Annotated in this window: 201 protein-coding genes, 8 tRNA genes and 1 riboswitch (1 of these 210 only partly in view); of the genes, 23 read left to right on the forward strand and 186 right to left on the reverse strand. The window is 39.8% G+C overall.

Annotated features, from left to right (window positions below; translation table 11 throughout):
- Nucleotides 1-561: the start of a vWA domain-containing protein gene (locus bhn_RS11210; protein ID WP_071176776.1), read on the reverse strand. Its footprint begins 789 nt before the window's first position; the window shows 561 of its 1,350 coding nt (coding positions 1-561); the start codon lies at nt 559-561; its stop codon lies beyond the left edge, outside the window.
- A 57-nt stretch (nt 562-618) separates the two neighbouring features.
- Nucleotides 619-3,939: a DUF5107 domain-containing protein gene (locus bhn_RS11215; RefSeq protein WP_071176777.1), complete on the reverse strand. Its 3,321-nt coding sequence runs from the start codon at nt 3,937-3,939 to the stop codon at nt 619-621.
- 158 nt (nt 3,940-4,097) lie between these two features.
- Here bhn_RS11215 and bhn_RS11220 point away from each other — a divergent pair, with 158 nt between their 5' ends.
- On the forward strand, nt 4,098-4,940 hold the full coding sequence (locus bhn_RS11220) for an AraC family transcriptional regulator (protein WP_071176778.1): 843 nt from the start codon (nt 4,098-4,100) through the stop codon (nt 4,938-4,940).
- On the opposite strand, the gene bhn_RS11225 is transcribed toward bhn_RS11220, so the two are convergent.
- Nucleotides 4,930-6,549, reverse strand: a complete 1,620-nt coding sequence (locus bhn_RS11225; protein ID WP_071176779.1) for an Mbeg1-like protein — start codon at nt 6,547-6,549, stop codon at nt 4,930-4,932. The two genes, bhn_RS11220 and bhn_RS11225, sit on opposite strands and share 11 nt — an antisense overlap.
- A 49-nt stretch (nt 6,550-6,598) precedes the next feature.
- Nucleotides 6,599-7,519 (reverse strand): leucine-rich repeat protein, encoded by a 921-nt coding sequence (locus bhn_RS11230; RefSeq protein WP_083385944.1) that lies wholly within the window; start codon nt 7,517-7,519, stop codon nt 6,599-6,601.
- 79 nt (nt 7,520-7,598) lie between these two features.
- Between bhn_RS11230 and bhn_RS11235 the strand changes: the two genes are divergently transcribed.
- Nucleotides 7,599-8,786, forward strand: coding sequence for a DUF362 domain-containing protein (locus tag bhn_RS11235; RefSeq protein WP_071176781.1), 1,188 nt, complete (start codon nt 7,599-7,601; stop codon nt 8,784-8,786).
- A 41-nt stretch (nt 8,787-8,827) separates the two neighbouring features.
- On the opposite strand, the gene bhn_RS11240 is transcribed toward bhn_RS11235, so the two are convergent.
- The 5 genes from bhn_RS11240 to bhn_RS11260 all read right to left on the reverse strand — a co-directional run bounded on the left by bhn_RS11240 (nt 8,828) and on the right by bhn_RS11260 (nt 13,977).
- Nucleotides 8,828-9,730, reverse strand: a complete 903-nt coding sequence (locus tag bhn_RS11240) for a diacylglycerol/lipid kinase family protein (protein ID WP_071176782.1) — start codon at nt 9,728-9,730, stop codon at nt 8,828-8,830.
- Nucleotides 9,731-9,732: 2 nt separating this feature from the next.
- Nucleotides 9,733-10,932 (reverse strand): glycosyltransferase family protein, encoded by a 1,200-nt coding sequence (locus bhn_RS11245; protein WP_071176783.1) that lies wholly within the window; start codon nt 10,930-10,932, stop codon nt 9,733-9,735.
- A 25-nt stretch (nt 10,933-10,957) separates the two neighbouring features.
- Complete coding sequence (locus bhn_RS11250) at nt 10,958-11,446, reverse strand: dihydrofolate reductase (RefSeq protein WP_071176784.1); 489 nt, start codon at nt 11,444-11,446, stop codon at nt 10,958-10,960.
- Nucleotides 11,447-11,507: 61 nt separating this feature from the next.
- The gene (gene thyA / locus bhn_RS11255; RefSeq protein ID WP_071176785.1) at nt 11,508-12,359 is read right to left on the reverse strand and encodes a thymidylate synthase; all 852 of its coding nucleotides are present in this window, start codon (nt 12,357-12,359) and stop codon (nt 11,508-11,510) included.
- A 13-nt stretch (nt 12,360-12,372) separates the two neighbouring features.
- Nucleotides 12,373-13,977, reverse strand: coding sequence for an MBL fold metallo-hydrolase RNA specificity domain-containing protein (locus bhn_RS11260; RefSeq protein ID WP_071176786.1), 1,605 nt, complete (start codon nt 13,975-13,977; stop codon nt 12,373-12,375).
- A 167-nt stretch (nt 13,978-14,144) separates the two neighbouring features.
- Here bhn_RS11260 and bhn_RS11265 point away from each other — a divergent pair, with 167 nt between their 5' ends.
- Complete coding sequence (locus bhn_RS11265) at nt 14,145-15,290, forward strand: DUF3048 domain-containing protein (RefSeq protein WP_071176787.1); 1,146 nt, start codon at nt 14,145-14,147, stop codon at nt 15,288-15,290.
- Between the two features lie 15 nt (nt 15,291-15,305).
- A complete protein-coding gene (locus bhn_RS11270) occupies nt 15,306-16,061 on the forward strand; it encodes a TraX family protein (RefSeq protein ID WP_071176788.1) in 756 nt (251 codons plus the stop codon).
- A 1,147-nt stretch (nt 16,062-17,208) separates the two neighbouring features.
- On the opposite strand, the gene bhn_RS11275 is transcribed toward bhn_RS11270, so the two are convergent.
- The 3 genes from bhn_RS11275 to trkA form a co-directional block, all read right to left on the reverse strand.
- The gene (locus bhn_RS11275) at nt 17,209-17,793 is read right to left on the reverse strand and encodes a hypothetical protein (protein WP_071176789.1); all 585 of its coding nucleotides are present in this window, start codon (nt 17,791-17,793) and stop codon (nt 17,209-17,211) included.
- A 114-nt stretch (nt 17,794-17,907) separates the two neighbouring features.
- Complete coding sequence (locus bhn_RS11280; protein WP_071176790.1) at nt 17,908-19,353, reverse strand: TrkH family potassium uptake protein; 1,446 nt, start codon at nt 19,351-19,353, stop codon at nt 17,908-17,910.
- A 3-nt stretch (nt 19,354-19,356) separates the two neighbouring features.
- Nucleotides 19,357-20,718 carry a Trk system potassium transporter TrkA gene (trkA, locus tag bhn_RS11285; RefSeq protein ID WP_071176791.1) on the reverse strand — a complete coding sequence of 454 codons (1,362 nt, stop codon included), beginning with the start codon at nt 20,716-20,718 and terminating at the stop codon, nt 19,357-19,359.
- A 141-nt stretch (nt 20,719-20,859) separates the two neighbouring features.
- Here trkA and bilS point away from each other — a divergent pair, with 141 nt between their 5' ends.
- Complete coding sequence (bilS, locus tag bhn_RS11290; RefSeq protein WP_071176792.1) at nt 20,860-21,402, forward strand: flavodoxin family protein BilS; 543 nt, start codon at nt 20,860-20,862, stop codon at nt 21,400-21,402.
- A 32-nt stretch (nt 21,403-21,434) separates the two neighbouring features.
- Here the strand turns inward: bilS and bhn_RS11295 are convergent, their stop codons facing one another.
- The 4 genes from bhn_RS11295 to bhn_RS11310 form a co-directional block, all read right to left on the reverse strand.
- Nucleotides 21,435-22,037, reverse strand: a complete 603-nt coding sequence (locus bhn_RS11295; protein WP_071176793.1) for a DcrB/PsbP domain-containing protein — start codon at nt 22,035-22,037, stop codon at nt 21,435-21,437.
- Between the two features lie 13 nt (nt 22,038-22,050).
- Nucleotides 22,051-23,661 carry a hypothetical protein gene (locus bhn_RS11300; RefSeq protein ID WP_071176794.1) on the reverse strand — a complete coding sequence of 537 codons (1,611 nt, stop codon included), beginning with the start codon at nt 23,659-23,661 and terminating at the stop codon, nt 22,051-22,053.
- 72 nt (nt 23,662-23,733) lie between these two features.
- On the reverse strand, nt 23,734-25,617 hold the full coding sequence (locus bhn_RS11305; protein WP_071176795.1) for a threonine--tRNA ligase: 1,884 nt from the start codon (nt 25,615-25,617) through the stop codon (nt 23,734-23,736).
- A gap of 90 nt (nt 25,618-25,707) precedes the next feature.
- On the reverse strand, nt 25,708-26,214 hold the full coding sequence (locus bhn_RS11310; protein WP_071176796.1) for an SEC-C metal-binding domain-containing protein: 507 nt from the start codon (nt 26,212-26,214) through the stop codon (nt 25,708-25,710).
- A 151-nt stretch (nt 26,215-26,365) separates the two neighbouring features.
- Here bhn_RS11310 and bhn_RS11315 point away from each other — a divergent pair, with 151 nt between their 5' ends.
- Nucleotides 26,366-27,352 (forward strand): ABC transporter substrate-binding protein, encoded by a 987-nt coding sequence (locus tag bhn_RS11315; protein ID WP_083385948.1) that lies wholly within the window; start codon nt 26,366-26,368, stop codon nt 27,350-27,352.
- Between the two features lie 85 nt (nt 27,353-27,437).
- Here the strand turns inward: bhn_RS11315 and bhn_RS11320 are convergent, their stop codons facing one another.
- Nucleotides 27,438-28,664 carry an LL-diaminopimelate aminotransferase gene (locus bhn_RS11320; RefSeq protein WP_071176798.1) on the reverse strand — a complete coding sequence of 409 codons (1,227 nt, stop codon included), beginning with the start codon at nt 28,662-28,664 and terminating at the stop codon, nt 27,438-27,440.
- Between the two features lie 278 nt (nt 28,665-28,942).
- Between bhn_RS11320 and dapF the strand changes: the two genes are divergently transcribed.
- Nucleotides 28,943-29,854: a diaminopimelate epimerase gene (gene dapF, locus bhn_RS11325; RefSeq protein WP_071176799.1), complete on the forward strand. Its 912-nt coding sequence runs from the start codon at nt 28,943-28,945 to the stop codon at nt 29,852-29,854.
- A gap of 247 nt (nt 29,855-30,101) precedes the next feature.
- Here dapF and bhn_RS11330 read toward each other — a convergent pair whose 3' ends face one another.
- From bhn_RS11330 to bhn_RS11400, 15 genes are all read right to left on the reverse strand, one after another.
- Nucleotides 30,102-31,970 (reverse strand): ABC transporter ATP-binding protein, encoded by a 1,869-nt coding sequence (locus bhn_RS11330; protein WP_236845912.1) that lies wholly within the window; start codon nt 31,968-31,970, stop codon nt 30,102-30,104.
- A 1-nt stretch (nt 31,971) separates the two neighbouring features.
- The gene (locus bhn_RS11335; protein WP_071176801.1) at nt 31,972-33,780 is read right to left on the reverse strand and encodes an ABC transporter ATP-binding protein; all 1,809 of its coding nucleotides are present in this window, start codon (nt 33,778-33,780) and stop codon (nt 31,972-31,974) included.
- 92 nt (nt 33,781-33,872) lie between these two features.
- On the reverse strand, nt 33,873-34,535 hold the full coding sequence (locus bhn_RS11340; RefSeq protein WP_071176802.1) for a sensor histidine kinase: 663 nt from the start codon (nt 34,533-34,535) through the stop codon (nt 33,873-33,875).
- Nucleotides 34,536-34,539: 4 nt separating this feature from the next.
- Nucleotides 34,540-35,238 carry a LytR/AlgR family response regulator transcription factor gene (locus bhn_RS11345; protein WP_071176803.1) on the reverse strand — a complete coding sequence of 233 codons (699 nt, stop codon included), beginning with the start codon at nt 35,236-35,238 and terminating at the stop codon, nt 34,540-34,542.
- Nucleotides 35,239-35,250: 12 nt separating this feature from the next.
- Nucleotides 35,251-36,087, reverse strand: a complete 837-nt coding sequence (locus tag bhn_RS11350) for a class I SAM-dependent DNA methyltransferase (RefSeq protein WP_071176804.1) — start codon at nt 36,085-36,087, stop codon at nt 35,251-35,253.
- A 3-nt stretch (nt 36,088-36,090) separates the two neighbouring features.
- Nucleotides 36,091-36,564 (reverse strand): COG2426 family protein, encoded by a 474-nt coding sequence (locus bhn_RS11355; protein ID WP_071176805.1) that lies wholly within the window; start codon nt 36,562-36,564, stop codon nt 36,091-36,093.
- Nucleotides 36,564-37,613 carry a histidinol-phosphate transaminase gene (hisC, locus tag bhn_RS11360; RefSeq protein WP_071176806.1) on the reverse strand — a complete coding sequence of 350 codons (1,050 nt, stop codon included), beginning with the start codon at nt 37,611-37,613 and terminating at the stop codon, nt 36,564-36,566. Before hisC ends, bhn_RS11355 begins: the two co-directional genes overlap by 1 nt.
- A gap of 577 nt (nt 37,614-38,190) precedes the next feature.
- Nucleotides 38,191-38,892, reverse strand: coding sequence for a sugar transferase (locus tag bhn_RS11365; RefSeq protein WP_083385950.1), 702 nt, complete (start codon nt 38,890-38,892; stop codon nt 38,191-38,193).
- 30 nt (nt 38,893-38,922) lie between these two features.
- Nucleotides 38,923-39,639, reverse strand: coding sequence for a hypothetical protein (locus tag bhn_RS11370; protein WP_071176808.1), 717 nt, complete (start codon nt 39,637-39,639; stop codon nt 38,923-38,925).
- A 37-nt stretch (nt 39,640-39,676) separates the two neighbouring features.
- A complete protein-coding gene (locus tag bhn_RS11375) occupies nt 39,677-40,420 on the reverse strand; it encodes a class B sortase (protein WP_143147360.1) in 744 nt (247 codons plus the stop codon).
- Between the two features lie 4 nt (nt 40,421-40,424).
- A complete protein-coding gene (locus bhn_RS11380) occupies nt 40,425-41,483 on the reverse strand; it encodes an LCP family protein (protein WP_071176810.1) in 1,059 nt (352 codons plus the stop codon).
- 9 nt (nt 41,484-41,492) lie between these two features.
- Nucleotides 41,493-41,945 (reverse strand): DUF5011/hyalin repeat domain-containing protein, encoded by a 453-nt coding sequence (locus bhn_RS11385; RefSeq protein WP_071176811.1) that lies wholly within the window; start codon nt 41,943-41,945, stop codon nt 41,493-41,495.
- Nucleotides 41,946-41,975: 30 nt separating this feature from the next.
- Nucleotides 41,976-42,809, reverse strand: coding sequence for a polysaccharide biosynthesis tyrosine autokinase (locus bhn_RS11390; protein ID WP_071176812.1), 834 nt, complete (start codon nt 42,807-42,809; stop codon nt 41,976-41,978).
- Between the two features lie 13 nt (nt 42,810-42,822).
- Nucleotides 42,823-43,545, reverse strand: a complete 723-nt coding sequence (locus tag bhn_RS11395; protein ID WP_071176813.1) for a YveK family protein — start codon at nt 43,543-43,545, stop codon at nt 42,823-42,825.
- Nucleotides 43,546-43,573: 28 nt separating this feature from the next.
- A complete protein-coding gene (locus bhn_RS11400) occupies nt 43,574-44,299 on the reverse strand; it encodes a CpsB/CapC family capsule biosynthesis tyrosine phosphatase (RefSeq protein ID WP_071176814.1) in 726 nt (241 codons plus the stop codon).
- A 184-nt stretch (nt 44,300-44,483) separates the two neighbouring features.
- On the opposite strand from bhn_RS11400, the gene bhn_RS16105 reads away from it, so the two are divergent.
- Nucleotides 44,484-44,666, forward strand: a complete 183-nt coding sequence (locus bhn_RS16105) for a DUF4250 domain-containing protein (RefSeq protein ID WP_071176815.1) — start codon at nt 44,484-44,486, stop codon at nt 44,664-44,666.
- Nucleotides 44,667-44,673: 7 nt separating this feature from the next.
- On the opposite strand, the gene clpB is transcribed toward bhn_RS16105, so the two are convergent.
- The 4 genes from clpB to bhn_RS11425 all read right to left on the reverse strand — a co-directional run bounded on the left by clpB (nt 44,674) and on the right by bhn_RS11425 (nt 49,904).
- A complete protein-coding gene (gene clpB / locus bhn_RS11410) occupies nt 44,674-47,262 on the reverse strand; it encodes an ATP-dependent chaperone ClpB (RefSeq protein ID WP_071176816.1) in 2,589 nt (862 codons plus the stop codon).
- Nucleotides 47,263-47,367: 105 nt separating this feature from the next.
- Nucleotides 47,368-48,513, reverse strand: coding sequence for a cob(I)yrinic acid a,c-diamide adenosyltransferase (locus tag bhn_RS15950; protein ID WP_236845913.1), 1,146 nt, complete (start codon nt 48,511-48,513; stop codon nt 47,368-47,370).
- On the reverse strand, nt 48,514-49,119 hold the full coding sequence (locus bhn_RS11420; protein WP_071176817.1) for an HdeD family acid-resistance protein: 606 nt from the start codon (nt 49,117-49,119) through the stop codon (nt 48,514-48,516).
- Between the two features lie 53 nt (nt 49,120-49,172).
- Nucleotides 49,173-49,904: a tRNA threonylcarbamoyladenosine dehydratase gene (locus bhn_RS11425; RefSeq protein ID WP_071176818.1), complete on the reverse strand. Its 732-nt coding sequence runs from the start codon at nt 49,902-49,904 to the stop codon at nt 49,173-49,175.
- A 151-nt stretch (nt 49,905-50,055) separates the two neighbouring features.
- On the opposite strand from bhn_RS11425, the gene yihA reads away from it, so the two are divergent.
- Nucleotides 50,056-50,655, forward strand: a complete 600-nt coding sequence (gene yihA / locus bhn_RS11430; RefSeq protein WP_071176819.1) for a ribosome biogenesis GTP-binding protein YihA/YsxC — start codon at nt 50,056-50,058, stop codon at nt 50,653-50,655.
- Nucleotides 50,656-50,708: 53 nt separating this feature from the next.
- On the opposite strand, the gene bhn_RS11435 is transcribed toward yihA, so the two are convergent.
- From bhn_RS11435 to bhn_RS11455, 5 genes are all read right to left on the reverse strand, one after another.
- Nucleotides 50,709-52,490, reverse strand: a complete 1,782-nt coding sequence (locus tag bhn_RS11435) for an ABC transporter ATP-binding protein (protein WP_071176820.1) — start codon at nt 52,488-52,490, stop codon at nt 50,709-50,711.
- Nucleotides 52,490-54,223 (reverse strand): ABC transporter ATP-binding protein, encoded by a 1,734-nt coding sequence (locus bhn_RS11440; protein ID WP_083385952.1) that lies wholly within the window; start codon nt 54,221-54,223, stop codon nt 52,490-52,492. The genes bhn_RS11435 and bhn_RS11440 overlap by 1 nt, the downstream gene beginning before the upstream one ends.
- Nucleotides 54,224-54,542: 319 nt before the next feature.
- On the reverse strand, nt 54,543-55,820 hold the full coding sequence (gene clpX / locus bhn_RS11445) for an ATP-dependent Clp protease ATP-binding subunit ClpX (protein ID WP_071176821.1): 1,278 nt from the start codon (nt 55,818-55,820) through the stop codon (nt 54,543-54,545).
- A gap of 21 nt (nt 55,821-55,841) precedes the next feature.
- Nucleotides 55,842-56,444 (reverse strand): ATP-dependent Clp endopeptidase proteolytic subunit ClpP, encoded by a 603-nt coding sequence (gene clpP / locus bhn_RS11450; protein WP_071176822.1) that lies wholly within the window; start codon nt 56,442-56,444, stop codon nt 55,842-55,844.
- A 207-nt stretch (nt 56,445-56,651) separates the two neighbouring features.
- The gene (locus bhn_RS11455) at nt 56,652-56,846 is read right to left on the reverse strand and encodes a hypothetical protein (RefSeq protein WP_071176823.1); all 195 of its coding nucleotides are present in this window, start codon (nt 56,844-56,846) and stop codon (nt 56,652-56,654) included.
- Between the two features lie 124 nt (nt 56,847-56,970).
- Here bhn_RS11455 and bhn_RS11460 point away from each other — a divergent pair, with 124 nt between their 5' ends.
- A complete protein-coding gene (locus bhn_RS11460; RefSeq protein WP_148661948.1) occupies nt 56,971-57,255 on the forward strand; it encodes a hypothetical protein in 285 nt (94 codons plus the stop codon).
- A 119-nt stretch (nt 57,256-57,374) separates the two neighbouring features.
- On the opposite strand, the gene tig is transcribed toward bhn_RS11460, so the two are convergent.
- From tig to bhn_RS11475, 3 genes are all read right to left on the reverse strand, one after another.
- Nucleotides 57,375-58,883 (reverse strand): trigger factor, encoded by a 1,509-nt coding sequence (gene tig / locus bhn_RS11465; RefSeq protein ID WP_083385955.1) that lies wholly within the window; start codon nt 58,881-58,883, stop codon nt 57,375-57,377.
- 311 nt (nt 58,884-59,194) lie between these two features.
- Nucleotides 59,195-59,647 (reverse strand): GNAT family N-acetyltransferase, encoded by a 453-nt coding sequence (locus bhn_RS11470; RefSeq protein ID WP_071176825.1) that lies wholly within the window; start codon nt 59,645-59,647, stop codon nt 59,195-59,197.
- 25 nt (nt 59,648-59,672) lie between these two features.
- Entirely contained in the window at nt 59,673-60,224 is a 552-nt protein-coding gene (locus bhn_RS11475) for a DJ-1 family glyoxalase III (protein WP_071176826.1), read from the reverse strand.
- Between the two features lie 143 nt (nt 60,225-60,367).
- Here bhn_RS11475 and bhn_RS11480 point away from each other — a divergent pair, with 143 nt between their 5' ends.
- A complete protein-coding gene (locus tag bhn_RS11480; RefSeq protein WP_071176827.1) occupies nt 60,368-60,898 on the forward strand; it encodes a CYTH domain-containing protein in 531 nt (176 codons plus the stop codon).
- A gap of 105 nt (nt 60,899-61,003) precedes the next feature.
- Here bhn_RS11480 and bhn_RS11485 read toward each other — a convergent pair whose 3' ends face one another.
- The 4 genes from bhn_RS11485 to bhn_RS11500 all read right to left on the reverse strand — a co-directional run bounded on the left by bhn_RS11485 (nt 61,004) and on the right by bhn_RS11500 (nt 65,245).
- Nucleotides 61,004-62,032 (reverse strand): LacI family DNA-binding transcriptional regulator, encoded by a 1,029-nt coding sequence (locus tag bhn_RS11485; RefSeq protein WP_071176828.1) that lies wholly within the window; start codon nt 62,030-62,032, stop codon nt 61,004-61,006.
- Nucleotides 62,033-62,057: 25 nt separating this feature from the next.
- Complete coding sequence (gene malQ, locus bhn_RS11490) at nt 62,058-63,578, reverse strand: 4-alpha-glucanotransferase (RefSeq protein WP_071176829.1); 1,521 nt, start codon at nt 63,576-63,578, stop codon at nt 62,058-62,060.
- Between the two features lie 111 nt (nt 63,579-63,689).
- Nucleotides 63,690-64,631, reverse strand: coding sequence for a carbohydrate kinase family protein (locus bhn_RS11495; protein WP_071176830.1), 942 nt, complete (start codon nt 64,629-64,631; stop codon nt 63,690-63,692).
- Between the two features lie 11 nt (nt 64,632-64,642).
- Entirely contained in the window at nt 64,643-65,245 is a 603-nt protein-coding gene (locus tag bhn_RS11500) for a TetR/AcrR family transcriptional regulator (protein WP_071176831.1), read from the reverse strand.
- A 176-nt stretch (nt 65,246-65,421) separates the two neighbouring features.
- Between bhn_RS11500 and bhn_RS11505 the strand changes: the two genes are divergently transcribed.
- Nucleotides 65,422-65,712, forward strand: a complete 291-nt coding sequence (locus bhn_RS11505) for a hypothetical protein (protein WP_071176832.1) — start codon at nt 65,422-65,424, stop codon at nt 65,710-65,712.
- 49 nt (nt 65,713-65,761) lie between these two features.
- Here bhn_RS11505 and bhn_RS11510 read toward each other — a convergent pair whose 3' ends face one another.
- The 5 genes from bhn_RS11510 to bhn_RS11530 are packed head-to-tail and all read right to left on the reverse strand — an operon-like array spanning nt 65,762 to nt 73,133.
- On the reverse strand, nt 65,762-66,616 hold the full coding sequence (locus bhn_RS11510) for a DUF2225 domain-containing protein (protein ID WP_071176833.1): 855 nt from the start codon (nt 66,614-66,616) through the stop codon (nt 65,762-65,764).
- 22 nt (nt 66,617-66,638) lie between these two features.
- Complete coding sequence (locus tag bhn_RS11515) at nt 66,639-68,345, reverse strand: glutamine--tRNA ligase/YqeY domain fusion protein (RefSeq protein WP_071176834.1); 1,707 nt, start codon at nt 68,343-68,345, stop codon at nt 66,639-66,641.
- Nucleotides 68,346-68,399: 54 nt separating this feature from the next.
- Nucleotides 68,400-71,114: a sensor domain-containing phosphodiesterase gene (locus tag bhn_RS11520; protein ID WP_236845914.1), complete on the reverse strand. Its 2,715-nt coding sequence runs from the start codon at nt 71,112-71,114 to the stop codon at nt 68,400-68,402.
- Between the two features lie 34 nt (nt 71,115-71,148).
- Nucleotides 71,149-72,600, reverse strand: a complete 1,452-nt coding sequence (guaB, locus tag bhn_RS11525; protein WP_071176835.1) for an IMP dehydrogenase — start codon at nt 72,598-72,600, stop codon at nt 71,149-71,151.
- 20 nt (nt 72,601-72,620) lie between these two features.
- Nucleotides 72,621-73,133, reverse strand: coding sequence for a DUF6106 family protein (locus bhn_RS11530; protein ID WP_071176836.1), 513 nt, complete (start codon nt 73,131-73,133; stop codon nt 72,621-72,623).
- A gap of 311 nt (nt 73,134-73,444) precedes the next feature.
- Here bhn_RS11530 and bhn_RS11535 point away from each other — a divergent pair, with 311 nt between their 5' ends.
- Complete coding sequence (locus bhn_RS11535) at nt 73,445-74,242, forward strand: hypothetical protein (protein WP_071176837.1); 798 nt, start codon at nt 73,445-73,447, stop codon at nt 74,240-74,242.
- Nucleotides 74,243-74,294: 52 nt separating this feature from the next.
- Here the strand turns inward: bhn_RS11535 and bhn_RS11540 are convergent, their stop codons facing one another.
- The 9 genes from bhn_RS11540 to bhn_RS11580 all read right to left on the reverse strand — a co-directional run bounded on the left by bhn_RS11540 (nt 74,295) and on the right by bhn_RS11580 (nt 85,199).
- Complete coding sequence (locus bhn_RS11540; protein ID WP_071176838.1) at nt 74,295-75,614, reverse strand: aspartate kinase; 1,320 nt, start codon at nt 75,612-75,614, stop codon at nt 74,295-74,297.
- Between the two features lie 25 nt (nt 75,615-75,639).
- On the reverse strand, nt 75,640-76,848 hold the full coding sequence (locus tag bhn_RS11545; protein ID WP_071176839.1) for a homoserine dehydrogenase: 1,209 nt from the start codon (nt 76,846-76,848) through the stop codon (nt 75,640-75,642).
- Between the two features lie 36 nt (nt 76,849-76,884).
- Nucleotides 76,885-77,340 (reverse strand): ACT domain-containing protein, encoded by a 456-nt coding sequence (locus bhn_RS11550; RefSeq protein ID WP_071176840.1) that lies wholly within the window; start codon nt 77,338-77,340, stop codon nt 76,885-76,887.
- A 147-nt stretch (nt 77,341-77,487) separates the two neighbouring features.
- Nucleotides 77,488-77,994, reverse strand: a complete 507-nt coding sequence (locus bhn_RS11555) for a helix-turn-helix domain-containing protein (protein WP_071176841.1) — start codon at nt 77,992-77,994, stop codon at nt 77,488-77,490.
- Nucleotides 77,995-78,245: 251 nt separating this feature from the next.
- Nucleotides 78,246-80,270 carry a glycoside hydrolase family 31 protein gene (locus bhn_RS11560; RefSeq protein ID WP_071176842.1) on the reverse strand — a complete coding sequence of 675 codons (2,025 nt, stop codon included), beginning with the start codon at nt 80,268-80,270 and terminating at the stop codon, nt 78,246-78,248.
- A 357-nt stretch (nt 80,271-80,627) separates the two neighbouring features.
- Nucleotides 80,628-82,187, reverse strand: a complete 1,560-nt coding sequence (locus bhn_RS11565; RefSeq protein WP_071176843.1) for an ABC transporter substrate-binding protein — start codon at nt 82,185-82,187, stop codon at nt 80,628-80,630.
- 90 nt (nt 82,188-82,277) lie between these two features.
- Nucleotides 82,278-83,222: a carbohydrate ABC transporter permease gene (locus tag bhn_RS11570; protein WP_083385959.1), complete on the reverse strand. Its 945-nt coding sequence runs from the start codon at nt 83,220-83,222 to the stop codon at nt 82,278-82,280.
- A gap of 28 nt (nt 83,223-83,250) precedes the next feature.
- Nucleotides 83,251-84,156 carry an ABC transporter permease subunit gene (locus bhn_RS11575; protein WP_071176844.1) on the reverse strand — a complete coding sequence of 302 codons (906 nt, stop codon included), beginning with the start codon at nt 84,154-84,156 and terminating at the stop codon, nt 83,251-83,253.
- Between the two features lie 20 nt (nt 84,157-84,176).
- The gene (locus bhn_RS11580) at nt 84,177-85,199 is read right to left on the reverse strand and encodes a LacI family DNA-binding transcriptional regulator (RefSeq protein ID WP_071176845.1); all 1,023 of its coding nucleotides are present in this window, start codon (nt 85,197-85,199) and stop codon (nt 84,177-84,179) included.
- A gap of 386 nt (nt 85,200-85,585) precedes the next feature.
- Between bhn_RS11580 and bhn_RS11585 the strand changes: the two genes are divergently transcribed.
- The 3 genes from bhn_RS11585 to bhn_RS11595 all read left to right on the forward strand — a co-directional run bounded on the left by bhn_RS11585 (nt 85,586) and on the right by bhn_RS11595 (nt 89,410).
- Nucleotides 85,586-88,030, forward strand: coding sequence for a GH36-type glycosyl hydrolase domain-containing protein (locus tag bhn_RS11585; RefSeq protein WP_071176846.1), 2,445 nt, complete (start codon nt 85,586-85,588; stop codon nt 88,028-88,030).
- 128 nt (nt 88,031-88,158) lie between these two features.
- Nucleotides 88,159-88,938 carry a murein hydrolase activator EnvC family protein gene (locus bhn_RS11590; RefSeq protein WP_071176847.1) on the forward strand — a complete coding sequence of 260 codons (780 nt, stop codon included), beginning with the start codon at nt 88,159-88,161 and terminating at the stop codon, nt 88,936-88,938.
- Between the two features lie 16 nt (nt 88,939-88,954).
- Nucleotides 88,955-89,410, forward strand: a complete 456-nt coding sequence (locus bhn_RS11595; protein ID WP_071176848.1) for a bactofilin family protein — start codon at nt 88,955-88,957, stop codon at nt 89,408-89,410.
- Between the two features lie 221 nt (nt 89,411-89,631).
- On the opposite strand, the gene bhn_RS11605 is transcribed toward bhn_RS11595, so the two are convergent.
- Nucleotides 89,632-89,916 carry a YerC/YecD family TrpR-related protein gene (locus bhn_RS11605; protein ID WP_071176850.1) on the reverse strand — a complete coding sequence of 95 codons (285 nt, stop codon included), beginning with the start codon at nt 89,914-89,916 and terminating at the stop codon, nt 89,632-89,634.
- Nucleotides 89,917-90,190: 274 nt separating this feature from the next.
- On the opposite strand from bhn_RS11605, the gene bhn_RS11610 reads away from it, so the two are divergent.
- A complete protein-coding gene (locus bhn_RS11610; protein WP_013281837.1) occupies nt 90,191-90,391 on the forward strand; it encodes a cold-shock protein in 201 nt (66 codons plus the stop codon).
- A gap of 169 nt (nt 90,392-90,560) precedes the next feature.
- Here the strand turns inward: bhn_RS11610 and hisA are convergent, their stop codons facing one another.
- From hisA to bhn_RS11635, 5 genes are all read right to left on the reverse strand, one after another.
- Nucleotides 90,561-91,334 carry a phosphoribosylformimino-5-aminoimidazole carboxamide ribotide isomerase gene (hisA, locus tag bhn_RS11615; RefSeq protein ID WP_071176851.1) on the reverse strand — a complete coding sequence of 258 codons (774 nt, stop codon included), beginning with the start codon at nt 91,332-91,334 and terminating at the stop codon, nt 90,561-90,563.
- 42 nt (nt 91,335-91,376) lie between these two features.
- A complete protein-coding gene (gene dapB, locus bhn_RS11620) occupies nt 91,377-92,132 on the reverse strand; it encodes a 4-hydroxy-tetrahydrodipicolinate reductase (RefSeq protein ID WP_071176852.1) in 756 nt (251 codons plus the stop codon).
- A 1-nt stretch (nt 92,133) separates the two neighbouring features.
- Nucleotides 92,134-93,024, reverse strand: coding sequence for a 4-hydroxy-tetrahydrodipicolinate synthase (gene dapA, locus bhn_RS11625; protein WP_071176853.1), 891 nt, complete (start codon nt 93,022-93,024; stop codon nt 92,134-92,136).
- A gap of 102 nt (nt 93,025-93,126) precedes the next feature.
- Nucleotides 93,127-93,299, reverse strand: a riboswitch (Lysine riboswitch).
- A 76-nt stretch (nt 93,300-93,375) separates the two neighbouring features.
- On the reverse strand, nt 93,376-94,650 hold the full coding sequence (locus bhn_RS11630) for a metallopeptidase TldD-related protein (protein WP_071176854.1): 1,275 nt from the start codon (nt 94,648-94,650) through the stop codon (nt 93,376-93,378).
- A gap of 14 nt (nt 94,651-94,664) precedes the next feature.
- Nucleotides 94,665-96,098 (reverse strand): TldD/PmbA family protein, encoded by a 1,434-nt coding sequence (locus bhn_RS11635; RefSeq protein ID WP_071176855.1) that lies wholly within the window; start codon nt 96,096-96,098, stop codon nt 94,665-94,667.
- 207 nt (nt 96,099-96,305) lie between these two features.
- On the opposite strand from bhn_RS11635, the gene typA reads away from it, so the two are divergent.
- Nucleotides 96,306-98,138 carry a translational GTPase TypA gene (gene typA, locus bhn_RS11640; RefSeq protein WP_071176856.1) on the forward strand — a complete coding sequence of 611 codons (1,833 nt, stop codon included), beginning with the start codon at nt 96,306-96,308 and terminating at the stop codon, nt 98,136-98,138.
- 66 nt (nt 98,139-98,204) lie between these two features.
- On the opposite strand, the gene bhn_RS11645 is transcribed toward typA, so the two are convergent.
- Entirely contained in the window at nt 98,205-98,837 is a 633-nt protein-coding gene (locus tag bhn_RS11645) for a YigZ family protein (protein ID WP_071177519.1), read from the reverse strand.
- A gap of 127 nt (nt 98,838-98,964) precedes the next feature.
- Between bhn_RS11645 and bhn_RS11650 the strand changes: the two genes are divergently transcribed.
- Nucleotides 98,965-101,667 (forward strand): transglycosylase domain-containing protein, encoded by a 2,703-nt coding sequence (locus tag bhn_RS11650; protein ID WP_071176857.1) that lies wholly within the window; start codon nt 98,965-98,967, stop codon nt 101,665-101,667.
- A 311-nt stretch (nt 101,668-101,978) separates the two neighbouring features.
- Here the strand turns inward: bhn_RS11650 and bhn_RS11655 are convergent, their stop codons facing one another.
- The 73 genes from bhn_RS11655 to bhn_RS12020 form a co-directional block, all read right to left on the reverse strand.
- Complete coding sequence (locus bhn_RS11655; protein WP_071176858.1) at nt 101,979-103,343, reverse strand: MATE family efflux transporter; 1,365 nt, start codon at nt 103,341-103,343, stop codon at nt 101,979-101,981.
- 94 nt (nt 103,344-103,437) lie between these two features.
- Nucleotides 103,438-103,518, reverse strand: a tRNA-Leu gene (locus tag bhn_RS11660).
- Between the two features lie 56 nt (nt 103,519-103,574).
- Nucleotides 103,575-103,647 (reverse strand) — tRNA-Lys (locus tag bhn_RS11665).
- Nucleotides 103,648-103,692: 45 nt separating this feature from the next.
- A tRNA-Gln gene (locus bhn_RS11670) sits at nt 103,693-103,764 on the reverse strand.
- A 45-nt stretch (nt 103,765-103,809) separates the two neighbouring features.
- A tRNA-His gene (locus bhn_RS11675) sits at nt 103,810-103,883 on the reverse strand.
- 100 nt (nt 103,884-103,983) lie between these two features.
- Nucleotides 103,984-104,057 (reverse strand) — tRNA-Arg (locus bhn_RS11680).
- Between the two features lie 63 nt (nt 104,058-104,120).
- Nucleotides 104,121-104,191 (reverse strand) — tRNA-Gly (locus bhn_RS11685).
- Between the two features lie 77 nt (nt 104,192-104,268).
- Nucleotides 104,269-104,343 (reverse strand) — tRNA-Pro (locus bhn_RS11690).
- 108 nt (nt 104,344-104,451) lie between these two features.
- A complete protein-coding gene (locus bhn_RS11695) occupies nt 104,452-104,934 on the reverse strand; it encodes a metallophosphoesterase family protein (protein ID WP_071176859.1) in 483 nt (160 codons plus the stop codon).
- 21 nt (nt 104,935-104,955) lie between these two features.
- Complete coding sequence (gene rdgB / locus bhn_RS11700; protein WP_071176860.1) at nt 104,956-105,576, reverse strand: RdgB/HAM1 family non-canonical purine NTP pyrophosphatase; 621 nt, start codon at nt 105,574-105,576, stop codon at nt 104,956-104,958.
- Nucleotides 105,573-106,559 (reverse strand): N-acetylmuramoyl-L-alanine amidase, encoded by a 987-nt coding sequence (locus tag bhn_RS11705; RefSeq protein WP_071176861.1) that lies wholly within the window; start codon nt 106,557-106,559, stop codon nt 105,573-105,575. Before bhn_RS11705 ends, rdgB begins: the two co-directional genes overlap by 4 nt.
- A 25-nt stretch (nt 106,560-106,584) precedes the next feature.
- Entirely contained in the window at nt 106,585-107,736 is a 1,152-nt protein-coding gene (locus tag bhn_RS11710; protein WP_071177520.1) for a THUMP domain-containing class I SAM-dependent RNA methyltransferase, read from the reverse strand.
- Between the two features lie 80 nt (nt 107,737-107,816).
- A tRNA-Arg gene (locus bhn_RS11715) sits at nt 107,817-107,890 on the reverse strand.
- A 56-nt stretch (nt 107,891-107,946) separates the two neighbouring features.
- Nucleotides 107,947-109,086, reverse strand: coding sequence for an HD domain-containing phosphohydrolase (locus tag bhn_RS11720; RefSeq protein ID WP_071176862.1), 1,140 nt, complete (start codon nt 109,084-109,086; stop codon nt 107,947-107,949).
- Nucleotides 109,087-109,117: 31 nt separating this feature from the next.
- The gene (locus tag bhn_RS11725) at nt 109,118-110,299 is read right to left on the reverse strand and encodes an acetyl-CoA C-acetyltransferase (RefSeq protein WP_071176863.1); all 1,182 of its coding nucleotides are present in this window, start codon (nt 110,297-110,299) and stop codon (nt 109,118-109,120) included.
- A 135-nt stretch (nt 110,300-110,434) separates the two neighbouring features.
- Nucleotides 110,435-111,181, reverse strand: coding sequence for an energy-coupling factor ABC transporter ATP-binding protein (locus tag bhn_RS11730; RefSeq protein ID WP_071176864.1), 747 nt, complete (start codon nt 111,179-111,181; stop codon nt 110,435-110,437).
- On the reverse strand, nt 111,178-111,951 hold the full coding sequence (gene cbiQ / locus bhn_RS11735; RefSeq protein ID WP_071176865.1) for a cobalt ECF transporter T component CbiQ: 774 nt from the start codon (nt 111,949-111,951) through the stop codon (nt 111,178-111,180). Before cbiQ ends, bhn_RS11730 begins: the two co-directional genes overlap by 4 nt.
- Nucleotides 111,952-111,966: 15 nt before the next feature.
- Nucleotides 111,967-112,971, reverse strand: coding sequence for an energy-coupling factor ABC transporter permease (locus bhn_RS11740; protein ID WP_071176866.1), 1,005 nt, complete (start codon nt 112,969-112,971; stop codon nt 111,967-111,969).
- A 166-nt stretch (nt 112,972-113,137) separates the two neighbouring features.
- Nucleotides 113,138-114,223 carry an S-methyl-5-thioribose-1-phosphate isomerase gene (gene mtnA / locus bhn_RS11745; RefSeq protein WP_071176867.1) on the reverse strand — a complete coding sequence of 362 codons (1,086 nt, stop codon included), beginning with the start codon at nt 114,221-114,223 and terminating at the stop codon, nt 113,138-113,140.
- 9 nt (nt 114,224-114,232) lie between these two features.
- Nucleotides 114,233-114,427 carry a hypothetical protein gene (locus bhn_RS11750; RefSeq protein WP_071176868.1) on the reverse strand — a complete coding sequence of 65 codons (195 nt, stop codon included), beginning with the start codon at nt 114,425-114,427 and terminating at the stop codon, nt 114,233-114,235.
- Nucleotides 114,428-114,517: 90 nt separating this feature from the next.
- Nucleotides 114,518-115,567, reverse strand: coding sequence for an electron transfer flavoprotein subunit alpha/FixB family protein (locus tag bhn_RS11755; RefSeq protein WP_071176869.1), 1,050 nt, complete (start codon nt 115,565-115,567; stop codon nt 114,518-114,520).
- A gap of 28 nt (nt 115,568-115,595) precedes the next feature.
- Nucleotides 115,596-116,387, reverse strand: a complete 792-nt coding sequence (locus bhn_RS11760) for an electron transfer flavoprotein subunit beta/FixA family protein (RefSeq protein ID WP_071176870.1) — start codon at nt 116,385-116,387, stop codon at nt 115,596-115,598.
- Nucleotides 116,388-116,423: 36 nt separating this feature from the next.
- On the reverse strand, nt 116,424-117,584 hold the full coding sequence (locus bhn_RS11765; protein WP_071176871.1) for an acyl-CoA dehydrogenase: 1,161 nt from the start codon (nt 117,582-117,584) through the stop codon (nt 116,424-116,426).
- Between the two features lie 26 nt (nt 117,585-117,610).
- Nucleotides 117,611-118,486: a 3-hydroxyacyl-CoA dehydrogenase family protein gene (locus tag bhn_RS11770; RefSeq protein WP_071176872.1), complete on the reverse strand. Its 876-nt coding sequence runs from the start codon at nt 118,484-118,486 to the stop codon at nt 117,611-117,613.
- A 39-nt stretch (nt 118,487-118,525) separates the two neighbouring features.
- Complete coding sequence (locus bhn_RS11775) at nt 118,526-119,320, reverse strand: enoyl-CoA hydratase-related protein (protein ID WP_071176873.1); 795 nt, start codon at nt 119,318-119,320, stop codon at nt 118,526-118,528.
- A 198-nt stretch (nt 119,321-119,518) separates the two neighbouring features.
- Nucleotides 119,519-120,709: an acetyl-CoA C-acetyltransferase gene (locus bhn_RS11780; protein WP_071176874.1), complete on the reverse strand. Its 1,191-nt coding sequence runs from the start codon at nt 120,707-120,709 to the stop codon at nt 119,519-119,521.
- Nucleotides 120,710-120,896: 187 nt separating this feature from the next.
- Nucleotides 120,897-121,427, reverse strand: a complete 531-nt coding sequence (gene hpf / locus bhn_RS11785; RefSeq protein ID WP_071176875.1) for a ribosome hibernation-promoting factor, HPF/YfiA family — start codon at nt 121,425-121,427, stop codon at nt 120,897-120,899.
- A 337-nt stretch (nt 121,428-121,764) separates the two neighbouring features.
- The gene (locus bhn_RS11790; RefSeq protein WP_071176876.1) at nt 121,765-123,273 is read right to left on the reverse strand and encodes an alpha-N-arabinofuranosidase; all 1,509 of its coding nucleotides are present in this window, start codon (nt 123,271-123,273) and stop codon (nt 121,765-121,767) included.
- 14 nt (nt 123,274-123,287) lie between these two features.
- On the reverse strand, nt 123,288-124,184 hold the full coding sequence (locus bhn_RS11795; RefSeq protein ID WP_071176877.1) for a carbohydrate ABC transporter permease: 897 nt from the start codon (nt 124,182-124,184) through the stop codon (nt 123,288-123,290).
- A gap of 25 nt (nt 124,185-124,209) precedes the next feature.
- Nucleotides 124,210-125,133: an ABC transporter permease gene (locus bhn_RS11800; protein WP_071176878.1), complete on the reverse strand. Its 924-nt coding sequence runs from the start codon at nt 125,131-125,133 to the stop codon at nt 124,210-124,212.
- A 70-nt stretch (nt 125,134-125,203) separates the two neighbouring features.
- Nucleotides 125,204-126,850: an ABC transporter substrate-binding protein gene (locus bhn_RS11805; protein WP_071176879.1), complete on the reverse strand. Its 1,647-nt coding sequence runs from the start codon at nt 126,848-126,850 to the stop codon at nt 125,204-125,206.
- A gap of 204 nt (nt 126,851-127,054) precedes the next feature.
- Nucleotides 127,055-128,083: a LacI family DNA-binding transcriptional regulator gene (locus bhn_RS11810; protein ID WP_071176880.1), complete on the reverse strand. Its 1,029-nt coding sequence runs from the start codon at nt 128,081-128,083 to the stop codon at nt 127,055-127,057.
- 252 nt (nt 128,084-128,335) lie between these two features.
- The gene (locus bhn_RS11815; RefSeq protein WP_071176881.1) at nt 128,336-129,613 is read right to left on the reverse strand and encodes an MFS transporter; all 1,278 of its coding nucleotides are present in this window, start codon (nt 129,611-129,613) and stop codon (nt 128,336-128,338) included.
- Nucleotides 129,614-129,864: 251 nt separating this feature from the next.
- Nucleotides 129,865-130,449, reverse strand: coding sequence for an RpiB/LacA/LacB family sugar-phosphate isomerase (locus bhn_RS11820; RefSeq protein WP_071176882.1), 585 nt, complete (start codon nt 130,447-130,449; stop codon nt 129,865-129,867).
- Nucleotides 130,450-130,793: 344 nt separating this feature from the next.
- Nucleotides 130,794-130,958 carry a DUF3795 domain-containing protein gene (locus bhn_RS15615; protein ID WP_193399756.1) on the reverse strand — a complete coding sequence of 55 codons (165 nt, stop codon included), beginning with the start codon at nt 130,956-130,958 and terminating at the stop codon, nt 130,794-130,796.
- A gap of 132 nt (nt 130,959-131,090) precedes the next feature.
- Entirely contained in the window at nt 131,091-131,954 is an 864-nt protein-coding gene (locus bhn_RS11835) for a GNAT family N-acetyltransferase (RefSeq protein WP_071176885.1), read from the reverse strand.
- A gap of 66 nt (nt 131,955-132,020) precedes the next feature.
- Complete coding sequence (locus bhn_RS11840; protein WP_236845915.1) at nt 132,021-133,358, reverse strand: C40 family peptidase; 1,338 nt, start codon at nt 133,356-133,358, stop codon at nt 132,021-132,023.
- A gap of 104 nt (nt 133,359-133,462) precedes the next feature.
- Nucleotides 133,463-134,401, reverse strand: coding sequence for a thioredoxin-disulfide reductase (gene trxB, locus bhn_RS11845; protein WP_071176887.1), 939 nt, complete (start codon nt 134,399-134,401; stop codon nt 133,463-133,465).
- Nucleotides 134,402-134,498: 97 nt separating this feature from the next.
- Entirely contained in the window at nt 134,499-135,275 is a 777-nt protein-coding gene (locus bhn_RS11850) for an HAD family hydrolase (RefSeq protein WP_071176888.1), read from the reverse strand.
- Nucleotides 135,275-135,997, reverse strand: coding sequence for an elongation factor P 5-aminopentanone reductase (gene ymfI, locus bhn_RS11855; RefSeq protein ID WP_071176889.1), 723 nt, complete (start codon nt 135,995-135,997; stop codon nt 135,275-135,277). The genes bhn_RS11850 and ymfI overlap by 1 nt, the downstream gene beginning before the upstream one ends.
- A gap of 109 nt (nt 135,998-136,106) precedes the next feature.
- A complete protein-coding gene (locus bhn_RS11860) occupies nt 136,107-136,460 on the reverse strand; it encodes a response regulator (RefSeq protein ID WP_071176890.1) in 354 nt (117 codons plus the stop codon).
- A gap of 13 nt (nt 136,461-136,473) precedes the next feature.
- Nucleotides 136,474-137,358, reverse strand: a complete 885-nt coding sequence (locus tag bhn_RS11865; protein WP_071176891.1) for a chemotaxis protein CheX — start codon at nt 137,356-137,358, stop codon at nt 136,474-136,476.
- A 386-nt stretch (nt 137,359-137,744) separates the two neighbouring features.
- On the reverse strand, nt 137,745-137,924 hold the full coding sequence (locus tag bhn_RS11870) for a hypothetical protein (protein WP_161487327.1): 180 nt from the start codon (nt 137,922-137,924) through the stop codon (nt 137,745-137,747).
- A 25-nt stretch (nt 137,925-137,949) separates the two neighbouring features.
- A complete protein-coding gene (locus bhn_RS11875) occupies nt 137,950-138,198 on the reverse strand; it encodes a hypothetical protein (RefSeq protein WP_071176893.1) in 249 nt (82 codons plus the stop codon).
- Between the two features lie 19 nt (nt 138,199-138,217).
- Nucleotides 138,218-138,550: a hypothetical protein gene (locus tag bhn_RS11880; RefSeq protein ID WP_071176894.1), complete on the reverse strand. Its 333-nt coding sequence runs from the start codon at nt 138,548-138,550 to the stop codon at nt 138,218-138,220.
- Between the two features lie 14 nt (nt 138,551-138,564).
- Nucleotides 138,565-139,023: a GNAT family N-acetyltransferase gene (locus tag bhn_RS11885; protein ID WP_071176895.1), complete on the reverse strand. Its 459-nt coding sequence runs from the start codon at nt 139,021-139,023 to the stop codon at nt 138,565-138,567.
- 164 nt (nt 139,024-139,187) lie between these two features.
- Complete coding sequence (locus bhn_RS11890; protein ID WP_236845916.1) at nt 139,188-140,606, reverse strand: alanine/glycine:cation symporter family protein; 1,419 nt, start codon at nt 140,604-140,606, stop codon at nt 139,188-139,190.
- A gap of 106 nt (nt 140,607-140,712) precedes the next feature.
- Nucleotides 140,713-141,453, reverse strand: a complete 741-nt coding sequence (locus tag bhn_RS11895; RefSeq protein WP_071176897.1) for a class I SAM-dependent methyltransferase — start codon at nt 141,451-141,453, stop codon at nt 140,713-140,715.
- Between the two features lie 45 nt (nt 141,454-141,498).
- A complete protein-coding gene (locus tag bhn_RS11900) occupies nt 141,499-141,756 on the reverse strand; it encodes a hypothetical protein (protein WP_071176898.1) in 258 nt (85 codons plus the stop codon).
- Nucleotides 141,757-141,896: 140 nt separating this feature from the next.
- The gene (locus tag bhn_RS11905; protein ID WP_071176899.1) at nt 141,897-142,523 is read right to left on the reverse strand and encodes a GDSL-type esterase/lipase family protein; all 627 of its coding nucleotides are present in this window, start codon (nt 142,521-142,523) and stop codon (nt 141,897-141,899) included.
- A gap of 159 nt (nt 142,524-142,682) precedes the next feature.
- Nucleotides 142,683-143,879, reverse strand: coding sequence for a bifunctional phosphopantothenoylcysteine decarboxylase/phosphopantothenate--cysteine ligase CoaBC (coaBC, locus tag bhn_RS11910; protein WP_071176900.1), 1,197 nt, complete (start codon nt 143,877-143,879; stop codon nt 142,683-142,685).
- A gap of 12 nt (nt 143,880-143,891) precedes the next feature.
- Nucleotides 143,892-144,674 carry a type III pantothenate kinase gene (locus bhn_RS11915; protein ID WP_071176901.1) on the reverse strand — a complete coding sequence of 261 codons (783 nt, stop codon included), beginning with the start codon at nt 144,672-144,674 and terminating at the stop codon, nt 143,892-143,894.
- 10 nt (nt 144,675-144,684) lie between these two features.
- Nucleotides 144,685-145,335: an ECF transporter S component gene (locus bhn_RS11920; RefSeq protein WP_236845917.1), complete on the reverse strand. Its 651-nt coding sequence runs from the start codon at nt 145,333-145,335 to the stop codon at nt 144,685-144,687.
- A 132-nt stretch (nt 145,336-145,467) separates the two neighbouring features.
- Entirely contained in the window at nt 145,468-145,833 is a 366-nt protein-coding gene (locus bhn_RS11925) for a YwqH-like family protein (protein ID WP_071176902.1), read from the reverse strand.
- Nucleotides 145,830-146,147, reverse strand: a complete 318-nt coding sequence (locus bhn_RS11930) for a hypothetical protein (protein ID WP_071176903.1) — start codon at nt 146,145-146,147, stop codon at nt 145,830-145,832. The genes bhn_RS11925 and bhn_RS11930 overlap by 4 nt, the downstream gene beginning before the upstream one ends.
- Before the next feature lie 36 nt (nt 146,148-146,183).
- A complete protein-coding gene (locus tag bhn_RS11935) occupies nt 146,184-146,885 on the reverse strand; it encodes a hypothetical protein (protein WP_071176904.1) in 702 nt (233 codons plus the stop codon).
- A gap of 13 nt (nt 146,886-146,898) precedes the next feature.
- The gene (locus bhn_RS11940) at nt 146,899-147,237 is read right to left on the reverse strand and encodes a hypothetical protein (protein WP_071176905.1); all 339 of its coding nucleotides are present in this window, start codon (nt 147,235-147,237) and stop codon (nt 146,899-146,901) included.
- A gap of 154 nt (nt 147,238-147,391) precedes the next feature.
- A complete protein-coding gene (locus tag bhn_RS11945; RefSeq protein ID WP_071177522.1) occupies nt 147,392-148,012 on the reverse strand; it encodes an HAD family hydrolase in 621 nt (206 codons plus the stop codon).
- Nucleotides 148,013-148,076: 64 nt separating this feature from the next.
- The gene (locus bhn_RS11950) at nt 148,077-149,381 is read right to left on the reverse strand and encodes an SseB family protein (RefSeq protein WP_071176906.1); all 1,305 of its coding nucleotides are present in this window, start codon (nt 149,379-149,381) and stop codon (nt 148,077-148,079) included.
- 44 nt (nt 149,382-149,425) lie between these two features.
- Nucleotides 149,426-150,724 carry a M18 family aminopeptidase gene (locus bhn_RS11955; RefSeq protein ID WP_330393215.1) on the reverse strand — a complete coding sequence of 433 codons (1,299 nt, stop codon included), beginning with the start codon at nt 150,722-150,724 and terminating at the stop codon, nt 149,426-149,428.
- Nucleotides 150,725-150,824: 100 nt separating this feature from the next.
- A complete protein-coding gene (locus bhn_RS11960; protein ID WP_071176907.1) occupies nt 150,825-152,093 on the reverse strand; it encodes an ArsB/NhaD family transporter in 1,269 nt (422 codons plus the stop codon).
- Nucleotides 152,094-152,388: 295 nt separating this feature from the next.
- Nucleotides 152,389-152,667 (reverse strand): barstar family protein, encoded by a 279-nt coding sequence (locus bhn_RS11965; protein WP_083385971.1) that lies wholly within the window; start codon nt 152,665-152,667, stop codon nt 152,389-152,391.
- On the reverse strand, nt 152,667-153,800 hold the full coding sequence (locus bhn_RS15735) for an alpha/beta hydrolase (protein ID WP_083385974.1): 1,134 nt from the start codon (nt 153,798-153,800) through the stop codon (nt 152,667-152,669). The genes bhn_RS11965 and bhn_RS15735 overlap by 1 nt, the downstream gene beginning before the upstream one ends.
- Before the next feature lie 8 nt (nt 153,801-153,808).
- Nucleotides 153,809-154,273 (reverse strand): hypothetical protein, encoded by a 465-nt coding sequence (locus bhn_RS11975; RefSeq protein WP_071176909.1) that lies wholly within the window; start codon nt 154,271-154,273, stop codon nt 153,809-153,811.
- Between the two features lie 145 nt (nt 154,274-154,418).
- On the reverse strand, nt 154,419-161,756 hold the full coding sequence (locus tag bhn_RS11980; RefSeq protein WP_071176910.1) for an InlB B-repeat-containing protein: 7,338 nt from the start codon (nt 161,754-161,756) through the stop codon (nt 154,419-154,421).
- Between the two features lie 53 nt (nt 161,757-161,809).
- On the reverse strand, nt 161,810-162,025 hold the full coding sequence (locus bhn_RS11985) for a hypothetical protein (RefSeq protein WP_071176911.1): 216 nt from the start codon (nt 162,023-162,025) through the stop codon (nt 161,810-161,812).
- Between the two features lie 205 nt (nt 162,026-162,230).
- On the reverse strand, nt 162,231-164,135 hold the full coding sequence (locus bhn_RS11990; RefSeq protein WP_071176912.1) for a thiamine pyrophosphate-binding protein: 1,905 nt from the start codon (nt 164,133-164,135) through the stop codon (nt 162,231-162,233).
- Between the two features lie 6 nt (nt 164,136-164,141).
- On the reverse strand, nt 164,142-164,921 hold the full coding sequence (rfbF, locus tag bhn_RS11995) for a glucose-1-phosphate cytidylyltransferase (RefSeq protein WP_071176913.1): 780 nt from the start codon (nt 164,919-164,921) through the stop codon (nt 164,142-164,144).
- A gap of 42 nt (nt 164,922-164,963) precedes the next feature.
- A complete protein-coding gene (locus bhn_RS12000) occupies nt 164,964-166,115 on the reverse strand; it encodes a CgeB family protein (RefSeq protein ID WP_071176914.1) in 1,152 nt (383 codons plus the stop codon).
- Nucleotides 166,112-167,062, reverse strand: coding sequence for a sugar phosphate isomerase/epimerase family protein (locus bhn_RS12005; RefSeq protein WP_071176915.1), 951 nt, complete (start codon nt 167,060-167,062; stop codon nt 166,112-166,114). Before bhn_RS12005 ends, bhn_RS12000 begins: the two co-directional genes overlap by 4 nt.
- Nucleotides 167,059-168,384 (reverse strand): sugar phosphate isomerase/epimerase family protein, encoded by a 1,326-nt coding sequence (locus bhn_RS12010; RefSeq protein ID WP_071176916.1) that lies wholly within the window; start codon nt 168,382-168,384, stop codon nt 167,059-167,061. Before bhn_RS12010 ends, bhn_RS12005 begins: the two co-directional genes overlap by 4 nt.
- Before the next feature lie 40 nt (nt 168,385-168,424).
- Nucleotides 168,425-170,800 carry an adenylyltransferase/cytidyltransferase family protein gene (locus bhn_RS15955; RefSeq protein ID WP_236845918.1) on the reverse strand — a complete coding sequence of 792 codons (2,376 nt, stop codon included), beginning with the start codon at nt 170,798-170,800 and terminating at the stop codon, nt 168,425-168,427.
- Nucleotides 170,801-170,873: 73 nt separating this feature from the next.
- Nucleotides 170,874-172,700, reverse strand: coding sequence for an AAA family ATPase (locus bhn_RS12020; RefSeq protein WP_071176917.1), 1,827 nt, complete (start codon nt 172,698-172,700; stop codon nt 170,874-170,876).
- Nucleotides 172,701-172,819: 119 nt separating this feature from the next.
- Here bhn_RS12020 and bhn_RS12025 point away from each other — a divergent pair, with 119 nt between their 5' ends.
- Together bhn_RS12025 and bhn_RS12030 are read left to right on the forward strand one after the other, a co-directional pair.
- Nucleotides 172,820-173,455: a helix-turn-helix domain-containing protein gene (locus tag bhn_RS12025; RefSeq protein WP_071176918.1), complete on the forward strand. Its 636-nt coding sequence runs from the start codon at nt 172,820-172,822 to the stop codon at nt 173,453-173,455.
- 299 nt (nt 173,456-173,754) lie between these two features.
- Nucleotides 173,755-173,955 (forward strand): hypothetical protein, encoded by a 201-nt coding sequence (locus bhn_RS12030; RefSeq protein WP_071176919.1) that lies wholly within the window; start codon nt 173,755-173,757, stop codon nt 173,953-173,955.
- Nucleotides 173,956-174,019: 64 nt separating this feature from the next.
- Here the strand turns inward: bhn_RS12030 and bhn_RS12035 are convergent, their stop codons facing one another.
- The 28 genes from bhn_RS12035 to bhn_RS12175 all read right to left on the reverse strand — a co-directional run bounded on the left by bhn_RS12035 (nt 174,020) and on the right by bhn_RS12175 (nt 206,211).
- Nucleotides 174,020-174,844, reverse strand: a complete 825-nt coding sequence (locus bhn_RS12035; RefSeq protein WP_071176920.1) for a hypothetical protein — start codon at nt 174,842-174,844, stop codon at nt 174,020-174,022.
- Between the two features lie 220 nt (nt 174,845-175,064).
- Nucleotides 175,065-176,375, reverse strand: coding sequence for a glycosyltransferase (locus bhn_RS12040; RefSeq protein WP_083385975.1), 1,311 nt, complete (start codon nt 176,373-176,375; stop codon nt 175,065-175,067).
- Entirely contained in the window at nt 176,375-177,718 is a 1,344-nt protein-coding gene (locus tag bhn_RS12045) for a glycosyltransferase family protein (RefSeq protein WP_071176922.1), read from the reverse strand. The genes bhn_RS12040 and bhn_RS12045 overlap by 1 nt, the downstream gene beginning before the upstream one ends.
- Before the next feature lie 314 nt (nt 177,719-178,032).
- Complete coding sequence (locus tag bhn_RS12055) at nt 178,033-178,773, reverse strand: DUF5672 family protein (RefSeq protein ID WP_148661949.1); 741 nt, start codon at nt 178,771-178,773, stop codon at nt 178,033-178,035.
- 110 nt (nt 178,774-178,883) lie between these two features.
- On the reverse strand, nt 178,884-180,188 hold the full coding sequence (locus bhn_RS12060; RefSeq protein WP_071176925.1) for a glycosyltransferase family 2 protein: 1,305 nt from the start codon (nt 180,186-180,188) through the stop codon (nt 178,884-178,886).
- Between the two features lie 21 nt (nt 180,189-180,209).
- Nucleotides 180,210-181,448, reverse strand: a complete 1,239-nt coding sequence (locus bhn_RS12065; RefSeq protein ID WP_071176926.1) for a glycosyltransferase family 2 protein — start codon at nt 181,446-181,448, stop codon at nt 180,210-180,212.
- Nucleotides 181,449-182,567, reverse strand: a complete 1,119-nt coding sequence (locus bhn_RS12070; RefSeq protein ID WP_071176927.1) for a class I SAM-dependent methyltransferase — start codon at nt 182,565-182,567, stop codon at nt 181,449-181,451.
- A gap of 117 nt (nt 182,568-182,684) precedes the next feature.
- Nucleotides 182,685-183,875 (reverse strand): ATP-grasp fold amidoligase family protein, encoded by a 1,191-nt coding sequence (locus bhn_RS12075; protein WP_083385977.1) that lies wholly within the window; start codon nt 183,873-183,875, stop codon nt 182,685-182,687.
- Between the two features lie 33 nt (nt 183,876-183,908).
- Nucleotides 183,909-184,982 (reverse strand): glycosyltransferase domain-containing protein, encoded by a 1,074-nt coding sequence (locus tag bhn_RS12080; RefSeq protein WP_148661951.1) that lies wholly within the window; start codon nt 184,980-184,982, stop codon nt 183,909-183,911.
- A gap of 50 nt (nt 184,983-185,032) precedes the next feature.
- Entirely contained in the window at nt 185,033-185,368 is a 336-nt protein-coding gene (locus bhn_RS12085) for a hypothetical protein (protein ID WP_071176929.1), read from the reverse strand.
- Nucleotides 185,369-185,376: 8 nt separating this feature from the next.
- A complete protein-coding gene (locus tag bhn_RS12090) occupies nt 185,377-187,224 on the reverse strand; it encodes a carbamoyltransferase family protein (protein WP_071176930.1) in 1,848 nt (615 codons plus the stop codon).
- Nucleotides 187,225-187,247: 23 nt separating this feature from the next.
- Complete coding sequence (locus bhn_RS12095) at nt 187,248-189,050, reverse strand: SGNH/GDSL hydrolase family protein (RefSeq protein WP_071176931.1); 1,803 nt, start codon at nt 189,048-189,050, stop codon at nt 187,248-187,250.
- A 128-nt stretch (nt 189,051-189,178) separates the two neighbouring features.
- Entirely contained in the window at nt 189,179-190,225 is a 1,047-nt protein-coding gene (locus bhn_RS12100; RefSeq protein WP_071176932.1) for an FkbM family methyltransferase, read from the reverse strand.
- A gap of 36 nt (nt 190,226-190,261) precedes the next feature.
- Nucleotides 190,262-191,320, reverse strand: a complete 1,059-nt coding sequence (locus bhn_RS12105; RefSeq protein ID WP_071176933.1) for an FkbM family methyltransferase — start codon at nt 191,318-191,320, stop codon at nt 190,262-190,264.
- 144 nt (nt 191,321-191,464) lie between these two features.
- Complete coding sequence (locus tag bhn_RS12110) at nt 191,465-192,499, reverse strand: Yae1 family protein (protein ID WP_071176934.1); 1,035 nt, start codon at nt 192,497-192,499, stop codon at nt 191,465-191,467.
- A 231-nt stretch (nt 192,500-192,730) separates the two neighbouring features.
- Complete coding sequence (locus bhn_RS12115) at nt 192,731-194,317, reverse strand: 2-C-methyl-D-erythritol 4-phosphate cytidylyltransferase (RefSeq protein ID WP_071176935.1); 1,587 nt, start codon at nt 194,315-194,317, stop codon at nt 192,731-192,733.
- A complete protein-coding gene (locus bhn_RS12120) occupies nt 194,314-195,567 on the reverse strand; it encodes a CDP-glycerol glycerophosphotransferase family protein (protein ID WP_071176936.1) in 1,254 nt (417 codons plus the stop codon). The genes bhn_RS12115 and bhn_RS12120 overlap by 4 nt, the downstream gene beginning before the upstream one ends.
- On the reverse strand, nt 195,567-196,325 hold the full coding sequence (locus bhn_RS12125) for a glycerophosphodiester phosphodiesterase family protein (RefSeq protein ID WP_071176937.1): 759 nt from the start codon (nt 196,323-196,325) through the stop codon (nt 195,567-195,569). Before bhn_RS12125 ends, bhn_RS12120 begins: the two co-directional genes overlap by 1 nt.
- 32 nt (nt 196,326-196,357) lie before the next feature.
- A complete protein-coding gene (locus tag bhn_RS12130) occupies nt 196,358-197,347 on the reverse strand; it encodes a Gfo/Idh/MocA family protein (protein ID WP_071176938.1) in 990 nt (329 codons plus the stop codon).
- Nucleotides 197,348-197,375: 28 nt separating this feature from the next.
- Entirely contained in the window at nt 197,376-198,728 is a 1,353-nt protein-coding gene (locus bhn_RS12135) for a Gfo/Idh/MocA family oxidoreductase (RefSeq protein ID WP_071176939.1), read from the reverse strand.
- A gap of 22 nt (nt 198,729-198,750) precedes the next feature.
- Complete coding sequence (locus bhn_RS12140) at nt 198,751-199,728, reverse strand: class I SAM-dependent methyltransferase (protein ID WP_071176940.1); 978 nt, start codon at nt 199,726-199,728, stop codon at nt 198,751-198,753.
- Nucleotides 199,729-199,738: 10 nt separating this feature from the next.
- Nucleotides 199,739-201,532: a LicD family protein gene (locus bhn_RS12145; RefSeq protein ID WP_148661952.1), complete on the reverse strand. Its 1,794-nt coding sequence runs from the start codon at nt 201,530-201,532 to the stop codon at nt 199,739-199,741.
- Nucleotides 201,459-203,174, reverse strand: coding sequence for a LicD family protein (locus bhn_RS12150; RefSeq protein WP_071176942.1), 1,716 nt, complete (start codon nt 203,172-203,174; stop codon nt 201,459-201,461). Before bhn_RS12150 ends, bhn_RS12145 begins: the two co-directional genes overlap by 74 nt.
- 18 nt (nt 203,175-203,192) lie before the next feature.
- Nucleotides 203,193-203,912: a glycosyltransferase family 2 protein gene (locus tag bhn_RS12155; RefSeq protein WP_071176943.1), complete on the reverse strand. Its 720-nt coding sequence runs from the start codon at nt 203,910-203,912 to the stop codon at nt 203,193-203,195.
- A gap of 2 nt (nt 203,913-203,914) precedes the next feature.
- Entirely contained in the window at nt 203,915-204,241 is a 327-nt protein-coding gene (locus bhn_RS12160; RefSeq protein WP_071176944.1) for a cupin domain-containing protein, read from the reverse strand.
- Complete coding sequence (locus bhn_RS12165; RefSeq protein ID WP_083385981.1) at nt 204,238-204,966, reverse strand: glycosyltransferase family 2 protein; 729 nt, start codon at nt 204,964-204,966, stop codon at nt 204,238-204,240. Before bhn_RS12165 ends, bhn_RS12160 begins: the two co-directional genes overlap by 4 nt.
- Nucleotides 204,963-205,595: an HAD family hydrolase gene (locus bhn_RS12170; protein WP_071176946.1), complete on the reverse strand. Its 633-nt coding sequence runs from the start codon at nt 205,593-205,595 to the stop codon at nt 204,963-204,965. Before bhn_RS12170 ends, bhn_RS12165 begins: the two co-directional genes overlap by 4 nt.
- Nucleotides 205,585-206,211 carry a PI-PLC domain-containing protein gene (locus tag bhn_RS12175; protein ID WP_071176947.1) on the reverse strand — a complete coding sequence of 209 codons (627 nt, stop codon included), beginning with the start codon at nt 206,209-206,211 and terminating at the stop codon, nt 205,585-205,587. The genes bhn_RS12170 and bhn_RS12175 overlap by 11 nt, the downstream gene beginning before the upstream one ends.
- Nucleotides 206,212-206,333: 122 nt before the next feature.
- On the opposite strand from bhn_RS12175, the gene bhn_RS12180 reads away from it, so the two are divergent.
- Nucleotides 206,334-207,281: a hypothetical protein gene (locus bhn_RS12180; RefSeq protein ID WP_071176948.1), complete on the forward strand. Its 948-nt coding sequence runs from the start codon at nt 206,334-206,336 to the stop codon at nt 207,279-207,281.
- On the opposite strand, the gene bhn_RS12185 is transcribed toward bhn_RS12180, so the two are convergent.
- From bhn_RS12185 to bhn_RS12215, 7 genes are read right to left on the reverse strand one after another with little or no spacing between them, the layout of a single operon-like run.
- Complete coding sequence (locus bhn_RS12185; RefSeq protein WP_071176949.1) at nt 207,276-208,283, reverse strand: glycosyltransferase family 2 protein; 1,008 nt, start codon at nt 208,281-208,283, stop codon at nt 207,276-207,278. The two genes, bhn_RS12180 and bhn_RS12185, sit on opposite strands and share 6 nt — an antisense overlap.
- A 4-nt stretch (nt 208,284-208,287) precedes the next feature.
- Nucleotides 208,288-209,451, reverse strand: a complete 1,164-nt coding sequence (locus bhn_RS12190) for a CgeB family protein (RefSeq protein ID WP_071176950.1) — start codon at nt 209,449-209,451, stop codon at nt 208,288-208,290.
- 2 nt (nt 209,452-209,453) lie between these two features.
- Nucleotides 209,454-210,623 carry a CgeB family protein gene (locus tag bhn_RS12195; RefSeq protein ID WP_071176951.1) on the reverse strand — a complete coding sequence of 390 codons (1,170 nt, stop codon included), beginning with the start codon at nt 210,621-210,623 and terminating at the stop codon, nt 209,454-209,456.
- 1 nt (nt 210,624) lies between these two features.
- On the reverse strand, nt 210,625-211,464 hold the full coding sequence (locus bhn_RS12200) for a glycosyltransferase family 2 protein (RefSeq protein ID WP_071176952.1): 840 nt from the start codon (nt 211,462-211,464) through the stop codon (nt 210,625-210,627).
- Between the two features lie 11 nt (nt 211,465-211,475).
- A complete protein-coding gene (locus tag bhn_RS12205; protein WP_071176953.1) occupies nt 211,476-212,426 on the reverse strand; it encodes a glycosyltransferase family 8 protein in 951 nt (316 codons plus the stop codon).
- Nucleotide 212,427: 1 nt separating this feature from the next.
- Nucleotides 212,428-213,024 carry a hypothetical protein gene (locus tag bhn_RS12210; RefSeq protein ID WP_071176954.1) on the reverse strand — a complete coding sequence of 199 codons (597 nt, stop codon included), beginning with the start codon at nt 213,022-213,024 and terminating at the stop codon, nt 212,428-212,430.
- Entirely contained in the window at nt 212,996-214,105 is a 1,110-nt protein-coding gene (locus bhn_RS12215) for a glycosyltransferase family 4 protein (RefSeq protein ID WP_071176955.1), read from the reverse strand. Before bhn_RS12215 ends, bhn_RS12210 begins: the two co-directional genes overlap by 29 nt.
- A gap of 120 nt (nt 214,106-214,225) precedes the next feature.
- On the opposite strand from bhn_RS12215, the gene bhn_RS12220 reads away from it, so the two are divergent.
- Nucleotides 214,226-215,197: a DUF6492 family protein gene (locus bhn_RS12220; RefSeq protein WP_071176956.1), complete on the forward strand. Its 972-nt coding sequence runs from the start codon at nt 214,226-214,228 to the stop codon at nt 215,195-215,197.
- 8 nt (nt 215,198-215,205) lie between these two features.
- On the opposite strand, the gene bhn_RS12225 is transcribed toward bhn_RS12220, so the two are convergent.
- The 9 genes from bhn_RS12225 to bhn_RS12265 are packed head-to-tail and all read right to left on the reverse strand — an operon-like array spanning nt 215,206 to nt 230,549.
- Nucleotides 215,206-215,580: an HAD family hydrolase gene (locus bhn_RS12225; RefSeq protein ID WP_148661953.1), complete on the reverse strand. Its 375-nt coding sequence runs from the start codon at nt 215,578-215,580 to the stop codon at nt 215,206-215,208.
- A 1-nt stretch (nt 215,581) separates the two neighbouring features.
- Nucleotides 215,582-217,042, reverse strand: coding sequence for a WavE lipopolysaccharide synthesis family protein (locus bhn_RS12230; RefSeq protein ID WP_071176958.1), 1,461 nt, complete (start codon nt 217,040-217,042; stop codon nt 215,582-215,584).
- Nucleotides 217,043-217,053: 11 nt separating this feature from the next.
- A complete protein-coding gene (locus bhn_RS15470; RefSeq protein ID WP_236845920.1) occupies nt 217,054-219,153 on the reverse strand; it encodes an SIS domain-containing protein in 2,100 nt (699 codons plus the stop codon).
- 18 nt (nt 219,154-219,171) lie between these two features.
- Nucleotides 219,172-220,221, reverse strand: a complete 1,050-nt coding sequence (locus bhn_RS12240; protein ID WP_071176959.1) for a GT-D fold domain-containing glycosyltransferase — start codon at nt 220,219-220,221, stop codon at nt 219,172-219,174.
- 16 nt (nt 220,222-220,237) lie between these two features.
- Nucleotides 220,238-221,197 (reverse strand): hypothetical protein, encoded by a 960-nt coding sequence (locus bhn_RS12245; protein ID WP_071176960.1) that lies wholly within the window; start codon nt 221,195-221,197, stop codon nt 220,238-220,240.
- Nucleotides 221,198-221,209: 12 nt separating this feature from the next.
- On the reverse strand, nt 221,210-224,062 hold the full coding sequence (locus bhn_RS12250; protein WP_071176961.1) for a glycosyltransferase: 2,853 nt from the start codon (nt 224,060-224,062) through the stop codon (nt 221,210-221,212).
- A 3-nt stretch (nt 224,063-224,065) separates the two neighbouring features.
- Nucleotides 224,066-226,081 (reverse strand): DUF6492 family protein, encoded by a 2,016-nt coding sequence (locus tag bhn_RS12255; protein WP_071176962.1) that lies wholly within the window; start codon nt 226,079-226,081, stop codon nt 224,066-224,068.
- Between the two features lie 28 nt (nt 226,082-226,109).
- A complete protein-coding gene (locus tag bhn_RS12260; protein ID WP_071176963.1) occupies nt 226,110-229,295 on the reverse strand; it encodes a DUF6492 family protein in 3,186 nt (1,061 codons plus the stop codon).
- 27 nt (nt 229,296-229,322) lie between these two features.
- A complete protein-coding gene (locus bhn_RS12265; protein ID WP_071176964.1) occupies nt 229,323-230,549 on the reverse strand; it encodes a WavE lipopolysaccharide synthesis family protein in 1,227 nt (408 codons plus the stop codon).
- Between the last annotated feature and the right edge of the window lie 137 nt (nt 230,550-230,686).

Below are 230,686 nucleotides of genomic sequence, written 5' to 3' on the forward strand. Positions count from 1 at the left end.
AGGATCATCAGGGAGCCTTTGCCAAAAGCCGTGATCATCAAGCTTAAACTCCTGCTCAAGCTTTTCAATCTCGAATATATCTATAGTTTCTTCATTATCCTTGAAATACTTATAGAGCTTCTCTACTGTTAAGACCTTTAATTCTTTCTCCAGCTGAGAATACCATCTGTCTCTATAGTCCGAGGACACTCTGTAAATACACTGATAGTCCATGCCATCAAGGATTGACTCTACAACTATATCCGCACAAAGGTCATAAATTTGCACGTCTGTGTATCTGGCAGAGGTATACATATGTCTGAAGATGCAATGAAGTATCATATGAAGGTAAGTTCTGTTAAGCTTACCTGGTTCCTCCAAAAAAAGTTTACATACATAGGAGGGATTAAACCTGATATTAACTGCATCTGTACCTACGCTGGTAGTTGAAAGATCCATTTCATAGGACAGACTGGATAAAGCCGCTCCCATGAAACGCATAGCAATATAAAGTTCTGTTCTTGAAGCATTTAAAACTTCTCTGCCTGCTGCCTCAAGCTCTATTCTCCTGCTACTTGCCATACTAACCTCTCACTTGTGATAGATACCCCTATTATACAATCCAGATAGCAAACTCTGCTAGCACTCCTTTAGATATATTCCGGCATTCTGATGTGTATTTTCCATGATGAGTACCTTTCCAAAGTACTCTTTTGCCTTGTCCTTATCCCGAATTCCAAGGCTTCCAAGCCCCATAAGATAATAGCAATGTGCCTTGTTTTTAAGGTCCATATCTGCGTCAAACACAGACATATCAGGCATTGAAACTGCAAAATAATCCATCTTGAACTTGTCATCAAGATGCTGCTGGCCATAGTCAAGAAGCTTATAGAATCTGGAGTTTGCTTCCTTAACATTTCCAAGCTTCTCAAATGCTCGTCCCTGATAAAGGATCATGTCAGCAGGCTGGTCATAATAATACATCATACCTGCAACTTCCATGGCTCCCAACGTTGCCTTCTCATAATTTTCTCTTGCCTTTTCTTCGTCTCCAAGCTTCTCGTATGCTAGTCCCAGATGATAGTAAACATGGTTATCCTTTGTACCTTCAAGTCTTCCCTCTCCAAGGTTTTCAGGATAGCTCACTGCCTCTTTTAAGAGCCCCACTGCTTCCTTGCAGGATTTAGTATCCCCCTTTGTCAAAAGAGCCTTCGCCTGTTCTAGGAGACTAACCTTAAACTGAGTTGTTATCTTGCCCTCAGCTCCTTCCCAGGTCCTGAAAAGGTGGCTCTTAGTTCTTTTGATAGCTTCGTCGTACTTACCAAGACTATTAAGAAGTGTCACATATTCAACATAGAGATCATCGCGCTTTTCAATGAGCCCGATATTTTCTTCAAACCTTGCAAGTCTCTCTCCAAGTGGAACGTTAAGCTTCTGATAGAGCTGATCAAGTTCAAGGAACACCCTTGCATCGCTCTTATCAAGGTTAAAAGCCTTCTCCATAAGCTCTTTTGCCCTGTTCTTGTCATCACGCTTATTGTAATAAGCAATAGCAAGGTTCCTGCAAACAGTTGGGAATGTGTCATCAAGCGCTAGTGACTTCTCCCAATATTCAATAGCCAGGTCATATTGAAGCTTATCGTAGTACAGGCATCCAAGGTAGTAGCAAGCCTTAGAAGGATTCTTAGACACCTTAATAGCAGTCTTCAAAACCGCTATATCCTCAAGCTTATTAGGAAAACAATAATCTGATGGCATGTTCTGCGCAGTCTCAAACTGGCGAAGTGGCTCGTCCATGTAGTGGTAAGTCCTGATATCGCAGGCGCCTCTATAATAGCGAAGCATAGGGTGATGATCCTCCTCGCCCATTACGCCAGTGGCACCTGAGGCCTCTGAGTACATGCCCCACTCCATAAAATCTCTTGCAACCTGGAGGCAGATTTCATGATTACTTCTGATAAAGGACATATAGTCAAGCCAAGCACTCTCTCTGCTTCTTCCCTTATGGAACTGAATGCTGATATATCTTGATAAATAGTCAAACTCATCAAGTTCAAGGTTTTCCTTGACCATATTCATGGCATCTTTTTCTCTTTCAAGCTTAAGTAAAAGAAATGCCTTAAGTCCTCTGGCCTTGATATTATGTGAATTTTTAACAAGGGACCTCTCAACATGATCAAGAGCTTCCTCATAGTCTCCTCTTCTGGTATCAATTGCAGCTAGATAGTAATAGCCCATCTCCTGAAGCTCATTTACCCAGGTTGCCTTATAAAATGCCTCATAGGCTTCGTCATACTTTTCCTGGTAAAAAAGTGCCAAGCCCAAATTGTAATAAGGCTCGCTGTCATATGGATTTGGATGCATGACAGTAAGTCTTTCCAGAGCCTTTCTAAAGTACTTCTCTGCAATCTCAAATCTGCCTCTTCTAAACATTAAAAGGCCATAAGCATTATTAAGCCTTGTGTCACCCTCATCCCTCTTAAGTCCCTCAAGATAATAATCATCAGGAAGAAATGTAGCGTGCCTGTACTGCTCGATATGCTGCCCCGTAAGATAGAGCTCTTCATTAGTCTTTATCTCTTCTGGCAAAAGAGCTGCTTTAGCAGGTTCAGCAACCTTTGGGATTCCCTGATCCTTTGGCTCATAGGATACAAGCTCTTTGAAGCCGTCATATACACAAACCTTTAATTTGTACTGATCGATATCTCCAGGAATCAGTTTCTTGAGAGAAATTGTCTTTTCATAAATATCAACCGGTGAAAGCTTTGTTTCTTCTGAGTAAATTTCTTTTCTGTCGTAGTAAACAACTACTCTTGCACTTTCTCTAGGACTTGTACCATATACGCAAAGGTACAGTTTTCCATCCTTTTTAAGTTCCATATTGAGAGCTGCGTGGATGCTGGCATTCTTGACCTGTCCCACTTTCTTGTATGGCATAAAGTACTGCTTGAACACCTTCTCCTCAAAAGGCTTAAGCCACGAGAAATCAGGCTGGTTGTCACAATACATACCTGTCATAAGCTCGATGTATGGGCCATCTTCATCTGTAAGGTTCCTGTCCCATGCCTTTCCAAAATCGCCGCATCCCCAAGTCCACTGCTTTTTACCTGGAGATACGTGGTGATCTGCTACATGAAGTAAGCCTGCCTCTTTCTTGTAGTCATAACCTCCAACAAAGTTATAATCTGACTTTTCAGCCATATAAGAAGTTGGAACAGGGATGTTTTTGTATCTTGAAATATCTACGCCTTCGCTGTAGTCATGCTTGTAGTACTCTCCTGTTGCAATTGGAAATCTTGAAACAGCTCTTTTACCATGGTCATATACGTTATGAACATCAGGAGGAAAAATAGACTGTGTATGATCATTAACTGCAACAGCAGGGTTGGCCCACCACAGGAAAGTCTGTGGAAGAGGTGTCTTGTTGTAGAGCTGACCTGTGATCTCGATGTAGGCCTTATCCGGATACAAGGTAAACTTAGTCATTTCCTTGGTTCCATACATCTGGTCCACATCGCCAGTTAAAAGAGTAACGCTTCCATCCTTGTTTTCCTTGATGGAATAGCGAACTGGCATGTAGGTTGTTGGGCGATGATGCTGAGGCCAGTTAAACTCGATACCTCCTGAGATCCATGGGCCTGTAAGTCCCACAAGAGCAGGCTTGATGACCTTGTTGTAATAAACAAAGTCATAGTCATTGGTCTTGTCATAGGCTCTCTGGATCCTGCCCCCAAGCTCAGGAAGGATCATGATCTTAATATAATCATTCTCAAGATAGACAGCCTTCCACTTCTTGTCTGTCTTTTTTGTGCTTATATCATTAGTTGATGGATATGGATAGATCTTACCTGAACTTCCCTGGTATACTCTCTTTTCCAGAAACATAGGGTTCTTGTCAGGTGCTCCAACTTCATATGTTGGAATAACTACCCATTCTTCCCATATCTTTGCTTTTTTCATTCTTGCCTCCATATAGCTTGACCACTTATTTATTATTGCTTTAGATTGCTTTTTTATATAATATGATAATATCCATGTTTTACTAGATTTTCATTATATCAGCTTGCTATAAGATATCAAAATCTTGCTCATAATATTTTACATGAAAGGGTCCGGATATGTTATCCAAGGAAAAATACGTCGCCCCAAAATCTGATTACTATATCCACACTCCAAGTGCTTTAGCCAAAGAGCTTTTTCTCTATCCAACTGTCATTGGCAATTTCAGATACGAAGCAGGGTACGAACTCTATAGAAACAACTATACCAGTTTTCTTTGCATGTACATAAAACAAGGTGATTGTGAGATCACTACAGGCTCAATAAAATTGGCTGCAAAGGCCGGACAAATTGTTCTGATCGACTGCTATAAGCCCCATTCCTACAGATCTGATAATGGATGGGAGGCTGTGTGGTTTCACTATGACGGCAAGCTTGCCAGAGGCTACTATGACGCCATCACTAACAAGCAGGGAAATGTCATAAGTCTTGCTTCGGACTATAGATTCAAAAAATATCTTGATAAGCTCTATTTTTCATACAAAAATACAGCCCCAATAAATGAGACTGTAATAAATAACTGGATCATAAATATAATGACTGAGCTCATGGTCTCCAATCAGCTGACTGCCTCTATAGAGTCGGCTTCAGAGCCTGTTGAAGATGTTATTGCTTTTATTTCTGACAATTTGGATAAAGAGCTTTCTATTGAGGAGCTCGCCAAAAAGGCCAACCTCAGCCCGTTTTACTTTTCCAGGATTTTTAAGAAAGAAACAGGCTTTACTCCTCACGACTACATCATCACGTCAAAGATTGACCATGCCAAATACCTGCTGCTTAACACTTCTTTATCCAGCAAGGACATCTGCTACCAGCTTGGTTTTGGAAATGAGAGCTCTTTTTGTGCAACCTTCAAAAAGAAAACCGGTAAGACGCCCAGGGAATACAGAACTAATTTTTAAATCTGCTCCTGACTCTAAGCAAGTGGATCAGCTCAAAGACTGCATCTAAAAGAACAAATATCCCGCAGCTAATTGTGTACCACTCAAGTCCTACTTCAGGGCCGACCATAAGGTAGCCTCCATACAAAGTCAAAAGGATTCCCTGAAATGAATATCTTACAACTCTTAGTTTGTCATCCCAGCTGGCCTTGATGTTAATAAAGCACTGATAGGCACTTACAAGGAATATGACTCCAAATAGGATGCTGGCAAAAAGAAACAGCGCATCATCCTTAACTATCAACACTACATAGGCAACAATAAGGACTATGCTGACATTGACTCTGATCCTCTCTTTGCTGATATCCCAGTTTGATTTTCTAAGATGGTGGATTGTCAGATATACCTGATAAGCCACAATAGCAAAAATAGTAACTGCAAAGGCTGTCTTTATGAATGCATCCGGAATAAGGAAGCACAGAATTGCAAAAGCCACGCAGAATGCTATCCTGAATATCTTCTTTTTATCTTTCTTTTCCTCCATGGCCTTTCCAATAGAGGAATTCTTGATATCTGAAACCACGTTATCCTTAACGCTCTTTAGAGGATTTAGCCCCTCCGCATTGTCACCAAGTACAGTAAAGATAAGATTCTCAAAGGCCTTAGGGCCTTCCTTGGTAAACTCCTCTACAGTGACAGCGCCATTTTCACCCATGGTATCAAAGATAGAATTGACAAATGCCTGCCTGTCCTTTAGATCATCCATCTTTTCAATGAATTTATCAAAAAGAGTATTTATCTGCTCACTGGCTGAATCGTGCTCAGTAGTCGTCACCAGTCCATCACCACTAACCTGCCAGGTTAAGAGACTATGCTGCATCATCTGCGTGCCACTACTCTTAACTATGTAGTTCTCTGTTATCTTAGGTTCAAAAATCCCACCTACAATGCAGAATTCAGGGGTAATCCTCACACATTTATGATCAATCTTACTGACAAGCTCTGTATCAAGAACTTCATTGCAAAAACCAGGTCCATCATTTAGATAAACCTTTGCAACCTTATCAAGTTCTTCTTTTTCAAGATGTGCTACCGCAAAAAGAGCCAGATTCGCGCCTTTAGAGTGACCGGCCACATGACACTTTTCATTCCTAGCCAAAGTTCTTTTCAGATAACTGTAGGCCTTCTCCTGGGCAGGAACCTTCGTGTAACTGATCATGAAATCTTCCTTCCAGCCTACGATGGTGTCGTCAGTTCCTCTAAAAACTACAACAACCTCTTTATCAGAAACGTGGTAGGTCAAGGCTGCAAACTGCATGTTTGCTATAACGCTGGTTTCGTCCACATAGTTTGATATGACAACGCTGCCAAATCTCTTTGACTTTGCGCACTGCTCCAGAAGCTTTCTGTCATTCCTTCCGGAAGTTATGAGCCTGAACTTTACATTTTCTCCAAGTTCATCCCACACCTCTTTTATTGTGCGCTCTCTTTTTGATCCAATTCCTGTAAATGCCGGCGTCATATCTGCATAACCAAGGTGACAAAGGACCATTACATCAATTTCATTTAATGGTCTTTCGTCAAAAGAGATATCTCCACGCCAATTAACATAATCAATAATATTTGCCATTTTCTTCACCTGTCCCTGTCACAACTGATGAATAAAACTAAAGCTATTGTTAAAATTTAAATTCCAGTGCGCTGCTATTATCCTGGTGCTTATCCATAAGAGCTGCGCTTACAAGGGTAAGCCCCTTTTCTGTCGCAAGCTTAAGCCCATGATCTAAAGCTTCGTCTGACACCAGATCTTTACCATACTGGTTAAGTGCTCTTATGACACCTGTTGTATCAATCTCCTGGGAAGCTCTTTGCACAAGCCTCTCCAGAATATCCTTCATGTTGGCTCTGGCATAGTCTTCATAGATGGTTCTAAAACTATCATCAAGTTCGTTAGGGTAAATGAGTCTTCCCACTGCTATATCTTCGGAAATCATGTTTCCATCTATAAGTGCCTTCTCAAAGAGCTTGTCATATTCCCTATAGTTTATTTTACGCCTGTCTACGCATTCTCTGTAGGCATAGCCCGATCCGCTGATAGAAAACTGTATAGTCCTTGCCATGGTATTATCTGCAAAATCATAGACATACTCAGGGAAAGTCAGCTGAGAAGTCTCCTGCTGCCTATGAATAGTAAATCTCAAAGTCTTGTCGTTATCCGCAAGGAAATTCCTGATGACTTCATACCAGTTTCTTTTGATAGTAATATCAATGTCCGTCAGGCTGTCACACTGCCTGCAGACACCGTCGTAATAGTCATCAATGCTGTCGTATAGTGATATCTTGTAGAGATTTCTGCAATTGTGAAAAGAAAAACCGTAAAGAATCTTCACTGTCTCCGGAATCTGAACTGTCCTGATATCATTTCTTCCAGAAAAGGCGTGATTTCCAATTGCCTCAACGCTCTTTCCATCTATTTCTGCAGGGATCACCAGGTCTCTTACTTCACCTTCAAAGCCTGTGATCTGTATAAATTCATGATTATCTTTTTTGTGTTGTACTACTTCGTATGTAAATGGCATAGCATACCCTGTTTTCTTCATGATTATAGTATACAGTTAATTGTACATCTTATTGAAAATATGTTAAACTACCACCGAAATCATAGTCCAGGAGATTCCTATGTTTGAACCAGTTTCAGTAGAAAAATGCAGTTCCTACGAACAGCTCGAAATAAATAAAGCCCTTGATAACGCCATTGACGCAATTGGCGGTCTTGACTTTGTCAAGGAAGGCATGACTATCGGCATCAAGGCTAACCTTGTAGCAGCCATGAATCCAGATAAAGCTGTCACCACTCACCCAGCTCTTTTGAAAAGACTCTGTGAGCGCATTGTGGAACTTGGCGCTAGCGTAATTGTCGGCGATAGTCCAGGAGGTCTTTTCACACCTGCATTTGTAAAAAACGTATACAAGACCTGCGGTCTATATGAGTTAGAAGAGGCTTTCCCGGGGAAGGTAAAGCTTAATACAAACCTAGAAATAAAAGATGCTGAATTTCCTGAAGCTGTCAGCATCAAGACCTTTATCTATACTGCATGGCTTGATGATGTGGACTTTATTATCAATTTTTCCAAGCTCAAGACCCACGCCATGATGGGTATGAGCTGCGCAGTCAAAAACATGTTCGGCACAATCCCAGGCACCACCAAGCCCGAATACCACATGCGTTTCCCTGAAGAGAACGCCTTTGCAAATCTTATGGTGGACCTGAATGAGTATTTTAAACCGGCTTTGTATGTAGTAGACGCCATCGATGGTATGGAAGGTAACGGCCCAACTGCAGGTGAAAAGAGACATATCGGTCTTATCCTTGCATCCAAAAAGCCCTATGCCCTTGATATGGTCTGTGCTGACATAATTGGTCTTGGAATCAATGATGTTCAGACTATGAAGGTAGCCTATGAAAGAGGCCTTGGACCTAAGTCTGTAGATGAAGTAGAAGTTGTAGGGAGTGCTTTACTTCCAGATGTTAAGATCTCAGATTACAAAAAAGCCACCATCCATCAAAGTATCACCTTTGAAGGTGGCAGCGCATTTAATAACGTTAAATCAGCAGTTGTTAAGATCTTATTCTCAACCAAGCCTCTAGTCAGACCATCCGAGTGCATTGGCTGTAAAAAGTGCTTCGAAACCTGCCCAGCTCACGCCATTACCATGGTTACCAAGAAGGTTAAGGGGAAAGAAGTTCTTTTACCAGAGATTGATAGAAGTAAATGTATCAAATGCTTCTGTTGCCAGGAATTCTGCCCTAAGGGAGCCATGAAGGTCCATGAAAATCCTATAGGAAAAATGATAAATCGAAAGTGATTAATACCGCCAGCTCTAAGTTCATAGAGACTGGCGGTATTTTATTTAACCATTATTGATACTGCTTTATTTACTACTTCTATTGTGGTTTTCTTATAAGATCCACCGAATTCTCCATCCAATGTCCACTCAGTGGTTTCTTCGGAGGATAGCTTTACCTTTTTTACCTGTTTGTAAGTAAGATATGGATTGTCTGGTTCTTTAGTTGCTAGAGCAGCAATAATAGCATTGAACTCTGCCAGATTCTTTGGAGCCCTTATGAGCAATAGTTCCATCTGCCCATCATCCTGCTTGATATCTGTATCTGCAAAGAGTGTCATACCTGCAACTGACGCTGAATTACTAACTGCGCCAAAGATATAATCTCCTTCTTCCATAATGCCATCTGCCTCAATCTTCATGTGGCAGCTATAACCCAAACTCTGTGGAATCTCAGCCATAGCGCTCAGTACATAAGCAGCGTAGCCAAGAACATTTTTAAGCTCCTGATCTGTCGCATAGCTTACCTTTGAAAAAGCTCCAAATGCCGCCACATAGTTAAAGTAGTGGTCGTTCATCTTACCTACATCGTAGGTGTATGGTCTTCCATTTACTGCAATATCTATTGCTTTGGATCTAACACTCGGAATACCAAGTCCTTTTGCAAAGTCGTTGGTACTTCCTGATGGTACGTAGGCTAAGACAGGCTTTTCTTTTAATAGCATGACCTGGTTCATAACATGATTAAGAGTTCCGTCGCCGCCACTACACATAATAAGATCAAGCATTCCATCATATTCAGGAATAATGGTCTCAGATGTAAGCCCACTTCCTGGAAGTATCGGAAACACAACGGGTTCATAGCCTTTTTCTGCAAGCTTTGTTACTATTTCCAAAGTATCGTTGCCAGCCTTACCTGTTCCTGATGTTTTGTTTATCAGTACTAATGCTTTTTTCTTTTTCATTTTCATACAACCTTATTATTCATTATTGAATAAATATATTCATATCTATTGCTCCAACTATCATTATCTTTCGCTGTCTGATAGCCATTGTAAGCAATTGTTTCAAGTTCTTCTTCATTTTCTAGAAGACTTTTTACTTTTCCAGCCATCTGCTCTGGATTTCTTAGATCAAAGTAGATAATGTTCTGTCCATCCTTATATCTCTCACCAAGATAATCAGATTCATCTGTAACACATAATGCTCCATTTATCATTGAATCAAAATTTTTTTCACTACATCCATCTTTAAACCATGGAACAAAGCACAATGATATTTTAGATTCAACTACTTTGTTGAGTAGTTTTTCCGATGGGATTCTTTCATGTATAACGATATTATCAGAAAATGGCATGTTGCTATCTTCCCATCCATCACCGTATATTTCTACATGTACTCCCTCTTCATCAAGCGCATGCATTGCTTGAAGCTGAAATCTTCTTCGAACAAAATGCTCTATGTCATGGGATGCAGTCCTATATACATCCATTAGTTCCATTTCTGTTGCATGAATATTATTTGAGAGAAAAAACTCATTTATTACATATTCAGTGGTTTGTCGTGGATCTGATAAAAGCTGACTGATGCAGAAAGAATAAAACTCTTTTTCTCTACCAAAAATAACTGAAGGAACTGAAAAGCTTGAAATCTCTTCCTTGCAATTTCCCATATATATTACGTCATTTTTTCTTTTGTCCATCGGTATCTGTAACTCAACCTCTTCTCCTCCTTGCGGAACAAAGAATACTCTCGATACCTTTGAATAAAATATCTCACAGAAACCCACATGATTTCGGTCACAGCAAATTACATTCAATTCGCATTTAGGCTCAAACAATTCATCAAAGTAATACCTGGGATGATCAACTAAATATGTATAAACTGGAATGTTATTCTTCTTCCAAACATTTTCACCATTTTCAGATAAACTTATCCCAATATCATTGTAAGTAAACATTACACAGCCCTGTTGTCTAATATAGTCATCAAACTCTTTGCAGCTATAGGACTCTGAATTTCTTGTGTCTACTATATAGAAATCAACTCCTATTGACTTTAAGTAATCAATAAACCTATCAATCTTAAAATCTAGTTCATGATATCTACCTTTAAACAAAATTATGTGCTGCACCGTGTTTTCAGAAATTATGCTTTTCTCGCACATTGAAGTCAAATTCCTTATGTATTATTTATTTGCGTTTGTAAGTTCTATATGTATAGGTAATATCAAAATATACCTGCTCTTCGCTTTCATCTGCAAGCTCCCACTCAGGGTCCTCATCAAGATTTGGGAAGTAAGCATCTGCTTCGTATTCCTTGTCGATCATTGTAACGATGGCTGTATCGCACAGATCAAGGAAATCCGCGTATACTCTCTCTCCTCCGATGATGAATACATCATTGGTATCAAGATCATCTACAAGCTGAAGGAGCTCTTCTCTGCTGTGGGCAACAGCTGCATCTTTTACCTTGTAATCTTCTCTTGTAGAAAGAATGATATTATCTCTTCCTGGGAGCACAACCTGTCTTGGGAAAGTTTCAAGAGTCTTTCTTCCATAAACGATTGTCTTGCCCATTGTAATATTTCTAAAGTTCTTTTGGTCAGCAGGAATGCTCACAAGGAGCTGTCCTTTGTTACCAATTGCCCAATTGCTGTCTACTGCTACGATTGCCTGCATAAAATCCTCCTGTGTACTGATTATTAGCGATATCAGGATTTCTTCGCCTTCCTTATATCGCTCAAATGGCGATTGGAATATCTTTAAACTGTTCTCCAGCGACTTCATAGCCCTCAAGTGAAACGTCATCACGAGTGAACTTGTAGAAGTCCTTAACATCTGGATTTAAATGGAACTTAGGTGCTGGGAGAGGCTTTCTCTCAATAAGTTCCTTAATAAGTGGAACATGTCTGTCATAGATGTGAGCATCTGCAATCACATGTACAAGCTCACCAACATTCATATCGCATGCCTGCGCAAGCATATGAACAAGGACAGCGTACTGAACCACATTCCAGTTATTTGCTGCCAGAACGTCCTGTGATCTCTGGTTTAATACTGCGTTAAGTGTAAGTCTGTCCTCGCCCTTTTTCTGTGTAACATTGTAAGTTACGCTGTATGCGCAAGGATAAAGATTCATCTCATGAAGATCACTAAATACATAAGTATTTGTCATGATACGTCTGCTAAATGGGTTGTTCTTAAGGTCATAGATGACTCTGTCCATCTGGTCAAACTCACCCTCTTTATAGATGCTCTTTTGACCAATCTGATAACCATAAGCCTTACCAATTGAACCTGTCTCGTCAGCCCACTCATCCCAGATGTGGCTGTGAAGGTCATGGATGTTATTACTCTTTTGCTGATATATCCAAAGAACCTCGTCTGTTGCGCTCTTAAGGGCAGTTTTTCTAAGAGTCATGATTGGGAACTCTTTTGACAGATCATATCTGTTGACTACGCCGAATTTCTTGATGGTGTAAGCTGGTGTTCCGTCAGGCCAGTGTGGTCTTACTTTCTCCCCTTCTGTTGATGTTCCATTTTCTAAGATATCTTTACACATGTTGATAAAGATCTCGTCTGCTCTACTCATATTTTCTTCTCCCTTATTTGCTCCACTTGTCACAAAGTGAATTGATCTGATCGGCGAATTTTGCCTTGTCTTTATTGGTCATGCCCTCGCTCCTTGCGATGATGCCCATGAGTCTTGCACCTGCCGCCTTAAGTCTTGCATAAACGTCAGATACAAGTGCTCCTTCTTTCTTCTTTACTGGTACAGGCTTTCCTTCAACCAGGATGTTTCCTGATATGAGGTCAACTTCTGTTCCGCTATATGGCGCGTAGGTATCGTATCCGTGCTCTTTTCTAAGATACTCAGCAAAAGAGGTACAAACACTATCTTCACCATGAACAATAAATACCTTCTTTGGTCTCTTAGTGGTAAAGCCATCTATCCACTCGACAAGTCCGTTTTTATCAGCATGTCCTGATAATCCCTCAAGCTTGCAGATATCTGCCTTAACATCGATAGTCTCACCAAAGAGTTTGACCTGCTCTGCTCCATCTATGATTGCTCGTCCTGTGGTACCGATCGACTGATATCCTACAAAAAGGATCGTGCAGTCTTCTCTCCAAAGATTGTGCTTAAGGTGATGTCTGATTCTACCTGCTTCGCACATGCCTGATGCAGATATGATCACCTTTGGTTCAGGATCTTCGTTTATGGCTCTAGACTCTTCTGTGGTGATTGCCAGATTAAGTCCTGGGAAAGTTATTGGATTTATGTGGTTCTTAACAAGCTCCATGGCTTCTTCGTCGTAGCAGTCTGATTGATTAGCTCTGAATATCTCTGTTGCTTCAACAGCAAGGGGACTATCTACGAACACAGGAAAGTTTGGAAGTGACTTTACAAGGCCATCTTTTTTGATCTTTCTTATAAAGTACAGCATCTCCTGAGTTCTTCCTACTGCAAAAGAAGGAATGACTACGTTTCCGCCTCTTTTAAAAGTTCTCTCTAAGATCTCCGCAAGCTCTTTTATATAATCAGGTCTTGTCTCGCTATGAAGCCTATCTCCATAGGTTGACTCCATGACTACATAGTCAGCATCTGGAGTCTTCTGAGGATCTCTAATAAGTGGCTGATGCTTGTTTCCTATATCTCCGGAAAAGACAATCTTCTTTGTGACATTCTTTTCAGTGAGCCATACTTCTATGCTGGCTGATCCTAATAGATGTCCTATATCAGTGAAGCGTATCTTGACGCCTTCGCAGATCTCTATTTCCTTATTGTACTCACATGGAACAAAACACTTTATGGTCTTCTCAGCATCTTCCATGGTATAGGAAGGCTCCATAAGATCTAAGTCCTTAGTTCTTTTGGCCTTTCTGTTACGCCACTCAGCTTCCTGCATCTGAATATGTGCGCAGTCTCTAAGCATGATATCGCAGAGATCTACTGTAGCTTCTGTTGCATATATCTTGCCTCTAAAGCCCTTAGCATATAGAAGTGGAAGATTTCCTGAGTGATCCACATGAGCATGTGTCAGGAAAACATAATCTATTTCTGGCGCTGACACTGGAAGAGGAACGTTTTCAAAATAGTCTTTGCCCTGCTCCATTCCGTAGTCAACTAAAATGTTCTTGCCGCATGCCTCAATAAAATGGCAACTGCCTGTAACTTCATGATCTGCCCCAATAAATTTCAGTCTCATATTTTTGTCACCTCATGCTTCTAAGTATACCATATCTTGTATTATATAGCAGGTCAGAATACTATAAAATCCATTCGAAAATCGCGGAAAAATAATAGAAATTGGCATTTTCCATTGATATTTGGTACAATAGTTACTGATTTGATTTTAAAAGGGAGATTATTTTTATGTTTAATAAAACACATGGAAAAAAAGCACTTGCTGCACTACTTAGCATGACTATGATTCTTTCAGTTGCAGCTTGTGGTAAAACAGGCAGCAATACAACTGATGATGCTCAGTCAGAAGTTTCTTACGAAAAGATTGAAGCTAATGATGCAGCAACAGAGAGCACAACAGAAGAAGCACCTGCTGATGAAGCTTATGTTCTTCCAGATGACATGTACTTCAGCGAGCTTACTGGTGAGCCTATCAGCAAAGAGATCCAGGACCAGCGTCCTATCGCTGCAATGGTTGATAACGAGATCACAGCTCTTCCACACTATGGTACAGCTCAGGCAGACGTAGTTTACGAGCTCATGAACAGCACCAAGAATGACCGTATCACAAGACTTATGTGCGTAGTTAAGGATTGGAACAATGTAGAGCAGCTCGGAAGTATCCGTAGTACACGTCCTACCAACATCCTTCTTGCTTCAGAATGGAACGCAATTCTTTGCCACGATGGTGGCCCATACCACAACGATGCATACTTCGCAAAAGATTGGGCTAAGGACCATCTTTCAGGAGTATTCTCAAGAGTAAACAATGGTAAGAAGAGAGAGTTTACAGAGTACATCTTAAGCGGCGATATGAATTCTCAGATTGAGAAGTATAATATCTCAGCTACTTATAATGAGTTTGCTAATGAAGGTTCACACTTCAACTTCGTACCTTATGGAACTGAGATTAACCTCGATGAGAAGTATGACAGATCATACACAGCAAATAAGGTTTCTCTTCCTTTCAAGCACAACGGTTCAACTCTTACATACAACGCTGAAACAGGCATGTATGAGTACTCAGAATATAATGAGCCTCACGAAGACGAAGATTCAGGTGAAGTTCTTGCATTCAAGAACGTAATCCTTCAGAAATGTTCTTTCACACAGCTTGATGAAAACGGTTACCTCATCTACAACTGTATTGGTTCAGGTGAGAATGCTTGGTACCTCACAAATGGTGTAGCTAAGGATATCACTTGGGTTAAGTCAAGTGAAACAGCTGTTACAAAGTTCTATGATGAGAACGGTGAAGAGCTTCAGATCAACACTGGTAAGACTTACATCGCTCTTATCCCTGATGACACTTGGGATAAAGTAATCTTCGAATAATACGAGGACACGCAAATGCCTATAGATCTAAAACCTTATCGCAAAATTAATGGCAATGTTTTAAAGATCATCGCTTGTATCACGATGCTCATCGATCACATAGGCGCTGCTATCATTATTCCAGTTAATCAGGCAGGTCTTATTCCTGACCATGAAACTTTTGAAAAAATAAAAACAATATATAAAGCATGCAGATGGATCGGAAGGTCTGCCTTCCCCATCTTCTGCTTCCTTCTTGTAGAAGGTTTCATTCATACAAAAAGCAGACTAAGATACGCTCTTAGTCTGCTTTGTTTTGCTCTTCTATCTGAACTTCCTTACGACTATGCATTTGACACAGGATCTGATCAGTGTAATGTAATGTGGACTTTATTCATTGCATTTATTACGCTGTGGGGAATGGAATTTATCAAGAAATGGGTAGAAGATAAGAAACTTCCAACAGTCTTGTTCTATATGTTGTCTGGAATCTTGATGATACCTGCGATTCTATTAGCAGAATATATTCATTGTGACTACCGCGGCTATGGAATTGCTTTGGTGATCATCTTCTATTTCCTACGACCATTTGATTATGTGAATCTCATAGCAGGATTTCTCTTTATTTCACTTATGCCAAATGAATCCCATGCTTTCCCAGCATTTATCCTGATGGCATTCTATAGCGGATTACAGGGGAGGAAACTTGGCAAACTCAAGTATCTTTTCTACGCATATTATCCTGTGCATCTGACGATACTGTATCTGATAAGATATGCGCTGTGTAATTAGTTTGTGGAGGGACCAGCGACAACGGAAAGTGTTTTCAGACAGGTCCTTGCTCGGCGGGAACTACTGTATTAGAAATAAAAGGCTTGTAAACTCTGCGACATGCGCACTGCTTCGCAGCTACGGAGTTGACAAGCCTTTTCTTTCTAATACTAAGTAGTTAAGCCGAGCAAGGAGAGGTGAGCGTCACGCCGCAACGGGGTGAAGAAAGGGAGTTGGCACGCCTAAACGCACTCTCTCCCTGCAAATTTTACCTGCATTCACTCTTTTACTTAGCTTGCAAGTAATATTCTCAGCCTTTAGGCTCCATCCACCCGCAAATCTTTACCTGCATTTACTCTTTTACTTAGCTTGCAGGTAATATTCTCAACCTTCAGGCTCCATCCACCCGCAAATCTTTACCTGCATCTACCCATTCTCTTAGCTTGCAGGTAACTTTCTCGGCCTCCACGCTTCATTTCCTCGCAATTCTTTACCTGCAATTACTCTTCTATTTAACTTGCAGGTAACTTTCTCGGCATCCACGCTCCATTCACCCGCAAATATTACCTGCATTTACTCTTTCTCTTAGCTTGCAGGTAATATTCTCAGCTTCCACGCTCCATCTCCCCGCAAATCTTTACCTGCATTCACTCTTCCACCTAGCTTGCAGGTAACTTTCTCAGCCTTCCGGCTCTCTCCACCCGCAAATCTTTACCTGCATCCACTCTACTACTTAACTTGCAGGTAATATTCTCTGCCTTCAGGCTCCATCCACCCGCAAATCTTTACCTGCATTTACTCTTTTACTTAGCTTGCAGGTAACTTTCTCAGCTTCCAGGCTCCATCCACCCGCAAATCTTTACCTGCAATTACTCATATATTTAACTTGCAGGTAACAGAAGCTCGCTGGAGGGCCCTAGAACGCCCCGGCGAGCAAAAAACTAGCGGCCGCCAAGGCACTCCTACTCCTTAATTGGCTTAACTACCGGATATTTAAAAGGCTAGGGCTGTCAATCCTGTGCGAAGCACACCGCAAAGCGGCTTGGGATTGACTGTCCTAGCCTTTTAAATAAAATCCCCAGCGCCAATTAAGGATAGCGGGGCAAACAAAAACTCCAGAACAAGCTCATCACCTGCTCTGGAGCAAATATCTAAAACCTTCACTTGATCACTCAGTTACATACTCTGCCATAGCGGCCTGGGCACTACTGATATCAGTTGTTGAAAGAGTATAGTTCTGAAGTATGTTTGTCTCAAACTCTACACTACCTGCATCTATGACTGTCACTTCAGCATACTCCTTGTAACCAACATCCTTGTTACCTGTAAGAACGTATACGCTATCCCCCGGCTTAACGTCCATGGTAACTAAAATAGTTGCTGTTGTACTTAGTATTGCATTATTACTGAATTTGATCTTATATGTTCCAGGATAAAATGCATCCTGAATCTTTGATAAAGTCCCACTATATGGGAGTATTCCGTTTTCGTCGTAAACCGTAACTCTTTGTGTAAGCCTAACTAAATCTTCATCTTCCCCTGAAGATTCTGTAGAAGAACCGCTATCGCCATTCTCATCCTGTGCCAAAAAGTCTTTGAAGTTCTCTTCGGCGCTCTCACAATAAACGCTCTTAGAGTCTTCCGCATTGACATTTGAATCAGTCTTTGCATATATCACCGTTGCTGCAAAGAAACCTACCCCAAATAAGACGGTAGTAAGGACGATAAGCGCTAATTTTCTAGCTTTTGTCATCTTTTACCCACCTGTATAATATTTTATTTTCACAAAGCCTACTAAATATTATCACACTTTGGACACATTTATCAACAGAAAAAGTTATAAAAATTTTATATTTATTTTAGATTTTCATTTACTCCAAGTCTTTGGTTTTATCATTATGTAAATTGGCAACAGCTCAAGTCTTCCAGCAAGCATATCAAACATAAGGACAATCTTGGACAAATAAGAGAACTCTGAGTAATTACCCATAGGTCCTACCATTCCAAGACCAGGTCCGATATTGTTAAGTGTAGCTGCAACTGATGTAACTGTTGTCTGGAAATCAAAGTTATCAAGTGCCACAACCAAAGTTGAAGCGATAAATGTTACAACATAAAGTCCAAGATAAGCTGAAACAGATTTAACTGTTGTTCCCTCTACTGTATGTCCGTCCATATATACTCTTTTAACAGCCTTAGGATGAACAAGGTAGTTGAGTTCATTTCTAGCATTTCTGACCACGATAATGGCTCTTGAGAATTTAAATCCACCACCTGTTGATCCGGCGCAGGCACCTACCAAAGACAAGATACAAAGTATCATTTTGGAAAGCATAGGCCATTTATCAAAGTCCAAAGTTCCAAAACCAGTTGTAGTCATTACTGATGTAACTGCAAATAAAGCATGATGGAATGATAATCCAGCGCTGTCAAGCACACCAGCTCTATAGATATTAAGTGAAATAATTGCTGCAGCAATGAACATTACTCCAAAGTAGTACTTAACTTCATCAATAGCAAAAGCTTCCTTTGGCTTTCTGTTTAAAAGGAAATAGTAAACAGTAAAGTTAACACCGCAAAGCGCCATAAATACTATGATGATTGCCTGGCTGATAGTTGAGTATCCGCCAATACCAGCATTGTTAACAGCAAATCCACCAGTTCCTACTGTAGAAAAAGAAATAGTGACCGCATCATAGATTGGAAGTCCTGAGATAAAGAGGCAGATGATCTCTGCCAATGTGATTCCAAGATAAATAAGGTAAAGGATCTTGGCTGTGTCTTTTACCTTAGGAACAATCTTACCTACTACTGGTCCAGGGCTCTCTGCTCTCATAAGATGCATGCTATATCCATCAGCCATAGGTACTACAGCAAGAAGGAATACCAAAACGCCCATACCACCGATCCAGTGAGTGAAGGTTCTCCAGAACTGTACACTCTTCTCGATTCCATCCATAGAAGTAAGGATACTACCTCCAGTTGTGGTGAAACCTGAGATTGTTTCAAAAAGGGCATCAATATAATTTGGAATAGTTCCTGTCATAACAAATGGAACTGCACCAAGTAAACTCATAAGTATCCAGGCAAGAGCCGTGATAATAAAGCCTTCTTTGGCATAAATAACTTTACTCTTTGGCTTTATATGTGATCCCACTATGCCTATGATCAAAGTTACTACTATAAGCAGGAAGAATGACTCAGCACTGTCATATTCCCTGTAAACAAGGGCCACCAGAAATGGTAGCATCAAAAGACATCCCATTACCCTGATGATTCTAAATAAGATGTATCTGACCATCGAATAGTTCATTTTTTAGTTCTCCAGTATATCGCTTATATCTTTTAATCCTGTATTAATTGTTACAACGATTACAGAATCTCTTTCTCTGATAACGCTTTCTCCAGTAGGAGATATAAGTTCACCATAGTGATTTATAGCAGCGATCAGGATGCCCTTCTTGAGCTTCATCTGTGCAAGAGGAATACCGATAACTGGGCTGTCCTTGCTAACGATGAATTCAAGTGCCTCAACCTTCTCATCGTTGAGTCTGTAGAGAGCTTCAATATTGCCGTCCTGAGAAGCTGATCTGCCACGAACAAACTGAACAATTCTATCTGCTGTAATGTTCTTTGGATAGATGATACTTCCAATTCCAAGAGAACCAATGATATCGCCATAGTTAACTCTATGAACCTTGGTAATGAGCTTAGCCTTAGGGTTGATGCTCTTAACGTACATAGAGAGCATGATATTTTCCTCATCAAGGTTTGTAAGAGCAACAAAGGACTCTACGCTTGTAACGCCCTCTTCCATGAGCATATCCTTGTCGGTACCATCACCGTTAATGATAAGTGCCTGAGGAAGAAGCTCTGAAAGCTCCTTGCATCTAGATGCATCTCTTTCAAAGATTGTAACCTTGATACCAAGTGAAAGAAGATGGCCTGCAAGATAGTAGCTGGTCTCTCCACCACCAACAATGATTGTTGAATGAACCTTGGCTGTTGGAAGACCAAGTTTTCTAAAGAAGTGCATTGTATTGCGGCTTGCTCCGATGATAGTGATCTCATCGCCTGCGCGCAGAATAAAGTTACCATCAGGAATATAAACTTCACTTCCTCTGGAAACTGCAGTAATTACGACCTGTTTTTTTAGTTCAGGAGGAATATCTCTAAGAGCCTTGTCACAAAGCTTTGAATCCTCATCAATTACAAGTTTTACAAGCTCTGCCTTACCTCTAAAGAAAGTCTCAACCTTTGTGGCAGAAGGGAATTTGAGAAGTCTCTCAGCCTCATTTGCTGCTGCCTCTTCTGGGTTGATGACCATAGAAAGGCCAAGTTCTTCTTTGATGAAGTTAATCTCTTTCTTGTAGATAGGATTACGAACTCTGGCAATAGTGTGGCAATTACCAGCTTTTTTGGCTATAAGACAGCACAAAAGATTGAGCTCGTCAGAATCAGTAACAGCGATCATAAGGTCAGCGGTTTCAATTCCAGCATCCTTCATCATGGAGTAACTGGCACCATTTCCAACTAATCCCATTACATCATAGTTATTAACTACATTCTGGACTACACTGCTCTTTTCTTCTATGACAGTGATATCATGTCCCTCTTTGCTAAGCTGCTGTGTTATTGTTTGTCCTACATTTCCGCAGCCCACAACGATAATCTGCATAACATTCCTCCAAGTACTACATAAAAATACTAATTAATTATATTGACATAAATTGTTTTAATCAACTTTTTATACTTCTTTATCGGCATTTCATTGCAATAAATCCAGCATCTACCTACAATTAGAGTGTCGGAGGTGAAAATGATCACTAATCTCGTAGTGTATTCCAGCGAGACTGGAAACACAAAACTCCTTGCAGAGGAGATATACTATTATCTTCCTGATTCCACGGGCACTAAAGATATTGTCAATATTCGCTCATGGAATGGTACTCTTTTTGCCGAAAACTACTTCATCGGCTTCTGGATCAACCGCGGTTCATGCTCTCTCGAGATCATCGATCTCATTTCCTCTATCAAAGAATCAAATGTTGCTTTCTTTGGCACTTGTGGCCTTGGAAGCACCGATGATTATTACAAAAGGATCGAGCAAAATACCAAAGTCTGGCTTCCTGACAGCAACACCTTCCTGGGTTCATATTTCTGTCAAGGCAGAATGCCTATGGAAATTCGTGACAGATATGAAGCCTGCAGAGGCAAGTGCGACGATGCCAAGATTGATCATATGCTGGAATGCTTTGACAGCGCCTATAATCACCCTGACAGTCAGGATATATATAGAACCCACCAGTTCGTAGATAACTGCCTAAAAAAGGCTCCTAAAAAGGAATTTGCACCTGTATGACATATTCCTTAAAGAGCCAATTTTGTAGTGAATTATTTAACGTGAATAGTGGCAATGCTCTTTTCAAATAAAGCTTCGCAGTCATCATCTTCTGCTCGCTGATATGTTATAGTAAATGTTCTGTACTTTGAAAGAACAATTACAACTGTCTGATGGATCTTTTCTTCCCCTGATTTCTGATATTCAGAAACTATCTTATATCCCGGAAATCCATCAATCTCAACATTTTCAAAAGAAGTTACAGATAATCCCACATCCTCGCCATAAGCCTTGTTATAAGACTCAGACATGATCTCTAGATATTTATCTTTTGTGAGCTTTTCTGTATTATCAACTACTGCCTCAGCAATAGCCTCTGGATGTTCTTCTTTTTCCCTATTAGTCAGTACAATGTCATTGCCGTTGTACAGGACATTATAGGCGATCATTGATGATTCCATAGGATAGTTCCTGTTTAAAAAGAGATCTTTTTCCTCTCCCGGAACAAAATCGTTAGGTATTACAAATGTGCAATGATGCGCTTCTTTTAAATCCTCTTCCACCATAGCATTTGCAACACTTGAGTTAGATAGCGCTGCTACCAGTACAAGGGCAAATGTCATAACGCATCCTGCTACAATCTTAACCTTTTTCATAAACACTCCTAAATCACAAGCTTAGTTCAAATACGTCGAACCAGTATCTCTCCATCAGATAACTTCCAAGATTTTCTGATGTGATACCATAATCATTATACCATTCTTCAAGCAGTACTTCTCTGCTATTAAAGCTTCCCAGGAAAAGAACTTTTTTACCTGATAAAAGATAATTCTCAATATCTATGGAATCCTCAATAGTGTAGAGGCCAGTTCCCATTTCTTTTACCAAAGTTTCTGGTTCTGCGTAGTAAAGATATATACCATACTGATCCTCGGAATATGCACCGCTGTTGAGATAGTAATCAAGTAGTCCCTGCACATGGTCAAAGTTGCTGATGATAACAGTGTCCGGATCAAGGCTTGCAAAAAACTCCAGGGTCTTGTCCATATTTACTTGTCTGTACTCTTCATTGCCGATAAAGGCCTTGAAATCTACACACCCAACTATAACAACTATGACTGTAAAGAGACAATAGGATATCTTTAACACTTTTTTGGCAGAATTCTTAAAATATTCCCCTATGCCAATGGCCACAGCCAGATAAAAGCATCCAAGGGCGGGTATCATGTATCTGTTGGCAAATACAGGTCTCAAAAGGATCGATACCACGATTCCAAAGACTACAAGTACTGGAAGCACCAAAAATGCAAAGAACTGCTCGCAGCTTTCTATCTCTTTTTCCTTGATAAACTTCATAAATGAAAGGACAAATAGCGCTGCCACAAAAAGGAACATAATAACTGCAAGGACTACCGTCACCTTAGAATTACTAAAATATCCGCTAAATAGATATTTGATGACGCTACCAAAGGACCTAAGTCCCACAGGCTGTATCCAGTAGCTGCCGCTTACCTGCTTGACCTGTGATAAAAGAGCTGATATCCACGGAATATATGAAACTACCGTGAGATTTCCACAAATGATCAGCATTGCAAAGGCTTTGGCCCCAATTTTACCCTTGTGATCAGGATCCTTCATGTTTTTAAGATATGTGACCAGCATCCAAATGAAAATGATGCCATAAATAATGCCTACAGAAAGGGCTGCATAGTAGTGAGTGTAAGCAGCTGCCGTTCCGTAAAGCCACAGTGCAAAGCCGTTTCCTAGGTCCCACTTAGCCTTGCCTTCTAGCATATCTCTCATGAGATTAAACCCATGCAAAAGAGCTGCCGTCACAAAAAACAGTGCCCAGGTATACATTCTGATCTCTGTTGTGTATTCAGGAAGAGCTGGCATACTAACTACCATGAAGCTAAAGAGCCCCGCTGTAAGTAGTCCAAAGCGCTTTCTGATAACAGTCATGGAATAGATAAATAAAAGAATAAGAGGAACTATAGATACCATCTTGGCGATTATCTCAAGTGGAACTCCTGTGCCCTTACCAAAGAACACAAGAAAGCCCTTAAGTATCAGGTAGTAAAGAGGCGGATGGACATCTCTTGCTGTGCGGCTCACAAGCTCAGCTACAGATGAGTTTGCAAATCTCATTGAAAAGAGCTCGTCATACCATATGTCTGTAGACATAGATAGGAAAAATGAGCGTACAAGAAAAAAGCATGCCAATATGAACAGCGCCATGCCTATTATCTTATCTATGTTACCTTTAACTTTTTCTTTCATCTTTTCCTCGTAAATAGGCACAGCTTTTCGTTGCTGTGCCTATCAATAGTCTTACTGTTTATTTAATGTCTATTAAGCTTCGTATGAATCAATGAGCTCAAGTGGACGCTCTTCGTTCATCTTCTTGCACATTGCTACAAGTGCATCAAGAGGAACGTTCTGGATCTGCTTGTTAGAACCACGTACATTGATTGATACAGTTCCTTCTGCAGCTTCCTTGTCACCGATTACAAGAATGTATGGATCCTTGTAGTTCTTGAACTTCTTGATCTTCTCTTTCATGTTGTTGTCTGAGTAGTCAGCCTCAACACGAATACCAGCCTTGATAAGAGCTTCTTCTACCTTCTTGGCATACTCATTGTGCTCTACTCTGATAGGAACGATACCTACCTGATATGGGCTGAGCCAGAATGGGAATACACCCTTGAAGTTCTCGATGATGATACCGATGAATCTCTCAAGTGAACCATAGATAGCTCTGTGGATAACTACAGGCATCTGCATTGTTCCGTCCTGAGCCTGATATGTAAGGCCAAAGTTATGAGGAAGTTGGAAGTCAAGCTGTACAGTACCGCACTGCCATTCTCTTCCAAGAGCATCCTTGATCTGAAGGTCGATCTTTGGTCCGTAGAACGCACCATCACCTTCGTTGATCTCATATCCACCCTCACCGTACTTCTCGTCAAGGATTTCCTTAAGAGCTGCCTCAGCTCTGTTCCAAACCTCGATGTCTCCCATGAAGTCATCTGGTCTTGTTGAGAACTCAGCTCTGTATGTAACACCGAATGTTGAGTAAATCTCATCTGCGATTGCGATTACGTCTGCAATCTCTTCCTTGATCTGTGATTCCATTACGAATGTATGGTCATCATCCTGACGGAATTCCTGAACACGGAAAAGACCATTCATCTGCCCTGACTTCTCCTTACGGTGAAGTACATCGTACTCACTGTAACGGATAGGAAGCTCTTTATAAGAGTGGTTTGTTCTCTTATATGTCATCATGGCATTAGGACAGTTCATAGGCTTAGCAGCCATTGTGTCGTTCTGTTCACGATTGTAGATTACAGAGCCAGCCTGAATCTTAATGTTCTGTGGCTCTTCTGTAGGCTCGTTGATATTCTCAAGTACGCCTGGGATCTCAGCGTCAGCCTTAAGCCATCCTGAAACACCTGGTACCATGAACATGTTGTTTACATAGTGAGCCCAGTGTCCACTGATCAGCCAAAGCTTCTTGTTATTTACTAAAGGAGCAGCTATCTCTGTGTAGCCGTGTCTCTCCTGAACTTCTCTTGAATACTTAAGAAGTGCCTGGTACATCTTCCATCCTCTTGGAAGCCAGTATGGCATACCAGGTGCAGTTTCATCGAACATGAAAAGATCAAGCTCAGCACCGATCTTCTTGTGATCACGCTCTAATGCTTCCTGAATAAGCTTGATGTGCTTCTTGAGTTCATCTTTGCTAGGGAAAGCATAAAGATAAATTCTAGAAAGCTGATCTCTCTTCTCGTCGCCTCTCCAGTATGCTCCAGATACAGCCTTGATCTGATATGCTGCATTCATGAGTTCCTGAGAGTTCTCAACGTGAGGTCCGCGGCAAAGATCTACATAATCATCGCCTGTATAATAAACTGTAATTGTCTCTCCCTCTGGAAGATCATTGATAAGTTCAGTCTTGAACTTCTGATCCTTGAACATTTCAAGTGCTTCCGACTTTGAAACCTCTTTACGTGTCCAGTTCTCTCTTCTCTTGATGATCTCGCGCATCTTGTCTTCAATAGTCTTGAAGTCATCCTGAGTTACAGCCTTAGGAAGTACAAAATCATAGTAGCAACCATCGTCGATCTGAGGTCCGATTGCATACTGAACTTCCTTGCCATAAAGCTCGATAACAGCCTTGGCGAGAACATGTGCCAGTGAGTGACGATAAACTTCTAAATACTCTTCTTTATTCATTTGTTTTTCCTTTCGTGCTACCCCAACCGGGAGCAGCCTCTTTCTAATATAATATTTTAATTAAGAGCTATGTTTAATGGCTCAAAATTATCACTTATTTTTGCCGTGGCACTTCTTGTACTTCTTGCCACTTCCGCATGGACATGGATCGTTAGGATAAACCTTCTCCTCTTTTCTGATTGTGTGAGAAGCCTTCTCCTCTTTGTAAAGGGCTTTTCTCTTGTCCTCATCAAAGATTGCTTCCCATTCAGGAAGGTTGTAAAGCCAGTCAGCACCAGCATTTACCATATTCTTGTAAAGAAGCTCCTTGTCAAAGCCAAGGTTAACCTCTGTATCCTCTTCCATATCATCAATAGGGTTCTGCTCTTTCAAGCTGTCGTTGATTCCATCAAGGAAACCAACCATAGTCATAAGATCAACGCCGTACTTGTCAGCGAGCTCCTTAACTGTTCCCTTTACAACTTCATCAGGATTCTTTAAAAGAACTGCGTAGATATCACGCTCTTTCTGGAAATATTCTGTCCATAATTTCTGAAGACTTCCCTTATCTGCAGTCTCAGAATATGCCATATCACGCCACTTTTTTAATAATGCCATAATTACTACCTCTGTTTCTCAAATAAATTTAATAATAAAGAACATTTTAATATATTTGCAAAGATATGTAAACCGCATAAAATAGTAAGTGGTGATGAAATATCGTACTTAAAAGCAATATCAAAATCTATATCACCAGGGGGGAATAAATATGAAAAAGACTAGCTCTTTAGGCTTGAAATGTATCTTGTTACTCTTATCTTTGCTTCTTTTGATAGGTTGTCAAAAGAACTCTTCGGCTACATCTGACAATACCACAATCCGGGTAGCATCACTAAAAGGTCCCACAACAATTGGTCTTGTAAATCTCATGGATGAGGCTTCTAGAGAAGAATGTGAGCACTCCTATGAATTTACTATTTACACTCAAGGCTCAGACATCATGGTAGCTATGGCAGCCGGTGATATAGACATAGGCCTTGTACCTGCAAACGTAGCTGCAGTCATGAATAACAAAGTTGAAGGTGGCGTAGCTGTTATAGATATCAACACTCTTGGTGTTCTCTACTGCGTATCCGGCGATGATTCAATACATTCCATTTCTGATCTGTCAGGCAAAACAGTCTACACAACAGGTCAGGGCTCAACTCCTGAATACACCATAAGATATCTACTCGCTCAAAACGGCGTAACTGACTGCTCTCTTGAATTTAAATCAGAAGCCACAGAAGTTGCAGCTTTTCTAGCAGAAGATCCAAGTGGGGTCGCAATACTTCCTCAGCCATTCGTTACTGCTGCTCTTACTCAAAACCAAGAGCTTAAGATAGCTTTTTCTCTAGATGATGAATGGAACAAGGTAAACACTGATTGCCGCATGGTCACAGGAGTAACCGTTGTCAGAAAAGACTTCTTAGAAAACCACAAAGAATTAGTAAACGCCTTTATCAAAGACCACGAAGCAAGCACCAAGAAAGTATCTGAAGATTTGGAAGGAACTGCTGCCCTTGTAGTTCAGCAAGGCATCATAGCCAAGGAACCTATAGCCCTTGTCGCAATCGGCAACTGTAATGTCTGCTGTATCCACGGAAAAGAGCTAAGGAAAACCCTTGAAGGATACCTTAAAGTTTTATATGAGCAGGATTCTAAGTCAGTTGGCGGAAGCCTTCCACCAGATGAGTTCTACTATGTAGGCAAATAAACTGTTACTATCCACATTTTGGGGAGAAACCGCAAACTAGTTGGAGGCTCAGTATTAACTGAGCCTCCATTTTTAACTAAAAAAATCATAGTCTCTTTATTCTCTCTAAAGCTTCTACGCTGTTATCATAGCTTCCGAAAGCTGTAAGTCTGAAGTAATGCTCTCCGCTTGGTCCAAAGCCTGATCCTGGAGTACCTACAACATTTGCATTTTCAAGAAGGTGATCAAAGAACTCCCAGCTTGTCATGTTGTTTGGTGTATGAAGCCATACATATGGTGAATTCTTGCCGCCGTATACTTCGTAGCCTGCATCTTTAAGACCGTTGTAGATATAAGTAGCATTCTTCATGTACTTACTAACCATATCTTTTATCTGAGCCTTACCTTCAACTGAGTAGCAAGCCTCTCCCGCTCTCTGTACTACATATGGAGCTCCGTTATACTTAGTTCCATGTCTTCTAGCCCAGAGTCTGTGCATCTCCACTTCCTCACCATTAAACTTAACCTTAAGATCATGAGGAATGATAGTAGCGCCGAGACGAAGGCCAGTAAATCCAGCATTCTTAGAAAAAGACCTAAGCTCTATAGCGCAGGTTCTAGCTCCTTCGCACTCAAATATTGAATGAGGGATATTATCCTGAGAAATATAAGCTTCATACGCCGCATCAAATATGATAACTGCTCCAACCTTATTAGCATAGTCAACCCATACCTGAAGCTGATCCTTTGTGATAGCTTCACCTGTTGGGTTATTTGGGAAGCACAGATAGATAAGATCTGGTGTTTCCTTTGGAAGTTCAGGTGCAAAGTTATTTTCTGCTGTACATGGCATGTAGATAACGTTACTCCAGATTCCACTTTCTTTATCATAATCTCCACATCTACCAGCCATAACGTTTGAATCTACGTATACTGGATAAACTGGATCGCAAACTGCTATCTTAGAGTCTTTTGCAAAGATCTCCTGAATGTTGGCCGAGTCACTCTTAGCTCCATCTGAGATAAATATCTCATCATCAGCGATGTCGCAGCCTCTTGCTCTAAAGTCATTCTCTGCCATGGCGTGTCTAAGGAACTCATAGCCAAGGTCTGGGGCGTAGCCTCTGAATGTACTCTCACTTGCCTGCTCATCTACGGCTTTATGAAGTGCTTCGATAACAGCTGGGCACAGTGGCTGAGTAACATCACCAATTCCGAGGCGAATGATCTTTTTATCTGGATTAGCCTCTTGATAAGCATTAACTTTCTTAGCTATAGTGCTAAACAAATAACTTCCTGGTAACTTTAAATAATCCTCATTTGGTCTAAACATATATTGGCCTCCTATAAGTGATTCTTTGGAATAATCTAATACAGCATTTTATACGATAAAAATGCAATGAAAAACGATTTTGCAATATCTAATTGCATGTCTATAATAAACTAGAACATATAATAAACCATTTTTGTATCATTGTATACAAATTTCTTGTATTTTTATTCTGGAACAGATAGTATAGCAATATACTTGTTAATAAGTGTGTTTGACTTATGTAAACGAAATGGTTTTGTATGAATATACAACTTATCATTATATAGAGGAGAATGCGTATGAAGTTTACTAAGATGCAGGGCTGTGGAAATGACTATGTTTATGTTGATGGAGGAAGTGAGAAGATTTCTCAGGAAAAGAAATCTGAGCTTGCAAAACGCGTGTCTGACAGGCATTTTGGAATTGGTTCAGATGGACTTATCTTCATAAATCCTGTTGAAGATGATGACATAGATTTTGAAATGGAAATGTATAACGCTGACGGTTCCAGATCTGAGATGTGTGGAAATGGTATCAGATGCGTTGCCAAGTATGTATACGACAAAGGCCTTACTGACAAGAAAAAGCTTACTATTGTGAGCGCCGGTAAGAAAAAATACATTGATCTGACTGTTGGAGCTAACAACAAGGTAGAAAGCGTTAAGGTTGATATGGGGGCTCCTATCCTTGATGCCGAGACTGTTCCTGTAAGTGTTCCAGAAGATAAGCTTACTTCTTCTGATAAATTTGCAGAGCTTAGTGGCAAATATGGTCACCTTGCAGTAGATGTTCCAATTACAGTTGATGGAAGACAGTGGCATATGACCTGTGTATCCATGGGCAATCCTCATGCAGTTGTATTCCTTCCTGAAGGAATGGACCTTGCCACCTTTGATATTGAAAAGATCGGACCACAGTTTGAAAATCACGAGTATTTCCCAAGACGAGTAAATACTGAGTTTGTAACAATAGATGACAGAAGCAACGTACACATGAGAGTATGGGAACGCGGAACTGGTGAGACCCTTGCCTGCGGTACTGGTTGCTGCGCAACAGCTGTTGCCTGCATCTTGAATGGTCACACAGATACATCCGTCACTATCCACGTCCTTGGCGGCGACATCAAGTGCAGTTGGGACAAGAATCCTTCATCATCAGTGATCATGGAAGGTCCAGCAACTACAGTATTTGATGGAGAGATTGAAATATAAGATTAGTTAATAGTCTAGCACGTAACATTCAAATGAAGTAAATTTTAGCCGAAAGCTCTAATCACACAAGCTTTCGGCTATATTTTTTTCAAATATACAAGATTTTATTTTATACAATTCACTCTTTTCTTTAGCCTACCTATTTAAATTTGCAGGCCTTCGGCTAATCTATTTTTTCATTTTGATTTTTTCGATAGTTTTTTATTTAGCCGAAAATAGTAAATTGCGTAACTTAGGCTGACAACACTTACACTTCCTCTACATAATACTGTGCCTGAGCATTCCAGAGTTCGTAGTACTTTCCAGCATGATCTTCAAGGAGTTTCTCGTGTGTTCCCTTTTGAATAACCTGTCCTTCACCAAATACTGCTATCTCGTCGCAGAACTTACATGATGACAATCTATGAGAAATATAGATTGCTGTTTTATCACCAGAGATATCATCAAACTTACTGTAAATCTCAGCTTCTGCTATAGGATCAAGAGCAGCAGTTGGTTCATCAAGGATGATGAATGGAGCGTCTTTATATAATGCTCTTGCTATTGCAATCTTTTGGGCTTCTCCACCAGAAACATCAATTCCATCATCAGAAAGATCCTTATATATCATGGTATCTAGTCCCTTTTCCAGACTCTCAAGCCTCTCACCAAATCCAGCATCTACTAAAGCTTTATACGCTCTATCTCTATCATAATCCGCGTTACCAGCCACATTCGCTCCTATAGGCTGGCAAAGAAGCTGAAAGTCCTGAAATACAATCGAGAAAATATCCATGTAGTCATCATATTTGTATTTCCTTATATCTATACCATTTAAAAGTATCTGCCCTTCTTGAGGATCATACAAACGGCACAATAGCTTTATAAATGTAGTCTTTCCACTTCCATTCTCTCCAACGATTGCAAGTCTCTGTCCAACCTTAAACTTCATATTTACGTGTCTTAGAGACCAAACATCTGATCCTGGATATTTGAATGACACATCTTTAAACTCAATCTCATAATTCCTATCACTACGCTTTTCTGTAGTAAGAGAGCCCTGATACATGGCATTTGGAATATCGAGAAATTCAAATGTTTTATCCAAATAGCTTGTGTTCGTCTCCATAAGAGAGATAAGTTCTGTGAAAGCAAAGATGTTAGCTATCATTGCAGTAGCCGCTCCAACATACTGAGTTACACTACCTACATCAAATGCTCCAGCCCAAGCTTTTAAACATGTAAATACATAGACAAAACCAGTGATAAGCACTGTCATACATACTCCCATGCTAGAATAGATGCCCATTTTTCCCATAAACATTTTTCCCAAAGGTCCATCCACTCCGAAAACAGAATTTCCATCCCAATAGGCTGCCACCAAGCCTTGCTGATCATTCATTCGTATATCTACACTGCGCTTTTTATCAAGGCCTATGAATCCAAAGTGCCAAAATAAGCGATTCCCAAGAGTTGCAAAATCAGCATAATTACTCCAAGACTTTTGTGCTATACCAGAAAGCTTTCCCGAAAAGACACTAATTCCCACCATAACAGCAGCAAAAATCAATATAAATATAGGATTATTCAAAATTACCAGCCGTCCAGCTGTCTTTGGAACAGGAGAAGTAAAAAGTGTTACAGTGAGCGTGATTCCACTTATCATACCTATCATTCCCGTAACAAAACGTTCATAAGCTCTTTGGGATCTCATAAGTCCCCAACTTGCCCAGTTCTCATTTTGTTTGATCTGCGCCCTCAGATCATGATTTTCCTGTTTATCAAGTTCAGAGAAATCCAAAGAAAACATCTTGTGAATAAAAAGAATTTCTTTTCTTCCCCATAAGTCATTTAATAACGTTTCATGTCGTTGTTTCAAAAAAGCATTAATGATTGCTAATACGCAAATGCAGATAGTTCCAGCGATTACCCAATTCCATAACACTTCTTCTCTTCTTAGCCCAGCTAATTCCTTTAATACCTGAGCTGAGAAAAAAACTGTTATATACGGCGATACTGCTTCAAAAATGCACTTTACTGTCAGAAGAGGGAAATAGCTCTTTTGCACTCTATGGAGTTCTCTGACACCGCGAAGATTCATTGCTATGGCATGTCTAAAATCTATTTTTTTCTTCATATCAGAACTCCTTTCCTTCTTGATAATAACGGCTTTGTACTTCAAAGAGCTGGGCATATTCACCGCCAAGGTTCATAAGGCTCTCATGAGTACCCTCTTCTTTGATTCCTCCATCTGCCACGAAGATGATACGGTCACAAAATCTTGTTGAAGCAAGCCTGTGAGAAATAAATAGTGATGTCTTTCCTTCTGACATTTCACCATATTTCATGTACATATCATTCTCTGCTATTGGATCAAGTGCAGCTGTAGGCTCATCAAGCAGTAATATTGGTCCATCCTTGTAAAGAGCTCTGGCAAGCATCAAACGCTGAGTTTCTCCCCCAGAAAAAAGAACGCCATCCAAATAAACTTCTCTTCCAATATGTGTTTCTAGCCCCTTTGGGAGTTTTTCTATGTTAGAAGTTAGTCCTGCAAGATCAATGCATTTTTTTATCTTCTCATAATCAATATTCTCTTTAGTTTGGGCAATCTCTTCAGCTACTGTTACATCAACTATAGAGAACTCCTGAAACACAGCGCTAAATAGCCTGTAGTACTCTCTTCGATTGAAGTCTCGTATATCTCTTCCATTTAGAAGTACACATCCCTCTGTAGGATCAAGCAGTCCACACAATAATTTGACTAATGTAGTTTTTCCGGCACCATTAAGTCCGACGATTGCCAGCTTTTCACCCGGCCTGATTGTAAGGCTAACGTCATGTATGGTATCTTCACTTGCTCCTGGATATCTAAAAGAAACACCTGATAACTGAAGTTCAAATTCTTCATATTCAGGAATCTTTTCACCATCTTCAAATTTGAATGGTTCTGGATAGTCCAGATATTCACGTAGTCGTGATATATCCATACCATGTTTATGCAGCTTACTAAGATCCTTTAGTACTCCCATTACCCATGTGGTAAAGGTTGTAACTGCCGCAAAATATAAAACAAACTCTGAGACGCTAAGTCCCTCATTCAAAGTCATCTTGATAAGATAAAAATAGGCAATTCCATTTCGTGCCAAAGTAAGAACTGCTTCCACAACTTCCGCAAATACTTCAGCTTTTTCGCATCGGAAAGCATATGCAAGATAAGCGTCATGAACTTTATCAAGTAAGTCATTAAGCCAGTTCTGAAGTCCAAATATTCGAATGTCTTTTGCAAGCTCTACAGACTCTGCTTTTCTTCTGATATATGACTTCTTCAGATAATACTTTTCTTCTTCATCTCTATGTTCATAGCGCCAGTTGTTTGTATATCTGGATACCACAAAGCCTGCAAGACATGTAACAATTATCACAAGCAAGATCACAGGATCAATTTTAGATAAAATAGACAGATATATTATGAGTCCGCCAATATTGGTAAGAAGCTCAGTCAAGGTCTGCCAGATTTCTTCTGTTGCCTGTTCATTATCATTTGTAGCTTGATATGCCTTATCTCTAAGCTTTTGAAAATCTTCTTTAAGAGTATTTGAATACGAAGTCATATTACTCTTGAACGTGACCTTGCTAATTATAGCTGATCGAACGTCTACTCTTGGAAATAGCGAATTCTGAGTGAAATAATGCATCAGTCCACGAAGTATAAAAATAGCTACTGTAAACAGTCCAATTGTGGACAATAATGTTCCAATTGAAGCTCTCTGTTCGATGCGTAAAAGAACTCTTGGTGCAATATACAACTGTGCCAGATTATAAGCCACTTCCAATGCTGCAGAAATAATGCAAAAGAAAATAGCTCTTTTACCAGCTTTCCAAGCTACCTGTAACATCCACCAAACATTTTGGAGAGTATTATATTTAGGTTTTTCTTTATTATTCATAGCTGTTTGTCTCCTCTCCTACATATCATGCCACAAAAAAAGTCCCCGGATTTCTCTGGGGACGAATTGCTATTCTCAGGTGATGAATTGCTTTATACCTGTGGCAAAAGTATTTCCGTAGTAAAAGCACCATCTTCACTATTTCTACTTATATAGCCTTCAAGGCGTTCCACAATGGTGTCAATACGAACAAGTCCAAATCCGTGGCCTTCACCCTTGGTAGTACTAAATAAATTACCTTTTTTAGTAAGTTTCTTTTCCGCAGTGAAATTCGTAAAAGAAATGTACAATTGAGTATTCTTCATATCCATATAGACACGAATAAGTCTGTTTTCTTCAGGTAGCTTCACACTCGCCTCTATTGCATTATCAAAAAGATTTCCTATGATACAGCAAAGATCTATCTCAGACATTTTAAGCTTAACAGGTATATGCGCATCAGCAACTACCTTTATCCCCTTTGATTTTGCTAAAGATATCTTAGAATTAAGGATTGCATCTGTCATGGCATTACCAGTCTTGATAACTGTATCAACAGTAGTAAGGTCTTCGTCAAGAAGATCCAAGTATTTGCTGATTGCTTCCCAGTCTCCAGTCGCTGCATATGCTTTCATTGTCTGGATATGGTTGCGATAGTCATGCCTCCAGCCACGTATTTGGCGATACATATTATCAACTTCTCTGTAGTGTGTCTCAATCAGTTCATGTTGATAGGTAGCAATCTGTTTATCAATTTTCTTTGAAAAGAATCCCATTCTCTTACCCCATGTTGATTATAGCACGATTAACTCCATCATATGAGCCTCTGGGTAGATGAATCAATGTTCCATCACTTAACTTGATATCACTTTTGGTCACACGACTGATCTGAGTCAGATTGACGATTGACGAACGTCCAACTCGATAAAATCTATCATCAAGCTGCTTTTCAACTTCACCAAGTGTCATCTTGACTGTCAACTCTTGCTGAGCATGGATAGTAACGTAATTTCCATAAACTTCAACATATCGGATCTGATATATTGGTACACGTACCATTTCACCATTCACGTCAAAATTTAATACTTTTTCATTTTTCTGAAGTTTGTCTGATGCTCTATCTAAGACAGATAACAATTTACCCTCTTTTACAGGCTTCATAAGATAGTGAAGAGCTGCTACTTCATACCCTTCCGCTATATAATCAGAATATCCGGTAATAAAAACTATCTGGATGTTTTCATTGACTTTCCTAAGCCTCTTGGCAAGTGTCACACCATCCATACCATCCATTTCTATATCTAACAAGATGATGTCATAGTCATTCTCATCTTCATATTTGAATAAAAAACTCTCCGCAGATGGGAACTCATCAACATGGATCATGTAGCCATTATCCTTGGCCCAATGACAGACCATGTCATTTACATACTTTCTATCTATATCTGAGTCATCACAGATTGCAATCTTGTATCCCATCTAGTCAGTTCCTTACTTTCCGTTTTCTCTTGCCACAATATAGATTCTCTCGCTATCCTCGGTAGGCTCTTCGTGGGTATCTGCATCGATTGCAGTGATAAACTCAAGGCCAGCCTTATCTACGAAGTTCTTCATCTCATCAAGGGTATATCCCCTCTGATAGTGAGTCTCAACTGAACGTCTAAAGAGCTCTTTTTCCTCATCACACATGGCAAAGATCGTAAGATCGTATTCATTGATATGCTCTTCTTCGTGGTAATAATTTTCCCAGATGAAACTGCAATTGTCACGACTCTCAGCAATCGTAGTATCGCCGATCACATCGCGGTACTTGTGGAGCGTATTGAAATCAAAAATAAACACTCCCTTAGGAAACAGGAAATTATTAACAAGCTTAAAGGTCTCGATGACGTCATCATCTTCAAGAAGGTAATTGACGCTATCACATACGCTTACGATAGTTCCAGCTGTGCAATAAAGGTCTAGTTCTCTCATGTCCTGTTCAAGGTACATGATGTTTAGGCCGTTCTGAGCTGCCTTATTGCGCGCAATATTGAGCATATCGGAGGATAAGTCGATTCCCACCATGTCATAGCCTCTTTTAGCCATTTCCTGGGTAAAAGAGCCGGTGCCACAGCCAAGCTCAACAACGAGATTTCTCTCTTCTGTAAGAGCTGCCTCTGAATCTTCTAAAGTATCGTAGTCCTCAGCTTTTTGGTCTGAAGATGCAGATGGCTTACTCACTCCATATTTCTCAATTAGTGATACAACAAAATTACCCCATACTTCGTATGGGGTTTCATCCATGAATGTATCATATACAGCTGCAAAATCTGTGTATGCTTCCATAAATTAAAATAAACTTCCTATGATCAAAATAACTTTAGTTCCAAGTCCCATTATAACGCCTGCAAGTACTACTCCGCAAACAACCGCTCTAACGCTCTTCTTGAAATCCATATCAAGGATAGAAGCTGCAAGTGTTCCTGTCCATGCTCCTGTACCAGGAACTGGGATACCTACGAATAAGAAAAGTGCCCAGTAAAGCCCTTTTCCAGCCTTCTCCTTAAGCTTCTCGCCGCCCTTGTGTCCCTTTTCAAGGCAGAATGTAAAGAACTTACCGATCACTGGCTTATCCTTGCCCCACTCAAGAACTTTTCTTGCAAAGAAGAAAATGAAAGGCATAGGGATCATGTTTCCTATGATCGCGATAATATAGCTTGGAAGAAGTGGAAGTCCCATACTAATAGCATATGGAATAGCTCCTCTAAGCTCAACAAGTGGCACCATAGAAACCAAAAATACGATCAAATAATCTTTTAACATCAAATAATCTCCTTCAAAGCTCTGATAAGAGTATCCATCTCTTCATCTGTACCAATTGAGATTCTGAGATACTCATCAATTCTAGGTAAATCAAATCGACGCACTATTATACCACGGCTTCTCAAATTAGCAAAGATTTCCTTACCAGACTTGTCTGGATGTTTAGCAAAAATGAAGTTGGTCTTGGAATCAGCAAATTCAAATCCAAGCTCTTTTAACTCTTTCTTGACTCTTTCTCTGGTGCCAATGACCATATTCCTGGTCTTATCAAAATAGTCTCTGTTTGAGATAGCAAGTGCTCCAAGCTCAAGAGTTGGCGTGTTCATAGTGTATGAGTTGAAAGAATACTTGACGTCAGAAAGATATTTTATAAGCTTCTCATTTCCAAAGGCATAGCCTATTCTCATTCCAGCCATTGACCTTGATTTTGAAAAAGTCTGGACAACCAGAAGATTATCATACTTATCAATAAGTGGAAGTGCAGATTCTCCGCCGAAATCAATGTATGCTTCATCAACGATAACTACTACGTCACGATTCTTTTGCAATATTTCCTCAATATCCTTAAGAGGAAGCTCAACACCTGTAGGAGCGTTAGGATTAGCAATAACAACGCCGCCATTCTCGCCAAAATAGTCCTCTTTAGTTATAGTGAAATCTTCATTAAGCGGAATCTGCTTGAACGGAATCCTATATAGGTTTGCCCACACATCATAAAATGAATATGTTATATCAGGGAAAAGAACTGGCTTATCAGAATTGAAAAATGTAAGAAAAGCCATAGCAAGTACATCATCAGAGCCCACGCCAACAAAGACTCTATCAGATGATACATTATAAAAATCCGCTATAGCATCCACAAGCACAGAGCAACTAGGATCCGGATATTTCTTAAATCTATCCACATCCATAATCTTAATTGCCTCAGCAACTGCTGGTGCTGGAGGATATGGATTTTCATTTGTATTAAGCTTGATGATATTCTGAATCTTTGGCTGCTCTCCCGGTGTATATGGAACAACCTTCCTAACATTTTCTTCCCAGCTCATGGTCATACTCCTTTTTTATAAAATACATGTCCTCATTATATACACTCTGTTACGCTATTGCAAGAAAGTGTTTTTTATCCTGCTATACTTCATAAACTTGCTATTATGCTTGGCTGATTACCTGCATTATTACTTTTGAATAATTTGCAGGTACTATTTTCTATCTATACTTTCTCTTATATCTGGCATTCATTACCTGCTTTTATTCTTATGTGATATTTGCAGGTAACACTTCCTGACATCAACCTCTTTTTTCCCGTCTTTCTTTTACCTGCATTCAGTCTTTTCAATAATTTGCAGGTAATGCTTCCTGACATCAATCTCTTTTTTCCGTCTTTCTTTTACCTGCATCCGCCACTTTTACCACAATGCAGGTAACAAAACCTCTCATCCAGCCTATTCTCCACCTATTTTCTTTACCTGCATTCTCCCAAATCAACATATTGCAGGTAAAACACCATCATCCGCCTGTTTTTATCATATCGAAATTACAGGCAACTACTGCAAAAAGCAAGCTTTAAAACACAAAAAGCCCCGCTCCATATAGAGCGAGGCTTTATAACTATTTACAGTATGATCAGTATGCACCGTCCTGACCGAAGATGGCCGGGAAGGTTCTGAATATGAGCTCGATATCTTTAGAAAGGCTCATATCCTGGATGTATTGAAGGTCGAGTTCAACCCATCTGTCCCACTTGATCTTGGCTCTGCCACAAACCTGCCAATAGCAGGTGAGACCTGGTTTAACGATAGTGCGTTGTTTTTCGTAGGCATTACATTCTTCCATCTGGGAAGTAAGGATTGGTCTAGGACCAACTACGCTCATATCACCTTTGATGATATTAAATAACTGTGGAAGTTCATCTATAGAAAATCTTCTAATAAATCTTCCTACATGTGTTACTCGTGGATCATTCTTGATCTTGAATGCATGGCCTGTCTGCTCATTCTGAGCTTGCATGCGTTCAAACATTGACTCTGCGTTCTTGTACATGCTTCTGAACTTATAGATCTTGAAGCTCTTCATATCTTTACCAGCTCTCTGCTGGGTAAAGAACACAGGACCACCATCCTCTAGGAATATGGCAAGTGCAGTCACCAAAAATACAGGTGACAAAAGAATCAATGCCACACTAGAAGCAGCAATGTCAAACAATCTCTTTATCCACTTATAGATATTGGGCTTATGATCATATATTTCCTGATAGTTAAGCTCAATTATCTTTCTACCTGCTCCTGCTCTAAGCTCGGAAACAGGTATCGCATTTGCTTTAGACATTCTCATTTTTCCTCTTTGTAAAAGGTTTTATCAACCTGTAACTGATGCGAGAACAGGTACCCTTACAAAGGCAATCGTGCCGTGCTTAGTCATGTTAACTACTACGTGGTCTTTACGAATCTCTGCTGTTGGTAACTGTACCCACTGATTATTCTGAATCTGGTAAACTGCTATGTTATCCCCAACAACTACCCCACTAACATAGAAATTAACTTTGGCTGATGTAAATGATGCTCCTGGTGAGCTTGTAGTTACTACATTAAGAAGTGAACCTCCTACATTTGCTGCAAGTGAAGTTGCAGAAGTAAGCTGTCCATTTGTAGCAGGTGTAAGAACGAATGTTACGTTACTCTTACCACCATTTATCTCTACATGTCCGCCCTGGCCAACAATATTGCTGCCATAACCGACAATATTATTTCTCTTATAGAATTCATTAGCTGAAGAGCCTGAGCTCTTTCCTGATCCACCACCTGATGAGCTCTTGTTATTATTGTTGTTATTGTTCTGACCAGCTCTGACAGCGTTTGTCAAAGACTGGATCTGCTTGGTGAGTTCAGCAATTGTCTTATTGTTTTCTTCTTGGTTCTTCTGCATTTTTTCCCATTCTTCCTTGGAAATACTGATAGAACCACCTACATTGTTGTCCGTACTAGTCCCTGTACTTGCTGCATTTTCAGCGCATACGCACAATGTTGATGAAAACATCATGACGCCTACAACCATCAACGCAAGAATCTTTTTCATATTATTTGCCTCCATACATTTAAAAACAACGCTTCATTTATTCATCTTCTGGATTGCTCCAGTCAATTTCTCTGTCGATCTGACCTGCAGGATCACCTACAAGACATCCCACAACAAGTATCTGTTTGCTAGGATCACTTGGGCTTGGAGCTGTCATTGTAAGTAAAAAATGTTCTGGACTAAGTCCCTGCTCCCAACCTGGCCTGATGATATTGGTCATACTCCTTTGTGAGTACATATCATCAATGAACTGCTGGCATCCGTATGCATACGAAAAGTCATATTTTTCAACCAGTCTTGTGCCCTCAGTAGTATAAGCCGCGATAACATAATAAGCAAGAACATTTCCTTCCATGTATACCAAAATGAACTGATGGTCATCAAAATATACCTTATCAAGAAATTTCTCAAGCTCCGATGGCGCAACTCCGTGTACTACTTCATTAAAGTCACACATATCCTGCATATTGGCAGCTTCTATATAAGCACATGCATTTGTTGCTGGTTCTTTGTCTGCATTATGTGTGGCATAAAAGTAATCATCGCCATCACTACTTTGACATAGTGGTAAATTTATATCTGTATCCTTCACATAGATCCAGGCAAATATGTCACTATTCTTTTCACGCAGCGCGTGAACGTCTACAAAATTGCCATTTTCCGGATCTGGTGTCTTTGCTTCTTTTGAACATCCCACCAGCATAGCTGCCACTAATAAAACAGCAAAAAACCGTTTAAAAGACAGCCTCTCTATATCTTTATATCGTCTTGTTCTACGCATTTGTTTAGCTCACACCATCAACTTTTTCATAAAAAACTTCAAGAATTGTCTCGTAAAGATCATCCTGATCCACATAAAATTCTTCAAACTTGCCGCTTTTCTTGGTCTCACCATCCAGAAGGATCAGATCTGAAGCGTCAAATCTGTATGTAGTAATGCTAGGAGCAAGGTAGCTGATCTCATCTGCTGAGATATTGGTAGTCATCATGCTGCCTATTGCGGAAAAGAGCTCTATAGCTGCATTACTGTTATTTTCTGCAGTTTTTCTTGCTGATTCAAGAAAGCCATTTAGATACTGCTTTTGTCTCTCTAACCTGCCATCATTTGAAGCATAAATGCTAATGTCTCTAGCCTTAACATAGTAATAAGCTGTGTCACCTTCAAGATGAACCTCAGCGCCTTTCTTAAGGGACTTGTCCCACTTGGTAAGGTCCTCAAGAACTGTAACATCAACGCCGCCCACCTGATCATTTATGATAGGAATAGCACTCATATTAATGGCTGCATATCCATGGATAGGTAGCTGATAAAACATATTCGAAACAGCCTTGACCTGATATTCACAGCTCTGCTCAAGTCCATCGCCGTATGCATGCTGAATTGCGATCTGTCCAACTTCTGTAGTCTGATATCTGCCGTATTCATCATAGACATCTATGTCAGCCATACTGTTTCTGTTGATGCCGATGATCTTGATGGTCTCATCATGAGGATTAAGTACCAGCAGGAAAAGAGCATCCGCCTGGCCACCATTTTGTCCGTCTGTAACCTTTGATACTATCTCATCATCCTTATCAATTCCCATGATAAGGAAAGTAGTAATGTCCTCGTTGTAATCGTAAACACATCCATTATATCTAACCCAGTCTGCTTCCCAGCGCTGCTCCGTTCCCTGCATAGCGCCATCATCTGTCTGGCCCATCATCGGTGTACTCGTAGCAGATTTAGATCCAAGATTTGATTTTCCAAGTATCCTCATTACTTCAAGGCCAGCAAGTCCAAGTGTTGTAATAGTCATCACCACAGCCCAGACAATGAGAATTATTCTGCCTGCTTTCTTCATCTAAAACTCCTAGTCTTCCGTCTCCTCATTTTCGCTACTTGCCTCTGTAGCCGCATCTTCTGAACTATACATCATATTAGGAAATTCATTATCCTCAAGTTCATCCAAAGGATCTCCGTTGCTTTCAAGGTCTCTTATGTCAGCCGGGAAAACTCGTGACTGCTTGGTCACATTTCCGCTGTAATCAGCAACTGCGTAATAAACAACTGCAGTTCCAGCATCTTTGTTGATTACCACCTTTTCCACAACTATCCTGTTTGTCAGATCGCCATCCTTGGCATCATAAGCGTTTATTCCTACAATTAGGTCTTTTTCCTCAGTCTCTGAATCATAGACCAGGTTGACTGATGAAAATCTAAATTCGGGTGCCATTCTGTCACTCCTACCGTAAGCAATCACAATAAGAGCAATGAGACATCCGCTCAATATGGTAAAAAATATCCCAAGAATATTACCTTTCACAAGTTCCTCCACATATATGCAATGAAATATTTAGTCTTTTCTTGTAACTCCGGCAAGATAATTAAGCTCATCAAGATCGTCATCATCAGGAAGGTCAGCTTCTGGAGTCTTTGGTCTTCCTGAACCGGAACTCATCTCTGCGTCATCCCCATATTTGCCGTAGTACTTGCCATAATATTTTCCATAGTACTTGCCGTAATAATTGCCATAATGGCCATAGTAGCCCTTACCTGAAATATCAACCTTATTAAGAACTACGCCAAGCATCTTGGCTCCAGCCTTATCCAGCTGATCCTTAACTCTCTGAGCAAAGCGGTAGCTGATGGCATTACTTTCTATTACCATAACTGTTCCGTCGCACTGCTTGGATACAACGGCCGCATCAATAACACTTCCAAGAGGAGGTGTATCTATAATGACGTAATCAAATACCTGTTTCATATTCTCAAGGACTTTGCTAAAGATCCTGCCTCCCAAAAGCTCACTTGGGTTAGGAGGAACCGGTCCACTGAATATTACATAGAGATTAGGTGTATCTGTTTCGCAGATGACACTTGAAAGTCTCTCTCTTCCTACAAGGCAATGTGTAAGGCCAAGTCTTACTGATCCTGTTCTGTATCTACCAACAAGAACTGATTTACGCATATCTGCGTCTACGAGAACAGTTTTTTTACCAGCTTCTGCAAAAGCCCTCGCAAGAGCCATCGCCACTGTTGTCTTACCTTCACCAGGTGTACAGCTTGTGACAGAGATAACCCTGACATTCTGTCCACTGAACTCTATATTACTTCTAAGTGTTTTGTATGCTTCTTTTATCTGATAGTTGTTTTCTGATTGGCTAAAGTGAAGTTTAGCTGTCTGCATAGGCTACCCCATCCTACTTTTTCTTGGCTTTTTTATTTTTCTTGTCCTGCTCATCAACGGAAAGTGGAACAAGTGCAAGTGTACTAAGTCCCAGATATCTCTCAACATCGTCGTTGCTCTTGATGGTATCGTCAAGAAGGTATCCGAGTACTACAAAAAATGCTACGACTACAGCCCCAACAAATCCTGAAAGGATAGTCCATCTTGTAACACTAGGACTTGCCTTCTCAGTAGGAACATTAGCTGTCTCTGCAATATTGATAGCATCGATATCCATAACGTTAGTGATATGTTCACTGGACACTTCTCTGATGCAGTTTGCTATCTTCATAGCCATAAGAGGATCCTCGTCCTTGACTGTGATAGCAACGATACGCGTATCAGATGGTGTATCAACTCTAAGAACTGATGCCAACTGCTTATACTCCATGTCTATGAGGTTAAGTCTCTGAATAACTTCCTCAAGAACGTATCTGCTCTTTATAAGCTCTGCATAATCCTGAGTGAGCTGAGTAGAAATCTGCACGTCAGAATATGTGACTGTCTGATTCTCCTCTTTGTTCAGGATATAGATCTTGGTCGTAGATTCATAAGTAGGGTGTACCACAAACTTGCTGACAAAAAGACCTGAAAGTGCAAAAAAAAGTCCTGCACTGATGATCAGAAAAGCTCTTCCCAGCAATATAGAAAAAAGTTCCCCCAGATTGATTTCTATGATGTCGTCTTTTCTATCCACACATTTCTCCCTTATCCGGTGACTAGCGTCACAGTGTTTCGTTTTTCAAAACTGCAACAGGATTATCGTAAAAGATTCTTTTACCGTATGATTCCCCATATTTCCTGTCTACATAATTGCGGCACTCAAGTAGCTCTGGAGCTCTTTTTTGGGTGTCATGAGCATCTGTAGCCACAAAGTGTACCAGCCTGTTTTTCAAAAGCTTTTTTACAAATAGTTTGATGCCAAAGCCATACTTGCCCATAATACTGGAGGCATTTACCTGAATGAGGCAGCCCATATCCACAAGTTCTTCTACATAAGCAGGGTGAGATACTATATCACTATAGCGCTCCACATGGGCAATTATAGGAATAAAGCCCGCAGCCTGTACCTGGTATATAGCATTGTGTATAGCTTTATATGGATTGGTAGGATGAAACTCTACCAAAACATAATCAGAACCTGCCAAGGTACATATCTTGCCCTGTTCAAGCTCTGTCTGCGTCTCATCACTATAGTATATTTCGTTTCCTGAGTAAAGCTTTACTTTGATTCCCAGTTCATCTGCCTGCTGTTGCAGTTTATCTTTATATACTTCATTATGTTGTGGGCTGACATTGTGATGCATCGGTTTGTGATGTGGTGTTAGAATAATATGAGTGATGCCATTCTTTTCGGCTATCTTAAGCATCTTGAGACTAGTTTCCACATCTCTTGATCCGTCGTCTACGCCAGGCATAATATGACAATGTATATCTATCGATTCCAGCATATTTAACCTTCCAAAGTTTAGATGTATACTTACTTGTGTGTGCCGGTTTTTAATCGAGATCAACATACAAGATAATATAATTTAACACAATAATTATACACCCACAAAATAGGCACTTTCAACATAATGTGGTAATTTATAAAACTTTTATCAAGATGTTGGGGCGCTAAAAAAGGAGACAAAAATGTTACCTCAAGATCCAATCATGTTAATGAGCTACCTGAACACAAAACTTCGCGATAATTATAGTTCTTTACAGGCTTTCGCTGATGACAACAACCTTTCATCAGAGGAGCTCTTATCCATAACAAAAAAACTGGAAGCAGCCGGCTTCACATACAATGCCGACCGCAACCAGTTTATCTGATAATTTTTTATACAGCTTTAGCTTTTAATTCTCCATCTACTACATCAAACTCAATTGTTCCGTGAGGTCTTACCTGATCCTCAAGAATGAGTTTTGCAGATAAAGTTTCTACATTTTTTTGGATGAAACGCTTGAGTGGACGTGCGCCGTAGATTGGGTCGTAGGCGTTGTCTACTACGAAGGTCTTGGCTGCGTCTGTGAGGGTAATGGAGATTTCTCTATCTTCGAGACGCTTGTTGAGATCTGCTACTACCAGATCTATGATTCCGCCAATGTTGTCCTTGGTAAGAGGCTTGAACATAATGGTTTCATCTAGTCTGTTAAGGAACTCAGGTCTAAAGTGAGCTCTTAGATCATCCATAACTTCTTTTTCTGCAGCAGGGTCAATGCTTCCATCATCCTTTATGCCATCAAGAAGGTACTGGGCACCAATATTTGACGTCATGATGAGAATAGTATTCTTGAAATCCACTGTTCTGCCCTGAGAATCTGTGATACGTCCATCGTCAAGAACCTGCAGCAGCACGTTGAATACGTCTGGATGAGCTTTCTCAACTTCATCAAAAAGAACTACCGCATAAGGTTTTCTTCTGACAGCCTCTGTAAGCTGTCCGCCTTCGTCATATCCCACATATCCTGGAGGCGCTCCGATAAGTCTGGAGACGCTGTATTTCTCCATATATTCACTCATATCGATGCGGACCATGTTGTTCTCATCATCAAAAAGTGCCTGAGCAAGGCTTTTAGCAAGCTCTGTCTTACCAACACCAGTTGGTCCAAGGAAAAGGAATGAACCGATAGGCTTGGTAGGATCTTTGATTCCAGCTTTGGATCTCATGATAGCCTCTGAGACAAGGGTCACAGCATTATCCTGGCCAATGACTCTCTGATGAAGCTCATCTCCAAGATGAAGTGTCTTATTTCTCTCACTCTCAGTTAACTTGCTCACAGGAATACCAGTCCATCTGCTGATGATTCCTGCAATCTCGTCCTCTGAAACTCTCTCATGTACAAGAGCTCCGTCTGACTCTTTTTCACGAGCGGCTTCCTCTGCTTCTTCAAGTTCTTTCTTGAGTGCTGGAAGCTTGCCGTACTGAAGCTCACCAGCTTTCTCATAATCGCCATTTCTCTGAGCTATAGCAATCTCTGAATTGATAGTATCTATCTGCTCACGCATAGCTGCAAGCTTGTCCACAGCCTCTTTTTCATTGGCCCACTGAGCCTTTCTGGCATTGAAATCTTCGCTAAGTTCTGCAAGTTCCTTCTGAAGGTTGGAAAGTCTCTCCTTGCTAAGGGAGTCATCTTCCTTCTTGAGAGCTGCCTCCTCGATCTGCAACTGCATGATCTTACGGTTCATCTCATCAAGTTCAGCTGGCATCGAATCCATCTCTGTCTTGATAAGAGCACAGGCCTCATCTACAAGGTCGATAGCCTTATCTGGAAGGAATCTGTCTGAAATATATCTGTTAGAAAGAACTGCTGCACTCACAAGAGCACTGTCCATGATCTTAACACCATGGAACACTTCATATCTTTCTTTTAATCCACGAAGGATGCTGATGGTATCCTCAACTGTTGGCTCTTCCACCATGACCGGCTGAAAACGTCTTTCAAGAGCCGCATCCTTCTCAATGTACTGTCTGTACTCATTGAGAGTTGTAGCGCCGATGCAATGCAACTCACCTCTAGCAAGCATAGGTTTGAGCATATTACCTGCATCCATCGCGCCGTCAGTCTTGCCTGCTCCAACGATCAAGTGAAGCTCATCTATGAAAAGGATGATCTCACCGTCAGATTCCTTGACATCCTCAAGAACTGCCTTAAGTCTCTCTTCAAACTCGCCTCTATACTTGGCGCCAGCCACAAGTGCACCCATATCAAGTGAAAAGATCTTCTTGTCCTTTAACGCTGTTGGCACATCGCCACTGGCTATTCTCTGAGCAAGAGCCTCAACTACCGCAGTCTTACCAACACCAGGCTCACCAATGAGGACCGGATTATTCTTGCTCTTTCTGGAAAGGATTCTGATCACATTTCTGATCTCGGTATCTCTGCCAATTACAGGATCAAGCTTCTGCTTCCTTGCCCTCTCAACCAGTTCTGTTCCGTACTTGTTGAGAGTATCGTAGGTTGCCTCAGGATTATCAGTTGTAACATTCCTGTTACCTCTGACCTCTGCCAGAACCTGAAGGAATCTGTTCCTGTCTATACCAAACTCCTTGAAGATCTCCTTGACCTCTCTATTAGGTCTCTTCATAACTGCAAGGAAAAGACATTCAACTGGAACATAGGAATCTCCAAGAGCCTTGGCCTCATCTTCAGCTGATAAAAGAGCTCTGTTAAGATCAGCTCCAATATATGGCTGTCCTCCCTGAACCTTAGTCCTCTTCTCAATTGCGTCAATGATCCTGTTAAGGAAAGTCTCACTGTTAATGCCCATCTTCTCAATGAGCTTGGCTATAAGGCTATCCTCGATCGTCATAAGAGAATAAAGGAGATGTTCCTGTTCAATCTCCTGATTGCCATATTCCATAGCAACTTTCTCACAGCCGTTGACTGCCTCTATGGACTTCTGTGTGAATTTCTGTATATTCATAGGCACCTCCCTTCTAACTTCTAAGCGCCCCACATAAAAAAGACATTATGTCTTTGTGTTTGTTGTTCTATTACAACTATAACACACAAAAACATAATGTCAACATTAAAATTCTATTCCAAGTCTTCCCTGTATTCCCGCATCAAAAGGGTGTTTCACCTTTTCCATACGTGTAATATAATCTGCATGCTCCACAAAGAAATCATCCGCATTTCTTCCAGTTAAGACTATCTCCATATTCTCCGGTTTATTAGCTATCAGATCCTGAAGCCTTGCCTTATCAATGATTCCAAAGTTCCAGGGATAGGTCACCTCATCAAGCACCAGAACATCGCATTTTCCAGTCCTGACCTTATCAGTTATCTTATCTAATATCTCATTATGAGCCTTTGTGAAAAGAGCTATACTCTCCTCGTCATCTTTCTTAAACCAGCCCATATCCTCTTCTTTTCTGATCACAGTAATATTAGGCAAGATCTCAAAAGAGTTAAGCTCTGAAGTATCTCTTCCCTTCATGAACTGTGAAAAGATGACTTTTTTACCAGCTCCTGCTGCCCTGACAGATAGCCCTATAGCTGCAGTTGTCTTGCCCTTACCTTCTCCGGTATATAAGTGGATAAGGCCCTTTTCTTTGGGTGAAGCCTTAGTCTCTGCCTCATTGTCTACATGGCTTGCCTTATATTTCTCCACTCTCATACTGCAATTTACGGCATTACATTCAGCACACTTAGAATGGCTTTCCTGCTTCTTGTCATATAACTTTGTTGTAAAGAGAACGCTCTTTTTAGGCAAAAGCATATATGCTTCGTTATATCTTATCTTCTTTTGACCAAGCTTTTTCATGACGGCAGGAATCTCTTCAAGTGGAAATTCCTTGCTTCCAGCATAGATATATCCACCAGCATAAAGCCCTGTCATTTCATGGATCTTTACATCAATCTGATCATAAGCCTTAGACAAAAGCTCAAGTCCAAGGCAATCTACAATATAGGCTCCATGAATATCCTGCTGCCTCACAAGGACATTCTGGTATTCATCAAAAGCTCTTCCAAGGCTCGCAACAACTGTTGCCACCTTGCCGCCATTTTCATCCTCTTCAACTATATGGTGAAAAATAGCATGAACTCTGGGGTGAACCTTCCTGTAAAGCTTTATGATCTCGTTTTTATCTTCTTCATTAAAATGATATCGCTTGATGAAATCAGAAAAACAGTTTTCATCAAGCGATACATCAAGTGCTTCAAAAGTCATTTATTTCTTTCCTTCATCAACATCTTCTATAACCGCTTCAACATCGATAGGTTCTAGATCCTCTTCAGCTTTTCTAGAATACTTGCCCACTCTTGAAACTGTCCAAATATTGGATATTCCGTCATAGACAAGGAAAATTCCTATGATAATGACTGCAAACTTCTTGAAAAAAGCAGGATCAACAATAAGAAATACACCCATTCCAATAGTTATGATAGCAAGAACGAGTGAAAGCCACCAAAGTGGATATTTGTAGCTCACAAGTGAAAATGTCTGCGACAGGTTGACCATTCCTGTGATCAGGATAAAGAGACCGAATATCTTAGGAATAAGATCTGTAAAATCGTTAGGATTAAAGAATATCCAGGTTCCAACGCCCACAATGATAATCCCAATGATGAATCCGCTGGAATGAAAAAAATTCTTTTCTTTGTGGACAAAGTAGCTAACGACCATCACTACTCCTGCAAGGAATAGCAAGATAGCCAGTGCTCTTGCCATAATGACAAGACTTGCTTTTGGCCAAAAGATAAGCACAAAGCCTATAGTGATCATGATAAGAGCTTCAAAAACGTGGTTAAGTTTTAATTTCTTAAGCTTTTCCATCTCCCCACCTCCAACAATATAAATATATTATAGTCCATTTAAAACACTATTGATTAAATTCCGCTCAAATCTTTTACAATTTCTCCTGCAATCAAAAGACCTGCTACAGCCGGTACAAATGCTGTGCTTCCTGGTGTGGTTCTTTTACCGACAGGCTTAGTGTCCGTTTCAGAAGAGTTTGAAGGATCAGTCATAGGTGTGATCGGTTCCTCATCTGAATAAACAACCTTCAGATGCTTCACATTTCTTTTCTTAAGCTCCCTTCGCATAACTCTTGCCAATGGGCAAATGCTGGTATCATAGATGTCTGCCACTTTAAATCTGCTGGCATCCAATTTATTACCTGCTCCCATAGCGCTTATGACAGGCACATTCTCTTTTTGTGCACGCATTATAAGCTCAATCTTGGCAGTTACTGTATCTACTGCATCTACAACGTAGTCATACTGAGAAAAGTCAAATTCATCTGCATTTTCAGGAAGGAAAAAGCAGTTATGGATCGTAACATCAACATCTGGATTAATATCAAGCATACGTTCCTTCATAACTTCCGTCTTGTACCTTCCAATTGTCTTTCTGGTGGCAATGATCTGGCGGTTCAAGTTGCTAAGGCAAACCGTATCATTATCAATTAAGTCGAATGCCCCTATCCCGCTTCGTACAAGGACTTCGCATACATATCCGCCAACTCCGCCAATTCCAAAGACAGCTACCCTCTTTTTATGTAATTCTTCTACTTTATCCTGACCGATCAAAAGTGCGGTCCTGGAAAACTGCTCTGACATAATCTCACCTTTCAAACTCCTAGTCTTAACTGAAAAAAGCTTATCCTCATTTTCATACTGTGTCAACCGGATCAAAAGCTTATTTTTGCCTAAAATATCATTATAGTGTAGAATCTAGAATTAGAAAAAGAAAGGAATGATCTAATCTATTATGGTAATTAAAAATGTTAATTTAGAGACAGTTTGCGGTATTACCAGTACTCTTCCAGAGAATGAGCATCCAGAATTTGCCTTTGCCGGAAAGAGTAATGTGGGCAAGAGCTCTCTTATAAATGGAATAATGAATAGAAAAAACTACGCAAGGACATCTCAGGAGCCAGGTAAGACTCAGACCATCAACTACTACAACATAAATGATGAGTTTTATCTTGTGGACCTTCCTGGATACGGATTTGCGAGAGTTCCTGAAAAGGTTAAGGCTCAGTGGGGCGAAATGGTTGAAAGATATCTTCATTCATCCAAGCAGCTTCTTAGAGTATTTCTTTTGATCGATATCAGACACGAGCCATCAGCCAATGATGTTCAGATGTACAAATGGATCGTTCATCAGGGCTTCCAGCCTGTTATCATTGCAACCAAATCTGACAAGATCAAAAAGAGCCAGCACGAGAAGCACCTCAATATGCTCCGTCAGGGACTTGGACTTCCAGATGAAGTTAAGATTTTCCCTTACTCAGCTCTTTCAAAAGAAGGCCGAGATGAGATCTACGATTTCATGGATGAACTTCTTGAAGCTAATGCAGATCAGTAATTTAAAAAGCTGCCATCAGTTAACCTGATGACAGCTTTTCTTTTTGTAATAGATTAAGCGAACTGCGCCATATATAGATCATAATAAGCACCATGCTTTGAAATTAGTTCGTCGTGACTTCCGCTTTCCTGAATGCCACCGTTATTTATTACAAATATGCGGTCTGCGTTCTTGATAGTAGAAAGTCTGTGAGCGATAACAAAGCTTGTTCTGCCATTTATAAGTGTCTGAATACCCTTCTGAACCAACATCTCAGTATGTGTGTCAATGCTGCTTGTGGCTTCATCAAGGATCAGGATCTTTGGCATTGATATCATGGTTCTTGCAAAGGCAATGAGCTGCTTCTGACCAATAGAAAGACCTGCTCCCTGTCCCTTAAGCTCTGTATCATAGCCTTTTTCCATCTTCATGATAAAGTCATGGGCATTTACTGACTTAGCTGCTGCGATCATCTCTTCCTCAGTAGCATCAGGCTTGCCGTACATGATGTTCTCTCTTACTGTACCATGGAAGATGAAGTTATCCTGAGTCATGACCCCCATCTGTCTGCGAAGGCTGTTGATAGTAACATCTGTAAGATCATGACCATCAATCTTGATCTTGCCCTTCTGAATGTCGTAGAAGCGGCTGATAAGATTTACGATGGTTGTCTTACCTGCTCCAGTAGGACCAACAAGAGCAATGGTCTCGCCAGGCTTTGCTGTAAAGCTAACGTTATCAAGAACTTTCGTCTCTTCGCTTGTTCCCTCATCGTAGGTAAATCCAACATTTTCAAAAGACACCTCTCCCTTAATATCAGGAAGTTCTGTGGCATCTTCTTTATCTACGATCTCAGCCTCAGTATCAAGAAGATCAAAGACTCTTTCTGCTGCTGAAAGATTAGTAACAAGCTGGTTGTAATATCCTGAAAGTCCCATAATTGGGCGCCAGAACATATTTGCATAGGTTGCAAAGGCAACAATGATACCAAGTGAGCTCTCGGTATAGCCAAGGAAATATATTGCAACCAGGTACATTACCATGCTGCTGATAGCCCAGCTCATATCAATCGCAGGTCCAAAGAGATCTGAATACTTGCAAGCCAGGATATAGGCATCTCTATGTTCATTAGCCAGCTGTCTGAAAGTAGACTTGGTCTCATTCTCAGCATGGAAGCTCTGTACAACTGAGATTCCAGCTATATCTTCATGAACATAGGCGTTCATGTTTGAAGATTTCTTTCTGGTATCTTCCCAGCTCTTATGAGTCTTTTCACGGATCCAGAAGATACAGATTATCATAACAGGCATGGAACAAAGGGTTCCAAGGGCAAGCTTCCAGTCTTTGATCAGCATGATAATCACAACGCCAATAACCGTCAGGAAGTTTGGGATGAGGTTAGTGATAGTGTTCTTCATAACCTCTTTTAACGAGTTAACATCACCGATAATCCTAGCCAGGATCTTACCTGTTGGTCTGTTGTCAAAAAATGTAAATGACAAAGTCTGTATGTGTTCATACAGTTCCTGCCTGATGTCCAGGAGGATCTTGTTGGCCATCTTGTTCATGAGGAAAAGTCTAAGCTCAACTGTTGCCACATATATGAGACTTAGTACCACGATCACAAGGATTATATTGACCAGTCCTTTTATATTTTTGTTTGCTACAAGTTCATCTATGGCATACTCAATAAGTAGCGGACTCTCAAGGTTTATTCCTACTCCTATCAAAAGAGATATGAGTACCGGGATGATTTCTTTTACATGAGGCCTTAGATAACCCATCATCCTTGAGATGACCTTCTTATAGTCCGTATGCCGCATGTTCTCATCTTCACGAAATGAGTTTGCTGCCATTACGCACTCACCTTCCTCTCGTCAAGAGCCCCATACTGTGCAACGAATGTATCGTAATAAAGGCCCTTTTTTGCAAGGAGTTCTTCGTGTGTGCCACGCTCAGCAATCCTGCCATCCTTGAGATATATGATCTCATCTGCATTTCTAACTGCTGATATTCTGTGAGCTACCACAACTCTTGTAACTCCTGTAATTCCATCTAATGTCTTTTGTATTTCTGACTCTGTCTCCATATCAAGGGCTGATGTAGAGTCATCAAGCACCAGGATAGGTGCCTTCTTGGAGATTGCTCTCGCAATGCTGATACGCTGCTTCTGTCCACCAGAAAGTCCAACGCCTCGCTCTCCGATTACTGTTTCGTAAGTGTCTTCAAGCTTCTCAATGAAGTCGCTTGCTTTGGCCATCTTGGCCGCATCCTTGATCTCTTCCATGGTCATCTCGTCTCTTCGACCCATTCTGATGTTTTCCTGAATTGAATCAGAGAAAAGAAATGCATCCTGCATAACAACTGCTGATGAGCCTCTTACCTGATCAAGGTCCATATCTTTGATCTCTACTCCATCAATCCTGATATTACCGCTTGTAGGATCATAGAATCTCTGAAGCAGGTTTATGATAGTAGACTTACCTGATCCTGTTTCGCCCATGATTCCAAGGGTCTTTCCTGCAGGAATCTTGAAGCTGATATCATTAAGGATTTCCTTCTCTCCAAATGAAAGAGATACCTTATCAAATTCAACTGAACCAGAAATCTTGTCTACATGAACGTTTTCCTCTGAATGAGCAAGAGTTGAATGTTCTTCGTAGATCTTTTTGATCTTCTTGAGTGAAGCAATGGAGCTTGAGAAATCATTTGTGATCCAGCCGATTTCCTCCATTGGCCATGTACAGTTGCGGCTGTAGATGATGTACGCCGCAAGATCACCAAGATCCATCTCTCCTCTTACTACTGCCATTCCGCCCAGAACAGCACATGCTACAGGAAGAAACATTGAAACAAGCTGCCAGATTGGATAGAACTTTATTATTGTCATGGCCTCTTTCATGTTAAGGTCATAATATTTCTGGTTGTGAGCAAGGAACTTTTCAATCTCCATCTTTTCCCTTGCAAAAGCCTTTACAGTTCTAACTCCTGTAAGGTTCTCTTCTGCAATAGTTGTAAGCTCCGCATTTTCCTCACTTATAGCATCGTAAACTTTATCAAGCTTCTTTTCCATGATGATGGCTGCTGATCCGGAGATCACCATGCATACAAATGGAAGGATAGTAAGTACTGGATTGATTCTAAACATGAAGAACAGCAAAAGTACTGCGTTTAAGATAACCTCCATACCCATCATGGCTTCCATTCCCACCATCTGGAAAACTTTATCTATATCATCCTTAACTCTGGCCATGAGTTCGCCAGTATTAGCACCATCAAAATAATCAAGTGACAGTCCCTGAATGTGGTCAAAGAGATCTTTTCTCATCTCTGTACCAATAGTTATGCAGTTTCTGTCAAAGGTAAATTCCTTGAAGTATCCAAAAATGCTGCGTCCAACACCAATAAGTATTATTGTCAGCAAAAATAAACCAAGTCTGTGAAAATCTCTACCTACAATAACTTCATTAACAAGTCTCTTAGTAACCTTTGGATATAACATATCCAGTGCAATAGCAAATAGCATGAAAGTCACTGCCATTGTATAGGTCTTCCAATGCTTTCGCACATAACTACCTAATGAATTCACTTTTTCTCCTCCTTTCAAAAATAAGCAATAACAACAGTTGTCCTCGGGGGAGTTCCATGCATAGAAAAGTACGCAAAAAAGCCCCCAGGCAAATCTCTTTACCTGGGGGCACTATGCACAAAACCATATTCAAATATGCAGCAAAGAAGCTACCTTATCCGAACATAATATCCCGAGGTAAAAAAACAGTGTTATTAAATAAATGAAATAAATTCGCCACTCTAATCATTTCTTTTACCTCGCTTTCTGAATAATTTTATCAGCTAGTAGCTTCGCTGATGTAGCTATCATCACACTTTAATGGAAACTTGTCAAGCTTTTATTTTGCCTGCTTAAGTTTTTTCTGGTCTCTGTGTACGATGAGAGGCTCGCTCTCGCCTTCTACAGCAGCGCTTGTAATAACACATTCGCTGATAGAATCGTCTGAAGGAATCTCGTACATTACGTTCATCATAGCTTTCTCCATGATAGAACGAAGTCCTCTTGCACCAGTCTCCCTCTCGTAAGCCATCTCTGCAATCTTCTGAACAGCTTCATCTTCAAATGAAAGCTTAACGTCATCAAAATCAAAGAGCTTCTGATACTGCTTAACAAGAGCATTCTTTGGCTGTGTGAGGATCTTTACAAGAGCCTCTTTTGAAAGTCCCTCAAGAGTTACTGTAATAGGCACACGTCCTACGAACTCAGGGATAAGTCCAAATTTAACAAGGTCCTGAGGAGTTACCTCCTTGAAGATCTCACCAATCTCTCTCTCGGACTTGTCTGCAATCTCTGCATTAAATCCGATTGAATTTCTATCAAGTCTTGCCTCTACGATCTTATCGAGACCATCAAACGCACCACCACAGATAAAGAGGATGTTGCTTGTATCGATCTGGATAAGTTCCTGATGTGGATGCTTTCTTCCGCCCTGAGGTGGAACGCTTGCGATCGTGCCTTCTACGATCTTAAGAAGTGCCTGCTGAACACCTTCACCAGATACATCTCTTGTGATAGATACGTTCTCGCTCTTCTTGGTGATCTTATCGATCTCATCGATATAAACGATACCGTACTGAGCTCGCTCGATATCATAGTCTGCATTCTGAATAAGCTTTAAAAGAATGTTCTCAACGTCTTCACCTACATAGCCTGCCTCAGTAAGTGTTGTAGCATCAGCTATAGCAAATGGAACATTGATGATCTTGGCAAGTGTCTGCGCAAGATATGTCTTACCTGAACCTGTAGGGCCTACCATGATGATGTTGCTCTTCTGAAGCTCTACATCATTTCCAACGCCTTCGCTCTTAGGAGCAAGTACACGTTTGTAGTGGTTATATACAGAAACAGCCAATACTTTCTTGGCTTCTTCCTGGCCGATTACATAATCATCAAGGAAATTCTTGATCTCAACAGGTTTAAGCAGATTGATGTCTTTGTCCATTACTGGCGCTGAAGTCTCATCATCTTCGAATTCCTCTTCGATGATATCTGCACAGATGTCTACGCACTCATCGCAGATATATACGCCTGCAGGTCCTGCTATAAGTTTTTTTACCTGATCCTGTGTCTTGTTACAAAAAGAGCACCTGATCTCTCCAGAATTCTTTCCTGCCATTTTATCTCCTTATAGTACTAATTATTTCTTTTCTTTTTCTGTAGGACGATTCTCTACGATAGAATCGATAAGTCCGTACTCAAGAGCTTCCTGAGCTGTAAGCCAGTTATCACGTTCTGTATCAGCACATACCTGCTCATAAGACTTACCTGTGTTCTCAGAGAGCATTCTATTCATCTTCTCTTTTGTTCTGATGATGTGCTTAGCTGCGATCTCAATCTCAGTAGCCTGTCCCTGTGTTCCGCCAAGTGGCTGGTGAATCATAACTTCTGCATTAGGAAGAGCCATTCTCTTGCCCTTAGCACCACCTGCAAGAAGGAATGCACCCATACTTGCTGCCATACCAATGCAGATTGTGCTGACATCACACTTGATGTACTGCATTGTGTCATAAATAGCCATTCCGGATGTGATCTCTCCTCCAGGGCTATTAATGTACATGTGGATATCCTTGTTAGGGTCTTCTGCTTCAAGGAAAAGAAGCTGTGCAACTACAGTACTTGCAGATGCAGCGTTAACCTCCTCACCAAGGAATACAATTCTTTCTTTTAAAAGTCTTGAGTAGATATCGTAAGATCTCTCTCCGCGACTGGTCTGTTCAATGACATAAGGTATCAAACTCATTATTCTAGTCCTCCAACTCTGCTGTCGTCAGCATTTTTGCACTACAACCTAACTAGTGCGGATGTGTATACCCTACAACAAACTATACACAACCAATTTATATTATACGTCCATATGTTCTTTTTTGAAAGACTTTTGCGCTATTTAATAAAAGTATAAGAAATGGTAAAATAACTGCTTGATAATACTCGCTTGAAAGGAAAGATATTACATGAAAAAAACTTTATTTTTACCCCTAGCTATTTTTTTACAGGGCCTTATATTTTTAGCCCTGGGATCTTTGGGAATCCTAACTATTTTTAATTTGACAACACCTATTGGGATAACTAATTTACTACTTTGGTTTTTGGTGTTTAGTCTGATCCCCTTAGCTTCAGGAAAAGATCTGAAATCATCCGCCATAAGCGGCCTCATCTTTTTGATCATTTGGGTGGTGATTGAAACACTTATGGAGCTGTTCTTAGTCCCTATACTATATGAAGTATCAGAGTTACTAGGCTATATCTTTTACGCCTTCCAAAGCATTTTGTGCTTAGAAAGCGCATTTGAGGTAGCACAGCGAAAAAGCGAGAAAACCGGAAGTAAAAATCCACTTTTCCTAATAGGTATCGTTGCTGCCTCTATCATCTTTGTTGTGGTGATCATACATTTCATCAATACTCTTCCAGAGTATAATACGAGTTCATCCTTTTTCTCTATGGTGACAGACAATAGCCTTCCAAGATATGATGCATGCAAAAAGGCTCTCGCAATCTTCTATTCAGTTGCAGGTTCATTCCTTGCCTTGTATCACACCTATAGAAAAGAATAAGGTTCTACCACTATAAATTTTTTCTTAGTGAATGAAGATAATAGCATATAGAAATACCCTCCTTACTGGTTACCAGTAAAGAGGGTATTTCTTATTGACTACTTATGTCTTATACAGAATTACTCTTCTGTCTTTTTCTTTCTTGTTGTTGTCTTCTTTGGCTTTTCTTCAGCGTCAGCCTTCTTTGTTGTTGTCTTCTTAGTAGCTGTCTTCTTTGCTGGCTTTTCTTCAGCATCAGCCTTCTTTGTTGTTGTCTTCTTAGCAGCTGTCTTCTTTGCTGGCTTCTCTTCTGCTTCGTCAGCCTTCTTTGTAGCTGTCTTCTTAGCAGCTGTCTTCTTTGCTGCAACTTCCTTAACGTTCTCTACAAGGAAATCTGCTGCCTTCTGAACAGCGAGGTCGCTACGCATTGTCTTCTGCTCAGACTCTGACATAAGCTCTTTAAGCTTAGAAAGCTCCATTCTGTACTGCTCAGCCATCTTCTTAAGCTCTTCCTCGAACTCTTCATCAGAAACTGTGATCTTTTCCTTCTCAGCAACTGCCTCAAGAACAAGACGAGCCTGAATTCTCTCTACAGCCTGTGGCTTAACCTGCTCAAGCATCTTGTCTACAGTGTTGCCTGTGTACTGAAGATACTGATCCATGCTCATGCCCTGCATCTGAAGTCTCTGAGCAAAATCATTAACAATCTGTCTAGCCTGAGTCTCAACCATAGCCTCAGGAAGCTCCATATCTGAATCCTCGATAACGGCCTTAACAACGAGATCTTCTCTCTTAGCCTTCTCTTCGTTTGTCTTTCTCTCAACAAGCTTGTTCTTAACATCTTCCTTGTACTCAGCAAGTGTATCGAAATCTGATACATCGCTAGCAAACTCATCATTGAGTTCAGGAAGCTCTTTAGCCTTGATAGCCTTGATTGTGCACTTGAATGTTGCAGCCTTACCTGCAAGCTCGTCTGCCTGGTAATCCTCAGGGAATGTTACGTTAACATCGCCTTCCTTACCGATTTCAAATCCAACAAGCTGCTCCTCGAATCCAGGAATGAAAGCGCCTGAACCGATTGTAAGAGGATAATCTGTTCCCTTTCCACCCTGGAAAGCCTTACCATCAACAAATCCCTCGAAATCAAGAGTTACGATATCGCCATCCTTAACAGCTCTGTCTGTAACTTCAACTGTTCTAGCGTTTGTATTTCTCTGCTTATCAATTTCAGCATCAACGTCAGCATCTGTAACGTCGATATCCATCTTAGGAGCTTCTACTCCCTTATATTTACCAAGCTTAACTGGAGGCTTAAGAGCTACCTCTGCTGTAAAGATGAAGTCCTTACCAGCCTCAAGCTGCTCTACATCGATCTTAGGTGAAGAAACAACATCCTCTCCACACTCCTCAATAGCCTTAGGATACTCTTCCTCGATGAGCTCGTTAGCTGCATCCTCATAGAATACTCCCTTGCCATACATCTGCTCGATCATCTTACGAGGAGCCTTACCTTTACGGAATCCAGGAATCTGGATCTTGCTCTTGTTCTTGTCGTAGGCTTTCTGAATAGCCTTCTCAAGCTGCTCTGCAGATACTGTGATCTTAAGCTTAGCCATGCTCTTTTCAAGCTTCTCAACTGTTACGCTCATGTTAACTAATATCTCCTTCTAAAAATATATTGTTTACAATTTATGTATTGTCCAATAATGCAATAAGCCCACTAAGGCACAATTGCCTTCAGATTATAACATAGGCAGTTTTATTTTTCCACTTATTTTTTAAAGAAAATTTCGAAGAAAAAGGGTGTTCAATATTGAACACCCTAGAAATTAAATCGAGATTCTTGTGGCTTTTTCTTGTAATACCATTCCCACATTTTTTCTTGCTTGGTATTACTGAGCTAATTGTCGATGATACCATTACTATCTTTTATTCTCTTTTGGTATCTCATAAGTTTCAATCAAAGCTTATATTGCATGAAATTCCCATTATGAATAAAGCCATAGGCAGTATAGAGCTTTACTCCCATATCAGATGCTGTGATCTGTACAGTTCCACAGCCGTAATCTCTAGCTTCTGTCACTACTCTGTCTAATAGTTCTTTTGCGATCCCCTGACGCCTATAGGTAGGATTTGTAAACATACTAGAAAGAAGGCCCATCTTACCGCTAGGGCATCCAAAATATGGAGGCTTCTCTACAAAAGACATACCGCTGGTTCCAATGATCTTGTCTCCATCAAGCGCAAGCCAAGAAACAAAGGTTCCGTCAGCCATATGACGCTCATAGTAATTCCTAAGTGCAGGAACCAGATCAATATCCTCCTTAGCCCCCTCTTCTCTAAGCTGATTAATCCTCATTTGGATAAATGTGTCTAGATCATCTTTGGTTAGTTTCCTGTATGTAATATTCATGTCGTCACCCCCGCACATGTTGATATTACTTGTTAAACACGATCTTCTTTGCCATGTCATCTGCTGCAGCTTTTCCGCAGAATCTCTCGATGATTGCAAGACCAAAAGGAATTGCTGTTCCCATGCCGCGACTTGTGATGAAGTTGCCATCTACTGTAACTTCTGTGGTTTGGACATCTGCTCCTAAAAGACCCTCTTCACATTCAGGGTAGCAGCATGCTCTTTTGCCCTGTAATAGACCAAGCTTGCCGTAAACAGTAGGAGCTGCGCAGATAGCCGCAAGGTCTTTTCCTGCGTCGTTATGCTTTATGATGGCATCTGTGAGTTTTTTGCAGTTGCCAAGGTTTGTTGTTCCAGGCTGTCCACCTGGCAGGATCAGCATATCAAAAGAACCAGTATCGATCTTGTCTAATACTGTATCCGCCTTAACTGTTATGTTATGAGATCCTGTAACCTCAACGGAATCAGTAATAGATGCTGTTGTTATCTCGATTCCCTGTCTTCTTAAAAGGTCCACCACTGTAAGTGCCTCGATCTCTTCAAATCCGTTTGCCAAAAAAAGTACTGTCTTTGCCATTATCTTTTCCTCCAATTAACTTTTATGTTCATATATTTAATCCGCATATTATAAATCTGCCTTTACTTTTCCATTGTACGTTAAGCTTATAACCATGTAAAATAAAAACTGCAGATAATATACTTAAGTTCAGAGGAAAAACCATGGGATTAGAAATAGAAAGAAAATTCACTGTAACAGAACTTCCACAGGATTTAGACAATTACCCTTTTCACATAATAGAGCAGGGCTATCTTAATGTCCGTCCCGCAATCCGTGTAAGACGCGAGGACGACATCTATTACATGACCTACAAAGGCGATAATACATTAGCCAAAGCCGGAGAAATCGGTAAGATCGAATATAATATGCCCCTTGATAAGGCCAGCTATGACCATATGGTTGAGAAGGCCGATGGCAATATGATCAGGAAAAAGAGATATCTCATTCCTCTAAATGAAGATGGCTTTTCCACAGAGTATCTGTCTGATCATCCAGATATCCACAAGAAAGTCAAAGAAAAAGACATCAAGATCGAACTTGATGTCTTTGAAGCTCCATTTGATGGAACAATAATTGCAGAAGTAGAATTCCCTGATGAGGAATCAGCTGCCGCCTACAAGCCTGCAAGCTGGTTTGTAGAGGATGTAACTGGGCAAAAAGAGTATAGCAATGCATATATGAGCGCCATGTAACAAGGGACGGAAGTGAGCCCTCAAGGGACGGAAGTTATGGCTCATTTTACTCTGTAAAATGAGCCATAACCTCCGTCCCTAGGGCTCACTTTCGTCCACGAGGACTCATCTCTTTGCTGTGGATTCTCCCACAATTAGTTCTCCGGGGAATACGATATGCTTGTGTCCGCTCTCTTCATCGATGATATTGAAGATAAGCTTCATAGTCTCTCGAGAAATGTCTTCAAGTGGCTGACGAAGTGTAGTAAGTCTTGGAACGCAAAATCTGGAAATATCCTGTCCGTCAAATCCTGCAACACTCACATCTTCCGGAACGCGGATCCCGGCATCAGCAAATGCTCTAAGAGCACCTACTGCCAGAACATCTGATATACAGTAAAGAGCTGTGAATTCCTCTCCTGAATCTATCAAAGCTTTAGTAGTCTTATAGCCATTTTCCATGGAATAGATCCTTCGATCCACATATCTTATAAGCTTTTCATCAACTTTGATTCCGTTAGCTTCAAGAGCTTCTACATATCCTTCAAGACGCTGCTTTACGATCGAAGGCTTGTCGCTTCCCTCTGAGAGGATAGCGATCCTCTTATGTCCAAGTCCGATAAGGTACTCAGTCATCTTGCGGCTCTCAAGCTTATCATCTACAGAAACCGTTGAATATGAGTTCTTACTAAGCTTTTCTGAAATATCTGAACCTACAGTTGCAAAAACTACAGGAACGTTAAGCTGTTTGAGCTTGTGAGAAGAATGCTTGGAGCTACCTCCCATAAAGATGATACCGCGCAGTCTCTTTTCTTTTTCCAGTTCGAGAGCAACATCAACCTCATCTTCATAGGCCTCAACGTGTCTAAGCACCAGAGCATACTTTCTCTCTTCTGCCTCTGCCTCAGCAATCTCTATCATTGGAGTAAAGAATGGGTTAGTAATACCTTTTACAAGAACAGCTATGCACTTTGCGTCTGTTCTCTTAAGGTTTCGTGCGCTATTATTTGGAATATACCCTGTTTCCTTGATAACCTCCATTATCCTTTTCTTGGTCTCTGGATTGATATCCGTATGGTTATTAAGGGCTCTGGATACAGTACTAACGCCTACTCCACATCTTTTCGCTATCTCAACAATTGTGATCTCTGCCATTATTAGTTCCTACCTGGTATTAGATTTAACTAAGTCTGCCATAGATTCTAGCATAATCGTGCATCCTCTGGCAAAGCTCTTTTGACAAAGCATCCTTCTTCATACGCCATGTCCAGTTGCCTCCCAAAGTAGATGGTGTGTTGATCCTAGCATAAGCGCCAAGTTCAAGGTAATCCTGCATAGGGATAATAGCTGTATCAGAAACGCTTGCAAACGCAGCTCTGATCATAGCCCATACTGCATCCTTGGCATAATGGATTCCAAGATATTCCTTGGCAAATCTCTTGTCATTTCTAGGAAGGTGGTCAAACCAGCCCCTGCAAGTCTCATTGTCATGAGTTCCTGTATATACAATACAGTTCTTTGTATAATTGTGTGGAAGATAATCACTCTCTTCCCTAGAATCAAAGGCAAATTCCAGGATCTTCATTCCCGGGAAGCCTGTCTTTTTAACAAGCCCTATAACTGTATCTGTAAGGAAGCCAAGATCCTCTGCAATGACCTTCTTGTCACCAAGCTGCTTCTTCATAACATCAAAGAGGTCATAGCCTGGTCCCTTGCGCCACTCACCAATCTCAGCAGTTGGATTGCCGTAAGGAATTGCATAGTACTCATCAAAACCTCTGAAGTGGTCGATCCTGACTACATCATAAAGTTTGTAGCACTGAGAGATTCTCTTAAGCCACCACTTATAGCCAGTTTTTTTGTGGTAATCCCATCTGTAGAGAGGGTTGCCCCAGAGCTGACCGGTAGCACTAAATGCATCTGGAGGGCAGCCTGCCACGTCAATTGGTGTGTTCTCTTTATCCAGTAAAAAGAGCTCTGGATTTGCCCAAGTATCTGCACTATCGAAGGCAACGTAAATCGGAATATCACCGATTATCTCGATTCCCTTAGAGTTGGCATAGGACTTAAGGGCTTCCCACTGCTTTGAGAAAAGATACTGAAGAAAGCTGTAGAAATCAACTTCCACTTTATACTTTTCATGAGCCTTCTTTAAGGCCTCTTTCTTTCTGAGTTTTATATCCTCTGACCATGTATTCCAGGCTTTTCCGCCATTGGCATCTTTTAATGCCATGAAAAGAGCATAGTCTGAAAGCCAGTCGTTATCCGGATTTTTCTTGAAGGCTTCAAATTCCTTTTTGATCTCTTTGGCAACGGGGCTCTTGTCTACATTGTCATAAGCGTTCTTAAGGAGTTTAAATCTTGAACGGTACAGCCTCTCATAATCTATCTTTTCCTCTGTGCCGCCAAAGTTGCATCCTAAAGCCTGTTTTCTGGTAAGAAGCCCATCTTTAATAAGGGCATTTATATCGATAAAATATGGATTCCCAGCAAATGTGGAGAAAGACTGATAAGGTGAATCTCCGTAACTTGTAGGTCCCAGCGGTAATATCTGCCAATAGCTCTGGCCTGCATCGCTTAAAAAGTCCACAAAGTCATAGGCTTCTTTTGAAAAGGCTCCGATACCATATTCAGAAGAAAGTGAAAAAATTGGTAAAAGAACTCCACATCGCCTTGTCTGTTTCTTTTCATTCTTTGCCATAGATATACCTCACTTTGATCATCGTCATTAAAAAAGTTACGGAAAAAATCACCGTTACCGGTAACGTTTCCGTAACTCTACTTTATCAGTTTTTTTTCATATTTTCAAGTTTTAGTTGCCATGTTCTTCAAATGGAGTCATCTTGATTCCCCAGATTAGATTTCTCCACTGCTCTACCTGTTCAGTGGTCATGAAGCCATTGGATGTGCCCATGAATCCAATCTTGTAAGAAGCAAACAACAGCGCATTCTTGATGGCATTAACGCTGTCGCCAGTTTCCATGTAATAGTGGAGGAAGCATGCAAAGAGGGCATTACCAGCACCGATAGTATTAACTACTTCATTGGTCTTGACAGTCTTGTAATGTGCTCTAATGTCCTTGGTCTTGTCGTAAATGATAAGTCCTTCACTACCCTGTCCAAGGATAATGACCTCAGTTCCATAGGTTGAAGCCATTCTGTCTATGAATGCGTATGGATCCTCTGTAAGAGTATCATCACTAAAATATAAAACCTTGGCTGGTTTTAAGAAGTCTGTATTATACTTCTCTTTTTCCGGATTATAATTTCTGATATTAACTGCTATAGGCTTATTATGCTCAGCAGCAGCTAATGCGAAAGGTCTGCAGAAATTGGCATTAGCAAGAACCATCATATCACAGCTATTTACCAGAGGAGTTACCATGGACATGTCATAGGTATTCTCTCTTAGATCCTTGATATCCTCAAAAATCTGCTGCTTTCTGTTCTTGTCATAGAAAACAACCTCAGTTGGAGTTTCATTCATCTGAGGAACAATATACTCAGTAGATAGTGTGACTTTCCTATCAGGTGGGTTGATGATTCCCAAATCCTGATTTCTTCCCACAATGGACATAAATGTAACATCATCGCCAAGCCACTTAAGAGCTAATGATTCATTATAAGCATCGCCTCCAACTGCAGTAAAAATGGAATCATTTGCACTAGTAAGTGGCACATAACTTACAGGAACCTTGTCAACTCTGACGATTGTCTCAATCTGTGTTACTCCAGCTACTAAGAATTTGCTCATTTGCGCCTCCTTTATGCCAATACCATTTTTTGTATCATATCAACATACTCCTCAGCTTCTTCGAGGAATAAATCAGCTCTGAAATTCTCACCTTTCACGTTTTCTGTAAGCAAACCATCTATTGTGTATTCCAGGATGTCTCCCAATCTGTCGTAATCAAAATGCGGCGGTAATACCGTTATATCAGCCCTTTCCTTTAGGGCTTCCATTATTCTCCTGTACTTATCACGTCTCTCACTTATCTGCGCCAGGGCTTCCGGATAAGTCTCCTCCTCAGCTTTTTTCAGGAAAAGATATATGTAAGGATACTGAGCCATGGCATTAGCCTTGGCTGATACTATCTGTTTGAAGAGCTCAAAGTATCCGTTTTCATCTTTATCCACATTCTGAGTAAGCTCCAATGTCGCAAATCTTGTGGCGTAATCATATAAAAAGGCATATAGCCCAATCTTACTTCCAAAGTAATGAAAGAGAAGTCCTTTACTGATATTCGCCGCCTTGACGATCTCATCGGTACTTGCATGATAATAGCCTCTTTCAGCAAATACATAGAGCGCAGCGTTTATCATACGATCCTGCTTTTCTTTCTTTAGTTCAAAAAATCTTTCATTCATTATGTCTTTTCCCCAAGTCCCCAATTGACCATCGTAGTCTAGGTTAATTATATCATTTATTACAGTAGTTATTCGAACGTTTTTACGTTATTTATCAAATTTTAATACAGTACACTTTTATTTATAAATAAATTGTATTAAAATAAAGTCAGCGTTTTGATAGGAGGATTCCCGATATGTCCAAAAACAATGGATTTGGTAAATTTATATTATTCTGCACTGCAGTAGGTGCTGCTGCCGCAGGAGCTTACTATTATCTTTCTAAGAGAGAAGCTGAAATTGCCGATGAATTCGATGATGAAGATTACGAAGACGTTGACGATTTCGAAGATGACCTCGAAGAAGAAAAAGACTACAAGAACTCATCTAGAAGATATGTTGATATAAAGACTACTTCCGAGACAGGTGATTCATCAAAAGAGCCTTCATCTTCAGAAGAATTCTTTGATGACGAAGAATCCAAATAATAATTATTAAAGATAAGGGACATAGGCTTTAGCCTATGTCCCATTTTTATTACTGCTCTTTTTCTTCAGCCATCATTTCTTTTAATAATCTTGCTTTATCTTTGATTCGGCTATTTGCTGTTCTGGATGTAAGGATCTCAGAGATCATCTTACCAGCTACATCGTAATCTCCTGTCTCCATTGCAAGTGCTGCAATAAGATAATCAAGAGTAGTTGAATCCATTCCTGCAATAGGGAACTCTTCTGACTGTCTAGCCATTACGAATCCGTTAAGTGCATTCTTTAAAAGTTCTTTCTCCTGAGCATCATTCTCATCCTTCTTTTTCTGATAATCAGGATCAGCAGAATCAAGTCTCTGAGTCTCACCTCTAAGTACCCATGCTGTCTTAAGACAGATATAAGCCTTCTCACTGTTCTTAGCCTTTTTAACTACAGCATTTGCAAGCGCAAGCTGATAAAGGTTCTTGGCATGCTCATATGTATATGTTGGCTCTTTGTAATCAAGCTTCTTGTAATTCATACAGATCTTGACTCTGATGTCATCGATCTGATACTTGTTAAGTGTATTGAAGTATCTTCCAAGTGCTGCGTATCCACACTCTGGACAAGCGATAACGTCATACTTGGTCTGGTCAAGCTCAGCGTAATCAGGTCTTAAGTCGATATCTACGGCCTTCATTCTGACTTTTCCAGTTCTGACGGTCTTTGCCTCAAAATCCATGTCGCATACAGGACACTTATACTTCTTGTCAAAAAGATAATCTTCTTCGTTAACAAGAGTAAGCTTCTTCTGAGGTTCACCCTGCTTTACAGCAGCCTCTTTTTTCTTTGGATCCTCAAAGAGATCTCCGCCTCCGATGTTTCCTAATCCAAGTTTTTCAAGTCCGGAAAAAATACCAGCCATAACTTTACCTCTTTTCTAACAATTAGTTTTTAGGCAGAACAAAAGAACTCTTAAGTGACACTATTCTGTTAAACACAGGTGCTCCTGGTTTTGAATCCTTACTATCTACGCTAAAGAAACCATTTCTGACAAACTGGAATTTGTCGTAAGCAACAGCTTCGCCAAGTTCTGGCTCAAGCTTTGCATCTTTGATAACTGTGATGGAGTGAGGGTTAAGATTAAGTGAACCATCCTCGTTGTAAACACCCTTTTCCTCATCAATGATATTTTCATAAAGACGAACTTCGCAGTTAACAGCTTCCTTGGCTGCTACCCAGTGAATTGTTCCCTTTACTTTTCTGCCGTCAGCACTGTCGCCGCCCTTTGTCTCAGGATCATATGTACAGTGAATCTCTGTTACCTTGCCATTTTCATCCTTAACAAAGCTTGTGCATGTAACGAAATATGCATTCATAAGTCTTACTTCGTTACCAGGGAATAAACGGAAGTACTTCTTTGGAGGCTCCTCCATGAAGTCTTCTCTTTCAATGTAGAGTTCTCTTCCAAATGGAACCTTTCTTGATCCCATCTCAGGAACTTCTTTATTATTTTCAATATCGAGGTACTCTGTCTGTCCTTCTGGATAGTTGTCGATAACAAGCTTAACAGGATCAAGAATTGCAAGCATTCTCTTAGCCTTGAGCTTTAAGTCCTCTCTGATGCAGTACTCAAGCATTGCATACTCTGCTGTAGAATTAGCCTTACTGATACCGCACATATCTACGAACATCTTGATAGACTCTGGAGTAAATCCTCTTCTACGAAGTGATGCGATAGTTACAAGTCTTGGATCATCCCATCCATCAACGATTCCGTCCTCAACGAGTCTCTTGATATATCTCTTACCTGTTACAACATTATTGAGGTAGAGCTTAGCAAACTCGATCTGACGAGGAGGGTTCTTGTATTCACATTCCTCTTTTACCCAGTCATATAAAGGTCTGTGGTCTTCAAATTCAAGAGTGCAAAGAGAATGTGTAATGCCCTCGATAGCATCCTCGATAGGATGAGCAAAGTCGTACATAGGATAGATGCACCACTTATCGCCTGTTCTGGCATGTGTCATGTGGGCAACTCTATAAATGATAGGGTCTCTCATGTTGATGTTAGGAGAAGCCATATCGATCTTGGCACGAAGAGTAACGCTTCCGTCCTCAAACTTGCCATTCTTCATATCTTCAAAGAGCTTTAAGTTCTCTTCTACACTTCTATTTCTGTTAGGATCCTCTTTACCTGGCTCAGTAAGAGTTCCTCTGTATTCACGCATCTCATCTGCAGAAAGTTCTGAAACATAAGCTTTGCCCTTCTTGATGAGCTTAATAGCGTCTTCATACATCTCGTCGAAATAATCTGATGCATGGAATAAACGATCTTCGTAATCAGCTCCAAGCCACTTAACATCTTCGATGATAGAATCCATGAACTCAGCCTTTTCCTTGGTTGGGTTAGTATCATCAAATCTCAAGTTGAACTTGCCGCCGTACTCCTTGGCCATACCGTAGTTAAGAAGAATACTCTTAGCATGTCCTATATGTAAAAATCCGTTTGGTTCAGGTGGAAAACGTGTATGTACGTGATCATACACTCCATCCTTGAGATCCTTATCGATAGCCTGCTCGATAAAATGTCTTGAAGGTGTATTTCCTCCTTCTGCATTCTCGTTTAAATTTGTTACAACTTCTTCTGCCATTTCTCTTAAAAAACCAACTTTCTAATTAGAATAAATTTTAACAAGTATATCATATCATACTTTTGAATTATATACGTACTTTTCCTCAAAAGCCGCTCTACGCAAGGGCTGATCAAAATAGTAGCCCTGAATGTATTTAACCCCCATGCCCTTAAGAGCATCAAACTGTGCCTTTGTCTCTATTCCTTCAACACAGATCTCTGCGTCAATGGTCTCGCCCAGCTGGACAATTGTACGTATAAATGCCTTGGAATAATCATCCTCAGCCACATCTTTTGCAAAGTTCTGATCAATCTTGATGATATCAAACGGAAGGGCTCTGATACTGCTAAGAGCTGAATAACCAGTTCCGAAGTCATCAAGAGCAAGTCTGACACCAAGTGCCTTGATATCAAGCAGGATCTGCTTGGTTCTTGCAAGATCATTTATAGCAAGTCTCTCTGTTAACTCGAGAATTAGATTATGAGGCTTGATGTGATTTTCTTCAATACATTTTTTGATGGTATCTACAATATCAGTCTGCATGATCTGTACAACTGACAGATTGACGCTGACTGTGTAATCACCTGTTCCAGATTCATTCCACATTCTGCAGCACTCACATGCTCTCTGCAGAACAAAGTTACCAATAGGATTGATAAGTCCCAGATACTCAGCAAGTGGAACAAATTCATCCGGCTTGATAAATCCAAGCTTACTACTATTCCAGCGCACAAGAGCCTCAGCCCCCATGTGTCTGTACTGCTTGGTTCCGCCCTTCATCGAGAACTCGCTGATGACAGGCTGGAAATAAACTTCAAACTCATCACAGCTGTTGTTGATGGCATCATACATGCTCTTTTCAAGGTCCAGTCTGTGGATTGATGAAGAATCGATCTTGTCTGAGTATTCAGCAATCCTGTTCTTACCAGATTTCTTGGCTTCGTACATGGCAACGTCAGATTTTCTGATAAGTTCTGATACGTTGTCACCCTGATCTGGGAATCTTACGATACCCATACTCATTGTGCAGTAATAATCACTATTCTTGAGATACCAAGGTGTAGCAAAGGCTTTCTTGATATCTTCTATGATCTTGTCCATTTTCTCAAAGCTTTCAGGTGGAATGATAATGACAAACTCGTCACCGCCCATTCTGTAGCAGGAGTTTGATATTCCTTCTACTCTGCTGATAGTCTTGGAAATATCCTGAAGGAGCACATCACCATACTGATGACCAAGGCTATCGTTGATATGCTTGAAATCATCAAGGTCAAGATACATAAGGGCTCCGTGTTTACCTGTCTGTCTAGCCTCATCCACATACCTTGCAAGATCCTTTTCGCAACACATTCTGTTGTAAAGACCTGTAAGAAAGTCTGTGTAAGCCTGAAGCTCAATTCTCTTTTGATAGAGCTTCTTTTCAGTAATATCATAGATAGCGCAAAGAGATACTGCTCTTCCGTCTACCCACTTGATCCTTGTATAATATACGTCGTACCATTTGCCTCTGTCTTTATGATTAACTTCATAGTTGCCGCTGTGGCTCCTGGACGGAATATTGGATTCAAACAGATCAACAAGGGTATTTTCTGTTATCTCTTTTTTGAAGTTCTTTTTAAGGCTTCTGTTAGCAAACAGAAGTACTCCGGTATTGATATCTCTTACATAGATTGCACTTCCGACATTATCAAGAACCGCTTCTAATGATGCAAAAGAGCTGGCTAATGAATTCTTCTGAAGTCTCTTGGTTATGATACCCTGAAGGACCTTAATGGCGTCATTTACAAACTTGATGTCATCTATGGACCAGTTCCTTAATTCTCTTGTCTCAGAAAAGCATGCATAGAAAAGAATCGAGTTATTGATGATAACAGGCATGGCGACAAGCGCTTTAATACCAAGGCTATCGATCTGTTCTCTCTCTCCGGCATTCATCTGTGTATCACTTGATATGACAGTTGCCTGATCAGAGCCTAAAAACCAGCAAAGCTCCTGATCTGTAGTATCAGTAAACATCTTGTTGACTCCAGGAGCTGTCCACTGAACCACTATGTCCATGAGATGTCCATGGTGGATCCTACAGGTAAAGCCGTTACTGATCTGAAGATAATTACAAAGCTTTGAGATTATGACAACCATTATCTCTTCTATTGAATCATCATTATCAAGGAGAGATACGATCTCAGTCATGGTCTCAGCTCGTCTGAACGACGATGTCATCTCAATCTCTTGTTTCTTGCTAAACTCACTGTTAGCAACAGCCTGAGATTTTGAAGTCTCTATACTGATGAGAACATTTAATGTTTCTCTTAAGAGATCAAGTGTCTTATAAAATTTCTGTTCGGAAATCTGATAGCTAAAAGAATCTATTGGCGGAATGTGATAAAAATCCTGATCATAGTCCGCGTCTGAAAAGACACCACAAACAATCCATACTGCTGTGGTGGAATTACCATTTTTGACTGCAACAGCTGCCAGCTTCAGATTAGGAACCTCTGTTATCTCAACAGCCTGATCCTCAAGCTCGCCCTCAGAAACACGTCTGTAAATATTACGAATCCTGACGTCTGTTACATATTTTCTAATGATCTGAACCTCATGCGGATTCCCTGAAAAATCACTAAGCGGGATACCGGAGGCATCTAAACACATGGCATAGATACCAGCCATCTCGCAGAATTTATCCTGCCATGACTGCATAGTCTTGCCATTTTTTTGCGCAAAATCCCCAAGGGCTCTGCTAAAGTTACTTAGAGAGCCCTCATTTGCTACATTTTTAGATTCCAAATCCGAAACCCGCTCCTGCAATTTTCACTCCTGATTAAACTGCACTATAGTTAGGTGCTTCTTTAGTGATCTGAATATCATGTGGGTGAGATTCACGAAGTGATGCTGCAGACATCTTAATAAATCTGCCATTCTCCTTGAGTTCCTCAATAGATCCACATCCGCAATATCCCATACCAGCTCTGAGGCCGCCCATAAGCTGGAATACTGTATCCTCTACAGTTCCCTTATAAGCAACTCGTCCCTCTACGCCTTCTGGAACAAGCTTCTTGGCATCTTCCTGGAAATAACGGTCCTTAGATCCATTCTCCATAGCTGCGATTGAACCCATTCCACGGTAAACCTTATATTTTCTACCCTGATATAGCTCGAAATCTCCTGGAGCCTCGTCGCATCCAGCAAACATTGAACCCATCATTACAAGGTTACCACCAGCTGCAATAGCCTTAGTAACATCTCCTGAATACTTGATACCACCATCAGCGATGATAGGTACTCCATACTCTCTGGCAACTTTGTAGCAATCCATGATAGCTGTGATCTGTGGAACACCGATACCTGCAACTACTCGTGTTGTGCAGATAGATCCAGGTCCGATACCAACCTTAACAGCATCAGCGCCAGCTTCGATGAGAGCCTTTGTTGCTTCACCTGTTGCGCAGTTACCTGCAATAACCTGAAGATCTGGGAATTTCTCTTTTATCATTCTAAGGCACTTAAGAACGTTCTCTGAATGTCCATGTGCTGAATCAAGTACGATAACATCAACCTTAGCATCTACAAGGGCTGCTACACGGTCAAGGCAGTTAGCTGAAATACCTACGCCTGCACCGCAAAGAAGTCTGCCCTGATCATCCTTGGCTGCAAGAGGATATTTGATTGTTTTCTCAATATCCTTGATTGTGATGAGTCCTACAAGATTGTAGTTGTCATCAACGATTGGAAGCTTCTCTTTTTTGGACTTAGCAAGAATGCTCTTTGCTTCCTCAAGTGTAATACCTTCCTTGGCTGTGACAAGATTCTCACTTGTCATTACATCTTTTATCTTCTGGGAGTAATCTTTTTCGAATTTAAGATCACGGTTAGTAATGATACCAACCAGTTTTCTTCCTTCTGTGATTGGGACACCTGAGATGCGGAACTTAGCCATAAGTGAATCCGCGTCTGCTAATGTATGATCTGGTGAAAGTGAAAATGGATCTGTAATAACACCATTTTCTGATCTCTTAACCTTATCTACCTCTTCTGCCTGAGCTTCGATAGACATGTTCTTGTGGATGATACCGATACCACCCTGTCTGGCCATTGCGATAGCCATTCTGTGCTCAGTTACAGTATCCATTCCTGCACTCATCATAGGAATGTTGAGCTTGATCTTCTTGGTAAGATAGGTGCTAACATCTACCTGATTTGGTACAACCTGTGAATAAGCAGGTACCAAAAGTACGTCGTCAAAAGTAATTCCTTCGCCAATTATCTGTCCCATTTTTTCTTACTCCTCTTTTATCATTCTGTATATACTTTTCTAGGTGCAACTGCCTTGATAGCAGATACAAACTCGCTTGTAGGCTCTAAGATGATCTTCTCTTTGCCATCGTAAATGATAGTATATGTAGGATCAGGCTGAGCATTCTTGTCTTTTGATGAATAATCCACAACCTTGAATGTTCTGTTTTTGAATTCGTCTAAATGATATGAACGTGATGGAGCCATGATCTCAATGTGCTCAACGGAATAAGTGCCCACGTGCTTACGGGAACTTTTATTAAGAACTTTATCTACTGAAATCTCTCTTTCGCAGTACTGATATTCGTACTCGATATTTGCATTAAGAGCTGCAAAATGATAACCAAAACCTGCGGCTATACAAAGGATCATAAACACTAATCCACCGCCGAGCAAAAATGCTCCGATAAAGAAAAGAATTGCAAAAATAAGTAACAAGTACTTAAGAAAAACCATTACTGGAGATCCCTTACTAGGAACCAGACACTCTACAAAATTGTTCTCTACACCCATGCTAGTCTAATATCCTCCTATAGTCTCAGCTATAAACTCCCCATTTACAGCCCATTTTATCGACTATCTTATATGTAATCCCGGTCAATGTCAAGGTGAAAAGTATCTAGTTTCGGCAAATATTAAACCTAAATTTTATGCTAAAAAGACTTATCACATTGACATGTACAGTTTAAAATCTGTATTATATCTTTCGTATGTGATCGGATAGCAGGACAAAAAGTATACCATCATTAATTATATATGTTTTTGCGACTAAATTAAATTATATTTTTGTAATATTTATTAGACCTAAACTGGAGGGAAAAGCCATGTCATTGCACGATGAGATCAAAGAACAGCAAAAGAAATTAAAAGGTCAGGGTTTCAAGGCTCACTGGGAATATTTTTGGGAATACTACAAGATCCACACTTTTGTAGCCATTGCAGCTATCATACTTCTTACAATTCTTATAAAAGACATTACAAACAACAAGCCTTACGCGCTTTATGCAGTCTTACTTAACAGCAATGTACCTGATACTCAGCAGACCTTTGAGTCTGATTTTACTGAATACGCGCAGATCGATACTAATAGCTATACCTGCTTCGTAGATACATCTTCCTCTTATAGGACAGATGCCATCAATGAGATGACAATTGCTACCTCAGAGAAGATCATGGCTAATATCTCAGCCAAAGAGCTGGATGTCATGGCTGCAGATACTGATATGTTCAGATATTATGCGTATCAGGATGTTTACATGGATCTTAGAGATGCCTTTGATCAGGCTTTTCTTGATAAATACTCAGATAAGATCTGCTACGTAGACAGAAAGCTTATTGATTATATCTCTTCCGAAGAATATCAAAGCTTCATGCTAAATGGAGAATATGATAAAAACAACAAATATGCTGTCATGGCTGCTGAAATCTACAACACAGGAATATATCCTGACATTCCTGTTTCTGAAATGGAAGACCCTGTTCCAGTTGGATTATATATCGAAGATTCAAGTGCCATCAAAGAAAACAATGCTTACTATGGTCAGAAATGCATAATAGGAGTGATCATTAACACAGGCAGACTTGATACTGCCAAGCAGTTTGTAGAATTTCTTTTACAATAATAAATATATGCAAACAAAAAAGTGAGCCCTAGGGCTCACTTTTATATTGTCATTAAACCTGAGTTGTTACGAAGATATCGTAGATAGCTCTGATTGCCTTTTCATAATCTCTTGTCTCAACACCAATGATGATATTAAGCTCTGATGATCCCTGATCGATCATTCTAACGTTTACGCTTGCATGTGCAAGTGCTGAGAAGATTCTGCCGGCAGTACCACGTGTAGACTTCATACCTCTACCAACAACTGCAATAAGAGCAAGGTCTGAGTCAATCTCTAGCATATCTGGACGAGCAAGTCTGTGAATCTCTGAAACTACTGACTGCTCTTTTTCAATGAACTCATCCTGCTGAACAAATACTGTCATAGTATCGATTCCTGAAGGAACATGCTCGATGGAGATATTCTGATCTTCAAATGCCTGAAGAACCTTTCTTACAAAGCCTACCTCAGAGTTCATCTGATCCTTTAAGATATTTACGCAGCAGAAGCCTTTTTTACCAGCAATACCAGTGATGACGAACTTTGACTTCTTGGCTGTTGATTCAACGATCCATGTTCCTGGATCCTCTGGCTTGTTGGTATTTCTGATATTGATAGGAATACCTTCTTTTCTAACTGGGAAGATAGCGTCTTCATGAAGAACAGAAGCACCCATATATGCAAGCTCTCGAAGCTCTGTATATGTGATAGTATCGATGTGTGGTGGTCTGTCGATGATCCTAGGATCTGCAACAAGGAAGCCAGATACATCAGTCCAGTTCTCATATACATCAGCCTTAATAGCTCTTGAAACGATAGATCCTGTTATATCAGAACCACCTCTTGAAAACGTCTTGATGGTTCCATCTGGATATGCTCCATAGAATCCTGGAATTACAGCATTAGGCGTCTTCTCAAGCTTTTTAGCCATAAGCTTGTTGGTCTTCTCACTATCAAATTCACCGTTCTTATCAAAAGCAACTACAGTTGCTGAATCAATGAATTCAAACCCAAGATAGGTAGCCATTACGATACCATTAAGATATTCTCCACGGCTGGCAGCATAGTCATTACCAGCTTTGGCCTTAAAATTCTTTTCAATAGTCTTAAATTCATTTGCCAGATTAAGCTTTAATCCAAGTCCCTTGATGATCTCATCATAACGCGCCTTGATAGCATCAAGCTGCTTCTGGAAATCTTTTCCAGCCTCTGCAAGAGCATATGTCTTGTAGAGCATGTCTGTAACCTTTGTGTCTTTGGAATTTCTTTTTCCAGGTGCAGAAGGAACTACATAAGCTCTGTCTGGATCTGATTTGATGATCTGGCCCACTTTCATGAACTGCTCTGCGCTGGCAAGTGAACTTCCTCCGAATTTAACTACCTTCTTCATAATAGTATTATCTCCTCAAATTTCATCAATATAATCTTATATAACCCTTAACACTATCCATCTTCCAAAGCTTTTCTTCAAAGTCTTTTTCTGAAATGGAATCTGTAATAAATGCAAACTCATTAGGAATGCTGTTTCTCTTAACTACATCCAGGTTGCTTCCAAATATCTCTCTTGCCTGATCTTCAAGTTCTGCTGAAACTCTTACAAAGAAATGTCTGACAGCATTATCCTTAGGTGAAAGAGTAGCTTTCTCAGCTTTCATGTTTACTTCAATATGTTTACCCTTGTGCTTGACCATATCGATCACGTCAGCTACTACAGCGCTTGCTGTAGCGTTCTTACCGGCTCCTTTGCCGTAGAACATAACGTCGCCTAACATATTACCATGAACGTTGATGGCATTAAATACCCCATTAACATTTGCAAGTGGATTCTCATATGGAATGAGGAATGGTGCTACGATAGTAAAAAAGCCATTCTCATTTCTTTTGCACATTGCAAGGAGCTTGATAGCCATATTAAGTGATCTGGCATATTCAAAATCCTGAATGTTGATCTTGCTGATACCCTCTGTGTAGATATCTTCATAATCAACATGTTTGCCGCTCATAAGGCTTGAAAGGATTGCAATCTTACGACATGCATCATAGCCCTCTACGTCAGCTTCCGGATTGCGCTCAGCATATCCTTTCTCCTGAGCCTGTTTGAGGACTGTTTCAAATCCAATGCCCTCTTTATCCATCTTGGTTAAGATGTAGTTTGTTGTTCCATTTAAGATACCTGTGATGGAATCAATCTTCTCATGCTTTAGTGAATCGTTAAGACTTCTAAGAACAGGAATTCCGCCACCTACACTTGCTTCAAAAAGATAGCTTACACCGTTTGCTTTAGCCAGCTCTACAAGCTCTGGTCCATGAGCCGCTACAAGCTCTTTATTGGATGTGCAGACGCTCTTGCCCTTAGAAAGAGCCTGCTTCTCAAATGTAAAGGCAGGTTCTATTCCACCCATTGTTTCGCAGATCACATCTACTTCCGGATCATCGAGAATAACATTTATGTCGTGAACGACCTGTGACTCATGCTTGTCACCAGGAAAATCTCTAAGATCAAGAATATATTTAAGCTCAATCTTTTCGCCTGCGCTCTTCTCTACTTCAGCTGCGTTTGTATCAAGAACTTCAACAACACCGCTACCTACTGTGCCATATCCCAAGACTGCTACTTTTGCCATTACATCCTCCAATTTTTCATAATATTTTTCCTCAATTTATGCAAAGGTTGCGCTGCGTCCGGAAATGTGGACCTTGTGAACGCCGCTTGCCTTTTCCATCTTGTCAATCATATCCATAACATCTCTTGTAGTTGGGAGAACCTGGATCGTTATTGAAATCGATGCAACTCCATTAAGTGGAATAGACTGGTGAATAGTCAGAATATTTGCACCAAATTCAGCAATAAGATTTAGAACGTAGGATAAAAGACCTACTTCATCATTCATCTGGAATGTAAGAGTTAATGTTGTTCCCTGCAGACTGTCGTGGAATTCGTAGATATCCTCTTTATATTTGTAAAAAGAGCTCCTACTGATGCCCACACTATCGGCTGCGTCATTTACAGTTTTTACTTTGCCGGATTCCAAGAGTTTCTTGGCTTCTACAACCTTTAAAAGAACCTCTGGAACTGCCTGTTTTCTTATAACATAGTAGCCTGCATCCTGTTGCATTTCTCTCACCTACAAAATTAAAATATTTGTTTTTGTACCACGGACATTTGTATGTACTGGAAAGAATTTTAGCACACTAAAGTTATAAAGGCAATAGGCAAAATAAAAAAAGTTCAGCATATAAGCTGAACTTTTTTGGATACTATTTTATTTTTTCAACTTATCAAGCTTATCTTTGTCGATCTTGCCGTCGGCAATAGTATTAGCAACCCACAATTTGAGAGCCTCTACAGTTACATCTATATGTTCAAGCTGTGTCTGAATGCTGGCAAAATCTGAAAGCTCATCATCTGTGATCTCGCCATCTGCAGTTATCTCGATCAGTCTATTCTTTTGACGCTCAAGAGAATTAAGGGAAGACAACATAGCGAGAACAATTTCTGATAATGAAGAAATCTTAACTTCAGGCACTGAAGTTCTTCCTATAGCACACTCGTGAGTGCAATAATAATTGCAAAGCTCAGGTTTTCTGTATGCCTTGGCCATAGCAACTACATCTTCAGGATATATATTTGTCTTGCCTGTTTCCATCTTTTCAAGACTGCTCTCAGAGATTCCTCCCATAAGCTCACTTGCCTGAGCTCTGGAATACCCCATTGCTTCTCTGCTTTCGAAAAAGATATTCTTGTTTTCCTTAATAGATCTCTTTCCCATGAAACCTCCCAAATCCGCATTTTGCCATTTTAGCAAATTAAAATATCATATTTTGCGATCACTAGTATGTTACTGTATTTTGTAATAATTTACAATAAAAACATCAGAAAAAGCGAAAAGCCACGGTTATTGGGGTGCCGTGACTTTTCATACGCTTATAAAAGGAAAGAGTTAGGAGTGCTACATTTTCATGTAGCACTTCTTAACGCTCTTATAATGTTATCACAATTGTCTGACCAATTCAAACATTTTCAGAGTTTTTCAAATACTGGCATGTACTCAATTGGAGCACTCACCTTCACAGTTCTTTCACCTGCAAATTCTTCACCTGTACTTGTCAATTTCCAAGTTCCCTTTGGAAGATAAACTTCTCTCTCAAACTCGTTCAAATGAAGAATAGGAGCTACAAGGTATTTTTCACCAAACATGTACTGATCCTGAATATCCCAGCACTTCTCGTCCTCAGGGAACTCATAGAACATTGTTCTGATAAGTGGTGAGCCATTTGTAGAAGCCTCGTTATAAAGAGATTTGATATATGGCTTTAACTCTTTTCTGATGTCATAGTACTTCTTCATGATCTTGAAGTTGTCATCGCCATAACTCCACATTTCGTTGTCCTGGCCTGTATGAAGATATCCGCCGCCCCAATCTCTGTCATCAAGGGCTGGAATATTGTAAGGGCCACGATCGCCATGAAGTCTGAATACAGCAGTATAAACAGCAAACTGATACCATCTGATAAGAAGCTGTCTAAAGTCTGGATCGTTTACATCGTCTGTCATAAATCCGCCGATATCTGTTGTCCACCATGGAATACCTGCAAGTCCCATATTAAGTCCGCACTGAAGCTGATCCTGAAGAGCCTCAAATGTACTTGGAACGTCTCCTGACCATACTACGTTGCCATATTTCTGGCTTCCTGCCCAGGCACATCTTAAAAGGTTCACAGGGTTTTTCTGTCCCTCTTTTACCATGTTATCGTAAAATACACGGCTATATTTCTGTGGATAGAGGTTACTTACTTCAAGAGCTGAACCATCAATATATCTGAAGTTTTCAAAGTCATATACCCCATAATCAGGCTCAGAGTTATCAAGCCAGAATCCATCGATTCCAAAGTCATAGTAGTTCTTTTTGCAAACTTCCCATACATATTTGCTGGTCTCAGGATTGAATACATCGATCTCTACGCAGTCGCCCTGATAATCGTAAGTCTGGAGCGCACCTCTCTCAGTTTTAATGAGAAGCCCTTTTTCAAGCATAGGATAGAAATTCTCACTCTTTCTGTCTACAGAAGGCCATACAGATACAATAACCTTGATACCCATGCTGTGGAGCTCATCTACCATAGCCTTTGGATCTGGCCAGTACTTCTTGTCGAATTTCCAGTCTCCCTGATATGTCCAGTGGAAGAAGTCGATTACGATCTGATCGATATGGATTCCGAGTTCTTTGTACTTACGCGCTATAGAAAGAACCTCATCCTGTGTTCTGTATCTTAATTTGCACTGCCAAAGTCCCATAAGCTCATCTGGGAACTCACCTGCGTAGCCTGTTGCAGATGCATAGTTTGCTACGATCTCCTTTGGAGTATCAGCTACTGTGATGTAGTAATCCATCTCTTTTGTTGAGTGCATATCCCAAAGTGTCATATTGTTACCAAAAGTAACCTGTCCAACTCCAGGGTTATTCCATAACATACCATATCCAAGAGAAGATACAGCAAATGGTACTGAAATCTGTGAGTTTCTCTGGGCTAGTTCAAGAGTGCAGCCCTTAAGGTTCATATTCTGCTGCTGATACTGTCCCATACCAAAAAGCTTCTCACCAGGATTGCTGTCAAAACGCACCTTAAGCTTGTAATTGTCTGAGCCCTGAACACCCTTCCACTCTCTATTAACGATCTTAAGGCATCTGCTCTCTCTAGAGATAGTTCCATCATAAGAGCGGAAATATTCTCTTAATATAAGCTTATCCTTCTTATAAAAAGACATAACGCCTGCAAAATTAACTTCACAGGAAATATCACCATTAACAATCTTTCCGTGAGTTCTGTCTACATCTGTTCCCTCACCAGTTCTGTAAGTAACGTCAAAGGTCTTAACCTCTGCGCTTGTTTCCTTCACTTTTTCTGTTAATGCCCAATCATTGCCTGTAAAATCCTTGAGCATAGTAGCTCTCACTCTAAGTGAATTCTCACCCCAAGCTTCAATTCTGACTGTCTCGCCTTGCCTCTTAAATACAAGGGCATTTTTCTCTGCGATAAACTCCATACAATACCTCACTGTCTTTCTTTATTTTGCTATTAAATTCTTTAATCTTTTCTAGGTAAATTGATTCATCAACTTACTTTACTTTTATTATTGTATTACTACACCATCTTATCATTAGATGGCGCTGTGTGAATACATAATATTTGAAGCAGTGTTAAAAAACGTCGGTACTTAGGTGCTGTTTTTTGGCACCTTAGTACCGTTACGTTTTTTATCAAGCGAAAGCGTCTGCAAAAATGTTATGTGTTCACACAGCGCCCCCCAATAAAAAATCGGGAAGCCAACACTTTTAAAAAAGCCATGGCATCATAGATGCCATGGCTCTAGTTTTACAGTTGTCAGGTGTTCAAAAGTAAATTACTTTGAAGCCTTCCAATCGTCGTACTGCTTCTGGAACTCAGCAAGTACATCCTGGTATCCAGCCTCGTCAAGAGCTGCCTGGTACTTCTCAAGTGTAGACTCAACGTCTGCAGGAGCAACACCACCGTTCTCAAGAGCGAATCCATATGTATCAAATACACCAGCGCAAGCTGTGTACTGAGCCTCTACAGGAGCCTTATCAAATCTGAATCCAGCTGCTGAAGATGTGTTAGCGCCACCGTTGAAGTCATTGTAAAGCTCTGCCTTGTTAGCTGGCTCGTTGTCAAGTGGAGTAACGATTGTAGCGTTAGCTGACTCCCACATTGAGTGGTTGTACTTGTCAGATGTCTGTGTTACCTGATGATTTGCATCGTATGTGAAGTCTTCACCTTCGATACCGAATGTGTACATATCAGCAAGTGTTGAATCTGTGTAAAGAAGACCAAGGAAGTCTACACAAGCCTTAGCCTGCTCAGGTGTTGAGTTAGCTGTTACACAGTAGCATGATCCAAGAGCTGATGTTGAGTGAGCCCATCTCTGTGTAGCTGGAACCATTGTTACATCCTGGCCATAACGAGCATCTGCTTCGTCATTAACTGGGATATCTGTCCACCATGAAATAGCCCAATCCTGTGTCTGTGTTGTTGTATCTGTTGTAACCTTTGTGAAGTCATCCTCTGAGATGTATCCCTTGTCTGCCCAATCAGCGATGAGTTTGCAGAACTCAAGGTACTCAGGAGTCTGGATTGTATCAACAACTTCATCTTTTGCTCTATCTACAGCAAAGAAGTTTGTAGCTGAATCTGCTGTGAAGAAATCGAACTTATCAATGTACCATCTGTAGAACATAGCTGTCTTCTGTGTAAGGAATGGATACTTAAGGCCATCTGCCTTAGCGTCAGCGAGCATTGGCTCAAGGTCCTTAAGCTCTTTTACGCTGTTAATATCCCAGTTGTGCTTGTCTACAAGATCCTGACGGAACATGAAATCATATCCCTCAACGTTGTCCTTGTATACAGGTACGAAATAGATCTTTCCATCATACTTAGCTGCTTCCCACTGTCCTTCAGCCATTGAGCTGTAAAGAGGTGTTCCAGGAACGAGGTCTGTAAGATCATATACAGCGTTTGCTGGATAAAGATCGTTAGTACCGATTGTTCCTTCCCATGAAGCTGTCCAAAGAAGGTTGATCTCGTTGTTTGCAAGTGCAAGGTTTGCCTTATCTGTGTATTCACCAGATCCGATATCTGTAAGCTTGATCTTTACAGGGATCTTGTCTGCGATATACGCATTGATTGCATCCTGAACCTTCTGAACCTGAGCTGAATCAGGGTTTGCAAGGTTGAATGTGCATCTGTAAACACTGATTTCTGTTACGTCACCGCTTGCTGCAGGTGCTTCTGCTGAATCTGAATCTGAATTTGAGTCAGCTGCTGGTGTCTCTGTAGCTGTTGAATCATTTGACTCTGTAGCTGCAGGAGCTGTGTCTCCGCATCCAGCAAGTAATGAAAGTGACATTGCTGATGCCATAAGTACTGAAATAACTTTCTTCTTCATATTTTCCTCCTTTAATTTAAGAAAATAAATGTATGTGATCCCCCGTTGTTGGAGTTTCAACCAAAATAACCCGCCGTTTTGAAAGTGCTCTTATCCTTTAACTGAGCCAACTGTAAGACCCTTAATGAAGTACTTCTGGAAGAATGGATATACTACCATGATAGGTCCGATAACTACTAAAACAGTTGCCATTGTTGCAGAATACTGTGGAATAGTTCCACCCATAGCTGCTCTTGCTGATGCGGGAACGTTTGAGTTGTTGAGAAGGAACTCAATACTCTTCTGAATGTTGATAAGAAGTAACTGCAAAGGCTTCTTAGCATCAGAATCGATGTACAGAAGTGCATTCTGCCAATCGTTCCAATATGTTGTTGCCATCATGAATCCGACTGCTGCAAGTGATGGTTTCATAAGAGGAAGAGTGATTCTAAAGAATGTGTAATACTCTCCTGCGCCATCGATCTTGGCTGCTTCCATAAGCTCTGCCGGAATACTGTTAGCAATGTAAGTTCTCAAAATGATTACGTTCATTGTTGTTACGCAAAGTGGAAGGATAAGGAGCCAGAGGCTATCTTTCAAGTGATAGTAACTTGTGAAGATGATATATCCTGAAAGTGTTCCACCATTGAACAACATAGGAATAAGCAGATAGATTGATAAAAATTTTGAAAGCCAGAAATCTTTTCTACTTATTGAATATGCATACATACTCATGAACAAAAGTCCAAGGAATGTACCAGCAACAGTTACGAAAATTGTAACTGCATATGATCTAGCAAGCTGCTGTCCATATCTAAGTACTGTTCCCATACCTGCCAGTGACCAGTCCTTAGGCCAGAACTTAAATCCGTTCTGTACGATACTCTTTTCATCTGTAAAAGCAGCTACGAATGTAAGCTCTACAGGAAGAAAAGCAAATAATGTAAATGCAATAAGAATAATTGCAAGTACGATCTGTCCTACAGTTACCCTCTCTTGCCTGGAAGGCGCTATATCAAGTTTGTGATTTTCTTTCTTTACCGACATCTTTGCCATTTGATTTTACCTCTCTTTTCTAGTCCAATTAGAACAATGCGTTCTCTGGTGCAATCTTACGAACTGTTGTGTTAGCAAAAAGCATAAGCAAAAGTCCGACAATCGACTGGAAGAAAGAAGTTGCGGCAACGAATCCAAAGTTTGAATTCTTGAAGATCGCATTAAGTACATAAGAGTCGATAACCTGTGTTGTCTCATACAGGATTCCACTGTTACGTGTTACCTGATAGAAGAGACCTGTGTCTGAGTGCATTACTGATCCAACTGAAAGAAGAAGCATTACAGTGATCATTGGGATCAATGAAGGAATTGTAATGTTTGTGATCTTCTGCCATGAGTTAGCACCATCAATATCTGCTGCCTCATAAAGCTCTGAATCAATTCCTGCAAGTACTGACATATAAAGAACTGAACCATATCCAGTATCTTTCCAAATCTTAACTACAAGTAAGATGATCGGCCACAGGTTAACAGCTGAATAGAACTTTGTGCTGGAACCAAATGTGTGGTTGATGATACCTGTATCCGAACTGATAAATGCATATACAATGAACTGAACAGCTGCATAAGAAATGAAGACTGGGATGATCATAAGTGTCTGCATTGTCTTAGCAAGTTTCTTGAATACAAGCTTATCGATCATGATTGCAAGTGTTACATTCAAGAATGTTCCTACTATAGTAAATAAGAGATAGTAGAGAACTGTGTTCCTTGTTATCTGAATGAAAGTAGCCTTTGATGCTAAAAGGAACTTAAAGTTTTCAATACCGTTCCATGGGCTCTTCCAAATACCGTCTGCGTAATTGAAATTCTTGAAGGCCATTACAAGACCTGCCATTGGTACGTACATAATAAAGAACAAAATCAGAAATACTGGCAGAGCCATTACTACGTGTGCTCTGTGTTTCCAAGTATTATGCAAAAAAGCTTTCATAATATTCCTCCCGGTCTTACTTAATTTTTGTTTGCAATATTCAGAATTGATTCGCCTTCATCAAGTTCCCCTTCAACTGTTATATGTTCTATAAGAGTTCCTTTAGGGTTATTGATCAGGTCTATCAGTTTGGTAGCCGCCAGGCTTCCTATCTCTTCGGTATCCTGTACCACGGTAGTAAGTCTAGGACTGATCCTTCGGCTTATGTCAATTCCGTCATATCCTGCTACAGATACGTCTTCCGGAATCCTGAGCCCTCTCTGTCTAATTGCATTCAACCCTCCAAAGGCTGCAAAGTCATCAGGATAAAGGATACAAGTTGGAGGATCTTTTAAATCAAGCAATTTGTTGGTCATGGCAAAAGCTGAATCAGTATCTCTATACGGGCTTGCCACTACATACTCATCAGGAATCGTCACTTTGAAATCCTGCAAGGTCTTATAGAAACTTGATAATCTCCCCTGGGTTACCGCAGATTCCAAACCGTGAATGTAAGCAATCTTTCTATGACCTCTTTTATATATGTAGGAAACGAGTTCCCTCATACCGCTAACATTATCAGAAACAATTGAGATCCTGTTACTAAACATATAGTCAATTGTCACAACAGGAATATTGCTCTTGATAAGTTCCTCTACCTGTGGATCCGTAAAATCTACGCAGGCGATCATGACACCATCAAATCCTCTATAAATTGCGTGAGATAAATATGACATGTTGTTAGCTCTTGTCTTATCTCCATTTATAAAAGTGATGTCGAAGCCACTTCTCTCAGCTCTTTTCTTGAAGCTATCAAGCACATGTGAAAAGTAGTCGTGAGTCAAGCCACTGTTCGCCTCATCTACAAATAGGACGCCTATGTTATTAGTTTTATTTGTCTTAAGCGCCTGTGCAGCAGCATTAGGATGATATCCCAGCTTTTCAGCAACTTGCCTAACGTTTTCTTTGGTCTCTTTGCTTATATCGCTGTGATCATTAAGCGCCTTGGAAACCGTAGCTACTGAAACCCCGCAAGCCTTAGATATGTCCTTTAGTGAAACCATTCTTTTTGTCTTACAACCTTTACTTAAATCACTTAATCGTTTTCGCACTTTCAATATACATCAATTTGACACCTAAATCAAGTATAGCTGTTATTTTTTTGTGCATGTTTTATATTTTTGTTTGGTTTGAACAAATTACTTGTCGCTTTTTCATATATATTTCCAAATTTAGTCATTATTTATTAATATTTGATTTAAACGTTTTCGATATGATTCAGCAAACATCAATGTTTTAAGGAAACGTTTATCAGGAAGATGGTTTTTCCGCATAGAATCGCGGTTTTTTAAGGATTTATTTTTGAAATTTTTCTATTGCGCAAAAGATTTATCCCATATATAATGTGTCTAGAAATTTATCTTAAACGTTTAAGTATTAGGAGGTTTATATGAAGTACGGTTTTTTCGATGATAACGCCCGTGAATACGTGATCACCACTCCCAAGACTCCATTACCCTGGATCAACTATTTAGGTAATAAAGAGTTCTTTTCACTCATATCTAATACATGTGGTGGTTACACATTCTATAAGGACGCCAAGCTTCTCAGACTTACCAGATATCGTTACAACAATGTTCCTTATGATAACAATGGTAAGTACTTTTACATCAAAGACCTGAATGAGAATGGTCTTGTTTGGAACCCGGGATGGCAGCCGGTCAAGACAACTCTTGACAGCTATGAGTGCCGTCATGGTCTTGGATACAGTAAGTTTTCATCTTCCAAGAGCAACGTTAAAGCAGATCTTTTAACCTTTGTTCCTATGAATGACAACTGCGAAGTATCTAAGCTTACTATTACTAATAATAAGGATACAGTTGCTAAACTTTCACTCTTCTCTTATGTAGAATGGTGTCTCTGGAATGCAGATGATGATATGAAGAACTTCCAGAGAAACTTAAGCACTGGTGAAGTTGAGATTGCAAACGGTGGTTCAGTTCTTTTCCACAAGACTGAGTACAGAGAGCGTAGAAATCACTATGCTGTATATGGTGTTAACACAGAAGTTAACGGATACGATACTAGCAGAGATGCATTCCTTGGTGCATATAATGGACCTGATTCTCCAGACGTTGTTGCAAACGGCAAGTGCACAAACTCTGTAGCTAGCGGATGGTCACCAATTGCTTCACATCAGATCGATATCGAGCTTGCTCCATCAGAATCCAAGACTTTCATATTCACTCTTGGTTACATCGAGAACCCAGAGGATCAGAAGTGGGAATCTTACGGCGTGATCAACAAGAAACCAGCTTTTGCTATGCTTGATAAATATAAGACTGTTGAGGCTGTTGATGCAGCACTCAAGGAGCTTAACGATTACTGGTCAGAGCTTCTTGGTATCTACCACATCAAGTCTTCTAATGAAAAGGTAGACAGAATGGTAAATATCTGGAACCAGTATCAGTGTATGGTTACATTCAACATGTCTAGATCTGCTTCATATTATGAGTCAGGTATTGGACGTGGAATGGGATTTAGAGATTCTTGTCAGGATCTTCTTGGATTTGTACACCTTATCCCAGATAGAGCAAGAGAAAGAATCATCGATATTGCTTCTACTCAGTTCCAGGATGGTAGCGCATATCACCAGTATCAGCCACTTACCAAGAAAGGTAACTCAGACATCGGTTCAGGTTTCAATGATGATCCACTTTGGCTCATTGCTGGTACTAGTGCTTACATCAGAGAGACTGGTGACATTTCAATCCTTAACGAGATGGTTCCTTTCGACAACGATATGAGCGTTGCTAAGACTCTTATGGGACACCTTAAATGCTCATTTGATTTCACAGCAACTCACAAGGGTCCTCATGGTCTTCCACTTATCGGACGTGCTGACTGGAACGACTGTCTTAACCTTAACTGCTTCTCAGAGCACCCAGGTGAATCATTCCAGACATTTGGTCCTTCAGAAGGTCCTGTTGCTGAATCTGTATTCATCGCTGGAATGTTTGTAAAATACGGCGAAGAGTATGCTCAGCTCTGCGAACTCCTTGGAGATGACGCTGAAGCTAAGCGTGCACGTGAGGAAGTTCAGAAGGTTTATGATGCAGCTATCACAGCTGGCTGGGATGGTGAATGGTTCGTAAGAGCTTATGATGCTTATTCCAATAAAGTTGGTTCAAAAGAGTGTGAGGAAGGTCAGATTTACATCGAGCCTCAGGGCTTCTGCGTACTTGCTGGTATCGGTGTTAAGGAAGGTCTTGCAGAAAAGGCTCTTAAGAGCGTTGAAGAAAGACTTGATACCAAGTACGGTGTAATGATCCTTCAGCCTGCTTATACTAAGTATCACTTAGAGCTTGGTGAAGTTAGCTCATATCCACCAGGATACAAAGAGAATGCTGGTATCTTCTGCCACAACAACCCTTGGATTTCAATCGCTGAAACAGTTATGGGACACGGTGACAGAGCATTCGATGTTTACAAAAAGACATGTCCTGCTTACATCGAAGACATCAGTGAGATTCACTGCACAGAGCCTTATGTATATTCACAGATGGTTGCTGGTAGAGATGCTAAGTTCCATGGACAGGGTAAGAACAGCTGGCTCACAGGTACAGCTGCTTGGACTTTTGTAAACATCTCCCAGTACATCCTCGGTATCTATCCTACTCATAAGGGACTTTCAGTTGATCCATGTCTCCCTTCTGACTTTGGTGATTTTGAATTAACAAGGAAGTACCGTGGTGGTGTATACAACATTTCTGTTAAGCAGAATGGTTCTCAGAAGGGCGTTAAGAAGCTCATCGTCAATGGAAAAGAGCTTTCTGGTAACGTAATTCCTTATGAGGAAGGTGTAAAAGAGTATAACGTTGAAGTAATTATGTAATTACATATTTATGTAAACGAAATAAACCAGTATAAAATCCCCTGCAAGCCGCATAAATTGTGGCTTGCAGGGGTTCTTGCATACTTTGTGGCAATTATGATAAAATAGCTTGTTAGTCGGAGGTGAATATGAGCGCAGAACAAAAGCCCAGAAAGCACAGACACAAGAGGCACTATACCTTTATGGTTATCTCAGGTGACTCAGACGGAACAACAAAGCGTCTCCATCTGAATCATTTTAAAACACAGCTTCTTGCTTACACTGCTTTCGTAGTAGCATTAGTGCTTCTTTGCTACATAATCTTTTCAGCAATGACCATACATAATCTAAAGACAATACAGGCTGAACAGAAGCTCCAGATTGAAGATCTCCAAACTCAGAACAGCACTCTGGAAGCTTCAAACGAAAAACTTGTCACAGAGGAACAGCAATTAAGAGCAGCTCTCAATCTTAGACTTGAGAATGAGCAGCAGTCTGCTGAAGAGGCCGAAACCCTTGCTATTCCATCAGGATTTCCTTTAACAGGAACCGCTTCTATGACAAATGCTGTAGACGACACTAATTCAACTACTATTACAAAGATCACAGATGATAACAAAGACGATGCAGTAGGTAATCCTATCGTTCTTTTTGAAGCAGCATCAGGAAGCAACATCATCGCTGCCGGTACCGGTACTGTTTTGTCTGTGACAACCGATGCCAAATTTGGCAATGCAGTCACTATAGACCACGGAAATGGCTATATCTCTATATACAGGTACTCTGGAGATCCTTTAGTTTCTGAAGGTGATGAAATAGCTAGAGGCAACATTCTTTTTGTTGTAGGCAATGATACCACTTTAGGTTATCAGATAATGCAGGATGACAAGTATGTGGATCCTGAAGAGCTTATAGAGATCAACGGTTAAAATTGGAGGAAATAAAATGTTCGGAAACAAGAAAGACTCTACTGAGGATAATACTCTTTTAGAGCAGGTAGGAACCATCATTGGCCCTGGCGCTGTAATCGATGGTCCTCTTACAACAAAGGATTCAACAAGAATCGATGGAACTATCAAAGGTAACGTAACAGTAAGCGGTGCTCTTATCATTGGCCAAGAAGGCAAGGTTATTGGTACAATTTCAGCTCTTAACGTATATGTAGCTGGTGAAGTTAATGGTAACATCACAGCATCACAGGGCAAGATTGAGATCAGTGACACAGGAAGAGTTATCGGTGACATCACTTGCAAGGGTATCATCATCGACGAAAACGCTGTATTCCAGGGCAAATGTGAAATGACCGGAATCGACAAGAACTCAGCCGAAGTTGCCAAAGAACGTGCCGTAGCAGACAAAGAATCATCTAACGCTTCAGCTTCTGAGGAAGAGAATAAGTAATTTAGGTAGTGGTACCGGACGTGTGATATGGTTTAAAAGCTCGTCTTGAGCTCCATAGTATTTTTTGTAGCTGATGCATAGCATGAAAAAAGACTGGGAAAATTTGCGTTCTGAACGAATGTGAAGCAAATTTTCTCAGTCTTTTTGAATGTTTTATGCATCCTGCAAAAAATACTATAGAGCGAAGGATAAAACTTTATACCATCAAACTCGTAAACCAATCACTGCATTCTTTCGAAGACTAATTCGTAGCCGTCGTCGCCGTAGTTAAGTGAACGGTTAACTCTACTAATAGTAGCTGTAGAAGCTCCTGTTTTTTCTGCAATCTCAAGATAAGTTTTGTGATCTCTGAGCATTGATGCAACTTCAAATCTCTGTGAAAGAGAAAGAAGCTCATTTACTGTGCAAAGATCTTCAAAAAAGCTATAACAATCCTCTTTATTTTGAAGGCATAGTATTGCGTCAAACAGGTGATCTACTGCATCTGTTCTAATCTTCTTGTTCATGTTGCCATTTCCTCCATTCTAGTTTTTTACCCCATCATAATTAACAGTTTTTCGTCTAAAAAACTTTTGTGCTTAAATATTTTAACACTCTAACCTTTTAAAGTAAAGAGGCGACATAAAAAACTCGAAAAAGCACTAAAAATTGTAATGAATGTACGCAAAATACCAAAAAATGCGCTTTACTTTTGGTTTTAACTGTGATAATCTAAATTTGTTGTGGTAGTGTACTATTACAACAGGACGATTATTTTTTATTTTTAGTGGAGGTATTACAATGAACAAAGGTACTGTTAAGTGGTTCAACAACCAGAAGGGTTACGGCTTCATCTCAGACGAGGCTGGAAATGATGTATTCGTACATTATTCAGGACTCAACATGGAAGGTTTCAAGTCTCTCGAAGAGGGCGCTTCTGTAGAGTATGATGTAATCCAGGGCGAAAAGGGACCTCAGGCCGTAAACGTAAACAAGCTTTAATTCCAGGAATTAAGCGCTATTAATCAGACTACAAAGTGCCTTATTCTAAGTATATATATATTTTGAATTTGCAATATTGTACCAATGATTAAGAGAAAAGAGATATCGATTCGATCGATATCTCTTTTTTTCGTTACCCGAAAGGTATCAGTTTTTAGTTAAAAGCATGTCACAGGCAAGCCTTTACTATATCTTCTATTTTCAGTGAGCCGCCAAAGATTTCAAGGGCACTGCCTACTGTTACATCTATATTGTTTTTACCAAGTTTTTTAAGCTGCTTGATATCAGAAATTGAATGTACACCGCCAGCATAGGTGATAGGAAGCTTAGCCCAATCCCCCAATATAGCTGCAACATTCTCTTCTATTCCATTTTGCTTGCCTTCTACATCAGCTGCATGAACAAGTATCTCGTCGCAGTACTCAGAAAGTGTATCAAGAGTCTCAGCACTTAGATCAACATCTGTCATCTTCTGCCATCTGTCAGTTACGATAAAAAATTTATTATCCTGAGCTTTGCAGGAGAGATCAAGAACTATATGCTCTTTTCCAACTACCTTAACAAGCTTCTTTAGATTAGTAAAATTTATCTTGCCATTCTTAAACACATAAGAAGTTACTATGACGTGGGAAGCGCCTGCTTCAAGGAATTCAGCAGCATTGTCAGCTGTGATACCACCGCCAACCTGCAGTAGTCCTGGCGTAGCACCAAGTGCTTCGATCGCCTGCTTTTTGGTTACCTCATAGAAAGGACTATCAACCGGATTTAAAAGGATAATATGGCCTCCAGAAAGCCCCAGCGCCTTATACATATTTGCATAGAACGCCGCATCCTTGGTTGCTACAAAGTTCTCTCTGGCTACATCTCCTTGGTCCTTAAGCGAACTTCCAACTATCTGCTTTACTTTGCCATTATGTATGTCTATACAAGGTCTAAAGTTCATCTGTGGTAAATCCTTATCACTTGTCTAAGTCTACAGTTACATTTAGGCAAGGACATCGCTCATGTCGTACATGCCAGCTGATTTACCAGCAAGATACTTAGCTGCTTCGATAGCTCCTTTGCCAAAAATAGCTCTTGAATATGCTCTGTGTGAAAGTGTTACAACCTCATCATGTCCAGCAAAGATAACATCGTGGTCTCCTACAATTGTACCACCACGAACAGCAGAAATACCTATCTCTTTGACAGGTCTCTTCTCTCTTCTGGTGCTTCTATCATAAACATACTCATACTCATTATTAAGTGACTCATTGATGCTGTCTGCAAGAGCAATTGCTGTACCGCTTGGAGCATCAAGTTTTTGATTATGGTGCTTTTCTACGATCTCGATATCAAAGCCTGCTGCCGCAAAAAGAGGAGATACCTCCTTGAGGACCTTTAAAAGGGCATTTACACCAACAGACATATTTGCTGATTTAAGCACTGCTACTTTTGTAGCTGTTTCTTTTACCTTAGAAAGCTGCTGCTCTGAAAGACCTGTTGAGCACAGTACAACAGGAATATTCCTTGCTACACAGTGATCAAGAAGTCCATCAACTGCTGATGCATTAGAAAAATCAACGATAACATCTGCATCTACATTGCACTCTGCAAGGCTCTTAAATACCGGAAAATCATAATTATTCTCGCCAAAAGCATCTACACCTGCTACTACCTCGATCTCTGGATCTTCTTTTACCAAATCAATGATCACATGCCCCATACGTCCGTTGCAACCATGCATTATCATCTTTGTCATCTTATCTTACCTCCAGACCAAACTTTACCATCTCTTCCTTGAGCTTAGCCTTATTAGCCTCTTCCATCTCTGTAAGTGGAAGGCGAAGTGGGCCAGCCTCAATACCGATCATCTTGAGGGCACTCTTTACAGGGATAGGATTAACCTCTGAGAAAAGAGCCTTCACAAGAGGAAGTGCCTTGAACTGAAGCTCTCTGGCTGCTGCATAGTCTCCATCAAGACATTTCTGGCAAATATCATGAGTCTGCCTAGGTGCTACGTTAGAAAGAACTGAGATAACGCCAAGTCCACCGACTGCCATGATAGGAACGATCTCATCATCATTTCCTGAGTAGAGATCGATGCATCCTTCTGCAAGCTGCATCATTCTGGATGTCTGAGCAATGTTGCCTGTAGCATCCTTAATACCTACGATATTCTTGTGCTCCTTGCAAAGCTTTACAGCTGTCTCTGGAAGGATATTGCAGCCTGTTCTACTAGGAACATTATATAAAATTATTGGAATATTAACTGCATCTGCAACTGCACCAAAATGTGCAAGAAGGCCATTCTGTGTAGCCTTGTTATAATATGGTGTTACCTGAAGGATTCCATCTGCACCGTACTCTTCAGCAATCTTAGAGAGCTTTATTGCTGTTTCTGTACAATTAGAACCTGTTCCTGCTATAACAGGAATTCTCTTGTTTACCTTATCAATACAATACTTCACAACATCCATGTGTTCTTCTTCTGTCATGGTTGCTGCCTCACCTGTGGTTCCGCAAACAATGATAGCGTCTGTTCCGTTCTCGATCTGGAACTCTATGAGTCTTCCGAACTCTTCATAGTTCACTTCTCCGTTCTCTTTGAATGGTGTTGCGATCGCAACTCCTGCTCCCTTAAAAATTGCCATTTTACCCTCCTTCTGGCTTTGGCGCACTATTTGCAATAGAAAAGGCCCATCAGATATTCTGATGGGCCGTACAAATCTAATTACAGCATGTACTAATAATAAGCTGTTGATAGCGCCCCATCTTGCGATGACAGTCATAAAGCTATTTACTTTATGCCCAAGTACTTAGCATACAGGTACTAAGCCTTTCGGCGTATTCACCTTTTGTTCTGCTTCTCCTGTGCCTGACACATCTGCAGAATTACTCATTGAATTACGCAACCTCTATCTCTTGTCTTCAGTTTTTTAAATACTACACCAGCAGTCAAGCACCTGTCAATAGATACGCATTTTTTACCATATTATTGGCAGTTATTCTGCGCCAGCGATGGTTACTCCCTCAATTCTGATAACAGAAGGAACAAGATAACTATCGTACTGCTTCATTTCCTTAGAAAGCTTAACGTCTTTAAGAAGCTCAGCAAGTGAGCCAGAAACAGATCCTCCAGTTACAGCAGTAACCTTATCTCCATCGTGATAGTAAGCAAGTCTGATCTCACCAGCGATATCTCCTGTGATGTCATCTACGCTGAAATCAGAAAATTCAACTGGTTCAAGGTAGCAACCTGTTCTGATCTCAGACTCAGTAGTGTTTCCACCTTCAGCAACGAAGTTTCCTGCAATGAAAGAATCTTTTATTCCAGTATAGTAGCAGTTCTGACAATCTCCCCAGTAATTCTTGGCAACATTATCTACTACAATATCCATATCGTGAACTTCTGCACCTTCTGAATCAACTGCAAAGTTCTTGGATGAATTTGGAAGCTCCTTAAGAGCCTTGATGGTGATCTTATCACCCTTAACGTCAGTGAGGATTTCTTTTCCTATCTCCCAATCTGAATAGCCTGCGTATTTGAGAGCAGCATTCATCTTGATAGCTACCCAAGCGTAGATCTTGGCTGAATCCTCTGTAGAAAATACTACAGGAGCCTTGTTAAGTGCTGGAGTTGGCTTAGTCTCAAGTCTATCCTTACCAGTTTTTAAGGTTTCTGTGATTTCTTTAACCAGGTGATCCTTGTCACAAGTTCCTGCCTTGTACATACGATAGAGCTCGATCTCATGATCCTTATTTCTGGCATTAACTACAACTTCTACCATTGAATTAGGATATGTGATAGTAACATCAATTCCCTCAGAGTTCACAAATCTTCTCTTGCAAGACTCAGCAAAGATCTCGTATGAATTGATGTCTTCACCCGATGTCTCAGGAATCTGCTGCAGGGCCTCGATATAATCCTTAGCCATCTGCTTTGGATCATATTCCTTGTTTGTAACTGCTACCTGCTTTTTATTTAGCTCATAATATGGGTTCTTAACAAAAGAAGCTCTGACGCAAAGATCTGAAATAATCTTTGCAGCCTCTTCTTCAGTTGCAGTAGGCGCGATCTCCTCTGTTGCTTTTCCAAGGAACTTGCCATCCTCAAGCTTCTTATATACAGTAACTGAGATATGTTCTACGTCACGTACTCTGTTCTGATCAAGTTCGTGTTTGATGAAATAGAACTCCCAAGCTTCTGTAACTTTATCTGTAACACTCCAGGCATCAGCACTGGACTTTCTTAATAACTCAATAATCTTATCAGTCATGTCATCCTCCCCATTTAGCCAAGTCTTGCTACTGCCTTAAGATATGGGCCACCATCTGAAACCTTTGCCCATTCCTTGTAGCCTTTGCCACAAGCTCCAGTACCAAATGAAACATAGTCATTACTTGCCATTGAGATTGATCCTAAAAGATCAGGCACATAGCCAGTAAGAACAACTGGTGCTACAACCTTTCCAGTAAGCTTACCATCGATGATCTCATAGCCTCTTGCGATGATACACTGGATTCCCCAATGCTTTGGATCCTCCATTCCAGAGAACATTCCAGATAAAAGATATCCCTTCTTAACTGAAGCGATCATCTCTTCCTTAGTGCTGTTTCCTTTGTCGAACATTGTGTTTGTCATTCTTGTGTAAACCTTATGCTCGAAGTTTTCTCTTTTACCATTTCCAGTAGGCTTGATTCCAAGACGAAGTGCTGCAAGTGCATCGCATACACCAGTCTTGAGGATTCCCTTGTCGATCTCGATAACATCACCAGCAAGAGTTCCCTCATCATCAAAAGCATAGCTGGCAACATCTTTTACGCAGTTCGCACCTTCATGCATTGTTACAAGGTCGGAGCCTACACGCTTACCGATATATTCTGCTCCGAGAGCTCTCTTTTTAACAAACATATCCATCTCAACGCCATGTCCAAAAGCTTCGTGGGCAATAAGTCCTGAAACCTCTGGAGTAGTGATGATCTCATACTCGCCAGGAATAACCTTATCTGCTCCAAGGTTATCCATAAGTTCTTTGTATGACTTATCGATCTCGGCGCTCAGATCATCAAAGATTGATGGACCTTCTCTATCAGATATGCCATTGTAAGCCATATCTGTTCTACCATTTCTAGCACCAACAAGCATGACCGCTCCTTCTGAATAAACGTAGCTCTGACGAAGGTCTCTGTTTGCTGTAAGGAACATCTTACAAACATGTGTAGACTGTGCTCTTAATGTGCAGTCAATAATCTCTTCCGAAAGAGCTACTGCCTTGTCACTAAAGCCCTGAAGTTTCTGCATAAGTGCATTAAGATCAGTTTCTTCTGGGAGCTTTTCTGTTTCCATCTCAACAAAGAGCTCTTCCTTGTCGTCATCAAGCTTAGCAGTATCAAACACTTTAGTATTTGTAGCCTTTAATACCTCAAGCTGAAGGTCAAGAGTACTCTTTATCTTGTCTGCCAATTTATCTACATCATCATTGTCAAACAGGTTAAAAGAATATTCGCTGTAGAGGCCATCTTTGTAAACCCTTACTACAGTTCCTCTCTCTGTCATAAGAGTATTACCTGTAATACTCTTCATTCTCTGTGATGCTGACATGCTAAATCCAACAGAATCTGTTGAAAGAACGCTTACATAATCGTAACTTTTTCCAAGAAGATCAATAAGCTTCTTAAGACCTGGTGCTATACCAGTTAAATATGATGAAAATCTAGCTTTCATTATTGTTCCTCCCCTTTCCATAAACTTTTTCCATTATATGTACAAATGATGTGCCTTAGCAATAGAATTAACATTTTTTTCAAAAAATTCTCATTAATATATGGAAGAGACTGTTTATGAATTTTTTGGTTGAAGAATAAAAAAACGCGTGATATACTACTTTAGTTTGGAAACAGTTTGGTTTTAATTATTTGAGGAGACAGTTTTATGAAACAGACAAGAAATGATGTAAGAAACGTAGCTATCATCGCCCACGTTGACCACGGCAAGACAACTCTGGTTGACGGACTTCTTAGACAGAGCGGTGTATTCCGTGAAGGACAGGAAGTTGTAGAGAGAGTAATGGATTCCGGCGATATCGAAAAAGAGCGTGGAATTACCATCATGTCCAAGAATACTGCTATCACATATAAAGATATCAAGATCAACATCATCGACACTCCTGGTCACGCCGATTTCGGTGGTGAAGTCGAGCGAGTTCTTAAGATGGTTAATGGTGTTATCCTTGTAGTTGACGCTTTTGAAGGACCTATGCCACAGACTAAGTTCGTTCTTGGCAAGGCTATGGACCTTGGTCTTCCAGTTATCGTATGTATCAACAAAATTGACAGACCAGAAGCTAGACCAAATGATGTTATCGACGAAGTACTTGAGCTTCTTATGGACCTTGGCGCAGATGACAATCAGCTTGATTGCCCATTTGTATTCGCATCAGCTAAGGCAGGAACATCTTCTCTTTCACTTGATGAGCCTGGTAAGGATATGAAGCCACTTCTTGATACTATCATCAATTACATCCCTGCTCCTGTTGGTGATCCAGATTCCAGCACACAGGTACTTATCAGCACTATCGACTACAACGAATACGTTGGACGTATCGGTGTAGGTAAGGTTGATAATGGTGTTGTTAGGGTTAACCAGGAAGTTGTAGTAGTCAACCACCACGAGCCAGAGAGACGTATCAAGACCAAGATCAGCAAGCTCTATGAGTATGAAGGACTTGGAAGAGTTGAAGTTCAGGAAGCTAAGATTGGTTCTATCGTAGCTATTTCTGGTATCGAAGATCTCAAGATCGGTGACACACTTTGCTCAGTTGATAATCAGGTTGCTATCCCATTCCAGAAGATCTCAGAGCCTACAATCTCAATGAACTTCATTGTTAATGACTCTCCTCTTGCTGGACAGGAAGGTAAGTTCGTAACTAGCCGTCACCTTCGTGACAGATTATATAGAGAGCTTAATACAGACGTTTCACTTCGTGTAGAAGAGACAGATTCAACAGACGTATTCAAAGTTTCAGGACGTGGTGAGCTTCACCTTTCAGTTCTTATCGAGACAATGCGTCGTGAAGGTTTTGAGTTCGCAGTAAGTAAGGCAGAGGTTATCTATCACACTGATGAAGCCGGCCACAAGCTTGAGCCTATGGAGAAGTGCTACATCGATGTTCCTGATGAGTTCTCAGGAAGCGTTATCCAGAAGCTTGGCGAGAGAAAGGGTGAGCTCGTAAACATGGGCGCTGGTAACGGCGGATATACACGTATCGAGTTCAGCATCCCATCACGTGGACTTATCGGTTACAGAGGTGAGTTCATGACAGATACTAAGGGTAACGGTATCATCAATACTATTTTTGACGGATATGCTCCATACAAGGGAGATATGAACTATCGTAAGACTGGTTCTGTTATCGCATTTGAGACTGGTGAAGCTACTGCTTATGGTCTTTTCAATGCTCAGGACCGTGGTACACTCTTTATCAAGACTGGTGACAAGGTTTACTCAGGTATGGTAATCGGTACAAGTGGTAAGTCAGAGGACGTTGAGGTTAATGTATGTAAGACCAAGCACCTCACAAACACAAGAACATCAGCTTCTGATGAAGCTCTTAGACTTGTTCCACCTCGTGTAATGTCACTGGAGCAGTGCATCGAGTTCATTGATACAGACGAGCTTCTTGAGGTTACACCTACAAGCCTTCGTATCAGAAAGAGAATCCTTGATCCTACACTTCGTAAGAGAGCTGGATTCAAGAAGCAGTAATTTTACTTATAATATAAGCCTACACCTTAAGGGTGTAGGCTTTTTGATTGTCGTATTATCTGAAGATCAAAGTCTGTAATAATCTTTGTCCCCTTCTATTATCTGAAGCTGGCCTTCACATTTTTGTGTGAGACCACTTTTTATCTTGTCGAGATCACACTCTTTTACGCAGATATCAAACTGAACATTTGCTTCATATCTGGATTCTGCAATAGAAATATCATTCTGTCCAAGATAATACTGAACATTGTTGACCATGTTGTAGCCAACTTCAATAGTCAGCTTCTGAGCATAGACCATCTCTCCCACTTCGCAGTTTGCGATTCCAGCCTGGGCTGCCTGAGTATATGCTCTGACAAGGCCGCCTGTACCAAGAAGTACCCCTCCAAAATACCTGGTTACTATAACCAGCGTATTGGTAAGTCCTGCGCCAGTGATGACCTCCAAAATAGGCTTTCCTGCAGTTCCTGAAGGTTCACCGTTATCACTGCATCTTGTGTTCTCGCTGTTCTTACCAATAACATAGGCATAGCAGTTATGCCTTGCATCCCAATACTTCTTGCTGATCTCTGCAATCTTTTCCTCAGCCTGTTGCTGACTCTCTACTGCAAAGACATTTGCAATGAATCTGGATTTCTTTTCTACGATCTCACCAGTTCCGTCTGAAATTACTACTTTGTACGATTCTAAATTACTCATGAGCAAAATTATAACAGATTTAGCCTGCATATGTTACAAATCTTAATTTTAAAGCCCTTTTCTTTATTATATAGGGGATGTATGATATACTAACTTGGTTAAAATGGATTTAAAGTGAGGTTTTTATATGAATTTTGGTAAAAGAGGTATCGTTAAACAAGCGAAAACGCTTAACTCCGGTACCAGCAAATGGGGTAAAAAGCTCAGCCTTTTTGGCTTATATATTATGCTTTCTCTTATCATCGGACTTGTGATCATAGGAGCAAGCGCAGGTATTGGTGTATTCAACGGCATCATTGCTACTGCACCTGATATCGGTAATATCGACGTTACTCCTTCAGGATTCTCTACTTTTGTATATGATACAGATGGCAATCAGATTGCTAAACTTGTATCTACTGACTCTAACCGTATTCCAGTTACTATGGATATGGTTCCAGAGAATCTTACACATGCCTTTGTTGCTATCGAGGATGCGCGTTTTTATGATCACAATGGTATTGATATTCAGGGTATCATCCGTGCTGCCGTTAGAGGTATTACAAGTGGTCACTTCTCTGAAGGTGCTAGTACGATTACTCAGCAGCTTTTAAAGAATAACGTCTTCTCCGGTTGGACCAATGAGTCCAAGCTTCAGAGTGTTAAGCGTAAGATTCAGGAACAGTACCTTGCCATTCAGCTTGAAAAGAAAATGTCTAAAGAGGACATTCTTATCAACTATATGAACACCATCAACCTTGGTTCTAATACTCTTGGTGTTCAGGCTGCATCACTTAGATATTTCAATAAGCCTGTTAGTGAACTTACTCTTTCAGAATGTGCGGTTATCGCTGGTATTACGCAGAACCCTAGTAAGTTCAATCCTATTACACACCCAGAAAAAAATGCTGAGCGTCGTAACAAGGTTCTTAAAAACATGCTTGAACAGGGATATATTTCACAGATTGAGTACGATCAGGCTATGGCTGATGATGTATATTCCAGAATTCAAAATGTTAACCAGGAGACAGGTGGAGACGATACAGTTAATTCTTACTTTGTAGATGCTCTTACCAATGAAGTACTTGAGGACCTTATGGCAGCTGGCTATACAGAGACTCAGGCTTACACACTTCTTTACAGCGGCGGTCTTAAGATCTACTCCACTCAGGATCCTAAGATTCAGAAGATCTGTGATGATGTTTATCTTGACGAGAGCAACTATCCAGAAGGAACCAAATACCTTCTTTCTTATAAGCTTTCAGTTCAGTCTGCTGATGGAACAGTAACTAACCACAGTAGTGAAATGTATTCAGCATATTACAAAGAGCAGAACAAGAACTTCAATATGCTCTACAGTTCAAAAGAAGATGCTGAAGCTGCTATAGAGGCTTACAAAGAAGCTGTAATGACCGAAGGCGATACAGTACTTGCTGAGAGGATCGATCTTACTCCTCAGCCTCAGGTTTGTATCACTATTGAAGAACAGAGCACAGGTTATATCGTAGCAATGGTTGGTGGCCGCGGAGAAAAGACCGCCAGCAGAACACTTAATAGAGCTACTGATTCATACAGACAGCCAGGATCAACATTTAAGGTTATTTCAACCTATGCACCTGGTATTGATAGCGCAGGCCTTACTCTTGCCACAGTATTTAATGATGCCCCATTTGCTTATTCAAACGGAACACTTGTTAGAAACTGGTGGGGATCAGAATACAGAGGTCTCAACAATGTAAGAACAGCTATCAGAGATTCTATGAACGTAATCGCAGTTGAAGCTATCACTCTTATCACTCCTCAGCTTGCGTTTGACTATCTCAAGAACTTTGGCTTCACAACTCTTGTAGAGCACGAAGTCATAAATGGTAAGCCTTTCTCAGATATCCAGCAGGCAACTGCACTTGGAGGACTTACAAAGGGTGTAAAGAACTACGAGCTTAACGCCGCATATGCCGCTATTGCAAACGGTGGTGTATATATCGAGCCTAAGCTTTATACAAAGGTTGTAGACCATGACGGAAACGTTATCCTTGATAATACAGAAGCTAAATCAAAGCGTATCCTCAAGGAGACAACAGCATTCCTCCTTACAAGTGCAATGCAGGACGTTGTAAACGGTGGTACTGGTTCATCTGTTAACTTTGGTACTACTGCTATTGCAGGTAAGACAGGTACAACATCTGATTACGTAGACGTTTGGTTTGCAGGCTACACTAACTACTACACAGCAACTACATGGACAGGTTACGACAACAACGCCAAGATGAAAGATCCTGCTGAAAAGAACTTCTCCAAGACTATGTGGCGTAAGGTTATGTCCAAGATACATGAAGATCTTCCATACTCATCATTCTCAGTTCCTGATGGAATTGTTTCTGCTACAGTATGTTCTAGATCCGGTAAACAGCCAATTGCTGGGCTCTGTGACGGAACTCTTTACACTGAGTACTTTGAGGAAGGCACAGTACCTACAGCAAGCTGTGATGTACACTATGCTGGTACAATGTGTGCTATTGATGGTCTTCCAGCTACTGAGAACTGTCCATTCAAGACAACAGGTGTATTTGAGCTTACTCCAGAAGTTCCACCAGCACTTCAGTCAGGATTTGTAGATTACACACCTGCTAACTCAGCATATACTACTGTTACAGATGAAAACGGAAACACAACTCAGGTACTTAATACTTGTCACCATACATATGAATTTATGATGCAGGAAGGTATTGATGGTATCTTAGCTCAGGAGCAAGCCGCAGCACAGGCTGCTGCAGCTCAGGCCAATCCAGAAGCAGCCGCTGAACAACCACCAGCCGAAGCAGTACCAGAGGATGTAGCAGCTGGTAATTAATTCGGACGCTGGGATAGACATTAGTAAAAGCCCTACTTCTCTCCGATATTTTTTCAGGATACATAAGACATTCAAAAATCCCCCTTAGATTTATTTCATGTTATTCAGAACATAAATCTAAGGGGGATTTTTTCATGCCATGTATCTGCTGAAAAAATAAATCGTTCAGTAGAGCTTTAACTAATGCCTATCTCAGCTGTCTGGTATAAATAATCAAGCTTCAAGTATTCTATTTACTTAATGACTATTTTCTTATTAACTATTTTTTATTATCTAATAAAAATGTGTTTTGAATTTAATTAAGTAAGAGTTTATCTAATATTCTTTTTTCTAGTGTAATAAATGAAATAGAAGAAGAATAAGACTGATGTGGTTATCCAGGTAAGTGGATAGCTAAATTCTACAGTTTCTACTGTTTTGCTTATAGGGAAGGCAATAAGTATCCAGGCTACACGAAGGATGCAAATACCGCCTAACGTGATGATCATTGGTACAAATGCTGTTCCCATTCCGCGGAGGACTCCGGAGAAGACTTCCACACCGATGTAAGTGAAATAAAAAGGTGCAAGGAAGCGTATCATCTGGATTCCTACATAGATTACGTTGACGTCTTCTACGAAGATTCTAAGCAGGAAGTCGCCGTGCCAGTACAATAAGTAGCTAAGAGGAATTGTTATTGTAAGAGCTATGATAAAGGCTGTTCTCATGCTCTTATGCACTCTATCATATTTGCCCGCACCAAAGTTCTGACCTGCAAAGGTTGTAACCGAAGTGCCAAGACTGCTTATGGTCATCCAGAACAGAATATCTATCTTTCCGTAAGCTGCCCAGGCTGCTGTATACTCCTTACCAAGTTCATTGATAGATGTCTGTATCAACATATTTGAAAGGGTGTACATAGTTGACTGAATACCTGCTGGAAGGCCTATGCGAATTATACGCCTTAGCATGCCCATATCGAGGCGTATTTTATTTATGGCTAGTTTATACGTGTCATTACTTTTAACCAGCATAATGAGGACGATAATAGCGCTAATCAGCTGACATAGTATTGTTGCAACAGCGACACCAACAACACCCATGGTAACACTGACTTTTCCCATACCAAGTCCAATGACAAAAAACATATCCAGGATGATATTTGCAAAGCAACTAATGATAAGCACTATCAGAGGCCTCTTAGAGTCTCCTACAGCCCTTAAAATACCTGCCCCCATGTTGTATACAAGGTTTGGTATCATGCCAATGAAATAGATCCTTAAATACACTGCTGAAGCATCTACAATCTCTGATGGTGTCTTCATGATATCAATGACCCATCCCGCTGTAGCAAGGCCTATAACTGTAATAACAGCACCTCCTAAGATAGCCAGAGCAATAGCTGTATGAACTGCCTTAGAAACCTCTTCTGTGCGGCTTGCCCCATAGAACTGAGCAATTACAACTGTCGCACCAGATGAAAGTCCAATAAAGAAACCAACAAACAGATTCACAACTGTTGCTGCAGATCCTCCTACAGCAGCTAGTCCATCAGGGCCAACTACTCTACCTACTATAACGGCATCAACTGTATTGTATAACTGTTGAAAAAATGCCCCGAGCATCAGAGCAAAGAAATATGATAACATACTGGTCCAGATAGGACCATTTATGACTTTATTCTTGGTACTTTCCATAATTTAGATCTCCAAATAAAAAAACAACACACTACTATTATTACGCAAAAAAAATGTGGAAAGCAATACACTTCCCACCTAATCATAAACAAAATGCGGATGACAGGACTTGAACCTGCACGTCGGGGACACTAGAACCTAAATCTAGCGCGTCTGCCAATTCCGCCACATCCGCATAATACTTGCCGTTATGTAATTAAAACCTCGGAAAATTTCCAAGGTTTTAAATAATGAGACATGGGGGATTCGAACCCCCGACAACTTGATTAAAAGTCAAGTGCTCTACCACCTGAGCTAATATCCCATATCATATTTGTACTTCTTCGGTGCATAACTCCGTCACACCTAGCTGGGCTAGCCGGATTCGAACCGTCGTATGCAGCAGTCAAAGTGCTGTGCCTTACCGCTTGGCGATAGCCCAAGATTGTAAGAGCTTTGCGCATCTCGCTGGAGCAATTACAAATAGGGTGGCTAGTGGGACTCGAACCCACGGTCTCCAGAACCACAATCTGGCGCGCTAACCAACTGCGCCATAGCCACCATAATAAACAAAAAGGGATTTGTACTATTCCATATTTGCTAATCAAGTACAACCCCATGGCTTACACATGATAAGATTTTAATCTTCCAAGTGTTCAAATGTGCCCGAAGGGATTCGAACCCCCGACCCACGGCTTAGAAGGCCGTTGCTCTATCCAGCTGAGCTACGGACACATGTAACAGATACTTATTGTAAAAGTGCTCTGTACCCAAGCATCGTATCAAGTACTTTGCTCAAGCGGGTGATGGGAATCGAACCCACGTATCTAGCTTGGAAGGCTAGTGTTCTACCATTGAACTACACCCGCATGTAAATCACATTCTATATGTAAATTAAGAAACTCACCGGCTTTAAGAAAAATCAACCAGTGATATTTCTTAAAAGTCGGGGTGACAGGATTCGAACCTGCGACCCCCTGCTCCCAAAGCAGGTGCTCTAGCCAAACTGAGCCACACCCCGTCTCGCTTTGCGTTATGCCCTAAGCCGTAACGCGAGATTTATTATATAATGATTTTCACTACAATGTCAACACATTTTTTCAAGTTTTTTCTAAGTTTTTTTGCGTTCTTATAAGTACTTTATTTCATATTCTATTTCATGGTTATCATCCACTGAAAGCACGATATAGCTTGGTCTTCGGCCCTCCTGCCTTGGGTAAGAAAGACTGCCAGGATTGAACACATACACTCCGCCAATAATTTTTGCCACCGGTTTATGTGTGTGTCCAAAACAAATAATATCTGCTCCTCTTGAAATTCCTTCGCTCCTAATATACTCAAGATCCATACTTACCATGTAGTTATGTCCGTGAGTTACAAAAAAAGTGTGGCCATCAAGTTTAAACTCCAGCTCTCTACTCAAGTTCGAGAAAAAATCGTTATTGCCTGCAACGAAATAAACCGGACAATTTGCAGCAAGCGCATACTTGCCTTCAGAGCCCTCAAAATCTCCGCAATGGATGATTCCATTTAATGGCTCTTCTATGTCCAAAACGTCATAAAAATTATCATCTCTCCCATGTGTATCACTAACGATCAAGTACTTACGCATTCCAAAACTCCCCGCTGCCTTTTATGATATCTTTTCCCTCAGAAGTTTCTCCATCTCCCTAAGTGCCTTACCTCTGTGGCTGATGGCATTCTTCTCCTCCGGAGAGATCTCTGCACTGGTCTTTCCATATTCAGGCAAATAGAAAATAGGATCATATCCAAAACCATTTTCTCCGGCTATTTCATAGCCTATTCTGCCCTCAATGGTACCAAGTGTTGAGAGACTGCTTCCATCAGGTAAAAAAGCTGATATAGCGCAAACAAACCTGGCTGTACGCTTTTCATCAGGAACACCATTTAATCTTTCGATGAGATTGTTGTTCTTTTCTGTATATGATGTATCTTTTCCCATATATCTAGCTGAATAGATTCCAGGTTCCTTGTTAAGATAATCGATCTCAAGTCCAGAATCATCTGCAAGAACTATAGTTTCTGCTGCCTTTTCCGGTTCTTTTGCCTTGAGTTCTTCATATACCGCCTTAGACTTGATAAGAGAATTCTCAGCAAATGTTGTACCGTTTTCCTCTACATCACCTTCCACTCCTGCTTCCTTCATGGAAAGGATCTCTACTCCAAGATCTCCTAATATCTCGCGGATCTCAATCATTTTATTCTTGTTTCCAGTAGCAAATACTATTCTCATTTTTTCTCCTCAAAAGCCTCCAGGATTGCCTGATACACTCCCTCAGCTATTTTTTTACTATCATCAGCGCCGGAGTAATCTTTGCTTATTTCTACTCTGGCTGCTGGAACTTTTGTACAGCAAAGGACCTGATCACTTCCGTCATCCTCAAACACGCCTTCAGCTGAAGCGCCTAACTTATATGCACAGTTTTTTTCAAGGATATTGGCAAATTCGGCGTTATTAAAGTCTCTCAGGAAATACTGCCCGTTGTAAAAAGACGATACACCCTTTCCACCAAGCTTAAGCTCCACAACAAAATCCGCCCCGCTATCCTTTATAAGAGCGCATCTTTTCTCAATATCAGCTTCATCATCAGAAAGTCTCGTGTAATAAAACTTGATATTATTGTCATCGTCTGTTGTTGCAATGCCGCGTACAGCAAGGGACATATCAAGAAGGGCCCGACTATTTCCTGCCCCCTCACTTTCACAGTCCACAACTACTATATTTTCATACATATCTTTTGGTTTTGCAAAAGAAACTTCTATAGTGCTGTTTTCTGTTAGAGAGCTGGCATTTGCGTATAAACCGTCAAATTTAAAATCCAGACAAACGCTTCCCGTGTCATTCTCAGCATAGCAAACAGCGCTTTCTAAGATATCAAGATCCGTCAGAACCGCGTTATCAAGGTAAAACCCTTCTTCGCGGCTCTCAATGTAGATCTTGAGTTCGTGATCGATATATTTATCTTCAAGAATGATATCATCAGAGCTGACAGTCTTAGCAAGCGGAATAATGAGCTTACCGGATTGACTATCCGTAACATTCCTGTCTATGAGAATGTTGTAGGAATCCTCAGCATTTCCTCTATCCACATGAGTTCCTGCAGCATCTGTGATCATAATATGCTTGGTTGCTGATCTTTGCAGCATCACAGCAATAGAAACTACCCCAAAGACGGCTGTTCTGATCGCCATCTTTTTCATTTCCGAATTATTCATTATCTGATCCCATCATAAGTTGCAATTAGTTACTTGTTCTCTTTGGTGGCTTTGGTCCCATGTACTGATAAAAATAGGTCCTGATCATGCCGTTATAGATCTTTCTGTTTTTATCAGCTTTTTTGCCAATATATTTCTCTGCCTGCTCAAAGCCGGTAATAAGGTACATAGACCATGAATCAAGAGCCTTGTATCTCTCTCCAATAGTCTTATATAGAGCTGGAAGCTCTTTCTGATCACCAATTCTCTCACCATATGGTGGATTGGTAATGATAAAGCCGTACTTTTTCCTGTGGCTAAGATCTGCGATATCTCTAGCCTGGAAGTGGATAAGGTGGTCTACGCCAGCTTTCTTGGCATTGATCCTAGCTATCTCAACCATCTCAGGATCAAGGTCATAGCCTTGAATATCTGTCTCAATGTCAGTAATGATCTCGTCCCTCGCCTCATCACGTACGTCTGTCCAGTTCTGAGGAGTAATAAGATGCTTCCAAGTTTCAGCTGTAAAGTGTCTATTCATACCTGGTGCAATATTAGCAGCCATCATGGCAGCCTCAATAGGGAATGTACCACTACCACAAAAAGGATCCACAAGTATCCTGTCTCCTCGCCAAGGTGTCAGCATGACAAGAGCTGCAGCAAGGTTCTCAGCTATAGGAGCCTTAGACTCAAGTCTACGATAGCCTCTCTTGTGCAGTGAATCTCCAGTTGTATCAAGTGCTACAGTAACTTCGTCCTTCATAAGAAAAACTCTGATAGGATAATCTTCAGCGTCTTCCTTGAACCAGTCTGTGTGATAGCTTTGTTTCATTTTCTCGACGATGGCTTTTTTCATGATGGACTGGATATCTGATGGACTAAAGAGCTTACTTTTGACACTAGAAGCCTTTTTTACCCAGAATTTTCCTCTCTCAGGAATAAATTCTTCCCATGGAAGAGCCTTAGTACCCTGATAGAGTTCCTCAAAGGTCTCAGCATGGAAGCTTCCTACCTTGATAAGAATTCTCTCAGCTGTTCTAAGTCCGATATTGGCGCGGCATACAGCATCAGCATCTCCAGCAAAAGAGATCCTGCCGTCCGAAACCTCAGTAATATCATATCCCAGATCGATTATTTCTTTTTTCAGTACTGCTTCAAGACCAAAATGGCATGGAGCAATTAATTCAAATTTTTTCATCATAGATTAAATTATACAATATCCATTCTTTTTTTTATAGAAAAAAAGGATGCATCTGAAACCAGATGCATCCATTCTAATGTGCGTGACAGGATTCGAACCCACGACCTTCTGGTCCGTAGCCAGACGCTCTATCCAGCTGAGCTACACGCACTCATGTCTTGCGACAACATGTTATATTATATTCGCGGCAAATATCTTTGTCAACAATTAATTCTCATAAGGTGAATAGCCACCATTTTCTGCCGCTTCCTCGGCTTTGGTCTGGTTTACAAGAGCTTCCATGTCAGGTCTTGCAAATTCAAAGCATGCCAGTACTTCAGGTGAAAATACGCCGCATTCTCCATCCTTGATCATCTCAAAGGCTTTATCCAAAGGATATGCAGACTTATATACCCTATCACTCACTAAGGCGTCATAAACGTCAGAGATTGCTGTAAGCTGAGCTGCTATAGAATTTTCTTTTCCCCTAAGTCCATCAGGATAACCGCCGCCATCCCATCTCTCATGGTGATGCCTGCAGATATCAAGGCACATCTCATAGTACTCTTTTTCCTGAATGTCTTTTAACCTTTCAATGATCTCACATCCTCGTGTAGTGTGAGATTTCATAACCTCGAACTCTTCAGATGTAAGTCTTCCGGGCTTTAGAAGGATTGAATCCGGAACTGCTATCTTACCTATATCGTGCATAGCAGAAGCCTGAGTCATGACGTCTATAATATGCGGTGTCAGTCCAAGATCCGGATAATTGTTCATAGCAGTAAGAGCCAGGATACGCACAAAGCCCTTGATGCGCTTTAAGTGGTATCCTGATTCCATACTTCTGAATTCAACAATCGTAGCAATAGTGTCTATAACCTTCTCATTGCTGGACTGCAATTTTTCTTCCTGCTTTTTAAGATACAAATACTGCTTCTTGAGGACTCTGGTCTGATCATCTACCTGAATTTCAAGATTATTCTTGTGATCATAGAGCTCTATAGTTCTAGATACTCGTCTATCAACGATAACAGGATCAAAAGGCTTATGTATAACATCAGCAGCACCCTTCTGATAGCTATTTCTCTCCGCTTCAGTAGAAGTATCAGCCGTGATCATAAGTACGGGGATAGTCTCATTTAAGTTATCCTTTTGTGTCATGGTCTCCAAAACAGCATAGCCGTCCATTTCTGGCATTACAATATCAAGAAGGATAGCAGCAAGCTTGCCTTCGTTTTCTTCCATCATCTTGATTGCTTCTATGCCATTTCCAGCCTCAAGGATATTATATTTTTCTTTGAATATCTCTGCCAGAATGCCTCTGTTGATCTCATTATCATCAACAACAAGAATATAGCGATCTGCCATACATACCTCCGTCAAAAGAAGTAGTGAAGTATTAGCGCTCTACTATCGCAGCACATCCCATTCCGCCGCCTACGCAAAGAGTTGCAAGACCCTTGTGTGCGTCACGTCTCTGCATCTCGTAAAGAAGAGAAACAAGAATTCTGTTTCCTGAGCATCCTACTGGATGTCCAAGAGCGATAGCGCCACCGTTTACATTGAGTACATCATTGCTAAATCCAAGGTCATGCTGAACAGCAACTGACTGTGCAGCAAAAGCCTCATTTGCTTCTATAAGTTCGAAGTCACCGATTGAATATCCTGCCTTCTTCATAACCTTCTGTGTAGCTGCTACAGGTCCGATACCCATGATGCTAGGCTCAACACCTGCAAGCTCACCAGCGATCCATGTTCCTAAAGGCTTAACTCCGAGCTCTTTTGCCTTTTCTTCACTCATAACGATAATTGCAGAAGCAGCATCATTGATTCCTGAAGAGTTAGCTGCTGTAACTACGCCGCCATCTTTCTTGAATGCTGGCTTGAGATGTGAGATACCTTCAGCAGTAACGCCCTTTCTTGGTCCCTCATCTGTATCAAATACAATAGTACCTTTCTTGGTCTTGATCTCTACAGGTACGATCTCTTCTTTGAACTTGCCTTCTGCAATAGCCTTTTCAGCCTTGTTCTGTGACCAAGCAGCAAACTCATCAAGCTGCTCTCTTGTAAGGTGCCACTGCTCAGCAATGTTCTCAGCTGTAATACCCATGTGATATCCGCCAAATGCATCCGTAAGAGCATCCTTGATCATAGCATCCTGAAGCTCTCCTGATCCCATTCTGTATCCATAACGGCCCTGCTGCATGAGATAAGGAGCCATTGACATGTTCTCCATACCACCTGCTACGATGATGTCTGCATCGCCCATTCCAATGAGCTTAGCAGCAAGGTTTACACAGTGAAGTCCTGATCCGCAAAGTACGTTGATAGTTGTTGCTGGTACCTCTACAGGAATACCTGCATTGATAGCTGCCTGTCTAGCTGGGTTCTGTCCAAGTCCTGCCTGGATTACACATCCCATGTATACTTCATCAACCTGCTCTGGTTTAACGCCCGCTCTCTTAAGAGCCTCCTTAACAACGATTGCTCCAAGAGCTGGTGCTGGTGTTGTTGATAATGTTCCGCCCATTGTTCCGATAGCTGTTCTACAAGCTCCGGCCAAAACTACTTTTCTTGCCATATTATGTTATCCTCCGTTTTTGTGAATTAAAAGAAGTGGTAGAGCCCACTATGACCTCATACCACTTTTATTCTACCATTACTAGCCCATAGGCTCAATGATTTTACATATTTTTTATCGTTTTATTGAATATAATTATCGTGTATTTAAACTGAGCGGAAGCTCTAGGCCATGAGTTTCCAGAAGTTCTTTATCACGCAATATCGTATTAGTATCCCCATCAGCAATAATGCGGCCTTCATCCAAAAGAATCGTCCTCTTGCAGGTATCCATGATGAAATCAAGGTCATGAGAAGTAATGATCTTAAGAACATCTAGTTCATTAAGTATACCTATCAGATTTCTTCTGTTCCTAGGATCAAGGGCGATAGAAGGTTCATCCATGATGATGATATCAGGCTCCATGGAAAGGATCGTAGCTATAGAGGAAAGCTTTTTTTCGCCGCCAGAAAGCTTATAGGTGTGCTTATCTCTAATATGTGTAGCATGTACCTTCTCAAGAGCTTCAGTAACTCTTCTTTGGACCTCGTCCTCAGAAAGCCCATAATTACGAGGGCCGAAAGCTACGTCATCTTCTACTTTAGACAAAAAGAGCTGACTATCAGAGTCTTGAAAAACAAATCCCACATGTTCTCTGATATGATTTAAGTTCTTTTTATTGACTTCATGACCTGCCACTGTGAGCTTACCTGTGTAATCAAGCTTTAGCCCCACTAATAGCTTCATAAGAGTTGACTTGCCGATTCCATTTGCTCCTATTACGCCTATACTCTCGCCATCTCTAGCTGTCAGACTTATATCCTGAAGTACATTATTGCCATCTTCATAGGTAAAGCTTAAGTTTTCAATTTTTAACAGTTCTCCGTGTATACCAGTCTTCATAAAACAACTCTCCACCTGATCAAAATAAAGATTACAATCCATACAACAGGAAAGATAATGTCTGTTTTCTTAACCTTCTTTTTGACTGTGTTAAAATCCCCTTTAAAGCCTCTAAGAAGCATACTTTCATATACTCGTTCTGCTCTGTCCATACTGCGAAGCAGCCACTGACCCACAAGAGTTCCCCAGGCACTATATTGGATACCTTTTTGTGATGGAGCTCTTAGGCTATAGGCCGTTGTTATCCTTCCAGCCTCCTCTGCCATAACTCCAAAATATCTGTATATCAGCATTATGACTAATATCATTATCTTAGGCATTTTTATACATCCAAACGCATAGCAGATGTCATCGATAGAGGTTGTTATTATAAGAGAATATGCTGCAAGCACAGTATACACCCCCTTTATTACAAGGGTGAGCATAGAAAGCATTCCAGTAGTTATTCCAATTTTACCAATATAGAAAAGAACTGTTTTATCAAAAAAAGGATTGAATATACCAACAAATATTACTAGAGGCAAAACCAGCCTCATTCGGTATATCCCATCCCTAAAAGACAGGTCACCTATCACAAATATAAACACAAGATACACTGACATAAGGATCAGTGTAACGATATCATACTTGTTAATAGATGCCACTAAAACTATGTATAAAACGCTAACAAGCAGCTTTCCCAAAGGATGAAGTTCATTCATCCAATGAGAACGCTGCTGCATTTCTTGAATTTTACTTAATTCATTTAAATTCTTTTCAATAGAACTCATTTAATAAATCAGCTATTAGTTCGAAGCCTCTTTTTTCTTAAAGAACTTGAACGCATAGCATGCTCCTACGGTAATAAGGACAACTACTATTGCTCCTACTATACCAGAAAAGCTTGTGCCGAGTACAGACTCACTATTAGAAAAAGCATAATCAGGAAGAAGTGATGTTGTTTCCTGAATACCTGCTGCTGTTTCATAAGCTCCGCCAGTTGCCTCTAATTCTGATGTTCCGGCAACCTGTTCCATAGACCACTCAAGTCCATCTGGGAAAGCTGAAGCAAAGAGTGAAACAATGCCGCCGCAGATTGCTGCAAGTACTGCAATAACAATAATAGTATTCTTGAATGATAGCTTTCCTTCTCTGGCTGTTGTCTCTTCACCAACGCCCCATAACAGTTCTGGTCTAGCCTCATATACAAAAACAAGCACTGCAGCTGTAATAAGTCCCTCAACAAATCCAATAGCTAAGTGAATCGGCTGCATAGTAGCTACAAATACTGAGAACGGAAGCTCTGTTATGCCTGATATAAGAGTTTCGATTGTAACTGAAAATGCTCCCATCTGAAGTGTCAGCACACATCCTATAATTGATGCTGCGATTATCTTTGCCCTTGAGGCACCTTTTTTCATAAATGGCTTCCATATCAGAAGCGCTCCCACAAAGCACCCGTAAAAGGCCATATTCCATATATTACATCCTAAAGCCAGTAAACCTCCATCTGCAAATAAGAGGCACTGTACCAGTAATACTCCGATCATAGTAAGGAATCCAGCGAAAGGTCCAAGCATTGCTGAAAGCATCATACCTCCGCAAAGATGTCCTGATGAACCTGTTCCAGGAATTGTGAAATTGAGCATCTGTGTTGCAAATACAAAAGCTCCCATAACTCCCATAACCGGAATCTTCTTTGGGTCATTTTCTTCTCTTACTTTTTTAACAGAAAGACCTGCTGTTCCTGTTGATAAAACATACATGGTGCCCGCAACTGCTGGTGCAACCAACGCATCTGCCATATGCATAATTCTTTACCCCCATGGTACTCTAATTCTTATTTTTCGAAACTTATATGCGCGCTATATAAGTTTCTGTGTATATTGTCTGGATATGAACAAAATACACCTTGGCAACACATTTAGTATAAGTCAAGAAAAATAAGGCTCACAAGCCCCCTAGGGGGTTAAAATTTTAGCGATTTTTGTGTTCTTCAAAAAGTTTCCTGATTGCCACGTCATATGGTGACTTGAGAACTCCATACTCAGTTACGATTCCTGTGATCAGTTCATTATCTGTGACATCAAAGGCAGGGTTATATACCTTAACGCCCTCTGGAGCCATACGCTCTTTGTACCACATCTCTGTGACTTCCTCAGGTTTACGCTGCTCAATATTGATATCATCGCCAGTCTTGGTGTTAATATCGATAGTTGAAGTTGGTGCGCATACATAGAAAGGTATTCCATATCTCTTAGCCACAGTTGCAACAACGCTTGTACCAATCTTGTTGGCAGCATCACCATTAGCCGCAACTCTGTCACAGCCTACAAATATAGCATTTATAGCCCCTGTCTTCATAAGTGAAGCAGACATGTTATCGCATAAAAGAGTTGTGTCTATTCCGGCAGAATGAAGCTCAAACGCAGTAAGTCTTGCTCCCTGTAAAAGAGGCCTTGTCTCATCGCAGTATACCTTGATATTCATGCCCTTTTCATGAGCAAGATACATAGGCGCTGTAGCTGTTCCATACTTGCAGGTAGCAAGCTGACCAGCGTTGCAATGCGTCAAAAGTCCATAGCCATCCTTTATGAGCGTTAAGCCATTTTCACCAATGCGTCTGCAAACATCAATATCCTCAGCCTTGATTCTCTCAGATTCTGCACGCATCTCTTCTATAGTTTTTGATAGGTCAAAAGACTTACCGGTTCCTGTAAACTCAACTACATGGCTTTCCATACGCTTAAGAGCCCATGAAAGATTAACAGCTGTTGGTCTTGAAGAATTTAGATAGTCGCTCTTTTCCTTAAGCTCTTCCATAAATTCTTCATAGCTGGCAGCTTCTGAATGCTTCATAAGAAGATACAGTCCAAATCCGGCAGTGACACCGATAGCTGGTGCGCCCCTTACCTGTAAAAGATATATAGCATCCCATATCTCTTTGCCTGTATGAAGTCTTATAGTCTCAATAGTACCTGGTAAAAGAGTCTGATCTATGATCTCAATGGCATCATCCTCATCTACAAGTGCAACCGTCTCGTAATCTAAAATGCTTTTCATATTAGCTCCTTATAGTTTCCCCATCAATTCTTCTGCCACTTCACTGCCGTGCTTTGCAGCATATGAAGCCCACTTCTTAGCTTTAGTGAGATTTTTTTCTCCAAAATCGCCTTTATAATATCCAACTGCAATCTTCTCTGCAGCCTCTATACTTCCTTTTCCAGCCTTATCAATAAGGTCTAGTAGTTTTTGCTTCTTATCCATCTTGTTCCTGCTTTCTAAAAATTAACTTTAGTAATTATATACTAAAAAAGGAGCTCAGGCAAAACCTGAGCTCCTCAATAATTCTATAAATTAGTTCTTAGAAGCAAGTGCTTCCTTGATGCTCTTTGTAAGAGCTGGAACGATCTTGTTAAGATCTCCAACAACACCATAATCAGCTACATCAAAGATAGGAGCGTTCTCATCCTTGTTGATAGCGATGATGATATCTGACTCTTCCATACCTGCAACGTGCTGGATTGCTCCAGAAATACCGATTGCGAAGTAGAGCTGTGGACGAACAGTCTTACCTGTCTGACCTACCTGAAGATCCTTTGGCTTCCAGCCTGAATCTACAACGGCACGTGAGCAAGAAACTGTTCCGTTAAGAGCCTCTGCAAGGTCATCAAGGATCTTGAAGTTCTCAGCTGAACCAACTCCACGTCCACCAGATACAAGGATCTTAGCAGCCTGGATATCAGCAACTGAAGAAGCTTCTTTAACGATCTTAACGATCTCTGTATAGCAGTTATTCTCTTCGAAACCTGGGTTGAACTCAATAACCTCAGCCTTAGCACCCTTAATAGGATCAATCTTCTGCATAACGCCTGGACGAACTGTAGCCATCTGAGGACGGAAGTCTGGGCAAGCGATTGTAGCGATTGTGTTACCGCCGAATGCAGGTCTTGTCATAAGGAGCTGCTTATGCTTTGTCTCTCTAGCTGGTGATGGCTCAAGAGGGAAATCACCAATCTCAAGACTTGTACAGTCAGCTGTAAGACCTGTATGTACTCTTGATGATACTCTAGGACCAAGATCTCTACCAATTGCTGTAGCACCAACAAGGAGGATCTCTGGCTTGTACTCATTGATAACAGATGTAAGAGCGTGTGTGTAAGGCTCTGTTCTGTAATCCTTAAGTGCTGGATCATCAACTACGATTACTCTATCTGCACCATACTCTGCAAGCTTGTCAACAAGACCCTTAACATCGCTTCCAAGAAGTACAGCAGTTACTTTTTTCTCATCAAGGTCATTAGCAAGATCTTTTGCCTTGCCAAGAAGCTCAAGCGCGATGCTTGAAAGCTCATTGTCTACCTGCTGAGCAAATATAAATACACCCTTATATTCTTCTAAAGACATGACTTTTCTCCTTTTTCTTAAACAAATTTTAGATGACGTGCTTCTCTGTAAGCTTACCTACGATATACTGAACTGCTTCGTCAGCTGAATCAGGAGTAACCTTTTCACCCTGACCCTTCTTAACCTTATCAGAAGCCTTTGCGATCTGTGTAGGTGATCCCTTAAGACCAAGGTTAGAATCGTCAACATCCTTAAGATCTGCTCTTCCCCAAACTGTAACTTCCTTGTCGAAAGCATCGAAGATTCCGCCAGGAGTCATATATCTAGGCTCGTTGAGCTCTGAAAGAGCTGTTACAAGACAAGGCATCTTAGCCTTTACGATGTGATATCTATCCTCGAACTGTCTCTTAACTTCTACAGTTCCAGCCTTCTCATCAACCTTAATCTCTTCTGCGTATGAGATTACTGGAAGGTGAAGGTGCTCAGAAATCTGAGGACCAACCTGAGCTGTATCACCATCGATAGCCTGACGGCCTGTGATGATGAGATCATAATCAAGATTTCTAAGTGCTCCAGCAATTGTTGAAGATGTTGCCCAAGTATCAGCACCACCGAGTACTCTATCTGTTACAAGAACAGCCTTATCAGCACCCATTGCCATAGCCTCTCTAAGAACAGCATCAGCCTTAGGAAGTCCCATAGTAAGAACTGTAACCTCTGCGCCATACTGATCCTTTAATCTAAGTGCTGCCTCAAGACCTGCTTTGTCATCAGGGTTCATGATAGCAAGCATTGCACCTCTATCCAATGTTCCATCGGGTTTGAACTTAACGCCGCCCTTTGTATCAGGGACCTGCTTAATGCAAACTACAACTTTCATTTTATTGTCTCCTTCTATTATTCTCAAAATAAGTGATTACTTTAACAGTGCACCAGAGATAACCATTCTCTGAACTTCTGAAGTTCCTTCGTAGATCTCTGTGATCTTAGCATCACGCATCATACGCTCAACTTCGTACTCTCTGATGTAACCGTAACCACCATGGAGCTGTACAGCCTTAGTTGTAACATCCATAGCAACTTCTGCTGCGAAAAGCTTAGCCTTAGCAGCTTCTACAGAATAAACATCTTTCTTCTTCTTTGCATCTGCTGCGTTGTAAACAAGAAGTTTAGCAGCTTCGCACTGTGTTGCCATGTTAGCAAGCTGGAACTGTGTATTCTGGAAAGCACCGATAGCTCTACCGAACTGCTTTCTCTCTTTTACGTACTCAACTGTTCTGTCAAGAGCACCCTCTGCAATACCAAGAGCCTGAGCAGCGATACCAATACGTCCGCCATCAAGAGTGTGCATAGCAATTGGGAATCCCTTTCCACGAGCACCAAGAAGGTTCTCTGCTGGGATATGGCAATCCTGGAAGATAAGCTCGTATGTTGATGAACCACGGATACCCATCTTGTTTTCCTTTGTACCGAATGTGAATCCAGGAGTTCCCTTCTCAACGATAAATGCTGAGAACTTCTTCTGCTTTCTTCCCTTCTTGTCCTCTACGATATCTGTATAAGCGATGATGATATAAACATCAGCAACTTCACCGTTTGTGATAAAGCACTTAGATCCGTTAAGAACCCACTCTTTACCATCTTCTGTAAGAACTGCCTTTGTCTGAACGCCCTGAGCATCTGTACCAGCCATAGGCTCTGTAAGACCAAATGCGCCGAGCTTCTCACCCTTTGCAAGAGGTACAAGGTACTTCTGCTTCTGCTCTTCTGTACCATATGTAAGAATAGGATCGCAGCAAAGTGATGTGTGAGCAGATACGATAACTGCTGTTGTACCACAAACCTTTGCAAGCTCCTCTACACACATAACGTATGTAAGAGGGTCACAACCCTGTCCGCCATACTCCTTAGGGATAGGAATACCCATGAAACCATACTTCTGCATCTTCTTAACGGTTTCCATTGGGAATACCTCTGTCTCGTCAACCTCTATTGCGTTTGGCTTTACTTCTTTTTCTGCAAAATCTTTGAAAAGAGCTCTTGCCATTTCATGTTGCTGATCAAGCTGAAAATCCATTATATTTTCCTCCATTTAATAAAATATTACATGCGATCTGTAGGAACCTTGTTTCCATCTGCATAGTTGTAGAATCCGATTCCTGTCTTAACACCAAGCTTCTTACCACGAACCATCTTACGAAGGAGTGGGCAAGCACGGTACTTGCTGTCACCTGTCTCTGAGTAAAGAACATCCATGATTGCAAGAACGATATCAAGTCCGATGTAGTCACCGAGCTCAAGTGGTCCCATTGGGTGATTGCAACCAAGCTTCATAGCTGTGTCAATACCCTGAATATCTGAAACGCCCTCTGAATATACGAAGATACCTTCGTTGATCATAGGAACAAGGATTCTGTTTACTACGAAACCTGCAGCTTCGTTAACCTGTACAGGTGTCTTTCCAAGGTCTTCAGAGATCTTCTTGATCTTGTCAACCATGTCGTCAGGTGTGTTAGCACCCTGGATAACTTCAACGAGCTTCATAACAGGAGCTGGATTGAAGAAGTGCATACCAATGATAGGCTTTGAAAGGCCTGCACCGATCTCTGTGATTGAAAGAGATGATGTGTTTGATGCAAAGATGCAATCAGGATTCTTAACAATGTTCTCCTGAAGCTCTTTGAAGAGGTTCTTCTTGATATCCATAACTTCAAGAGCAGCCTCAACTACAAGATCAGCATCTGCACAGATATCGTTAAGACCTGTCTGGATCTTACCTGTGATCTTATCAGCTTCCTCCTGAGTCTTCTTTCCCTTAGCAACCTGCTTATCAAGACCCTTCTTGATCTTAGCAAATCCGCCCTCTGCAAACTCAGTCTTGATATCGCAAAGATATACTTTCTCTACGCTCTCAGCCTGAGCAAATGTCTGAGCAATTCCTGATCCCATTGTACCTGCGCCAATAACAGCTACTTTCATTTTAAATTCCTCCTATAATGTTTATTATCTATGAAAAAGTTATGCGTTCTTGAATGCAACAACCTTAACCTTAGCTGGGTCGTCTTTCTTTCTAAGGAAGTTAGCCATTCCTTCTCTCTGATCTTCTGATTCGAAGCATGAACCAAAGAGCTTCTCTTCGATTACAAGTGCGTTGTCGATATCTGTCTGAAGACCATCGTTGATTGCCTTCTTGCATGCTCTAACAGCGATAGGAGCATTAGCAGCGATCTGAGAAGCCATCTTCTCTGCAGCTGCAAGGAGCTCTTCCTGTGGATATACAGCATTTACAAGACCAATTCTGTAAGCCTCGTCAGCCTTGATGTTACGTGCTGTGTAGATGAGCTGCTTAGCCATTCCAGCGCCGATAAGACGAGCAAGTCTCTGTGTTCCACCAAATCCAGGTGTGATTCCAAGACCAACCTCTGGCTGACCAAACATAGCATTTTCTGAGCAAATACGAATATCGCAGCTCATTGAGATCTCGCATCCGCCACCAAGTGCAAATCCGTTGACTGCAGCAATTACAGGAAGTGGGAACTGCTCGATCTTGCGGAAAATATCATTTCCCTTCTTACCAAAAGCTTCTCCCTCTGCCTTAGAAAGTGTGCTCATCTCTCCGATATCTGCTCCAGCAACAAATGACTTGTCCCCAGCGCCTGTAAGAACAACTGCTCTTACTACATTAGTATCAATGCTGTCGAAGGCAGCCTCAAGGTCATCAAGAACCTGTGAGTTAAGAGCGTTGAGCGCCTCTGGACGATTGATTGTTACGATTGCAATTTTGTCTTTAACTTCGCAATTAACAAAACTCATTTTTTATCCTCCTATATATGTTGTAGTGATACCCACTACTTATTAGTGATATACGCATGTCTCCGCTTGCGCTCTCGACATGCTACATACATTCGGAATCCGCGCTGCCGCGCTACTTCCTCATGTATGTTCGGGTCTTAAACTGAAGTAGTCTGCATAGTGCAAGCACTGCAGACTACTTCATCTTAATCCCCTATATCACTCATATTTCTCTACAATAGTAGCGCAGCCCATTCCGCCACCGATGCAAAGAGTTGCAAGACCCTTCTTAGCATCAGCTCTTCTACCCATCTCGTGAAGAAGAGTAACAAGAATACGGCATCCTGAAGCTCCAACTGGATGTCCAAGTGCGATAGCACCACCGTTAACGTTAACCTTGCTCATATCGAATCCAAGGTCCTTAGCAACTGCAACTGACTGAGCTGCAAATGCCTCGTTAGCCTCGATAAGATCGATGTTGTCAAGTGAAAGACCAGTCTTATTAAGAACCTTCTTTGTAGCAGCTACAGGTCCGATACCCATGATCTCAGGCTCAACACCAGCAAGTGCTCCGCCTACCCATGTAGCCATAGGCTTGATTCCAAGTTCCTTAGCTTTCTCTTCGCTCATTACAACAACTGCTGCTGCGCCATCGTTGATACCTGAAGCGTTACCAGCTGTAACAAGACCGCCCTCTTTACCAGAGCAGCATTTAAGCTTTGAAAGGCTCTCAGCTGTTGTGCCAGCACGAGGACCCTCGTCTGTCTTGAACTCAACGATTTCCTTCTTAACCTTTACAGGAACAGGAACGATCTCATCGTTGAACTTACCTTCTGCCATTGCCTTTTCACACTTCTGCTGTGAATTAGCTGAGAACTCATCGAGCTCTTCTCTTGTAAGGTTCCATCTGTCGCAGATATTCTCTGCTGTGATCATCATGTGATAGTGATTGAATGCATCTGTAAGAGCATCGTTTACCATTGTATCTACAACTGTACCGTTGTTCATACGATATCCGAAACGTGCATTTGGAAGTGCGTAAGGAGCCATTGACATGTTCTCCATACCACCAGCTACAACTATATCAGCCTCGCCTGCTTTAATGAGGTCAGCTGCCATATTGACACAGTTAAGACCAGAACCGCAAACTACGTTGAGTGTAACTGCAGGAGTCTCGATTGGAAGACCTGCCTTGATTGATGCCTGTCTTGCAACGTTCTGTCCAAGACCTGCCTGAATAACGCATCCCATAAGGACTTCATCAACCTGCTCAGGCTTTACACCAGCTCGATTAAGTGCCTCCTTAATAACAATAGATCCAAGTTCTGCTGCAGGAGTATTGCTGAGAGCTCCACCCATCTTACCAATGGCTGTTCTAACAGCACCTGCGATAACAACTTTCTGTGCCATATTAAATTCCTCCATAATGTTTTTTTGTAGATTATCCTATGCTGGAAACCAGCGAATAATCACATTGATAAAAATTTATCAGAACAGATTAATTCTAGCATACACCTTAGACAAATGCAACAAAAATAACTCCCTTTCGGGAGTTATTTTATAAAAAGTCAATAATTTGATATTTTTTTAACAGTATTTAATTTTCAGGCTCGATCAGTCCGTATGTATTTCCTTTTCTCTTGTACACTACATTAACCTGATCAGTTTCCGCATTAACAAATACAAAGAAATTATGTCCGAGAAGCTCCATCTGTACACAAGCGTCCTCAGCATACATAGGCTTGGGGTCGAATTTCTTCATACGCTCGATCCTGATCTCTTCATCATCCATATACTCGCTGTCAATGAACTCTTTCTTGAAGTTGCTGGCCTCTGCCTGCATCTTGTCAACAAGTTTGCTCTTGTACTTCTTGAGCTGTCTCTCTATGACCTCTTCTACAAGATCGATAGATGCATACATGTCGTTGCTGATCTGCTCAGCACGAATGATCTTACCTTTTACGGGAATGGTAACCTCAATCTTATGCCTTTCCTTGTCCACATTAAGTGTAACGTTAGCAATTGTGTCAGGAGTGAAATACTTTTCAAGCTTTCCAATCTTTTCTTCAACTGCTGCCTTTAATCCGGGTGTCACATCAATGTTCTTTCCTACGATAGTAAATCTCATGCAATCATCCCCTTTGCTACCACCATAGCCAGCTAAAATTCACTGACTAAAGGCTTTTTATTTATGAAGATATTATACCATTTTGGAAAGTGTATATGCAATTCAATCCGGTTCATTTTACTTTTTGTGAGAAATGCACAAATAAATATCTATTGCTTTTTATTGTGTAAAATACATTTGTAATTGACCTTTTATGTGGACATTGTGGATAACTTCGTGTATAAGTCCAAAAATCAGCATTTGCACCCTGTGGATTGTGGATAACTTTTGAACAATGTATGAAAAAAAAATTATTTTTTGATGTTGACTTTTTCCTTTATGTGCAAATTGGAGAATTTTATTTTCTGCAGATCCTTAAGGTGACAAGGCTACAAGGTGGTATTGTCACCTTTAAGACTTTTCCACATGCCTCAAAGCCTTCAAATTTCTTTTCCACAACCTTTTCAGGATTTTCAAAATCATTGTAATCCTTCATATTTCCTGACAAGACGGCACCTTCAACTGATGCAACTTCCATTTCTCTAAAATCAATCTCAACGATATTATCCTTATCAACATCAATATTATTTAGAGAAACAGTTATTATTCCATCTTTGTCAATTGATACTGATTCATTTACATTCGAAGCGACATCCTCACCTATACCGATCTTTTCATCTCCCTCAAGGTAACTCTCAAGAAGATCAGCGCCCTGATGATGCCTATACATATGAAATACATGATAGGTTGGAGTCAGCACCATCTTGTCATCCTCAGTAAGGATAACTGACTGAAGCACATTTACTATCTGAGCAAGGCATCCCATCTTAACTCTGTCAGAATGCTTATTGAAAATATTGAGCGTAGCACCAGCAACCTGAGCGTCGCGCATAGAATTCTGCTGAAAAAGAAATCCCGGATTAGTACCCTCTTCCACATCATGCCAGCATCCCCACTCATCAACCAGCATAGCAATCTCTTTATCAGGATCGTACTCAGACATAATATGGTCATTTATAGTAATGATCTCATCCATATAATATGCCTTGCGCATAGCCCTATAATATTCTTCCTTTGAGAATTCTTTTGCACTGCCCTTGTGTTCCCAGTCATTTACAACAACATAGTAATGAACAGAAAATCCGTCCATGAAACCATGGGTTCCCTTTGGCGCAGGATGTCTATAGCAGGTTTCAAAAATTTCTCTTGTCCACTTGTAGTCATCTGCATTTGGTCCGCAGCAGACCTTTTTGATAGGCTTATTTCCATTGTAGCAGCGAACATAGGTCTGATAATTCCTGTATTTATTGCCATAATAGTCAGCAGTCATATTACCGCCGCAGCCCCAGTTCTCATTACCAACGCCAAAATAATCAACAGTCCAGCCTTCCTCGTGCCCATTTTCTTTTCTAAGGTCAGCCATAGGAGAAACGCCGTTAAAGGTCATATACTCAACCCACTCGCTCATTTCTCTCACTGTGCCGCTTCCAACATTACCATTAACATAGGTTTTGCAGCCAAGCTGCTTACAAAGTTCGAAATACTCATGGGTTCCAAAGCTATTATCCTCAATAACTCCGCCCCAATGGGTATTTATCATCTTCTTTCTCTTTTCCTTTGGACCAATACCATCCATCCAATGGTACTCGTCAGCAAAGTTTCCACCCGGCCAACGAAGTACCGGAATCTTAATGTCTTTTAACGCATCGACCACGTCTCTGCGCATGCCGTTGACATTATCAATCTTCGAATCATCCCCTACATAAAGCCCACCATAGATACATCTCCCCAGATGCTCACTAAAGTGGCCATAAATCTCAGGCTCTATGTGACTTAATCTGTGATCTTCATTTATGTGTAATTTCATATATAACCCCTTATTTATCCCTTAACGCCGCCAAGTGTAATACCTTTAACAAAGTTGCCCTGTATAAAAGGATAAGTTACAAGAATTGGTAAAACGCCTACAGTCGCCATAGCCATTCTGACGGAAACAGATGGTATGGAGGCAAGACCCACTCCAGCATCCTGAATATGAGCACTGTTCTGGGACAGATACTGAATATTCTGCATCATCCTGTTAAGCAGATTCTGCACTGAGTAAAGGTCCGTTCTCTTTGTCAGATAAATATAGCCATTCATCCAGTCATTCCAGTACGCAATACCTGCGAAAAGACCTATCGTAGCGACTATAGGCTTTGAAAGCGGAAGTACAACACTAAGGAAAGTTTTGAATTCCGAAGCGCCATCAATATAAGCAGCATCCAGGATCTCATTTGGAATGCTACTACAAAAATATGACTTCATAAGAAGTACATTAAATCCATTCATCAAAAGTCCAGGTATCAGAAGTGCCCAGAAGGTATTTTTGATACCAAGTGTGATTGAATAAACCATGTATGTTGGTACAAGTCCGCCATTAAATAACAAGGTAAAAAATACAAGAAACAGCAGTACGGATCTTCCTGGAAGTCCTGGCTTGGACAGAGCATAAGCCAGCATAGTCGTAATAGAAAGAGCTATTACTGTTCCTACTATTGTCAGGATAACAGATATGCCATACGCATGAAGTACTGAATTACCCGTCTTAAAGATATATTCATAAGCATACACACTCCATTTTTCCGGAGTAAAAGAATATCCATTGGCAATAAGGGTGTCGTTATCTGTAAATGATGAGATAACCAAAAGTACAAACGGCACCACTGCAAGGGCAGACAAGATTATCATCACAATATGAGCAAATATCTGAAAATGTCTTTCTTCTCGAGTTCTCATTTTATCGTCCTTCCTGTCTACTTTTTTAGAACAATGCATATTCCGGATCAATCTTTTTAACGATCAGATTAGATCCCAAAACCAGAATAAAACCTACAATAGACTGATACAGGCCAGCTGCAGATGACATGGACATATCCCCAAGCTCCAAAAGTCCTCTGTAAACGTAGGTATCAATTGTGTTTGTGACACTAAATAATGCACCCTGGTTCTGTGGAACCTGGTAAAAGAGTCCAAAGTCTGAATAAAAGATTCTTCCTATTGCCAAAAGAGTCATCATTATAATAGTAGTCTTTAAAAGAGGAATCGTTATCTGGAAAATCTGCTGCCACTTGGAAGCACCGTCTATTGATGCTGATTCATAAATACTTCTATCTATTCCAAGAATGCTGGCAAGATAGATAACGCAGTTGTAACCAATTCCCTTCCAGGCACTAACAAATACCAGAATAAATGGCCAGTATTTCTTTTCCATGTACCATGATACAGGGTCCATCCCAAGAGGCTTTAATATTGAGTTATTGATGAATCCATTTTCCGTAGAAAGAAATCCAAATACCAGATAGCTTACGATTACCATAGATATCATGTATGGCAAAAGAATAAAGGACTGATATGCCTTTTTAACCTTGGATGTCAGTTCAGCCAGCAATATAGCTACAAATATCGCAAGTATTGTGTTGACCAGGATAAACACCAGATTATACAGGATAGTATTTCTTGTGATAACAAAGGCATCCTTGGTAGCAAAGAGATACTTGAAGTTCTTAAAGCCCACAAAGTCTGATCTGAAGATACCTTTTTTTGCATTAAATTTCTTGAAAGCCAGAACCAGACCAGGAAGTGGAAGGTAATTGTTTATAAAAAGATATATCAGTCCCGGTGCAGCCATGATATATAAAGGAATATATCTTTTAAAGTTTTTTCGGTTAGTCTTTTTTGAAGGCATATTATCACCCTTTCAAGTAATTCATCTTAAGAGAAAAGCCCCCGAAAGAATCGGAGGCTTTTTAACATCTTTAATTGATTCCGTTCTCCTTAGCCCAAGCATCAAGAGCTTCCTGCTTGGCAGCCATATAATCATCAAGTCCAGCAGCCTTAAGTGCATTCTCAAGATCTGCGATACCTTTTTCAGGTTCTACGAAACCATAAACAACAGATGGTCCAAACTCATCGTAAGCATTCTTAAGAGCTGTGTACTCAGATGCATAATCTGAATTGTCCCATGTAAAGCCAAGAGCTTTTGACTTACATGCACAGTTGTCATTGAAATCAGAGATCTGCTGACCAAGGTCAAGTGGATCTCCCTGCCATACATATGTTACGTATGGGTTAGGCATAAGCCAAAGAACGTTTGGATAATACTCTGAATTGTTTGCATCAACGCCATCAGCATATGTGATAGTTCCATCAGAGTTAACCTGGAAATCTTTTCCTTCCTGTCCCCAGCACATAAGTGTTTCGATTGTTGAGTCTGTGTAAAGAGCATTGAGTACCTGAAGTGTAGCTACAGGGTCCTCTGTGTTCTGATTTACACACCAAGGGAAAGAAGAAATTGATGAAGAACTCATAAAGCTCTCACCTACATCGAATACAACCATATCTCTTCCGCACTCACCAGAGATCTGTGTCTTGTATCCAGGCTTGCAGCAAGCCATCATAGCCATATATGATCCAGATTTAACCTTTGCAGATGCACCTGTTGTATCTGTAAGAGCATCCTGTGAAAGGTATCCAGCCTGATTCCAGTCATATGCTCTCTGTGCCCACTCTTTGAAGATATCTGATGCATAAACATCTTCGATCTTAAGTGAATTCTGAGGATCAAGAAGTGTTCCAAAGTAGTCACCACCGATGTTATCTACTGAGCTACCCTGTGTAAGCTCGTTATCCTGGATAGCCATTACGTACTTATCAGGATATTTTGCATGTAACTGGCTGTAGATCTCGTTGATGTCATCCCATGTAGCCTTAGGATAGCCAAGGTCACTAAGTGGAAGCTTAGAAACATCATATCCTATACCATCAAGGTATTCCTGTCCTACGCATACCGCGCAAGTTTCAATAGCGTAATCCTTGATTGGAGGTGTTCCATATAAAACTCCGCCAACTCTGCAGGCATCAATGTAGTCCTGACGAACCTTTTCCTTTATACCGCCGCAATAATCATCAAACATTCCGTTTTCTTCAAGATCAAGAGTATAGCCATTATTGATAGATGAACTATATCCAAGAATACATGTTGAGAAGATATCTACCTGTTCACCAGATGAAAGCATAAGCTTCATGTCATCTCCATAAGCAGCTGAATCAATGATCTGAAGTTCAACATCAAGTCCAAGTGTCTCTTCTGTATAAGCGCAAAGAGCTTCATTTACTCTATCAAGGCCTGCTGGTCTACCTGTCCAGTCAAAGAAAGAAATAACAACCTTCTGATACGTTCCTGACTTCTCAGCTTCTGCCTTTCTATCAGCGATTGCCTGAGCAGCCTTATCTTCACTAGCTGCGTCGGTATCTTCGCTTGTTGTCTCAGCCTTGTCTTCACTCTCTGTCTTTTCCTGTGACTGATCCTGTTCCCCAGTCTCAGTTGCTGCGCTGCCGCATCCGCTCAAAACCATGGCTGCAGTTGTTGCACTTAGCAATAAAGAAGCAATTTTCTTTTTCATAGCATCCTCCATAATTTAGCAACAATTCATATTCATTTTTCTTCCGGTTATGTTAATCGATTAACTTGATAAGTAAAATATATGACAACCCAAATGGGTTGTCAACATGATTTCGTGCAAATAATATACAGTTTGTTAATAGATAATGAATATAGCAAAAGATTATTGTGCATTTTTAACAATGCTTAAACGTTTTACTATGATTTACAGTTCTAAAACTGATTCTCTGTCAATCAAACGACACGGAACCTTGATCTCATCAGGTACTTCCTTGCCTTCCATCTTGTCAAAAAGAAATTCTACAGCTCTTTTACCGATCTGCAGACGGTCAATCCTCATGGTTGTAAGACGTGGTGTCATGAAATCAGATATCATCTCATCATCAAATCCTACGATTGATATATCTCTTCCAGCCTGCTTGCCATTTTCAAAAAGATATTTGTAAACACCACCAGCGTTTCTATCACTCATACAAAAGATTGCTGTAATATCCTTGGACAGCAATTCTTCTGCAGCTCCATAGCTAAGTTCCTTGCCCCATCCTGCATAGCATACAAGTTCAGGATTGTACAATATTCCTGCATCAAAAAGAGCCTTCTGATAGCCCAGAATTCTGAGCTTGGTATGGATATTCTCCTGTTCACCTGCCATAACGCCGATCTTGGTATGGCCTTTCTTGATAAGGTGCTCAACTATAAGCCTTGCCCCTTCTTCATCATCGATTACTACAGATGGCACATCTTTTTCTTGAGAATATGCGTAAGCAAGAACTGATGGTATCTGGTATTCACTTGGGAACCTGTGAATATTACGGGCATGACCAGCAACATAGACAATTCCATCTACTCTGATGGATGCCATCTCCTGAACCGCCGGATCCATGACCGAGTAGTACATCTTTTCATTGTCAAACCAAAGATCCTGCCATCTGGAATACAAACGAAGATTCTGAACTATAGTCCTGTAGCCCCTTTCTTCACATACTTCCATGATACCCTCAATGATCTCAGGAGTAGTGAACTGAACTATATCCTCTGCTATTACGCCTATAGTCTGAGTCTTTTGTTTTCTAAGGCCCTGAGCTACATAGTTCAATTTGTAGCCTCTTTCCTTGACTACGGCCATTACTTTTTCTCTAGTTTCTTCGCTAACTTTATTCTTGCCATTAAGAATATTTGAGACGGTAGCTGTAGAAACCCCACATTCTTTAGCTATCTCTTTTAAGGTTATCATTTTAATTTCCTGCCTCTAACATCAAAAAATCGCAGTACCTACCTGCGGTTAATCGTTTTATTTATTTTATTATACCGGCCTGATTATTGCAAGAAAAGAATGATCATCGCAAAAGATAATTCAACCATAAAATTCTCATGGTCTTGCTTCGAACCTTTTTTCATAAGACTCATGTTATCAGCAAACAAAAAACAGCCCCGGGCTTACACTCATTTGGGGCTGTTTTACACTGATATTCAGATTAAGGAATTCTTACTCAGTATATTTATATCTTTTCATAATCTGACCAGATATTATACAGATGGTTGTTCCTGTCACACCAAGAATAAACATCATCATTGCGGCGCCTGATCCCTTTCCGCTTCCGAAAAGAAAAGTCCAGAACGGATCATTACTTTTCAATGCCATAAATGGTTCGCAGATCTTGTCTACAAAGAGTCCGCCAAGGAAAAGTCCGATTGGAATAGTAAAGAACTGCAGAGTATTTCTGCAGGCATATACTCTTCCCTGAAGCTCTATTGGAATGACATTGCGCATTATTACATTCTGGTTGGCTGCCATGAGCGGAACAAACACCCATCCTATTATCTGGCCTATGCACCATAAAACAGAGCTTCTTGCAAAAGCCAGTAAAAAGTTCTCTATCCCCAGCGCAAAAAGCATCGTGAGATATATGACTCTTACCCTGTCCTTGGGCTTTGGCAAGATCATTGGAAGGAAACTTCCTGCCACCATGGCCAGTCCTGAGCATGCTGTTACGATTCCATAAACATTGTTACCTTTTTGAGGTATAACAAGGGCCGGAAGTACAGCATCAAAGGCTGAGGCTGTAAGGTTAACCCCCGCCATAAACAGTATTACAGTAAGTATGAGCGGGGTTTCCTTTAGGAACTTAAGTCCCTCCTTAGCCAGTTTGATCACGTTTTCGTCCTTACTTGTTCCGTCCTTGATCTCTGGCAATTTAATAAAGAACAATAATGCCACAAATGCTATGGCAAAAGACAGAAGATCTACCGCAATAACCGTATCCAACCCTGCCAGTCCATAAAGAGCTGCAGCTATGAGCGGATTGCCAATTGAAATAAGCGAACGGGACAATTGCTGAAAGCCACTGGTCTTCTGATAATGCTCTTTTGGTACGATAAGTGAATATGCCACTTCTGAAGCAGGCTGCTGAACAGTGTTCATGAGACCCGAAAAGGCATTGATGGCATATAGGTGCCACATGGTCAGTGTATCAGTTTTGTACAGTACAAATACAACAACCGTTGTAAGTGCCGCTAAAAGATCGCATATGAGCATGGTTTTCTTTTTATCGAATTTATCTGTTATTGCTCCGGCAAAAATGCTCATAATGACATATGGCGCATATGTACAGATTGTAAGTGCTGCAGTACTCAGCGCTGATCCAGTCTTTTCATACATCCACAGTGTCAGCGCAAATCCAGTTATTGCACTTCCAAGCTGTGACAAACTCTGTGTTATCCAAATTATGTAAAAATCTCTTAATTCCTTTATTCTGTTTTTCATTATTATTTAACCTCCATACAAATATTTTTCATCTGCATGGAGCATATACACTGCAATTGATCATGTCCTTCCTCCTTCTTGTTATTATAAACGGATATCATTCTTTTGACATCACTGTCAAATGCGCGCTTCGATATTCCATTCAATGAAAGCGCATCAGAAGTACTTGCCTTTAATAACTGTAAACTTATATTGACTCCTTGAAAAAACTTATTCCTGTTGAAATGCTATTTTATATTAGTCTTAGCCTATCATCCCTTCAGAAACTTGATCACATCATTCTTTTTATTTATTTTTTCAATGATTGATGCGTCTAATGAACCCAATAAATCTTCAAACTGAATCTGCGACTTTCTTCTTATTTCCTTAAGTATCTCAGTGTCTTTCAGCTTTCTTGCAGCTTCACTCTTTGGATATCCCTGTCCAAACGGCTCAGAAAAAAGCGCTTCTATTGTCTTTTCAAAGTTATCGACACCTGCCCAGGTGTAGTCTTCGCCTAACGGAAGTGAAATAGCATTACCATTATTGATCTGTGCAAACAGATAAGCGTCCTTAGGAGTAGGCGCATATCCACAAATTACTCCAGGCATACTGTTACACGCCAGCATCATTCCCTGGCCGGATGAACAACCGGTAACAACAAAGTCAACTGCGCCGCTTGAAAGTAGCAAACCAACAAGAACCGAAACATCTATATAGGAGTACTTTTCCTGCTCATCTAAAGTACATCCAAAGTTTATGACTTCAGCATCTTTAGGGGCATATCTTTTTACAGTATTAAAAATAAGCTCATTTTTTTCAGCCTGAGAGCTCGCTTGAATTATTCCTATTCTCATAACGTCATCCTTGTCAAACTAATCAATTATTTTATTTGGCCATTTGCAGATTCCCACCTCAAGAGCTCTTTCTTCCTTCAGATGAAAATCCGCATATTTACAATACCAGCAGCCTTTCAAGCTTGGAATTGCATCCTCTCTTGGGGTATATGCAGGACAGATATCTTCCGGCCACACACTTCCGTCTCTCTTGGGAATATCATAATTGTTTTTTTATTATCCATTAAAAGTAACTCTCCTTATTAGGTTCTTACAGCCTAAAATCCATATAACTATCCATAACTTCAGAATCCTCAATAATGTCCTTGTTTTCCATAAATCCCCCTGTCATAGTGTGAATTTCTTTAACTACAACACATTATATCAAAGTCCTGAGTTATCTCTACACCATTTAGCTCAGACCATTCTTTAGCAACCTTTGCTCTAAGCTCGTTGTCTTCATTAACCGTTGCTTTACGCGCGTCACACTGTTCACAATCAAGTCCGCAGAATGCGATATAATCCGTCATGGCCAATCTCCTTTTCCTAATGTGTTTTTCTTGATGCCACTCCCCTTTCACACCCTAATCTATCACAATAAAAAACAGCCCCTATCAGTTACACTGATAAAGGTCTGTTTTACACTTACTTTTTTGTGCGAATCATGCATGCGTTATAGCCTGCATAATGTATTCTTCATTCTGATTATCCTCGAAAAATTTCCCCTGAACAAAGAAGGTAGTGTCTTCCTCATGAAGCTCAGTTTTTTCAAAACCACCGGTGTCCTTCGGAGTAAAGCAAAGGACAACTTTCTTTATCTTAGATCCAAATGCCCTGATTACTTCATCTACTGCCCCATTCCCGATGATGGTATGTAAGATAAGTGTATCATCCTCCATTTCAGCAATGGCATAGCTACCACATTCCTCAATATAGAACAAGTTTTCCGTCATAAACTGCGAAAGATAGAACATATATAGTCCGGAATTTCCTACCATATACAACTGTGCGTTCTGCTCATTTGTATCAAGTATCTTAATAGCCCTGTCAAAATCATCCTTACCCTTAAGCGGAATATTTTGGGCTTTGCATTCATCGGATATTGTCACTTCTTTTGTATACTGATATTCCTTTGCTTCTTTAAAACCAAATTTAGGATAAAACTCAAGTACAGAATCATTGGCGAAGAGGTAGATTCCATCAACTTTTCCATCATAATCTTTTATAACCTCTTCCATCAAGACTCTGGCATACCCTTTTCCTCTATGATCATTGTCCGTCATGATTGTACCAAGTTGGATCAGCTTTACAATTTTACCCTTATAATTCATATTGCAGGCGTTGACTGAAACATTTGAAACAACCTCTCCATCTATTACTACAGAATATGGAATGTAGTTATCCTTCCAAAAACCGTTTTGATACCAATTTTCAAAATTTAGCCCAAAGGTCTTTTCGGCAAGTCTGTTAAAAGATGCCCTAAGAGCATCATTGTTCCTGTAATTCTTTTCTATACAATAATTCATAATTTCATTCTCCATAAAAAAGCCGAATGATAGTTCTCACTACCATTCGGCCAATATTTATAAGAATTAGAAGATTCTTCTGACTGCAAGTACTGTACGGTAATCAGCATTTGAAATCTTGATACCTGTAGATGCTGTTGATGCATGAACGATCTGTCCATTACCAATATAGATAGCTACATGGCCTGAGTAACATACGATATCACCAGGCTGAGCATTTGCAAGTCCATCTACAGCTGCACCTACGCTTCTGTCTGCACCAGATGAATGAGGAAGACTAACACCGAAGTTAGCGTAAACACTCATTACGAATCCTGAGCAGTCAGCACCATTTGTAAGTGATGTACCGCCATATACATAAGGATTGCCAACAAACTGCTGAGCAAACTGTGATACAGCAGATCCGATAGAACTTGTATCTGTTGTATATGAGCTAGCTGAGTTATAGCTTGTCTTACCTGAAGATTCAGCATTCTTGGAAGTACCTTTTCTTGCGGCTGCCTGAGCTGCTTCTCTGGCTGCCTTTTCTTTTGCAAGTCTGGCTTCCTCTTCTGCCTTTGATTCAGCTTCTACGAATTCAGTGGAAAGTGTTACGTAGTCAAGTGATACATAACCATCACCTTCCTCGATACTAACCTTAACCCATCCGTCAAGCTCTTCTTCGACAACAAGTTCGTCTTCGATAGGAACAAGTCCAAGGACCTCTTCATCAAGTCCCGGGCCACTTCTAACTTTAAGAGTTGTAGTTGTAACTGTTGCAATTCTAGTTCCAACTTCCTTGGCAAGTTCAACAGCATCTTCGCCAGTTACACAATATTCTGCTTTGACGTAACCTTCAACTGTACCAGATTTGATCTTGTACCAGCCGTTTTCCTCTTCTATGAAAGTACCTACTGACTTGTCATATAACTTACCAATGATCTCACCATCTTCTTCACTAGGAAGATCGCGGACATTTACATAATCATTAACCTTTGCAATAACAAGGCTCTTAAAACGCTCTTCTTCGGCTTCTTCTGCTGTAGAAGCACCTTCAGATGAGCTATCTTTCTTACCAATTACTGCGCCTGTAGCGCTCTGAATATCTTTAAGGATGTTTTCCGTAATAGTTGATGCCAGCGGTGTTTCATCAGTTACTGCTGATGAATTAGCAATTTCACTGTTCGCCTCCTTGCTAGTACTTACTGAGCTGGAATTATCAGTCTTTGGTGAGTTCTCATCAACAGACTGCTGAAGTGCTGAAAGAGAAACCTGATTATCACCAAGCGCATATGTTATACCTGCCTGTGGCAGAACAGTTTTTACCTTATTGGATGATGCCGCTGAAGCATCAATACTCATATTGGAAAATATAAGGGCAGCTGTCATACCAAGAACGGCAAGCTGCTTTGCTCTATTTTTCAAAGTGGGCCTCCAAATCATCAAAATCAATTGTTACATTTTTTTTCACATTTGATATAAATATACGCCTTTTGATCATTTTTGTCAAATTTTATCAATTTTTCATATCACTTCTCTTTGCCCACAAGGAAGTCCTGAACCGCAGTAACAGCGTTTGCGCCGTCTGCTACAGCCGTAACGATCTGACGCAATCTCTTTTGTCTAGAATCACCAGCCACAAATATACCCGCCTTCGAAGTTGCACAATCTTCTCCTGCAATTACATATCCTTTTTCATCAAGTTCAACAATATCAGCAAAAAGGTCTGTAGAAGGATGTATACCTATAGCAACAAATATTCCGTCCACATCAAGTTTCTTCATCTCTTTATTCTTTACGTTCTCTATCTGAAGATGAGTAACCTTATCTTCGCCGTCAATTTCTTTTACTACGCTGTCCCAAATTACTTCTACATTATCAAGGCCAAAGAGCTCTTCCTGGAGTATCTTGGTTGCTCTGAGCTCATCTCTTCTGTGGATAAGGTAAACCTTGCTGCAAAATCTTGCAAGGAATATAGCATCCTCAACTGCCACATCACCGCCGCCGTTAACAGCTGTGACTTTGCCTCTATAGAATGCTCCATCACAAGTTGCACAGTATGATACACCCTTACCGATGTATTCTTCTTCACCAGGAATGCCAAGTTTGGAGTGATGAGCACCTGTTGCAAGAAGTACCGTGTGAGTTTCATATGAAGAGTCCTCAGTCACAACCTTAAATACTGGTGCCTTGGTATTAGAACCTTCTGAAACACATTCAATGCCAGTTACAACGCCGTCAACAAACTCTGCGCCGAGCTTATCAGCATGCTCTCTAAACTTCATACCAAGATCAAATCCGTTAACTCCTGGGATTCCAAGGTAATTATCCACCTCATAGGTATCAATTATCTGGCCTCCGCTTACTGGATTTTTTTCTATAATGATCATGTTAAGTCCAGCTCTTTTAGCATATACAGCTGCTGAAAGTCCCGCTGGTCCTGAACCTACAATAACTAAATCGTACATAGTAGCCTCCTTGAATCAAAAAGCAAATTTAAATTGTACACAATTGAATTTTATCATTTAATCGTTTTTTGTAAATAGTTTTTTTCTAAAATAAAAATTAAATGATGTTGTATTTCTCTAGAGCCTTGTATATTCCGTCGTTTTCAAGGAAATCCGTTACATCATTCGCATATTTTTTAGCATCTTCAGATGCTCTACCCATAGCAATGCCCACATTAGCTGTAATGAGCATCTCTTTGTCGTTGATACTATCTCCAAAAGCAATCGTATTCTTGATATCTTCGCCAAGAAGCTCGCAAACCTTCTCTATACCTGTCCCTTTGTTAAATCCCTTAGGAACCATCTCACAGATATTCTCAGTGTGAAGCATCACATCGTAGAGATCCTCAAGCTCCTTAAAGCAGCTTTCTTTGTCCGCACCATTGGTGTCACAGGAGAGCTTGTTGATCTCCCAATTGCCCCAGTTATCCTTGATTCCAAGGCGCCTGTCACCCATTTCAGTCATGACCTTCATGCCATACATGTCGTCCTTGAAATCTTCATATTCCATATAAAGATACTTTGGTCCCTCGAGGATTGGCTTAAATCCATACCTTCCGATAGTCTCAACTGTTCTAATGCATTCATCCCTAGTAAGAAGCTTATTAAAGATAACTTCGTCTCCATACTCGATCATGCAGCCGCATGCTGACACGATTCCATCAAAGCCTATGCCCAAAAGGTCTTTATGCTTGATATGAGCCCTTGCTCGTCCTGAATTGATAAAACACTTATGTCCGTTCTTTCTAGCCTTCCTGATGCCTTCTATGGTGCTCTCAGGTATGTAATTCTTGTAATCCCAAATTGTTCCGTCTACGTCAAAAAATAAAACCATTAGATCCAACCACCATCTATCCTAATAATCTGTCCTGTCATGTATGCAGGGGCATCAGCAAGCATCACAGCAAGTCTGGCAACTTCTGATGTATCCCCCATTCTTCCTGCAGGAATCTCCTCGCAGAGCTCATCCAGATCTTCCTTTGTAAGATGATCTCTGTTCATATCTGTATCTATGACACCGCAGGATATTGCATTAACCTGCACTCCGCTTGGTGCCAGCTCTTTGGCCAGTGCCTTGGTAAAAGAGTTAACGCCGCCCTTAGAGGCTGAATAGGCAACTTCGCATGACGCACCAACTTCGCCCCATACAGAAGTGATGTTGATGATCCTTCCTGAATGCTTTTTAACCATCATAGGAACCGCAAACTTGGAGGTATTAAACAGGCTGTCAAGATTAGTAGACATCATGCTATCCCAATCTTCTTTTTCCATATCTGTCAAAAGACCTATAAAAGCTACGCCTGCGTTGTTGACTACAATGTCAATATCTGGAATTTCTGAGAACATCTCTTTTACCGCCGTATAGTCACCAGCATCGCATTTATAACAGTGGCAAGTTACACCGTACTCTGCAGTTAGATCCTTTGATAGTTTCCCTAGTTCTTCAATATTCTTTTTACATGTTAAAAAGAGCTCGTCTTTTTCTTTGGCAAAAGCCTCTGCGATCGCTCTTCCTATTCCTCTGGAAGCTCCAGTAATAAGGACTTTTCTGTTCACTTTTTTACCTTTCTATATGCACAAATGCACAACTATTCCTATTCTAACAAAAAAAGCCTGATATGAAACGTTAAAATTTCATATCAGGCCCAAAATTCATATAAACATATCAGCAACGTTTCATTGCATCTAAAACCGATTCTTCGATGAAAGGCTTTGAAACAAACTCGGCAGCTCCAAGCTTTAATGCCTCCATCATCTTTTCCTTCTGTCCTGCAGCTGTTATCATAACAACCTTCGCATCAGGAAAGCTCTTTTTAATGAGCTTAAGTGACTCAATGCCATCCATCTCAGGCATTGTGATATCCATTGTCACAATGTCTGGCTGGAGCTTAACATAGCTGTCAAAGCCCTCTCTGCCGTTTACAGCTTCGCCTACGATCTTGTAGCCAGCTCTTTCTAATATATCCCTCAAAACCCTTCTGGATGTTCTGGAATCATCAACTATCAGCACGTTTTTCATATTTTGTCCTCCATCAGATGTTAGTATCGCCCTTAACTGAAATAATATATTTTATCTGTGCTCCACTGATATGAACTGGCAGCACCGTGATTTCCTCGCTTGTTACTTCCTGATGATTCACATAAAAATCCGGTGGTTCAAGCTCAATCTTTGCTTCCTGCTGGCTTCTGTCTGTGGCATAGAGACCATTGATACAGTTGATAAGCTCGCAGACTGCATCCAGCGCATCCTCTCTAGTATCAATAAATTCTTCCTTGGTATATGCAACTGCCATCTTCTGCACATCGTCATACTTGCCTGCAATTGCTACAAAGGCTTTTTCATCCTGATGGAACTTCTGATATCCCAGAACTTCCTCATTTACAGCCGTGGTAAAAGAAGCTTCTCCAACATAGACATGATTATCAACCAGTCTATAAAGGTTTTTGACTCCCATGGAGAACATCCTTATAAGCTGCTCATTTTCAGTCTTTAGGAAAATAGGAACCATCCTATCTACTTCACCAGACTTAAGAGTTGCCATATCTGTTTCCGTGAAGCCATGCTCCCTCTGGTATTTGTCTTCTGCTTCATGAAGTTGTTCAACGGAAAGAAAGCCAAGATCAACAATGGCCTGCAGAAATGCAAGATAAGAATTACCCTGAAGCTCTAGCAGTCTTCCCACCTGAGTTTCAGTCAGATATCCCTTGTCAACAGCGATATCACCAAAGCGCATATCCATAGTAGCCTGCAGCATATTAACCTGCTCGGCCTGCGCTATAGACATAAGCTTCTCATTAACAGCAATGACTCCAAGCTTAGCTCTGTGAGAGTCCTGAATCTTGTACGCCTCATTTAGCTGCCCCGATGTCAGGAGCTGTTCCTTAACAAGATAATCACCTAATAGCCTGTCTAACATAATTTCTTCTCCTAGTAAAAAAGCTTGCTGCTCTTTTATGTATAAGACAAAAATACGGACAATAGCCTACTGTAATACCATTGTAGACTATTATCCGTTCATAAACAAGCTATTTAGTAAAAACACAAGGTGTGTTCTCTCGTGAGGTGCGTGAACGCTGCCTTTGTGGCTTCTGGCTTCTAGCGTTGATTTTGTCCCTTGCGCCTCTGTACGCTGAATTTTGTCAATATTGAAACATTTCCCGCAAATCTTTACCCCTAAACTCCTGATTATGGGTAAAGTTTTTTCAAAACGCCTTACTCATTGAAAATCAAGCTTGAAAAAAGGGGTTAAAACAGCCCAAAAGGGTAAAGAATAATCAAAAAAGTTCTCATATTGCCTTCATTTTAGAGTACAAAAGCCCTAACACAAAAAATAACAACTCCTGCCAAGATGGATATTCCGACTTGTAACTTCTTTTTATTTTCTTTTGACAATCTCTTTCCTGTAATTAGATCAATTATCAGTGTTAAAAGTAATCCAATAAATGCTGCCATTGCAGTAATATATGCAAGTGCAACAAGCATAATAGCTAAATGAAACATATATACTTCACCTCAAATCTTCTTTAGAAATTTCAATAGATGGATAATGCTCAAGTAAAGTCAGATCTTCATCCATCGGAACCTCATATTCCATATAAAAATTATCAGGATTTGCTTCCTGAAGTTCCTCAAGTTTATTCTTCACATTCTGCTCATCTTCAGAAACATAGACGACAGAAACAACTCCGACATTCTCGCTCTGATTCTGGCTACTTGGCTCAACGCTTCCACACAGAATCATCCTTACTTTTTTCATAATACTCCTCCAAAAGACTTCAATTGTCAGCCTTATACTTCTTTGTAATCACCAATATATACACCGCCATCATGGCAATAACTTCAAATACAACTCCAAGAAGTGACAGCAAGATAAGTGGTGAATTCTGACCATCAAGCAGTGGAAGTCCAAGTAAAACAAATACAAGCCCAAAGACAATAAATAGTATTCCCATTGCTCGGTTATAATTCTTCACATCATTTACTTCAAACTGCTTAATGTTCGCCCAGAAGTTCACAGCTTTCTTTGAAAAAAATGCGCTGACTCCAATTCCAATAAAAACAAGTCCAACCATTGCCCAAATGGCAAATCCCATAATTACTCCTACCATACTACCTTCCCCCTTCATTCAACAAGTTCCATCTCATCATTCATCTTCACAAAGCCATATCTCTCATATAGTGGTCTTCCCATGTCAGTAGCCTCTAGTGAAATAGCAGACACACCCTGAGCCTTTGCATCCTTCACTAATATATCAAGCGTATTATAAGCTATACCACGCCTTCTATGATCTGGAGCAGTGTACATATTCATGATATAAGCCTTCCTGCCAGAGGGATTATGATACGTCGGCATAACTCTAAAATAGCTCACGCCTCCTGCACCAACAAACTCTCCATCATCAAACACAAGATACGCAGTATGACTTCCATCTAAAAGAGCTTTCTCATAATAATCTCTTGATTCGCGCTCCACTTCGGACATATCAACATTGTCATCAAGCTTGTTTGCAGCGCGAAGGACCGTAATTCTCGTACCAACTAGCACATCAAGATCATCTATAGTAGCTTTCCTGTACTCCATGCAGCTATCTCCTATTTCGTCACTCTATAAATCCCATACCACGTCTTACTGTAGTAAAATTATAAATTTCTGAATGTGCATTTTTATATTTAGCTTATTTTATGCTACTTCCCACAAAAAGAAAAGCCCTAGGCCGCATAGCCTAAGGCTTTTTCACTAATTATTTATAGCAAAACTCCATTCTGAGAATTTTTTACAGTTGGAATCTCAGTTTCGTCCTTATCTTCCAAATGTTCCCCTGAGTACTTCTGAGTCTCTTTTGCTATTACATCAGACAAAAGAAGCACCGCAATAATGTTAGGGATCGCCATTAGCCCATTGAAAAGGTCCGCGATATTCCAAATAAGGTTAAGCTCAACAACAGAGCCAACAAATACTGCAGCCACCCACAGACACTTGTAGATGATGATGACCTTTTCTCCAAAAAGATAAACAGCGCATCGCTCACCATAGTAGTACCAGCCAAGGATCGTAGAAAATGAAAATGTGATAAGACCTATAACAAGGATAGGCACTCCGATCACAGGAATTCTGCCAAATGCAAGAGATGTAAGCTCTGAGCCATTGCCAGAAAGTGCATCAATTCCGGGATTCTTGATGATGCTTGAAACAAGAACAAGTCCTGTCATGAGACATACAACAACCGTATCCCAGAAGGTTCCTGTCATAGAAACAAGAGCCTGTCTCTTAGGGTTTCTAGTCTGTGCTGCAGATGCCACAAGTGGAGCAGATCCCATTCCTGATTCATTAGAGAAAAGACCTCTCGCAAAACCGTATCTGCACGCAAGTGCCACTGTGCTTCCCACAAATCCGCCGCCTGCAGCCTTGGTAGTAACTGCAGAATTTATAATAGTAAGAACTGTCTCACCAAGAACATCAGCGTTCATCACTAAGATCACAAGACATCCAACAATGTAAAAAAGAGCCATGAAAGGCACAAGTCTTTCAGAAACCTTAGTGATAGACTTGATTCCGCCAAGGATTACAAGTCCAACTACAACGCACAAGAAAATTGCTGTTCCATACATTATCATCTTGTCAGTGCGCTCATCACCAGAAAAGTTCTGTCTGATATTAGTTACTATAGCATTTGCCTGCACCATGCAGCCAATTCCAAAGGCGCATACAGCTGCAAGAAAAGCAAATATGATACCAAGATATTTCTTGTTAAGACCTCTGTCTAAAGCATACATAGCTCCACCGATCATGGAACCATCTTCACTCTTAACCCTGTATTTAACTGAGATCAAAGTCTCTGCGTACTTGGTAGCTATACCAAAGATACCAGTAAGCCACATCCAAAGCACCGCTCCAGGTCCGCCCAGGGCAATAGCTGTACCAACGCCGATGATATTACCTGTTCCAATAGTAGATGAAAGAGCTGTAGTAAGGGCTCCAAACTGTGATACATCACCTTCCACATCAGGATCTTTTGTTACAGAAAGCTTGATTGCTTTAAAAATATCTTTCTGTATAAATCCTGTTCTAAACGTCATAAAAATATGTGTTCCAAATAAAAGTATGATAAGTGGCCATCCCCATAAAAAGCCGTCTATCTTCTCGATAATTTCCGAAAAACTCAACCTAACTAATTCCTCTCTTATTTTTTTCCGCCCGAATATTATATCACAATAATAAAAAATGAGCCCTAGGGACGGAGGTTAGGGCTCATTTTGGAAACTGGTTTATTTACTTTTTACTTGCACGAATTATCAGGAAATCCGGCTTGTGATATAGATCTGTGTAATCAGGATACTTAGCTAATATCTCATCATTTGGAAGTGGCTCCACCATCTTATCAATGACAAATCCGCCTTCAACTAATGTATTAACTATTGTTGAGAACATCCTGTGATACTTCTTTATATTATCTACAAACCAGCTACTCTCATTCTCCCTTTCGTAGCCGTAACCTTTAAGGTTGAGGTAGATCTTTTCGCCATTCTCATCTCTTGTCCATCTCTCTCCGCCGCTAAAGCAGGTACTAAATGGATGCTCCTGGGAAAAGATAAACTGGCCGCCATCAGCTAAAAGGCTATTAATAGTCTTCACTGCTCCCGAAAAGTCTTCAACATAATGGAATGCCAGTGAACTGATGACTATGTCAAACTTCTCAGTGATCTTGCCAATATCCTCGATTGGCATAAGTTCATAGGTGATCTTTGGATCGCTGTTTTCTTTTCTTGCTACTTCAAGCATCTTTTCAGAAATGTCTATGCCATAAACTCTCTCAGCTCCCATGCGAACATATTCCTTGCAATGCTCGCCAAATCCGCAGCCAAGGTCTAAGACTCTTTTCCCCTTCATATCTGGTAGAAGTGAGAAAAGAACTGGAATCTCAAAGAGGTCATTGGCGTTCTTCTCGCCAGCTCTAAGTTTCTTGTAACCGTCAAAAAAAGTTTCGTTGTCAAAAATATTCTGCTGTGCCATCTTTTTTCTCCTCCGAAAATGAGCCCAAACCTCCGTCCCTGTGGCTCATTTTTTCAAACATCTGACTATAGTTACTATGATTGAGATCAAACTAACAACTGCCCCAACTACAAGCGTTAAGCCTGGAAGAATGATTGATAATACTGGTATTGGATGTCCATGAGCCTCGGGATTCCAAGGTATCAAATGTACGTCCGCATACATACCCAAAAAAATGCTGCACACAAATAATGCTAACATAATAGGTATCAAGATCAGCGCCCTATATGGGCTTTTCGTTTTCTTTTCTTCTATTTGTTCCATTCCCCAACTCTCTCCTTTGCAAATATGCTGTGAGCCAGCGTATGAGCCCACTTAACAACTATAACAAAAAACAGGCTAAGGATTCAAACAAATCTTAGCCCGTTTAGCACTTTTTATTTTCTTTTTTTGACAAAAACGCTTCATGTAACCTTCATATCATGAAGCTTCTTCACAACTGCGTTTGCAAGATTACTATGTCCGCCTTCGTCCATATGCTCGTCATCTACGCTGCTAGGCATCGCAAAATCAGATGCAGCAAGGAACTGATCACCTCTCTTAGAAGCTATGCGCTGATATTCCTCTTTAAGGCCTTTACTGGTCTCAACAGAAAAAGAGTCAAACTCAGGATCTTTTTCCGGTCTCCAAACCTCAGCACCAAGCTCGATTGGAGATATCACAAGGATATTCTCAGGATCAACATACTTTTCTAATTCGTCAAGGCAGATTTCAAGGCCTTTGCCAATGATATGTGGATTGGCGCCAAATCTCTTTTTACAGTCATTTGTACCAAGCATGATGATTGCAGCGTCCAATGGGTAATTGCTCTCAAGTGACAATGAAAGGGTTTCCGCGCCCTTCCTAAAAGGTCTTAGCTGATCCTCAAACACTGTTGTTCTGCCACAGAGCCCATCTTCGATTATTCTCGCATTATCCTTTAATTCTTCTTGCACAAGACTTGTCCATCTGATGCCCCAGTCATACCTATCTGTGGTGCCAGGGATGAGTCCCCAAGTATTTGAATCTCCGAATGCAAGTATGTTAGACATAAATTTTCCTCTCTCATAATTAACCGCAAACAATCCACATATCTTATGAATTAATCATAAGAGCTGTCAGCCTATCACACAATTAAGGAAAACTTATCGTCTTCTATTGGTTTTAATTTATGTCCACCAAAAATGAGCCACAACCTCCGTCCCTAGGGCTCATTTTAGCTCCAGAATCGCACTTAGGATTTTCTTTGCAGCCTCGTCCTTACTCATGAGTTCCAGCTGAGTTTCGTTATCTTTTGTTAAAAGAGTTATAACATTAGTATCTACGCCAAAACCAGCTCCTGGAGTTTTTAAATTGTTAGCGCAGATCATATCTAGATTCTTTTTCTGAAGCTTTTTCCTTGAATTATCGATCATATCCTTAGTTTCCATGGAAAAGCCGCAAAGAATCTGTCCTTCTCTCTTATGGGCACCAAGCCAGGCAAGAATGTCTTCCGTTCTCTTAAGGCTTATTGCAAGATCTGAGCCATCCTCCGATTTTTTGATCTTGTCGTTTGCAAATGTTACAGGAGTATAGTCTGCAACAGCTGCAGCCTTAATGATGATATCCTGTTCACTTGCTCTGCTTGTGACTTCTCGGAACATATCTGCCGCAGAAGTTATCCTTACAACATTTACATAAGATGGAACCTCGATATCTATAGGTCCTGCAACCAGAGTAACGTTAGCACCTCGCTTTGCTGCTGCCCTGGCAAGCGCCACGCCCATCTTGCCTGTTGAATGATTGGTAATAAATCTTACAGGATCAATTGCTTCTCTTGTAGGGCCAGCTGTTACGAGAACGTTTAGCCCTTCCATATCTTTGTTAAAAGAAACTTCGCTTACTATAGTCTCTAAAATCTTAGCAGGTTCTTCCATTCTGCCTTTACCAACAGTTCCGCAGGCTAGATAGCCATCTCCTGGAGTTACGATAATATACCCAAGATCTTTTAATGTTTGCAAATTCCTCTGAGTCACAGGGTTATCATACATCTTGGTATTCATTGCAGGTGCAATTATCTTGACACAGTTGCAGGCAAGAGCTGTAGTTGCCAGCATATCATCTGCGATTCCGCAGGCAAGCTTAGCAATGCAGTTTGCTGTAGCAGGAGCTATCACAAGAGCGTCAGCTTTGTCAGCTAGAGCTATATGCTCAACTTCCCAAGGATGATTTCTGTCAAAAGTATCAGTAACGCATCTATTGTGTGTCAGTGCCTCGAATGTTAGAGGTGTAATGAACTGTGTTGCATTCTCAGTCATTATGACATCAACATTTGCATGCTGTTTTACCAGCTTAGAAGCAAGGTCTGCCGTCTTGTATGCAGCAATTCCTCCAGTTACTCCAAGTAATATATTTTTTCCTTCTAACATCCTACAATCTCCTTACTTGTTTGCCACAAAGATATCTCTAAGTCCTCTTAGCAAAAGATCAGGCTCATAATGGACCTTTGCATCGCACTTTATCCATGGAATTACAAGTTTTCCAAGGCCGCCAGTTACCACAACCTTAAGCTCAGGCATTTCGTATGTAAGCCTTTTTGCAAGTTCTGATAGCATCAGCCCACATCCGACTACAGCACCGGACATCATGTTTGATGATGTATCTTTTCCCAGTAGTTCTTTTACCTCAGAAGCTCTAAGTTTAGGAAGCTGAGAAGTATGCTCCGCCTCTGCGTTTAGAGACAGCTGAACTCCGGGGCAGATCATTCCGCCAATTATCCTGCCCTTATGATGAGCATCGCCCAGATCAGCTACAGTAATAGTGGTGCAGGTACCAAGGTCGCACACAAGAGCAGGTGCTCCATACATAGTCGCAGCGGCAGTCACATCCACAATACGGTCCATGCCGATGCTTCCCGGTGCATATTCAGAAAGGTCAATTCCAGTATCAAGAAGAGGCCCCATTAATAGCGGCCTCCTTCCTGTAATCTCTTTAAGCGCGTCAAGGCAAACGTCATTTAGCTCAGGAACTACAGAAGACAAAATCGCCCCCTCATAGGCACATTCTGCTCCGCAAACACCAAATTCAGTAAAGGCATACTGTAGCTCTTTTACCAAATAATCTCTTCTAGTCTGTATCCTGCCAGTCCGTTCTAGGGACTCTCCATCCCACACCCCGACAACAATATTCGAATTTCCTATATCAACTGTTAATATCTTTCCCATGAAAAGAATCTCATCCTCTGTGAAGCACCTTGGAAAGCACTACTCCAAGAGTACCAGCAAGGATACATCCAATAACGGCCTCAACTGTAGCCTGAACGCCAACCATAGCAACTACGAATGCAAATGGATTTGTAGCGTTGTATTTGGTCACCATACCCTGAACATACTCAGTATTGTAGAAAAAGAGACACAAAGTTCCCATGAAGAATACCGTGTTGAAGATTGGCATAAGAGCGCCAGTGATGTAATATGAAGCCGGCTTGAGCTTACCTCTGTGCAAAGCCTTATAAATAAAGCTAACAAGTGTAGCATCCAAAACTCTTGCTACTACTGCTGTAAAAAATGCTCCGATTGGATTAATGGAAAAAAGTGTTGAAAGCATTAAGCTAGATCCTGTAAAGGCACCAACAAAGCTGTTAAGGCCAAACACTAATCCGCAGATGATACCTGCCTGTGGTCCGATGAGCATTGCTGCTAAAGCAACTGGTACAGTTACGATAGAAGCCTTCAGAATTGGTGTAGGAATTGTACCGAGAACGGTATTACCCATGATCAGAACGATTGCGATCATAAGGGCAGTCTCCACCATGAAACGTGTCTTGCTGCTAAGTCCGATTGACTCCTCCGTAGTCTTGCGGCCAAGCATTGATGTGTTATCCATATTCAATTCTCCTTTTAGAAAAAAGCTACCGTTTCGGGCATCCCGAATACAGTGCAACCTAAATATAGCAATGTGTTAAATCTATGTCAATTGTTTTCACAAAAAATGAGCCACAGGGACGGAGGTTGTGGCTCATTCCGATTGTATACATAATTCAGCCTCCATACATGCTAATTTTTCCTGACATTCTTTTATGAGTTCACGAATATTTTCTATCATCACCAAGATTTCTGCTAAAAAATGTTGTGTTTCCTCCTGACTGTCCGAAGTATAACTTGTCATGGCATTCCTTAATTCCTCAGCTTCCTTCTCAAGAAAGCCACGCCATTCATCACCGTTGGTCATATCGTATGCAGTGTCAGCGTTGTATACCTTTTCCTCTATGACATGGTATCGCTCTTCTATATATGCATAGGCTTCTTCAAGTTCAGCAATATACTCCTCATAATGAGCAATCATTTGTTTTAATTCATTGATTTCCGCCAACAGATGACTCATTGCCTTCCTCCATTAGTGATTACTTGTCCATCAATACTTCCTGCAATTATCTTATCCTGCTCAATCAAAGTATCCCTTAAGGTAAACAATCCATTAGGTAGTGTTTCAGTTGCTTCCTGCCTATACATAGAAGCCAACATATACACTTGTTCCAAAATTTTGTTCATGTAATGCCCTGAATTTGTACCCTCCCATGCACTGATTTTACTTAGAGGTTCCTCTGAGAATTCACACATATTAGCCGTATCTCTGACTTCATCTACTATTTCAGTGAACACTCTAGTGTCCATGTAGACTCCGTTTGCATCCTGCATTTATCACATTCCTCCCATAGAACATATTATAGAAGATTATTTTTCATACTTTTCTAAACCTTCTGGTCCTACAAAATAGATTTCAACATTGGGTAAATACTTATGGATTATCCCAGCCACTTCATTCTTGTCATAATTTGGAACAATATAATCAACAATAATCTGTTCTGCTTTTTTAAATTCTGTTAGGAATGCATAACCAGCCTCCCCCGGTGTTTCTTGATTATCATACATCAGTATAATGACTGGTATGTCCATTTCTATTGAATCTGATACTTTCATTTCAATTGTTGCCCTATTTAAATCAATGCACATGTATTGTATCTTTGCAGTGCTCTGACGTTGCAACTCTTTAATGTAATCAAAAGATGCATTATCAGTATCATTAAAGAAAAAAGATATCCACGGAGTACATCCTCTGCTTTCGTTAAAAAAAGAGATTTGCATGTCTTCTGAAAAATAACCAGGATTATCCTCTACAAATTTATTATGTGCTTCGATTACTGCACACATCTCTTCATATGCAAGCATCCCTCCATCTCGATCAAGTCCCACTTTTATTTTTTTTTCATCATCATAACAACTGACAAGAACATTTTCTGTAGAATACAATCCTATCTGCTTAGCCCATTCTTTATAAGATGTATGAATATCATGTTTTGGTGCATACATTTCAAATGAGCACGCAGTTACTGTCAACACGGCTAATAATAGTATAATTAGAGTTAGTTTTCTCATATTTTATTTTTCCTTATTTACTCGTATTAGTTATACTTGAAAACGGTTTATTATGTGGATTATCTGATACAAAATCAATATATTGATCATAATCAACATAATATTTTTTACCCCAAGAAGATATTTCCAACATTATCCTTGAAGTTCCAACAATGTCTTTTTCCTCATAAATCGCTGTTATAACAACATAATGACTTGATGCCTCAGCAGCCTTACCAACATGTGTGCTATTAGCACCATACTTCTCACAACTTAAGGTGAAATATGCTGCATTTGTTCTATATCTATCAATAGTTCCTTCCAAATCCTCATTGAATTCATTGATTTTTTCAGCGTCATATTTTATAGACATTTAGTCTGTTTCCTTTAGCGAAATATATGTAATAAAGCTGTAATATTTTATCACGTCCAAACAATCGGTTTCAAGCCTATTCCTATAAAAAATAGACCTCATTCCCTGAATTAGGTCTATTTTTCCACTTGTTTATCATATGACATAAAATGTTTTATACCTTGAGAATCTCCACCAGTTCCGTCAAACTATCCACCTCATAATCCGGAACCTGCTCCTTGCCTTCAAGCTTCCAATATCTTCCAAATCCCTGTTTGATCCAGACTGTTTTCATACCAAGCTTCTTAGCAGGAACAATATCATTATCTATCCTGTCTCCAATCATCATCGCTTCACATGGCTTACAACCTGCTCTTTCAAGGGCAATATCAAATATCCTTCTGTCAGGCTTCTCAACGCCTTCCTCAGCTGAAGCAACTATCACATCAAGATACTTCTTGATACCGAAGTTCGCAAGTCTGCCCTCAGAGCCATACATCTGATTAGCAATGATACCAATCTTATATTTCTCCTTAAGCTTAATAAGAGCCGCTTCCGTATCACCATACACCCTCTCTAGCCCAGGATTCCACTTAGGGCTCTCGATTCCAAAAATCTTTACTACTTCCTTATCGCCCTTTTTATTTTGCTTGTAAAACTCTGTCGCTTTCTCTTTTACCAAATCCTCTGAAACATTCGCCGCAACTGCGATCTTATGAAAAATATCCTCGTAGACACCTGTTTCATCCAAAAGTGTAGAACCCATATCAAAAAATAGCCATTTAATTCCGTCCATATCCATCCTGTCCTTCCTACAAAAAATGAGCCCTAACCTCCGTCCCTAGGGCTCATTTTGTAAATCACTTATTGCTATTAAGTTCTGCCATTGCCTGGTTTAGTGCACTCTTGACGATATCGTCCTCTGGGTTTCCAGAAGTTGCACCTTTAGCTGCGCCCTTGGCGCCTGCTGCCTTGGCTGCGGCCTTCATGGCTTCAACCTGCTGGCCAGCCATCTCGATAGCCATCATCCTGTCCTTAGGGATCATGATGCCCTGTCCTGCCGGATTGATGCTGATTCCATCCTTGTCCTGAACGAACTTAAGGATGTCCTGATATTTAAATACTGCTGCGTTCCACTCTGGACCAGCAAGTTTCTTGGTAAATTCAATGGCATCAGTGTAGATTGGAAGGAACTGCTTGCCATTTGGATCCTTCACGATAAGGAACTTGATCTTGGTGTCCTTACCCATCTTCATTCTGCCATCTTCTGTAGTCTCAACAGGACCTTCGTGCTGCATAGGAACAATGAAGCTTCCTGAACGAATAAGAGAGATCATTCTCATCTCTTTGGCCTTAACGATCTCAGGTCTCTTCTCATAGTTTACAGGCCACTTAACTTCCCCAAGGAAATCAAGCATAGCAAAGTTAAGAGCTGGGTTAACAGGAGATGTATCCTTCTTGTCATTGTTCCAGTCCATAGGAGAAGCTACGATCTCGGTTCTCTTAAATCTTGCTCTGTAAGCGCCGTTATCAACCACAAGATTATCAATTCCAATGTAATAAAGGTAATCAAAGAATCCCCTCTTAACATTGGCTGGAAGCTGGTCATTCTCGACCTTACACTTTCTAACAACAAGTCTTCTAAACTGCTTGGCAAAAAGCTCTACTGCCTTATTTGCAATCTCCTCTTCGAGGTAAACATTTCCAAAACCATGATCAATGAAAGGATAACCTGTTGCTGCGTCATATAGAACGTACAGATACTCTGCATCTCTCACTCTTCCAAGTACTTCATTGTAGATGTTTCTGTGGTTCTTTTCAAAGCCAGGAAGTGGAGATTTCTTGTGATACATCTCCAGAGCTGTTAAAAGAAATAGAAGTTCCTGGCTAGATAATGACTTAATAATATCAGCTGAGATCTCCTCCTCGTAGATATAAGGTCCGATCTCGTCCTTGCGCTCATCTGAAACAGTCTCATCCATTAAGACTTCCTCTGTGCCCTTGGCATTTACAGGATTGATCTTCTGGATCACAGGCCAAGAAAGGTCTGCATGTGCCTCTTTAATTTCCTCTATAGTCTTTTCCTTTTTTACGGCAAGCTCCTGCTCTGCCTTGGCAGCGTCGTCCTCACCCTTTTTTCCACCAAATAAGCTAAAAATACCCATTTATTCCTCTTTCCTAGTACTTATATTTCTCTGATCCCCAAATATCACATTCCGTAGAATGTCTGCGCAGCCTTGGCAAGATACTCTGGATCCTTGCTACCTGCTGACTCGTAAGGAGAATGCATAGCAAGCTGTGCAAGTCCGATATCTACTGTATTGACTGCAACCTGAGTCGTTGAGATATTACCAAGTGTTGAACCACCAGGAATATCTGAACGGTTAGTAAATGTCTGGAAAGGCACCTTAGCCTTGTTGCAGACATCCTTGAAAAATGCTGCAGATACAGCATCTGTTGTATATCTCTGATTAGCATTGTACTTGATCACAATACCCTTGTTCATTACTGGCTTGTTAACCGGATCAGCCTTCTCCGCATGATTTGGATGTACAGCGTGAGCATTGTCAGCTGAAATCATGAAGCTGTTTGCAACAGCTGTGAAGTACTGCTGATTTGTTCTTCCAAGAGCCTCATTGATCCTTGTAAGTGTATCCTTAAGGAATGTAGAAGCAGCTCCCTGCTTGGTTCCGCTTCCAACCTCTTCATTGTCAAATACGCAGTGAACAGGCACATTCTCAGAATCCTTAGAATTCATGAAGCCCTCAAATGTAGTGTATACGCACTCCTGATCATCAAGTCTTGAGCTGGCAAGATATTCGTTATTGGCACCCCAATACGTTGGAGCCACCCTATTATAAAGGAACAGGTCATGTCCCAGAATATCAGCTTTCTTGACGCCTGCATTCTCAGCTATCATGTCAAAAAACTTATCTTTTGAAGTTTCATCACCAAATAATGGAAGCATGTCTGTCTGAGCGTTATACTTGTATCCCTCATTAGCCTCGCGATTCATGTGAATAGCAAGTGAAGGAAGCATTACAAGGTCTCTATCCACATTTACAAGCTTAGACACAATGCCATTCTTCTTATCTTTAACAAGCACGCGGCCTGCAACAGATAAAGGTCTGTCAAACCAAGGAGCACAGAGCATTCCACCGTATTTCTCAACGTTAAGCTTAACGTAAGCTCCTGAAGCCTCCATCTCAGGATTTTCCTTGATCTTAAAAGAAGGAGAATCACTGTGGCTTGCGATCATATAAAAACCCTTGAAGTCCTTCTTAGGAATTCTAAAAGAAATAATGGAAGAATCATTTCTTGTAACAAAATACTTACCCTTCTTAAGCTTCCATTCTTTCTTTTCATCGAGCTCTTCATAGCCATTTTTAATAAGCTCTTTTTTTAGATTCTCAACTACATGAAAACATGTGGGTGAAACATCTATAAAATCGAGCATTCTATCTGATATTTTTTTCATGATCATTGCCTTTCTTTTTACACCATTCATATTTCAGTAGTATATCACATGCCGTCCCATTTTTCTCGAATATGTAACAAAAAAGCCATCATCCCATTAAAGGATGATGGCTGTAAACTGATCAAAATATTTAAGCGTAGAATACCCAAACAAAAAGATATCCCATAATTACAGCTGTCATTGTGAATGGAACACCGATCTTCATGAAGTCACCAAAGGATACTTCGTAACCTTCTTTTCTGAGCATTCCTACTCCGGCGATATTAGCAGATGCTCCGATAGGTGTAAGGTTTCCTCCAAGTGTTGCTCCAACCAAAAGTCCAAAGTATAGAAGAAGTGGATTAACTGTCATAACAGCTGCCAGGCTTGAAAGAACCGGAAGCATAGTTGCTACATATGGAATGTTATCAATAAATGCAGAAACCGCTACGGAACCAAAAACTATGACAGTATAGAGAAGGAATACATTTCCCTTTCCTGCACTAGCCATTAGCTGAGCAATATCATCAATAAGTCCGACATTTGTGATACCTGCAATTACACAGAAAAGTCCTGAAAGAAGAAGCATCGTGTCATAGTCGATTGCCTTAAGGGAATGCCACATACTGTCAGTACTCTTGCTGGCAATGATCTCCCAAACGATATTGATGATACCCCATACCATACAAATAACACCATTTGTGATTTCTGGTTTGTTTGGGAAAAATGATGCCACAATAAGGAATACTACATGTCCAAGCATCGTAATTGTAGGAATATAGTCAGTTACCTCTGTATGCTCATCTGATTTCACAGGCTCTTTGTCCTTGCGGAACATAACCATCATGATAGGAACTGTAGCAAGAGCTCCAAGCTCTACTGCAAAGAACATACCAGGTTTTCCCTGCATCCAGAAGAAGTCATTGAAGTCCATCTTGGCTGCACCCGCAAGCATGATAGAAGTTGTATCACCAACAAGTGTAGCAGCCCCCTGAAGATTTGATGAAACTGCGATACAGATTATCATAGATACAGGTGATATCTTAAGTTTCTTGCAGATAGCAAGTCCAACAGGAGCAACCATAAGAAGTGTTGCTACATTATCAATGAAAGCTGAAATAATACCTGCGAACAGTGACATGAAAATAGTCACCCACATAACATTTGGTGCTAATTCCAAAATTTTATCTGCAATCAGATTAGGCATCTTGGATTCAATGAAATAATCAACGATTACCATTGTACCAAAGAGCATCATAAGTATGTTCCAGTCAACAGCACTAAAGACCTCTGTTACAGGAAGAATACCTGTGATAACAAAAATAGCTGCTGTACAAAGAGCTACAATTGCACGCCTCTTTGGAAGTGCTATCAAAAAAACGTACATAGTGATGAAAAGAATAATTGCCAGTGTTTTCATAAAATCTCCTCTTGTTTTTTCTTATGGCAAGATCTATTAACGGCATCTGCAACCGTAAAAAAAGACCTTTACCATAGCAAAAAGCTATGATAAAAGTCTTGCTGTCAGTTATAAAATACTTTAACCTTAGGCCGGACTCGGATACTGATCAGTATCGTCTTGACGGATCCGGCAGCCAGCTCACAAGCTGACCAGCTACTCCCTTTTATCAGGACACCAGTTAAGTTTACGGAATAATAATCATTTTGTCAATTGATTGCTATTTCGTTCATTGTATCACATTATACACATCATTTCATGAATAAAAACGAACTTTTAAATTACTGTTTTCTAAACAGGCATCACAGCAAAGCCTTTTGAGCGTACCCATATATTTGCCCAGACTATCAGCAGTTCCAGAAACATTATAAAAGATGATATTCCACTCCTGTAGATTTTCAGTCAGAACATCATATAATGCATCAAGATTTTTGCCGTAATAATCAGGAAGAGGCAGCTCTTTTACCAATAAATCCTGCAACTCATCAGAAGTTGTAACACCTGATAGATCAATATAAAAAACCTTCTCCATCATCACCCCACCGGCATATACAGAAGTTCAAAGGTCTCATAATGATCTTCCGTATAATAAATGTATCCATCATCAGAATAGACAATCCTCTTACTTCCACGGCTCTTTTGCCCGCGAGTATCTATGTCGCACTCATGATAAGTCTTGTCCTCAGGAAGGCGTCCTTCATAGTTACCAAAGTAATCTCCGCCAATGCTCATACCAGGTGCATATTCCTCCAGAGAACCGCCTGTCCAGCCAAGCTTTTTAGCTTCCTTCTTGGTAATATAATTGGAAGGAAGTCTGCCATAAGTCTGAAGGTAACTGGCCACATCTTCTTTACTGTCATAGATTCCATCTTCAGCTATATTAGAATCCGGCAAGTCTACATCTGACTTCTCGATCCACTCTACAATGATGTCGGCAGCTTTTTGCATCTGCTCTCTGTTTGTAATAGTTGGTCTGCCATCACCTGCCTGCAATCCATAGCTTCCGAAATACGAATGATTACCACCTTCAATAGCGTACTCCGTAGAATCCTCAGGCCATAACGTTTTAGAATTCTCGTATTTATCAAAATTTAAAACTTTATCTTCTGTACCATAAAGTGATAACAGGCTCAGATCCAGGTCAGATAGGTCACTTGCAGGATATGATGCGCATAAGATAAGTCCCTTATATTCTTCTGCATGTTCTGCGATATATGAAGAAGCTGCAACTCCGCCAAGTGAATGTCCCGCAAGATACCAGTCACTTTCTTCGCAGATCGCAACTTCGTCGGTGTGTCCTCTGGTTATTAAATCTGCAGCGTCAATTCTTAAAAAAGCCAGGTTTTCTGGCATTCTAGGTAAGATACATACGATTCCGCGGCCAGCAAGTTCATACATAAAACCACTATATGCACTGTATTCAACTTTACCACCCGGATAAAAAACTATAACAGCCTTTATTTCCTGATCTTTCGGAATAAAAACTGTTCCATTGTGATCGGAAAAAGAATCAACTTTGCCCTGAAAATCCTCTTCAACAGCATGGATAGTATATTTATCTTCCCTGTAATAGTTACTGGTATATACCTTAAACGTCACTGCGGCAATCAGGATAAGCACAAGAAATCCAATAGCGATCCTTCTTGTATGCTTTCTTACCTTATTCATCAAAAAACTTACCTTTCTCCATGGATCTTAGTATCCATTATATCTATTAACGCCTTGGCACTGCCAAAGTCATACTCTTTGCCATTTTCACTGCAAATGGCACGTCCCTGCCATGTGGCTTTCTGTCTAAAAGCGACCTGAACTACAAAAGTAGCAAGCTCGCCCTTTTTGTTCTGGATATTTCTGGTTCCGCATTTCTTTTGGATCTCGTCGATTGGAAGCTTGTCTGTCCGTGGAAGTTCCTCTGACCTCTTAGTTGAAGTGAACTCTCTCTGTTCAAGCCCCTTCTGTGGAAAATCCCATTGATCATAGAGATTATCCATTTTAATGACCATATCAGCCACATTTCCAAAAGCAATTGAATCATCAGAATACTGATGCCATATCTTACCCTGAAGATCCCCCTCTTCAGCTGAATCTATGCATATGCATACTAAATTTCTTGCAAAAAGAGCTTTCTTTGTCTCTCCCATTTTGTCTCCCCCGTTCAATTGCAAGTATGAATTCTAACATATATTTTATTGTATATCTAATTATTTTTCTATAAATATCCTTTATGATAAAAACCTCCCGGGTAAAATTCTTACCCGGGAGGCTTAGGATTAGCTTAATTTTCTATTATTCCTGCTCTTCCTTGCGCTTTTTTGTAAATACAAGAGATGCAACTACTGCTGCTGCAATCACAATTGCAAATACTCTTGAAGTATTATCTGTTGTATCCTCTGTTCTAGCGCGTCTTGCACCAAGTACTGCCTGTCCATTTACAGCTTCCTCTCTTCTAGCACCAAGTACTGCTTGTGCAGGTGCTGGTGTGGGTGCTGCTGGTGTAGGAGCATCAGTTATAGTTGTTGTAGGCTCGCCAGGAGTGTCCTCTCCACCGCCGCCACCTGCAGTGATTGTAAGTGTTCCAAGTCTTTCTGTTATATCGTAGTTATCAGAATTTACATCACCCCATGTGATCTCGTATGTATTAGTACTGCTTCCCTGTCCATTCTGAATACCTGTTGCTACTATCGTTACGATATCAGCATCCTCTCCGAGAAGTCCTGTAATAGATGCTTCACTATTTGTAAGAGGTGTTCCATCATCAACCTTGCTTGATGTTCCTGTTGTAACTATTGCATTTGCAGGAGTGATTTCAAGTTCACCTTCTGTTCCAGGTATGATAGTGAACTCTGCTGATACATCTACACCATCCTTATCAAGTACTGTAAACTCATTAAGTGTATCCTTGTCCATGATAAGTGTGTAATTACCAACATCCTTAGCAATACCTTCTACAGGAATTACTTCTGCATTTGCAGTTACATTGTACTGTCTATCACCGTCGCTATATGAACCAGTAGCTTCTGTTGCATGTGCTCTAATACCGAAACTATTTATTCTTTCGCCAATCCAGTTGATCATACCACGCATAGTTTCAATAATTGTTGGAGCATCCATACCAGTCACTTCAGATGTAGGAAGACTCTCTGGGAATGTAAGAACATAAGCAAATCCTGTCTGTTCCGCACCAGTATAGGTTCTCTTTTCGGAAACAGGAGTTGCAATGATCTCAAACTCATTACCACCAGCTCTTGTTCTGATCTCAAGAGTTCCGATAAGTCCTTCATCTTCTACTACTTTGTAGTTAGAACTATCTGTTCCAGCCTTCCACTGAATTGCATCAGCATCATACTCATTAGGTGTTGTTCCAGCATAGAGAATCTCGCCCTTTGCTTCTACTGTAGCTGAATCATTCTTAACAAATCCGATCTTCTCTTCTTCATCTGAAATAAATACTGCTTTCTTTTCAGTAAGAACATATCCATCATAGTATTTCCATGCTGAATTTGTCTTAACCTTAAGAGGTCTAGGTGTAATTACAAGTTCTACAGGATCAAGGTCTGCATCAAGATAGTTAGGATTTGATACTGTTACTACTATACTCTCTACAGAATCCTTAACATTAGTTGCTATAGGAGCTGTAGGCTTAACCTCACCATTATATGTATATGTGAAAGTATCATCCTCAAGTGCAGTTGTTCTGTCTACCTTGATTGAATGCTGGTCACCATCATATACATCCTTGTAACCTTCAACTGATGGAAGGAGGTTTTCTGGTCTCTCTGCCTTGTTGATAAGCAGCCATCCATCTTCAGCTATCTCTACAACAATTTCGCTATAGTTTTCTGAAGTAGCTGTGAAGTAGTTACCCTTAAGTCCCATCATGTAAGGATCTTCACTAGCCTTTGTACCCTCAGCTCTTGCCTTCTTACCATCTTTAAGTTCAACAGTTATTGTTGGATCAATATCTGCCCCCTCTGAATCCTTAACTGTGAAGCCTTCTATGTACTGAAGCCCACCGTTGTAATCTACAGTATCATTTTCACCATATACATATACTGTAATAGATTCAACAGGATCGATAGTGATAGATCCAGGTGTTGCACTAAATGTTACATCAAAGTTATCGTTGATATCGTTATCAGGATCAACTGTGAAGTCATCAGTTACAAATGTCATATCTGTTGTACCAGCAAGTGTTCTCTTTGCTGTTGCAGCTTCGCTATCCTTAGCTGGTCCTACGAAATATGTCTCTTTGTAAAGACCTGTATCCTCATCATCGATATCTACTTTGTATCCGCTTACGCTATGCTCTGTGTTGTCATAAGTAATAGGTGCTTCATTAGTATTACCTGTGATTGTAACCTTTACAGGGCGCTTAGCAATATTGAGTTCACCATCTGTTACGTTAAATGTTACATCGAAGCCTACTGTATCCTTTGCAGCAAACTGGCTCTTTGTAAGTCCCATTGTGTAAGGTTCTGAACTTGCATATTCACCAGATGCTACTGCAGATGTCTGAGATGGTCCATCAATATCATTCTCTGTGAAATCGCTTGTCTCATTTCCTTCTGCATCAAGGATCTCAACTTCATATCCAGATATGCTCTGAAGTTCTCCAGTATACTTAGTATCTAATGTATTACCTTTAATATTAACTGTGATCTTAGCCTGTGTGATTGTAAGCTCACCATCTGTAATACTAAAGTCTACATTGTAGCTATCATCAGTATTTGTAAATACGCCTTCTTCACCAAGTCCCATTGGATATGTTCCAACACTTGTTCCACTTGCTACAGCATCATCCTGAGATGGCTTAGATACCTTACTAAGGTCATATGTTCCAGTAGGATCTTTCTCAATAGAAATCTCATAACCTGTTACACTCTGCTCAGTCTTATTGAATGTCTTGGTATCCTTATTACCTGTGATCTTAACGATAACAGTCTCACTCTGCGCAATATTGAGATAACCATCTGTTACATTAAATGTTACATCGAAGTCAGTATTGTTGTTTACAAATCTTGGATCGTTTTCTTCAAGTCCTAATGGATAATTTCCAACTGCCTTCTCAGTTACAGAAATGCTTTCCTGACTTGGAGCATCAAAATCTGCTGCTTCTTCGCCTTCAGCTTCAAGCTTGTAGCCATATGAATCTGCACCTTCTGGAAGTGCAATATCATATCCTGAAACTGTAAACTCAGCGCCTGTGTAATTTTCGTCTTTTGTATGTCCTGTTACGTTGATTGTAAGAGGTCTTGGTGTAACATAAAGCTTACCCATGTTCCACTTTTCAACGTAGTAGTTAGACATATTTGTTCCCTCATTAGGAACGATCTCGCCGATTTCATTCTCTGTATACTCTGTAGGCTGATTATTTTCATCATACTCTACTACATGAGTTCTTTCGCCTGTATAATTGCTAATTGTTCCGCCATCATTGCCTTTCCAACCAGTAATCTCGCCTTCCTCAACCTTAAATGGCTGTCCGTCATATACATGAGTTCCGCCCTTTGTTGTTACTACAAGAGGAGCAGGTGTAATAATGAGGTAACCTTCTGTTACATTGAAAGTTACATCAAATGTATCTACATAAGCTTCCTTAACTCCGAAGTGAAGAACAAGCTTCTGATTTGTTACATCTGTGCTTGAAATTGAACCATTTTCAGGCTTTTCAATGTAATCTTCAAGGAATGCGTCATTACTGATAGACTCAATCTTGTATCCAGCAGTATGCTCTTCTGCGTTATATACTTCGTTTACTTTATCAGCAACGATATTAACTACAACCTGAATCTGAGTAACTGTAAGGTTACCAGCAACATATGTTATAGCGTAATAATTCTGTGATGTAGGTCCACTGATTACAGCATTCTTAGGAGTTGTAGCACTTGTTCCTGCAAGTGTCTGACTTCCATCATACTCGATACTTGCAAGTGAATGTCCCTGCTTAAGTCCTTCTACAGTTACATCTTCAACGCCTTCACTAACAAGAGCTTCACCATCGTATGCTTTTTCCTTATTGTTAGCTGTGATCGTAAGTTTCTTTTTGAAGTAAACTGTTCTTACAGCACCTTCTGCAGTAGCTGCAAACTTTGATGATGCTGCATTTCCGTTTTCATCTTCAACTCTGTCCTTAACATATCCTTTTACATCAGCATCAATTGTAAAGAGATCACCGATCTTAAGAGTCTTTGTGATTGAAGGTACACCATCAATTGCTACACCATCCATATCAACATAGTTTACGGTAATCTTACCCATAGCATATGTCTGATAGTAGAATGTGATCACGTTATCTGCATCTGTAAATGTAAAGTTATGAACTATTATATTTTCTACAGGATAATAGTCAGCATCTGCATACTCAGGATAATTGTCTTCCATGAAATCCTTATCTATATCAGCTGCTGCCTCAGTTACACTTGCAAAGCTTCCTGGAACTTCCTTATCAACCTGTGCAGGTGCAACTTCTACTTCTGTATCGCCATCAAGGTAAATATATCTAACTGTATACTTGATTAATACAGGTTTTGTCTTGTATGTAAATACAATCTCATTTCCTTCGTAATCAAGAGTTATAGACTTCTCATTAGAATCTGGAAGCATTCCAACTACAGCTGCTGGTTTCTCAACTACTTTCTGACCATGTACAAGAGCTGTACTTGTAACAGTCTTGGAAGGAGCAACATCTTTTCCTGATTCATCTACATACTTAACTGTATAGCTGATATCTTTCTGATTCCACTTAGCATATACAGTAGTATTCTCAGTAACTGGCTTATTAAATCCATAGCGAGCACTATAGTTCTTGTCTACATACCATCCACCAAATGTAAATCCAGTATGCTCAGTTTCTGGTGTGTATGAGCTAACTGTCTGACCATGTTCAACATTCTCTGTCTTAACAACTTCATCTGTTCCTGTGAATGGATCTACAAATGTAAAGGTTCTACCAGGAATAGTATACTTAGCGTAGAGCTGAAGGCCTGCTGGCATCTTATTATCACCGGCATACTTATTGGTTCTAGCCGCATCTGTATACCAACCATCCCATACAGCATCTTCTACAGGCTTAACAGATTTTGCCTGATTTGTTGCGAAATAGTTATTTAAACTTGTTCCTAATGTAACCTGCTGATTGCTAAGTTGCTTACCATCATGATCTACAAATGTGAGCGGATAAGCTGCTGCATTGTAGAACATATTCATGGTTAACTCGTAGTCACTAGGAGTTTCTGTTCCCCATTTATAAGAAGTAGCTATATCGCAATCTTCCCAATGGCCATCAACCCAATGCAAAAATCCTTCAAAATGTCCCGAAACATACTTTCTAGTATATCGTGCTTCGACTCCTGCTTTGCTATAGCCAACCAGCTCAGGAAATTCACTTTCTTCATACAAGAATTTAAACTTTACTTGAGTAGAACTAAGAAGTCCATAAGTCTTTCCATCTCTAGTCTTAGTAGTCTTACTATCATAGTTTTCTACCCAATAGTTTAATATCTGTACTCTATCTGTACTAAATCCAAATGCATAAATCGTAATGGTATTTCCATTGTGAGCTGTTCCTGCCAGTGATGGCATAATGTCAAGTGTCACAAACTTATCGGCATTATCCTTTGTAAAGCTCCAAGCATAAGTATCACCATTAAACGACTTATTAAAATTAGTCATCCATTTGCTTCTTACATTTGAGCCATACTTACCAGATATACTAGCAGTTCCCTTGCCAGTTGCAATCCTTGAAGCAGTGTGACCATCACTTCCTGAATATACATCACCATTCCAATAAATAGTGTATACATTTCTGCTATATCTAACGTTTACAACTGTACTTCCATCAGCCTTTACAGTCTCAGTTGTAGAATCCTTGAATGTAAAGTTAGTTGTATCAAGGTTTGTAGGCTTCTTAGAATTCTTTGTAGCAGTAACCTTTGAATCAACCTTTGCTGTATCTGTAACTGTACCTAAATATGAATAGTTATCATCATCTGCGTTCTCAATACTATAAACGATAGAGTACTGAACGTTCTTGCCTTCCCACTTAGCATAGAGCATAGAGTCCTCAGTAATCTGGATACTATTACCTGCTGGCTTAGTGAGAGCTTTATCTTTGTACCAACCCTTAAATTCATGTCCGGTATATGTTGGCTTAATCTTAGTAAGATCTACTTCTGTCTCGTAAGGAACAGTCATAAGATCTACATATTCGCCACCATTAGCATCAAACTGAAGAGTATAGTTTGCACGTGTATAGTAAACAAAAAGTTCCTGGCCTTCTCTAGTAACGGTATCAGCTTCTAATCTTTCAAATACTGCACCAGTGAACTCCTTTACTTCTGGAGTGATAAAAGTATTAGCTACGCCTTTAACTGGCACTTTTTCAAGTGTTGAATATCCGTTTCCATCAAGATCCTTCAGCACGTAAACGAAGTAGTACTCGAATTCAAAAGGAATATACTTAACTTCCTTAGGCTCAAGAATACCAATGACAACCGCACCGTCAACTCTTGTGTTGCCTTCACTAGGCGTAAATCCTTCTATGTCAGATGCAGTTATCTGTACTTCTGTCTGTGATGGATAGTAAACAGGGTAATCTGTATCTGAATCTACCTGTGTTGAACTTGGAGACTGAACAGAAGCTGGAAGGTTGTTCTTTTCAACTTCAATTGTAGCTGAGTCAAATGTTACCTTTGCTCCACTAACTGGATCAATATAGTAATAATTAACTTTTGCTTCGAAGATTCTGATCTCTTCAAGCTTAGCAGTAAGAGTCATATCTGATGTTACAGAATACTCACCTGCGTTTGAACTTGTGATTGTTGCTCCTTCATATTCCCAACCCATAAAGAAGTATCCAGCTCTAAATGGATCCTGTGGAAGAGAAAGAGTATCATTCTTGGAGTAACCCTGTGTATGATATATGCTGCCACTAACTACATAAGTTACTGTAAAATCAGACTGCTCAAAGTTTGCAGTATATGTAGCATTTGCAGTAATCTCATTTGTAAGTTCAAGCTTGCTCTCAGTAGATACTGTATTTCCATCAGCATCAGTCCAACCAACGAATACATATCCTTCGTCAGCTGTTGCTTCTGAGCCATTAGCTTTTTCACCTTCTTTTACTAATTCTGATGTAGGATTAACGCTTCCATGCTCACCAGCTGCATATGTAACAGTGTATTCAGGAACCTCAAGATCAAGTCCGCCTGACACGTTCATAAGCTGAAGGTTAGAACCTTCAATAAGATCCGAATCATCCCCCTCAGAATCATCCGCATCCACATTATCTAAATCATCATCAAGATCATCATCAAGATCATCATCTAAATCCTGATCCAGATTCTGATCATCATTATCATCATCTAAAAGATCACCTGCTGGTGGATCGCCTGCCGGTGGATCTCCTGCCGGTGGATCTCCCGTATTGTCCTCGTCATCAAATGTTTCCCAATCAAGGTTCTCATCAGGCTGCTGATCGTCCTGATCATCATCTGACATCTCGTCCAATTCTTCTTCGCTTCCCACAGCATAAACCTTGGTACTAGCTATATCACTACCAAAAGTAGTAGTAACGAGAGCTAAGGCTAGTAGGAATGCTAAAAATCTCTTGATGTTTCTCAACATATCACTATTCCCTCCTCATAAGAAAACTATGATCTAGTGCCGTATATTTCCAATCATGAAACGAAATGGTCCGCCCCCATCTCATCCATGTTTTGGTTTTGGTTGACTGCCTCATCCATTAGCTTTATAAGTTCCAGCATGCTTCGAAATCTTTGAGTCTTATTTTCATCTGCCCAAGTGACCTTCCCCTGCCACGAGTTATTCTGACAATGCTCAACTTTTACTATGAATGTTCCTTGCTGTTTGTTTGAATTTAAAATTTTTTTCATGTCTATCTCCCTTTGTAGAAAATAATTTAACAAATACATCATCATACGAATCATCATAATTTAATTTTTTTTTGCAAATTCGATTAAAAAATCTGTGAGGATTATAAAAAAAATCTAAACTCACCCTAGATATAAAAATTCCAAAAAAGAGCAATGAAAAAGCGGCTGGTTTGTACCAGCCGCTAAAATAAGCAGATCATATTTTTTAATCTATATACATATTTTCTTTGAGTTCTTCTCTTGGAAGGAATGGAGCAAGATCTTCAAGAGGAGGGCTTGTAAGAGTACCGTCAGGCTCTCTTCTTGCTGAGCTCTTTGGCGCCCAGACCTGAGTTGTATCAGTAAATACCTCGCAGAATACAGGTGCATCTGCTGAAAGAACTTCTTTTACCTTGGAATCAAGTTCATCTCCAGTCTTAATTGCCACATAAGGATAGCCAAATGCCTTGGAAATAAGCTCAAATGAAGGAAACGCCAGGTCTCCACTCTCAGGGCCGATACCAACCTTGGAATAATCACTAAAAAGATTATTCTGAGTAAGTCTGATGGAGTGGTAGCCATCGTTGTTGATAAGGAACACCTTAACAGGAAGCTTATTGGTAATGATAGTCTGTAGCTCCTGAAGATTCATCATTATACTGCCGTCACCTTCAAGGCAGATGGTCTCTTTTTGGCCAGATGCAAGGCAAAGGCCTATTGCTGCAGGAAGGCCGTAACCCATGCTGGCTACTGCGTTGTTTATGATAAACCTGCTACCTTTTTTGACATCCCAAGCCTGATGACCTGCCACGCAGCATGCTCCGTTACTAACGGCGCAAAGGCTGGCATCCTTGGCATTTTCTGATAAAGTCCTGATAAAGCCATATACATTTACAAGCTCTGAACCGGTATGACGCTGCTCATCAGATACTACCGGATACTTAGTCTTCCAGGTCTGGCACTGTTTTCTCCAATCATCACCCTCAAATATATAGGAAGATGCCTTATTGTCTTCTGCATTAATCGCGCGGTCCATAGCTTCTAGAAATGTCTTGGCATCAGCACAGATCTTCATATCAAGGTGAAGTGTTGGCTTCTCCATTTCAGCAGGATCAATATCTACCATGATGACCTTGGCAGCTCTTGCCCAAGTCTTCCAGGTATAACCAACCTGTCTGATTGAAAGCCTAGATCCAATAACTACGCAAAGGTCTGAGTTCTGTATTGCAAAGTTACCTGCTCTGTCACCCATGTTGCCGCCTCTGCCACAGTACAGTGGGTGCTCATCTTCTATAAGGTCAATAGAATTCCAATATGTGCAAACTGGAACTCCAAGCTTATCTACTACTTTTCTAAATGCATCAAAGCCGCCAGAGATACGAACGCCACCACCAGCATAGATAACTGGGCGCTTAGCTTTTTTGATCTCTTCTATGACTTCCTTGGCTGCGCGGCCAAAGGTAGTCTCTCCGCCTTCATATCTGGAGCCATCAGCCTTTATTACTGAACATGTCTTCTTGGAATCATCAAAAACTCCTGGCTCAAAGCCAATGAGCTCATTTGGATCAATCTCTGCTGCCTGGAAATTTACTGGAACATCGATCCACACAGGACCTGGTCTGCCATCATTCATGAGGTGCCAAGCCTTCTCCATATGGTATCTGATATCCTTTGGGTCTTCTAACATCACTGCATATTTGCAGATGTTTTCTGTCATCTTGGTGATGTCGTACTCCTGGTCACCAATGGCACGGGGAAGTCTAGGATTTACCGCATTTGGTGACTCTTTTGTCAAAAGATCTTCCATGAACCTTACAGTTGTATCATAGCGAACCTGACCACTTACCACGAACATTGGAAGTGAATCAAGCCAGCCTCCTAGTACACCAGTTATTGCGTTAGTTCCGCCAGGACCGGATGTAACGCAAAGAGCTGCTACCTTATTCTCATATCTTGAATAGCTCTCAGCCGCAATAGCTGCTCCCTGCTCATGATGAAAGTGTGTGCAGTGCATGCCCTCTGTATGACCAAAGGAGTTGTTGAGATACATGGCTCCTCCGCCTACAACAGTAAAGCAGTCTGTGACACCTTTTTTAATTAAAAAATCTACTATATAATCTGAAACTCTCATATTCTCTTACCACTTGATCCAAGGAGCTCTTCCTGTGTCAATAAGTTCTGAAAGCTCATCTCTCTCACGGGCTGTATCCATGCACTTCCAGAAACCGTCATATTTGTAAGCGGCCATCTGTCCGTCTTTTACCAGATTGTGCATAGGCTCTTTTTCAAAGAAAGTAGCGTCGCCCTCGATGTAATCGAATACACCAGGTTCAAGAACCATGTAACCGCCGTTGATCCTGGCGCCATCCATGCTTGCCTTTTCTCTGAAATCTCTAACAACTGAGTTATCGTCCTTATCAATATCAAATACACCGAAACGCTGACCAGCAAGAATAGCAGTAACTGTAGCAATCTTGCCGTGCTTCTGATGGAACTTAAGGAGCTCGTTCATATCGATATCGCAAACGCCATCACCGTAAGTCATGAAGAAGGCTTCGTTACCAACATGCTCTCTGATCCTCTTGATACGTCCACCAGTCATGGTGCTATATCCTGTATCAACTACAGTAACCTTCCAAGGCTCAGCCTTCTGTGAATGAAAGGTAGTCATGTTCTGATTTGCAAAGTCGAATGTTACATCGCAGTTGTGGAGGTAATAGTTTGCAAAGTACTCCTTGATAACCTCCTGCTTGTAACCTGCGCAAATGATAAACTCATTAAATCCATAATGAGAATACTCTTTCATGATATGCCAAAGGATTGGCTTGCCGCCGATCTCAATCATTGGCTTTGGTCTTAAGTGGCTCTCTTCACTGATTCTGGTTCCGAAACCACCAGCTAAAATTACAACTTTCATTTGTATTTCCTTCCTAAAAAAACTAACCTCTAAAATACACCCTTAAGTGGATAAAAGCAAATTTATCCTGTCTTCGTATCTAAAGCTCTCTCTGATCCTAGCTATTCCTGCTGCCGCTATTTCTTTTCTCAGGTCATCATGCTGCAGATAGTACTCTGCCTTGGCAATGGCATCCTCTATAGAAGAATACATCACACATTCCTGCCCATCTACAAAGTATTCATAGAGCTCAGGCTGATAGGCTGACAGCAAAAAGCCTCCGCTTCCCATGATATCAAGGGCTCTTAATGGGATTCCCGTTTTATTTGCCTTAAGAACCGGGCATAGATTGATCTTGCTTGCTCTAAATACCTGTGGCATCTCTTTTAAATAATTGACAGAGCCGCAGTAATCCACATTTGATAAGAGTCTCTTTTCGTCATCAGAAAGATCATAAGTATAGAGCTTCACCTGATGCCTCTTGGACAAAATACTAAGAAGCGTCATTCTCTCAAGGTGCGTTATGTAAGAAGCCACCATCCATGCAAGTTCCTTCCGGCTTACCTGAATAGCATTTTCATTAAGGCTCTTAAATCTCTGCCTTACGCTTTCTGTGAACTCTTCTGTGATCACATCATCCACCAGATATTCGCCATAGATCTGCATCTGTACCTTAACAAGTGCCTCTATGTAGCCCTTCTGGTATTCATCCATATGAGCCATGAAGCTTGGAAGCATGGACTCATAGAGTTTTCCAACAAAAGAGATCTCGCTTTCATACTTGCAATAATCAGTCTGAATGGCACTTAATCTATCCACGTTTACAGCAAGTGGCAGATAGTATACGTTATCAAGTCCTAGATCCTTGTAGTGCTCATAGTCTCCACGGGCAAAGAAGAAAATCTTATTGCATGGATAGTCCATACATTCAGTAGAAACAAGATTGGGCGGACTATCAAAAAACCATGAAACGTACTTGATATCATGGTTGTTGCATACCTTGGATACTACCGGCCAAAAGTTCGTTGTAAGAACAAGGTCGTAGGTTCCTTCTGAAAGGTCTTTTTCCATCTGGGCTGTAAAAACAGGGTCTTCGTACTTATCAACTTCCTTGTCATAAGAAACGTTGTTACACTTGTGGCCCGCTTTGATCAAATAGTACACAAGATCATATTGAATATATGAATTTAGAAAGTCATATAAAAGAATGTTCATCTTTTATCCAAACATATCCTTTCAGAAAAGTACTGTCCGATCCTAACAATCATGTGCAGTACGTCATCTTTTAATTCCTCTGGGAAACAATCAAGTATTGGCGCAGTTTCAAAGCTAAGTACTCCATCAAAAGAGATTTCTTTTAGCCCTTGGAGTACTCCATCCCAGTCAAGAACGCTGGTGTTCTCTCTAGTTCTTGTAAATGTAAATGGCATCTGATGAAGGTCGCCGATACCATCGTTTTCATGCATATGAAGGACCTTAAGCCTCTTTCCAAGAATAGTAATAAACTTGTATGGATCGATTCCCACAAGGTTGCCGTGACCTGTGTCATAGCAAAAGCCCAGAACCTCGGCTCCATACTTGTCGTTAAGTGCGTCTATCCTGTCTACCGCCTTATATGCACTGCATCCAGGTCCCTCTTCCATGTGAGCCCCATATCCGTTATAGAGGTTTTCCATACACATAGTGATGCCATATTCCTTGGCTAGAGGTGCCAGAAACTCAAAAAACTCCTGAGTTTTGTTCCACTCTGCCTCTTCACTTCCATAATACCTTGTGAGCTTAAATCCATGTATTACTATGTTGTGGCATCCTAGAAATCTGCATATTTCCATGCTCTTTGGTCCTACCTGATTCCACAGATAATCATTTAGCTCAGTCTTTTCCCCGGGAACAAATGTGGGATAAGGCATGTGCATCTGATTGATCCTGATTCCTGCTGCCTCTGCGCCCTTTTTATGTGGGGTAAAAAACTCTTCAAGTTCATTTACTGATTTATCAAAGAATCTGTTATTAACTCCCTGATAGAGGTCCGTATTTTTCTGATAGTTATTTAAAGAAAAGTCGCTGCAGGTAAAACCTGCCTTCTTGAGTCTCATGAACCCTTCTGCAGGGTTCTCATCATAGACTACGTTCTTACTCTGAACTCCAATTTCAAGGCTCATGACTTACCTCCTTTCGCAGCGTTTGGGTCTGCTGCCATATCAAGTCTATCCATATAGAAGGTGTCACAATACTCATCGCTGAACCATTCGATTGGATTTTTAAGTCCCATCTCTTTTAACTGGGCACTGATCTCTTTGTAATAGATATTACAGATATAGATTGCTGTGTCAGGAGACAGTTCCTTTAACTTCTCGGGGTTTTCTATTGTAAGCCCGCAGAACTCTTCTCCCCATCTTGAGCTGTTATTATCACAGGTAAAAAGTGGCTTGTACTCCTTACCATAATCCTTCATATAGGCACGGCACATATTACCGGCACCAAACAAAACTCTTTTGTCATGCTTCTTAACAAGCTTGTCCATTCCGATGTGCCATGCAAAATGCTCAGCAATCTCATGAGCAAGTGACAGTATAGATGGTCTTATCATATCTGTCATGTTGCCGTAAGTATCAGCAAAATCCATGATAAATGCGCCGTCAAAGTGGATCTGCCTAAGTCCTCTTATCATAGAAAGCCAGTTGGTCTGCTGTCCCTTAAAGCATGCAGTATAAGGAAGAAGCGCAGCATCATGAACGCCGTCAAGGTCTCTGACTATAACTGCCTGGAGTCTATCTCCTATTGGAACTATTATTTCCTTAATGTCCTGTCCGCACAAAGTGGCATTTCCAACATCAAAGCAGAATCCGAAGCGGTCTTTTGGGCCTGCTTTTGCATTAAGTTCATCTATCCACTTAACTGCCTCTTCTGCCTCAGCGCATATTCCTCTTACAAAATGGCCGTTTATGTCCTTGGTCATGTTCTTTAGAAGAATCTTGATATCACTTCCTGCGTCATCAGCTATCTTAGATAATTCCTGGTAAAAAGAGCTGTTAACTTCCCATTCTTCCTTTGGAGAAAGTCCAAGGTAGATGGGCGGAACAATGATAGACTCGCATTTTTCTGCTATTGCAAGCCTTAGCGTTTCTTTTGATAACTGTTTCAGCGTATCGTTCACTTTGCTAATGTCAGTCTTCTTACTGTGTATAGTTTCTGCAGCGACTGTAGGTACCATAGCAACTGGTAGGTGTAGTCCCAGCTCTTTTGCAGAAGCCACAAATGCCTTGTTCATCTCCTCAGGGAGCTTTTCAGGATTTTCTGTAAGGTAAACCTTTCCCTTCTCCCTTTTATAATTGTTGATCACAAGATTTTTAAACTCCTGGGGTGAGCACAGAACAGCCGCATCCAGCATAGAATATTCAAAGCCTGCAGCAAGTATATCTTTGATATTTTGTTTTGGTCTTAAGTTTCCGATAATGCCTGCAGATCTGCATATTATCTTCATGATATAGGTCACCTCTATAGTTTGCGTGTCAACAATTACTTTATAACAATTTCTTCTCGATAAGTTCTTTTAGCTTGGTTGAGCTTGTAGACTGAGTATATGGGAAAAACTCCAGCGTTGCGCCATGTTTTTCAAGAAATTCCTTGAATGAAGCAAATCCCGGATCATTGACATAATCAGTTCCAGAAAACTGCACATCAAAATGATGCATCTTCCAGGCATCCTCTGTCCCATTGAACATATATGGTATCTCTACAGCTTCATCAACGTATCTGCAGGACTTCACCATCTCGATTCGCTCATCAAATGGTACGAATGGCTCAGTTCCCTTGAATCTGCGAACGCCTTCATCAGATACAACGCCCACTATCAGGTAGTCGCACATCTCTTTTGCTCGTCTGAACATATTGAGATGTCCAATGTGATAAAGGTCGAATACTCCGGCAATGTAGCCCACATGATATTTCTTACCACCTTTTTTACCTACCGTGCTATTCTCGTAGCTTCTTACTGAATCATCACAGATAGGATGGCGCTTTCTAGGATATGCCTTTCCTGGATCAAAAATGCTGTATTCATAGATTCCCATCGCATCAAGCTGCTTCATTACTGACAGATAGTTCTTGATGCAGATGATAATCTTGTACTCACCGTGCCTAAACTTCTGCAATGTCTCAGGAGACTCGATCTCAACACCTTTAAATTTGCCATCAGATGGCTGGTAGCCCTCTGGATAGAGCTTGTCTCCCCATCTCTTCTCATTATTATCAAGAACAGCGCTAACTTCATAGTCCTCACCGTATAGTGCAAGGAATCTCCTTGCAAACACGCCGCTTCCAAATAGGATGAGCTTTCTGGTGTCAGCCTGGTCAAAGATATCAACGAACAATCGCTGGTAGTCGTCAACAGAGTAATTCATACGCTGGCGGTTGGCGTTTATATCATTAGGATTTTTCCTATGTTCTTCATGATATTCTTTCAGTTCCTGCTCTTTTCTAAGGTCACGGAGCCAAAAGCTTGTTACATCACCTAGATAGCTAAGATGTTCAGCATTATCATATGGAATATTAAATCTCTTGTAGAGCTCATCCATTGGTAAAATCTGCTGCTGAGCAGGAGTTCCAGAGTATACGCTTGAGATTGCTCTATAAACAAGGGCATCTACAGGATAATCATTTATTACAAATTCCTGATCAAAGAACACAAATTTCCCATTTATAAAAAAGCTATTTAGAGGAATCATATCTACAAAAGCTTCTTTTTGAAGAAGTACTTTTTCCTCTTCCCATGGTTTCCTTTTTCTATTAAGCCTGCGTTTTTTCTGAGCCTCGGATTCTTCTTTTGGCGCAGGCATCTCAAATGCGCCTCTGTAGGTATCAGAAGCTTTTAAAATTTCTGCTTTAAATTCATCGAGCCTTTGAAGATACAGTTCTTTGTCAGTTATAAATAATCTCTCTAAATACTTCATGCCAGTTTCTGCATGAATGTAAGGCATGGTATATATTCCATCAGAAAGAGTTCCTTCAACTACAGGAACACCTCTTTCTTTTAGCTTATCCATATTGCTTGCTAGGGTTTCAATCTTTTTCTTGCCTTCCTCATAAGCTGCTTCTTTTGTCACAGTATCATTATCGTGAATTACAGTAATTATGGCATCTTGGGCTCCCCTATCCAAAGAGCTTGTCACCTGAAGCGCATCAGAAAAAGAACCATCTAATGAGCACTCAAATAAAAAAGCATTGGCCATTTTATGAAAAAGGCCATTTTCCATGAGCCTTGAATACAGCCTCTCCTCATCGAGAAATACTGTCTCTGGACTATTGTATGTAGGAAAAATCCTTATAGACAGTTCTTCATTTGGGACATAGCCATCAGCAAATAAAAATGCTGCATTTTGAAGATCAGAAAAAACAGAATAAGCCTTCCTTCTATCAAAGCCAGACTCATCAAGCATTGTTTCTATCTGACTTTTGGAAAACATTTTGCCATCAAAATTATCATCAGGATTGCTATATGCTCTGTAATAATCTTCAATACTATCAAAATTTCTATTGGTATAAATATCTCTATCTCCACAGAAATATCTGATACCAAGAGCATTATTCATTCCAAGAAGAAGTTTGCCAGTATTTTTAAGATGTTTTTTAACATCTTTTAAAAGCTTATCTGGTTCTCTTAGCTTTTCTATTTCTTGTATACAAACAAAGTAGTCGTATTGTCTACTATCGTCATCTAACTCATATTCGCCATGCGAATTCTTTTGTATCAAAGTTACTTTTGTCTGTTTGGAAATTGTAAGCATGTTAAAGATAGCATCCTCTTCTCCGATGTACGCTATCTCACAGTCTTTTGGGAAGGGATACCATCTTAGAATTGCTGTTGGAAGTTCACGTGTGATCTGTTCTGCTACTGACATTTGATGTCCTCTCGCGAATAAACGTCGTATATAGTTCAATTATATGAAAATAAAGTACTAGGTGCAATTATCCTTAATATTGGAACTGTAAGTACTCTTCCACATTCTGATACTTTATTCCGTCTACTACTGCGTTTTCGCCACGGTACAATACTGTTCTTGAGATAATTTCACCATAATTAAACTCTATCTCTTTGCATTTTTCTTCATCTATCAAATGTTTGTACTGTTCTTCCACAATATGATCACTGTGCTTGATTTCATACAATTCGCAGGTAAGATTCTCTTCATCATGAATGACCATATCTATCTCGCCAATACTAAATAGCAATTTAAATACTCTTTTCTTCTTAGGCAGTCTCTTCTTGGTCTCTAATAGCACTATATCTTCAAGCATTCTGCATCTTACTTCACGGAGTATCCCTTCGCATATTGCCTGTCTTTCCTTTATAGGATACTTTGAGAACATTTCATCCTTCATGAGAACATGCACTAGTGCCTCTGCCTGGCAATATCTCATTCCTGGCTGGGTAAATATAATCTGTTCTTTAGGTTCTTTCACACCAATCTGTTCAGTTGGACAATTAACTATTAGATCAAGCAAGTAAAGATATGACTTTATCTCTTCTACATGCTCCTTAGTTATCTCAACTGACATATCTTTTTTATTTCTGATATCTAATATCTTCTGTAATCTCTTCGTTATTTCTTTGCAATCAACCTTTTCTAGTATGCTTTCTCTAGACTCAATCATAGACTTCTTGCGTTCAAGTTGTCTTGCGGTGCCTAGGTCATGTGATACAAAATTCTTAGTAAGAACTGATACCAGAAATCTGTGGTTCATGTCTTCGATTATTCTGTTGATAGCTCCGGTTAGTTCTCCTGCTTCGTATAGCTCTTCCAAGTGCATGAAATGCCCGCCATACTGATAATTAGCCAGACTATGCTGTATGTTTCTAGCTATGGCAGTGTCAATGTAGCGCCTTGTTGATTCATCATCGCGAAAAGAGATGCTTTCATCAAGTAGCTCCGCGTCATCAAAGTTCTTTTCACCAATCATGAATGTTCCGCCGTAGCGAATGTATTCATCAACATCATTGATTCCAAGAAGTCTCGAATACTCCTTGAACGGAATAAAAGTAGTATGTATCGTATAAGCTCTATCATATAGCTCATCACCTGTGCTGAGCAGGAATCCAAGTGAGTCCGTACCAGACAGCACTATCTTCATGCCCATTGATGCATAAACATCAGAGAAAAGAGACGCTGAATCAATGAATTCTCCAAGAAGTGTTACTTCATCAATAAACACATACTTGATTCCATCACTACTCATCTTCCTAAGATCTTCATTAAGCTTATCCATGGTATCTGATGTCATGATTTTGATATAAGCCGTCTCATTTGCAGGAAGTTCAGACATAGCCTGGAAAATAATAGTTGTTTTGCCAGTACGTCTAAGTCCATATATTAGGCAGACTTTTCCTGGTAGACCATATTGAAGGTATTTTTTCAGAGGTGCAATGCAATCTCTTTCACCGTACTTCTTGGCTACTGAGCACATATTCTTAAGAGCACTACCTGTAACTACTCTGGTATTATAGGTATTTCCCTGTCTCTGCTTATTTGTTCCAAAGTAAGACTTATCCTCTGCCACAAAGCTTCCATAGGTTTCATCCTCAACTAGCTGTTTAAGCTCTTCCTGAAGCTGTTTTCTTCTTTTTATCTGCGCTAAAACTGTAGCTTCATCCTTGCCCTTCACATACTTGTTGATTTTCTTTCCACCTTCATACCACTGAAGGTACATTCTGGCCTTACCTCTGATAACCTTGTATGTTAAGTTGCCCTTTGGCAATGAATCTATCTCAGTTATGATTGCTTCCAACTTGGTATCTGACATAATACTTCCTCCATATATTGAGCATAGCAAAAAGCAACCCCAAAAGCAACTTCTTTGTGCACAAACAGGGTTGCTTTTAGAGTTATCATCAAGATATAATAGCAAAGGAGGAAAAAGCAATGGAAATCCGCGCTTACAGTGAACTATATCTAGACACTGCCCCAAATATCTTAGGGCATATGTTTGATTTCGCCATAAATGAAGTTGGCCTTGAAGCAAATGAATTTGCCAACCGCTTTGTTGTCTCACCTATTTCAAAAGAATTTGAGAAAGGTAATCCTACTTATGTTGCAGGCAAAACAGGGCCTGAAATAGCCAAATTAGTTCTTACTGGTAGTGGTTATTCGAAAAGTTTTCCAGATGAAGTAATGTACATAGATAGAAGTCCAGAGTACTGGGCTGGCTGGTCTCTTGCCTACTATCAGTGGCTTAGGAACTACCATTTTATGCACATTCTCAAAGCTGCACCTTTCTCAAAGATACTCGAAATGTATCCAATCTATCACGAAATGGATATCAATCAATTTGTAGATAGATTGGATGATATATTAAAAGCTTTCTATCCCCAAACACCCCTCAGGAGGTATAGAGAAATAGTTGGATTATCACAAAGAGAGCTCTCATCCATATCAGGAGTTCCTCTTAGGCAGATACAGCTTTTTGAACAAAGACAAAGAGACATAAGAAAAGCACAGTCAATAACTGTGCTTATGCTTAGCAAGGCTCTTGGATGTAGTATGGAGGATTTGATGTAGCAAGTCAAAAATCAAGCGAATCGCAGCATTTATCATCGTTTCCGAGATTGCTTTACATTTTTATGAGCGAATATTCTACTACTCATTACACTTTTATGAGGGAATATTTTCATTTCGTTACATTTTTATGAGGGAATAATTGCAACGTAAAATTATGAAGATTTATGAAAGATATATTAATTTATGAAGAATTATGAAAGCTATACTGAATTATGAAAGATTATGAAAAGCATTTGCTTGCACGCGCAAGTAACGCGTGCTATTACTTAATCACAAAGAAATGAAAGGAGCATGTCTTTATGGCTAATACAGCCCCTGTTTCTGCTCGTATTGAAACTGATTCCAAAAAACTTCCTGATATAAATCACTTTTCCACCAAAGATATTATCAAAGCCGAATTTGATGCAGAACTTCAAAAAGGTGTAGTTTCCATCAATAATGGTCACACTCACTCCGCCGGCGATGTTGATAAAATGCTTGCTGATGAATTTGGAATATAATTTCGATAATAGAAAAAGCAATGTGCCTTGTGCACATTGCTTTTCTGTTATTTCCACATATGTTTTAAATAAAATGTTTTCTTATGACAATCTTATCTGATTCAATCTTATACGAAAAATAAAATGTAATATTCAAAAATCGCATCAGCTCTATAAGTTTTTCATGAGATTTTGGATTTTCACTTGCCTCTCCCATCTCTTTGAACTGTTCCCCCTCATATGCTATCAAAGGAGCAGTTCTAAATGTTATTGAAGAAGGATCTATTTCAAACTGGGGATAAAGTTTTTTTAACTCTTTTATATACCTTTTTTTATCAATAGTCTGCAGATAGGTAAATCCCTCCATAACACACCGATACATTGATTCTTTATTTTTCTCATTCTTTGCCTCCAATAGCCATATTGTCGGCCTTTCATCAGAAGAATAAGATATCAAATCCACCTTTCCAATTTTACGTGACTTATATTGTGCTTTATCAACTTTTCTTAATCGAGCCAACGGAGTTTGAAAATCAAGTATTTTCCCTATGTGATCAAAATATTCCCCATTTTTGCATCTAATATACATATCTCTGCATAGTATAGTCTCTGCATTTCTATCAAAATGAGGTTTTCCATCATTATCCTTCGGAGCTTGGATAATATTTGTTCTAGAGTCCTTAAAATACCCCAAACCTTCACTTGGTTCAATCTTCCAAACATTGTTTTCCTGTATTATCTGTAATTGTTTAGCTTTACCTAGAATATATTCTGCCATAACTTCCGAATAGTACACATTACTGCCCTTATCGCTTGTTTTTGTTGTAGTGTTGCATTTTAACTGGTAAATGTTTTCAAGTGGTATGGCAGACATTCTTTTTCTTATTTCTTTTCTTGATAAGGCTTTCATAAGCTCAATTATTACCTCCTTGCTTTTCTTAATTTTCACCAATTAACATTTGGGTACTAAATGGTATTTATCCTTTGTTCTCGCTAGCCATTTACATAAACACAATAAATATTCACCTTATCTGCATCATTTACAAATAGTTTGGGTCGTTTGTTAATTCAAATACCGATATCTTTGATATTTGTTGTATTGTTTTTTATCATTGTTTTTCCAGATATATTCATCTCCAAATCAATATATCCTCGTCCTTCACCCCCTCTTCATTCAATTGCCTCTTCATCATTTCATAATGGTTCTTATTAGCCACAACAAACGTAGTATCAACCAAATCACTTATATCTCCAGGCTTAACTACTGGTATCCCAGCAAACTCATTTATAGTCCCAGCATTATTATCAATAAAACTATCCACCTTAATGCCGTTCGAATCTAGATATATAAGACACTCTCTGCCATAATTTCCGGCACCAAAAATAATAGTCCTTTTGTTTCCAAGCTTTTTACACGCTTCGACTAACTCCATTCGTGGGTGTTCTGATTGCGCCAATTCATCAGCTAAACCTTCTGCATCATTACATATTCTTTCGTAGCCTTCCCACACCCAAGGAAACACATCTTCTTTTGTAATAACGCCATTTGATACGGCTTCATCTATCTTATCCTTAAGCCATTTATATGAAGGATACACATCCTCATCAAATATTCTTTTCCCTTTTAAAAGAAATATGATATTACCTACAAATGACTGGAACATGTATAGATAAACGCCTTTTACATGTGGTAATCTATCCTTCCATTCATCAAATAAGTTTTCAAATTCGTCTTTGGAAAAAATGATAGCCTTTCCAGAATTCATAGATGCTGTCGGCCTGTCGGTTCTATAGCAATAAAGCGTATCTTTTATATACATTGCCCTATCAGCACATGAAATAACCTTTTCCACGAAACCTATGTCCTGAAAAGCTGCTCCTGGAGTCTCACGAAGCCTAATTCCATTTTCTTTTAAGAAAGATGTTTTATATATACCTCGCCAGATAAGATAATCAGATTTGTAGACGTCATCTATAAAAGTTGGGTCGATGACTTGATTATATAAAGACATATTGTCAGCAAAGGTAACGATATCCTTGCTGATTTCTTTTCCATTAGAAAGACTAATAAAACTAGAATAATCAGCTTTTACATAGTCCAGATCAAATTCCTGCACCTTCTCATACAGAACTTCATACATGTTTCCACGTATATAATCATCTGTCTCAAGAATTGCAATATAATCTCCCTTAGCCTCAGAAATTCCTAAATTTACCTGATATCCATAACTTTTCTTATCAGAAAGAATCACTCGAATGTTAGGATACTCTTTTTCATAGGCATAAAGACGCTCCAATGTACCATCAGTTGATCCCGCATCGATAAGCAATACTTCAAGCTCTAAAAAAATAGTTTGAGAGATCAAACTGGTGAGACATTGGTCAATATATTTATATACATTTAGGCTTGGTAAAATTACTGTCAGCAATGTTTCCCTCACTAAAAAATAGCTTCTTTTTCGTTAGAAGCAATGTTTTGCATTTCCCTATACAGTTCAAAGCGATCATCAATATCTGCTGGGATTCCATAAGTTGCCTCTTTAAGTCCTCTTTCGAGTACCTCAGGGTATACCTCTTCCGTATTTTCTTCGTTAAGCGCAAGGACAAGGCCTGTATGTTCATCTCCAACATATGTGCCAAATCCTTTGACCGCTACGCCCATAAACTCCGAAACATTATTATTGATTTTGTTATCGCTGACATAGAAACAGTCTACTTTTATCTTTTCCTTCTGTAAAAATTCAAAATAGCGCTTTGCCTTTATACCGCAACCATATATTGCTATTTTGTCATAGTGGGCACAGAAATCACACAAGCTTTCCATTTCTCCATCATTCCATTTCAATTGTTCTTCATCTAAATTATTGTTAAGAACATTCTCAAAAAGCTTATATGATACGCCTCCATACTGTTTTATTTTATCTTGATAAAACTCATAAACTTCCTTATCAAGTATTCCTTCCTTTTTCAGCTTCAGCAAGGAGCTAGTCGAATATCGCCCCATCCTTTTGCCCCAATTTCGTATTGCTATTTCCTTGTTTTTATAATAATCAGGTAATGAGTTTAGCGCTTCCGGCCAGTATTCAAGCCATATCTCAAATATCTCTCTGTGCCAGGAAGACTGCTTTTTCATTGGCGTCCCCCAAAAATATTTACTAGTCAAATTCATCAGTAGTACTTTAGCGTCTTGCCCTGCCCTTTCGATATCTAACAGCCTTTCAAACAGGAAACAAACATGCGAAAAATTGCGCCTATTTACCGTGAGATATCTCTCTGAAAGCATTTTCCAATCTGTCCCTTTAATAATGCTTTCCTTTCGCACTATAACTGCTCCGAACAAAGCACATACACACGCATATTCTTCAAAAAGACTGTTTAGTTGTTTTTCCTCATATATCCCTCTTTTCCAGCCTTCATATGGATTAACAACTATCGCATCATACTTCTTAGAAAAAAAATATCTTAGAGAATAAAGCAATTCTTCACTTGCTCTTAATGAATCCGACCTAATCCAGGCATAATCACAGCATACATCTTCTCCAACCTTTTCAAGCATACGATACACTTTTTCATTAGCGTGAATATATGCAGGAAACTTAACATAAAATAAATTATCACTCTTTTTTTGATAATATGACACAATTTCCTCAGTATCATTATCTTCACTTGAATCAGCTATATATAAGCAATAATCCAACTGAGAATATAAAGAAAACTCTCCGTCTAATATTTCTCTAATGTATGCGGGATTATTATATGTGGGTACACAAACTACTAACTTCATACTCCATTCCTAACAGATCAATAAATAGTTACTGTTTCCTTCGTTGCAAATATAATTGGTATGCATATTCATATATCTCTGAATATGTCCTATATCTTATTTCTTGACTATTTGGTATATCATTTAGATACGCAATTGCTTCATCATTATGTTTAAAAGCTACTATTACATTCTTAGACTTATTAAGCCTCAAGTACTCTATTGGATTTACAATTTTAATTCCATCTATTTCCTCTTTACGTGACGAAGAGTCTAGTACACACTCAATTTTTATGCCATTCCTCTTCATTATCCAGCATATCTTTTCTCCAATATTACCAGCCCCCCCAAATAATCACTTCCTTGTTGAAATCAGGAAATGCCACGCCAAAGATTTCAGCTATGTAATTATCAAAGAAACTATCCTCAAAAATAATATTTTCTTTTTGAAGCAATTTAAGATCTACTTTTGCAAAAGGATTATCTACTGGTTCAACTTCATACCCATACAAGGCATATATTCTTTGGGCCAATTTAAAATCATACCTAAGTAAACCATGCGAACCAAATGGCATATTTTTAGTAATTATTTCATAGGTCGTAGCATATCCATTCTCAATAGAAAAAGACTTTGCCACATCAACAGGCGCAATATTCATATCATCACTAAAGGAAATAACTACGTCTTCGTTCCAACCATATTCATCCAAACATTTTTGAATATAATCTATGTTATTAGTTATCCATTTTTTTATCGCTCCTGTATTTCTGAGAGAAAGTCCTCCATTTCCAACATATAGCACCTTGCTTTGCTTTCTTGTATGATAACAGACTCCTACTGGCCAAGGAGCACCTATATAATCATATTTCATCTCGCAAAATGACATCAATCGATTTTCAAAAACAAACGCATCTAACTGATAAACTAAGATATAATCATAATCCAAAAATTCATCATAAAAAGCAGCTGAAAGCATCAACCGATTATATGTTGAAACACTAGAAAAAAAAGCCTCATCAAAATATTTTGTTTTCCAGTCCTCAAAGCCATGTGGAATCGTTATTCCTTTAGGCATAACAAAAAATCTGTCATACTCGTTCAATACTTTATCGCATTGAACAAGGGACACAAGCTCATTTTGTGTTAGTTCAGATTTGTAACAAGGTACAACGATCGCACATTTTATCATTTTATGCTTTCCATTTCATATAACATTTCTGTCAAAATATCCTCAAGAGCTATACACCTACAATCGATTTTAGTCTGCACAATTCCAGATAAGTACTGCATTTTTACAGGAGCAGTGACAATAACTGCGTCTACTTGCCCTAAATCATCATTCAAAGAAAATGTTTGTATTGGAGAACCAGTATCTTCTCCGCGAACATCTATTCCATACTTTACTGATATTTGGCTATTCTCTATATCTTGCAACAGTTCTTTACCCCAAACCCCCATTCCATAAATTGCTATAGTTTTTATTCCTTTATCAATTAAGTATTTTGCAATATTTTTCCCCTCACGATTGACCTGAGACCATTTCTGAATAAGACCATTTCTATCATTTTTCTCCTCATTGTATGGAGTTATTTCTTTCTGAATATCAAAATATGAAAATACGTTGTTAACCGCAATATCATTTCCATCTATTCTATTATTTTTACTTAACGCTATTTTTTGTGTCTTGTCGATTATTCCATAAACAATGCTATCAGAAAATGCCTTAGCCACCCCTGTATTGCTCATTACTTCTACTGCTTTTAGATAAATATCATCCTGTTTAAAGGCTAACTTTCTTATTAGTTTCTCATTCAAATATTCATTTGCAATACTTTTAGGCGGATACAATACCCCGCCTACTCCCTGAGCTATATATGTAGATTTTGATATTTCACCATATGATGTTTTTACATTCAAATAATCTTTGACAGGATATGGAACTCCTCCATAAGTCATTTTCATATCCATTACCCAAAGGCCACAAACATGGTTCGGTAAAATGCAATGTGCTTTCCATAATGATTCAATCAAATTAGGTGGATAGATTATGTCATCGTCAATTGTTATTACGCAATCGTCCACATATTCTTGCAATGCATAAAAATATTTAGTGTGAGGTCCTAAATCATCAACAAAATAAATTTTTAATCCTTTATTTTGTAAAGCTGTTAAGTTACCAGGTAGATCTTCTGGAGCAATTTTGCTTCTATCTAGCCATAAAACCACCTTGTCAACACCTTTATCTTGCATATAGATTGATTCGATTGCATAATGAACATAATCTAATCTTTCAGGTATCGTAGTAAGCGACACTATTATTCTATTTCCTTCTTTTCCTCCTTCTAATGATGGATAATCTATTCCTTCATCAAAAAGCTTCATTGCCTGTTCAGCAATTGTCCTGCTAGTATGAGGTTTTTCCACATTATTATTCATGTAATATCTGCAAAAAATATTGTTAAATCTTTTCTTTGCTTGATTGATCTCCACTATAATCTCCTTCGTATATAGTTATCTAGAAACAATTTCCACATCAATAATGTTACTAAATCCCAAGTCTGTAAGCTTTGCCATAATCTCTTTCTTATTGTCACCACTAGGAGTTACTAGTACTACCACCTCATTCTTTTCATCAACATAATCCTCTATACGCTTTACAGGATACTTGCCAGCAAAAAGTGAATTATCATTGTTTTTTTGAGTCACTGCCATTCCAACTATTCTATCTTGTAAATCTTTTTCGTATTCATCCAAGAAACTTATAGTGTTTTTCCCAACACCATATATGATAATCTTCTTATTAGGTGGAATTGCTCGAACTCTTTGATTTACCTCTGCTGCCACCTTAAATAATTTTTTCAGTGAAACATTTGTCCAATCATTCTTTCTTAAAACTTTTTCAATTTCCTCTGCTATCATCGTTACTTCTGGATCTTTCTCAAATTCCATTGACTGCCAACGGCTAGCAAAAAGGGACAGTATATTTTGAATGTTCTCAGCAAACATTAGTCTCATATTGCAATCAACTAGCACTTTAATTGTATCTCTATACCCTTTGAATGTTTCTATCCAGCTACGTCTTGAGACACTTTTAATTTCGCTACGACGACACCAATAAACAGGATAGTCAAGCTCATATAGTTTTTGGGCAGCGGCTAGTGATCTGATAATAAATGTTTGGTCTTCAAATCGTCTGCAACTCAAATAGCGAATATTATTATCAATTATCATTTGCCTCTGATATATATATCGTGTATGGCCAAAAAGATAGAAGAAATCTACCGAGTCTATAAATCCATTAACAGTATGTTTTTTATTCCCCATGCCTGCTTTGTATTCTTCTTTTTCATTACTTCCATCAAAAATGATAATATTACCACCACATATTTTCGCCCCATTATCTTTTGCAGTAGCATAAAGTTTTTCCACACAATCAGTACTGGGATACTTGTCATCTGCATCCATAAACAATAAATATTCTCCTCGCGCAATATCTATTGCCATATTTCTAGCTACACCTGCACCTGCATTTTCTTTATAAACATAATGTAAGTTGTCATAAAGCGAATAATTCTGCTCTATCACATTTTTAGTTTTGTCAGTGGAACCATCATCTATTACTATGACTTCAATACCATCAAGCGTCTGTTCTAACACACTATCAATACAGCACTTAATATATGACTCCATGTTATATGTAGTTATAATGACACTAACCTTAATATCCACTACTCTTAGGTTCCTTTTCACTCAGACAGAAATATATTCTTCTATTCCCCTGATCTTTAACTGTTCTTCTATAATTGGTTTCAAATTACTGCCAACTCCAACAACCACTACATCATCCTTATTTAAAATAACATCATCAATGCATATAACTGAATCTTCCGGTTTTTCTATAGTCGACACTATATGACCTAAAATATTAATTCCAGCTTTTTCTAAGATCACGTGCAAGCGTTTACCGACATTTCCATTGCCATAAATATAAATATTTCTTCCCGCAATCAAATGCACCAGTTTAGCAATTTCTATCAGTTCATTATCTTTTTTATCAACATATTTATTCAACGATTCAGTATTATTTATCACAGCGCATTCAAATATATCCATCAGCTTTTCATCATAGTTTTTTGACAATTCATCTCTGTACAATTCCAATTCTGATGGAATATAGTTCCAAGAAATATTTAGTGCTGAGAAAACATTGTCTATATATCTAAGTGTATCGTCACATATCTGAAATGCGCCAATATTTGGATATCCGTGATATTCATCATTTTCATCTCTAAGCACAATTTTCTTCGCACTAACCGTATCCAATAATAATTGCGTTGCATAAGCGTTTCTATAGGATGTAAACTGCATAGCTATATCATGCATTACCACAACTGCATCATCAGTCAAATATGGTAAACACACCAAAAAATCCAGTATTTCTCCTGGGCATGAATGCACAGTATCAAGAATCAGGAAATCTATTTTATTGCCTATTTTATCTAGAAAGTTACATATTCCTCCTCCAGTCAGCAATTCATGTTTCCACCTTGAATTTGTATCTGCTTTTTTCAAATATTCTGAAGCCCACTCTGCTATAAAACCTGTCTTTTTAGATCTATCTAAATAATAATTTTCGTTATAATCGACAGAGTACATATGCGCATCTGAACATAGCATAGATAAAGCATTAAGCACTACAGCTGTAGTTCCTCCAGCGCTAACGCCAATCTCAACGATCTTCTTTGGATCATATTCTTTGATCAAGCCACACAAGAACCCTTGCTGCCAACTGCTCATTTCAGAACGTCCATCTCCGTATTTCTCGTCAATAATCTTTGTAATTGTCTGCGGTTCCCAAAAAAGCTCCATACTCCACCTAAAATGCAGTTATTTAATGCATCCATTTCCTTTCTTAATATATATGTTTATATATCGTTATACCTTCTTCTATCAGTAACCCCTTTATTTTCTTGCACTCACAGCATCTTAAATCTTTATCAAATCACCAAGTCTTAAATCCACCGATTCAGGATAAAATTTTTCCAGGCCGCAATCTGAAAAAAATGTAAATTCAGAAAACAGGACCTTAGAATCAAACGCATAGAAATCAACTCTAATAAATGGCACTCCCTCACTCAACAGCCTTGCTAATTCTGTCATTTTTTCTAACTGTTCTGGTCTTTCTAGCGGTACATCACTATTGGGATAATTTTGCCTTATGTCCAGTCTATTCCATGAAATGTCGTAATAATCTATTGTCTCTTTATCTGTTTTATCATTCTTTATTGCCTGAATTAACTTAGGCTCACCTTCGAAGCAAAAAAACTTATATACAGGAAGAACATCATATTTTGTTGAACAGATATATTCTTCCGCCAAAATCCGAGGTTTGATATCTTTGTATGGCCACTCTCTTCCCAACCAATAATAATTTGTATCTAATGCTTTAGTTAACTTCTTTTTTGCTCCTTGAATATCAAAATTATCTCTATCACTACATATTGCGATGCTTCCACTATCATGTGTGCACTTCAATACATACTGTTCTGGTAATTTTTCAAAATCAATGTCTTCGAACCGCATCCATGTCCCCAATGTGGGAATGACATACTCTTGCCCTATAATACGAGCTACTACATTCTTTACTTCTGCCTTATCTACCAGCTTATTATAATAGGGATTTCGATTATGAATTTTTAACCACTGTAACTTCTCATTAAATGTTTTCGGTGATGCCAAGTTTAACTTATGTCCCAGTTTTTCCTCAAATATCATGGACAAATATGCTTCATCACTTATTAAAGATTGGTATTTGCAAGTCACATTAGCATCTCTACATTTTTCCAAACTGCTACATAACGTAGAAAAAGTTTGCAAATCAAATACATGAGCCTGAATATTATGTTTTCTAAGTTCATCAAGAACTTTTTCTTGCGCCCCGATATTCTTTATTGCAACGAAAACAAAAATGTCTTGCAAAAGAAACAATTCTTCTTTTCTAATCTGTGGTATTCCATGATATTCTCTACCTTCAACGTAATTACTATCACAATAACATGCAATCTCTGCATCTGCGGATTTGAGTGACCAATACGCGTATGTTTGCCCGTACTTTCCACATCCCCAAATACATATTTTGTTATTACTGCATATCTCTTCAAATAACTCATACGTCATAAAATTTCACCCATTCAAATTCTATATTAGTAATTACGCTAATCTTATTATTTTGTGTTTCTTTTCCCAATGCCAATAGTCACACTCAAAATATCTTGAAAACTCTTCTTCAAGTACTAACACATCCTCTTTGCTATATCCATTTTTCCATAGAACATAAGGAAATGATATCTGATCTCTTCTAGACCATCTGCATAATTCTTCCCACCAGTTTTCCATTATTTCTTTGCACTTCAAATTATTGTGCTCTCGTAATAATATAGAGCAAAACCAACTTCCAAATTCTTCTGGCATACCGTCTTTCCAATAATGTTCAATCTGTTTATAAATCATTTCCGTATTTTCTCTGTTCTGTGTCATAAGACGTGCGCCTTCTCTATACAGAGAGCCCATTCCATTTTCGCCAATAACACCAATCTTAAGGTCCGTTAACTTGTCAAAAAATGAGTCCAAATTCTTCTTCAGGGTAATATTCCCATCAAAGTAAATACTTCTGTCATATTGCGGAAATACCATATGAGCATTTATTTTACAAAATCTATTCATACGTGTTGGATCTGTAATCTCTTTTGGTACTACATCATTAATACTAATCCACTTATACCCCTGATTTTCTTTTGGTTGTTTATCAGATATCACAAAGAAATCATAGTATTCTAAAAGATCATCCTCCGGCAACACAAGATCATCATAATCACCTACGATACAGGTATAAGCGACCGTTTTCTTTTTCATAAATGGAAAGTATTTCTCAAGCATTCTTCGATCTTGCATTATTTCCTTCAGATCAAAAACATATTGAAATCCCATACCCCTAATTTGTTTTTCTACTTCATCACAGTCCGCCACCCCGACTGCAACTATCCAAGCCACATCATCTTTTTGAGGAAGGAGTGATTTATAATCTACGCATAAACAACCATCTAGTACTTCACTCCCCCATAAGTTAGGATTATTGTCACTGTAGCAATAAGGTTCTATTCCCAATTTATCCAGTACATCTTTACATGTAGTTTTTGCAATATAGCCACATCCCCATATGCAAATTTTTGCATTTTTCTGATGCAAATCAATTAACTGCTCATAACTACTGTCATTCTTATTCACTGTATTCTCACAAAAATTTGGATTCACTATATATCCCTCACTTTAAATACTCAAAAATTATAAATATATCCTGGTAATTCACTGGATTCTTGTCTTAAATTGCCCTCACCACTACTTGGCTTATTTTTCATTATTGCTACTTCTACCGTAATAAGTACTTTGCTCATAATATCATCTTCCCCCCATTCTTCATGTAGTAAATGATGAAAATCTTCCAAATCATTGGGACAGTATTCTTTCAGATAGTCAACTTGCCTCCTATTTATAAAAAAAGAATCCTGAAAATCTCTTGAATCGCCCTCTAGTCCACCCTTTTCCCTATATTTATCATAATTACCACAAGCCCATTTGTATAAAAAATCTTTCTCACGTTTGCTTTTCTCCATATGCCACCTCAATCCAACTGGTACTTACTCTTCCAATCTTCTTTTTCTTCCCATCTTGGCTGTTTCTCTTTGTTAAAAATATAATTTTCAATAACAAGAATATCCATATCTGTCCGCATAAAACACTCATATGCGTCTTTCAATGAACACACTATAGGCTCACCTCTGACATTAAAAGAAGTATTAACTACCACACTACATCCAGTTAATTCCTTAAATGCTGAAATAACCTTATAAAAGTAAGGATTTCTATCATTATCCACTGTTTGTATTCTTGCACTATAATCAACATGTGTAACTGCTGGAATATCTGATCTTTTTCTTTTAACTACTTCCAACAGATTTCCATCGGCTTTTTCGATACTTTCTTGTACGTTAATATCTGTTCGTCTATTTTCTTGAACGTTTTCCACAATTAGCATATATGGACTTTCATCAGTCAATTCAAAATAGTCAGATACATTTTCCCTAAGAACCGCCGGCGCAAAAGGTCTAAATGATTCTCTAAATTTTATTTTTTGATTGAGCCTTACCTGCATATCTTCACTCTGTGAATCAGCAATAATGCTTCTTCCTCCAAGTGCCCTAGGCCCAAATTCCATTTTTCCCTGAAATAGTCCTATTGCTTTTCCCAGTGCCAAATACTTTGCTATAGTTTGGAATAGAAAACTGTCTTCATAGAAATCTGCCTCATAACCATTCTTTTCAACAAAAGTTTTAACGTCATCATTTGAATATGAATTACCTAAAAAACTTCCATTTTGACTGTCGTTAGGACAAACTACTCTTTTTAGGTTATTATCCAACATATAATTGCCATACAATGCTGCGCCTAGACTTCCTCCTGCATCACCAGCCGCTGGTTGTATCCATATATTTTTATATATTTTTGAATTCTTAATCTTACCATTAGCAACGCAATTAAGTGCTACACCACCTGCCAATACGACATTGTCTATATCTTTACCATAGTTATTCTTTGAATGCTTGACTATCCGAATTATTATATCTTCGACTATTTTTTGTCCTGATGCTGCTATATCCATTTCACGTTTTGTTATCAGTGACTCTGGCTCTCTTCTAGGTCCATTAAACAATTCTTCAAACTTACTATTCGTCATACTTCTTCCATATTGGAAATCAAAATATTCCAAATTCAGCTTAAATGAACCATCCTCCTTAATATTGATTATTTTTTCCCTCATAAGCTCTTCATAAATTGGTTCTCCATAAGGAGCTAATCCCATAAATTTATAATCACCAGAATTCACCTTGAAGCCACAAAAATATGTCAACGCGCTATAGAACAATCCTAATGAATGTGGATATCGTTGCTCTTCTTTTAATTCAATATTTTTACCACTTCCAACGCCTATAGTAGTTGTAGCCCACTCGCCTACTCCATCCATAGTAATTATTACCGCTTTTTCAAAAGGAGAAGGATAAAATGCTGATGCAGCGTGAGACATGTGATGTTCACACACATAAAATTTTCTGTTTTTGTCAACGCCAATTATTTCGTCTACTAGTTTGTGAACCCATATTTTTTCCGAAAAGATTGAATCAAAACTTCTATCAACTAAATCTTTTGATTCTTCTCCTGCAAAAAGTATATTTTTTATAAAACGATCTAGCGTAAGTAATGGATCATCATAATAAATTACAGCGTCTATTTTTGAATCCCCAGTAAGCTTTTCGAGTTTACTAATACAAAATTTCATCGCATTTTTAGGCATTCTTAAGTCATGTTTTATTCTTGAAAAACGTTCCTCTTGAGCAGCTGCTATAATATTCCCATCTTTAACTATGCATGCTGCTGAGTCATGATAAAGAGCCGATATACCAAGTACAATCATATAGTTCTCCCCAATATATTTTCTCATTTTATTTCAGGAATACATCTGAGAATCTCTTTGGCTATAATCTTATTGCCTAATTCATTTAAGTGCATATAATCGACATAAAGCGTTTCACTTACATTATCAAATACATTTTTCAAACAAAAGATGTTATTGAATCTTTCATTTAATTCATCTCTCGTAAATCCACTATACAAACTGTCCATACCCTCTTGACGCATCTTCCAATTAAATTCAGAACTCACACATCTCATTCTTTTTTCTTTTTTGCTCATTTCTTTTTTTGTTCCTAACCATGGCTGTATAAAGAAAAAAGGTTTAATATTAAATTCTTTTGCTATCGCATTCATCATCCTCACATGAGTAAACCATCGGTCATACCAGTCTTTCTCAATCTCAACACCATTCGTAATTATGCTTTCAAGTTTTGATGCTCCTTGTCCCCACTCAATATCAATAGTTCCCTCTTTGGCAAAATACTCTTTCGCATGGTTGAACACCATTTCAGAATACTCTGCTCTAAATTCATTACATTTATCATATACAGCGTTATTGATACCATCGTAAACAATAAGATAATCTGGCTTTAATGAAACAACATCACGAATCAGCTTTAATAATTCTTGTGATGAATTATAAGAAATACATCCCCCATTAAGCACAGCAACATCATTTCCAATTTCATTTTTGAGTATCAGAGGCCAACTGCTAAATTCATATAGTCCTCCATCTGTAGTTGACCCTCCTAGGGTCACTATTTTAGTTGATGCCTTAGCATAATCACCAATTTCATAGAATCCAGGATATTTATAATCAGTAACAAAGCTGTGCCCCAAAAATATATCCATAACGTTTTTTCTTCTGTAGTAACTATCCACTTTAACAGTATCATCCAAAATTATATAATTGTTATTCCGTACAAAATTTAGATTAACAATTTTATTTAACGGAATATCTTTTTTACGTGGAAATACTATAAGTGCATCCGGATAATACAAACATTCCTCAATTTGCATAACCTCTTCATCTTCATCCCCATTTTCACCAATCAATCCTATTACTTTATAATCCAATAATTCAAAAAAATTCTTTATCCTTTTCGAAAGGTTACTTACTCCATAAATTATAAGTTCCTTGCCTTCTATAAAGCTCACTGCATCATAGGATAATTTATCTAATGTAACATGCTGCTCCGTACCATCCAAATAATTAAATATACTATATCGGTTAGCAGAATCAGCGATAAAGAAATCCCCACAATAAAAAATATTCTTTTCACCCACTATTGATTTAATATTTGAATATATTTCGTCACAATAAGCTATTGAAGATATTACTATTGAGCAATCATCTTTATTCATATCCAAGTATGATCTTGGCAATACATCAAAATTTTTAACTTTTTTTCTAGTCATATAAGAATCAACAACTTGAAAACCAGTAATTTCATTATTCAGGAAAAAGTCTATAACCCTCTCCCCGACATTACCAGCTCCATAGATAATCACATTGCTCGCATCAATTTTTCTATTTAAAATGAAGGCACTTTGTTCTTTACCTTCCTGATACTCTTTAGCAAAAAAATTACAAATTATTACATCTGATTCACCTATGTCTTCCTTTCGTACTATCCTTTTGTTGCATATTATTTCACCAAACAATTCATCTGACAGAAACCCCTCTACATAAACCTCGAAACATGTCAGTAACGAAAATATTCTCAATGCATTTTCATTCACATCATTAATAAAGATTTTTTTTCCTAATAGATATGGGTTTATTTCAAATAGTTGTCTTTCTAGATCAAATCTGATTGACTCCATAGGTACATCCTCCCCTTACAGCACTCGTTGATGATTCAAGTAATAATCTAAATATTCTTTTTTTCAAATAACTATCGACTAAGAGTGTTTTCACAGAATCTTGTATTAACGATAACTACTTTTGTTTCTCAACGCGATTTACACAAATTTACCGCATTTAAAATTCCAATCGTTTCACTTTTCTTATATCCAAATATGGCAAATCCGCTATCAATAAGATACTTTTCCAAATTCTTGCTTCCCTTATAATGCCACTCAACCATAACAGCATCGAACAACTGTAATAAACCTTGTTCAAACAAATCGCCCATTATTTCATATTCCGCGCCTTCACAATCTAACTTTAGAATATAGGAAAGGCCTTTATTGGCATTCATTATCGCTTGAATTTCTTCAGAACTCTTCTTAATCTTAATGCAAGTACAATATGAGTCATCCTGCATCTCTACTCCAAGCTGATTTTGAAATAAGTCAGTTATCTCATATACTGACGACATTGAGGTGGAAAAATTTCTAAAATAATTGATTTTTTCATCTCTTGTGTCAGCACCAAGCCCGTAGTTCATACACTCTATAATGCATTTGCTGTTTGCATAATCTCGTATGTTGCTTAAACCAAAGTTATATGTTTCTCTAAAAGGTTCCCATGAATACACTTTTTTAACATTTGTTTTGTATGAAAAGTAAATTACAGAATCACCTGTATTCATACCCACATCAAAAACAATGTATTTTGCTTCCTTGAATAAAGAAAAATAATAGACCTCATTTTTAAATACATCTATGAATCCCCAGTATTCCTCAATATTGCTTATACGAGATTTATGACCGTTATATTCAAGCAAAAAACTATTTTCTACATCAGGATAGACTTTTATATCGCTCTGCAATAAAGGTGTGTCATTAGCTGCATAGATAATCTTGCCGTGAGAATATCCTAAATCTTCTAATTCTTTGGAAATTTCAAGGAATAGTTTTATTTCAACTACACATACCACAACTTTTTTATTTCGATTGATGTCATCTGATGGTTTTTTAATTGGGACTCCTTCAATTTTTCCACGTCTATTCTTATCTATATATCCAGCCACTTTATATTTTTGGTGTAAGAAATCTCTATTACTCTCAAAAAATTGTCCTAATCCATAAAGATACACTTCTTCGGTTGATTTCATACCATTCTCCCTTTTTCTTTACAAAAGCCTCTTTTTTTAGATTGCGTAAACCAATGTTTCATTTTCGCCAAATGAATAATGCCTCATCCATAGCTTATAATCTGGATTAATCTGTAATATTAACTTTGGAAGTTTGACTATGTCTTCGGGTTTATGATAAATAGAGATTGCTAATTTAGGTTTCTTAATTCCTATCGTCTTTTGGCAACCAAGCAAAGCCTTATATTCTGCGCCTTCTATATCCATCTTTATAAAAGTAGGTCTAAGGTCACACATATTATCAATAGTATCCACCGATATTTCTGCATTTCCCACATCACTTATATTTGAAGCAGAAGTACCATTCATCATAAATTTCAAGACAGTTGCTTTGTCCCACATTCCCTTTTCAATAATCTTATAATCAATTTTCCCAGTGAGCCTTTCATTTATCTTCTTTATATTATCCCCATCAGGTTCCCAAATGTAAGAAAATGCCTTTCTATCAGCCATATTTATATCAACACCTATACTAGTATTAAACCAGTTATAAAAATCCAAAGATGTACTACCATCAAAGCCGCCACCATCAACGAAAAATTCTTCATGCAATTGGTGCTCTTTTAGTGCAGGAAGGTCAAAATATTGCTTATGGTTTAATCGAGAATACTCTAAACCCACATTGATTATTCGTTCCGTTGGAATTCCTCGTTCTAATAATTGCTGAATTATTTCTTCATGAGCAAATTTGCTACAAACATAAATATCCGTCTCACTTTTGCTTTCAATATATTCTTCAAGAGAAACTACAGGAATTCCAAGATAATTTCCCACTTTGTTGTTATCAATAAAACAGCTTATTCGGTCATGAAAGATACTTTCTATCTGCTTTCCCACTGCTCCAGCTCCAAATATCGCAATCTTCTCAGACTGCTGTATCCTTCCAACAAGAGCCTTACCTTCATCAAATGAACAAACAATATTTTTGATATATCTATAATCAGAAGTCTCGCTAAAAAGGATTCTGTCACTGAATATTTTTTTGCTTAAATCATCTTGTAGCTTGTTACGTATTAAATCTATATCTTCTTTAGCAAATGTCATCATATTTCCCATAACAAAAACCTCCCATGTAAGACAACTACATACCTTACATCGGGAGGTTTACTTTACTTTTTTAGCATATAATGTATAATTACCTAGAAAGAAACGGGTTTGTTACCGTAAGGCTATTACTGAAGCGGGGTGCTCGTTTCTTTTTTATTTGCTTTCTTCTAATTTGACGCCATATTTAACGGCATATTCACGGGCTTCATCTTCTGTAAGCTCAAATCGTTTGATCAACTTACCGATAATCTGATCTACTGGCACATTATCCTCAATCTTATCCTCAATGAACGCTTTGATGCCTTCTTGGATGCCTTCTTTTAAACCTTTTTGGATTCCTTCCTTGATGCCTTCTTCTTTTCCTTCATCGTAGATTCTGAAGCCTGGTAAATCGAGTACTTTTCCACCCATGACATCACCTACTTTCTTTTGGACATTTTCCTGCTTTGTTGTAAGCTTATATGCAACGCTATGTGTTAGCCTTATGATAGCATCGTAAGATGCTGATGACAAGCTACCTGTGGCAAGTTCATTATCCAGTCGATCAAATATTTCCTCATAGTTTTTTAAGAGTTCATCAATCTGATCCATATCCTGATTCATCTCGGGTAGCTTTTTCTCAAAGTTAAAAATGTAGAATGGAATCAACATAAAAAGTTTTTCTTCAAAGATCTTATCTATGCTATAATCCGACATTTTTAGCATTGGTATATCATAGGATACCTCTTTTCCATTTGGCATTACCAGTTCAATAATCCCTGTTTCTGGAGCCTCCTTTGAGAATCTGAGTAATAAGAGCCCGGAATTTGGAAATCGGAACCTCACTTTGTGCACGTTCATTTCGTAAGCATTCTTAGCAATCTGCGTATCATACTCAAATATTCTTACCAGCATTGATTTGCTATAAACCTTACTCTCGCATTCAAGATGATATCTCTTGGTTATATCCTTGTAAGTAATCTCAAAACTAGAATCTGTGATGCGTTTTTCCTCTGAACCATCTTCATGTTCAACAAACTGCTCATTCCTAAGCCTTTTCACTACGGCACTTTTGCCATATTTTTCTCTGAACATATGGGACACTAGCGGTATTAACAGATCATCGCACCTTCCTTCCATTGTTCTGAAAGCGTCATCATATGCGGATTCAGAATACAATGGATTATCTTTTTTCTTTACTTCATCCATACTTTTTCCTCCTACGTATGTTTAATACATCTCATGCATAGGCAAGAAAAATAGAATATTACCAAGAAACTCAGAAAATAAATAATTAGATAAATGAAATCATCAAATATATATCTTAGTCATGGGAATAGTCTGGCGAATGCCACGAACACTATACATGAAACACCCATGTAAGATATCATATCTATCTCCTAATGTAAAGTATGCAGTTGTCAAGGTACTCTTTTCCTATCAGATCATCTTCTTCGCTATCTCAATAAGTTTCAGATCAAGGTGTGTCTCATCCGGCAGCTCATTTTCAAAAGTACTGTTAAAGGTGCAGTAAGCCATATCGATGATGAACATCTTGATGAGCCTGTCTCTATCTACAAATCTAGAAAAGCTATCCAGTAAGAGTTTGAATCTTGCTTCATAGCCAAAGGCTGGGTGATTTCGCACGTCATTACGAATAAACCGTACACATTCAAGTTCGATAGGAGCCAACATTCCCGAAGGATCAATTCCCCAGAATCTATTGCCATCATCTAATATGTTCAGCTCATGAAGATCTCCATGGAGCACGTATCTCTTGGCATCGCCAAAGGCATCTTTATACATATCAATTGCTTCATTGAGGACTGCCCTGACCTCCTCTTTGCAATATGGCACAGTATCTATGTTTGCAAGTTTTTCATCCAGCTCCAGGCCATACTCTGGAATGAACTCAAGCTTCATATCATCACTATAAATAACGGCATCTTTAACTACATTTGTGAACATCTCGGTAAGCTTGATGTTCTCGTCAAAGCTTGCGTACTTGGCAGGTCTGACTTCACTTAGGAGCATTACTCTTTTTGACTCATCGAAATCTATAAGGCTACACATATATGACTTTGGAAGGAGCCTCATGGCCTCAAGTTCACGCTCATATCTTCCCACAAATTCAGGAATAAACTTGATTATCACATGGCCATGCTTCTTGGAATCTGCCTGTAATACCAGTCCATATCTTGAAATCTGGTTTGGTAAAAAAGATGTTATATCCCATTTAGCAATAAGCTCAGGAAGACATGCATAGATTCCGTCAATCCATCGCATGGTCTTTTCAGGCTCTTTTCTTAAAAAGAATGACTTAATACCTTCTGTTATAAGGATGTTCTTATCAAAGTATGCAATATTGCTCTTTTTATTGATCTTTCCAATATTTGTAAGGGCAAACTCTGCATAGGCCAGTTCAAAATCATATGTAAGCTTCAGGTTATTTTTGAAATCATAGTTGTAATATCTTTTTGAGCCCTTTGGAAGCATTCCTGCTGTTTCCTGATAAGGGAAATCCACGTCAAAGTTATTCCACAAAAGGTCAAACTTAAAACCTTCCGGAGACTGGGTTATGATGTACTCTTCTCTATCAAGGTTATTATCGTGAATATCTGTAAAGCCACCAGTGATCTTCTGGGAGGTTATAACAGCATCGTACTTATCAAGCTTATCAAAATAATCATCAATAAGCTGTCCATAGAGAAATGGTGCAACAGCATCTACTACCACGATCTTTTCGCAGGCGTAGCTATCATGGATAAGTTTCATACCATTATAAAGAGACTCCATCCTGGTCTGCCCGTTTTCAGCTATGTCACAGTCCATCTGAGCAAGCTTTTCTGAATAGCCTTCCCACTGCTTGTCCATTACAACCACGACGCGGTCTGTCTTTTCAGATTCACTGACAGCATCAAGCACATAGTCTATGACTGGCTTACCAGCTATTAAGTTGTATTGCTTGGGAATTGAAGCTCCAAACCTTGCTCCAACGCCTCCTGACATTACTATCACGATATTCATGGTCTTTTCAGGTATTCCTCTATTCTTTCTACAGCTCTTTTGCTGGCCTTTCCATCAAATACAAGCTCCACAGCCTTTTCAAAATCTTCAAGTTTCTGAAGATACTCTTTTTCATCAAAGGCCATTATCTTGCGTTCAAACTCATCATTATCCTTTGAAATAGAAAATGGTAAAACGACATCCAAGTTAGGTGTCATCTCTTTTTTGTTAGTCACAACCGCATCCGTATCAGCTGAGATATTCCAGATCATTCCACCTCTATCTCTTAAATATCTTTCTATATCATCAGCGTACAAAAATACTGGTACATGCATAAGACTAGTGTCTATGGCAGTCGTAGAATAATCAGAAACGCAGGCATCCACAGCAGCCATGATCTCATATAGATCTTCTACTTTTGTTGCATCAATGAGCCTATTTCCAAGTCTTTCGTCCTTATACTCACCTGCTGTCTCTGCAAGCTGTGGATGAAGCCTCAGGCAGAGAACCCAGTTTCCGCCAAATTTCTTTTCAAAATTCTTTAAAAGCCTCTCAAAGTCAAGAGTCCACTGATTTTCAAATACAGATCTTTTCCCAGCTTTGTTACCCTCTCTAAAGGTTGGAGCAAAAAGAACTATCTTAGTATCAGGGGCTAGATTATGTTCCTTTCTAAACTTTTCCCTGTAAAAGCTCTTATCTCCATGCAAAATATCTACTCTTGGATCACCGGTTCTTAAGTAATTACCGTAATAGATCATTCCATCGGGGCACATCTCTGCGCACCATTCTGAATCGATCAGCATATCATCGATCATATCAGAGTCATTTTTGATAACTCTGTAGGCCATCTCTGAAAGTCCATCACCACGCCACAAGCCAATACATTTAAATCCTATCATGCCGTGAGTGGTATTCATGTAATACTGGCCTTTTCTTTTTACTGTTCCATAAGGCTTTCTGTAGTTGTCAATCCACACCTTCGCAGTAGTAAGATAATATGCTCTGCTAAGTAATGAGTTGCTCTTCTCTATCACATAGTCAGGAAATTTCTTGCCTGTTTTATTGACTAGCCAGATGATCTCCAGTTCAGGATGCTGCTCATGAAGCTCTTTGACTATGTACTTAGGATTATCATTAAATCCGCTTCTTCCTTCAAAAGAGCACACAACAACTCTGTTTTTCTTTATTGGAAATAACCTGCAGGCATAAAAGCACAAACTATTCCCAAAAGCCTTTATTCTTCTGTATAGTACGTAGGTTTTCTCGTTCATTATCGCAAATACTTATCCGGCTCATTCAAGATGAGATCCGTTGCTCCTTTTTCTGCATACTTGTTCACATCCAGCTTGCCGCCAGTTGGAAGCTCAGGATAAAGATGTCCGCCAAACCAGGCTCTTACATCGCGGCCTTTAAATTTCTCAGCTGGGATATCCATGTAAATTCCCCCTGGGTGAAGGGCTATGCTGCCATTTGGTACATCTCTCCACATGGACTCAAGGCCAATAGCTTTATATAAACAATTGGAAACAGAAGCATCCAAAACGCCAAGCTTTGCAGTAGGCTCAAGGGCATGGATATTTACCAGTGACTCAGCCCAGAAGCTGGAATATACGATATTGTCCTTAACGCCCATCTCATCAACAAGAGTCACGATCTTTTCTTCGATTCCAGGATAGTTGAAGACACTGGTCTTGAGCTCGATGTTGATCATAAAGCCATCGTTTTTCATTCTTGGTAAAAGAAGTTCTATAACCTCTTTCATTGTTGGAATGCGCTCTGTATCTGCGCCTCTTCCAGCAAAAATGTGGAGCTGTTTAAGTTCCTTTAATGTATAGTCTCTGACATAGCCAAAGCCATCAGTAGTTCTATCAACCTTCTCATCGTGAATGACCACGATCTCGCCATCCCTTGTAAGCTGAATATCCAGTTCAACTCCTGTAAGATTTTTGACGTTCATAGCCTTTTCAAATGCAAGTAATGTATTTTCTGGATATAACTGGCTACAACCTCTATGAGCCCAAATTTTCATGGTAAAAAACCTCCATTCTTCTCAAATCTGTATCAATGTTCTCTACCGCTCAAAAACTTCTCAAACACTCTCGCTCTAGCGACCGCCTCATCTCTCTGACTATTAGCCACCTCACCGCAACTTACTCTGCGTTCAAACTCAGTAAACTCGTATCTGAGTCCATCTCCTAGAAATTCGCATTCATACTTATCAATCTTTGTAGGATCTTCATACCTAACTTCAAAATACTTTGTAAGCCACCAAGGTGATGGCACCAAGACATATCCCTTTGTGCCAGATATCAGTAACTGTCCTTCACTTTTAGCGGTGAGCCCAGTCTTGGCAGTTCCGATTTTCCTGATAACACTGATTCCATCATCTCTTCCGGTGCCTTTAGACTTATCCTCATACGCAAACACTACCTTGCTATATCCATCCACTCCCGACTCAGCAGGAATGCTCATAAATCTAACATCACTGTAATCAGTTCCCAGAAATCTCATTACCGGCAATAAGCAATATGTTCCAAACTCAGTAAAAGAACCTCCAAACTCAGTATCGTCAAACTCTCTGCCATGAGGCTCAGATAGTCTAGTAAAAGCCACCTCAACATCAACAACTTCCCCGATAACGCCGCTTTCAAGAACTTCGCAGATTTTCTTAAACCCTGGAGCAAATTCCGTCTTAACTGCTTCCATCAGCACAAGCTTTTTATCAAAGGCCATATCAAACAGCTCTTTTGCTTCATCCTTAGAAAAGCACATGGGCTTCTCGCAGATAACATGCTTGCCAAAGCCAAGCATCTGTCTTACGTAAGAGGCATGACTCCCATGAGGAGCTGCCACATATACCGCGTCAATAGCGTCCGCAAATTCAGCGATGTCTGAAAATGCCTTAGCATTCATGCCATTATCTTCTATGAACTTTTCAGCATGGTCCAGATTGGGATTTAACACCGCAGTAACATCAATACCATCTACAAAAGACAGCTCTTTTACCGTACGCTTTGCAATCCTCCCTGTACCTATGATCCCTAATCTCATAAACTACCGTCCCGTTTACAGCAAAGTCTTAGAATCCCTGCTGTTTTCTTCTGGTATCCATAAACCTTTCAACAACCTTGGCCATAGCAATTGATTCTTCAGCTGTAAGCTTAAAGTCATGGCCACCGGTACCATTTATCTTGGTCAAAAACTCTGCTATCTCATATCTAAAGCCGTCGTTACCCACAAATCCAGCTTCATAGTGGTCCACCTTACCAGGGTCCTCATATCTCACATCAAAGCTTCTGATAAGCCACCATGGCGACTGAGCCAGTATATATCCTTTGGTTCCTGCTATTACCAGCTGACCTTCTGACTTAACACCAGCACCAGTCTTGGAGGTAGCAAGGCCATGTTTATACTTAAACTCAACCTTGGTAAAAACATCTATTCCGTTATCTCCAAGGATAGAATCAATCTTGAACTCCTCGTAATCAAGGCCCATGAGCTTAAAGATTGGAAGCAGGGTATAACTTCCATACTCCATAAACGCTCCGCCATACCTGGCATCTGACATCTCACGGGATGCTGGATCACCGATTCTGGTAAAGCAGGCCTCTATATCACAGATATCACCTATTGTTCCGTTTTTGGCAACTGTCAGAAGCTGCTGGAATCCAGGAAGATACGCTGCTCTGATTCCTTCCATCAGGACTACCTGTTTTTCTTTTGCAAGAGCATATAGCTCAACCGCCTCGTCGTAGGTAAATGTCATAGGCTTCTCACACAGAACGTGCTTGCCTGCATCAAGTGCTGTTCTGACATACTCCGCGTGAGTTTCATTAGGTGACGCCACATAGATAGCATCTACGCTATCAAGAAAGCTCTCATAATCGTCGCAATATCCATTTATGGTGCAGACCTGCATAAACTCGCTCAGATTCTCAAAATCCGGATTATAAGCTGACACCGCCTCTACACCAGAAACGTAATTGATCTCTGAATAGAAACGTCTGGCAACTCTTCCAGTACCCACTATTCCAAGTTTGGTAAGCTTCTTCCTATCCTCTCTTAAAAAAGATGAAGATATATTAGGGGTCCTTTCAAGATAAACAACGTTGCAATACTGCTTTAAATAATCAAACTTACCAGTCCAGTCAGAGCCTAGCACAAAAGTATCGATGTCATACTTCTGAATATCTTCTATCTTCTGCCCTTCATGGTCTTCAACAATGATCTCGTCTGCAAAGCCAGTCTTTCTGACGTTTTCTATTCTAGTCATGATAGGGTCAACTAGATTAAGCTTTCCCCTCTGACGGTCAAAATGTTCAGTTGTAACACCCACTATAAGGTAATCTCCAAGCGCCTTTGCGCGCTCCAAGATCTTATAATGACCTTCATGAAACAGGTCAAAAGAGCCATAGGTTATGATCTTTTTCATAATCAGATTCCCCTCTTAACAATCACGTCCACTTTATAACACCAAGCCCCATCCATTTATCAGGAAACTTCGAAAACTCGATTATCTCTTTATCTTTATTTAACTCTTTTAATTCTCTCCAGCCGCGGACCGTTCCGCCGTCAAGCTCATCATATTCATGTCCAAAAACATCGTGAAATACAGTCATCTTAGTTGCGTACTGTCCTACATTTCTGTAGTCCTCCATAACTGCGCCGTAGGAGTGATCCGCATCAATGAAGCAATAATCATACTCCTGTCCTATAAAATCAGCAGAAGTGCTAGGTATTCTCTTACGAATAGCAGGTATCAGCTTAGAGATCTCATCGTAATTAACCAGCCCATCCTCGATATCTACCATTTCATACACAAGATCTGGATTATTTCTGTACAAAAGAGCTGCCATCACATAGGAGCTGCTGCCTTTGTATACTCCAACTTCAATAGCCTTCTGGCATTCGAGCTTACTTAGATACAAGCAAAAATCCACAAACTCATCTGGAACCTGCAATATTCCGCAGGTACTGTATCTGACTCCTGTCTGAGGCTTTTTTACCAGCTTAAAGAATGGGAAAAAGCCGTATTCACCAAGCTTATTAAAAAGCCACTCTCTATCTGCAATCTGGCTATCTGAAGCCTCAAGTAGGTCCTTAATGACCTTAACCTGATCAGAAAGGATCTTACTATTTCTATCTCCAATAAGACTTCCAAGGTCGCCTAACACCTCTTTTTCAATAGGTATCCCAAATTTTTCCAGCTCAGCCCTTACTTCTGCTTCATCCACACCAAAATAAACCACCATATCGTGAGGCTGATTAAACGCGCCTTCCACAGAGCTTCTGCGTCCAAATATCTCTTCTTCTGAAGGAATAAACTTAACCTCTGCGACAACTTCTACATCTCCATCAGCTGTAAGTGAAAAAAGCTCCCTCTGGCTATCGTAGTCACTATATGAAAGTCCCCATGTTATTATCCGCTTCATATAACCCCTCTCAGAACTTGTAGTTTTCTAGCAAAACAATCTTTTCTTCCCAGTAGGAGCGTGTTTTCTCTCCCGCAAGTTCTGTCAAAACTCTGATATATAAATCTCTTATCTTCTCAGATTTAAGTACAACCTTATCTGCATTCACAACAGCTGGCTGTTCGATAAATGTCTTAAGCGATATAGCCACCGGATCCGTGTCACTTACAGGATCTATTACGTCAAAGCATGGAATATAAACCAGCTCATCTGTGTATTTTAAAAGTTCCTCAGAATAAAGCTTATCCGGAACAGTCATGCTATAGCTCTCGCCATCGTAAGGCACCTGAATTACTATTACGTCCGGATGAATTCCAGCAAGGTCAAACTCATCAAAGCTTGTAAAGTGCTCATCTGCCATAAAGAGATCTCTCTCATCATGCCTTTCGCCGACATTTCCATTATGATCACAGTCATAGAATGGAATCGGGATCACGTAAGTCTCAACATTCTCATCAGACACAGCCTTTCTATAGAGTGGTCTCATGCTCTCCCACCACTTAGCTCTGCAAGGCATGAAAAGAACTGTTTTCTTACCATTTTTCTTTTCCTCAATGAGCTTTTCTATAGTAGCTGTCATTTCGATATTCTTTTGTAAAAGAGCCTCAGCATCTGCGCTCTGTCCCTGACTTGCCGCAGCTTCAAGCCCTGCGCGGGTATTCTCCAAAAGCTGCAGAGATGATTGAAGCTCATCAATCTGCTTTGGATGCTTTCTCTTTACATCAAAACTCTGCTTATCAAGGGTATATCTAAATGGATTGTGTCCAAGATGCTCCTTTAGTCTATGCTCCTGTTCCCCATAACATGGGTAATTATGTACTCCGCTGCCTCTTTTGACAGTCATGTAGTCCCCATAGTAATTGGTAAGGAGCTCATGATATCTGGTAGGTACAGTAACTATAGTATGCTCAAATGGTGCTTCCTTTCCCTCCTGATACACTTCTATAGGATTCTTTGCCCAGTGCTCAGTTATCCATACATACATAGATGCTACTTCTTTTGCATCCTCATCTCTGCATTCCTTAAGGATCTTATCAAGGAGCACAATGAGGGCTCTAGCTAGCTTATAATTTCTTGGAAGCTTTGTATTATTTGCTTTCTCGATCTTTAACAAAAGAGCAAGCAGTTCTTTATCCTCTGTCCCTCTAGCAGCCAGGATAGAGCAGGCTTTTAATACGTCGTTACCTCTATCTCGCCTTTCTTCCTCTTTTTCTGAGTCGTTATATATCTTGTCCATTGGGAAGATATCAACGCCTGTCACATAGGGACAGCCGTAGAATTTATCCAAATGCTCTTTTTCTAAGTTTATGGTTGTTCCGTTTGTGATCCTTCCAAGAGCTAGGGTGTACTGCTCCTCGTCCTCAACTGTAAGGATCTTGTACTCCTTGGGAAGCTCCTGCCTGGCGTATTCAAAAAATCTCTCCCAGTCATCCCTTAACATGGATATATCAAAGTCATCATCCCAAGGAATGTAGCCTTTATGCCTGATGGTGCCGATGAGAGTTCCCATATCGGCGTACCACTTGATATCATGCCTCTTACAGATCTTGTCTATCTCTGATAGAACCACAAGCTGGGCAGCCCAAAAGCGCTTCATCATCTCTGGGACAAAGAAGCCTTCTCTTACCTCATCTTTAAACCACTCTTCTGAAAATGTTAGCTTATCAAGTTCTACCATTGCTGCTCCTAATTTATTCGTTGTAGTCCAATATACTAATGTCCATTCCAGCATCTGTGCAAAGCTCAGACAATCTGCATCTATCACCTATATAGCTATTGCACACACAAAGAGCCTTATCTATCTCTGAAGTCCTTGGGCTCTCAGTTACAGTCACATTTGAAAGAAGCTTAATATCCTCCAAAAATGCAAGGTACTTTCCTTCTATCTCCAGACCGCACTTAGATAAAAAGGTCTTTAAACCTTCACTCACAAACACAAGCACACTCTCATCATTTCTAGTATGCTCATCAATGAGCTGCCTTATCTTATCTATTTCAAGAAATGTGTTGTTTACTATACCTGTAGCAGATACACCTATGAGAACAGTATTCCTCGTATCTTCCGTGCCTCTGTCTCCAAGGCATATTTCCTTAAATACCGACCTTCTGATAGCCTTTAGATCGCTATTTAGCCCTTCCGTATAAGAGATCATCCACTCACATTCTGCATCCATAGGCCCCTTTTCATCCTTGAGCCTGTCATAGTATCTAAATAGATCTTCGCAGTATTTTTCAAAGCCTGCGATGGTTCCTGACTTTTCTCCTACTATTGTCTCAGCAAATGTTCCTATAGAAGTTGCAAGCTCCTGCATCTGTCCCAAAAGATCAAGAGAAATACTGATATTTCCCTGATATGCATTGCTGTTTACTTCCATCATAGCTTCATCAAGAATCCCCAAAGTATCAACTATATGCTTTTTATCCTTTGGATAAAGGTAAAGTTCTCCGATATCTCCGCCAATAAGGACGTTAACTTCAGCTCCCCAGAAGGGATAGTTGTGTCCTGCTGCTCCCCTTACAGGAGTCATATAATCTTCGCCATAGATACTTGCAAGGGTTTCTCTATAGTCCTTTGGAACTACAATATCAGTCATTTCAAAAGGAAGCACTGCAGTTCCTTTGTAATACTCTTTATCTCTATAGCTATATATAGCAAGAGGAAGCTTCGGGCAGTATTCAACGCCAATTGCATCTTCCTCGCTGCAGCTCCTTGCCACCATATCTGTGATCCTGCAGAGCTGATTTCTTAATGGTTTATTTCCATCAAGCTGGAAATTCACCAAAGCCCTTGGAAGTAGCCCCAGTACTGTATTAATGTCTGAATATAAAGAACTATCTCTAGGCACATCCGATAGACTTATAAGCCTTCCGCCAAATTCAGTATTCTCAAGATCCATACAGTCATATACTGTCTTGTATGCAAGGCAGTACAGCTGCTGATAAAACTTAAGCTTTTCTGGATCCCTTGGATAATAGTCCAAAGGGAAAATATCAACCGAACATATAAAAGGACAGCCATGAAATTGTTCCATTCTGTCCTCGTCCCATTCTAGTTTTTCAGCTTCATGTGTTACTATCGCATGAAAATTATAAAAAGAATCAGAGGAATAAATACTCCTTACGCATACCCCGTCGCCAATCTCGTCAGCGTGCTCCAAGAATCTATGATAATCTTCCCTAAGCATGGCAATGTCGATATCATCATCCCAGGGAATTATGCCCTCGTGTCTTACTGCACCTAGGAGCGTTCCTACTTCGGCAAAATAGGTGATATCGTACTTCTCACAAAGGCCCCTTATCCTTTCAAACAGTTCGAACTGAGAGCCCCAGGCTCTTTTCATCATTTCGCTGACAAGGAATCCTTCTCTTATTTCGTCTTTGAAATATCCATCGGGAAATTTAATCATACAAAGCCTTTCAGAGTATTAAATAATCTTCTTTTCAAGGAAAAGATTTAGATCCTCAGGTGTGCCAAGTCCATGCATCTTTTCACCGATGTCGAAATAAGTGATCCTTCCACCATCTGCGATCATCTCGTTGTAAACAGGCGCTACATAGAACTCATTATTAACACGAATATTCTTATCTATCATCTGATGAGCATATCTAACGAAATCCTTGCCATGACTATAGTTGTAGATTCCTACTGTAGCCTGATCTGAAATAACTTCCTTTTCACGAACCTCAGTAACAAGTCCCTCATCTGTGTATCTGATGTAGCTCCACTTTGGGTGGTTTGCAGGCATTGTCATGATAAGTCCATCGTACCCCTTAATCTTTGCAAGGTAATCGTTAATATCGATATCTACGTACTGGTCGCTATTTGCGATCATAAGCGCATCATCGTTATCTATGAGTTTTTCTGCCAAAAGAACTGTGCATGCAGCACCTTCTGTCACATAATCGATTGGGATTATCTCACACCCTGGAGCAGCTTTCTTAAGCATATCTTCAAGAGGGAACCTCTCCATATGCTCTCTCTGGCAGATAAATATAAAGCGAAAATCATCTTTTGGTCTGATATTATCAGCCACAAGCTCGATCATAGCTCTTCCGTTAACATCAATAAGTGGCTTTGGATTAACATATCCAGCATCAGCAAATCTGCTGCCGCGTCCAGCCATAGGAACAACAATATTAAGCATCTTTAATCCTCCGAAAGGTATTTGTCATTATTAGCACCAGGAAGCTTTACTACTACATTCATAGAATCTTCAAGTGCTTCAAAGGCTGTAGCTTCGCCTGGTTCAACTACCACTACGTCGCCTTCTTCAAAGATCTGGTCAAACATCTTGACCTTGCCCTTAACTATCGCAGTAAACTCTGTGGCGATCTTGTGATAATGCTTATCTTCCTTATCACCCTTTTTGTAGGTCTTAACTGCAACCTCGCAGTCATTGGTCTTATAAAGAGATGGCTCAAAATTTCCTATGAACCAGCCGCCCTTCATATCGCTTAATTTAGCTTTCTTCATCTTCTTGCAAGGCTCCTTTCATATTCGCTTACCTTCTCTGCAGCGTGGAAGGAGTGGAATTTCTCCTGGTCGATCTTGTAGAATGTGATCTTTTTATTCTTAAGGATCATTTCATTCATCGATGATGAAATGTAAAACTTATCGTTTATCTGGGTATCTTTTCTAATAGCAGCCTTGGCTGACTTTACAAAATCAGATCCATGTCTGAAGTAGTAGAAACCAGAAATAGCATCTCTTGAAACAGGTCTCTTTTCAGCAACCTCTGTGACCTGATCCTCTTCAGTTCTGATATAGGACCATCTAGGATGGAAGCTCTGGAAACTGATAAGTCCACCATCTGCATCCTTGCTGTCAAAGAAATCAAGAACCTCTGTTACGCTTGTATCAGTTATCTGGTCATAATTGCAGATAATAAGCGGATCGTCACTGTTAATATAATCAATTGCAATAAGACATGAACAAAGAGCTCCTCTAGTCCTTTGCTTTAATGTGATGACATCTGCATTTCCATCTGTCATGAGCTTTACGATATTGTCCAAATGGAACTTATCACAGTCTTCATCTGACAGGATAAAGATGAAATGCTTGTCCTTAAGCTCATCAAACTTCTTGATCACATGTTGGATCATTGGTTCCCCAGCTACTTCAACAAGTGGCTTGGGATAAAAGCTATTTTGAAAAAACTCCGCTCCGCCTGCAGCAGGAATAAGAATATTTACCATCATCCATTCTCCACTTCTTTAATTCTGTTCATGATATTCGTGTAGTTGACATCATGCACGTCCTGAACCTTCAAAAGATTTGCGCCGCTCCTCTTAGCTGCAAGGATTCCATTTTTGTTATCCTCAAGCACAAGGCACTCCTCTGGTAAAAGATTCAGCTTATTGATAGCAGTTGTGTATATTTCAGGATCTGGCTTCGCATTTTTGACATCTTCATTAGATACCAAAAAGTCAAAGTATTCCAAAAGCTCCGCCTTTTCCATCATTGTCTCTATTGTTTTTCTTACGGAATTTGAACAGACAGCCATTTTGTACCCTTGATTCTTGAGTTTAGAAAGCGCATATTCATGCTCAAATAATGGCCTGCATTTAGTATTCACAATTTCCATTGTGTATTGCTGTTTCATCTGATTGATAAAAGAGTGCAAACTCTCCGGCAAATAGAACTCTTCACTGAGCATTCTGAGTTTTTCCTTGGTAGGAAGGCCGTCAAAGCTGTGAAGATGATCATATCTTGATATCTCCATCCCAAAGAGCCCAAGGGCCTTGTTTAGCGCCTCATAATGCCAGTCCTTGGCATCGATCAGTACGCCATCCATGTCAAAAAGAATCGCTTTGATCTTAGTTCCCATAAAAATATTCCTCCGCTTCTACCGGTGTATCAGTACATAACATTACATCGGCATCATCAACGTATTTTTTTAGGAATTTCCACATATTTGCCTTATCTCGTCCATGTATCTCTGGTGAAATGATAGAAACCATCTTGCCTTGCTGTCTCATCTGGTCAATAACTCCTTCATTTATCCAGGAGTTTTCCCATTCATCCATCCAAACGCCCTGTGACTTTTCCAAAAGAACAGGCTCTTTTTCATATTCGCTCATCCTGGTGAAAGCGTTAAAATCCTGCTTGTGGTACACTACCTGCTCAGGAATAGACATATCAAAGACAAAATAGTTCTTTATGTTGAATTTATTAAGATCTGCTCTTAAGATATCCTGTATTCCATCTGCCTTGATATTGATGGCAAGTGGCATATCAGAACCAGACTCTTTGTAGGCTTTAAGGACATCCTCAAAAAGAAAGCACTCTGAAGTAGCTACATTGTGCGAAACCACAAGTTTCTCCATATAATCTCTTACATCTGTTTCTATTCCATAGCCGTGTTCAAAGGCCTTTACAAAAGCTTCCATGGAATTTTTATCTGATGCTGTCGTCCATAAACCTCTGTGAGCTAGTATTTTCATCGATTTTTCTCCATAATCCCTCATAATAAACACTCTACTATATTTTATCATAGTTATATGCCAATAAACAGCGTAACGTAGTATAATTAGAGTGTATCTACGGGATTTTAGGGAGGTTTTTCATGGCGATCTACATTATTTCACCTCAAAACAGAATAAGTGGTGGTCCTGAGCTGGCTCATCAGCTTTGCAATGCTGTAAATAGGCTATCTGATGAAAAGGCCTATATGTGCTATGTAAATCTAAAAGAGCCCTATAACATCGTAGAAAATGCCGAGACTCCTGCACCTTATCTCGTATATAATACTGAAAGTCGCTCTAACATGGATGAGATTGACAGAGCTGAAAATATAGTTATCTTCCCTGAAGGTCTCACCTTTAGTATGATGCACATCAAACGCGCCAAGATTGCACTTTGGTGGATGAGCGTTGATAACTACATCGTATCAACCCAGGAATGTAACGTTGATTTCATAAAAGATAACGTTTCTCTTCACCTTTTCCAATCCAAGTACTCAATAGAATATGTCAAAAAGATGTTTCCTGATGCCAATGGAATCTTTCTTTCAGACTACATCAATGAAGAACATGGCAAATTCATCTACCCTGCTGAAGGGCGCATGAATAATGCCTTATACAATCCTGCCAAGGGCTTTGAAGAAATAAAGCCACTTATAGCAAAAGCTTCTTGGCTTAACTGGATCCCTTTGGTAAAAATGGACCTGCCTCATATGATCCTTACAATGCAGAGTTCCAAGATATATGTTGATTTTGGAAACCACCCAGGTAAGGACCGAATCCCTAGAGAAGCTGCTGCCGACGGCTGCGTTGTTATAACCAACAAAAAAGGATCAGCAGCATTCCAAGAGGATGTGCCGATCCCTGAACAATATAAGTTTGATGATCCAGCAAGTCAGCTGGATGCTATAGATACTCTGATGCATGACATTTGCGATAATTTCGTTCAGCACCAAAATGCATTTGCTGACTACAGGAGCTTCATCGCTTCTGAGAAAGCCAAGTTTGATGAGGATGTTCTTAACTTCATCTCAGTTCTCAAGACTTTATAAAAAGAGTCTGTCGCATTCCTTCATGATAGCAATATCCAGCTGAGATATTCTGTTTTGTATCTCAATATTATCATCGTAAGGAATTGTGATGGCATTTTTTCTTAACACTGCAAGATCACGAAGGAGCTTTTCTGTATTAGGATCTGCTCCTTCGAAATATCTTTTTACATTCTTTATATCTGCTCCATACCTTGCAATCTTTTCATAGAGGCATCTGTTTATCCCAAAGGAATACATATTTGCCATAGCATATTCCATGGCATCCTTGACGCCTTCGTAGTTTTCAAGCTCATGGCATTTTTCATAGGTTGCCCCTATGGCTCCATAAATAGACGCATAATATGTGTCAAGATCCATGGTCTTCGTAGCAGAATCCGCGCTGTCGCAGTAATTGTAAAGAACCTCTTTGACATTACCAATATTCCTAGCTCTAAGGATCATATACAGTAAGATTTCAGTATCCTCAAGGCATCTTACCTTTTCACGCATTCTGATGACAGGATTATTCCACAACTCTCTTTTAAATATCTTGGTTACAAGGTAGCCGCCACAGGTAATAAGAGTTCTCCTCTTCTGGTCATCTAAATCTCCTGTTACATTATCCCCTGTATATAAAGTTGCCTTATCCTGACGCTCGCTATAAAACCCAGTATCTACGATATCGTAGTCCCCTTCTTTTGCCTTGTTATATAGTAGCTCAAACATATTTGAAGCCACATAGTCATCGCTATCAACAAGACCGATATATTCGCCTGTTGCAAAGTCAAAGCCTTGATTTCTGGCTCCGCCACTGCCTCTATTAACTCCGCCATCTATTATGACTACCTTATCAGGAAACTGCTCTTCACAGCTTTTCATGATCTCCCAGGTATTATCTGTTGAGGCGTCGTTAACAACTATGATCTCGATGTCCTGTAGTGTCTGATTAACAAGGCTACTAAGGCATCTTGTTATTGTTTTTTCTGAGTTGTACGCAGGTACTACTATGCTTACTTTTTTCATGCCATCATCCTATCTTTGCCAATATGCTCTCTATAGCCCTATCATAGCTATACTTCTCACTTACAAGCTTGTAACCATTTAGCGCTATCTGAAGCCTTGCCTTTTCGTTAGCAAGGTAAAAGCTGACCTTGTCGTGAAGCTCATCTATATCATGAAACACCTCGATATCCTTGCCAATAGTAAAGAGTTCTTCTATCTCAGGCTGGTAATTAGTCAGCATAAATCCTCCAACTCCCATGATATCAAATACCCTAAGGGGCACTCCTGATAATATGGAATGCAATGAGATATTAAGGTTTATCTTACTAAGATAATACATCCTTGGAAGCTCTTCATCATAGGAAAGCCTTCCTCCCACCTTAACTCCTGGAATACTGATAGACGTATCATTTGTATGAAGCCTTACGTCGTAGTCAGAAAGAGACTCCAATATACAGCTTCTCTCCAAAAAAGAAATATATCTTGCAAAGAGTCTTGCTCCAAGATATGTATCCTTATCCATTGAAAATGAGTCTGTATCATTTCCGCCATATATCTTCCACAGCTCTGAAATGGCAGTGTCAGAAAGCTTTCCATTTATCCTGTTCTTGCCATCCCATATGCCAAAAGAACTGTTAACAATAGCCTCTATTTCGCTCTGGGTCTCATCTGACGCCTTCCCTAAGACATCTCCATAGCTATCGTCATTATAAAGGCTTCCAACAAAGGAAACATCGCAGGAAAATCTTGCTTCATCCTCTGGATTTATCACAAGTCCCGAGTTTCTGTAGACGTTTGTAGCAAGTGGCTGGTAAAAGACTTGCTTTCCTCCCGCCTCTTTTATCTGCTCTATCTGAATCTTGTCAAAAGAAAAGATATAATTGCAGTCATTTCCAACCTGCTTCTCATAAAGTTCCTGCTGGGGCATGTCATAGATCCATGAAACATACTTAATGTCTAAACTCTCGCAGGCATCAGAAACAGCCGGTGCAAAGTCCATTGTTATGGCAACATCGATCCCATCGCCTGTTAGTAGCTCTTTTACCCTATCGATATCACCCTGGTCCTTACTATGAATCGAAATTCCAGTATCAATAACCTTTATGGTCCTTCCGGCATTTAACATAGTCCAGGCGATGTCATCATATTTAATTTCTTTTAAATACAATAATCCATAGACTGTACTCATGTTCACTCCATAGTCACTATATCTATAATTTCCTGAAGTCGTCCTTCATATGTGTGATCAGCAAGGACCTTGTCATGGCCTCTCCTTGCGATATCAAGTCTCTCATCCTCATGGATCAGGTAGTAATCTATCTTGTCCAAAAGATCCTTCTTACTTTCGTAATAAACAAAGTCCTCTCCCGGAACAAAAAACCTTAGATAGTCCTCCTGATAGTTAGAAAGAAGGAATCCTCCGCATCCCATAATATCCATTGCCCTTAAAGGTATGCCCTTTTGAATGCTTCTTAGAGAAATATTTAAGTTAATTGCAGAAGTTTTGAACACAATAGGCATCTCAACGTAGTAATCCGCTTCGCCCCTGTTATCAACGCCTTCTGCGCAAAAAGTCTTATCCTTGGTATACAGATTCACAGGATGCTTTTGACCTATTTCCCTTATAAAAGAGCTTCTCTCAAGGGCTGTGATCTTTCTGTTAATTACATAATTAGCATAAAGATATTCATAGGTCGCAACGCTGTCATATCCAGGCTTTATCTCCAGAACCTTTTCCATCTCTGCTATGGCACGCTCTGTAAGGGAGCTCTCGATAATGTTAACTCCCTGAAGCTCCATCTGAGTGCTTATAAGTCCCTCCAAATAGCCCTTTGTATAGTCTGAAATCTTGCCTTCAAGCCTGTCATAGTAGGTGTGATCCTCAGTATATAACTGACCCACAAAGGAAATATCTCCGCCGTATTTTTTTGCCATATCACCAGTGACAGTAATGGAGTCGTATCTTTCTACAGGCGCCGCCATTGGCAGATAAAAGACATTCTTAAAACCCTGACTAGCAAACAGCTCATACATCTGTGAATCAAATACAAATACATAATTGCATTTATTGATAAGAGTATAGGAAAAGAGCCTTACAGCAGGGTTATCATACACCCACGCTGCATACTTTACGCCAAGTTCATTGCAAACCTTAGAAACAACAGGAAAATAGTTAAAAGAAAGAACAAAATCAAAGTTTAACTTCCCTATATCCTCTTTGAACTTTTCCATAAAATCTTTGTCATCATCATCTATATGATTATCAAAAGCATAGGTAGTAACTGATATTCCAAGCTTTTTGGCAGCCTGTATCAGATCTTCATTTCCTATGCTTTTCCAGTCCAAAAATAAGATATTCATATTACTTTTGTTCTTCCTTCATCTTATTGGCCATGTTGATAATTTCAATAAGTCTGTCTGTTCCATAAGTATTGATGATGTTCTGATAGAACTGAAGCCTGAACACGTCTACTTCTCTTGGGTCATGAACAGTTTCAAGCATGTTGAGATACGCAATAAAGCCCTTGGGGCTTTCCATAAACTTTTTGTCTGAGCTTGCTGAAAGTCCATCCGGCAGATATTCGCAGATGTAAATGATCTCATTAAACCATCTTATCTTGTAGCCGTCCCTTGCAATGCTATCCCAGATCAGAGACTCCGGAACAAACTTTTCACCCTCAAACTCAGGAAATGGATATTTCTTTAAAATGCTGGTCTTGTAGACCTCAGCTTTATCATCTAAGAGATTATACAAATGTCTCTGCAGATTGGTGCAATCTACATATTCTCCTTCAAACTTACCATAGCCTCCAACAGGCTTCATATCTGGCTCGCTCTTAAGTCCACTTACTGCAGCAAAAGAGTCATCGTCAGCAATCTGGGAAAACCATCTGTTAACCTTCTCTATTGCATCATCAAGAATGTAATCATCGCTATCAACGATAAAGAAGGCATCGCTCGAAGCCATCTGAACAGCTTTGTTGATACCTCTATGCTTTCCGCCATTTTCTACTTCTTTGTAGATGATAGGAAAGTCATTTTCTTCCTTAAGCCAAACATCAAAAAGCTCATTAGTATTGTCTGTGCTTCCATCATTTATGACTATCCATTCAAAATCCTTGGATGTCTGCCTCTTAAGGGAATTATAAAGTTGTTCCAATCTGTATGCCCTGTTATATGTGGGCGTAAAAACAGTTACCATATGAAAATCCTTTACATGATCTCTTTTACCTTGGCCATAAGTTGCTGAAGTAGATCAGCCTGTGTTCTATTCTTCTCATCAAGATTTCTCATGAATAGCTCAATTGAATTATCTGTAACAGCTGATTCTACAAAGCTTTCCAGTAGTTCCTGATAAATAGGCGTCTTTTTGGCATAGTCCCACCACAGCTTTTCTATACCAAAGTGATAGTTAGCATTTTCCCATGGCTTTGCACCAGGAAAGTGCACTATTGCCACATCTTTTTTAACCTCTTCATAGGTTATGCCTGAAGTGTGGGCAACTCTGGCAAAAAGGTCATAATATGCAAAATCAACGTAATCTACATTTTTCCAATGAACCCAGTTAAGTATATCCTGATCTGGTGCCTCCATCTGATAATCCCAGGCTTCAAAGGCATCAAGATAGGTCTTAAAGGAGTATCTTTTGCGCATGAGTTCTAAATTAAGGAGCATCACGCCAGCATTAAAATATCTATAGCCATGCTCATAGGCTTCTCTAAACATCTCATTGTGCTTTGGTCCATAGCCTTCTTTTTGATTAAAGCCGCCCTTGTCATCGCAGGCAATTATCTCTTTGTCAGCAAAGTCCATGTTATAAAGGTCAGTTAAATCTTTATTAATGACCATATCTCCATCAAGATAAAGAGCTCTTGAAATGTTATCAGGAAGTACATCAAACATCATAAGTCTAAAATAGGTCTCTAGACTCCACTGTTCATTTCTTGGAAGCTTATCGCTAAACATACTCCTATCTATGGCAACGAGATGTATATTTACGCCATGTTCTTCCAAGGCTCCCTTAAGGAACTTTTCATCTTCACCTGTAAGCTCGCTGTGAAGAAGATAAGCATCAACGCTCTCTTTAGAATTGATCCCAAGAGATGTGAGCATTACAAGGGTATATGGAATATATTTTCTATTAAGTGCCGTAATTACATTCATCTTACTTTCTCACTTTCCAGATTACGCAGTCAGGCGCAAGCAAATACTTCTTTTCATTCGGAAATGCTCTCTCGATTTCCTGTTTAAGAGGTGTCTGACCAATGCACATGGCAAAAAGAACTCCGCCATCCTTTAAGGCCCCATAAGCATTTTTTACTGCGACCTCAGGAGCAGTACACTCTCCTACGCCGTTCAAAACTACCATGTCGCTTTTTCTATCATTGTTTTCCTTGATATACTCTGACTCAGGCTTTAACTCCGCCAGGATATTAAGGAAATGCTTTTGGATATAATCGTTAGATGCACCATATTCAATAATGAGCTTGGCGTCCTTACTCCTTGTGTGCTCTCTGATGAACATAGTGTCCAGCATTGCATAGCAGATATCATACTGAGAGATTACTGGATCGCCGCCGACAAACGCAGCGTGAGCATCAAGATTATTAAGGATCAGCGTTGAAACAGTAGTATTGTCAAAGTAGTCATGAAACGGAACTCGTCCCTTGTTAGAAAACCAGTCCTCAAGGTCCAGCAATACTTCATCTTCCTTTTCACTTTTATATAGATATTTAAAACCCTCTAGCGCAAAGTTTCCCATATATCTCCCCAGCTATCTTTTCAAGATTAAATAGCTCTTGTCCTCTGTCGTAAGATGCTTTGGACATCTTATCAAGATCACTTTCCGTACAAAGTTTTACAAGAATGTCTGAAAAGCGCTTTGCATCACCGATAGGAGCGCTAAGCCCCGCTTCGTCATTACCAATACAGTCTCTATAAGACTCAATCTGCGTAATAGCCATAACACAGCCTGTGCAAAGAGCTTCTGTCATGGCGTTTGGAACGCCGCCTTCCATGTCACTTGTAGAAGCAAATATCTTTGCTTTCTCATATTCTCTGTGAAGCTCTTCTTTATCACTTATATTATCGATCACTATGATCCTATCTGCTATCTCTAAGTGGTATTCCATGAACATATCCAGATATTCGAAAAATCCTGGATCAATAGGACCTATAAGCTTCAAAGTCCAGTCAGGAAGTTTATCAGCGGCAATAACAAAAGCATCAAGAAGGGTCTTTATCCTCTTTTGCTCCTCTATGATCCTTCCCACGTACAAAATGGTATTATTCCTATCAGCTATTGGAACGTAATCCACCTTGCTAGTACCTTTTACAAGGTTATAATAGCCATTTCTCTCGCACTCTATGTTCCAGTCCCACTTTTCATTTAAGAACCTTGTCATGGTTGCATCTGACTGCCACATAAGGTCCATATTGTCAAAGTAGCTAAAAAATGGATCTTTATAAAACACCAGTCTGTCTGCATACTCAATATTCATATCAAGGGCGCAGGTCTTCATGCACTTTGCACCAATTTCTCTTAGATACTCGGACATCAATAGATCATGACTTGTAACGCCATAGAACATGAAAAGATCGATATTATCTATATTCTTTCGTATGTATTCTTTTTTACATTCAATGGAACTATCTTCAAGAACTACGAAATTTATACCTTCAAGATACTCAAGATATGTATATTCTTCGCCTGGACCGGTCACCAAAGTAACTTCACATCCATGATTTTTGTGAAGAAGATACGGAACAAGCGCAATATCTTTGGCCAGTTCCACATTATACCAAGGCCTTGGTTCCCATACTATAGATGTTATTCTGTGCATTGTAACTCTATCCCCCTCAGGTCCAGTACTTTTCGGCTCATCAATATACTTAATTATACATCAAAAAGCTCTTATTATTTGATATAATAACTGTTGTAATCATGTGTTGGAGGTGCCTAAATGACTAATTCAAATGATCATAAGTATCCTTGCATTATCCCAGCTGTTCCAGAAGATTTTAATAGAGCCAAAGCTACTCTTCACTATCTATTTGAATTTCTTCCTGTGAGCAAGATCGTATTCATAGGCCCTTCATCCCTAGAACCACTAGTTAATGAAACTGACGATTCTGATCTGACTATCGAATATATAAACGAAAACTCCTTAGTACCTTTTTCTAAGGTAAAAGAAGTTTATGATCCAATATTAGCTGCTGCCACTACCAAGGCTATTTCCACCGTAAACTGGTATTATCAGCAGTTTCTTAAGATGGCATACGCAAATGTCTGCGAGGAAGAATACTATCTTTCCTGGGATGCCGACACTATTCCTGTCAAAAAAATAGAAATGTTCTCAGAAAACGGCAAGCCTTACTTTGACGTCAAGCCAGAATTCAATACCAGCTATTTTGTCACTATTGAAAGACTTTTTGGCTACACCAAGATAATTCAGGACTCCTTCATATCTGAGCACATGGTCTTTAACAAGGACTTCATGCTTGAAATGATAGCAGAAATTGAGAAAACCAGCTTTGAAGGAGAAGCCTTTTATGAAAAGATCCTGTCAGCTGTAGGTACCGATAATCTAAAGCTTGGTTTTTCTGAGTTTGAAACCTTTGGAACCTTTGTTGCTATGCGTCACCAGTCTGCATATATGCTCAGAAAGTGGAAATCTTTCAGAAATGCAAACTTCTTTGTGGATATCTCTGATATCACTCCAGAAGATATAAAGTGGCTTTCCAAGGATTATCACGCCGCAACCTTTGAAAAATACCACGAAACTGAAGATATACTAACAGGGCTTTTTAGAGATCCTCGTTACAGAGAAAAGTTATCACCAGAGCAGTTCTACATAGCAATCCTTGAAAGCGGTGCCATGGGTGAATACAAAGACGGCAAGCTAAAAGTAGGCGATAGTTACTACCCTATCTAACAAAAAAATTACAGCTCTTCATCGATAGTAACATTCATTTCTGGGAATGTGTCTCTTTTTAGATTAAGAGCCATGCCCATTTTAAGACCACTTGGCTTATCATCATTTAGTAAGATCCTCTCTCCATAAGGAGCATTAAATATAATATGATCAAATCTAATAGAATTCCTTTTTAGGAATTCTATTGTTTTTTCACGATATTCGTCAGTTCTGGATGTAATGAATACAACCATATCCTCTTTTGGAATCCCATCAAGGAACTCTTTTGCTCCAGGCAAAAAAGAATCCTCGCCATCTATCTTGTAGCCATTGTGCTTAACTATGGTTCCATCAATATCCAATATCCAGGTATGTCCAAGTTTTGATAAAACTATGCTTTCCATATCACTCCTCAAATTCATGAAGATAAAGTTGTGTCCAAGTACTGTTACTAAGGCTGCCATCTGCAATAAGCATATTATTAGTCATATACTCACTGTCATACTTTTTCCAGTAGAACATAAGCTGCAAAGGATCGATAATGATTGCAGCATTTTTAAGAAACTTCCAGTAATGCATCAGTTCATCATCACTTTCTTCAAGAATTCTTCCTAATATCACTCTCTCATAAAAGCTTCCGGCAAGATAGGATTCCGGATCCTTATAGGGTCCTATCTTATGGCATAAAGCCATTCTCTCCTCTTTACTGTAACCCAAAACCGAGAACACATCGTCCCTCGGGGTGAGCCTGAATACCCTGTCATACTGATATCCTGTGCTTTCCTCGTCGCGATAGGTGTTTTCTAATCTCTCATCCTCTCCAGAGCAGGAATAAAACCTCTTTATATCTCCAATTGTTCCGAAGGTCATAAAATCTGTAAGTCTAAAAGGATATGTCATAAGAGATGAGTATCCCCCTAGAAATTCTATTCTGCCTTCAAGTCCCTCCTGTGCTACAGGGTAAAGCTTTATCATATTTCTCATGTAGCTTAAAAAATCCGGCAAAAAGAACCTCTGATCAGTTCTGGTCTTTAAAACATATTTTATATTCTGATCTTTTTCAGCAAGCTCTATTCCCTTTAATGAACTAAATGCCTGGAGTTTTACATTTGTCTTACCTTTTATTTCAGGCTTTTCATTTTCTAATACGATGACATCAGCTGCTTCTACCATATATCTAAGCTCTGGAGTAACTTCACCTGTCCAGGTAGATAATATGATGGTTGTAACAGGATAAAGTCTTCTGTAGTACAAAAGAGTCTCTAATGTGAAGTCACCTTCATAGAGAACGGGTCCCTGGATCACAATGGCAGTATCAGAAAGTTCAATCCTTGGATAGATCTTTCTTACTGAAAAGTGCCATAACTTGTTCAGAGTGTAGTAATCCATATTTATGGCATTTAGCTTTACCATGTTCTTGCATATGTCTAATACACTGGCATCATCCACGCTTTCCATTGGAGGAGCAGGAACATCAAATCTCACTTTAAGAGAAAGGATTCCTGCCTTATCCTTAACTATCTTAAGGCTATCCAGGATCACTGTTTCATCAGTCTCTTCAAGGCACTTTGCGTACTGTTCCATAATAGTAAGGGCATCCTGGATCAAGCTCTGCAATACTCCAAGTATCCTTTTTCTCTCAGAATCTTCTAAAGATATCAATGCAATATTAGAATATTCATGCTTAGAAAAAAAGCCAAAAGTAAGCTCTATGTACTGAGAAAAAGCCAGCATATTCTGCTGGGCAGCTATGATATAGTTTTTGAAATCATCCTGGCCGACATGCTGCGTTGCTATAGCGCTGTCCTTTTCCACCTGATTAAATTTATCTATTACTAGTTTTTTAAAAGCTGCAGAATATTCCATCTAGCTACTCCTTAGTTCTCTACTGATAAGATTTCTCCAATTGCTCCGCCTGGATGGTTTTCCTTGAACCTATCCAGTGAAACATCCATTCTTCTTGCAAGCTGCATTGCAATCATCTGAAGCACAATAAGGAAACAGGTAGTGGAATTATTAGGAATGATATTCCATGGGTCTCCTTCATGCTCAAGAGGAATAATAAGCTTATTGTCTACATACTTCACCAAAGTTCCATTTTCATTACAGCTCATAAGCCAGAGCTTTACACCCTCTCTCTTTTTCATGAGCTCGGCAAGGTATACTGATTCTGTGGTACTTCCGCTCTTAGTAAGGATCATGAGCACATCACCAGGGTGAACCAGGCCCATTTCACCATGTACCGCGGAATTTGTATGTAAGAATCTGGCATCAAGGCCAAGGGAAACCATTGTTCCCTCAAATTTTTCGCAAATAGGAACATTCTTGCCAAGTCCTGATGCGATAACTTTGTGTCCGCTCTTTAAGGCCTTCTCACAATCAAGGATGAGTCTGTCCATCTCACTCATTGATATTCCCTGAAGGGCGCTATTGATGAAGTTCATATTCCTGGAGAAATAGCTGTAGGCGCTCTCCATACCAAGGGCTTCTTCAAGGTAATAAAGCCCATTATAGAAGGCTCCACAAATAGAATCGTAGTCTTCCCAGGCATAGGTAGTAAGACTAAGCCAAATAATAGCAAGTAATATCTTTACCTGACGTCTTGTAACTTCTCCCTCCAACAGCTCAAAGAAATACTCTTCCATGTTTTCCCAGCTGTTAGAACCTATATCCAAAGTTACATCTTTATCTCTGATATCAAGACTAAATCTCTTTAAGTTAAACTGATCATAGTTGCTAAACAAACTGTAATATAGCTTAACCCAGTCATAGGCTGCATCGCCGTAAAACTCAGTATTACCAAAATATCCTCTTGGATCGATAAATACCGGATCAGAATCGTGACGAAGCACAGTGTTACTAAAGGTACAATCTCCGTGGATGAGCACAAACTCTCTTGGAGCATACTGCATTACAAGGCGCTCAACCTCTTCCTGATGGTAAAAGATATTTCTACACTCTCTACCATTTATAGTGACCACAGGGTCATTGGCAAATGGAACAAGATTTCTTACTTTCTTTAATCTGTCGTAGGTCTTATCAAGGTAAGCTACTCTATAGCTCTCCTCATCATAAGGAGCACTTTCCATCTGATGTATTTCTTTAAGTCTTCCAATTATCTTCTCAAGAACATATTTCTTTTGCTCAGTAGGAAGATAAGTATACTCATAGATATTCTTACCATCTACCAGCTCCATCACCAGTGGATCATAGGAATAAATAGCAGGTATTCCGTCAAAGTTCTTGCCCTGCATCTTCTGATACCAAGCGCATTCTCTTACTGCAAGCTTCTTGCCCTGTTCATCAATGCCTTCTTTTATGACCTTATCATTGTCGATAGTGATCTTATTAAAAGGTCTGCATCTCATCTTAGGGAGCTTATTCCACTCACTGTAAAGGCCGTATTCTTTGGTCCTGTACAGCGGCTGCTCTTCGAATTTAAGCCCCTTGCCTTTAAGATATCGTACAAACTCTCCATCTGTAGGAAGATCATCAATATAGCTCTTATCCTTGAAGATGAAGTGACCAGCTACGCCGTATTCATCGCTTCTTTCTTCAACAAACTCACCATTTTCATATTTCCAGCGGCATGAGAAGTCCTTAGAAATACCAATAATATTATTGTCTGTTTCTGGAATCTCATAATCATCAGACAGCACAAGATCGCACCAGATGAGCATAAACCTCTGACCATCAGGCACGTAGCTAAGAGCCTCAGAAAGTCCCGCACAGGTTCCGGTGTGTCCTGAGCCTGACACAAGCTTATAATCTACTGTCGCAAACTCGCGAAGGTAGCGTTCTAAGACATCAATCTTATAATCTCCGATGATGATGTATTTCTTTTCAGGATATTTTTTGAATAAGTGAAAGATCATTGGAAGGTTATTTACTGGAACCAGAGCTTTTGGCTTATTCCTTGTAAGAACCTGCATTCTTGATCCTTTTCCACCCGCCTGAACGATTATATAATCAAGCATATTGCCTCCTTTGTTGCATCAGTAAAGCCTTGCAACTATCTGTTTTTCATACTGCTCATCTTTAACATCTTCAATCTGTCTTCTATCCCCAATCTCATCGCTATTGCAGTACTTATAAGGGATATTGACTTCATAAAGGCTTGATAAGCCTCTTAAGTATTTCTCATAGATCAGATCTATATGTCCAATGTCTACAGCCTGATATCCCGCCTTGCATAGGTCATAAGCAAGAACTGTAGCTGTAGGGCCAAGAGAAATAAGAAACAGTGTATCTTTATCTCTCTTTAACGCCTCATCATAAATATCCTGATATCTGTCAAAAGCACTTTCAGAAGGTGCCAAGATCCTCTTTACTTCCAAAGCTCCATCTAAAAGATCATTTCCAACACCCATTCTGGTGTACTGGCCTTCTATTACGGTAACTTTCCTTCCTTCCCAGATTTTCTTAAGGAGACAAACGTCCTCGTCATTATCCATTCTATGCATAACTGCATTGGCATAGGTCTTGTTTTCTTTTAAAAGCTCTGAATGGAAGCGTCTGACCATAGGTCTCATATAAGCCCTGACGCCATCTGCATCGTCTTCTTCAAGGCCTTGTAAAGAACTATAAAAGTTAGGGTTAAGACCAACTAAAAGATCAGGAACATCTACCTCTAGCACTTCTCTAAGCCTATTTCCAAGCTCTTCTGATTCGCCCTGGAAGTTCCATCTCTTTGTGCCTGCTATAGCAGCAAATTCGCCATCCCCTAATCTTGCAATGGACTTCTTTTCCTCAATGATAAGGCGCAGTGTCTCTTCGATTGAGAGCATTTTGGGATAGATCACATCCACCTTATAGTCAGGTGCCGCAAGCTCATATGGAAGGCTGTCTATCCTGTATCTATTTATCCTTGCCATTTTGTAGATAGCTGCAATCTGGGCCTCAGTATTCTCATCAGTAACCTTACGTCCTTCAATTATCTGAATGAGCTGTGACAAAAGTCCATTAACTTCAGACTGCCACTTCACCAGAGCCTGATTCTCTTTTTCCAGATCTTCTATTCTTTTTTCAAGTTCAGAATGGTCCATAATAATCCCCTGCAGTTTAAATGTTTTCTACGATTGCCTTTAATAATTCATCTTCCCACTCAGGTCTATACTGGTATGCCTGTAAAGATTCCAGACTGTTTAATTGATACAAATGGTCATATATATTGGCATCTCTTTCCATTACCATCCCATCAATATCCATATATGTAGGATGAAGGCAAGTGATATTTCCTTCTCCAAGAGCTATCAGATCAAGTATCCCACTCCTAAAGCCAATAAATCTCTTAAAGGATCTTGATAAATTGTATAACTCAACCAGTTTGGTAGATAAAGGGATCGTCCCTTCAACTAATGTTTCATAAGGAAGATTGTTGTAATTACAGTAGACCTCATAGCCCTTATCCTTTATCATATCTACCATTTTTTTCCAAAATGACTCTGGAATATCACCCTGCTGAGTCCTTGCTGTTGGAAGAATCATAACTGCATTACTATATTTGCTGGCACTTTCCGGAGGATTTGGCGCTATAGCACCATTCTTTATACAATCGTCATCAAGCTCTAGAAAATCACGTCTTGATTTATTCATGAAATTATGGTCCCTAGCTCCCATGAACATAGAATTAAAGAACACGCATGAATTATTAAGTGAAATTGTATAATGAAAAAATCCATACCTGATATGATCAGAATACCATAACTGATTAAATCCGATATATGTCTGCAACGCTGTAATTTCCTCAGCTGTAAGTCCCAGCACATCATCTATCTGTGTAAATAACTGTGCCAGTTCAGTTTGATATTCAGGAACTACTGCCAATATCTGCTTGCAACCAAACTTTTTCTTGTATGCATCTAAAAAGATGCAAACCCAAAGTGTATCACCAATATGTTGAGGATTGATGATAATATCCATTCCTTCCGGTCTGTTTTCCTTTAAAGCGTTATATATTTCCTCACCCTTTAAGTACTTCTCTGCAAGTGCAGCAATTCTTGCCTGAAAAACATTATCCATGTGTTCCTCCCCTTATACGAGTTTTTTTAATCTGCTAACTCCTATGTGTGCCGGATTGTAATAATCAAATGTAAGTCTATGTATAGCCTCAATATCTGGATCTTCATCTATAAAAAGAGTTTCCACTCCCTTTTTGATATTAACCAGCTTCTCTACTTTCTCACTACTTTCTGAAATAAGCTTATAGCTGATCTTAAGCGCCAACTCTTCAATATCCTCGAATCTGCCTTCCATAATGAGCATATCCCTCAAGTCATTGGTATAAGCAAACATCTCTTTTAATTTCTCTTCCAGAGAAAGCTTGCAGCTATCGTAGGTATATGACACCAGCTCTCCTGTGAAGTTTGCAATCCTTATCTGTCTGAACATGCTAAGGGCATTTTCATCAAGGACTCCATATGTAGCAAAAAGTTCAATACTCTTTAGATAGAAATCGTTGTACATGCCGTGAGAATAAGTGTAGTACTTGCCCACAGATGCGTTCATGCCTGATACATTTACGTATGAATTGAATCTATACAAGCACTTTGGGTAATATGCAAAAGAGCGAACCTTAGGCAAAACCTGAAGATTAAAGAAATAATCAGCTCCAAAGATATCATTTCTAAAGCGGACATCCTTGATGACACTCTTTTTATAAACGTTCAGCTGATTGTTAAGTAGTCCTGCCCTCATGATTCTTTCCCAGGCCCCTCTGCACTCAGCATCGCCTTCTAATACAAAAGGCTCTTTGCTAAACTCTATTACTTTATCGGCATCCTGAGTCAGAATGTTTTGGTTTTCATCGCATTCTGTAGAATTAACTGCAAAAAGAAACATATCTGTTCCAAAGCACTTTAAGTAATTTGCTGCTGTAATAAGTGCATCTGGCATTAAGAGGTCATCAGAATTTAAAAATGTGATATACTCTCCTTTTGCCTTGGAAATGCCTATATTAAGGCTCTCATATATCCATTCATCAGCATGAATAACGCTTATCCTGTCATCAGCTTTTGAATAATCATCAGCCATTACGCCTGTTTTATCAGTTGACATACCCTCAACGATGATGAGTTCCCAGTTTGAATATTCCTGATCCAAGATACTTTGGACTGCCTTTGGGAAGAATTTCTCATTATTCTTAACAGGCATGATCACAGAAATAAGTGGTCCATTAGTGCTTACTTTTTTATCAGCGCTATTAAGTACTGAATATAGCTCATGGGCTATTTTCTTATAATCGTATTTATCCTGATAATCCTCAAATGATCGCTTACATTTTTCCTTAAGGCTATCCTGGTCTGAGCAAAGCTTTCTAAGAGCTTCTGCCAAAGATAAGACATCTCCAGTTGGCACCACCTCGCCGCTAAGGCCGTACCCTGCTGCCTCTTTGGCTACATCAATATTTGTAAGAGCAAGCGCAAGGCCAGTGCTCTTAGCTTCAGGAATTACATTTGGAAAGCCCTCGGAATCTGAAGTAAGCGCAAAGATCTTGCTCTCAAGGAATTCATCATGAAGCCTTTTCTTATCAGTTACCTCTCCGGTAAAAACAACTCTCTCTTTAAGCTCAGGGTTTCTCTCAAAGAAATCATCTATATATTCGTTAAAATCTTCTGCAACTGGGCCAACTAGTTTTAATGTCCAATCAGGGAATTCACCTGCTATCTTTGCAAAAGCTTCAAGCAAGATATCATTCCTCTTTTCCTTTGAACCAATTCTGCCAACAGTTACTATCTCATTTTTCTTTGAATCAAAGTCAGGCACAGTAACAGTATCAATACCAACTGGGTAATATCCGCATCTGACTACATCAATATCCATCTTCCACTTTGCCGCTATAAATTTTTGCAAAGTCTTTGTAGCTGTGGATATCACGTCGCAGTTTTCATAAAACTCGTCATACTTCTTTTCAAAACGAGGGATATTATTTATCCAATAGGAATTTGCATCAAGCGCAAGGTATACAACGCCGTAAGGATTAACCTCCCTATAGATCTTTGAAATAATGATGTTGTCATCATAGGTTCCAAAAAGCATCAGGCAGTCTATGGAATGGCCCATTTCCTCGATCCATTTTTTCTTTGAATCAAGATCATAGCCTTCAAGCTCCACCATTTCTGTTCCTGACACAAATTCTTTAGCTGGATAATCGGTGTTTTTTTCAAGCCCTACCAGATAAACCTTGCACCCCTCTTCCTTATAGAGTAGGTAAGGAACAAGCCCTATATCCTTAACAAGCTCAGAATTGTTAAAAGCTCTGTTATGAGGCGTCATTGCAGCAACTGTTCGAATGTTCCGCTTTGCCTTACTGCTTCTTTCAGGCAATTTATACTCAGGCACAGCAACTTCTCTATAATCTGTAACCACATCTACCATGCCAAAATCATAGGTAGTATAGCAATCTATCAGGGCTTCTTCATGTCCCTTAACAGCTACTACTGTGCTTCCATCTTTTTCAGGAAGGCTTCCACCAGAAAGAAGTGACACAACCCTAAGACTGCATCCATCTATTCTGTCATTAGCTGTATTTGAAAAAATGCACTCGGAATCTGGATACATTTCTTTTAATATGCCATCAATATAAGCTGAAAGCCACTGAATATCTCCGCCCACACAGACAACTTTCATAGCATCAGGCGTTTCCATAGCTTTTTTGATCACCAATAAGATGATCATAAAAAAGGCTTCTATAAGGCCTTGATTACCACTAAAGGAATTTGAAAAGAACTCAAAAGAGCGCTTTACTATAGCGTCTATGGACTTATCCACAGTATGAAGAGGGAGTCTACTATAGTTCTTCAAAGTGTCTTTATAAGAAAAGATTTCCTGAAGCTCCCCGTTATTTTCATACCAATATTTAAAATCTGAATAAGTTACTCTCCCCATTTTTCACCCTATCATAACGCCATTTTCATTCAAAAGTGATGCCAGCATAGCCATCACAGCTTCATCCTCTGTCTTTTTCTCCACAAGGACAACATCAAAAGAACCTTCTCCATAAAAATCAATGACTTCCTCTATACCAGGAAGGATATTCTCTGTTTTCTTGGCAATATCAGCCATTTTGCTGTCAGGTTCAATTCCAACTATCTCGCTCTGGAAATATAAATATTTAAGCGCCTTGATGTCTGCGCCGATACCACATCCATAACACAGGATCATAAGCCTGCCATCAGTGTCTTTATCTATCTCTTGGATAAATGACAGATTGACATGCTTTGCTGCCTCTACATCAAAGCCCTTCTCCTCAGATAATTTCTCGATCTGAGCTTTGGTATCGCTATCTTCTGCCTGTAGCCTTGTGTTATAAATAAAGCTATTTCTTACAAGCATTGATCTGTAGCCCTTTTCTAGTAGCTTAAGTGCAAATGCTTCGTCGATGGCTTCCCTTGATGAATATTTCTCATCTAGGCCATTAACTTCGTTCCATACGCTTCTCTTTACGAGCATTGCATAACTTGATAGGGATACTCTCTCGATACATGGTCTTTCCATAGGTATGTTATTTCTCATGCCAAAATCCATGTACTCTTTTTCTGTATCATAATGAACATCAATAGCCTGTTTATTACCTGCAATATTAGATACACAGCCTACCGCTCCAATATTATTCTCTGAATAAAGAGCTGATCTAAGGAAATATAAGGTATCAAAGGCAAGTCTAGTACTGCTATCAAGAAGAAGAATGTCACAGCTATCATAGCCCTGACCAGCAAGTTCCTTAATAGCCTTGTTTATTCTTGCTCCATAGGTTAAGCTATCATCTTTTGCCGCATAAATTATGGTATAGCTGTCAGCATTAAGAACGCTTTCTACGCTCCCCCTACACTCATCAAGATCTTTTTTGTCAAAGTCATCTGAAATGACGATCACTACACGTTTGTCTCTATCATTAGTCTGAGCAAAGTCTCCAGTATTTACATTGCCGCTTTGCATAGCAAGGATGTCATCCTGCCAGATTTCCTTGTATCCATCGTTAAATTCCATCTGAGCAAGCTGAAGCATCTTCTTGGCTGATAGCTTTTCCTGATATTCCGGATTATCAAAAAAGTTCTTGTGATCCTCTCTAACTTCCTGACCTTTTTCAAAGGATATCGCATCAAAGTCCTTACTAAGCCATTCAAAATCTCTGTCACAGATAGTATTTAGGTCAAAGAACATGGCTCCCATTCTAAAAGAGTGCCAGTCTCGAAGCTTATAAACTGATGGATATCTAAGAGCCACATATGTCCCGTATGTCTCAAATTCGCTAAAGGATGAATCAAAAATCTTATCTGGTTCTATGGCATTTATGATCTTTTCCCAGAATTTTTCACCCTCAAGCCCTTCATTTTTCTCAATATCAGCTATGAGACTCTTCATAATGTCGCATTTCATGAGCATATGCTCTGAGATAAAAGATCTTTCTATTACCTTCTTAAATCCAGGAAGGATCTTACCTAAAGTCTCAAAGTATTCAGGATGAAACTCATGCTTTAGGTCTATATAGGGCTGACCAGTTTCATTACTGAACATATTGATAGGTCTACATGGCACCGTATCTCCATCCCAAACCATGTAATACTCATCTTTGCACATAAAGGCGTACTGCATCTTAAGAAACTGCTGATAATACCAGCCTGTTATGCCTCTAGGCAGCTCTTTTCCTCCAAGTACGCTCTCAAGTCTCTTACTTATTACCTGATGAACATCGTTAAATGCTATTACATCATTTTCATTAACCCATGTTATGTGATCACGGATCTTTTCATTGGAAAAGGCTACGTCCCTAACTGCTTCATTTCCAATAAAGCAGATCTTTCCATAGGAAAAATTATTCACAAGCCTTTCGTACATACCAAGAAGTCTCTGGCAATCCTGTGCTGTTACAACTATTAGTACGTCAAAATGGTTGTCGTTTTGCATAGTTACTCCTTAATATCTTTTCTCGTCTTTAACCAAGTCCACGAGCCACAACATCATACTCTTCAAGTCTCTTTGGCAAAGCCTCTACACTTGGATAAACCGGAATGCAGGAAATAGCAAAGTTTCTTGCTGCTTCATTTTCCTCTACGCCACATACATCGGCATTTGGATAGAGATAATGAATATGTCCCAGCATATTTCCGCAACCTGAGCCTACATGAACCAGACTAAAGTGGCTTTCTTCTGTGTAGCCCTTATCTGCAAGACTCATGATGAAGTTGTATTCATTACGGCTCATTCCTGCATAAAGTGTACTGTCAAAGCCCCACTTTTCGATTACTATCTTTCTGTGCTTAACAAAGAGCTCATGAGGATTCTCAACCCTGATAAAGCTCTGGCTTCCCACATGATAAATAAAGGAATTGTGGCAGACCATAGTTCTATAGCCCAGGTATCTGATGTGAAGACAGATATCATCATCCTCCACATACCCTGGATTAAAGCGCTCGTCAAAGCCTCCTGTTTCATTCCAGGCCTCTTTCCTCACAAGAAGTGCAAAGCCGCAAAGCTTACTCTGCTCCTCAAGAGGGTTTTTCATATAGACATTAAACTCTGCGCCGTGTTTAACGTATTCTTCAGGATCATTAAATTCAACTTCATGAATCTGATCAGCGTCAGCGTAGTTCTGCACTGCACCTACTGCGCCTATATCATCCGCTGCATATAGTCCCATTCTAAGCCAGAAAAGAGCATTTGCAGGAACTCTTGTATCGTTATTTAAAAAGAATACGTCATAATCATCGGAAATATACTGGCAAGCAGCATTATTACCACCAGAAAAGCCAAGGTTTGTCTCATTTAAGATGACCATAGCTTCGTCGTGATTTTCTCCCCACTCGGAAAGCCACTTAGCTGAGCCATCTTTGGATCCATTATCAAATATAACAAGGAGATAATCATTAGGATTGCAGTTGTTGTATATGCTCTCTATGCATCTCTGCATGAGGAATAACTGGTTGTATGACAAAATAACGATAGCAGTCTTTTTGACTTTGATAGCATTATTACTAGCTAGTTCCTTTTTCTTATTCTCTAATCTTGTTTTTGCTTCTGCATCATCACAAAGGAAATGTGCATTTTCATAGCACAGATAAGCCTGATCGACATTCTTACCTACAAGATCATCTCCAAGCTTCTCATATTCTTTATAGGTATCTTTACTGAGGTATTTAAGCCTGTCTTCGATGACGATTCCATCCGAACCAGAATACATTCCCGTGTGCTCATTGACTGCGGAACTTTCACTATCTCCCCAGGTTTCCTTGTAACCTTCCTTATATTCAAGCTGAGCTGCTTCCAGCATCTGCCTAGCTGTGAGCTTTTCCTGATAATAAGGGTTATCAAAGAGATTTTTATTATCTTCTCTGACAGAATGACCTTTTTCAAAAGAGATCGCATCAAAATCCTTGGAAAGCCAGTCAAAATCCCTGTCAGAAATAGTATCTATTGAATAGAAAGTTCCTCCTTGTCTAAAGGAATGCCACTCTCTAAGCTTGTACATACTAGAATGCCTAAGGGCTACAAAAGTGCCGTAGGTCTCAAATTCACTAAAAGCAGAATCCTGTATCATCTCTGCAGGAATTGCCTCAATTATCTTTTCCCAAAAGCTATTGCCTTCAATAGCTTCATTCTTTTCTATCTCCTCTATAAGTTCCCTCATAACCTTTGTATTTATGAGCATATGCTCTGAAATGAAGGATCTCTCTATTACTTTTCCAAATCCTGGAAGGATCTTGCCAAGGGTCTCAAAATATTCAGGATGATATTCATGCTTTAGATCAAGATATGGTTTTCCTGATTCTTCCTGAAACATAGAAATTTTGTGACATGGAATAGTATCACCATCCCAAACCATGTAATACTCATTCTGACACTTTAATGCATATTGCATCTTGAGGAACTGCTGATAATACCAGCCTGTTATCCCTCTTGGAAGTGCCCTTCCAGCCAGAAGATTTTCCATCTTTTTGGTCATGCAGGCATGAACCTTGTCAAAGTTAATAATGCTGTCTTCATTTATAAAAGAAACTCTGGATTCATCAAGTGAACTGCCATCTATGACACTTTTTACTTCATCAGTTCCAACAAAAAAGATAGTACCAAAATCGATATTTGCTACCAGTCTAGGATACAGAGGCAAAAGCCTCTCACAGTCCTTTGGAGTAATGACAACTAAAGTATCAATATTATTATCGCCACTTTCCTTTACATCTTCATTTTTTAAAAGATTTCCCAGTTCCATGATCAGCTGATTTTCCTTTTCTCTATCATAGGCAAAATTATAAATTGTATTATCTCCAAGAGCCTGTGGATTTGATGGAAACTCATATTCTCCATTCCCTTTATCCGTCCACTGTTCAGAATAGATTATTGCTAAATTAGCATTACAGGCTGTCAGATAGTCGCATATCCCACTTCTAAGTCCTATAAAAAGATCAATATACTGTGATAATTCCTGCAATTCATCAAGAGATGAAGCAAGGGGACTAGTCCCGGGAATCATTACTTCCGTCTTAAGACCGTTATAGTTTGTATATACCTTCTTATGAAGATCTTCAGAAATATGCTTTGCAAGGCGCTCCCAAAAATCTATATCGATCCCTTTGAAAGTATTTGCACTTGGCATTAAAACAACAGCGTTTGAATACTCTTCTTTTTTCTTTTCATCAAAAGGCTTATTTTTTTGCATTTTTGATGGTTCAATATCTGCCCCCAGCCCTAAAATAGCCTTTCTTTCCACGCAGATATCAGGAAAATCTTCCAGATAAAGAGATAGTGCATAAGAATCTTTATTCACAAGAATAAATTCCCTATGATTTCCAAAAACTATATGGTTCTGATTCCATAGTTCATTTCTGACTATATAAAGCTCTAAGGCTTCCATCTCCGCAGGTGTTATATCAAAAACCGCATCAACAGCAGGATATTTATTTATTATGCTAACCTGAGATGTCTTGGTCACATACATTAATCTACAGTTGTTCTTGGCCTTATAGGCTTCTGCATATGCCGCCAGCCACACAGTATCGCCAAGCTGCGCTGAACAGATGATTATATCTGTGTTTTCTGGTCTTTTGTCCTTAAGAGCATTATAGATTTCTTCCCCAACAAGGTATTTGTCATTGAAAAAAGTTATAAATTCATTCCATTCCATAGCCTTTTCCTTTAATCTCAAGCTGCATTATTGACAGGATAACCACTCCAAGAAGCTAACTCTTCCTATTCCTCCGCCATGATCATATCCACTGCTGTTATACTCTCTATCCTTGTATTCATCGTCATTGTACTTCTGCCAAAGAAGATCAATTGTGCTTCCATCAACAATGATAAACAGCTCATTTCTGTAATAGTCACTATCTTCTAGAGTGAATTTAAGCTCAAATCCGAGTTTTTCCAGATAATAACTAACAAACCAGGCTTCAGCAAAGCGAAGTCGTCCAAACTGCTCAGCATTGATCCACTCTACATTAGAGTCTTTTCCCCAGTCTCTGGTATCAAGTGGACAATCAAAATAATTCTCCACATCATCTATCTCACCATAGATGAACATGTCGCAGGTATTATAAACTCTAAAGGAAAGGGTAGTAGTGCTGATAGCTATAAGTCTTTTCTTTTGAGTTGTTTCTATTTTTATTGGGAACTGGTCTAAGAGTTTTTCCATGTAGAAAAAGAGATTAGGAGTATGGAATCTCTGATCTGTTCTGGTCTTGCACACTCTCACGCAGCCAAGCTCTCTTGCTTTTCTGATGCCTTCTATTGAAGATACTGTCTGATAGGCACAGTTAGCATATCCTGGCTTTTCGGGAGGTTCATTTAGCAAAACTATTGCCCCTAAACTTTCAAATCTTTCTTTCTGATCCCCTTCACTCTTCCAGGTAGATACGATTATCTCGCACTCTGGATATAACGCTTTGTATAATTTAACTGATTCATAAGTGAAATCATCTTCTTTTTTGATAGGTCCCTGAAGTACGATAGCTGTCTTATATTTAGCACTGTTATGGGATCTGATGCCTATTTCATCGGCTTTTTTAGGTCTGTAAACTTTAGTTAAAAATTCCCCATCATCATGGATTCTTTCTGTTCTTTTGATGACAGTTAATGAAGTTTCAAGCATTCCTATTCCCTGATCATACAGATATTCGATCTCATCTGCATCATCTATATCAAAGCTCTCAAACCTTTCTAACAGATATTTTAACAGATCAATATAGTCAGAAAGCTTGTATACTGCTGCACTTTCATATTCATAATAAAAAGTAAGGGATTCCATCAGAGTATTCGAAGAAGTGAGTAGATTTTTGATATCCTCTACTGCTGTTGAAAACTCAAGATTACAGATAAATTTTTTTGCACCTTTATGTGCTTCGATCAATTTTGCTAATGCATCCATGATCAAATCTTTCATATCAATTCCCCCAAATATGTCATATAGTATTATTTTACCATATTACACGTATTTTCGTATATTAAGCGTACTATCAAAGGATTCTCCTTTGATACAAAAAAGAGCTCCGGTCACCCGGAGCTCTCCTTGGTAGTCTG

It is taken from the genome of Butyrivibrio hungatei, from assembly GCF_001858005.1.
Classification (GTDB): domain Bacteria; phylum Bacillota; class Clostridia; order Lachnospirales; family Lachnospiraceae; genus Butyrivibrio; species Butyrivibrio hungatei.

Bases quoted from the DNA above. Each gene is read 5' to 3' on its own strand.
- bhn_RS11755 (WP_071176869.1), bottom strand. From the start codon at position 115,567: ATGTCTTTAGAAGAATATAAGGGTGTATTTATATTTGCTCAGCAGGTA.
- bhn_RS11870 (WP_161487327.1), bottom strand. From the start codon at position 137,924: ATGCTTGTTGCACTTGCATATATTACTGCAATGGCAGCATTTATTGGA.
- bhn_RS11945 (WP_071177522.1), bottom strand. From the start codon at position 148,012: ATGGACGGAATTAAATGGCTATTTTTTGATATGGGTTCTACACTTTTG.
- bhn_RS11885 (WP_071176895.1), bottom strand. From the start codon at position 139,023: ATGGAGTACAGGAAAGCTACTATAGATGATCTTGATGTGCTAGTTGGT.
- bhn_RS11810 (WP_071176880.1), bottom strand. From the start codon at position 128,083: ATGATAACCTTAAAAGAGATAGCTAAAGAATGTGGGGTTTCTACAGCT.
- bhn_RS11435 (WP_071176820.1), bottom strand. From the start codon at position 52,490: ATGGCAGCAAACTCATTTCGTGAAGATGAGAACATGCGGCATACGGAC.
- bhn_RS12230 (WP_071176958.1), bottom strand. From the start codon at position 217,042: ATGGAATATTCTGCAGCTTTTAAAAAACTAGTAATAGATAAATTTAAT.
- bhn_RS11545 (WP_071176839.1), bottom strand. From the start codon at position 76,848: ATGGCAAAAGTAGCAGTCTTGGGATATGGCACAGTAGGTAGCGGTGTT.
- dapA (WP_071176853.1), bottom strand. From the start codon at position 93,024: ATGGCAATTTTTAAGGGAGCAGGAGTTGCGATCGCAACACCATTCAAA.
- bhn_RS11245 (WP_071176783.1), bottom strand. From the start codon at position 10,932: ATGTGCGAGAAAAGCATAATTTCTGAAAACACGGTGCAGCACATAATT.
- bhn_RS11230 (WP_083385944.1), bottom strand. From the start codon at position 7,519: ATGAAGAAAACAGGGTATGCTATGCCATTTACATACGAAGTAGTACAA.
- bhn_RS11925 (WP_071176902.1), bottom strand. From the start codon at position 145,833: ATGAGTCATCTGTTGGCGGAAATCAATGAATTAAAACAAATGATTGCT.
- bhn_RS12255 (WP_071176962.1), bottom strand. From the start codon at position 226,081: ATGCAAAACGACAACCATTTTGACGTACTAATAGTTGTAACAGCACAG.
- bhn_RS12105 (WP_071176933.1), bottom strand. From the start codon at position 191,320: ATGGGAAATATGATGACATTTGCTAAAGAAGATATAGATTTAATACGT.
- bhn_RS11920 (WP_236845917.1), bottom strand. From the start codon at position 145,335: ATGGATAACACATCAATGCTTGGCCGCAAGACTACGGAGGAGTCAATC.
- bhn_RS11225 (WP_071176779.1), bottom strand. From the start codon at position 6,549: ATGGCAAATATTATTGATTATGTTAATTGGCGTGGAGATATCTCTTTT.
- bhn_RS11365 (WP_083385950.1), bottom strand. From the start codon at position 38,892: ATGTCTAAAGCAAATGCGATACCTGTTTCCGAGCTTAGAGCAGGAGCA.
- bhn_RS12005 (WP_071176915.1), bottom strand. From the start codon at position 167,062: ATGAGCCTTGAAATTGGAGTTCAGAGTAAGAACGTAGTCTATGATGAG.
- bhn_RS12140 (WP_071176940.1), bottom strand. From the start codon at position 199,728: ATGAAGCGGATAATAACATGGGGACTTTCATATAGTGACTACGATAGC.
- bhn_RS11390 (WP_071176812.1), bottom strand. From the start codon at position 42,809: ATGCAGACAGCTAAACTTCACTTTAGCCAATCAGAAAACAACTATCAG.
- bhn_RS12210 (WP_071176954.1), bottom strand. From the start codon at position 213,024: ATGGGAAACTTTGCGCTAGAGGGTTTTAAATATCTATATAAAAGTGAA.
- rfbF (WP_071176913.1), bottom strand. From the start codon at position 164,921: ATGAAAGTTGTAATTTTAGCTGGTGGTTTCGGAACCAGAATCAGTGAA.
- bhn_RS12085 (WP_071176929.1), bottom strand. From the start codon at position 185,368: ATGGAGAAAAGCAAACGTGAGAAAGATTTTTTATACAAATGGGCTTGT.
- bhn_RS11905 (WP_071176899.1), bottom strand. From the start codon at position 142,523: ATGTCTAACATACTTGCATTCGGAGATTCAAATACTTGGGGACTCATC.
- bhn_RS12240 (WP_071176959.1), bottom strand. From the start codon at position 220,221: ATGGACCATTCTGAACTTGAAAAAAGAATAGAAGATCTGGAAAAAGAG.
- clpP (WP_071176822.1), bottom strand. From the start codon at position 56,444: ATGAGTTTGATACCTTATGTCATTGAACAGACCAGTCGCGGAGAGAGA.
- bhn_RS12175 (WP_071176947.1), bottom strand. From the start codon at position 206,211: ATGAAAATACTAGCTCACAGAGGTTTATGGACGACAGCATCAGATAAA.
- bhn_RS16105 (WP_071176815.1), top strand. From the start codon at position 44,484: ATGTTACCTCAAGATCCAATCATGTTAATGAGCTACCTGAACACAAAA.
- clpX (WP_071176821.1), bottom strand. From the start codon at position 55,820: ATGGCAGGAAAGAATTCTGGAGAGATCAGGTGCTCTTTTTGTAACAAG.
- hpf (WP_071176875.1), bottom strand. From the start codon at position 121,427: ATGAGATTTACTATCGTAGGAAAGAACATTGATGTGACACCCGGATTA.
- bhn_RS11900 (WP_071176898.1), bottom strand. From the start codon at position 141,756: ATGGAACAAATAGAAGAAAAGAAAACGAAAAGCCCATATAGGGCGCTG.
- bhn_RS12020 (WP_071176917.1), bottom strand. From the start codon at position 172,700: ATGTCAGATACCAAGTTGGAAGCAATCATAACTGAGATAGATTCATTG.
- bhn_RS12165 (WP_083385981.1), bottom strand. From the start codon at position 204,966: ATGATGGTAAATATTCTTATTCCTGCTGCAGGCGGAGCGGAGTTTTTT.
- bhn_RS11270 (WP_071176788.1), top strand. From the start codon at position 15,306: ATGCCTATAGATCTAAAACCTTATCGCAAAATTAATGGCAATGTTTTA.
- bhn_RS11765 (WP_071176871.1), bottom strand. From the start codon at position 117,584: ATGGATTTTCAGCTTGATCAGCAACATGAAATGGCAAGAGCTCTTTTC.
- bhn_RS11355 (WP_071176805.1), bottom strand. From the start codon at position 36,564: ATGTTAAAAGATTATTTGATCGTATTTTTGGTTTCTATGGTGCCACTT.
- bhn_RS11695 (WP_071176859.1), bottom strand. From the start codon at position 104,934: ATGCGTAAGTACTTGATCGTTAGTGATACACATGGGAGAGATGATAAT.
- bhn_RS11800 (WP_071176878.1), bottom strand. From the start codon at position 125,133: ATGCCTTCAAAAAAGACTAACCGAAAAAACTTTAAAAGATATATTCCT.
- bhn_RS12090 (WP_071176930.1), bottom strand. From the start codon at position 187,224: ATGATTGTACTTGGTATATCGGCTCTTTATCATGACTCAGCAGCATGC.
- bhn_RS11455 (WP_071176823.1), bottom strand. From the start codon at position 56,846: ATGGCGGATGATTTCAGATCTTTTCCTGAAGCTAAGGGGATCAGACTA.
- bhn_RS15955 (WP_236845918.1), bottom strand. From the start codon at position 170,800: ATGTCAGTAGCAGAACAGATCACACGTGAACTTCCAACAGCAATTCTA.
- bhn_RS11760 (WP_071176870.1), bottom strand. From the start codon at position 116,387: ATGAAAGTTGTAGTTTGCATTAAGCAGGTCCCTGATACAAAGGGCGGC.
- bhn_RS12225 (WP_148661953.1), bottom strand. From the start codon at position 215,580: ATGGAAAGCATAGTTTTATCAAAACTTGGACATACCTGGATATTGGAT.
- bhn_RS11965 (WP_083385971.1), bottom strand. From the start codon at position 152,667: ATGATGGAGAAGGTTTTTTATATTGATCTATCAGGTGTTACAACTTCT.
- bhn_RS11510 (WP_071176833.1), bottom strand. From the start codon at position 66,616: ATGGCTGGTATTTTTTCCGGACTTGAAAAACTTGGATTAGGAAACATC.
- bhn_RS11555 (WP_071176841.1), bottom strand. From the start codon at position 77,994: ATGGGAAAGAGATCTATTAAGGAAAACAAGAATATCTTTTTCGAAAGC.
- trkA (WP_071176791.1), bottom strand. From the start codon at position 20,718: ATGCAGATTATCGTTGTGGGCTGCGGAAATGTAGGACAAACAATAACA.
- bhn_RS11915 (WP_071176901.1), bottom strand. From the start codon at position 144,674: ATGGGAAAGATATTAACAGTTGATATAGGAAATTCGAATATTGTTGTC.
- bhn_RS11895 (WP_071176897.1), bottom strand. From the start codon at position 141,453: ATGGCACAGCAGAATATTTTTGACAACGAAACTTTTTTTGACGGTTAC.
- bhn_RS11305 (WP_071176795.1), bottom strand. From the start codon at position 25,617: ATGAATAAAGAAGAGTATTTAGAAGTTTATCGTCACTCACTGGCACAT.
- bhn_RS12120 (WP_071176936.1), bottom strand. From the start codon at position 195,567: ATGAACGAGAAAACCTACGTACTATACAGAAGAATAAAGGCTTTTGGG.
- bhn_RS11375 (WP_143147360.1), bottom strand. From the start codon at position 40,420: ATGCGTAGAACAAGACGATATAAAGATATAGAGAGGCTGTCTTTTAAA.
- bhn_RS15950 (WP_236845913.1), bottom strand. From the start codon at position 48,513: ATGACTTTTGAAGCACTTGATGTATCGCTTGATGAAAACTGTTTTTCT.
- bhn_RS11750 (WP_071176868.1), bottom strand. From the start codon at position 114,427: ATGGATAAGAAGCAAAAACTACTAGACCTTATTGATAAGGCTGGAAAA.
- bhn_RS12130 (WP_071176938.1), bottom strand. From the start codon at position 197,347: ATGAGATTAGGGATCATAGGTACAGGGAGGATTGCAAAGCGTACGGTA.
- bhn_RS11865 (WP_071176891.1), bottom strand. From the start codon at position 137,358: ATGTTAGACAGGCTATTAGGTGATTATCTTGTTAAGGAACAGCTCCTG.
- cbiQ (WP_071176865.1), bottom strand. From the start codon at position 111,951: ATGAGTTCTATTGAAAAGAATTTAAATGAATTAAGTAAAATTCAAGAA.
- bhn_RS12190 (WP_071176950.1), bottom strand. From the start codon at position 209,451: ATGAGTACAGTCTATGGATTATTGTATTTAAAAGAAATTAAATATGAT.
- bhn_RS11860 (WP_071176890.1), bottom strand. From the start codon at position 136,460: ATGAAAAACGTGCTGATAGTTGATGATTCCAGAACATCCAGAAGGGTT.
- bhn_RS11725 (WP_071176863.1), bottom strand. From the start codon at position 110,299: ATGGCAAGAAAAGTAGTTTTGGCCGGAGCTTGTAGAACAGCTATCGGA.
- bhn_RS12185 (WP_071176949.1), bottom strand. From the start codon at position 208,283: ATGAAAAAAGTAAGCATAGTAGTACCTGCGTACAACTCAGAAAAAACA.
- bhn_RS12100 (WP_071176932.1), bottom strand. From the start codon at position 190,225: ATGAAATCAACCGAAGAAGTGTATCTTTATGGATTAGGACAATTTTTT.
- bhn_RS15470 (WP_236845920.1), bottom strand. From the start codon at position 219,153: ATGCTTGATTATATAATCGTTCAGGCGGGTGGAAAAGGATCAAGAATG.
- coaBC (WP_071176900.1), bottom strand. From the start codon at position 143,879: ATGTTAGAAGGAAAAAATATATTACTTGGAGTAACTGGAGGAATTGCT.
- bhn_RS11345 (WP_071176803.1), bottom strand. From the start codon at position 35,238: ATGGGATACAAGATTGCAATCTGTGATGACTCAGATATAGATAGAAAG.
- bhn_RS11470 (WP_071176825.1), bottom strand. From the start codon at position 59,647: ATGAATATTACATACAGGAAACTAACCAAAGATGATCTAGACACATTT.
- bhn_RS11795 (WP_071176877.1), bottom strand. From the start codon at position 124,184: ATGAGAACTCGAGAAGAAAGACATTTTCAGATATTTGCTCATATTGTG.
- bhn_RS11990 (WP_071176912.1), bottom strand. From the start codon at position 164,135: ATGAGAGTTTCAGATTATATAGTAGATTTTTTAATTAAAAAAGGTGTC.
- bhn_RS11935 (WP_071176904.1), bottom strand. From the start codon at position 146,885: ATGAGAAAACTAACTCTAATTATACTATTATTAGCCGTGTTGACAGTA.
- bhn_RS11330 (WP_236845912.1), bottom strand. From the start codon at position 31,970: ATGAAGAAAAAAATAGATTTTAGACATGCCATAGCAATGAATCTTCGC.
- bhn_RS11655 (WP_071176858.1), bottom strand. From the start codon at position 103,343: ATGGAAAGTACCAAGAATAAAGTCATAAATGGTCCTATCTGGACCAGT.
- rdgB (WP_071176860.1), bottom strand. From the start codon at position 105,576: ATGAGAATAGTATTTGCTACTGGAAACAAGAATAAAATGATTGAGATC.
- bhn_RS11260 (WP_071176786.1), bottom strand. From the start codon at position 13,977: ATGAGACTGAAATTTATTGGGGCAGATCATGAAGTTACAGGCAGTTGC.
- bhn_RS11310 (WP_071176796.1), bottom strand. From the start codon at position 26,214: ATGGCATTATTAAAAAAGTGGCGTGATATGGCATATTCTGAGACTGCA.
- bhn_RS12070 (WP_071176927.1), bottom strand. From the start codon at position 182,567: ATGGAGCTTTTTTGGGAACCGCAGACAATTACAAAGATTATTGACGAG.
- bhn_RS11475 (WP_071176826.1), bottom strand. From the start codon at position 60,224: ATGGCAAAGACAGTACTTTTTTTGGCAAACGGATTTGAAGAGATCGAG.
- bhn_RS11595 (WP_071176848.1), top strand. From the start codon at position 88,955: ATGTTCGGAAACAAGAAAGACTCTACTGAGGATAATACTCTTTTAGAG.
- bhn_RS11425 (WP_071176818.1), bottom strand. From the start codon at position 49,904: ATGTCAGAGCAGTTTTCCAGGACCGCACTTTTGATCGGTCAGGATAAA.
- bhn_RS11335 (WP_071176801.1), bottom strand. From the start codon at position 33,780: ATGAATAATAAAGAAAAACCTAAATATAATACTCTCCAAAATGTTTGG.
- bhn_RS11780 (WP_071176874.1), bottom strand. From the start codon at position 120,709: ATGGCACAGAAAGTTGTTATCGCAGGTGCTGTTAGAACAGCCATTGGT.
- bhn_RS11420 (WP_071176817.1), bottom strand. From the start codon at position 49,119: ATGGAAAAGCTTAAGAAATTAAAACTTAACCACGTTTTTGAAGCTCTT.
- bhn_RS11705 (WP_071176861.1), bottom strand. From the start codon at position 106,559: ATGAATAATTCGGAAATGAAAAAGATGGCGATCAGAACAGCCGTCTTT.
- bhn_RS11275 (WP_071176789.1), bottom strand. From the start codon at position 17,793: ATGACAAAAGCTAGAAAATTAGCGCTTATCGTCCTTACTACCGTCTTA.
- bhn_RS11400 (WP_071176814.1), bottom strand. From the start codon at position 44,299: ATGCTGGAATCGATAGATATACATTGTCATATTATGCCTGGCGTAGAC.
- bhn_RS12200 (WP_071176952.1), bottom strand. From the start codon at position 211,464: ATGGTAACTGTTTTTACGCCCACATATAACAGGGCATACAGATTGGAA.
- bhn_RS11280 (WP_071176790.1), bottom strand. From the start codon at position 19,353: ATGAACTATTCGATGGTCAGATACATCTTATTTAGAATCATCAGGGTA.
- bhn_RS11930 (WP_071176903.1), bottom strand. From the start codon at position 146,147: ATGCAGGATGCAAACGGAGTCTACATGGACACTAGAGTGTTCACTGAA.
- bhn_RS11940 (WP_071176905.1), bottom strand. From the start codon at position 147,237: ATGTCTATAAAATATGACGCTGAAAAAATCAATGAATTCAATGAGGAT.
- bhn_RS12095 (WP_071176931.1), bottom strand. From the start codon at position 189,050: ATGGAGTCAATCAGATTTGATCTAGAAAGACAACTATTTGAAATAAAC.
- malQ (WP_071176829.1), bottom strand. From the start codon at position 63,578: ATGGCAAAGAATGAAAAGAAACAGACAAGGCGATGTGGAGTTCTTTTA.
- bhn_RS11295 (WP_071176793.1), bottom strand. From the start codon at position 22,037: ATGAAAAAGGTTAAGATTGTAGCAGGATGCGTTATGACATTTGCCCTT.
- bhn_RS11320 (WP_071176798.1), bottom strand. From the start codon at position 28,664: ATGTTTAGACCAAATGAGGATTATTTAAAGTTACCAGGAAGTTATTTG.
- bhn_RS11590 (WP_071176847.1), top strand. From the start codon at position 88,159: ATGAGCGCAGAACAAAAGCCCAGAAAGCACAGACACAAGAGGCACTAT.
- hisC (WP_071176806.1), bottom strand. From the start codon at position 37,613: ATGAGCTGGGAAGAAAATGTTAGGAAGGTTGTTCCATATACACCGGGA.
- bhn_RS11535 (WP_071176837.1), top strand. From the start codon at position 73,445: ATGTCATTGCACGATGAGATCAAAGAACAGCAAAAGAAATTAAAAGGT.
- bhn_RS12115 (WP_071176935.1), bottom strand. From the start codon at position 194,317: ATGAATATCGTGATAGTAATGTCAGGAGGCGTTGGAGCAAGGTTTGGA.
- bhn_RS12260 (WP_071176963.1), bottom strand. From the start codon at position 229,295: ATGGAATGGAATGAATTTATAACTTTTTTCAATGACAAATACCTTGTT.
- bhn_RS12025 (WP_071176918.1), top strand. From the start codon at position 172,820: ATGGAAATCCGCGCTTACAGTGAACTATATCTAGACACTGCCCCAAAT.
- bhn_RS11315 (WP_083385948.1), top strand. From the start codon at position 26,366: ATGAAAAAGACTAGCTCTTTAGGCTTGAAATGTATCTTGTTACTCTTA.
- bhn_RS11960 (WP_071176907.1), bottom strand. From the start codon at position 152,093: ATGAAAACACTGGCAATTATTCTTTTCATCACTATGTACGTTTTTTTG.
- bhn_RS11350 (WP_071176804.1), bottom strand. From the start codon at position 36,087: ATGGAAGCATACACAGATTTTGCAGCTGTATATGATACATTCATGGAT.
- bhn_RS12205 (WP_071176953.1), bottom strand. From the start codon at position 212,426: ATGAATGTAATTACGGCACTTAATAGAAAATATATTCCATATACCCTT.
- bhn_RS11495 (WP_071176830.1), bottom strand. From the start codon at position 64,631: ATGAGCAAATTCTTAGTAGCTGGAGTAACACAGATTGAGACAATCGTC.
- bhn_RS11950 (WP_071176906.1), bottom strand. From the start codon at position 149,381: ATGGGTATTTTTAGCTTATTTGGTGGAAAAAAGGGTGAGGACGACGCT.
- bhn_RS11265 (WP_071176787.1), top strand. From the start codon at position 14,145: ATGTTTAATAAAACACATGGAAAAAAAGCACTTGCTGCACTACTTAGC.
- bhn_RS11985 (WP_071176911.1), bottom strand. From the start codon at position 162,025: ATGAAAAAAATTTTAAATTCAAACAAACAGCAAGGAACATTCATAGTA.
- bhn_RS11250 (WP_071176784.1), bottom strand. From the start codon at position 11,446: ATGCAGGCAATCGTAGCAGTAGACAGCAATTGGGCAATTGGTAACAAA.
- bhn_RS11605 (WP_071176850.1), bottom strand. From the start codon at position 89,916: ATGAACAAGAAGATTAGAACAGATGCAGTAGATCACCTGTTTGACGCA.
- bhn_RS11565 (WP_071176843.1), bottom strand. From the start codon at position 82,187: ATGAAGAAGAAAGTTATTTCAGTACTTATGGCATCAGCAATGTCACTT.
- bhn_RS15615 (WP_193399756.1), bottom strand. From the start codon at position 130,958: ATGACGGATTATATCGCATTCTGCGGACTTGATTGTGAACAGTGTGAC.
- bhn_RS11835 (WP_071176885.1), bottom strand. From the start codon at position 131,954: ATGAATTATTGTATAGAAAAGAATTACAGGAACAATGATGCTCTTAGG.
- bhn_RS11975 (WP_071176909.1), bottom strand. From the start codon at position 154,273: ATGGGAGAGACAAAGAAAGCTCTTTTTGCAAGAAATTTAGTATGCATA.
- bhn_RS12160 (WP_071176944.1), bottom strand. From the start codon at position 204,241: ATGAAGAAAGCTAAATTAAGCGATATGAAGGGCGGCTGGTTCATAGGA.
- bhn_RS12075 (WP_083385977.1), bottom strand. From the start codon at position 183,875: ATGACGTATGAGTTATTTGAAGAGATATGCAGTAATAACAAAATATGT.
- bhn_RS11480 (WP_071176827.1), top strand. From the start codon at position 60,368: ATGGGATTAGAAATAGAAAGAAAATTCACTGTAACAGAACTTCCACAG.
- bhn_RS11380 (WP_071176810.1), bottom strand. From the start codon at position 41,483: ATGAAGAAAGCAGGCAGAATAATTCTCATTGTCTGGGCTGTGGTGATG.
- bhn_RS11710 (WP_071177520.1), bottom strand. From the start codon at position 107,736: ATGAAAAAATTTGAATTAATTGCTCCATGCCATTTTGGTCTTGAAGCA.
- bhn_RS12150 (WP_071176942.1), bottom strand. From the start codon at position 203,174: ATGATTAAATTTCCCGATGGATATTTCAAAGACGAAATAAGAGAAGGA.
- bhn_RS12250 (WP_071176961.1), bottom strand. From the start codon at position 224,062: ATGGGGAGAGTAACTTATTCAGATTTTAAATATTGGTATGAAAATAAC.
- guaB (WP_071176835.1), bottom strand. From the start codon at position 72,600: ATGGGACAGATAATTGGCGAAGGAATTACTTTTGACGACGTACTTTTG.
- bhn_RS12110 (WP_071176934.1), bottom strand. From the start codon at position 192,499: ATGGATGAAGTAAAGAAAAAAGATAATCCATTGTATTCTGAATCCGCA.
- bhn_RS11820 (WP_071176882.1), bottom strand. From the start codon at position 130,449: ATGAGAATAGGAATAATTCAAGCGAGCTCTCAGGCTGAAAAAAATGAG.
- bhn_RS12180 (WP_071176948.1), top strand. From the start codon at position 206,334: ATGGCGATCTACATTATTTCACCTCAAAACAGAATAAGTGGTGGTCCT.
- bhn_RS11570 (WP_083385959.1), bottom strand. From the start codon at position 83,222: ATGGCAAAGATGTCGGTAAAGAAAGAAAATCACAAACTTGATATAGCG.
- bhn_RS11650 (WP_071176857.1), top strand. From the start codon at position 98,965: ATGAATTTTGGTAAAAGAGGTATCGTTAAACAAGCGAAAACGCTTAAC.
- yihA (WP_071176819.1), top strand. From the start codon at position 50,056: ATGGTAATTAAAAATGTTAATTTAGAGACAGTTTGCGGTATTACCAGT.
- bhn_RS11550 (WP_071176840.1), bottom strand. From the start codon at position 77,340: ATGCAACAGGATGCAGGCTACTATGTTATAAGAAAACAGGCAGTTCCA.
- bhn_RS11515 (WP_071176834.1), bottom strand. From the start codon at position 68,345: ATGGCAGAAGAAGTTGTAACAAATTTAAACGAGAATGCAGAAGGAGGA.
- bhn_RS12030 (WP_071176919.1), top strand. From the start codon at position 173,755: ATGGCTAATACAGCCCCTGTTTCTGCTCGTATTGAAACTGATTCCAAA.
- bhn_RS11630 (WP_071176854.1), bottom strand. From the start codon at position 94,650: ATGACTGATAAGATTATTGAGTTATTAAGAAAGTCCAGTGCTGATGCC.
- bhn_RS11215 (WP_071176777.1), bottom strand. From the start codon at position 3,939: ATGAAAAAAGCAAAGATATGGGAAGAATGGGTAGTTATTCCAACATAT.
- bhn_RS11980 (WP_071176910.1), bottom strand. From the start codon at position 161,756: ATGTTGAGAAACATCAAGAGATTTTTAGCATTCCTACTAGCCTTAGCT.
- dapF (WP_071176799.1), top strand. From the start codon at position 28,943: ATGAAGTTTACTAAGATGCAGGGCTGTGGAAATGACTATGTTTATGTT.
- bhn_RS11850 (WP_071176888.1), bottom strand. From the start codon at position 135,275: ATGGTTTTATTTTTTGACGTAGACGGAACAATTTGGGATTACAAGAAT.
- bhn_RS11805 (WP_071176879.1), bottom strand. From the start codon at position 126,850: ATGAAAAAGAAAATTGCTTCTTTATTGCTAAGTGCAACAACTGCAGCC.
- bhn_RS12265 (WP_071176964.1), bottom strand. From the start codon at position 230,549: ATGAAAGATTTGATCATGGATGCATTAGCAAAATTGATCGAAGCACAT.
- hisA (WP_071176851.1), bottom strand. From the start codon at position 91,334: ATGAACTTTAGACCTTGTATAGACATACATAATGGCAAAGTAAAGCAG.
- tig (WP_083385955.1), bottom strand. From the start codon at position 58,883: ATGAGCGTAACAGTTGAGAAGCTTGAAAAGAGCATGGCTAAGCTTAAG.
- bhn_RS11770 (WP_071176872.1), bottom strand. From the start codon at position 118,486: ATGAAAGTAGCTGTTATTGGCGCAGGTACAATGGGATCAGGAATTGCT.
- clpB (WP_071176816.1), bottom strand. From the start codon at position 47,262: ATGAATATACAGAAATTCACACAGAAGTCCATAGAGGCAGTCAACGGC.
- bhn_RS11610 (WP_013281837.1), top strand. From the start codon at position 90,191: ATGAACAAAGGTACTGTTAAGTGGTTCAACAACCAGAAGGGTTACGGC.
- bhn_RS11645 (WP_071177519.1), bottom strand. From the start codon at position 98,837: ATGAGTAATTTAGAATCGTACAAAGTAGTAATTTCAGACGGAACTGGT.
- bhn_RS11220 (WP_071176778.1), top strand. From the start codon at position 4,098: ATGTTATCCAAGGAAAAATACGTCGCCCCAAAATCTGATTACTATATC.
- trxB (WP_071176887.1), bottom strand. From the start codon at position 134,401: ATGTACGATTTAGTTATTGTAGGTTCAGGACCAGCGGGACTTTCAGCA.
- bhn_RS12125 (WP_071176937.1), bottom strand. From the start codon at position 196,325: ATGAAAATTTGGGCTCATAGAGGTTGTAGCCAGTTATATCCAGAAAAT.
- bhn_RS11580 (WP_071176845.1), bottom strand. From the start codon at position 85,199: ATGGTTTCACTAAAGGACATATCTAAGGCTTGCGGGGTTTCAGTAGCT.
- bhn_RS11240 (WP_071176782.1), bottom strand. From the start codon at position 9,730: ATGAAAAAGAAAAAAGCATTAGTACTGATAAACAAAACATCAGGAACA.
- bhn_RS11500 (WP_071176831.1), bottom strand. From the start codon at position 65,245: ATGAATGAAAGATTTTTTGAACTAAAGAAAGAAAAGCAGGATCGTATG.
- bhn_RS12055 (WP_148661949.1), bottom strand. From the start codon at position 178,773: ATGCCTAAAGGAATAACGATTCCACATGGCTTTGAGGACTGGAAAACA.
- bhn_RS12195 (WP_071176951.1), bottom strand. From the start codon at position 210,623: ATGAATATCTTATTTTTGGACTGGAAAAGCATAGGAAATGAAGATCTG.
- dapB (WP_071176852.1), bottom strand. From the start codon at position 92,132: ATGACAAAGATGATAATGCATGGTTGCAACGGACGTATGGGGCATGTG.
- bhn_RS11815 (WP_071176881.1), bottom strand. From the start codon at position 129,613: ATGAAAAACAGAATAAAGGAATTAAGAGATTTTTACATAATTTGGATA.
- bhn_RS12170 (WP_071176946.1), bottom strand. From the start codon at position 205,595: ATGGGAACTAAGATCAAAGCGATTCTTTTTGACATGGATGGCGTACTG.
- bhn_RS11370 (WP_071176808.1), bottom strand. From the start codon at position 39,639: ATGAAAAAGATTCTTGCGTTGATGGTTGTAGGCGTCATGATGTTTTCA.
- bhn_RS12045 (WP_071176922.1), bottom strand. From the start codon at position 177,718: ATGAAGTTAGTAGTTTGTGTACCCACATATAATAATCCCGCATACATT.
- bhn_RS11505 (WP_071176832.1), top strand. From the start codon at position 65,422: ATGTCCAAAAACAATGGATTTGGTAAATTTATATTATTCTGCACTGCA.
- bhn_RS11730 (WP_071176864.1), bottom strand. From the start codon at position 111,181: ATGAAGACTGGTATACACGGAGAACTGTTAAAAATTGAAAACTTAAGC.
- bhn_RS11585 (WP_071176846.1), top strand. From the start codon at position 85,586: ATGAAGTACGGTTTTTTCGATGATAACGCCCGTGAATACGTGATCACC.
- bhn_RS11955 (WP_330393215.1), bottom strand. From the start codon at position 150,724: ATGAATGGTGTAAAAAGAAAGGCAATGATCATGAAAAAAATATCAGAT.
- bhn_RS11775 (WP_071176873.1), bottom strand. From the start codon at position 119,320: ATGAGTTTTGTTAATTGCGAAGTTAAAGACAAAATTGCAATCGTAACA.
- bhn_RS11635 (WP_071176855.1), bottom strand. From the start codon at position 96,098: ATGAAAGCTAGATTTTCATCATATTTAACTGGTATAGCACCAGGTCTT.
- bhn_RS11235 (WP_071176781.1), top strand. From the start codon at position 7,599: ATGTTTGAACCAGTTTCAGTAGAAAAATGCAGTTCCTACGAACAGCTC.
- bhn_RS11790 (WP_071176876.1), bottom strand. From the start codon at position 123,273: ATGAAATTACACATAAATGAAGATCACAGATTAAGTCACATAGAGCCT.
- bhn_RS12010 (WP_071176916.1), bottom strand. From the start codon at position 168,384: ATGAAGATAATATGCAGATCTGCAGGCATTATCGGAAACTTAAGACCA.
- bhn_RS11720 (WP_071176862.1), bottom strand. From the start codon at position 109,086: ATGGCAGATCGCTATATTCTTGTTGTTGATGATAATGAGATCAACAGA.
- bhn_RS12155 (WP_071176943.1), bottom strand. From the start codon at position 203,912: ATGCTTAATATTGTTGTTCCTATGGCTGGACGCGGCAGCAGATTTGCT.
- bhn_RS12220 (WP_071176956.1), top strand. From the start codon at position 214,226: ATGACTAATTCAAATGATCATAAGTATCCTTGCATTATCCCAGCTGTT.
- bhn_RS11300 (WP_071176794.1), bottom strand. From the start codon at position 23,661: ATGAAAGAAAAAGTTAAAGGTAACATAGATAAGATAATAGGCATGGCG.
- bhn_RS12135 (WP_071176939.1), bottom strand. From the start codon at position 198,728: ATGAAAAAGATCATAACCTATGGCTCTTTTGACCTGTTTCATGAAGGT.
- bhn_RS11880 (WP_071176894.1), bottom strand. From the start codon at position 138,550: ATGGTAGGAGTAATTATGGGATTTGCCATTTGGGCAATGGTTGGACTT.
- bhn_RS11540 (WP_071176838.1), bottom strand. From the start codon at position 75,614: ATGAAGAAGGTAGTTAAATTCGGAGGAAGTTCACTTGCCAGCGCAGAG.
- mtnA (WP_071176867.1), bottom strand. From the start codon at position 114,223: ATGAAAAGCATTTTAGATTACGAGACGGTTGCACTTGTAGATGAGGAT.
- bhn_RS11560 (WP_071176842.1), bottom strand. From the start codon at position 80,270: ATGGAGTTTATCGCAGAGAAAAATGCCCTTGTATTTAAGAGGCAAGGC.
- bhn_RS11740 (WP_071176866.1), bottom strand. From the start codon at position 112,971: ATGCATATGGCAGATGCGTTGGTTGCACCAGCAGTTGCGGGCACCATG.
- bhn_RS11575 (WP_071176844.1), bottom strand. From the start codon at position 84,156: ATGAAAGCTTTTTTGCATAATACTTGGAAACACAGAGCACACGTAGTA.
- bhn_RS12215 (WP_071176955.1), bottom strand. From the start codon at position 214,105: ATGCACAGAATAACATCTATAGTATGGGAACCAAGGCCTTGGTATAAT.
- bhn_RS11530 (WP_071176836.1), bottom strand. From the start codon at position 73,133: ATGGGTGTAGAGAACAATTTTGTAGAGTGTCTGGTTCCTAGTAAGGGA.
- thyA (WP_071176785.1), bottom strand. From the start codon at position 12,359: ATGAGTAGAGCAGACGAGATCTTTATCAACATGTGTAAAGATATCTTA.
- bhn_RS12245 (WP_071176960.1), bottom strand. From the start codon at position 221,197: ATGGATAATGTTTTTCAGGCAAGAATTGCTGCACTTGCAGAGAAGTAC.
- bhn_RS15735 (WP_083385974.1), bottom strand. From the start codon at position 153,800: ATGAATAAGGTAAGAAAGCATACAAGAAGGATCGCTATTGGATTTCTT.
- bhn_RS11875 (WP_071176893.1), bottom strand. From the start codon at position 138,198: ATGAAAAAAGTAAGGATGATTCTGTGTGGAAGCGTTGAGCCAAGTAGC.
- bhn_RS12000 (WP_071176914.1), bottom strand. From the start codon at position 166,115: ATGAACATTCTTTTATATGACTTTCTAAATTCATATATTCAATATGAT.
- bhn_RS12035 (WP_071176920.1), bottom strand. From the start codon at position 174,844: ATGAAAGCCTTATCAAGAAAAGAAATAAGAAAAAGAATGTCTGCCATA.
- bhn_RS11340 (WP_071176802.1), bottom strand. From the start codon at position 34,535: ATGGGATTCTTTTCAAAGAAAATTGATAAACAGATTGCTACCTATCAA.
- typA (WP_071176856.1), top strand. From the start codon at position 96,306: ATGAAACAGACAAGAAATGATGTAAGAAACGTAGCTATCATCGCCCAC.
- bilS (WP_071176792.1), top strand. From the start codon at position 20,860: ATGATCACTAATCTCGTAGTGTATTCCAGCGAGACTGGAAACACAAAA.
- bhn_RS11485 (WP_071176828.1), bottom strand. From the start codon at position 62,032: ATGGCAGAGATCACAATTGTTGAGATAGCGAAAAGATGTGGAGTAGGC.